A 183,285-nucleotide genomic window follows, 5' to 3' on the forward strand; every position below is an offset into this window, starting at 1 on the left:
TAATATTTATTAAAATAAAACATTTTATCAATTTTTATTCAAAATCAATATATTATATACTGGACTCAAAACAAGAAAAAAAGAGTCCGTCAAGACTCCTTATTTTACGCGGTAAAAAACATCGGGATGTTCGGAAACGCTCTGGGTGATGATGAAACGATCTTGACTGGTATCAGTCGGATCTGTCCCATTGACAGTCTCCCCGGCTGGCAAACTCTTTCCTGCTGGAATGATAAGAAAGGCAGCACCGGTTTGGTTTTTCCAACGAATCCCTGCTCGGTAAATCCCATTTTCATCTGGCCCAGAGTAATCTCCTGTCTCAAGCTTGGCAACATCTGACTCGATACCAGACTCATCGAAAGTATAACTGTTCCCTTTGGCATCCTGCCAAGTACCAATCATGCTGGAAAAATCTCCAGAAGCAATAGCCTTCATATCCAAACTAGAAGTTGGTGCCGTCTCTTTCTCTCCTTTGCTAGCTTCCTTGGCAGACTTTTCAGCTTCAGTTTCCGAATTCTGCTTAGAGCCTGTATCAGAAGTTTCCTGACTATCTGCGTCGCCAGAAAGTTCGCTCGAATTGCTCTCTCTTTCAGACTTTTTAGAAGATGCAGAGCTAGGCGAACTTACTTTAGAATTGTTGGAAGCTGGAGTCATTTGCTCTTTCTTTTGATTACAGGTTACTAGCACGAGTAAGGCTAGTAATCCTCCAATCAAGATGATGATCCATTTTTTCATTTCTCTCTCCTTAAGGTATTTTCTTATTACAATTGTGACATAAAAACAAAAATTTGCAAAGTAAAAACCAGCTTGAAAGCTGGTTCATCTTATTGAATTTGATTCAGCATGTTTTCGATATGCTGGATAGATTTTTCACGGCCTAGCAGGTAAATCGTATCTGGCAGTTCTGGTCCATGCATTTCACCCGAAACGGCAATCCGAATAGGCATGAAGAGGTTTTTACCCTTGATCCCTGTCTCTTTTTGGACAGCCTTGATTTGCGGGAAGATGTTTTCTGTCACAAAATCTGCATCCGACATAGCTTCTAGCTTTTCCTTGAAAGCTGTCAACACAGTCGGTACCGTTTCACCAGCCATGACCTCATGCTCCGCATTTGTCAACTCTGGGAAGTCCGCAAAGAAGAGGTCTGTCAGCGGCACGATTTCATCTACAGACTTCATTTGTGGTTTGTAGAGCTCTACAAGCTTTTCTGCCTTATCTGTCAAACGACCTGCTTCTTCCAAGTACGGCTTAGCCAGAGCGAAGATTGTGTCAAAATCTGCATTCTTGATGTATTCGTTGTTCATCCAGTCCAGCTTCTTCTGGTCAAAAGCAGCTGGGGACTTACTGAGACGTTTTTCATCAAAAAGCTCGATCAATTCTTGACGAGAGAAAATCTCATGCTCGCCGCCAGGATTCCAGCCCAGCAGTGCAATAAAGTTAAAGACGGCTTCTGGCAGGTAGCCCTTCTTGCGATAATCCTCGATAAATTGCAAGGTATTGGTATCGCGCTTGGACAGCTTCTTACCTGTTTCAGAGTTAATAATCAGGGTCATGTGGCCAAATTCTGGAGCTTCCCAGCCTAAAGCTTCATAAACCATGAGCTGTTTAGGTGTGTTAGCAATATGATCGTCTCCACGAATAACGTGTGAAATTTCCATCAAATGGTCATCAATAACCACAGCAAAGTTATAAGTTGGGTAGCCGTCTTTCTTCTGGATAACCCAGTCACCACCGATATTGCCACCTTCAAACTCAATTTCGCCCTTGACCATGTCCGTCCACTTATAGATACCAGCCTCATTGACAACCAGACGAACCGTCGGAATGATCCCCGCTGCTTCGCGCTCAGCAATATAGGCTGCCTTTTCTTCCTCAGACATACCTAGAAACTCATTGATATAACGCGGTGTTTCGCCAGCCGCTTCCTGACGTTCGCGTTCAGCCGCTAATTCTTCCTCAGTTACATAGGACTTGTAAGCCAAGCCCTTGTCCAAGAGTTCATTAACGTATTTTTGGTAAATATCCAAGCGCTCAGACTGACGGTAGTTTTCGTGAGTCTCAGGACTCTCATCCCAGTCAATACCCAGCCAGCGTAAGTTTTCAAGCTGTGAGCGTTCTCCGTCTTCTACATGGCGCTTGCGGTCTGTATCCTCGATACGGATAATGAATGTTCCACCATAGTGACGAGCATAGAGATAGTTAAAGAGCGCAGTCCGCGCATTTCCGATGTGTAAAAGTCCAGTCGGACTTGGTGCATAACGCACTCGAATCGCTTTTGTCAAAGTTCCATTCTCCTATTTGTATTTCGGGGAATCATTCCCACTCCGATTTTCAAACGTAATCATTATATCATACTCTGAGGGCAGAATACGACTTTACAGTCTATTTTTACGACAGGCGCTCTTCCAGCTGGAAGTCGATAGGAAGCCAGGCCAGCACATTCTCCAGCTGCTTTTCCCAGTAATACCACTCATGCTTACCTGGACTGTGGCTGTAAGTAATCTCCAAACCTAAGTCTTGCAGGTTTTTCACTGCCTTCTGATTGGCCTTGTAGAGAAAATCTTCTTCGCCACACCAAGCCCAAAGCTTGGTTATTTTATCAGATTGCTTGGCTATACTCTCCAGCGAATGGGGGCTGCTGGTCCAGTCCTTATAGTCTCCAAAAACTCCTCGCCAATAGGCTGGCGTTGCCATTTCAGCATTATCTGGACGAGCATCAAGAAAACTCAAAGCGCCTGAAAGACTAGCCGCGTATGAAAAGCGGTTAGACTTGAGAGCCAGCTTAAAGGCTCCATATCCGCCCATGGAAAGACCAGCGATAAAATTCTTCTCCCGCTTATCCGACATATTTGGGAAAAAGCGCTTGAGCACCCGAGGCAGCTCCTCAGCGATAGCTTCGTAATAGTTAAAGCCGTACTGAGTATCGGTGTACCAGCCATTGCTGGTATTAGGCATGACAACAATCAAGTTGGTCGAGCGAACCAGACGCTCAATATTTGAGCGCTTGAGCCAGCTATTGTGATTCCCGTTCATACCATGAAGCAGATACAAAACAGGAATGTCCTTATCATCCGGCTTGTCCACACGAGCTGCGTCCGGATAGAGGACATTAACGCCCCATTCCATCTCCAAAGCCTCAGAATAATACTCTATTTTCATCACTGCCATTCGCATTTCTCCTTCTATCTTTCTGACAAGAAAAAGCCGAAGCCCGACTTTTCTTGTATTTGTGTTCAGATTTTTACCGCACTTCCATAACAACTGGCAAAATAGCTGGGCGACGCTTGGTTTGATCAAAGAGATATTTGGCCAGACTGTCACGGACAGCACCCTTCAGCTCACCCCAGTCAAAGCTATCCTGCGCCAGATAGTCTTCCACGGTTTTATTGATAATGTCAGAGCTTTCGCGCAAAATATCTCTGCTCTTCTTAACATAGACAAATCCACGGGTATGTACTTTAGCCTTGGAAATGATTTTCTTTTCCTTACGGTTAACTGTGAGTGCCACGATGAAAATACCATCTTCAGACAAGACCTTGCGGTCGCGGAGGACGATATTACCCACATCGCCAATCGCATTTCCATCAATCATGACATCTCCAGCTGATACTGCACCAGCTGGCACAAAATCACCATGGTCGTATTCCATGATGCTGCCACGCTTAGGAATGAAGATATTTTCCGGCAGCATGCCAACTTCCATGGCAGCCTTGGCATGAGCATCCAATCCGCGGTACTCACCCTGAATCGGGAAGAGGTACTTAGGCTGCAGCAGGTTAATCATGAGCTGCAAATCACGCGCATTTCCATGACCTGAAACCCGCAGGTTTTGGGTAATCAGCTTGACAATGCCACCCGCCTGATAAATCATATTTTCCACGCGAGCCACGACAGCTTCCTTGGCAATTGACGGCGTCGTTACGATGTAAATCAAATCGCCTTCCTTGATTTCCACATAGCGGTGACGGCCAATTGACATCTTACGCAGGCCATTGATAGGCTCACCCATCCGGCCAGTCTCCAAGATGATCAGCTCATGGTCTTCAAACTTAGACATTTCCTTGGGCTTGATCAAAAGGCGTTCGTCCACCAAGGACAGCTTCTTGAGGCGGATAGCCGTACGAACGATGTTTTCAACATCAAAGCCTGTCAAAACCACTCGGCGGCCAGTCTCTGCAGCTGCATCAAAGACCTGCTGGATACGAGATAAGTTGCTGGCAACCGCCGCAACAATCACGCGACCATCCCAGTCAGCAATCGTATCTTCGATTTCCTTGCCGACCTCGCTCTCACTAGCCACCTGAACAGTGCTGTCTGCATTAGCTGAATCACTGAGCAAGGCCAGAACACCCTCGCGGCCAATCTCAGCCAGACGGCCAAAGTCTGTCGCATAGGACGGGCTGGCAGACTGGTCAAACTTGAAATCACCTGTATAAACGATACTGCCTTTTCTGGTCTTGATGACAACTCCCAAACTCTCAGGAATCGAGTGAGTCGTCCGGAAGAAGGAAACCACGGTTTTGCCAAATTCAATCTCAGTATTTTCATCAATCACATGGAAATCATTGAACTTCTTAACCGCATCATTGTTTTTGACAAACAGCTTGGCCAGCTCAATTGTCAACTCTGATCCAAAAACTGGCACCTTAGCATCTGCCAAAAGATTAGGTAGAGCACCAATCGCATCCGCGTGCCCGTGCGTCAGAAAGACACCGGCAATCCGCTTCTTATTTTCAAACAAATAGTCCATGTTGGGAACGACATAATCCACACCCAACTGCTCATTTTCTGGGTACTTCAGCCCAACATCCAATACAAAAATGGAATCATCCACTTCGGCAACGTAGAGATTTTTACCATTTTCACGTACGCCGCCCAAAGCAATCAGTTTAATATTGCTCTTGCTCATTTTTTCTCCTATTCAATTTTCAGAATCTCACTTTTATCAAAGATTCTTTATTTTATTACTAACGGTCCTTGGCTAGCCAAGTCGAATTACAGTCTTGCAAACCAAAGGTTTGCATATCCAACCTATTATAGCATTTTTTCAGCTTTTTTCAAAGTCAAGTGTGTCTTCTTAGCGCCCTTTACCACAAAAAAAAAACGACCTCTAGCTTTACTCGGCTAGAGGTCTGGTTTACTTCGCTGGTATGAGAGCAATCAGTTCATCCAAGGTGTAACTGAATAACAATTTTTTATTTATTGTTTTTATTATTTTTTATAAACTTTTAATTCCTTCAACCGCTAATGATTTTCTTTTTATCTTAGCATTGGAAATCTCTATAACATAATAAAGCACTATTGATTGAATTCTCGAAGTTTGAAAACCATCTAAAAGCTTCTACTTTCTATACTATCGTTACAATCAGGCAAGCTAAGCAGGCCTGTCTGACAATTCAACCAATATGTCAAGTAAAGCAACTACTTATGTATTACAAACAACTATACCAACAAAGTAAACTTTAAAGCGAATGAATTTGGCTTCCTTTCTTTTTATTTCCTTAATTCTATTATAGTACTCTATTTTAATTTTTGCAAGCGTTTACAACCAAGAAATTAAAAAACTTTTTAGCTAAAAAGAAGTCAAGCAAAAAAAGAAAGGAGACCTTAAAATGATCTCCTTTAAACTCTAGATAATTTTTATCAGTGACTATAGCTAACAAAGACTTTTTATAAGGAAAATCGACTATTGGTATTATTTAACGTCTTTATCGTCTTTCTTAACCATATTTTTAACACCTTCGATTGCGCCTTCAACAGCATCTTTGGCATCTTCTGCAACTTCTTTAACTTTAGAAACTACTTTTTCAGCAGCTCCTTCTTTTTCTGTTTTTTTATCACCAGTTAATTTGCCTAGGCCTTCTTTAACAGAACCTTTAGCTTGGTTGAATTTTTCTTCTGTAGACATAATTGATACCTCCGTTATTAGTTTCAATTTTTAAAGCAATGAAAGAATATAAGAATTCCTAATTTTAGTGAGAGAATTAACGAACGCGAGCTTTTTCACTTGATGCAGCGTCTTTAACAGCCTCTACACCATCGCCAACTTTTTCTTGAACAGCTGAGAAACCGCCGCTAATGCCAGATTTTGCTTTTTCGAATTGCTCTGAAGCAAATTCACCTGTTGATTCAGCAACATCTGTCACTCGGTCTTGAAGGCTTACTGAATCCGCTTCGTGTTGTTCTTTCGTTTTAATATCAACAACATTGACATTTACTTCAACAACTTCCAAATCAGTCATCTTAGAAACTTCTTCTGCAACGACTTTCTTGATTTCTTTGTATAAAGCTGGAACATTCTTTTGATATTCTGCAACCACATTCAGGTCAACAGCTACTTGTTCTTTACCAACTTCAACATTGACACCATGAGTGACATTGTCAGAGTTGACCAATTTATCTTTTATGTTAGAGAAGAAGCCACCGTCAACAGCCAGCAAACCTGAAACTTTCTCTAAAGAGAGACCGATAATTTTTTGAATGACCTTATCATCATAAGTCAATTCACCTTTTACTTCGTGAGCTGCTTGAGCAACTTCTTTTTTTGCAACATCTTTAACATCTTTATTTGACATGTTAAACTCCTTTATTCTTATTTAAATATATTTTTGTTTTGAATATAATATCCGATTCCTGCCCCTAGAGTAGCGCAAATCAAGACAAATAGAGTCTTAAAGAAGCCAAAGGATAGGATAAAACATGCTAGAATAATGCCTGCTAATCCAGACAAGATTGGATATTGATATTTTTTAAACCATTCCATTTTTTACTTCCTTACTTTACACGACTAGTAGTTTTTTTAGCCGCTTCTTTTGGCTTGAAGTCTGAGACAGAGATTTTAAGCTTGACATTATGAGTGATTCCGAAGAATTCTGTCAATCCAGACGCAATTTCTTCTTGAATCAACCGACTTCTCTTGATGATGTTTTCCGAAGGAACGATTGCCCCTTTAACAGAAACCATGCATTTGTTTTTACGGCTATTTACTGAAACTGCAGGATCTTTAATTAAACCGTGTTCTGTTAACAGACTACGAACAAACCCTTCAATGGCTGAATTTTTCAGCATCAGTTTCCCATCCGCATCAGCTAGCTGAATTTCCAAACGTCTCTTAGGATAAAAAACTATCACTAACATCAGTAGTAAGATTAAGCTTACTAAAACCATAGTGCCCCAGAAAACATACCTAGAAAGATAGTAGCCCACAAAAGGAATCTGCTTCCAAGTGAATAACTTCCAGCTAAATAATTGGAGCCCCAGACCGCTGACTTTATGAAAGTCTAGCAAAACAGGAATCAAAATTGTCAAGATTAAAATACAGAAAATAAGGGAAAGTATTTTTCTTGATTTTGACATATTGAATCCTCACATCATTAAATTTTAAATTGTATTTTGAAAGTAAAAAGACAATTTATGCCTTTTTACCTACAAAAAATGATACAACAGCTACCACAATAACTGCACCAATGATAGAAGGAAGCAAGGCCATACCAGCCAAACTAGGACCCCAAGTTCCCAAAAGTGACTGACCGACAGCAGAACCAACTAAACCTGCAACAACGTTTGCAATAACACCCATTGAGCCGCCTTTTTTAGTGATTGATCCAGCAATAAGACCAATAACACCTCCAACAATAATAGACCAAAGCATATTGATTCTCCTTTCTAATTTTTTCTAAATCAAAATTGTTTAATAATATTTTTTACTATTATTTTTTGATTAACATAATTATATAATTTTCCAACTTGGAAACATAATAATTCAACTTGGTTTTCTTTCCGTTTATCTGTACTATAGATACGAAAAGATAAGAATTCCTTGTTCTATAGGCTTTTATCAGCATTTTTAGATATATTTTAAAGTTGTTGAACGAGGTTAAATGCATAAAATATGGTATGATTGCCTGATAATAAAAACACTATATAAAGAAAGATAATATTTTAATGCGAGAATTACTGTCTAAAAAGAGCCACAGGCAATTAGAACTACTAGAACTACTATTTAAAAACAAACGCTGGTTTCATATTTCTGAGCTAGCTGAACTATTAAATTGTACAGAACGTTCAGTAAAAGATGATTTATCCCATGTCAAGTCCTCTTTTCCTCAATTGATTTTTCACTCTTCTACTAATGGCATACGTATCATCAATACCGATGATAGTGATATTGAGATGGTGTATCACCATTTTTTTAAGCATTCAACCCATTTTTCAATTTTAGAATTCATCTTCTTTAACGAAGGATATGAAACTGAGAGTCTTTGTAAAGAGTTTTATATAAGCTCTTCCTCACTCTATCGTATAATCAGTCATATTAACAAAATCATAAAAAAACAATATAATTTTAAAATTAGTCTCAATCCTGCTCGGATTACTGGAGATGAGATTGATATCCGTTATTTTTTTGCACAATATTTTTCCGAAAAATATTATTTCCTTGAATGGCCCTTTACAGATTTTTCAGTAGAACCTTTGTGTAAGCTGTTAGCACTGGTCTATAAAGAAACTGCATTTCCTGTCAATTTCTCAACTCAAAGAATGTTAAAATTGCTCCTGGTTACAAATTTATATCGAATAAAGTTTGGTCATTTCTTGGAAGTTGAGAAAGATTCTTTTAACAATCAATTGTTAGAATCTTTTATGCAGGCAGAAGGAATCGAAGACATTGTAGCGAGCTTTGATTCTGAATACCATATCTCTCTGAATAAAGAAGTGATAGGCCAACTATTTGTCTCCTATTTTCAAAAAATGTTTTTCATTGATGAGAATCTATTTATGAGCTGCGCAAAAACAGACAGCTATGTAAAAAATTCGTATCAATTATTAAGTGATTTAATTGATCAGATAGAAAGCAAATATAATCTTAAAATTGACAATAATGACAATCTGATTTGGCATCTGCATAATACAGCACATCTGCATCGTCAGGAACTATCTACAGAGTTTATTCTGTTTGATCAAAAAGGGAATACCATCAAGAACTTTCAAAATATTTTCCCTCAATTTGTTTCAGATATTAAAAAAGGGATTGAACATTACCTAGAGACTTTGAATATCCATAGCACACCAATGAAAGTCAACCACCTATCCTATACTTTTATCACTCACAGCAAACATTTAGTGCTGAATCTTTTACAAAATCAGCCTAAATTAAAAGTTTTAGTCATGAGTAATTTTGATCAGTATCATGCAAAATCAGTAGCAGAGACCCTTTCTTATTATTGCAGCAACAATTTTGAACTTGAGGTTTGGAATAAATTAGAACTATCAATCGATTCTTTAAAAGAATCACCTTACGATATCATCATTTCTAATTTTATTATTCCACCCATTGAGAATAAGAGACTGATCTATTCCAATAATATTAATACGGTCGCACTCATCTCCTTACTTAACGCAATGATGTTTATTCGATTAGATGAGTGATTTAGACTATTTTGATAACAAAAAAACCGCAATCTAGCGGTTTTTATTAATCTACGAGAGCCTTTTGATCATTAATTGTCTAACGTTGTGGGAGCAATACATTATTTAGTACATATTCTTTCTCTTGTTTTTAGCAAGACTATTCAAACAAGCCATAGTAGTCTGCGATGGTCATCTTGGCTTTCTCATCTTTGTTTAAGTCCTGAATAATTTGCCCGTCTTTCATAACGATTAGTCGGTTGCCGTATTTGAGGGCATCCTCCATGTGATGGGTAATCATGAGGGCTGTGAGGCAGTCACGATTAACAAACTCATTGGTCAGCTCCATCAAGGCAACACTGGTCTTAGGATCCAGCGCCGCAGTATGCTCATCCAGAAGCAAAAGCTCTGGGCGCTTGAGCGTTGCCATGAGCAGACTCAAGGCCTGTCTTTGCCCGCCAGAAAGAAATTCAATCGGTGTATCCAGATGTTTGTCCAGACCATTACCGATTTTCTCAATCGTCGCCTGAAACTCTTCCCTGTAGCTGTTGAGTCCACGGGGTACCAAGCCACGCTTTTCGCCTCGGAATTTGGCAATGAGAAGATTTTCCGCCACTGTCATCCGCGGAGCCGTTCCCATCTTAGGATCCTGAAAGACACGGGACAGGTACTTGGCCCGCTTTTCTGGTGAAAAATGAGTGACATTTTCCCCCAAGATATGAATGCTGCCGCTGGTCAGAGGGAGAGTTCCGGCAATGACATTGAACAGGGTTGACTTTCCTGCACCGTTTCCACCTAAAATTGTAATAAAATCATGCTCGTGAATGTCTAAAGAAACATCATTTAGGATGATTTTTTCTTCATCAAAGTCGCTCTTTACAAGCTTGGTTGCATTTCTTAATTCTACAATCGCTGTCATTTGCTTAACTTGGCTCCTTTAAAGAATTTATTTTTCAGGGTTGGAATCATGAGACAGACGGCCAGAATCACCGCGCTGTAAAGACGGAGATAGTTGGTATTGAAGCCGAGAGCAATGACACCCCAGATCAAGAACTGATAGGCAATCGCACCAACTACAATGGTAATCAGCCGCTCTGCCAAGGTCAGACTCCGGAAGAGTACCTCGCCAATGATAAGACTGGCCAGACCAACTACGATTACTCCAATCCCGCGGGAAACATCTGCATAGCCTTCCTGCTGGGCAATCAGCGCCCCAGCCAGAGCAATCAAGCCGTTTGATAGAATCAGTCCCATCAACTCCATACGGCCAGTATTGATTCCAAAACTGCGAGCCATATCCGGATTATCTCCGGTCGCGATATAAGCCTGCCCTAGCTTGGTATCCAAGAAAAAGAGCAGAGCTGCAATCACTAGACTGACAAAAATCAAACCAGTCAAGAGGTCATTGACTTCCCCTGAAAAAGGCAGAATATCCTGAATTTTACTGCTGCCTAAAAGCCCCAGATTGGCACGGCCCATCAGCATCAGCATGATAGAGTGGCAGGAGGTCATGACCAAAATCCCAGAAAGCAAGGTCGGAATTTTCCCCTTGGTATAGAGCAGACCTGTCACTGCACCCGCAGCACAGCCTGCTAAAACGGCCGCTGCTGTTGCCAGAAAAGGATTGACTCCTTTGGTAATCAAGGTAACAGCCACCGCCCCGCCCAAGGGGAAGGAGCCTTCTGTCGTCATATCAGGAAAGCCCAGAATCCGGAAGGTCATAAAAATACCTAGACCTAAAACGGCCCAAACCAATCCCTGAGAAATAATGGAAAGAATCATAACATTGTCCTAACTAATTAAAATCGTTTCTCTATTTTAACATAAAAAAGGAGCCAATTTCAATGCTGATGCGCAGACAAAGAAATTGACTTCCCAACTATTCCTCAACAACTGTCATCCGGCCAGTATCTACATCATAAACCGCACCTGAGATTTTTACATCAGCTGGGATTAGCGGTGACTGCCGCAGCAAGGCCATATCCTCACGCACACTTTCCTCTACATCTGTAAAAGGTAAAAAGTCCTGATCACTGACATCGACTCCTAGTTCTTTATGAAGATAGGCGGTAAAATCCTCATTCTTAAAGGTCTGTGCCCCGCAGTCTGTATGATGCAAAACCACGATTTCCCGCGTTCCTAGCTGCTGCTGAGAGATGACCAGTGAGCGAATCATGTCCTCCGTCACCCGACCGCCGGCATTTCGCAAGATATGGGCATCTCCTAGTGCCAGTCCCAGAGCCTGAGCCACGTGGAGCCTAGAGTCCATGCAGGTCACGATAGCTACCTTGGTCTTGGGATTGATGGGCAGATGTGCTGTCCCATGCAAATCAACATAAGCTTTATTGGCCTTCATAAAGTTTTCAAAATATGACATTCTTTCCCCTTGCTGATACTTTGGTATTCAAATAATTTTATATTATCTTACCATCTTTTCTGCTATTTGTCAGTTCTCGACTTTGTTAAAAAAAATAGGACAGTCAAATCCAGCATCTAGCCTGATCTTCTGTCCTAGTTTTCTTTATTATGAGCTTCTTGGAATAAACTTGCTGAGTGAGCCTGCAAAGGTTTGAAGATTGAGACTTTGCACATAGACTTCACCAGTACCTTGGAAGGTGTTGACCACTCCTTCTCCCGTTCCGATAGACTGCCAGAAGCCATTTTCTAAATGAACATGATAATTCAAAGACTGGCTCCAAGCCACTACATGGGCATTGTCAATTGTTACTTCTTGGTTATGAAGCTCAAGTTTCTTAATAGAACCAAAAGCATTAGCCAAAAGAGTTCCCTGACCTTGGGTCGTCATGACGAAGAAACCGCCTTGCCCGCCAAAGAGGGCTTTCCCAACAGACTGGCGCTCCATGGTATAGTAAGCTGTACCATCAAGAGCTAGAAAGGCACCGTCATTCAGCCGATATTGCTTTTCGCCTAGCTGAAGGGGAATGACTTGACCAGGAGCATCTGGCGCTAAAGCAAGGTAGCCATTATCAGACTGGGCAACAGCCTGAGTAATAAAGGTACTTTCACCAGAAACCATTGACCGACCTACAGCCTTGACAAAACGTCCCAAGCCAGAACCGCTTGCATTTAGCTGAGTATTCAGAGTCACATTCGGCGTGTGGTAGACCATGCTGCCACGCTGGATAAAGACGGTTTCACCTTGATTGAGCGACAACTCAACCAAAGGAAACTGCATATTACTATCCATAGAAAATCGCATAAGAAATACCTCCTTCTTATTATGACTTGATTATAACATTTTCATATATTTTGGACAAAGGAAAACTGAAGCATCAAAAAAGAAGAGACAGCCTGAGTCTCTCCTAGAAATTTTCAAGAATTGTCAATATTCAGGTGTGGGCGAAGAACATTTGCAAAGGTTTCAATATTGAGACTTTGGATGTAAATTTCGCCAGTTCCATAGAAGGTATTAACCACTCCTTCACCAGTTCCCATGGACTGCCAGAAACCATTTTCTAAATGAATATCATATTCCAACTCTCGACTCCATGCTACTACGTGGGCATTGTCAATCGTTATCCTATCATTATGCAGCTCGACCTTTTGAATCGAGCCAAAGGAATTTACCAAGAGTGTCCCCTGACCTTGGGTACTCATCACATAAAAGCCTCCTTGGCCACCAAAGAGAGCTCGACCCACCGACTGCCTCTCCAAAGTATAAGAGGCAGAACCATCCATAGCCAGAAAAGCTCCATCATTAAGGCGGTATTGCTTTTCGCCTAGTTCCAGAGCAACAATCTGACCAGGTACATTAGGCGCTAAGGCTAGACGACCGTTATTTGATTGAGCAGTTGCTTCAGTGATAAACACTCCTTCGCCAGAAGCCATAGAACGGCCCACAGCTTGGATTGCCTTGCCAAAGATTGATTGAGACTCTGCATTCACTTTAGCATTCAAGACAACGTTGGGAGTGTGGTATATCATGCTCCCGGTCTGAATACGAACAGACTCTGATGCATCTAAGGCAATCTCCGCCAAGGGAAATTGAGCATTGTTGGTAATAGAAACATTCATACGATGATCTACCATGGTTGATTATCCTCCTAAAAAATCTGGAAAAACAACTTATAGGAAATTCCAGATAAATCCTATTTTTTCTAGCAATATTATAGCACGCACAACAACTTTTCGCAATACTACTTTAATCAAGAAAATACTTTCTTTAACACTTCCCCAATCGTCGTCACACCAATGACTTGGATATTGTCTGGAACTTTGAGGCCGTTCAGAGCGTTTTTAGGAGCGTAGACTTTGGTGAAACCCAGCTTTGCTGCTTCGTTGATGCGCTGCTCGATGCGGTTGACCCGTCGGATTTCGCCAGTCAGGCCAATTTCACCGATAAAGCACTCTTGAGGATTGGTAGGTAAATCCTTGTAGCTGGAAGCAATGGCTACCGCTACTGCCAAATCAATGGCTGGCTCATCTAGCTTGACGCCGCCAGCAGACTTGAGGTAGGCATCTTGATTTTGCAAGAGGAGTCCCGCCCTCTTTTCCAGAACAGCCATGATGAGGCTGGCTCGGTTAAAGTCCAGTCCAGTCGTGGTTCGTTTGGCATTGCCGAACATGGTCGGTGTCACCAAAGCCTGCACCTCAGCCAAAATCGGCCGCGTTCCTTCCATGGTCACGACAATAGACGAGCCTGTCGCGCCGTCCAGACGCTCTTCCAGAAAGACTTCACTGGGATTGACAACCTCAACTAGCCCGCCAGATTGCATCTCAAAAATACCAATCTCATTGGTCGAGCCAAAGCGGTTCTTGACTGCTCTCAAGATACGGAAAGTATGCTGACGTTCACCCTCAAAATAAAGCACGGTGTCCACCATGTGCTCCAAAGTTCGAGGACCAGCTAAGGTTCCTTCCTTGGTCATGTGACCAACGATAAAGGTCGCAATATTATTGGTCTTGGCCAGCTGCATGAGCTCAGCTGTCACCTCTCGAACTTGAGAAACAGAGCCTTGAACACTGGAAATTTCCGGCGACATCACCGTCTGTATAGAGTCGATAATCAGAAAATCTGGCTTGATTTTCTCAATCTCCGTGCGGATATTTTGCATATTGGTCTCGGCGTAGAGATAAAATTCACTGTCAATATCACCGAGACGCTCCGCCCGCAACTTAATCTGCTCAGCTGATTCCTCCCCACTGACATATAGGACGATGCCCTGGTGGGAAAGCTGGGTGGATACCTGCAGAAGCAGGGTGGATTTCCCGATACCGGGATCCCCGCCAATCAGAACCAGACTACCAGGCACTACGCCACCACCCAGCACACGGTTGAACTCGTCCATTTCCGTCTTGGTCCGATTGACATCAATCGAAGTGACCTCAGCCAGCTTCATGGGCCGGGTCTTTTCGCCTGTCAAGGAAACACGGGCATGCTTGACCTCTGCAGCCTCTACTTCCTCAACGAAAGAAGACCAAGAGCCGCAGTTAGGACAACGGCCTAGATACTTGGGCGAATGATATTCACAATTTTGACAGACAAAGGTCGTTTTTTTCTTAGCGATGGTGATTCTCCTTATTTTCTAATAATCCAAACAAAAGTAGATAAGACCTGACACACCTGCTCTATATTAGTAAAGCCAGCATTTTCTAGCATGTCTGCAACTTCTTGAGGCGAGAGGGAATTCATCAAACCAGCTTGATTCTCATAAGTACGCTGAACTTGTTGCTGATTGGCTCCTAGCTCTGAAGCAAGTGTTTTCCAATAGCCTAGTTGCTGGTTGGAAAAAAAGCTAAGAATCAGAAGGCCACCTTCACCTAAAGAATCATAAATTTTTTGAAGAAAAAAGCTGGGATTCTCAACAAACTGCAACACTAGCAAGCAAGAACAAATCTGATAAGCAGAAGGCAGCACTGCTTCTTCAAATCGACTATTAAGATACTCTGCTTGAGGCAGATGAACCTGTCTTTTAAGCTCTTGCAGCATCGCCTCACTTGGCTCCACAACGGTCACCCCTGCCTTAGGAAATAAGGATGCCAAAGCATTCAACTCATCCGTCTGGCTTGCCAAAGCTAACACTTTATCGACTTTTAAACTGGGTGCTAACCTGAGCAATACTCCTCGGAAAATCACATCTAGCATCACATCATAGCCTGGAATTTTCTGACGAATTTCTGTTGCATAGTCCTTGTTCTTAAATTCTTTCATATTTTCTTTTATCTCTAAATACTTTTGTTAAGATTCTTTTTACAGCGAAAAAATTAAAACTTCAGTTCACATTCAACAAACTGGCAAAAATCAATCTGCTGATCAGCTACAAACTGGCGGATGAGCATGCGATGGACTACAAGAGCTACCGTCTCGTAGTCTCTGTATTTGCTTATGGTGCGCAAAAAGCGGGCTTTCATCTGCTCAGCCGTCTCATACCGGACAGGACTTCCTGCAGGAAGTGAGCCTTTATTTTCAAAAAACAGCTTCCGAGCCTGCTCAAACTTTTCTGTCCCACTTTCATATACCTGCCATTCATGTAGAAAAGGCTCCACAAAAAGCGGTAGTTGGCGGTCTCGAATCAAATAGGAGGCCGTCTCCAAAGCCCGCGTCACAGAAGAGGAGATCAGAATTTCCGCCTGTTCCAGCAAAGGATTATCAGCGGCCTCTGTCGCCATCCGACGACCATCAGCCGACAAGGAAGCCAAATCTAGTCCAAATCCAGTGTAACCAGCTTCTTCCAAAAGTGAATAATCTGGTTCTCCGTGACGGATAAAAATGATTTTCATGCTAATGTCCTGTCGACCCAAATCCGCCGGTCCGCACACCTTCTGCTTCATCTCCATCAGCAATCAGAAATGGTGCAAAGACAGCCTGAACCACACGTTCCCCAACTTCGAGGACGACTTCCTGATCAGTGATGTTTTTCATCTGAGCAAAGATATGGCCTTCGTTTCCAGGATTGCCATAGTAGTCGCCGTCAATGACCCCAACGGAGTTAATCAAGACCAGGCCTTTTTTACGAGGGTTGGACGAGCGGTCGTAGAGATAAAGCACCTCGCCCGGCTGCATATAGGCCTTGACACCAGTCGGAACCAGCTTAATCTCCCCTGGCGCAATGAGGGTACGCTCTGCCACTTTCAAGTCGTAGCCAGCTGCGTGAGCCGTCTCTCTCTTGGGCAGCAAATCTTCATTTGTAAAGCTGGAAACCAGCTCGAATCCGCGAATTTTCATGTATTTCTCTTTTCTATTTTTGCTGTCCCTATTATACTAAATTCGTAAAAAACAAGCAAAAAAACCGCCGATTGGCGATTCTCCCTAGTATAGATTTCTGATGATCTCTCCATTATCCAGATAGGTAAACTGCTCCGTCAAATCTGATGTGAAAACTTGATACATTTCTTTAAAGCTCAAGGCCAGCGAGTGGTGATCAAGATCCTCGCGTTTAATCCAGAACACTTCTCCTTCGTCGGACGAGACCAGCTCTCCTTCAAAACGATTGGTTTTGTAAAGAAAAACGATGTAACGTTCATCCTTTTCGGTATAAAACTGCTTGACACCACACAAGCGAGGCTCATAGATAGTCAAACCCGTTTCTTCCTTGACTTCCCGTATCACTGATTTGACAAAGGATTCACGATTTTCAACATGGCCACCTGGAAAGCAAAGGCCGGTCCAATCATCATTTACTTTATTTTGCACTAAAATGCGGTCTCCATCGTAAACCATACACATATTTGTTAAAATAACTCGCTCCGCTCTTGACATCTCTATTCCTCCATCTACCGACCGATTCGCTCGGCCTACTTGTGACTCATTATAACATAAAAGACATCAAATTGATGAAAATCTAGATTTCTCAGCCTTTCAAGCAAAAAAACCGCCAATTGGGCGGTTCTTATAGGGAGATTATTATGAAAAAGAAAAGTTTTAGGATTTCTAAACAAAGTTAGGAGGTCTTTGTTTATGGTCTTAGTATAGAACACTTATCTTAAATTTTCCTAAAAGTAACTTAAAAAAATAAAATAATTTTTTACAGCTCTTGCAAGAGGTACTGAAATAGCTCCAGATTTCCCTTTTCTTCGTTTATTAAAAACTCCGGATGCCATTGAAGACCTATGATACGATGATTGTCAACCGATTCAATCGCTTCGATGGTATTGTCTCTGGGATCAAAAGCTGTCGCGCGGAAATTAGGCGCCAAGTCTTTGATGCTTTGGCGATGGACCGAATTAATCTGGCTAGCCTGACCAAACAAGCGCTCCACAACGCTATCTTTCTCCGTACGAATGGAGTGCGAAGTACCAAATGGCAAGCCCTGCCAGTGATTTTCGATATGCTGATTAAGAGTACCGCCAAAAGCAACATTTACCAACTGCAGACCGCGGCAAATAGCCATGACAGGCTTGTTTTGGCGCAGGGCTTCTTTCAAGAGTGCCAACTCAAACTCATCGCGGACAATATTGTAGTCATCACTGTCAATGGTCTTCTCTTCCCCATAAAACTGTGGGTGAACATTTTGCCCGCCTGACAAAATAAGCTTGTCAATCGTTTCTACATAATCCTGAACTAAACTTTTATCCCCAACGGGAATCACCATCGGCAGGCCACCAACCATTCGTACGCCGTCCACAAACTTGCGTGAGACAGAGGTGTGAATATTTTTCCCAGCTTCATCGACTGGACAAAGATTGGCTGAAATTCCAACAATAGTTCTGCACATACCGTGATTCCCCCTTATTTTGATATAGTATATCTTACCACTCCTCTGCGAAGCCGTCCAATAGATTTTTTTAAAGCTGGTTATAAAAATTTTTTATCAGAATATGCAACACTATAAATCTCTTTTTTAAAATTTAGAAAAATATTTCAGAATTATCAGAAAATTATTTACTTTTGGCAGAAATTTGTTATAATAAGCAGTGTAAAAACTCATGACTTGGAGGTCCCTATGAGAAAATCAAATATTCTTCTTGCCGCAGGGCTCACTCTGCTCTCTGTCGGCTTACTTACAGCTTGCTCTGGAGGCGGAAGTTCCCAATCCAGCAAAAAAATCTACAGCTATGTCTTTACGTCTGATCCAACGACTTTGGACTACATCCAGTCGGCAAAGGGGTCTACCCACGAGCTGACTACAAATGGTGTAGATGGCTTGCTGGAAAATGATAAATATGGAAACTTAGCTCCGTCTATCGCAGAAGATTGGACAGTCTCTCCAGATGGTCTCGTCTATACCTATAAGCTGCGCAAAGATGCCAAGTGGTATACCGCTGATGGCGAAGAATACGCAGATGTCACGGCTCAGGACTTTGTGGCAGGTATCAAACATGCTGCTGATATCAAATCAGACGCTCTCCCTCTTATCCAAGATTCTATCAAGGGGCTGAGTGAATATGCAGCTGGTACCAACAAGGACTTTTCAGCTGTTGGAGTTAAGGCACTGGACGATCATACGGTCCAATATACACTCAACAAGCCTGAAACCTACTGGAACTCTAAAACAACATCAGGTGTTATGATGCCGGTCAACGAGGCCTTCCTAGAAAAGCAAGGCAAGGAATTCGGTCAGGCAACCAAAGCCGACTCCATTCTGTATAACGGTCCATTTATCATGAAATCCATTACTTCTAAATCCTCTGTCGAATTTGAGAAGAACCCTAACTACTGGGATAAGGACAAGGTCAAGATTGATGGTGTCAAACTGTCTTACTACGATGGTTCTGACCAAGATTCACTAGCGCGGACCTTTGGGGATGGCGGCTACAGTTTGGCAAGACTCTACCCAGCCACTTCCAGTTATTCCTCAATCGCTGAGAAATACAAAGATAATATCTTCATGACAGAAGCAGGAGCGGGGGTCGGTCTAATCAGCTTTAACATTGACCGTCAAAGTTATAACCACACTTCTAAAACCAGCGATGAACAAAAAGAAGCTACCAAAAAAGCTCTGCTAAACAAGGACTTCCGCCAAGCTCTAGCCTTTGCCCTTAACCGCGAAAGCTATTCAGCTCAGGTCAACGGAGAAGATGCAGCCAAGCCAGCTGTCCGTAATCTCTTTGTTCCGCCAACTTTCGTACAAGCCAATGGTAAGGAATTTGGCACTCTGGTCGAAGAATCACTGGCTTCCTATGGTGACGAGTGGAAAGGTATCAAGCTGGATGACGGCCAAGACGGTCTCCACAATGCTGACAAAGCCAAAGCGGAATTTGCCAAAGCCAAGCAGGCTCTTGCAAATGAAGGCGTACAATTCCCAATTCACCTAGATGTTCCTGTCGCTCAGAATTCTACTAACTTCGTCAACCGTATGCAATCTCTGAAACAATCATTAGAAGAGGCGTTAGGAAAGGACAATGTCTCTGTAGACCTACAGATGCTGGCTGAGGACGAAGCACTAAACATCACCTTCAATGCTGAAGCTGCTAGCCAGGAAGACTGGGATATCAACGGTCTCGTTGCCTGGGATCCAGACTACCAAGATCCATCTACTTACCTGGACATTTTAGTGCCAGGTAACAGCACTCAGACCAGAACCTACCTTGGATTTGAAGGCAAAGACAATGCTGCTGCTAAAGCTGTAGGACTAGATGAGTATAGTAAACTGATCGAAGAAGCCGGAAACGAAACACAAGATGTTGACAAGCGTTATGAAAAATATGCTGCAGCTCAAGCATGGCTGACAGATAGTGCCCTCGTTGTGCCAACTATGAGCAGCAGAGGAGCAGCACCGTTCATTTCTCGGATTGTGCCATTTACCAACTCTTATGCTCAGACAGGTACAAAAGATGCCAACTACCATAAATACGTGGAAATCAGTGATGAGATTGTCACGACTAAAGACTATCAGAAGGCCCAAGAAAAGTGGAAAAAAGAAAAAGAGGAATCCAATAAAAAGGCCCAAGAGGATCTGACTAAACATGTGAAATAATCACTACTTTGATGTCAATTAAAAATCCAGTAGGAAAAGAAACCTGCTGGATTTTTTTAATTTTCTATCTGATTCTTCAAAAGCCTAGCTGATTATACAGCTGCAAAACCAACCATCTTACTCAAAGACAAACTGGTTGTGATAAAGTTCTGAGTAGAAGCCACCTAGTTTGAGGAGTTGGTGATGATCGCCCTGTTCAATGACCTCTCCGTCTTTGAGGACGATAATCTGGTCAGCATTGAGGATTGTCTTGAGACGGTGAGCAATGACAAAGCTAGTTCGGCCAGCCACAACGGCTTCCATAGCTTGCTGAATCTTACTCTCCGTCACCGTATCGACATTAGAAGTCGCTTCGTCCAAAATCAAGACTTGCGGATCCGTCAGCAATGTTCTAGCAATGGAAATCAGCTGTTTCTGCCCAGTTGAGAAAATATTCTGATCATCATCTACCAGGGTATCGTATTTGTCTGGCAGACTTTCGATATAGTCATGGATATGAGTCGCACGCGCAGCCGTTTCTACCATCTCCTGACTAGCATCCGGCACACCGAAGCGGATATTGTCCCGAATCGTACCACTAAAGAGCACCGAATCCTGCAAGACAATCCCCACATGGCTCCGTAGGCTATCTAGCTCATAATCTCGAATGTCACGACCGTCAAACTCAATGCTGCCACTATCTACATCATAAAAGCGATTGAGCAGGTTCATAATGGTCGTCTTACCTGATCCAGTAGGGCCGACAACAGCCGTCATCTTGCCCTTAGGAGCTAAAATAGATACGTCTTTGAGAATAGGCTTGCCTTCCACATAAGAGAAGTCCACATGCTTGATCTCCACGGAGTCTGTGAGCTCTGTGAATGCAGGTGCATTCTCTGGCCGGACTTCCTCCGGCGCATCAAACATCTCCTGAATCCGGTCAGCCCCTGTAAAAGCCAACTGCAAACTGCCCCAGCTGGCTGCAATCTGGATGATAGGCTGATAGTACTGCTGGGAAAACTGAGTAAAGGTGGTAATCAGGCCAACTGCAACAGCCGTTTCAACATTAGGGTCGCTCAGTAAGACAGCCGAACCAACAAAAATAACGATGGCTGTATTAATCAAATTCATCCCGTTCATGATTGGGAAGAGAAGGCCTGAAAAGGTTCGGCCTTTAAAAGTTGCTGAACGTACTCGGTCATTCTGCTCAATAAAACCTTTGATGACCTCCTCCTGCATCCCCTGAACGATAACGGTTTTCTGACCGGAAATGGTCTCGTCCATATAAGCATTGAGGCAGCCGACTTCTTTTTGCTGAAGATTGGTGTATTTCCGAGCCAGCCTAACAATGACCACTAGAAGAAGAAAAGCAACCGGCGTGCTAGCTACCGTTATCCAGGCCAATCTAGCATTTTGAACAAACATGATAATCACGAGGCCCAGATAGAGTAAGGCATTGCTCATAACCTGGATCATACTCTCGTTTAGAGCCTGCAGGATATTGTCCAAGTCGCTGGTAAAGCGCGACAGAATGTCTCCATCCTGATGGCGGTCAAAGAAAGCAACTGTCATCTTGGACAGCTTGCCAAACAGGCCCTTGCGCATCTCATTGGTCGAATGGGCAATAACTCGGGTCATCAAAACCATGTAAATCAAGCTGGAAACAGACAGGCAGACAAAGGACACCAATACACTGCCCATGACGCTGCCAAAAGTTGACAGAATCTGATCAGTCTCACCCTTCTCCGCAAAAGCCCGTCCCAGCTCAACCAAATGCTGAACAGCCTGACCGACATAAACCGGAAAAAGGACCTGAAAAACAGTCGCTGTTACCATCATCAAGAGCACAATGACAAAGGATAATTTGTAACGCTTAAAATATTGCCAGAAAAATGCAATCGTCCGCATCTTAGTCCTCCTTTCCTTTCTGAGTTTCGTAGATCTCGCGGTAGACATCGTTAGTGGCGACCAATTCTGCATGCGTCCCTTGGCCAATCAGCCGTCCTTGATCCAAGACCAGAATCTTATCTGCATGAACGACGGAGCTAATCTTTTGAGCGATGATAATTGTCGTCGTTCCCTGCAGCTCTTTGTTCAAGGCTTCTTGAACCAGCTTTTCCGATTTGGCATCCAAGGCTGAGGTCGAATCATCTAAAATCAAAATATTGGGATTGTTGACAACACCTCTGGCAATGGACATCCGCTGCTTCTGACCGCCAGAGAAGTTGCTGCCACGCTCCTCCACTGCACTGTCAAAACTCTCTTCCATACGGCTGATAAATTCACTAGCTTGGGCAATACGAGCCGCCCGCTCCATCTCAGGCAGCGAAGCGTTGAGCTTGCCCTGACGGAGATTGTCCGCAATGGTCCCGCTAAATAGAATCGCCCGCTGGAGCACGATGGAAACATTTTTACGAAGAGTTCCCTGACTAAGCTCTCGCAGATCCCGGCCGCCAATCTTGACAGAACCTTCCTGCGGGTCAAAAAGACGGGGAATCAGCTGGGCTAAGGTAGACTTACCAGCACCTGTCGCACCGACAACGCCAATCATTTGCCCCGGCTCAACCTCAAAGCTGATATCCTTTAGCATTGGCTCGTCATCATTGGGATAGGAAAAAGTCACATGCTCAAAGCTGAGGCTACCTTCTAGTTCTTCATCAGGCGAGTCTGGGAAAGCCATAGCTGGCTCCGTTGCCAATACTTCCTTGATCCGACGGATAGAAATGATCCCCCTCGTCACACCATTTCCCAAGAAGCCAACCATAATGATAGTGAAAATAATCTGGCTCAGATAACCGATAAAAGAAGCGATAGAGCTGACCAGTCCTGGCTCCGCCTGAATCATGCCAGACAGAGTCCAGATAGCCAAGTAAACAGAGCTGTAGCCGACCAACATCATCATCGGCTCAATGATTGAAAATGCATAGCCAATATAGAGATTCTCTGATAAAAGTTCATCAGACACCTGACTGAACTTATGAAACTGGTCTTCCTCCCGAACGAAGGACTTGACCACTCGCACACCACGAAGATTTTCCTTGGCAATGGCATTAATCTTATCCAAAAGAGTTTGGAATTTCTTAAAACGAGGCCCCATCATCCCCATCATGACAGCCGTTAGACCAGCTATGAGCACAATCAGCAAGAAGATAATCCACCAGAGAGAGGGCATGGTCACAATGGCCAAGATAACTGATCCGATAAAAAGAATGGGCAGTCGAAGAAGAATTTGAAAGAGCATCATAGTTACATTTTGAATCTGATTGATGTCATTCGTCATCCGCACGACTAGATTACCAGCGTTGAATTCCTCGATATTGGCATAAGAAAAGGTCTGAATCTTGCGGAAAGTCTCCTCACGGAGATCTGAAGAGACAGCCTGGGCAATGTAAGCCGCCAAGGTCACATTAATTCCTCCTGCCACCAGCCCGACAAAACCGATGCCAATCAGCCAACCGCCCATACTGTAGATGGTCTGGCTATTTTGCTCCTGCAAAGCATCTAATATGTGCTTTAAAAACCAGGGCAGTAAAAGAGAGCTGGCAATCATCAATGAGGTCATCAAAAGCGAACTCAGGGCATACCATTTATACCGTAATAGACTTTTAAAAAACATGCTTCCTCCTACTTTTTTCATATTTGACTTAGTTTCCTTACTATATCACACATAAAAACAATGTCAAGCAAGAAATTTCTTATATTATATGGTAAAATGAGATATAGACTCTAAAACCGATTTAAATTCAGACTCGGAATTTCATCATAAGGAGAAGATATGGATAAACAACGAGTTGCTGTGATTGGTCCTGGTTCTTGGGGAACGGCCTTATCACAAGTGTTAAATGACAACGGACATGAGGTTCGTATTTGGGGAAATATCGCTGAACAAATCAACGAAATCAACGACGAACACACCAATAAACGCTATTTCAAAGATATTGTACTGGACGAAAAGATCAAGGCCTATCATGACCTAGAAGAAGCTTTAAAAGATGCGGATGCTGTGCTTTTTGTCGTTCCTACCAAGGTAACCCGTCTGGTAGCCAAACAAGTAGCTCAAGCTCTGGACCACAAGGTAAAAATCATGCACGCCTCCAAGGGACTAGAGCCCAATACTCACGAACGGATTTCAACTATCCTGGAAGAAGAAATCCCTGCAGAGCTACGCAGCGAGATTGTCGTTGTCTCAGGTCCCAGCCATGCTGAGGAAACCATTGTACGCGATATTACCCTGATCACCGCTGCTTCTAAGGATCTGGAAACAGCTAAGTATGTGCAGGAGCTCTTCAGCAATCACTACTTCCGCCTATACACCAATACCGACGTTATCGGAGTGGAGACTGCAGGCGCTCTGAAAAACATCATCGCAGTCGGAGCCGGTGCTCTCCACGGATTAGGCTATGGTGACAATGCCAAGGCCGCAATTATCACACGCGGTCTAGCAGAAATCACGCGTCTAGGTGTCAAGTTAGGAGCCAATCCTCTGACTTACAGCGGCCTATCTGGTGTCGGTGACCTGATTGTCACAGGGACTTCTGTCCACTCCCGCAACTGGCGGGCCGGCAATGCTCTAGGACGCGGCGAGAAGTTAGCTGATATTGAAGCCAATATGGGCATGGTTATCGAAGGAATTTCCACCACCAAGGCTGCCTATGAACTGGCCCAAGAGCTCGATGTTTATATGCCGATTACACAGGCTATTTATAAGGTTATTTATCAAAACTGGAATATCAAAGAAGCCATTTATGAAATTATGAACAATGAATTCAAGGCTGAGAACGAATGGACTTCGTTCTAATAGAAAGGAAATAATTATGTCAAAAGTTAAGAAAGCCGTCATCCCTGCAGCTGGTCTCGGAACCCGCTTCCTGCCAGCTACTAAAGCACTAGCCAAAGAAATGTTGCCAATCGTTGACAAGCCAACCATCCAGTTTATCGTTGAGGAAGCTCTCAAATCTGGAATTGAAGATATTCTAGTTGTCACAGGTAAATCAAAACGCTCCATCGAAGACCACTTTGACTCAAACTTTGAATTAGAATACAATCTCAAAGAAAAGGGTAAAGACGATTTGCTCAAATTAGTTGATGAAACCACTGGTATCGGTCTGCACTTCATCCGTCAAAGCCATCCGCGCGGACTGGGAGATGCTGTCCTTCAGGCCAAGGCTTTCGTAGGAAACGAGCCTTTCGTTGTCATGCTTGGCGATGACCTTATGGACATCACCAATGATAAGGCTGTGCCGCTGACCAAGCAATTGATTGATGACTACGAGGCTACTCATGCTTCTACCATCGCTGTCATGCAGGTCCCTCATGATGAAGTTTCCTCTTATGGTGTGATTGCCCCTCAAGGTGAAGGTGTCAAAGGTCTCTACAGCGTGGAAACTTTCGTCGAAAAACCAAAACCTGAAGATGCACCGAGTGATTTGGCTATTATCGGCCGCTACCTGCTGACACCAGAAATTTTTGAAATCTTGGAAAAACAAGCGCCAGGTGCTGGAAATGAGATTCAGCTGACCGATGCGATTGATACTCTTAACAAGACGCAGCGCGTGTTCGCTCGCGAATTCAAGGGCGATCGCTATGATGTCGGTGACAAGTTCGGCTTTATGAAGACTTCAATCGACTACGCCCTCAAGCATCCGCAGGTCAAAGACTCCTTGAAGCAGTATATCATTGACTTGGGGCATACATTAGAGAAAAAACAAAGTAAAAAATAATTAATCCAAACAACTAGCCTTAAAAATAAAATTTCAGCTATAAAAAAAGAGGTTTTCAACCTCTTTTTTTATATTTCGCCAGTTATTTATACATACTTGTTAAATCAAGGAATGATGAAAGCCTAGAAAAATCAGAAGGGCAGCCAAGGCTAGATAGCCAAACAAGACTAGCCAGCGCTGAGCAGGTTTAAAAGCATTGCTTGAGCCTTTGATAGGGAGAATGACCGCACAGAGTATGCCACCAATCAAACCTCCCAAATGCCCCGCCAAGCTGATACTAGGCATGAAACTAAAGATGATATTGACCACAATCAAGGTCATATAAGACTGCCCCAGCTGCTGAATGTAGCTGTCACGAACGACATAATGCAGGGTCACGATAGAGGCAAAAAGTCCAAACAAGGCGGTTGAAGCTCCTGCTGATAGAGCATCCGGACTGAAAAAGAAGACAAAGATATTTCCCATTAGGCCAGACATCATATAGAGCAGAAAGAAATTTCGCGAGCCAAAAATGTCTTCTGCCTGCCGTCCAATAAAATAAAGAGTAATAACATTTACCACAAAGTGCTCCAAGCCAATATGCACAAAGATAGCAGAAAAGAGACGCCATATCTGAATAGGATTCATGATAATAGTTGGAGAATACACTGCTCCAAATTCAAAGACCGTTTGTGCTTCAGCATAAGAAAAGCCACGTAAAATAAGCATCCCCACAAAGACAAGCGTTGTCAGAATTAGCAAAATACTGGTCACAGGATATTTTTTATCATAGATGTAGTTCATAAGTCAACACCTCCTTTACTGCTATATCGTGATAATCAGGCTCAAAATCAGATTTTTGAAAACTATAGATGCTGCTGATAGACGCCCCAGCAAAATCAGCTAGATAGCGATCATAGTAGCCACCGCCGTAACCAATCCGAAAGCCTTGAGAATTGAAAACCACACCCGGCACATGAATCAGATCAATCTCCGTCTTCTCCACAGCCTCTTCGCTCATCGGCTCCATAAGGCCAAAAGAGCTCTTTTGCAGGTAACTTTCATCATAATCCACAAATATCATCCGTCCCTGGCCATAGGTTTTGGGCACTAAAACCCGCTTACCATCTAACTGAGCCTGTTTGATAAAGGCTGCAGTAGAGACTTCATGCGGCATTGAAAGATAAGTAGCGATAACCTGAGCTTTTTGATAAGCTGCTGAACTGAGCAAGTGCTGGGTCAGCCAGCTATCTGCCTGCTCTTTTTCTTTTCCTGCAAGTTTCTTCATCTGGTTCAGTACAGTTTGTCTCAGCTCTTTTTTCATGCAGCTCGTCCACCTTTTTCTTATCTTTCGTTGATTTTATAATCTAGGAATTTCCCAATCTTTTCAATAGCAAAGGGCAGTGCTGCCTCATCCGGTGTCATCTTGGGATGATGGAGGGCATAGGGACTATCCACTCCCAGCCAGAACATGACGCCCTTGACCTTGCTGAGCAGATAGCCAAAGTCCTCGCCTGTCATAGCCGGCGCAATATCAATCAGCTCCACTCCTTCTTCCTTCTGGAAAAAGTCCATTAATTCGTCTGCTAGGTCAGGATGATTTTCTACAGGCAGATAACCACCTTGCTTGAGTTCCAAGTCCAATTCCAGACCGAAACTTTGGGCTAGACCCTCTGCTATTTCCCGTAAGCGCTTCTGAGTCAAGAGGTTCATCTCCTGAGTCAGAGTCCGAATGGTGCCATGCAAAAAGGCCGTTTCTGCGATGACATTGTTGGTCGTGCCAGCATGGAGCGAACCAAAGGTCACAACCGCTCCCTCGATAGGATCGACATTGCGGCTGACAATGGTCTGCACCTGGGTGATAAAGTAGCTAGCCGCCACCAAAGCATCATTGGCTTCATGAGGAAAGGCCGCATGGCCCCCCTTCCCCTTAAAGGTCAGCTTGACTTCACAGGTGCCAGCAAAAAGCGTTCCTCTATTAGTGGCAATATCGCCAACTTTGAGATCCGGCCGCACATGGAGGCCGTAAAACTCATCCGGCAGCCAGTCGCCAAAGGCACCATCTTCATACATGAGCATTCCGCCAGCTTCATTTTCCTCAGCAGGCTGAAAGAGAAAAAGCAGATTGTGGGTAGGCTGAGTGCTCACAGCTTGCTCCAGCAGTCCTAGAGCCACCGTCATGTGCATATCGTGTCCGCAGGCATGCATCCGGCCTTCATGAGTGCTGGCAAAGTCCAGGCCTGTATCCTCCACAATCGGAAGACCATCAATATCTGTCCGCCAGCCAATCGTCTTATCTGGTGAACTTCCCTTGATAAAGACCAAAATACCAGTTCGCCAAGTTCGGATTTCCACAAAGTCTAGACCTGCTGTCAGTCCATCAATGACCTGCATCAGGTAGGCATGAGTCTTGTATTCTTCCAGACCGATTTCTGGTATCTGGTGTAAATCACGGCGAATGTTCAGATAATCAAGCATTTTTCTTTCCTTTAAAATCTTGTCAGACCTGTCAAAGTTTTGGGCTAGGCCCAATCAATTCATCTTTATGCCATTTTTAAAGAGTACGCAGGGCGTCTTCCAGAGCTGTCTTCTGCTGGGTCTTCTCGTCAATGGTCTTGATAACTCGTGCCGGAACACCAGCAACCACTACGTTTTCCGGAACATCCTGGGTCACAATCGCACCGGCCGCAACAACGGAACCACTGCCAATTTGTACACCTTCGATTACAACCGCATTGGCACCAATCAGCACATTGTCTCCAACCCGAACTGGCTCAGCACTAGCCGGCTCAATGACTCCCGCCAGAACAGCACCAGCACCGACATGACTGTTTTTTCCGACAATCGCTCGGCCGCCCAGAATAGCGCCCATATCAATCATGGTCCCAGCACCAATCTCCGCACCGATATTGATGACCGCCCCCATCATGATGACAGCATTGTCGCCAATTTCAACTTGGTCTCGAATAATAGCGCCCGGCTCAATGCGGGCATTGATGTCACGCTTATCCAAAAGCGGCACCGCTGAGTTGCGGGCATCCTGCTCTACGACATAAGTCTTATTTTCCTCTAAGTTCGCTAGGAGCGGCTTGATTTCTTCCCAGTCTCCAAAAAGAACATTGCCTAACTTCACAACAGACCAAGGGATTGATCCGTGCAATTCTCCATCAAAGGTTACCTTGACCGGAGTTTTTTTCTTGGCATCAGCGATAAATTTGATAATTTCTTGAGCGTTCATTTTAGTAGCAGACATGATTTTTCCCTCGATTCGTGAATGATTTAGCCTTTTAGTTTGTTTATCTTCGCAATCTCCAACAACTTGAAGAACAATTGAAGTAAACCAAGAAGCTTGATTAGACAATATTATAACACAAAAAAGGGGATTGCAAAACTCCTATAAGACTCTCTACATGAGATACAGATTGTAAAAAGACACGAACTCTCGTCCGTGCCCAACAAAGCAATTCCAAACTTATATACCAACGATATTATTTAATTCTTTCGTTCAAAATGTTCCCACTGTTGGCATCAATGGTCATTTTAATCTTTTGCGTACCATTCAGAGCTTCCAGCTTGTATGACAAGCACTCCTATTCATTTATTCTATTTAGAAAGATTACTCAATAGGTACTGTCCATTTTCCTGACGGATAAAAGTCAAAGTTATCTCCTTATTTGAAGAGGTTTCATAGTTTACAAGCATCTTCGGCTCTGATTCACTATCCCCATAAACTGAGATATGTTGATATTCTGGGTATTCCTTGATTACTTCTTTAAAGGAAGAACCGCCCTCGCCTGTTTCCGCATCACCTGTCTTTAAGCTCTCTGTAATCTGGCTAGATACCTTTTTATTATAGCCATCACTGCCGGGCATAATACTCATACCCTGAAGATGGTAGCTGCCATCCTCGTGTTTCATAAAGGTCAGAGTGGTGTAACTAGAGTCAGGTAACCAAGACAATGAGAGTCCTTCTTCCTGAAACGTCACACTGCTAGCCAAGCCAAAATCTTTGACTACTTGTTCAGGGGTCAATCCTTCATCATCCGCACTAACAATGCTCAGCTTTTCAAGGTCTTTCACTTCCCACTCATACACATCCTCTTTTGACGGAGCCACAAAAGAAGCAACATCGCTTTGATGTCCCTTTCGAGACAGACTTGGCACACTTCCCCCACCCATAAAATCATTTAGGAAATAGCCGCCAAGACCTCCTAGCAATAGTCCCGCTGCCAGACCTATTCCTAAAAATCCTATCAGCTTGCCCGTACTATTTTTCTTTGGCTCTGGACTTGGCTGGCCAGCGAAGTTTGCAGCTTGCTGTGGTCCGGTAAAGTTCTGACCAGCTGGATTAAATCCCTGAGGAATTTCTTTTTGAAAAGCAGGATTTCCCCAATTATCCTGCTGAGGCATCTGCTGCTGAGGGGCGTCGAAAAATGGTTGCTGAACACCAAAATCTTGATTAGGAATCGGCATTTCAGGACCGCCCCCTTCTGTTGGAAGAGGCTGCTCCTCTGTTGAGTTAGCTACAAATTGTCCTGAGTCTGATGACTGGACTTGCTGTGGGTACGGAGCCAATCCTTCTAAAGATTGTTCCTGCGGTTTATTTTGTTCTGACATCGTTTCTCCTTTTATTATTTGAGTTCTATTTTATTTATTGGCAGTAGTGGACAAAAGATAGTTTCCGTCCTCCTGCTGAACGAATAACAACCTATAAGTTCCATCATTAGGAGCGTCATAAGCCACCTCCATAATGGTTTGACTAGTATCCTCACTGAAATCTTCATCTACACGAATAGAGATACTCCTCGGACTGCCATATTCCTTAAAAACTTCCTTATAGGAAATGCCATCCTTACCAGTCTTTGCATCACCTTTTTTCAATTTTTCAAAGTAATCAGCCGCCATCGCTTCGTCCTCAGCATTATGCTTGCTTCCTTCAAAGCGAATATTATAGATATGAAGGCTATTCAGATAGAAACCATCTTTTTTCTTCTCAAAATCCAGAGAAGCAGTTTGATCTGTATAATAAACTGGCCAGTCCTCCTCATCATCAGAATCTTGAAGCGTTCCCCACTCTAAATCAAGGCTGTCACGAGAGATTTCTTCTTTTAAAGCCTTGCCATATTTATCAAGAATATCTTCCACAGAAGTACCATTCGTATCTGTCTGAATAGTATTGAACCGTAACTCTGACAAACTATCAATGTCCCACTTGAACTCAGTAGTATCAGGGTCAATGTACTGATTTGATTGATCTCTCTTTGATTCCCTAGCATCTGCCAAAGGATGAAGTACAGGATATTCTCCTTTGATAACATCCGCTACTCCCATTCCATAACCCCAGATTCCCCCTCCGATTAGTCCAAGACCAAGAGAGAGCAAGGCTCCGCCTATCAGGATTCCTTTCCAAGATTTATTCTTGGTCAAAGGTGGGGTTGGTCCCTGCGGACTTGAAACATGGCCTTGCTGAGATTGAAAATGATGCGGGAATTTCTCTTGCGACTGAGCATTCCTTGAAGGCTCAAAAGAATGCTGTGTTTGCTGTTCTGTCAATCTTCTTTCCTCTTTCTTGTTTATTTCCAATAGTCTTATCAGTTCTCTTTTAATAACGAAATGCTTTGAAAGCAGTCAGTTACAAAAGATAAACTAAATAACTAAAAACTTACATTTCCTCTGACTTTATATATAAGAAATTTCCATCTGGCTGGCCTACAAACAATAGGTATTCATAACCATCTTCTGTTTTATAAGTCACCTCAGCAATCAGACGATTGGAGATAATCTTATTATCTACGTCACGTTCGGTTGTGATGACAATTTCTGACGGAACAGGATGCTTCTTCAGGACCTCTGATAAAGCTGTTCCTCCTTCACCCGTTTCCTTGTCTCCTTCTTTCAAACGTTCAAGGTCTTTGGGAGATAATACGCTCCAATCCGTCGTTTCCTTCCCTTTTCTATATTCTTTAAAAGAATCTCCAACTACCACTTGCTTCAGATAGTAATTCTGGTCAACTTTATCAAATTGAAAAGAAATATTTTGCTCCTTGTCCCTGACAGAAGGGCCCCATCGAAGTAACAGACGATTACGATCATATTCTGCTGAACTAGCCAAGCCATAAGTTTCAACGATTTGATCAGCCGTCAGACCTAATCCTTCATCATTTGTATAGCTCAACCGTCCCAAGTCTTTCAAAGTCCAATTAAACTGAACCGACTGCTCGTCTGTAGTAAAGCTGTCACTCTTGTCTTTGGCTTCTTCCTGAGCCTTACTTAAACGTTTAATCCTTTGAATATCCTTATTTGTCTGCGCCTGCTTGCCGATAAAATAAGCTGAACCGCTGCCAATCAAAAGACCAATTATAATAGCAAAAACTGAAAGTCCTATGACTTTTCCGATATTGCCTTTCTTATCAGGTAATTCTTGCGGCTGAATCTGCTGGAAATTCCCTTGCATTGGCTGGCTAGTTTGATTTTCTTGCCAAGCCCCTTGCACTTGACCTTGTCCATCTTTATCTGACATGGTTTTCTCCTTATCATTTTTGTTGATTTGTCATATTGCGAAAATATTGAAAAACAATGACAAATTTTACAATATTATAACATAAATTATTCTTCCAATCAAAAAACCTCCCCTAAGGGAGGCTGCGTTTCGTATTACAAACGTGCATTCAATTCTTTGCTCAATTCTTCAAACCCCGGTTTACCAAGAAGGGCAAACATATTTCTCTTGTAGGCTTCAACCCCTGGTTGGTCAAAAGGGTTAATTGCATTCAAGTAACCTGAAAGGGCAATGGCCAATTCGAAGAAGTAGATAGTGTAGCCAAGAGTGAAAGCGTCTTGCTCTGGAAGAGTCACGTACATGTTTGGTACGTCACCATCAGTGTGGGCAAGAAGAACACCGTCAGTTGCTTTTTTGTTAACGAAGTCAACATCTTTTCCTTGAAGGTAACCAAGTCCGTCAAGGTCTTCTTCCAAGCTAGGGATAATCACGTTTTTACGTGGTTTATCAACACGGACAACTGTTTCAAACATGATGCGAGTTCCTTCTTGGATAAATTGACCCAATGAGTGCAAGTCAGTTGAGAAGTTTGCTGAAGTTGGGTAGATCCCTTTTTGATCTTTCCCTTCTGATTCACCAGCCAATTGTTTCCACCATTCTGAGAAGTATTGAAGTGATGGCTCGTAGTTTACCAAGATTTCAGTAGCATAGCCTTTGCGGTAAAGGATGTTACGAACGGCTGCGTATTGGTAAGCTTCATTTTCTGAAAGTTTGTCTGAAGTGTAATCTTTACGAGCTGCATTGGCACCTTCCATAAGAGCTTTGATATCTGCTCCTGATGCTGCGATTGGAAGCAATCCAACTGCTGTCAATACTGAGAAGCGTCCACCGATGTCATCTGGAACAACAAATGTTTCCCAACCATTAGCATCTGCTTCAACCTTAACAGCACCTTTTTGGCGGTCAGTTGTAGCGTAGATACGTTTGTTAGCTTCTTCTTGACCGTATTTCTTAACCAAGAGTTCTTTGAAGACGCGGAAAGCAATAGCTGGTTCAGTTGTTGTACCTGATTTAGAAATCACGTTTACTGAGAAGTCTTTGTCTGCAACATACTCTACCAAGTCAGCAAGGTAAGTAGATGAAATTGAGTTTCCAGCGTAAAGGATTTGTGGCGCTTTGCGTTCTTCTTTTGTTTGCAAGTTAGCAAAGTGGTGATTCAAGAAGTCAATGGCTGCTTTGGCACCAAGGTAAGATCCACCGATACCAATCACAACCAAGACATCGCTGTCTGATTTGATTTGCTCAGCAGCTTTCAAAATGCGGTCGAATTCTTCACGGTCATAGTTTTCAGGAAGGTCCAACCATCCCAAAAAGTCGCTTCCAGCACCAGTTCCTTTGCGGATCAATTCATCTGCTGCTGTTACTTGTGATTGCATATACTCCACTTCATGTGGGGCAACAAATTTATCTAAAACTTTTGAATAATCAAATTTAATATGTGACATGATATTCCTCCATTTTTTATTCCACTCTATCATATCGCTTTCATACTTATTTAGCAAGTAATTTATTGTTTTAAAACGCTTCCAATTTAATTTTTTATAAATGAGCTAATCCTAGTAGCCATCTGAAAGCAATCGTTTGCGTAAGTCAACAAATTTTAGGCCTATTGAGAAGAATATTTTCGATTGACAAGAAAACCAATATGCTTCTTAAGATTGAATGTCAGCTGAATTCATTTCAGATCCGTTCGAACTAGATTCACTGCTCCAATATTCATCTGCGCCTTGCAGGCTTGATTCATTCAACATCGGAACCTAGTTCTAGCTTCGCTCAAACTGCGTCAATGTCTCTAAACTCATCTTCCTCCTTCGGAGTTGATTCGTTAAGAGGCATAGAAAAAGAGCACACAGCTTACATCGCTTAGGGCTGCTGGATTCCTCCCCTGACCCGCTTCACGCAAAACTGTTGCTCCATGAATAGTATATCACATTTTTTTACTTTTGGCGACGATTTCTAAAAAAATCTTGCATGATTTGAGCACACTCTTCTTGGAGGACACCTGTCTCCACCTCTACTCGGTGATTCAGGCGCTCATCCGTCAGAATATCATAAAGGCTGCCAGCTGCTCCAAACTTTTGATTTGCTGCTCCGTAAATCACATGGGGTATGCGTGCTAGACCTATCGCTCCGCTACACATGACACATGGCTCAATAGTCACAAAAAGCGTTGTATCCAGCAAGCGCCAGCTATTTTCATGCCGATTCGCCTCTTCGATAGCCATTATTTCCGCATGCATAACAGCCCGTTGCAGCTCCTCACGTGCATTGTGACCGCGGCCGATAATCTTACCTTCTTTAACCAAAACACAGCCGATAGGAATTTCATCATGAGCTAGGGCAATCTCCGCCTCCTTTAAAGCTTCCCGCATAAATGCTTCTTTTTCTTCAATCGTATAATTCATCATTGTCTTTCTAAAACTATAGTCGTCTATCTCATTATACCACAAGCCTGCTGCACTTCTCAGAAAAAATAAAAGCCACCACTGAGGTGACTTTCAGGAGATTATTATGAAAAAGTTTAGGATTTTTAAACAAAGTTAGGAGGTCTTTGTTTATGCTATTAGCATAAAATATATATCTTAAATGAATCTTAAGATGAAATTTTCTTACAAAAAAGCACAAGAAGCAATTTCCTTGTGCTGACTTTTTTATAAATTAGACCAGACGCTTTCCAAGATATTGGTCTGCTCACGACCAGGACCGACTGAGAAGGTAGAAATGCGAACGCCAACCAGCTCACTCACTCGGCGAACATAGTTACGGGCATTTTCTGGCAAGTCTTCCAGACTGCGGACTCCAGTGATGTCCTCTGACCAGCCTGGCAGCTCTTCGTAAATCGGCTTGCAGCGCTTGAGCTGTTCCAGACTAGCTGGGTAGTGGTCGATTCTTTGGCCATCCAAGTCATAAGCTACACAGATTTTCACTGTATCCAGACCACTCAAGACATCGATGGAGTTAAGCGAAAGATTGGTAATCCCTGATACACGGCGGCTATGGCGCATAACAACCGAGTCAAACCAACCTACCCGACGTGGGCGACCAGTGGTAGTGCCATATTCGTGGCCGATATCACGAATGCGGTCACCAACTTCATCAAAAAGCTCTGTTGGGAATGGTCCATCTCCGACCCGACTGGTGTAGGCCTTGCAGACACCAACTACCTTGTCAATTTTGCTCGGACCAACACCGGAACCGATGGTGACTCCCCCTGCAACTGGATTAGAAGAAGTTACAAATGGATAAGTCCCTTGGTCAATATCCAGCATAACCCCTTGAGCCCCTTCAAAGAGCACTCGTTTCCCTTGATCCAGCGCATCGTTGAGGATAACAGAAGTGTCCGTCACATACTGCTTGATTTGCTGACCATATTCATAATATTCTTCAAAAATATCATCAAAGCTGATTGCTGTACTATCGTACAACTTCTCAAAGAGGCGGTTTTTCTCAGCTAGATTCCGCTCCAAGCGCTCTCTGAAAATATCTTTATCCAAAAGGTCAGCAATGCGGATACCGACACGAGCAGCCTTGTCCATATAGGCAGGGCCGATTCCCTTGATTGTCGTCCCGATTTTATTGTCACCTTTTGCTTCTTCCTGCAGACGATCCAACTCGATATGGTAAGGCAGGATGACATGCGCTCGATCAGAGATACGAAGGTTGTCTGTCGTCACACCCTCTTCATGCAGATAGTTCAATTCTTTGACCAGAGATTTAGGATTAACCACCATTCCATTTCCTATAACAGAGATTTTTTCTGGGAAGAAAATCCCTGACGGAATCAGGTGCAGCTTGTACTTCTTGCCATCAATCACGATGGTATGGCCGGCATTGTCACCACCCTGATAGCGGGCAATCACTTCGGCATTGGCTGAAAGGAAGTCTGTAATCTTCCCTTTTCCTTCATCTCCCCACTGGGTTCCTACAACAACTACTGATGTCATAATTCTGTCTGAGCTGAAGCAGCTCTTCCTTTCTTGAAAAGCAGGCAGGAATCTCACCTGCGATTATGTTTTATACCTCATTATATGAAAAATTTAACAATTTTTCAAGGTGGGATCCATTCTTGATTTGCTTTTTCCTTTTTGAAAACGAATTAAATTTTCACAAAATCTGTATTTTCTGAAATTTATTAGTTTATTAAAAATAAAAGTTCGGAATTTTTGTAAAATCGTAGCGAAAATTTGTTTTCTTTTTCTGTTTGTAATAGACTAAAATTACTATCATAGGACGGTGAAATGATGACGATTAATCGATTACTGCAGAAACTAAATACAACAAGCCCTATTCTCCAAGCGACCTTTGGTCTGGAGAGGGAAAATCTGCGGGTGACAGCTGACGGGCACTTAGCTCAAACTGCCCATCCTAGTCAGCTTGGTTCCCGTAATTTCCACCCGACCATCCAAACAGACTTCAGCGAGCAACAACTGGAACTAATTACACCTATCGCTCACTCGACTAAGGAAGCACGTCGCTTACTGGGAGCTATCAGCGATGTAGCTGGTCGCTCGATTGACCAGAATGAACGCCTCTGGCCTCTATCCATGCCACCACAGCTGACGGAAGAAGAGATTGCCATCGCCCATCTGGAAAACGACTATGAACGCCACTACCGAGAGGGCTTAGCGGAAAAATATGGTAAAAAACTACAGGCTATCTCCGGCATCCACTATAATATGGAGCTTGGGAAAGATCTGGTCACTGCTCTCTTTCAAGCCAGCTCCCACCATTCGCTCAAGGACTTTAAAAATGACCTCTATCTCAAGCTGGCTCGAAACTTTCTGCGCTTCCGCTGGATTTTAACCTATCTCTATGGTGCTGCCCCTTTGGCAGAAGCTGGCTTCTACAGGCAGGACATTCCCCAGCCTATCCGCTCTTTTCGCAACAGTGACTATGGCTATGTCAATGACGAAAATATTCAGGTGTCCTACGCTTCTTTGGAGCAATATGTAACTGATATTGAAAACTACGTTCAGTCAGGCGAGCTCAGCGCTGAAAAGGAATTTTACTCAGCCGTTCGCTTCCGTGGACAGAAGCACAATCGTGCCTATCTGGAGCAAGGCATCACTTATCTGGAATTCCGCTGCTTTGACCTCAATCCTTTTGACCATTTAGGCATTAGCCAAGAGACCTTAGATACCGTCCATCTCTTTTTACTGAGCCTGCTCTGGCTAGATGATGTAGAAAATGTTGATGCAGTATTAAAAGCTGCCCACGACTTGAACCAAAAGATTGCTTGTAGCCACCCGCTGACTGCTCTGCCCGATGAAGCAGACAGCTCAGCACTTCTCCAAGCTATGGAAGAGCTCATTCAACATTTTGAACTGCCAACTTACTACCAAACCTTGCTTCAGCAACTTAAAGAAGCACTTCTGAATCCTCAGCTAACCCTATCTGGCCAGCTCCTGCCTCATATCCAGCAAGATTCCTTAATGGCCTTTGGATTAGAAAAAGCAGAGGAGTATCACCGCTATGCTTGGACTGCTCCTTATGCCCTCAAAGGCTACGAGAATATGGAATTATCTACTCAAATGCTACTCTTTGATGCCATACAAAGAGGTCTAAACTTTGAAATTTTAGATGAAAATGACCAATTTCTCAAGCTTTGGCATGGTCACCATGTGGAATATGTCAAGAACGGCAATATGACCTCCAAGGATAACTATGTCATCCCTCTGGCCATGGCCAATAAAACAGTCACCAAAAAGATTTTGGCTGCAGCTGACTTTCCCGTTCCAGCTGGAGCAGAATTTTCTTCTCTTGAAGAGGGACTGGCCTATTACCCTTTGATTAAGGATCATCAAATTGTCGTCAAACCCAAGTCAACCAACTTCGGACTAGGCATCTCCATCTTCCAAGAACCAGCTAGCCTGGAATCTTATCGCAAGGCTTTAGAGATTGCCTTTTCAGAAGACGCTGCTGTCTTAGTCGAAGAATTTATCGCTGGAACGGAGTACCGCTTCTTTGTCTTAGACGGTCAGTGTGAGGCAGTCCTCTTGCGAGTAGCAGCCAATGTCGTAGGAGACGGTCAGCATACCGTGAGAGAATTGGTTGCCATCAAAAATGACAATCCCCTGCGGGGTCGAGATCATCGATCACCACTCGAAATCATTGAACTGGGGGACATTGAACTGCTCATGTTAGACCAGCAAGGTTATGGACCCGACGATATCCTGCCTGCTGGAGTCAAAGTTGACTTGCGGCGCAATTCCAATATTTCTACCGGTGGAGACTCGATTGATGTCACAGACAGCATGCACCCATCTTATAAGGAACTCGCTGCGGACATGGCAAAGGCTATGGGAGCTTGGGCTTGTGGCGTTGACCTGATTATCCCTGACAGCTCTGCTATTTCCACAAAGGAAAATCCCAACTGTACCTGCATCGAGCTAAACTTCAACCCCTCTATGTATATGCACACCTATTGCGCTGAGGGGCCGGGACAAAGCATCACCCCTAAAATACTTGCTAAACTTTTCCCAGAAATGGACTGATAAAAGACGAATCGCAGGGTATTCCTTGCGATTTTTGTTTGATAGCTATGGCAAAACTCTATAACAAGCACAATAGGTATTTGACTTACAAGCTTAAAACAAGCAACTTTCCAACAGTTCTTTATGGCGCAGCTGGGCTAGCCAGTTGTCAGGGATCCCTTCCAAACCATAGATGATACCAGCCAAGCCGCCAGCAACTGCTGCTACTGTATCAGTGTCATCGCCCAAATTAACAGCTTTCAGGACAGTTTCCAGATAAGAAGTGCTAGTCAGCAGACACCACAGCGCTGCTTCCAAGGTATCCACCACATAGCCAGTAGAGCGAATGTCATCTTCGGTCAGCTCTGCTAAAGTTTCCAAACGAGCATAGGTCTTGCTAGTCTCTAAGCCTGATAGTATTTCCGGTAGTTGCTGGCCTTTTGAGAGCCTACGAGCAATATCCACATAAAGCTGGCAGGCCTCTACGGAAGTCGCATGGGCATGTGTAATACTGGAAACAGCCTCAATATCAGACGGACCAACTGCCGTAAAGGCTAGGGGAAGAATCCGCATCAAAGAACCATTTCCATTGGAATATTCATCAGACAGACCGTGTCCTCTTGTCAAAGCTTCGCGAGTCGCATTTCCTACATCGAAGGTCAAACCATCTGGCGTGTAGGCTCCCTCGAAGAGCCAATTTTTAAACCGCTGCTGCATATCGACAGGGTCAATCTTACCTTTTTCCCTAATAGAATCACAGGTCGCCAAAACAAGGCTAGTATCATCTGACCAAGTTCCAGCAGGTTGCTGATGGCTGCCATAGCCCACCATCTCAACCGCTTCAAAACTGCCACGGGTCAAGAATTCACACGGAACTCCTAATGCATCAGCTACCGCCAAACCATAGACTGCCGCTTTCAAAGATTGGTTCATACTAGCCTCCTTTGTTTTATTATACTATTTTTAGTCTTAAAATGCTTCCTAACCCCAAAAAACAAGCGCAGTCGCGCGCTTGTTTTTCTTTTTTGTGTTAAAATAAAAGGTATGGACAAAATTATCAAAACTATCTCAGAAAATGGTTCTTTCCGTGCTTATGTGCTGGATAGCACAGAGACGGTTCGGACCGCTCAAGAAAAACATCAAACTCAAGCAAGTTCTACCGTTGCACTTGGCCGCACACTGATTGCCAGCCAGATTTTGGCTGCAAATGAAAAAGGCCAGACCAAGATTACCGTCAAGATCCTTGGAACTAGCTCACTAGGTGCGATCATCACAGTGGCAGATACCGAGGGTAATGTCAAAGGCTATGTGCAAAATCCCGGAGTAGATATCAAAAAGACAGCTACTGGCGAAGTTATGGTTGGTCCTTTTGTCGGCCAAGGCGAATTCCTCGTTATAACGGACTACGGTACGGGCAATCCTTACAATTCCATGACTCCTCTCATCTCTGGAGAAATCGGCGAAGACCTAGCTTTCTACCTAACCGAAAGCCAGCAAACACCTTCCGCAGTTGGCCTCAATGTCCTCTTGGATGAGAATGATAAAGTCAAGGTTGCTGGCGGTTTCTTGGTACAAGTTCTGCCTGGCGCTAAGGAAACTGAAATTGCCCGCTTTGAGAAGCGGATCCAAGAAATGCCTGCCATCTCAAAACTGCTGGAATCCGATGACCATATCGAAGCTCTACTGGCTGCCATCTATGGTGATGAGCCATACAAACGCCTGTCTGAAGAGGAAATCCGCTTCCAGTGCGACTGCAGCAAAGAGCGCTTCATGAATGCCTTGGCTACCTTGCCAAAGACTGACTTGGAAGAGATGCGTGACCAAGACCAAGGAGCTGAAATCGTCTGCCAATTCTGCCAGACTGCCTATCACTTTGACCAAAATGACCTGGAGGAACTGATTCGTGACAAATCTTAATACCCCTTTTATGATTGGGAAAGTCGAAATTCCCAACCGCACAGTTCTGGCGCCTATGGCCGGCGTAACCAACTCTGCTTTCCGAACCATTGCCAAAGAGCTGGGAGCAGGCCTGGTCGTGATGGAAATGGTCTCTGACAAGGGCATCCAGTATAACAACGAAAAAACCCTCCACATGCTCCACATTGATGAAGGAGAAAATCCCGTTTCTATCCAGCTTTTCGGTAGCGACGAGGACAGTTTAGCCCGCGCAGCAGAATTTATCCAAGAAAACACCAAGACGGATATCGTCGATATCAATATGGGCTGCCCGGTCAATAAAATTGTCAAAAACGAAGCTGGAGCTAAATGGCTCAAGGACCCTGAGAAAATCTATAAAATCATCAACAAGGTCCAGTCCGTTCTGGATATTCCTCTGACAGTCAAGATGCGAACTGGCTGGTCTGACAGCTCACTAGCTGTAGAAAATGCTCTAGCAGCCGAAGCCGCTGGAGTCTCAGCCTTGGCTATGCACGGCCGCACCCGTGAGCAAATGTATACTGGTCATGCTGACCTTGAGACCTTGCACGACGTAGCCCATGCTCTGACCAAGATTCCTTTCATCGCTAACGGTGATATCCGCAGTGTGCATGATGCTAAACAGCGTATCGAGGAAGTCGGTGCCGATGCCGTTATGGTGGGCCGAGCTGCTATGGGAAATCCTTACCTCTTTAACCAAATCAACCACTACTTTGAAACCGGCGAAATCCTTCCAGACCTCAGCTTCGAGGACAAGATGAAAATCGCTCACGATCACCTCTCCCGCTTGGTAAATCTCAAAGGAGAATATGTGGCCATCCGCGAATTCCGGGGCCTAGCTCCGCACTATCTGCGCGGTACTGCCGGAGCAGCCAAGCTCCGCGGTGCTATTTCTCAAGCTGAAAGCCTGGCTGAAATTGAAGAACTCTTACAAATTCAAAAATAAAACCAAAAGGAAGCCAATTGGACTTCCTTTTTTGTTTAGGGTTGGGTCACCACAACGCTTGTTACTAAACCATCTGCTCCTGTTGTAATCTGCAGATTGGCATTGCCTTGGCCGCTTAACTGCGCATTGTATTTGCCATCATCCAGTGTATAAGAGTAGGAAGCAATGGAATAATTATCTGTCTTTCCATCTGCAGACTGGACTGTGAATTGACCATTACCTGATACAGTCACAGTATTTCCATTGGCATCTTTCCAAGTTCCAGCAGCGGCTGAGAAATCCCCATCCACCATAGTCAAGACACCTTTATAGCGAGCATTGCTGGCTGCCTGTTTATTCTGAAGCTGGCGATTGCTTTCGGGCGCTTGGGCTGGTTGAGTTGCTTGACTCTGAATATTTTGTCGACCTGAGGCTTGCTGTGGCTGCGTTTGTTGGGCTTGAGGAGCTTCGACAGTAGACTGTTGCTGACTGGCAGGAGCTTGGGCTTGTTCAGACTGGCTAACTGCTCCTTCTGAAGAAGCGCTATTGCTGGCCTTAGGAGAAGCGCTGGCCTTGCTGGATGACGCAACTTTTGAGCTAGAAGAAGCTTGAACAGTTTTGCTAGAACTGGCACTTGTTGCACTTTCTTCTTTCTTACCACATGCCCCTAAAAGCAAACTAGAAGCCAGAACTGCAGCTGCCATCATTTTTGTATAAGTACGTGTTTTCATCTTTTGTCTCCTTGTAACATTAAGAAATCTTTTTGTAACATTATTGTAACACTGTGATTTTACTATGTCAATCATTTATGCAAAATTCTTAAAAAATTTTTTCCCAAGTAAAGTTCTGTTTCTCAATATGCTTCTTTTGTCATGAGAAACTCGCTCCTACTTATCTATTCGTAATTAAAAACGAAAAAACAGGACAAATTTATCCTGCAAGAGAAATATATGATCAGCTTTCTTTTAATCTGATTTTTCTGCCTTCAACCGATACACTTTTCTCGGCTTCCTCTTTGGCACGCGCTTAACACCAGCCTCCTCTAGGTATTCTCCAAATTTCACTAGAAAATTATTGCTGACAATAGGTCGTCTAGGCGTGATGAGATTGACCAACTCAGTCCCTTCATAGACAGTAAACGGTGATTCCAGCAGATGGAGAAAAGTTGGATTCCAGTCAAGTCGCCCCTGAATCCGCTTGATAGATTCCAGCAGGATTTGGTAGTGGTCAAAGGCAAAGTCCTCTGCTGTCAGGAGCCGCTCACCGTCTCTAAAACTCCTTGTCTTAAAGTCTACATCAAGAAAGGTGACTTCCTTGGCATCATCCCCAGCTTGTGCTTGATCTACTGCTATAGCCGGCAGATAGACCAGATGGGCAATGGTGATGACCCATCCGCGTGGATCACGTCCTGGAGTAGAAACCGTCATCAGCTGCTCCACCTTTTCCAGCGGTATCTCCAGCCCTACCTCTTCCTTGACTTCCCGGATGCAGGCTTGATAGGCATCCTCATGCTTGTCCACAAAACCTCCGACTAAGGCATATTTATTTTGATAAGGGTGGGCCTTGCGCTTGATAACCAAGAGTTTTATCTGCCCTTCCACGAAACAGTAGGCTACCATATCTGCTGTTACGCTAGGTGTCTCATACTTAGGTAAATCCTGTGTCTTGTACCATGCCAAAAAGGCGGACTCATCCGCCATGGTTTCATAGTACTCTTTTTCCGACATTCCCGCTGGGATATCCTGTTTGGTCATGAGTTTCTTCCTTTCCTAAGCTATCTTTTTCTATCAAAAATCTCAGGCCTTGGTCTAAGCTTTCTTCACCGCCTTGGTCCACTGATACCATCCAACGATACTATTGAGGGTATAGACCCAGTACATGGCCTGGATATGAAGGTTGCTACCCCACCATAGATAGATACTGAAGAGATTGGTCGCAATCCAGAAGATCCACTGCTCGCGGTAGAGACCAGTCATAAGAAGCTGACCGATACCATTGGTCGCATCTGTCACACTATCACGGAAAGGCCGGTGACTGTGAATACTTTTATAGGCAAAGCCCATACCAATCCAAATCAAGGCCGTCAAGGCCAAATATTTAAGCCAGCCATGCCAGTCTAACTTCTTAGCTTCAAAATGAGAGGGTTCTTCCTTATCTTGCTCATTGACCCGGTTGGACAGCCAAGTATAAAGGCCAATAGGCTGCATGATAAAGAAGTAGACCGTAGTCAGCACTTCTCCATAAAAGCTAGCCTGAAAGGACAATAGGAGATAAATTGCCGAATTAACCGCTCCAAAGAGGTAATTGCTGGCCCGCCCCTCGGCTACTAGAATAACGCAAACGATGCCTGTCCAAGAAGCAAAGAGTCCCAGCCAGTCATGCTGCTCCTGACCACTGGTGAACTCCAAAATGAAAGGCAGACTAGACAAAGCAATCAAGTAGAGCCATTGAGTCAAGCTACGCCCGCCAAATAAATCCTGCCAGAGCAATTTCGCGATTCCTTTTATCCCCTGCTTTTTAGCTGCTGCACAGACATTGCGGAAATTCCGAGCAAAGGTTTGAAATTTTTGTTTCAGTCCTGCGTAGATAGGTGCAGGAGAGAGTTTTTGATTTTTTTACTACCATTCTATTTTACCACTTTCTTTTTTAATCCGCTTGATAAATCATATCGATCGCTTCTTTGGCCGCCTGATAATTATCCAAATAACTACCAGCTAGATAGACCGTCGGAATATGAGCCAAACACTGCTCTTTCAGCCTTTTTAGATGGCTTGAAAAATCACTGCGGATAGCCTCGTCCGCCATGCTCATATCACGAAAACCATCGTTAACATAGGTGCCGACCGGCTCAGCAAAGAGAATCAAATCCCATTTTTCCTTGGACAAAATACTGGCAAAGAGATTATCAAAAGTATCTGTTTCTTCGTCCTGAACCGGACTTTCTTTCAGATAGTAATCATAGTAAGCCTTGGTTACCAGTGAATTTGTATCAGCCACGACCAGACCACGGTTGGAGCTGCTGTCAATCAAGCGAGAAGTCTGAGCATATTGTCCTAAGAGCAGATAATAGTAGTCTTTAGGGGTCAGCTCATCGTCTCGCACATTATTTTGAATCTGGTATTCTCGAGCATATTCCAGACTAACCGGAGCATCATAAAAGCGAGCCAAATCCTTGGCCAAGGTCGTTTTACCATTGCTGGCGCTACCCATAATCAGCACTTTCTTAGTAAAGTGACGGCGGAAAGGTTGGGCGATATATTTCCAATAACGACTAGGATTTTCCCGAATCATCGTAGCTGAAATCCCAAACTGTCGCTCCTGCAAGGAAGTTTTGAAGTCGCGCTTTTCTAACTCTTCCTGATAGTCAGCCTCACCAACAAAGAAAATCAGTTCCTCTCGTTCTGCATCATAGCTCACCAACTCTAATAGAGCTGACAGCCACTTGTCCCAACCCAGAGGATAGCGTGGAAAAGAAGTTTCATCCAGTTTGTAAACCTGGGTCAATTCATCATCTGCGAAAGTCTCCCGCGTATAGCGGAATCGTTTCTGCAGAGATAGACCCACTTCCTGCCCACGGTCTCCCTCATAACCTGAAACCACCACGCGCACCTTGTCGTAAGAACGCTTAGCCTTCTGAATCAAATCTATATGCCCCTGATGCAAGGGAGCAAATGTTCCAAAGACGATTGCAATTTTTTCTTTCATACGTTTAGCCTTTTTATTATTTTTTATATTTTATTCTTTCTATGATTTTATTATAAACTATATTTTTCTTTTGTCAATAGTTTTTTATAAAATTTTATAAAAATATTTTTCAGACACTTTAAAACTGTATTAAGCGCAAAAAAAGAACCTAATGTCTTAAGCATCAGATTCTTTTTATAAAAGATTTATTGCTGATAGACTTCTTGGTAGAATTCCAGCTTGTCTCCATCCTTGACAGTGATTTGATTGGCTGCCTTAGGAGCCATTTCTCCGTTGACCTTAAACATCCAGTAGAGGCCCTTTGCTTCATCCTGAGCATGGCCGTCAATAGAAGTAATAAAACCATCTTTTTCTTCGACCTTATAGGCCTTCTTCAAAGCATCCATAGCTGTCTTTCCTTCTTCAACAGCCACCGTTTTCTCGCTCTTCTCCTGACCATCTGGTGCAATACTGATGCTGATTTTCAGTTCCTTTTTAACAGAAGAATCAGCGGAGCTAGAGCTCTTGTCAGTATTTGTCTGGCTGCTGCCGCAACCTACAAGGAGAAGGGCAAAAGCAAGTGTGAGCAAACTAAAGATTTTTTTCATTATAGAGCCTCCTTAAAATAGGGTACAAGAGTGGGTAAAAAAACAAAGTCGACAGTCCGTGCGCTATATTGAAGGTCAAAGCATTGATAATCGCATAAGACCACCAGTGATAGTTGTACAGCAAGGCTGTCAGCGTATCAATGGCAATGCCATAGCCAAAGGATAGGAGAGCTGCTACTATTCCCTGTCCCACTAGATTTAACCGAGGATAGAGCAGCCGCCAAAGGCAAAGAATCAGTCCAAAGGACAGCAACTGAAAGAAGACGATTGGACTCATTCCCAAAAGAAAGGCTGATGTAAACATCGTCACAGCCATCACTAGGAGTGAAGTCGGCAAATCCTCAAAAATGACTATCAGGAAAAAGATAGCTGAGATAGGCTGCACATTGGGCAGAAAGGAAAATGCATAGCGAAAGGCCACACATAGAGCCGATAGGATGGCAATTTTAGCCATTTTGCGAGCAGACAAAGGTACCTCCTTTCTAATTGAGTGAATCAAGACAAGTTGGATTAGGTATGCAGCTCAACAGCATCCCAGTCCTGGGCCGTATTCAGCCCCAGCAGCCAGTCAAGACCAGACCGCCTCTCCAGAACAACACTTTCATCAAGGCCTGCCGGTGCTGGCTGGTTATGAATCCGAGCATCCACACAAGCCCAGTGATAACGATAAATCAAATCATCCTCATCCAGTAATTCTTCTAAGCTGCGCGGTTGGCATTTCCCCAGAAATTCCTGAAAGTCAACCGCACTAGCGACTGCGTCAATAGCAATATCACAATCACAAATCTTATCTGGAAACGGTAAAGTATCTACTAGACCCAAGTACCAAATCAAGGACCAATAGGCCTCGTATTTCCAAACCATATTAATAATAGCTGCCGAGTCGGCACGATCTTCCAAGACTGCCCTTTCTTTGGGCGTCAACTCTTCCTGCACCCCGTATTGCTGCAGTTTATCCTGCAGCCAATGGCGGCTCTCCTCATTATAATTATTATTTTCGATATCCAAGGCCGCCTGAATAATCAAGAGGCTGCTAATAGCTCGACGCGCAATTTCTTCTAGCGAGCGCGGCCTTACTTGCTCAGCACTTTCGATGACTGGCAAATGCTCAATGTAAGGAATCCCCTCCTTTTTCAAGCGCTGGATACTAGCCGCCTTGCGCTCTTCTGGTGTTTTCACTCTGGCTTTCTTGCCAGCAAACAAGTCTTTAAAAAGCGACATATCAGCCTCCAATCCTTCAATTCCCAGTTTCATTGAATGATGAAATAACTGTTCGGTATCTATAGGTATGATTGCTATCAAGGTTTAACCACGATCAAACAACTTTCCGTTGAAAGACTGCGATTTCTAGGCCACTTCGAACTTGAGTTGGCCAGCCTTGACCCCGACCTTAAGAGTCTGACCAGCAGTCAAATCTCCTGTCAAGAGGAGCTCAGACAGCTTGTCCTCTACCTGAGTCTGTAGAGTGCGACGCAATGGCCGTGCTCCCATTTCCACATCGTATCCTTCCTGAGCCAGCAGCTTAAGGGCACTAGCCTGAAATTTCAGCTCAATTCCCTTCTCAGCGAGACTTGCAATGAGCGGTTTGACCATAACCTTGACCACTTCCTGCATATCTTCAGCAGATAAGCTGTGGAAGACTACCTTCTCGTCAATACGGTTGATAAACTCTGGTCTATATGCTTTATTGAGTTCTTCCAGCATCCGTTTTTCCATATTGGCATGGTCCAAGCGAATGTCCCGCGCACCAAAGCCCACCGTCTTATCATCCCGCAAACTGGTCGCCCCCAGATTGCTGGTCATGATAATAATCGTGTTGGAGAAGTCCACCTTGCGGCCCTTGCTGTCAGTCAACTGGCCATCATCCAAGACCTGCAGGAGAACATTGAAAATATCTGGGTGCGCCTTTTCCACCTCGTCAAAGAGCAGGACAGAATAAGGTCTGTTGCGCACCTTTTCCGTCAGCTCCCCTCCTTCTTCATAGCCTACATAGCCTGGGGGCGCTCCGTTGAGACGGCTAGCCGCGAATTTCTCCATGTACTCACTCATATCAAAGCGGATGAGAGCAGACTCGTCATCAAAGAGACTTTCGGCCAAGGCCTTGGCTAGCTCTGTCTTCCCGACTCCTGTCGGACCTAGGAACATAAAGGAGCCAATCGGCCGCTTGCTGCTGCGGATACCAGACTGGTTCCGTCGGATAGCTCGGCTGATAGCTGAAATCGCCTCGTCCTGCCCAATCACGCGTTTATGCAGTTCTGTTTCCAAGTTGAGGTATTTCTTTGCATCTGTCTGAGTCAGCTTCTGCACTGGAATACCAGACAAGCCACTCAGAGTAGCCAAGACATCGTCTTCTTCCACTTTTAGTTTATAAAGCTTCGGTTGCTGCTCTTGCTCAAGCAACTTCGACACCTTTTTAAAGTCCGCTGCCATCAAGGCTTGATCCACTGGCGTCAAATCCGACTGCTCGTAATTCTGTGGTCCTCTATTCTGCACTGTTGCACTGGCCTCGTCCAAAAGATCAATGGCAGAGTCCGGCAGATGCTTGCTAGTCAGATAGCGATGGGCATATTTCACCGCCGTCTCAATCGCTTGATCACTAATCTGTACCTTGTGATGGTCCTCATAGCTCTTTCTCAAGCCTTGTAAAATAGCAATGCTGTCAGCCACATTAGGCTCTTCTATGCTGACCTTAGCAAAACGCCGGGAAAGGGCCGCATCTTTTTCAATATGTTTCTGATACTCTTCCTGCGTCGTGGCACCAACAGTTCGCAAGGTTCCACGAGCCAGAGCCGGTTTCAGGATATTGGCTGCATCCAAAGTCGAGTCAATACCGCTGCCAGATCCCATGATAGTATGCAGCTCATCGATGAAGAGAATGACATGACCATCTTCTTCAATGTCATTGATGATGTTGTTCATCCGCTCCTCGAAGTCTCCGCGAAAGCGAGTGCCAGCGACTACATTCATCAAGTCCAGCTCCAAAACCCGCATCTTAGCAAGTTCAGCCGGAACCTGACCAGCCGCTACACGCTGAGCCAGTCCTAAAGCCAGAGCTGTCTTACCAACCCCAGCATCTCCAACCAGCACTGGATTGTTTTTAGTCTTACGACTGAGAATCTGAACTATCCGTGAAATTTCTTGATCGCGGCCAATGACGGGCTCCAATCGGCCATCTCTAGCCAGCTCCGTCAGATCACGGGTGTAGTCTTCCAGACCACCGCTAGTAGAAGCTGGCATACCCATCATATTGGCCATGGTCTGCTTAGCGGCCATTACTCCCTTATTCAGACTGCGAATAGCCTTGATATCTTCCTTGCCCCAGCCAGCTCGCTGCTCCAAGACCTTTCGCAAATCACTGATTTTCGGTCCCTGCTCCTTGTCCTCGTAGCTAAAGCCAGTAAATTCCAGAATACGAGAGGCCAAGGTCCCCCGGTCAAATAACATAGCCAGCAGCACATGTTCAGTACCTACATGCTTAGCCCGAACAGCTTCTGCAATCTGGCCCGCCTCCTCAAACAACTCCTCTAAGCGATAAGAAAAAGGCAGCAGCTCGAAGTGACCGTCTTTCTGATAAGCCTGACCAGTAATCTGAAAAGCTGCTTCTTCAAATCCATCAACTTCCACAGGAAACTCATTGAGGACTGAACCAGCAACGCTGTAGGGATTATTAGCCAGAGCAATCAGCAGATGCCATGATTCCAGATAATCTGTCGTAAAATGGCCGGCCAAGAGCTGGGCTGCTTCCAAGCTTTCTATTAAGGCTTTTGAGTATTTCATTTATGATTCCATTCCTTTTCTGTCTAGTTGTTGTAAAATCTTTTTTAATATCCGGGCACGAATCACCGCAGCCCCATCACCCAAAATCGAGTCCGATGCTGTTGACAAGATTAGATTGCCCTCACGTTCAGTCATAATCTTCTCATCAAAAAGAAGCTGAATAACATCTGTGAAAACCTGCTGGCTGACACGCTCTCCCACACTGTCGTACAGGCCGCAAAGCATCTGATGCCGGTCGGAAAATTCAATCTTTCCAATCCGAATATAGCCGCCGCCACCACGCTTGCTCTCAACGATATAGCCCCGACTTTCCGTAAAACGCGTCTTAATCACATAGTTAATCTGACTGGGAACCACCTGAAAAACATCAGCCAGTTCACTGCGTTTCAGTTCAACCATCCCAGCCTGAGCCAGAATAGACTTGATATATGCTTCAATACTGTCCGATGTGTTTTTTGCACCCATGACTTCCCTTTCCAGTTGAAAATTTCAGAATAGATTTCTTTTTTCCTTGCTTCTCTAACATTGACTATCTTTGACTAATATTATACCGGAAAAGTCTCTATTTTAAAAGAAAAAGGGATGACTGAAAGATCTGACAATTCAAACTAGTGAAAAAGCTTTGTCAGGTTTGTGTAACCGCTTGCTTTTTGCTTTTAAAGCGTTATAATATAGGTGGAAATCCACAAGGAAAAGACAGACAGAAACTCCTGCCTGCCAACTATCATCTAAACAAGGAGGATAATCCAATGAAAATGGATTGGCTCAACTATTCTCGTCATGTACTCAAATGGCTCTTTGCAGCTCTGAGTATTTTCACCATCTTTTCTGCTGACTATGTTGATATTCCTATCGGAGCTCTCATCGCCTGTCTTTATGCTCCCTTGCTCTTCGAACAGGAGCTGGTCAGCAACCGAGTCAAATGGTATAGCTTTCTGATTATGATAGTGGTTACTCTGCCCCTTTTGTTTATTACCAAAGTCTACCAGTTTAGCTTGACTTACCCCCAAACGACAGTTCTTCTCTTCCTCTTGGCAGTATTGATTTTTACCAACGGCTTGATTGCTCATAAGGAAGAAAGAGAAAAAGCAGCTAAGTGATGCTGCTCACCATTCTAAACTTGATGTTTAAAAAACTATAAAAAGGTCTGAGATTTTTTCTCAGACCTTTTTATCATTCTATTTCTAAGCTAAAAACGATTAGTTTTGACCAAGAGCAGCAGCCATTGTTGCAGCTACTTCGTTTTCAAAGTCGTTAGCAGCTTTTTCGATACCTTCACCAACTTCAAAACGAGCGAACTCAACTACTGAAGCATTTACTGATTCAAGGTAAGCTTCAACTGTCTTGCTGTCATCCATGATGTATACTTGTGCAAGAAGTGTGTATGCTTGGTCAACTTTAGTGTTGTCAAGCATGAAGCGGTCCATTTTACCTGGGATGATCTTGTCCCAGATCTTTTCTGGTTTGCCTTCAGCAGCCAACTCAGCTTTGATGTCTTCTTCAGCTTGAGCAACAACTGCATCAGTCAATTGAGCTTTAGAACCGTATTTCAAGTGTGGAAGAGCTGGTTTACCAACCATTGCACGGCTTTCGTTGTCTTGATCGATGACATGGTTCAATTGTGCCAATTCATCTTTAACAAATTGCTCATCCAATTCTTTGTATGAAAGAACAGTTGGTTTCATCGCAGCGATGTGCATAGAGATTTGCTTAGCAAGAGCATCATCTCCACCTTCGATAACTGAGATAACACCGATACGGCCACCGTTGTGTTGGTAAGCACCAAAGTGTTGAGCATCTGTCTTTTCAATCAAAGCAAAGCGACGGAAAGAGATTTTTTCTCCAATAGTTGCAGTTGCAGATACGTATGCAGCTTCAAGAGTTTCACCTGAAGGCATTGTCAAAGCAAGCGCTTCTTCGTTGTTAGCTGGTTTACCTTCAGCGATTACTTTCGCAGTTGCATTTACCAAGTCAACAAATTGAGCGTTTTTCGCAACGAAGTCAGTTTCAGCATTCACTTCAACAACAGCTGCAACATTACCGTTTACGTAAACACCTGTCAGACCTTCAGCGGCAACACGGTCAGCTTTCTTAGCTGCTTTTGCCATACCTTTTTCACGAAGCAATTCAATCGCTTTTTCGATGTCACCATCTGTTTCAACAAGTGCTTTCTTAGCGTCCATGACACCAGCACCAGATTTTTCACGCAATTCTTTGACAAGCTTAGCTGTAATTTCTGCCATTTTTCTTCTCCTATTTTTTAATGTAAATAAAGGAGCTGGGCTGAGCCCTGCCCCTTTAGGTTAGTTTACTGATTATTCGTTTGAACCTTCAACAACTTCAACGATTTCTTCGATAGAATCTGCTTGAGTTTCAGTTTCAGCCAATTCTGCTTCTACTGATTCAACGCTATCTTCACCTTGACGGCCTTCGATAACAGCATCAGCCATTTTCGCAGTGATCAATTTAACCGCACGGATTGCATCGTCGTTCGCTGGGATGATAACATCGATATCATCAGGATCAGTGTTAGTATCAACCATGGCAACCACTGGGATACCTAATTTCTTAGCTTCCTTAACAGCGATTTGCTCTTTATGAGGGTCAACTACGTACATCACATCTGGGATGCGTGGCATATCTTCGATACCGCCCAAGAACTTTTCAAGACGAGCACGTTGTTTGTTGAGAAGAGCGACTTCTTTCTTAGGAAGAACTTCGAAAGTTCCGTCTTCTTCCATGCGTTTGATTTCTTTCAAACGAGCTACACGTTTTTGGATAGTAGACCAGTTTGTAAGAGTTCCACCCAACCAACGGTGGTTGATGAAGTATTGACCTGAACGTTCTGCTTCTTCTTTGACAGCGTCAGCAGCTTGCTTCTTAGTACCAACGAAGAGGATAACTGCATCGTTAGCAGCAGCATCACGCATAAAGTCGTAAGCTTGGTCAGCATACTTTACAGTTTGCTGCAAGTCGATTACGTGGATACCGTTACGCTCAGTGAAGATGTATTTAGCCATCTTAGGGTTCCAGCGACGAGTTTGGTGACCAAAGTGAACACCAGCCTCAAGAAGTTGTTTCATTGAAATTACTGCCATGAGTAAATTCTCCTTTTTGTTTTTTTCCTCTTTTAAATTTCAGCTCGCAGGACCACCCGAGGGCAACAGTCCCACAATTCATCTAAAATGAGTATTTTGCCATTTACACGGCACCCCCTATTATAACAAAAGCGCAGCTCTTTGACAAGGTGTTTGCCAGATTTTCTGCCACTAAGAATGAATTCAACCTCTCAGCTGAACATTTGTTCCTGAAGCGTTCAGAATGGTAGCGTCTAACATTTTCTGATTTGACTTTGAAAGACTCTTGACGAAAGCAAGTATTTACGATAGAATAATAAGAGTTGCGGCGGTATAGCCAAGTGGTAAGGCACGGCTCTGCAAAAGCTTGATCGTCGGTTCAAATCCGTCTACCGCCTTCATAGATATATTTCCAGAAGCCCACCAAGGGGCTTTTTTCATTTGATTTACTATTGTTTCTAGCAAATTTTGCTGATATAATATTATAAAAATATCATTCATCATCAGCGAAAGGAAAAAAGATTGATTATGAAAAAAGTCAGCTTCTATACTCTTAGTCTCCTCTCTTTGCTAGCTCTCTCAGCCTGCATGCCTGCCAAGCAGACGCAGCAAAGAAAAAAGACACCTAGCTCCTTCAAAGCTTCGAAAAGTTCATCCTCTAAGGAAACATCCAGCAAATCATCTAGCAGTAGCTCTAGCACCTATGAAAGTAGTGATGAGGTATTTCAGAAACGTGCTACCTTTGATCCAGATGATGCTTCTGCACTACAATACATACCAGATGCAGCTTCTATTCCTGAATTAGAGAAAATAAGAAATTTTCATATTTCCACTGGCTTTGTCATTCAGGTAAATGGAGAGGATATCAATGGTGACAAACCTAAAACATCTTACGATGAGGTAACAGCGGCTCTAGGCCAACCTACATTCAGCACTGATGAGAATGACCCTGGCAACTCTGTTAACATCTGGCACACAGACAACGGAGACATTATGTGCTACTTTACCAATAATGTCCTGACAAATTTGAGTTTTAGCCTAAAAGACGCTCAACCAGCCAAAAGCAGTTACTCTAGCATCACCACATCCGACACTCCCAAGACAGCTTTCGACAAGCTTGGTCGTCCGGAAATGATTATACGTTCAGAACGCGATACAACCTTTGTCTATAAAAATTCTAATGATGAACAGTTTAGTTTCTCTACCCAGAACAATCAAATCGTTGGGGTAATGTCTACCTATCAAATGAAACAAACCAAAGACATTATTGACTCTGTCATTAAGGATAAGTAATCTTACAATTGGCTCCAAAAACACAAAAATCCAAGACCTTTTCAGTCTTGGATTTTATTTTTGACAAGGATAGCGGCTTCGTCGATTAAAGCTCTGCAATCTGGCTAAGATTAACTTCAGCCACGGTGTCATTGCCAAACATGGAAATAATCATCTTGACCTTGTTATTATCAATTTCCGTAATCTTACCTGTATAGTCAGTAAAGGCACCATCAATGATACGAACGGTATCCCCAACCTTGACATCCAAGTCAAATTCCTGCACTGTTTGACCCATAGAGATGAGAATGTTGCGAATTTCTTCTTCCAAGAGTGGCGTTGGTTTAGAGCGGTTCCCGTGTGAACCGACAAACCCTGTTACATTTGGAGTATTCCGTACGACAAACCAAGCTTCATCTGTCATTACCATTTCTACCAAAACATAACCAGGGAAGCGATTTTCTTCGATTTCCTTGGTCTTGCCATTTTTCTCTACTTGCACGGTCTGAGTAGGGATTTCCACGCGCAAGATATTTTCCAGCATATTATAAGTCTGAGCGCGCTGCAAAAGATTTTCTTTTACCTTGTTTTCATAGCCTGAGTAGGTCTGCAGTACAAACCAACCTTTGTCAAAACTGTCCATGAGTTCATCCTTTCCTAAATAAAAAAGCCTATGGGCTTCTGCTTCTTTCTAGCCCTATTATACCATAATTTCCTCAAATGCAAAGGAATTTATTAACTATTTTCCTGACAAATCAAAGCCTTGCAATTCTGCCCAAAAATTCTTGAGTCAGCGTTGTCTAGTATGAGAAATTTTTATTTCAAACGATGAATTATAGATAGATTTGATTTTTTGAAGCTGACTGAAATTGTCGGCACGTAAATAAGGACATACGTCAAAAGTCCCACCTACTCACAATAGGTGGGACTTTGAATGATATGCCTGTTGTAGACTTTTTTATTTCTACTTAAATCATTAAGAGAAAATATGCAGAATCTGGAAAAGACCGCTTGCCACTACTTTGTCAAAAATATAGATGATTACTACAAAGAATGCAGTGTATTCCATGACAGAAATAAAATCTGTCCATCTCTCTTTTCGGGTAGGCCAAGTTGTATCTTTCAATAATTTAAAAACATCTTTAAAGAATTTCACAACAATCTCCTATCTAGTTTCTTTATGCAGGGTGTATTTACTGCAATGCTTACAAAATTTATTAACTTCTAAACGCGTTGGTTTTGGAGTGCTACTGAGCTTAACCGAGTAGTTCCTAGAACCACAGATTGTACACGCTAGACTCGCTTTTTTTAATGCCATAACGCCTCCATCTTCCTTATTATAGCAGGATTCTATACTTTTGACAAGCCGTTCAGCTCTTTTAAATCCTATTGAAACCAGCTGGTAACAGTATCCCAGAGGTTTTTCGCCTTCTCAGGAATACCAGTGTCATCAATAGCCTTCTTGGCTTCATCCACCAGATTTTGAGCTCGGTCCTGAACATCCTGCAGGAAGTCTTTGTTTTCAGTTGTAGTACCCGTTTCCTCTGTACCATAGGTGTCCACAGGGGCAATACCGTTGGCAGCATAGGCATTCTTCTGCCCTTCAAAGGAAGTTCCTTCTGTATATGGCAGGATGCTATTGGCAACATTTCGGAAAACCGCCGAGGCTTCATTCGCACTGGTTCCAGTCAGATAGTGGGTTTCATCAGTTTTTGGAAAGCCTAGCCACTGGCTGATAACCACATCCGGCGTATAACCAATAACCCATTGGTCACCAGATAGATCTGGGTTAAAGTCCGTTTCAGTCGTACCGGTCTTACCAGCCATAGTATAGCCATACGGAGCCGCATAGATACCTGTACCGTTCGAGAAAGTCCCCAGCATCATGCTGTTCATCTTGTCAGTCGTTGAGCTATTGAGGACTCGGGTAGAGGTTTGGCGATGGGTCTTGACAACCTGACCGCTGGCATTTTCAATTTTTGTAATGAGATGGGCATCATTCATCACGCCGCCGTTGGCAAAGACCGAGTAGGCCTGCGCCATCTGCATTGGATTGGTTGTAACTCCGCTTCCTAGCGCTACTCCCAAGGTCTTATCAACCTTGTCCATATTCAGACCAAACTTTTTTCCGTACTCAAAGGCCTTGTTAATGCCTAACTCGTCTACAGTTGAAACAGCCGGAATGTTCAGAGATTCTGCCAAGGCTTGATACATTGGCACTTTAGGGGAGCTTTGGATATTGCCGTAGTTGTTAATGGTATAGTCGCCAAAGGTGGTTCTGGTATTATCCAGCTCCTTATCTGTCGGCCATCCAGCAGCAACGGCTGGACTGTAAGCAACCAAGGGCTTGATAGTAGAGCCGGGGCTACGAGAGGACTGAGTTGCATAGTTAAAGCTTCTGAAGGAAGAGCCTTCTGCACTATTGACTCGCCCGACTAGTGCTCGCACACCGCCGGTTTTTGGATCCAAGGCAACACTGCCCGACTCAGCCATAGTGCCATCTTCTGCTACAGGAAAGAGAGAGACATTGCTGTAAATAACCTGCATGCTGGCTTGGTAGTTCTGATCCAATTCAGTATAAATGCGATAGCCATTATTAACAATCTCTTCCTCTGTCAAGCCATAGTCATTGACAGCTTCGTTGATGACCGCATCGAAATAGGATGGATAGCGATAGTCTTCTGACTTACCAGCATAAGCATCAACTAGCTGGCCACCGATTCCTACAGCGGCAGCCTGATCGGCCGTCCCCTGATCAATAAAGCCTGCAGCAACCATATTTTGCAACACCGTATCGCGGCGATTGGTCGCATTTTCAATCGAATACAGCGGATTATAAATCTCTGGTCCCTTGAGCATACCAGCCAGAACAGCCGACTGGTCCAAACTAAGCTGACTAGCCGAAACTCCGAAATATTTCTTAGAAGCATCCTCCACACCCCAGACCCCATTTCCAAAATAGGAATTATTGAGGTACATGGTCAGGATTTCCTGCTTGCTGTATTTCTTATTGATTTCCAGAGCCAGGAAAAATTCCTTGGCTTTCCGCTCGATGGTCTGGTCCTGAGACAGATAGGCATTCTTGGCCAACTGCTGGGTAATGGTAGAACCCCCACCAGATCGACCGGCTGTCAAAATAGCCAAGATAAAACGACTGTAGTTAATCCCGCCATTCTCATAGAAAGTCCGGTCCTCTGTCGCGATGACAGCATTCTGCAGGTCTTGGCTAATCTCGGTCAGCTCGACATAAGTCCCTTTCTGACCAGACAGACTTCCTGCTTCATTGCCATCCTTGTCAAAGATGAGCGTGGTAGCTTTAAGGGCATTCTGCAAATCCTTGACATTGGTCGTCTTAGCCACATAAAAGAGATAGCCACCGACCACCAGACCAAAGGTCAAGCCGAGAATCAGGAATATCTTGGTCAAATGAAACCTGCGCCAAAAACGACGGATAGGGTGCTGAGAGAGAGGTTTCTTCTTGGTCTTGCCCGAACGGCTGAGTCCAGACTTATCCTGCTCTTCTGTCAGCTCTACCTCCTCTGCTGCTTCTTTTTGAGGTTTCTGTATGGTAAAATAATCTACTAATTTTTCAAACAAATCTTTTAAATTCTTCATAAACCTTATTTTATCACCTTATTTAGGTGCAGACAAGAAAGTACCCTATTTCCTGTCTGATTTTTAGTTATTTTTAAGAAAAAGAGTATATTAAATAGCCTTTTAAAGCCCTCTGCAGCAAGTCTTATCCGACACTGCCTATTTTCAAAGTTCTGGCTTTCTGCTACAATAAATGTATGAAATTTACACTGACTATCCCAGATGGACTGCCTGCCATGACAGTCAAAGAGCTGCTGGAAGAACAATTTCTCATTCCGCGAAAAATTCGGCACTTTCTGCGGACCAAAAAGCATGTGTCCGTCAACGGCCTAGCTATCAACTGGCAGACTGTAGTCAAACCTGGAGATGACATCTGCCTGATATTTGACGAGGAGGATTATCCTCAAAAGACAATCTTGTTTGGAAATGGCGAACTCGTAGAGGAGCTCTATCAGGACCAACATCTCATCATCGTCAATAAACCTGAGGGTATGAAAACCCATGCTAATGAACCAACAGAGCTAGCCCTGCTTAATCATGTTTCTGCCTATGTCGGCGAGACCTGCTATGTCGTTCACCGGCTGGATAAAGAAACCAGCGGTGCTGTCCTCTTTGCCAAGAATCCCTTTGTCCTGCCCATCCTCAATCGACTGTTGGAAAAGCGAGAAATCAGCCGCGAATATTGGGCTCTGGTCCAAGGCAAGTTCCCAGCTAAAAATCTTATCTATAAAGACAAGATTGGCCGCGACCGCCATGATCGCAGGAAACGGCTGGTTGACCCCCGAAAAGGACTCTATGCAGAGACCCATGTGACTCGTCTCAAGCAGTTTGGACAGTCTGCCTTGGTCAAATGCCAACTCAAGACTGGCCGCACCCATCAGATCCGTGTCCATCTGGCTCACCACGGACACCCTCTGGTCGGCGACCCCCTCTATCATCCGCAGCCTCAGGGACGGCTTATGCTCCATGCCCATCGCCTGACCTTCACCCACCCTTTTACGCTAGAAAAAATCACCGTCGAAGCCCGCTCTGACAGTTTTGAAAAAGTATTGAGTAGTCTGAACCCAAGATAGACCAAGAAAAGCAACAGTATTCTCTGTTGCTTTTAGTTTGGAGTCAAAGCGAGGATAAGCTATGACAGCTTACATCACTGAGCCGGAAGTGCACTGATAAGTCTGGGCCTGATGGTTTTCTGAAAAGCTATGCTCAGCAAATAAGACAGTAAGAAAATGATAAAAAAGCCAAAACTATAAATAGTATTCCGAGGCATTATCGACCTGAAAATGAAGATAATAAAAGGATGGATGATATAAATCATGGTGGCGTACTTTTTGGCAATATTATTCAAAATCGGAATATCAATGTTGGTCCCATTTCTGACCGCGTAGAAGAAAATTGCACTGGAAGACAAAAGGGTACTAGGATAGAGGTCATACTCCGTACCCATGAAACAATACTCAAGCAAAATCAAACCTGCTATTCCCAAGCCAATCGCCCATTTCCTGACAGAAGACAAGTCGTAGGCTAAAATCCGGTCCCGATGCTTGGCAAACTGCATGCCTAGAATGAAAAAGGGAAGACCCATAAACAGGAAGTTACGATAGTAAAATTCGCTGTCTGTATTGAACTCGATACAAAAGGCCAGGACCAACAAGAATAAGGACACACCAAAGCTAGTTAAACGGTGGAAACGCTTATAAAAAACCAGATAAAGCGTATAGATATAGGAGATAGCCAGCAAATACCAAGTCGGTGTAGCAGCTGAGCCAATCAAGTCTCTGGGACTGTTAAAGAGGAAAAAGTCTGCAAAATCAGATAGGTTTATAGTCGCCATCTTTTCTGTTAGTTCTCTGGCCAGCACTAGGTTGACAAAATGCACAATCGTGTAAAATAGGAGACTGGCAGCTGTCAAAAGAAGCATCTGCTTGAGACGATACTTGACCTTATCTCTGGAAATATTAAAGGAAAAATAGCCCGACAGCATCATGAAAAAGGGAACTGCAAAGCGGGCCACAATTTGATAAAAAACGCCAAATTGCCCCGGCAGCAGAAAGTGTAAGGAAACAATACTAAAGCAAGCTAGGGCCTTAAAAGCGTGCAAAGTTGTGTTTTCAGTCTTCATGCAGACATTATAGCATGTTTATTATTACAGCTCATCAAAACCAGATTACACGCCCATTAAAAAACATATCAATTGATGACATTCTTTAAGAAGTTTTGCATCTGTGGGAGAAGACAGCTCTTATATGGAAAAACTCTTCTGCACTATTACAGAAAAGTTTTATTTACCTGACTGATATTCTACATTAGCCTTCATAGCCATTAGGATTTGAGCTTTGCCATCTCCAAGAATCTCGCATCATATCTTGGAGAGTTTTCTCAGCTTTCCAGCCCAAAATGTCATTCGCTTTGCTTGCATCGGCATAGCAAGTCGCCACATCTCCAGGTCGCCTATCCTTGACAGTATAAGGAATTTTGACACCATTGACATTTTCAAAGGCCTTAACCATATCCAGTACACTATAACCAATCCCTGTACCAAGATTGAAGACAGCAACTCCTTTGTTTTCTAAATTATGTTTCAAAGCCAAAACATGACCCTTGGCTAAATCAACTACATGGATATAATCCCGCACTCCTGTACCGTCATGCGTATCATAGTCATTTCCGAAAATGCTAAGCTCTTGTAATTTACCGACCGCAACCTGGGTAATATAAGGCATGAGGTTATGAGGAATTCCATTTGGAGCCTCACCAATCAGACCAGACTCGTGAGCACCAATTGGATTAAAATAACGAAGATTGGTTACAGACCAATCTGAATGTGCAAGAGCAAGATCCGTCAAAATCTGCTCCATCATCAGCTTAGTATGGCCGTAGGGATTGGTCGTTGGAGTAGATAAATCTCCTGTCAAGGATGAACCTTGATTCATTCCATAGACCGTGGCACTGGAGCTAAAGATGATATGTTCTACCTTATGCTCTTTCATAACTTCAAGAAGAGCAATACCAGCACTGACATTATTTTCGTAATATTTAAGTGGTTCCCGCACCGATTCTTCTACTGATTTATAGGCCGCTAAATGAATGACTGCGTCAATGTGATTGTCTTCGAAAATCTGGTTCATCAGATCTTTATCAGAAATCGAACCCTTGTAAAACAGGATGTTCACACCAGTGATAGTTTCTAAGCGCTCTAGCACTTCTGGAGAGCTATTCGAAAAGTTATCCACGATAATGGCTTCATAGCCCGCTGCAACTAGTTCAACTACTGTGTGACTGCCTATATACCCCGCTCCACCTGTTACTAAAATTTTTTTCATAGGACACCTCTTCTTGCTGATCCTCACGTTCTCTTTAATTTTACTATTGCAACTAACAGGTATTTCTCTTCCCAAAGTTGACCACCAAATTCTGCACTTACTTAAAATACCAAAAACTAGCCCAATTTGCTATCCTAGCAGCTCTGCTCTCCTGATGCCTTTTGGAATCTCTTCATGGTAGAATCACTTGCAAAACCATTTATATTCCCAGGCATAAAGAACTGAATTATTTTAGCTAATTTCTAGTTATTCTCAAAAATACCAAAATCCACAATAAGTTACTGGAAAAATTGTCTTTCATTTCCACTATATACAATATATATTTCAGCAAACTGATTGTAGCCAGAGTAACTTTATAAGTAGCTTTGTAGGCTAACGCTACATTACAAACCTAAAAAGCCCGGACAGGGCTTAGCGTTTAGATTGTTAAACTATTTATAATTTCTCGAGCATCAACGAGCCCGCAATTGCTGGAGCAGGTCTTTCAAACTTTGGTATTTGTAAATGCTATAGGTCAGATAGACAAATCCGTAGGCTGCTGCAGCTAGATAAACTGATAAAAACCAATTCGAAGCAATAAATACAAGTGTCATTAGCAACTCAATCCAGATATCTTTGACAACCTCGATCTGCATCCTTTTGGCTAAGATTAGCTCTGCCAATATACTCCTAGTCGCCAGCAATAGCACGATAGACAGCACTGTAGCATTCAGATTGCGCAGAGAAACTGCAAAAATCAAGGTAGTAGCAAAGCTTAAAAGCATGGCAATAACATTTACTTTAAAAATCTGCTTCTCCATTCGCAAGGCTTTTAAGTAGGTATTGATAAGCAGAGCCATCTTGCCCTCGTAGACAGACATAGGAAAGACCAGAGCCATAAATATCAAGGACTCTCTGTAAGCCGGCAGCCAGCTGTCCAAAGCTATTTTCAGGGGATAATACAGCAAAAGCACTCCAAACATAAGAACCATAAGGATATTCCGCAACTGATTGTAAATCTTAGGCAACTTGCTTTCGTCCGTCCGTTTCAAAATCGGAAAGATGACCAAACCGATAGCGTTGATAAAGGTCATCAGCAGATTGGAAATGCTCAAGGTCAAGGATACTTTCCCAAATGTAGCAATGTTCCATACCTTTTGAATCCCCATTCGAACCGTACCGATAATGAGCATACTGGCTACATTTGATAGCATCAGATTGATACCGACAGCAATATTGCGAACTGTTTCCCGTATATCAAGCTTAAACTGATGGAGAGGTCGCAGGGCCATATCTCGGCATAGATACATGGCATAAAAAAGAGAAACAACTCTACCAATCAAATCTGCATAGACCATAATCTTGAAATCTCGAAAACCCACGAAAATAAAGACCAGTAAAAGCAGTAAATAGAGGAGTCGGTCTCCACTGACAACATAGGAACTCTCCTTTAGTCGATTAGTCATCTGCAGAATGTACACAAAGAGAAAGCGCAGATTGGTGACCAACATGGTATAAACCAAAAGTATAAAAACAAACCGACTGCTCTCATCTCTAATAAAGGCAGAAGTCCCTAAGAAAAATAAAATTCCAATTCCTGTCAGATAGATCAAAAGCATGAGAAACTGAGAGAAAAACTTTTCTTTATCCAGATCATCATACTCCAAACCACCGTAGCGCAGGTAGATTCCGTCCACCCAACCCAGATGAACAAAACCGGCATAAGATAAATAAAAAATATAGAGTTGCCAGTAGCCATACTCCTCTACACCCATAATCTTAGGCAAAATCAAGACAACCAGTGAAGAAACTATTACTGTCAGCAAATTAGACAAGACAACATAGGAAAAATTAGCTACTATTTTTTTAAATCCACTAGACAAATTTACCCTCCTATTTCTTCCTATCTGCTGACATGCTCTCAATCAACCGTAAAAACATGGTTTCTAAATCAGTATGAGCATGCCAGCCCAAACTCTCAAGCTTGTCCGTATTGAGACGAATCTTGACTGTCGGATTATAGCCTAGCTTTTCCACATCCTCTGCTAAATCAAAGACTAACTTTGTTTCATTGCTACCGCTTAGTTCAATAACCATTTCCGCCATCTCACGAATGGAAATAGCCGTCTCTTTATTGGCGACATTATATGCTTGACCTGCTTGGCCCTTCAGCAGAATGTAAAATATGGCTTCAATAGCATCTTTGGTATAGCAGTAGTTCCGAACAGTCTCCCCTTTAGTTCGGAGGATAATATCTCTCTTTTCAAGGATAGCACGCGCAAACTGCGCAAAAACTCTGTTGTCCTCATAACTCACACCCGGACCAAAGGTTTGCGATAAACGAGCCATTTTCACTGGCACCTGATATTGATGACAATAGCCTACACACAAGGACTCTGCCATGCGCTTGCTTTCCGAATAACTGCTGCGAACACTGGTTGGATCCAAATAACCGTAATCTTTCTCGCTAATGCTGGAAGCTTCCGGATTTGTCGTTCCATAGACTTCCAGAGAAGAGAGATAGACCATACTGCGAATCTGCTTATTTTTAGCCAGCTCCAGCAGTTTTTTCGTTCCATTTACGGCTAGATCAATTGTCTCCACAGGATGCTCAACGAAAAAAGAGGAGTCCGTCGCACTGGCTCCATGGATAATATAATCCAAATCCTCCTCTATCTGCCAATCTGACAGCAAGTCAGCATACACTAGCTGCAGATTCTCACTATGTAAAAAATCTTGAAATAACTCTTCCGCTTTTTTCTGATTTCGCGCCAAGGCCACTACTCTGATATTGGCATTGTACAAATCATTTAAAGCCATCAAAGCGGAAATGCAGTGTCTCCCTATAAGTCCGGTTGCTCCGGTTACCAAGACTGTAACATTGCTCAGTTCTCTGAGAATAGGACTGACAGCAGCTAGGTCTTCCATATCTTTTTGTAAAATCGTATTATTTCCCATATCAACCAAAAATTTGTGCATTTTCACGCGCTTCATAAATCGCTCTAAAAATATAAAAATCAGATGGAGTCGTAATTTTAATATTTTCGCTACCCCCCATAACCGTATGCAGAGGGAGTCCAAAATAACGAGCCAGTGTCGCAGAATCCGTCATATCAAACTGATTCTCTGCCTGAGCTTTTAAATGCAGGGAGTGAATCTTTGAAAGCGCGAAGGTTTGAGGGGCGACAGCCGTCTGACAAGTGGAACGCTCGATAACCTGATTAATAACATCCGCCTCATCGACCTGAATAACCGTTTCGATAACCGGCTTAACCGTAATAGCTGCCCCATACTTTTTGGCTGCCTCAATATTTTTAGAAATGATTCCCCCGTCAATCAAGGGGCGAACACCATCATGAATCAACACATAGTCGTCATCGTTCTTGTACTTTTCCCGTAAGACAGATAGACCATTAAAAATAGACATTTGTCCAGTCTCTCCACCAGGAACCACTTGACTGACTTTTTTAATATTGAATCGAGCTAATAAATCTCTGCAATAATCCAGCCAGCCGTCTACACAGACAACCACAATGTCCGATACTGCCGGATGGTCTTCAAAGTGCTCAATCGTATGAATAATAATAGGCTTACCGTGCAACTCTAAAAACTGCTTGGGTAAGGTCTTGGTATTCATGCGGCTGCCTGTGCCGCCTGCGAATATCAGAGCTGATGTCGTCATACCGATACTTTCCTTCCTCTCGTTGTAAATCGTACTCTACTCAGTAAATCAGCTGCCATATAAATCACAAAAGCATAGATAATCCGATTAATATGGGTTGTCAGCAATGACAGCAACGTTTCCTGAAAGAATGAAATGACCAAAGGATACGCAAATAAAGCGAAAACAATAACCTTTAGCGGGGTGAAATAGCGTTTTTTGATAGAATAGTAGAAACTTCCGTAAAAGAAGCCATATAAAAGCTGAAAGATAAGGACTGAGAAATAGCCAAAATCCTTGATAAAGTAGTAATAAATTGTGTAAACATTGGTTTTATCGTCGTTAAAATGAACAACAGGCAGGAAAGGTGTCAACTCATGGCTAGACAGACCGAGGGATTTCAATGTTCCATAGATAGCAATAAGAGTATTTTCTCCAAAGACTTGATTATCGCTATAAAGAGTAGGATTTTTCAGATAATAGTCTAAAGCCTGAATGGGAGAACCCATATATTTAACCAAATTATCCAAAATTCCAAACTCAGCCCGACTATCCACTCGATTGAGAACAAAGGTTCCAACCGCCATGAATAAGACAAGGAATACAAATCCAATTATCAGCAAAGAGCGAAAAAGCTTCACACCATACCTGCTGTCTTTCCACGAATAATACTTCGAGAAAAACAACATATACACAATAGCATAGCCTGCAACCAAGCCTAACAACTCCGTACGTCCAGTAGACAAGAGGGAAACACCTAAAGAAATCAGACTAACCAGCAGTAACTTGCCCTTGTAAAAAATGCCATCTTTTCCTGAAAAAAGAGACTCACAGAAAAAGTAGAAGAAAACAATTCCTAAGGAAAAGTTAACTCGCAGCAAATTGAGGCTAAGACGACTAAGAGAGAAATCATAATTTGTAGTCATATGCCGAGCCAATTCAATGGTTTTAAACAATCCTCCAGGTACCTGCTTGCTCTGCGCCGCCAAGTAAAGCAAATCGGAATAAATAAACCTGACCGCATAAGCCAAAAACAAGAGAACTAAAATAATGAAAAAATTACTCACCTTTATTTGACTAGGTTTGGCGTCCAACTTCCTCTCAGCAAACAAATTCGATGACAAGAGGACTCCCATTAAAAAAATAGCATTCCCAACAAAGATAACAGTGACCGTTATCAGAGAAAGTCCCTCTCCCCATTTGGATGAATAAAATGCGGTAAAAATACTTGCTATCATCCATATTGCCAAGTATATAAAAGCCGGGTTAGCATAGTCTCTTCCTACTGTTTTGATTGTCAAAAACAAGAGGAAAAGGCCACCCAAAATTAGTAAAAAAACCATTATCTTCCTTCTATTAATTCAACCCAATTATCTCTCAGTCTGACATGACGTTCTGTCTGTTCTTTTTTTTCAGGCGGTGTCATGTAATCACCATAGCGATTAGTCAGATACTTGTCCGCATCATTAGGTCCATCGAACTCATAGCCTTCAAAGGAATACTTCTTAGCTGGATAGAAACTTTCATAGTCGATAGTCTCTCCCAAATAGCCTTTTACACCATAAGCAATTGTTATTTTTGAAGTCTTCTTATTAGACTGGATGAGTTTTTCCATCAACTTATACATATTAGCCGGCCCCATGATAAAAGAAGGGAATCCTATCAGTCTTCTGATCCAAAGATTTTGTCTGAGTTCTTTGGATTCTTTAGCCATATAGGTCAGATGCGGTGTAAACTTTGTATAGCAACGTGAGCTATTGTGTGACAAATCCAAGGCTCTGAATAGAAGACCCTTGAGCTTGCGAAGCATGTTATTCTCTGGGACAAAGTCAATTGGCAACATATCAAGATAAAGATGTTTCTTTTTACTGAAACCTTCTCCCAAAACATCATAGTAGGTCAGTGACTTGCTCTGCAGCTTTAGAACCTTAAAGACACTGTCTGTCGCATCCGCAGGAGAGATCAGTTCGAAGTCCTCGCTGTCCGCAAAGATTTCCTGCAGACGATTGTAGTCCTCTCGGAACATCACTAAGTCGATATCATCGTCCCAAGGGATATAGCCCCCATGTCGCAAAGAACCAATCAAGGTCCCTGCAACCATGTAGGAATGAATATGATGCCGACGACATTCTGCATCAAATTTTTTATACATTTTTAAATAGGCTTTTTGTAAAACCTTTAATTTATCATCCGTAATTTTCTGATACATGGGGCTGAAGCGTTCTCCCAAAGCCAACTCCCATTCAATCTTACTGGTTCCTCTCATTTTTCTTACCTCCCAAACTTTTTCAATAATCTCCTAGCAACTCCATTCAGTGAGTAGGTGTATACCAAATCACTGATGAAATCTTTTATTGTTCGATACTCCCTTATTTGAAACATCAGGCCCAAAGCCCAAAATGGATTTCTAGACTGTAATAATTTCAGTCTAAGATTAGCCAAGGCCAAAGTTCTAGCAAGCTGGCGATGGTCCGCCTCAGAAATCTGTCGCTCTTCTGCGATTTTTTGCACGGACTCATAGCGACTGATGACCTTCTGTAAATAGTTAATCCTAGATAACCTTGTTTTATTAAAACTGAGCGACGACGCAGACTGGGTTACATTCGCCTGATGAATGCGGTGCTGATCTAGAAGCTGATCTAAGCAAACAACTTTTCCATACAATGGAGCCAGCATACCAAATAAAACATCATGATAGTCAAATCCAGGATAATCCGTATACTGCTGCTGCAAAATATCTGTCAGTACCGACTTTCTAAAAGCTGTCTGATAACCTGACGGCCAATTTTTCAGAAGCCAAGCTAGATTTCTTTCTCGACATTCTCCTGAAACCTTGGGTTCTTTGATGACCTGACCATTTTGATCAATCAAGTAAGACTGGCCATACACCATAGCAGCGTCTGTTTCTAACAGTACTTTCTGCAAGGCAGCTGTTTTATCAGGCAGCCATTTATCATCCTGATCAGCGAAAAAAACAATATCATGCTCAGCCAGACTCGCTAATTTTATAAAAGTTCGATAATGACCCAAATTTTCCTGATTTTCAATCAGCTGCCAATCTGTCAGTTGATGCTTGATGATGTAATCCCTGATTAACACCACTGTCTGATCTGTCGAACAGTCATCACAGATAATGACCTGATCAGGCTTCAGCTTTTGAGTGCGGATAGAGTCTAGTTGCTCCAAAATAAAATCCGCCCCATTATAGGTCGCCATCACGACAGAAATCATTTCTCCCTCCTTCCTAAACTTTTGATCCCATATCCCCCTAACTCCTAGCTTTCTCCCTGTCTAAGCTAGACTGCTCTGTCTGTAAAGTCATTACTTTCTTCTAAGCAGATACTTATAAATGAACGCTTTTATCCAAATAGGTGTTCCCACAAAAGCACGAATCATCAACATATTTTGATAATATTGCCCTCGGTTCAACATACCATGTGACAGCAAAAAAGTATTGACTACTTTCCAGCTGGCAATCTGCTCTGTCTGGCTTCTTCTTGTATGCATGCCGTTTCCGACACGAGCATAAACCAAGACCCGATTAAGATTGGCGAAACGACAGCCCTGAGCAGCCATTCTCGCCCAAAGATAATAGTCTTCTACTAAAGGCAGGGGCTTGTAATTGCCTGCTTTTAAAACAGATGATTTCTTGAAAAATACCGTCATGTGACAGAAAGGATTTCTCCGCTGCAACCTTTTGATAATCTCTTCATGGGAAAGCGGCATTTGTTTCTCTGCCACTATTTGATCTGGTTCCGTGTCAAATTCTATGATATTGCCACCCAGAACATCTAACTGTGGATGCTGCTCAATATAGTCCGCTTGTTGCTGAAAACGGTCCGGTGTCGCAATGTCATCTGTATCCATTCTAGCAATCCAGTCATAAGAGCAAGCCTCAACTCCCCGATGCAAAGCTTCTCCTAATCCGACATTTTTCTTTAAGGGTAGAACTTTCATCTCTGGAAATGTTTCCTTGAAATCTTGAATCGTCTGATAAAGCTCTTCTGTCAGCGGCCCATCCTCTACAAGGACAAGCTCATCTGGCTTGCGGCTCTGCTCTACAAGAACACTATTTAGACTCTTTCTTAAGAAATCTGGATTCTCCTTCTGGTAGACAGACATCAATGCCGAAAACTTCACTAACAATCCCCCCAATCATCCTAAACTAGTTTCCCTTCTCCGTCTTCTCAATAGACCTCCTAAAATCTGCTACCTGATAAGACTGAGAATAGCTAGACATCTCTTTTTCATAAGTTAAATCTGAAAACAGCTTATTCAGAGTCGAAACATAGCGGGACAGTCCTTTTAAAATCCAGTTAAATGCAGGCAGCAAGACTACTCTCTGGCCATGAGTCCTTTTTATTTCTCTGACTAGCTGAGAGGTATTGACATAGTCCTGATTTTGAGGATAGAAGACACCGCTGTCTCGATTCTGAACAATCAGTCTAATAAACTCACAAAGATTGTCAATATAAATCATACTACGTTCATTCTGAACCAAAGGGAAAACCGGTAGTTTCTGAGCCAACTTTGACAGTCGCTTATAGTTTCCTTTAGCTTGATGACCATAAACCATTGGCGGCCGTAAAACTGCCAATTTGAAATCTTCGCTCTCCAATTCCGCCAGAAGTTGCTCAGCAGCTAGTTTGCTTTTGCCATAAAAAGAATCAGGACGCTCTTTTGTATCCTTTGTGATAACCCGATCTCCCAAAACTTCGCCATAGACGCTCATGCTGCTCATAAAGATAAACTGTTTGACGCCTTCGCGTTTAGCCTTTTGAGCCAATTCATACGGTAGCTGAGTATTGACTTGATTATATACAGACTCCATCTCTTTTGATGGATTAGAGATATGGACAATCGCCGCCAAATGCAAAATTACATCAAAAGACGAAAAATCTTTCTCCTTCCAGGTTTCTCCGCGGACATCCAACTCATCAACCTGGACATCCTCCCGTGAAGAAACATACCTCTTAAAGCTCCGGCCGATATAGCTACCCTCTCCCGTAATTAATATTCTTTTCATCAGCCTTTAATCTTTCTTTTCCATATTTCCCGTGCCGCCTTCGACAACACCTTCGCTCTTGGCCACACTCTTAATGGTGCCAAAGAAACAGCGGACATCCAATCCAAAAGATAGATGCTGGACGTAGTAGCCGTCCAATTCAGCTTTCTTGGCAATCGGCAGCTCATCTCGCCCGTGAATCTGAGCCCATCCCGTCAGACCTGGCAAAACATCATTTGCTCCATAGCGGTCTCGCTCTTCAATCAAATCATACTGATTCCAAAGAGCCGGTCTTGGACCTATGATACTCATGTCACCAACAAAAATATTCCAAATCTGAGGCAACTCATCCAGAGATGTCTTCCTAAGAAATTTCCCAACCTTTGTAATCCATTGCTCAGGATTTTCCAGTAAATGAGTTGGGGTATCCTTAGGTGTATCCATTCGCATCGTTCTGAATTTCAGAATATAGAAGTGTTTCTTATGCAGACCGACCCGCTTCTGTTTGAACAAAACTGGTCCTTTTGAATCCAATTTAATAGCGAGTACTAGAAGCAGAAAAAATGGTGATAAGACAAGCATTCCTAAGAATGACAAGACTATATCTAATGTTCGTTTAAAAAATTTATACATGATTATCCTAAAAACTTATTGCTGTGCAAACTTTACCAGGCTATCCTTGAGGTCATTTGCACCAAGAGTCAGAATAGAGTCCACATAGGAATCCACCTCTATCTTAGGCAGCGACTGAACATTCCCTACAAAAATCTTTTCATAGACTTGATCATTGACCTTTTCCTTGGCAGACAAGAGCTCTTCATAAAGCTTTTCGCCCGGTCGAATGCCTGCTTCCTGAATCTGAATCTCCTCTTCAGTATGACCGCTGAGCGTGATCATCTTTTTAGCTAGGTCCAATATTTTCACAGGCTCGCCCATATCCAAGACAAAAACCTCTCCCCCTTGCATCAAGGCTCCAGCCTGAATCACCAAGCGGCTGGCTTCTGGTATGGTCATGAAATAGCGTGTCATTCGAAAGTCCGTCACAGTGATAGGACCTCCCTTGGCAATCTGCTCCTTGAACAAAGGAACAACACTACCTCGGCTGCCCAAAACATTCCCAAAGCGGACAGCTGAGAAAAGAGTCTTTCCTTCTTCATTTAAACTGGTCACAACCATTTCCGCCACACGCTTAGTTGCCCCCATAACATTAGGCGGGTTGACTGCCTTATCTGTAGAAATCATGACAAATTTCGCAACACCAGCTGCCTTTGCTGCTTCTGCTACATTTCGTGTACCATAGATATTATTTTTGACCGCTTCTGTCGGATTGTACTCCATCAAAGGAACATGCTTGTGAGCCGCTGCATGATACACTCGATCAGGACGATAGGTTTCCATAATATGGAAAATCCTCTCTCTATCTTGAATATCTGCAATGATTGGAATCAACTCAATATCATCTTTATAACGGCTTGACAGCTCCTTGTGAATCAAATAAATGGAATTTTCTCCATGACCTAGAAGCAGGAGCCTAGCTGGGCAGAATTGAGCAATCTGACGGCAAAGTTCCGAGCCGATTGACCCACCGGCCCCCGTAACTAGCACTGTCTTGCATTTAATATTGGACTTCAAACTTTGCTGATCCAGCTTAACTTCTTTACGTCCCAACAGATCTGCAATATCAATTTCCTGAAGTTTGCTGACAGATAGTTTCCCCGTAATCACCTGTTCATACTTAGGCATGGCATTGACCTTGACCTCCGTCTGTTGGCAATACTCTACGATTCGTTCGTAATCATCCGGAGCCAACGAAGGAATGGCAATGACAATTTGTTCGACTTCATAATTCCCTACAATTTCAGGTATCTGCTCAGTTGTTCCTACAACTTTTACTCCATGAAGATAGGTATTTTGCTTATTCTTATCGTCATCTACAATCGCGACTATCTTCAAATCTTTTGATTTTTGCTGGGCTGTCTTGATAAAGAGACTAGCACCATCCCCAGAACCAACAACAAGGGTCTTCGTCCCATCTACTTTCTTACCCAGTAAGGCTGAAGGGTGCTGCACGAATTCATGAATCTCCCGCCAAGTCAGCCTTGAAGCAATAACCAACAAAAACGATAGCAGCATAGAAAGGACAATATATCTACTGTTTGTGGATTCGTAAAAGATTTTCTCTACAACGTATACAATCGAGTAAGCTCCCAAAATTGAGCCCCCTACTCGAAACATTGTTTTGTAATCTGTATACCTTGTAATCGTAGAAAAGACATTCGACAGTGTTGCAAATGTCAAATACAGTACAATAATCCCCATTAAAATAGAGATAAAAGATAAATCCGTTATCCCGACATATTTTGCTAAGAAGAATTTTGAAATCCCCTGACTTATACTGAGCAAAATAATATCAACAATAATTAAGATGACTCTTTTTCTCGCTCTTGTCATGTTCCTAATCTCCCAATTATCCTAAAACTCTTTAATCCCTATTATTTCCCATAATTGCCATAGCTGCCGTATCCTCCATAAGTTCCGTAGGCACCATAGCGTTCCAAATCAATGTTATATTTATTGAGGACAACACCTAAAAAAGGAGTTCCCGTTTGTTCCAACTGCTCTTTAGCTTTCATGACTGCTTTTCGTTTGATATGGCCTGCTTGTGTAACCAAGAAGCTGGCATCGCATTTCTGAGCGATGATAGCCGCATCAATGACCAGACCAATCGGTGAAGTATCTACGATGATGTAGTCATAGCGGACACGCAGGTCAGTCAAAAGCGCTTCAAACTGCTTGCTTTGCAAAAGCCCCGTCGGATTAGGTGATACTGGACCAGATAAGATCACATCTAGGTTGTCCAGATCTGTATCGTTGATGACTTCATGCAGGGCAGCCTGTCCTGACAAATAGTCCGTCAGTCCTGATACTTTTCTCTGACTGCTAAACACACCGGACATGACTGAGTTGCGGATATCCGCATCGATCATCAAGGTCTTGTGACCAGCTCTGGCAAAGGCGGCTGCGAGATTCACTGAGGTTGTAGACTTTCCTTCATTTGCCGTCACCGAGCTTATTTCGACCATCTTGATATTGGCGCCGCTCAGCTGTACATTAGTACTTAGAGCATTGTAGTATTCCTCGGTTAATTTGACAAGATTCCTTTTTTTCCTAACTAATTCTAAGGTTGCCATTTTCTCTCCCTTACATTCTGTTCATATCTGGGATAACGCCCAATAGCGTCAAGCCCATAACTTCTTCAATGTCCTCTGGCTTCTTCACCCGATCATCCAGGATTTCGACAGCGATGATAAAGATCGACATCAGGACGCTGCCCCCTAAAAATCCTAAGATAACATTACGCCGAATATTTGGTGAAGAAGGCTCTGCTGGGACTGTTGCTTCTTCCAAAGTTGTCACATCAGAAACTTTTGTCACTTCAATAATTTTCTCAGCAGCGATATTACGGAAGGCATTGGCAATGCGAGCCGCTTCCTCTGGATTGTCATCCTTAACTGTAATCGAAACGATACGAGTATCCGCCGGAACGGAAACGGTGATGTGACGCGTCAGCTCTCTTGGTGACGTTTGCAGTTTCAGCTCACTAATTGCCTGTGATAGAACCGCCTGTGACAGAATGATTTCCTTAAAGTCCTTAACGAGGTATGAACCCGCCTGCAGGTCCTGATTAGTCAAAGCTGCCTGCGTTTCGTTCTGACGGCTAACCACATAGATGCGTGTGGTGCTCTGATACATTTTCTTAGCAATAAAGACGCTGTAGCCAAAAGCCAGCAAAGAAAAGAGCACCGCTCCCAATACGATGGTGAACTTTTTCAGCCATAAGGCTCTCAGCAAGGACAGAATATCGATTTCTACGATTTGCTTTTCTTGTTTTTCCATTTTTCCCCTAAATCAATTCATTTTTCAATAATAATGCTTGGTTGCCGCCAAAGAGGGCTTCTGCCCGGCGGGAACCGTATTTCTTAGCGACGATGTCAAAGGCCTCTTTCATAAAGGGCGGTCTCTGGCTTAGATTGTGCATGTCGCTGGCAACAAAGTGGACCAAGTCCTTCTCCAAAAAGAACTGAGCCCGTTTTTTCATAAATTTATGCGAGTCTCCAAGCAGCTTAGGTTTTAGAACACTGGAGCTGTTAATCTGAGTATAGCAGCCCATATTAATGAGTTCCTGCACCTTCTTTTCATCATTTTCTAGGCAGTGATAGCGCTCAATATGAGCAAGGACCGGTGTTAGACCTAAGCGCAGAATTTGAGCTAAGCCTTTATGGATGTCCTTATAGGGCGTCGCCATGCTAAACTCAATCAGCACATAACGTGTGCCTGCTAGACTGGGGAAAATCCCCTTTTCCAACTTATCCGCCACATCGCTGGTGTAGTAAACCTCTGCCCCATAGAGAACCGTCAAGTCAGGCGCTACAATCTCTGCCAGTTCTTTCACCATTTTAAAGTTAGCGCTTATGGTCTCCTCAGGCGTTTCAAACATGCCCTTTCTGCGATGAGAAGTAGAGATGATGGTCCGAACTCCCTGTCGATAACTTTCTTCCAGCAGTTTTTTGGAATCCTCAAAATTCTTAGGGCCATCGTCCACATCAAAGATAATATGAGAATGGATGTCAATCATGGTGTTTTCCCTTCCATTACCTGCTGAATCGCTGCCTTAGCATTATCAAGGCTTTCTGGCTGGATTTCCATCATGTAGAGATTGGAATCTGGCATAGCGTAGGATGGTAGATCCATACGACCGTTTCCGCTGATGGCTTGTGACTGAACCTGATAGTTTCCACCTGACTCCAGCTGGGTATTGACCAGATTCATAAGAACAGGCAGCTCCATATTGGTCTGGATAGAGTCCTGCAAGCCGGAAATAATCTCGTTGTAGTTCTTCAAAGCACTGGTTGAAGTCAGCTTTTTAATGACTGCTTCGATAACTTTTTCTTGATTTTTTCCGCGGTCATTGTCGCCACCCTGAAGAGAGTAACGCTCGCGAACAAAGCCAAGGGCCTGATCTGAGTTCATATGGACTTTCCCTACTGGGAAATGATGATTGCCGTGTCGGCTGGTAAATTCTTGGTCATTTTCAACATCAATCCCACCCAGCAGGTCTACCAGCTTGAGGAAAGAAGAGAAATTCAGACGAACATAGTAGTCAATGCGAATACCGTAAAGATTTTCCAGCGTGTGGATAGAAGCATCTACCCCGTAAATCCCTGCATGGGTCAGCTTGTCCATCTGCCCAGCTCCTCCATCTGCAATCGCCACATAAGAATCACGAGGAGTTGTCGTCAAGAGGACTTTTTTGGTCTTGCGATTAACCGTCATGATGATATTGACATCTGAGCGTGAGACAGATGAAATCGAGCCATAGGTGTCAATACCGCTGACATAGATATTGAAGACATCTGCATTGGCATCATCCCTGCGCTTGCCTGTCTCTACTTGACGGGTGATTTTATAAGTATAGATTTTCTTTATCTTTGAAGCATAGTCAGCATCATGAGAAGCCAGCATGTCTCCAAACGAGCTATTGAGGGCAATGGCCTCAGTCTCTTGATTGATGAGGGCCTTGTAAGCTGCGATATAAGACGAGCTGTTTTCCACTGTGAGTTCTGTCTTTTTAGTCTTCTTGATGTGATCCAAAAGAGCCGCTACATTGTCCTTGTCTCCATTTTCAGTCGGAGCTGTCAGCTTCTTCAGTTGAGTTACATCTGATTTATCGCTGTCTGTCCGGACATAAACGGCCATTTCAATTTCAGAGTAATTTGAAGTGGAGTTCACACCTCTAGATAAGTCCATCAGCTCCTTGACCCCGTACATAGCTCCTGAGGATACCAGCAAGGTCACAAACAAAAGCACCGTGGTCAGGACTTTGAACTTATTTTTCCATACAAAGAAGGCTGCCAGTAAAATAACAGCCGCCAAAAGAGCAGACAAAATAAGGTTCAGGTGATGAAACGCCAGAACATTATTTTTAAATATAGAAAAAATAAGCAAACCTGAAACCAAGCTTACCAATGTCAGTAAAGCTGCATTAAAGAGCCTCAGCTTCTTCCCCTTTTTAGAAGCAGGCATATTTCTCCTATGTTGATTCATAATTCTCCCTTTTTCTCCCCTGAGATATAAATACATTTTATTATATCATAAATGCATTATGATACACTAAAATATTTAAAAATATTTTAGTTTTTTCCAAAATTTGTTGACAAAAAAGGACAGTCTGTATTAATTTTCGGTAAATTCCTTCTTTCTTCTCTAAAAACCGATATTTTATACTGTTTTTGACAACAGAAAAAAAGAGGCGAAACCTCTTTTATATCAGTATTTTGCTTGGTTTTTAAAGCATCTTATCCCTGTCAACTTGCTCATAGGCTTGGAGGCCATCATTCAGCTTGTCCCAGATGACTACCTGGCCTGACTGAAGGGACTTCTGCACATCAATGATGCGTTGATTAGAAGAGCCGCGAAACTGCAGCATGAGATTCTTCTTGGTAAGGTCAAAACGGCCGTCCACCAGAATATCAATCAGACTCAGCAGCTCCAGCTTATCCTCCGTTTCCAGCATCATCTCCTCCCAGGTGTAGCCCGTCCAGGACCAGATATCCTTGTCCGGCAGCTCTCTCCGAATCCGCTTGACCAAGGGCAGGAGAATGCCTGTATTGAGAAAAGGCTCGCCGCCTAGGAGGGTCAGTCCCTGCACATAAGGTTCCGCCAAGTCTTTCATAATCTGCTCCTCCAACTCTTGGGTATAAGGAATGCCGGCGTTGAAAGACCAGGTTGCTGCATTATAGCAGCCCTCACAGTGAAACATACAGCCACTGACATAGAGGGAGTTGCGGACACCTTCGCCATCTACAAAGTTAAAGGCCTTATAGTCAATGATTCGCCCCTTGCTCAGCTCCTCACTTTTCCATTCTTGAGGTTTGGGATTGTTCATCTTCATCCTCCAAATCAATCCAGTAGCGCTGACTTCTATCGATTGTATTTTCGTAAACACCGCCAGCGGAGAGAATCGTGCGTCGGCTGGCTTCGTTGTCTTCATCGCAGGTAATCAGCACTCGTTCTAGTCCTTGCTTTCGAGCCTCTGCTAGTCCTAGCTCTAGCTGCAACTTAGCCAATCCCTTTCTGCGTTGACTGGGCCGGATAGAATAGCCGATATGCCCACCCTCCACAAATAATTTGTCATTCAAGGACAGGCGCAGGGCTAAAAATCCCAAAGGAAAGCCAGTCTCATCAAAGGACAAAAATTGGATGGCAGGAACCCAACCTGCTGGCAAGTTTTCCACATCTTCCTTCTGTTCTATAATTTTCAACCAATCCTCATAATCCTTTGCTCGCTTCCAAGTGGAGCCCATGCCACCGTGCATATAGGATTTTGCAGCATTGAACTCCGCAATCATCTCTAAAATTGCATCTTTATCTTCCAAAGTTGGTCGTCGTAATTCCATAAACTCTCCTCAATCTATATCAATCCAGTAACGCTCCTTGCCAGCTCGAATATCCTCTAAAACTCCGCCATTAGCCAGAATCACTGCTCGGCTGGCAGCATTGTCACTATCGCAAGTCACTAGGACTCGTTTTATATTTTTACTTTTGGCTACTTGCAAGCCTTGTCGCAACTGCTCTTTGGCCAATCCTTTCCCACGCGCAGAAGGACGGATACTATAGCCGATATGCCCGCCTTCTTGGAGCAAATAGTCATTGAGCCGCAAGCGCAGATTAAGAAAGCCTACAGCCTGACCATCCGCAGCAAAAGAGATTAGTTGGATGTAGGGCACAAACCCTTGCGGCAAGCCTAGACCTGCCTCAGCTAGTTGAATCGTCTCCAGCCAATCCTCGTAGACAAAATCCGCTCCGCCAAAGAAGCCATCCTGTCGGCTACCAGCCGCTTCAAAGTCAGCCAGCATCTCTAAAATCTTTTCCTTGTCTTCTAGTTTCGGTCGTCTAAGCTCCATAGTGCCTCCTGATACGAAGAGAGTGAGACCGCCTTGCGCCCCACTCTGACTTCTATTGTTTCTTGTTCTTTTCTAAAAATTGCTGACGCAGTTTGGCTAATCGTTCTTTTTTGCTGCTGCCGCCCTGCGAATGTTTTTCATGGAAACGCTGCACCTGAGCCTTTCCTTTGTCATCCAATTGATACTTTCCCATCTTAATTTCCTTCGTACTTAATAGTCGAGCCATTCATATGCTTGACCCGAGCTGATATTTCCTTATGTCGGCCATTGACCATTGGACGGGCTTGCGGATTTCCTAGATAACCACAGGTCCGCTTGACCACATCAACCGTCTTGGGATCGCTGTTGCCGCAGTTTGGACAGGTGAAGCCCCGCTCGGTCGGCGTAAAATCTCCCTCAAAGTTACACTTGTAACAACGGTCAATCGGTGTATTTGTACCTAAGTAACCAACTCGGTCATAGGCATAGTCCCAGACAGCTTCCAGTGCCTTGGGATTTTGCTGCAGCACAGGATATTCACAATAGTGGATAAAGCCACCAGAGGCTCCCACTTCAGGATAAATCTTCTCAAAGTCCAGCTTTTCAAAAGGTGTTGGATTCTTGCGCACATCGTAGTGGAAGGAGTTAGTATAGTACTCCTTGTCAGTAATGTCTGGAACGACGCCAAACTTCTCTGTATCCAAACGGCAGAAACGGTCGGTCAGACTTTCAGATGGCGTCGAGTAAACAGAGAAATGATAATCATACTGCTCCGACCACTCTTCCACCCGGCGCTTCATATCTTTGACAATGGCAACTGTAAAGTCCTTGGCTTCTGGATTGGTCTCCCAATTACCGCCGTAAAAGACTGCTGCTACTTCATACAGACCGATATAGCCCAGGGAAACCGTTGCACGACGATGAGTAAAGAGCTGGTCTACCTGATCATACTTGCCCAGACGTTGGCCAAAAGCCCCATACTGATAAAGAATCGGTGCATTGGCTGGACTAGCTTCCTTGGTCCGCTCCACACGGTAGACCAAAGCATCTTCAGCGATATTCATCCGCTCGTTAAAAAGTTCCCAGAATTTATCCAAATCCCCCTCGGACTCAAGCGCAATCCGCGGCAGATTGACAGTAACAACTCCTAGATTCATACGGCCAGAGTTGACTTCCTGACCATTTTCATCCTTCCAACCTTGCAGGAAAGAACGGCAGCCCATCGGTACCTTGAACGATCCGGTCAAGTCAATAATCTTGTCATAGGAAAGCACATCTGGATACATGCGCTTAGTGGCACACTCTAGAGCCAGTTCTTTGATGTCGTAGTTAGGCGTCCCTGGCTCGAGATTGAGCCCACGCTTAAGGGTGAAAATCAGCTTAGGGAAAATTGCTGTGCGGTGCTCGCTTCCCAGTCCCTTGATGCGGATATTGAGAATGGCCTTCTGAATTTCCCGCTCAAAACGATTGGTCCCAAGACCAAAGCCCAGCGAGGTAAAAGGAGTTTGACCGTTAGAGGTAAAGAGAGTATTAATCTCATACTCCAGCGACTGCATGGCATCGTAGATGTCCTTCTTGGTCTTCGCCCAGGCGTACTCTTCCTGCTTATCCGGCAAAACCCATTGCTCCGCATCCTTGAGATGCTTTTGGTAATTAAGCTTAGCATAGGGCGCCAAGACTTCGTCAATTCGGTCCGCTGAGCAACCTCCGTACTGACTAGAAGCTACATTGGCAATGATTTGCGAGATTTGAGCTGTCGCGGTCTGGATAGACTTAGGACTTTCTACTTCTGCATTGCCAATCTTGAAGCCATTTTTCAGCATGCCGTCAAAGTCAATCAGACAGCAGTTCGTCATCGGTGTATAAGGGCTGTAGTCCAAATCATGGTAGTGGATGTCCCCCTTCTGGTGGGCATTGGCCACATGAGGCGGCAGCATCTTAAGGCCGATGGATTTGCCGACAATCCCAGCCGTCAAATCCCGTTGGGTATTGAAAACATCACTGTCCTTATTAGCATTCTCATTGACTACCGTGCGGTCTTTATTGAGGAGCTTGTCGATGGTAAAGTTGATATCAGTCGCTTTTGAGCGCTCAAAATCCCGTTGGGTGCGGTAAGTGATGTAGTTCTCTGCAATGGCATATTCCTTGGCATTCAAAAGCTCATGCTCAACGATGTTCTGAATCTCATAGATTTTGACATACTTAGCGAAGCGACTGCTGATTTCTGCCACAATGCGGTCTGTGATAGCTTCTAGCTTGGCTTCCAGCATTGGATTCAGCGGACCGACTTCCTGAGCTGCCCGCACCATAGCCTTATAAATCTTTGACACATCAAAAGCCACTCTGCGGCCATCCCGCTTCTCCACATAAATCGCTGGAGCAGTTTCAAACTTCTCTTCCCTTAAAATCATCACGAACACTTCCTTTTCTCTGCCCTTAGGACAAATCAAATCTCTTCAGACCAGCCACCTGCCAAGAAATTTCTAGGAAATCTCCGACAGCAGTTCATCCAAAGAACAGTATTTTTTAAATAAGTCGATACAAGTTTCATTATAACACGTTAAAATTAAAAATCAATATGTTGTGGAAAAAAAGTTAATTTTTAACTTTAGACACAACATATTGATTTTTTACTATTTAAGTTGATAAAGCTTGAAATGGTCGAGTTTGAGGTCAGCTTCCTTGTAATTTTGGGAAATTAGCTGCTTCACATCTGATAGCAATTTGACATCATTGTTAACCAAAATATACTTGGGCTGGCTGTTTTCAAGTCCCTTCTGAAGACCCAAACGATTTTCAGCCGTTCCCACATACAAAGTTGGAGACAAGAGAGAGACAGCAGATAGGCGGCTGCTCTTCTGATACAGACTAGCCGAGGTGTCCCAGGCATAGATAGTATCCCCATCCTTGGTCTTTTCCTTAATATACAGAGCCGCCTCACTTCTTTCAGCAGATACACCGCTGGAAAGGATATACTCATTCACCAAAGGATAACCAATCAGATAAAAGATGGCTAAGAGTGGCAGAAAGAACTGGCCTGAGAGATAGGAAGTCCACATCGTAGGACGACGGCGATCTCGACGATGACGCCCTGGTGCCTGCTGCTTGCCTTTATTGAACCACAAAGCAAAAAGAATCATGGCAAAAGGCAGGGCCGGAAGCAGTTGATAACTGCCCTGATCTGGCAGGATAAAAGCCGCAAAGACAGTAATGAATAGCCCTAGCAGACCGATAAAGCGCAAGACGCGCAGGCTGGTTGCTTGCCCCTTTTCCCTTGAAAAGAGATTGGCACCCAAAGCAGAAATAAAACCTAGACCAACCGTCAGCAAGCCATAATAAATCAAATTAGAAAGGCTATGACTGCCAATCAAGCTGATGGAATCCCAAGCATAGGTCACCTGACTGATAGCCTGACCAAAGGTTTGATTGGCAACAGTAAAGTAGCCGATAGGATAAAAAATCACTGAGAAGCCAAAGAGACCAGCTAAAAGCTGATAGACGCCTCGAGCCGCACGCTTGGCTGCGATATTGTAGACCAAAAGTACCAGAGCAGTCAAAGAATAGAAGACTAGGCTGGAAACCGGATCAATCATAAAAGCAAGAGCTCCAAAAGCTCCATAGACAATGAACTTTTCATCCTTGATTGAATCCTGCAAATAGCGCACCAAAAAAGATAGATTCCAAAAAATAAAGGGCAGAACAAAAATACTAGAGTAAAGACCGCCAAATCCAAGGGCAAAGACTAGCAGGTAAAAGAGCAGCAAGAGGCTGCGTGATAGATCCTGTTTAGGCTGCAAGAGCACCAAGGTCTTGTGCAGGAAAAGTCCAGCCAGCCACAGAGCCAGCGTCTGAAAGACCATCCACAAAAGCTGTCCAAAAGCCAGACTGCTGGTCCAAGCCATCAGATAGTAAAGCAGACCACTGGTCCCATATATTTGCGAATAAGGCACCTGCCCCTGAGTCATGGCCCAGCCGGCATAGAGATTCTGACTTTGTAAATTCGTTGCTAGATTGGTCAAAAAAGGATTGACCACACTCAGCAAGCTGATAGCCAAACTACACAAGAGCGTCAAAAAATAGGGCGTCGGCTCTGGCTTAGTAATTTTTTGCTCAGACCTTTCAGCCCTAGTCAGCTGCTCCTCTGAAACCTCTAAAACTTTTTCTTCCGTTGTATCATGCATATAAAATATTCTCCTTGATATCAGTCCCATCTAGTATATCAAATTCCTGTCCTCCTGTCAGCTTTCTCTTGACCCTTCTTCTGAGCATTATAGCTTCTAGCCAGCTCCTCCAGTTCCCGAAAACAGCGATATTCTCTCGTTTCATAGGCAAGTGGCTGACTGGAAATTTTCTCCATTGTCATCTTAAAAAATTCCTTTATTTTTTACATTCGTAAAAACAGAGCAAAAATCCGTCCCAATGTAAAAGAAAAAATGACAAGAACACATCTCCACACGATTCGCAAAAGCACCTGCAAAAAAACTGAGACTTCCGCCTCAGATTTTCTGTATATTGCTGCAGAACTTACCCTCCTCCGGTATTAGAGCATAGGTGCAAAGAGCTGCATGATTTCTTTGATAAAGCGACGATACCAGCTGCTATCAAGATTTTCAGGAAGGATTTCTTCAGAAGCCTCAAAAATGGCTTCAAAATCTTCCTTGATAGCTGGAATACTCTCCGTATGATACATCAGGACAGCATTTTCATAATGGTGCACCAGACTGCGGTAGTCAAAGTTAATCGTCCCTACCACGGCAAATTCATCATCGGCCACCACATTCTTGCTGTGGATAAATCCTGGCGTGTACTCAAAGATCTTAACCCCTGCTTCCATCAGATCCGGGTAGGCTCCACGGGTAACAATCTGAATCAGCTTCTTATCCGGAATGAAAGGAGTCACGATACGGACATCCACTCCCCGCATAGCAGCATTCTTAATATCCTCCGTCAGGTCGTAGTCAATAATCAGATAAGGCGTGGTAATGTAGACATAGTCCGTAGCCTGACTGATGATATTTTGATAGACCGTTTTACCAACCTGACCCTTATAAATGGGCTTAGGCCCGCTGCCATAGGGAATGTAAAGCCCTTTGCCTTCGACAGCTTTATTTTCCAGATGATACTTGTCAAAGTCTGTGATTTCCCCACGGTTGATATACCAGTTCATGAGAAAGAGCCGCGTCAAAGCCTTGACCGCCCGACCTTCCAAGCGCACACCGCCATCTTTCCAGTGTCCAAAACGAACGATATGATTGATGTACTCGTCAGCCAGATTGATACCGCCAGTATAGCCAACCTGGCCGTCAATGACCAAAATCTTGCGGTGGTCACGATTGTTATAGGATACCGTCATTCGCGGAATCACCTTGTTAAACTTATAAGTCTCGATGCCCATCTTGCGCAGCTTACGCGTATAATCGCCCGGCAAAGTAGCCATGCAGCCAATATCATCATAGAGCAGCTTGACTTCAACGCCCTGCGCAGCTTTTTCGACCAAGATTTCCAGAACACTGTCCCACATCAGACCTTCATCGATGATATAAAATTCCAGAAAAATGAATTTCTCAGCAGCCCGCAGATCAGCCAGCATGGACTCAAACATCTCCTCTCCGATAGGAAAATAGCGAGAAGCTGTACCGTCATAGACATCCGCATTATTGTCCATACTCAGCAGTGATTTGATAATACCGTAGGCTGACTTATTTTTCTTTTTCAGCTGGACACGAAGATCGTAGCTGTTGTCCTCACGAAATTTCATAGAGTCCATATTTTCCAGCTGAATCATTTCTTTTTTAGACAGCCGCCGCTCGCCAAACATCAGATAGAGTAGGAAACCAAAGACCGGCACCACGGCAATCAAAAGCCAAGTCACCTTGCTCTCAGGCGGCATATTGCGGTTGACAATCGCTAAAATAGTCCCAATATACAGGAAAACAATCATCGCCACTGACAGCCAGTTGGGTGCAATCTCATTAAAATAGAAGAACGCAACAAAGACAAAGGCTAGCTCCAGCAGCATAATAATGATGCTGAAACCGTATTTTGACATTAATAAGCGGAATTTCCTGAAAGTCATACACTCTCCTATCTCATTGCATATATTCTAGTATAGCAGTAAAGCCGCCTTAAAACAACGTTTATATCAATGCAAATCGTATTTCTAGCTGATGAAAAATCAAGAACAGCATTTGAACACCGATATCCTCAAAATTTCAATACAAGATTACAACTGATAAAAGGAAAAGCCCTATTTAAGACAGGGCTCTTTCATCATTGTTTTGTAAAGACCAGTGTGTCGTCATCATAAGGCTCTTGGGAAAGGTCCTCGATTGTCAGCTGATTGCCCTCAATGCGATAGCGTTTGACGTCATCCCCAATGATCATGGTCTGGTTGGTAGTATCAATCTGAACCTGTTCAATCTCCTGCTCACCATCCGCCTCAACCTTGGTCAGCTGGCCAGTGGTGCCTGAAATCTGCAAGGTCAGCTGATCACCTTCATGACTTGTATGGTAGCTGCCATCCAGCTCGCCATTGGCTGCTTGCTCGGAAGAGGAGGCTGAAGCAGATGAGCTACTATTGGCCGCACTAGACGTGCTAGCTACCGACGAAGACTCTGCTGGCTTGCTGGAAGCGACTGACTGAGACTGAGAGGAAGGTGCCGTCTGGTTCTGATTAGAACCGCAAGCTGCCAAGACCAAAACAGCCGCAGCAGTTAGACCCGAAAAGATTAACTTTTTAGAAATTGCCATAGTATTCTCCTTTTTCTTCTGTCTTTATTGTACCAAAGCGGGACTCTGGCGGTCAATTTATAAACTTGTCAAATAAGCTCTGACTTCCGCAATAAAATAGAGAGAGCCCGTAATGAAAAGCAGCTGATTATCGTTTTGTCTCTCCTGAAAATTCTGAATAAGCTGCCGATAATCCTCTATGTATAAGAAGCCTTCCGCTTCAGCTTGACCAAGGGAATCTCCATCAGAAAAGGAAGTAACCGTCAACTGAACATTTGGCAGAGCCTCTCGCAGATAAGACAGCATAGCGCTATAGTCCTTACGCTTGAGAGCACCGAAAAGAAGCAAGCACTCTTTGTCATTCTGGCTCTGGATAAACTCTACTAACCTCTCCAGCGCAGGCAGATTATGGGCTCCATCTAGATAAATACCTGGACTGGCTTCTTCCAAGCGCCCTGCCCAGCGAGTCTCCTGCAAGGCCGTCCGAATCTTAGCAGAATCTATCTCCCAGCCCTGCTGCTGCATGAAGAGCAGGAAAGCCTGCAGAGCCAGCGCTGCATTTTCCTCCTGATAGCCTCCCTTGAGACCAAGTTCAAGATTGGATAGGGTCCTAGTCGAATTGGAAAAAGTCTGATGTGCCAGAGAAAAATCGCGACCATACTGATAGAGTTCTATTCCCAGCTCCTGAGCTCGCTGTTCACAAAACAATCGTGCCTCCTCTGGCAGCGGCCCGATGACAGCTGGCCGCCCCGGCTTGAAAATCCCTGCCTTTTGCTCCGCAATCGTCGTCAAGTTCCTTCCCAGAGTCTCTTGGTGATCCAATCCAACAGAGCTGATGACCGCAATATCTCCCGTAATGACATTAGTCGTGTCCAAGAGTCCGCCAATCCCTACCTCAATCAAGGCCAGATCTACTTCCTGCTCCTTAAAATAGAGAAAGGCTATCAAGGTCAGAATTTCAAAATAGGACAACTGGTCATGGCTTTTGAGCAGTTCTTGTTCCATCTTTTGCACCTCTTGACCCAGACGGATAAAATCAGCTGGAGCAATCGGTTGACCGTTAATACAAATCCGATCGTGAATACTAATCATATGAGGCGAGGTAAAACTCCCTGTCTTGCGACCATGCCCCGCAAACAGCTGACGCATGAAAGCAATAGCAGAGCCTTTGCCATTTGTACCCGTTACATGAATCGTTGAAAAACTCTGCTCAGGATTTCCCAAAAGAGCTACAGCCCGCTGCATCCGCCCTAGACCCGAACGAAAGTTTAGACCAATTCGGCTGTTCAGCCATTCTTCAATTTCATTCATTTTCTTACCTAAAAAAGAGCAGCGAAGCAGAATTCAAATCTGAATTACAACTCGCTCCTCTTTCTAATCTTTATGATATGAGATGGAAAATAGCCAAGCCTTGGCTACTTCCTTTATCTGTCAAGTTCAGCTAGCATCTCGCCTGCGCTTGTCTTTTTTAGAAACGAGACTAGGCCAGTCTTACTCTTCCATAAAGCTGTTGAAGACTTCTTCAATCATATCCCATTCAGCATCTGAGTCCTCTGGGATTGGCTGCAGGTCGCCTTCTGTGCCGTCTTCATTTTCGGTAAAGGAATAAGCTTGAATCTCTACTTCACCATTCTCATCTTCTTCCGCATTAGCTGGAATCAAAAGAACATAATTCTTGCCAAACTCTTCCTTGCCATCAATGGTCAAAAGAATTTCAAATAAAGTTTCGTTTCCTTGCTCGTCAACCAAGGTGATCAATTCACGCTCTTCATGCTCGTGGTCATGGTTGTGATCATGTGTCATACTAGTGTCTCCTTCATTTCTTTTCTAAAAATTTCGATCCAGATAATTCTGCAAAATCAGCTGCGCCGCCAGCTTATCAATAACTTTCTTACGCTTGCTGCGGCTAATGTCCGCCTGCTCCACCAGCATGCGTTCAGCAGCCACCGTCGTCAAACGCTCATCCTGATAATCAACCGGCAGACCAAACAGCTCAGCAACCCGCTGGCCATAAGCCTGACTGGCCTCCACTCGAGGCCCGCTGGTATTGTTCATGTTCTTAGGCAGGCCAATAACAAACTTATCAACCTTGTACTCTTTCACCAGCTCGCCCAAGCGCTCTAAGCCGAATTCGCCCTTTTCTTCATGAATCGGAATAATCTCCAGTCCTTGAGCCGTAAAACCAAGAGGATCACTAATGGCAACCCCAACCGTTTTCGAGCCCACATCTAATCCCATAATTCTCATTAGAGATCGACGCCTTGTCCTTTCAAATAATAACGAACCAACTCCTCAACAATCTCATCGCGCTCGTATTTGCGGATTTGATTGCGGGCATTGTTATAGCGAGGTACGTACGCAGGATCACCACTGAGTACGTATCCCACGATTTGATTGATTGGATTGTATCCTTTTTCATTGAGCGACTTGTAGACATCGGTCAAAGTCTCGCTAATTTCCTTTTTATTTGAATCATCGAGATTAAAACGTACTGTTTCATCTGTAAATCCCACAATTACACCCTCTTTCTTTAGAATATCCCTATTATAGCATAATTATAGGCTTTTCACAAATTTAATTCACCTGAATTTCCCTAATTTTTCAATAAGCTTTAACTAATATTTATCCAAAGTCTGACTCTGAAATCCAGCAAAAATCCAGCTCTCTTCAGAGAACTGGATGGGAATTTCCTAATTTGAAGCGGGCACTTCCACACCGTCGCTTCCCTTAAACTTGTTGAGCAATTCTTCTGGAGTCAGGGTCTCAATCTGCTCAAACAGCTGCGCGTAGTTTGGAAGCTTTTTGGCTGCTTCGTAGTCTAGATTCTCCGGATCGATAGTCATCTCCAGAGAAATCTCTTCCGCTGTCATATCTGTTTTCAAGTCAAGACCGGTGATATTCACCGCCTCTTTCAGACCTAGTGCCTCCTCGATCAAAGACAGCATTTCCTTCTTCACAGTGGAAACATCCTGCTTTGACAGAGCTTCCTTGATGTTGTCAGGAATAGCCTTGCTGACATTCAGAATAACCTTATCATACTTCTGTCCGCTGTAGCTGACGGTTAAGATCCTGGTTTCTTTCCCATGTTCTAATTGCTTCTCAGTTTTATAGGACTTAGTGACAATATCTCCTTTTCCAGCCCCTCCCTGAGAGGATGAACTGTTATTTGACTGCTGACTGCAAGCTGTTAAGATTGCCAAAGTTGCCAGCAAAAAGACAATTAATTTTCTCATGTCTTATCTCCTTCAATATTGAGCTGATTTTATCATATCATTATAAAAACGGCGCTGTCAAACTGATTGTCACTCTGTCATTAAAATGTAATAAAAAAGAGCAGCTTATTTCTGCTCTTCTGCTCCATTCATCAGGAGATTATTGATATATTCTTCTGGCGTCAGCTTAATCATTTCTTTAAGCTTGAGATTTTGAAAATAAGGCATAGCCGCTGCTTTTTCGATATCCAGACTCTCAAAATCATAGGTGGAAGTCATTTTCAGCTCGTTCTCATTCAAAATTGTCACTGAGCCGCTGAAGCCTTGAAGTCCACGAGCCTGCACATAGTCTGCATCCTGCTCTAGTGACTCATTGAGCGACTTCTGCGCTTCCTCCAGTCCCATCTGCTTGATAGCTTCTTTCATCTCATCATCAGTCGCAGTCAGCCTTTCAATAACCAAGCGTTTAAAATGCTCTCCCTGATAAGTCACTGTCTGGCTCTGCTGGTTTCCTCGTTCATCCTTTGGAAAAACAAGTGTCCGAGTAATCACTTCCTGCTGCTTGGCATTATCAATGATAGGCAGATTATTGCTGATTTCTTTCTTGTCAGCCGCATTCGAATTCGTCTCTGTCTTTTTATGTCCACAGCCTGCTAACAACGCCACACTCAATCCCAGTCCTAATAAAATTTTCTTCATCTTCCATCCTCCTCAGAGATATTGTATCACAGTTCTGCTCCTTGTCAATCCATCCAGTCACCAAAGCCCTCTGTCAACCCGAACAAAAAGAAGAGCCGAGATTCTCTTCCCGACTCTTTCAGTTATATTCAAAGATTAGAGAGCTGCCCGCAGACGAGCTTCTGCATTTTCAACATTGCGAACAGAACGTGGCAGAAAAGCACGGATATCATCTTCTTTGTAACCAACTTGGAGACGTTTATCATCCACTAAAATGGGACTTTTCAAAATACGCGGGGTCTCCATGATGATGTCAAGAACTTCGTTGACACTTAATTCCTCAATGTCAACACCCAAACCTTTAGCATAGCGGTTTTTTGATGAAACAATGCTCGCGATACCATTTTCTGTTTTGGTTAAAATATCCAGAAGTTCCTCTTTGGTGATGCCTTCTTTACCTAAATTTTGTTCTTTATAAGTTAATTGATGAGCGTTTAGCCAGGTTTTTGCTTTTTTACAACTAGTACAACTTGAGACAGTATAGATTGTGATCATGTAAGTACTCCTTTCGCTACACGATACTAATATCGTAGTCTATTATATCACAAAAACCATCGGTCTTGCGACCTATTTTGCAAAATTACTCTTCAATTTCGATGGCATCGTCCAAATCCAAGGTCACTTCTTCCATCGTTTCCACAGGGCTTTCAGCCTTGTTGCCAACCACTTCTGCCAAGTCATAGCCTTCAATCAAACCATAGCGTACACGAACTTGGCGGTCAATTTCATCAAAGACTTCTGGATGATCAGCCAAGTACTTCTTAGCATTTTCAGATCCTTGACCAATCTTTTCATCATTGTAGGAGTACCAAGCACCAGCTTTTTTGATGATATCCAAATCAGTCGCAATCTTAATCAGCTCACCTGTCTTAGAAATACCTTCTCCGTACATGATTTCCACGAAAGCTTCTTTGAATGGCGGAGCTACCTTATTTTTAACGACCTTGATTTTGGTTTCTTTACCAACATTGGTATCTTTCTCATCACCAGTTCCCTTGATTTGAGTATTACCACGGACATCCAGACGAACAGAAGCATAGAACTTCAGTGCACGGCCACCTGGTGTTGTTTCAGGATTACCAAACATAACGCCAACTTTTTCGCGCAGCTGGTTAATGAAAATCGCAATCGTCTTCGTTTTGTTGATAGAAGCAGACAGCTTGCGCATCGCTTGGCTCATCATCCGAGCCTGCAAGCCGACATGGCTGTCACCGATATCGCCATCGATTTCCGCACGCGGTACAAGGGCTGCAACTGAGTCCACAACCACCAAGTCCACCGCACCTGAGTCAATCAGCTTACCGGCAATTTCCAGTCCCTGTTCCCCAGAATCCGGTTGAGACAGCAGCAACTCATCAATATTAACACCTAGAGCAGCCGCGTATGACGGATCCAAAGCATGCTCAGCATCGATAAAGGCTGCGATACCACCTTCTTTTTGCGCTTGAGCAACAGCGTGAAGGGCAACGGTTGTCTTACCAGAAGACTCCGGACCATAGATTTCAATAATCCGTCCCTTAGGGTAACCACCAGCACCAAGGGCAATATCCAAGGCCAAAGAGCCAGAACTCATAACTTGAACCTTTTGCTCTGCCCGCTCGCCAAGACGCATAATGGCTCCCTTACCGAAGTCCTTTTCAATGTTTTTAAGAGCATTATCCAAGGCTTTTTGGCGCTCATCGCCGAATTTCTTTGAGATTTCGTCTAATTTTTTTTGTTTCTTTGCCATTTATTTCTCCTGTTTTTTCTAAAATGTCTTTTGGCCATCTTCGTCATTATACCAAAAATCAGCTATTTAATAAAGTTTTTCGTACTAGGTTGAAGGCGTGCAGAACAGCAATTTTCCGCACATCACGCCGACTGCGTCCAGCAATATTGACCTTAATAATTTCTGTTCCTGAAGCACTTGCTAAGCCGATAAAAACGGTCCCTGCTGGATGGCCTTCCAGTGAATCTGGACCAGCCACACCTGTCAGACTGACAGCTAGGTCACTTTCGGTCAGCTTTCTAGCCTGCTCTGCCATTTTCCCAGCCGTAAAAGCGGAAACGACACCGTGCTTCTCCAGGTCTCCCAACGGAATATCCAGCATCCGGCTCTTTTCCTCCATGCTGTAGGTGACAAAGCCACCTGAAAAAATGGAAGAGGCTCCAGCAAAATCAGCCAAGGTCGCCTGAAAGAGCCCTGCTGTCAGACTCTCCGCCGCCGAAATCGTCTTTCCTTGACTCTTCAGCAAGTCAAAAGCCGCCTGTGCCAAGGAATTGTCATCCCCATAACCATAGAAAATCTCTGACAGTGAATGTCCCTCAAAAGTCTTGTGTGCCAAAATTAACTTTTCCACAGCCTCAAACTTGGTGTCAGCTTCTGCCTGACTCAGAGCCTTGGTGGACAGTCGCAGGGTAACTTCCCCTGTCTTTGCATAAGGAGCAATGGTGGGGTCGTTCTGCTGTTCAATCATTTCTGCCAAAATAGTCACTAGCTGACTCTCGCCGATACCAAAGAAGCGCAGCACCCGTGAATACAATTTCTGACCTGTGGATAAGAGGGGAACCAGCTCGTTATTGACCATGGGCTTGAGCTCACTAGGCGGGCCAGGCAGGACTACATAGGTCACTCCGTCTGCTTCTAACAATCCTCCGACAGCTAAGCCGGTCGCATTTGACAACGGAGTTGAGCCTTCGACCAGCTGGGCCTGACGCTCATTATTGGGCGTTCGAGCATAATCCGGCCGGCTAGCAAAAAAGCGATCCAGCTTTTCCACAGCCTGAGGATCAAAAATGAGCTCGCGCCCTAAGAACTTAGCCAAGGTTTGCTTGGTCAAATCATCCTCTGTTGGGCCCAAGCCTCCTGTCAGGATAATTAGATTACTGCGTCCTTGAGCAATTTCCAAAACAGAGAGGAGACGATTTTCATTGTCCCCTACTGCTGTCTGAAAATAGACATCAATCCCCAGACTCGCCAGTTTTTCAGATAAAAATTGGGCATTGGTATTGACAATCTGACCGGTCAGAATCTCAGTGCCCACAGCAATAATTTCTGCTTTCATAGAACCTCCTACCTTACTATTCGGAATTGGCTTTATTTTATCACAAAAAATCTTAAAAAAGTTGATTTTCATTCCAGGAAATAAAAAGAGCTGTCAAGTTCCTTTACAAACTTGTCAACATGCTGTGGAAAACTTTTAAGAATGACTGGTGTTATGCAGAATAACTAGATTGTTAGGAAAATGCTATTGGCAAATGGTTTGAATCTTTTTATAATGGAGAGATAAATTCCAATAAAAAGAGTTTGGGACAAAAAGATTTCAATTTTTAAAAATCTTAATTATTAAGCCCTTCAAATCTATAATTAAATACGAAAAGCGAACAAAGCAGAATTCTGATTACCAGAAAACTAGTTTTGTTCGCTTTTTATATTTGAGGTTGGACTTTTGTCCCAGGTTCTTTTAAATACAACTAAAACCAGCTAAAAAAACTAATCCAGCCCCTGTAAAAATTACTTTCCCTTTGCAAGAAGGTCTGTAAGTCTACTAATTCTTTTGAAGGGGCAGACAATAGATACTGATTTAAAAAAGGGATTAGACGGACACACTCAATTGAAGCATTCTTACCATTTTCAATCTTATAAACAGTAGATAAGATTAGCTGTGAAAATTTCTCATCCTTTTTAGTCGTATCTAAATGGTATACTTCTTGCAATAGATGTAAAAGCTCTTTTTCTTTAGCTTTTCTCACAGCAGCTATCTCCTTATCTATAAACACGCGGTACCCACGGTCCGTATCTAGCCCAACCATCAAACATAACATTTACCATGTGCTGTAAAGTGGGTATTACTTGAACCATTTTCCACTCACCTGTATAAGGATTATAATAAAAATCATAAGGTTTCGCTGTATATCTATAGTAAAACTGATTGGCCGGGTCAGTATATCGTGGAACCTCTCCTTGTATTTTTACCTCTCCGCTGTTCACTATATCAGCTCTGATACTTGCTACAGGTGCAAATAAAACAAATACCAACAAAACAACGGAATAAAACCATTTTATTCTGCTTTTCCTCATTTTTAGTACCTCACTGACTACTTGTTTTCAAAGGTAATATAATTTAATGTAAAGTCTTATTTAGCCTTTTGGGCTCACCCTCCTCTCTTTCATATTTAGACCTATTCCCAAGGCCACCACCATGGAAATACATTAACAATAATCATTACTAGCAAAATAAATTTGCGCTTTGTTTTTCCCACCTTTGCCCTCCTTTCTATTTCATGATATACTATTTTAAAACATTTTTTCAAAACGTAGCTTTTAGTAACATTTTCAAAGAGGGTTCTTATGCGCTGGGATTATGGAAAAATCTATAAAGAAATTAGAAAATCAAAAGGGCTGACTCAAGAAGAAATTTGTGGGGATTTTTTAGCTCGCTCAACTTTGGCACGAATTGAAAGTGGACAAGTCGTGCCAAAGTTCGATACCATGATTTTTTTACTTCGCCAGATAGATATGACACTAGAAGAATTTAAATACATTTGTGATTATTATCAACCTAGTCAGAGACAGAAAATTTTAAATTCTCTTTATAACCAAGGTGAGACTATTGTAGGGACGAAAGGTTTGTTACAATTAAAGAGAGAATGCGAGGCATATCTATGTAAACATTCCGATATTCCGATTAAACATGCTTTAGATATCATCAATATTACTATTCATCTGAGACAAAATGGAATTTCTGAGACAAAAGAAATTAATGCTACTACCAATAAAATTTGGGCGTATTTAGAAAAACAGGACACTTGGTATGAAAGTGATTTTCGACTTCTTTCTACTATCCTTTATTTCTTCCCTTTAGAAAATATCAAACAATTTACCCAAAAGATTTTAAATAGTATAAAGAAATACCAATCATTTCGCTATGGGAATAATGTACAAATCGGTCTTTTAGTCAACCTTTCTACCATCTATCTTTATAATGGATTAAAGAGAGAATGCGCTGAAATTACTAAGTACATTTACGATTTTTCAAAAAAAGAAAAACGTTATGATTCCCTCGGGCTTTCACAGATTCGACTTGGAATTTGCAAAAATGATAACGAATTAATAAAAAAAGGGATTGCTCTACTACAACTTGCCGATGAAAAAGAGCTAGTAAAATCGCTAAAAGAAGAAATTGAAAAATACCGTTGAGAGTTTTTCTCAAACGGTATTTTTATGTGGATTGAAGTCACAATCATTTTCATGGTCATTGATGAGGCCAGCGGCTTCTAGGAATGAATAGACACAAACAGGACCGACAAATTTGAAGCCTTGCTTTTTCAGCGCCTTGGACATAGTTTCTGACAGCTCTGTCTTGGCTGGCGCTTCCTTGTAGTCCAGAATTTCATTGTCAATCGTTTTGAAATCTACAAAGGACCAGATATAGTCATTAAAAGAGCCAAACTGCTTTTGAACAGCTAAAAAAGCTTGGGCATTAGCCCTAGTCGCATAGATCTTCATCTTATTGCGGATGATATCAGGATTATTTAAAAGAGCATCCAGATCCGCATCCGTCATCTGAGCAATTTTCTGGGCATCATAGAAATGAAAAGCTTCCCGAAAAGCCTGGCGTTTATTCAGAATGGTCTCCCAAGAAAGTCCAGCCTGATAGGTCTCCATGCAGAGCAATTCAAATAATTTATGATCATCATGGAGAGGCTTGCCCCACTCCTCATCATGGTAGGCTACATACAAGGGATTGTTCATTTTTACCCAGCCGCAGCGTTTAGTCATAACTTTCTCCTATTTCACCAACATCTTAAGAGCAGACTTGATATAGTTTTCTGCTGTATCCGTCGTGCCTTCAAAGAATTTCTTGATTTTCTTGAGCTCAGCAGCTTTGTAGCCCAAAGCCAGCATGGCTTCCATGGCTTCTTCCAGCTCCTGATTATCCATAGTCTGGACGGGCGCCTTGCTTTCTGACGGACCATCTGCCGCCACTACCTTGCCTTCCAAGTCCAGCACCATCTGCTGGGCTGTCTTCTTGCCAATCTTAGGAAACTTGGTCAGGTAGGTGATGTTTTTTTGCTCAATGGCTTGCACTAAGCCAGCATTATCATCCGCCGCAATGATAGCCAGAGCAGACACTGGGCCAATACCTGAGACTGAAATCAAGCTGAGAAAGAGTTGCTTCTCCTCCTCAGTCGCAAAGCCGTAAAGGAGCTCCGCGTCTTCTCTCACCACCTGGTGCACATAGACCTTGGCTTCCTGATGAAGATGCCCTGAGTAAGCATAAGGATTGGCCACATGAAGAATATAGCCGATAGAGTTGACTTCCAACACAATGTATTTGGCTGTAATTTTGCTAATAATTCCTTTAAAATATTCGTACATAATCTTCCTTCTTTTTGTATCATTTTGCCTATCTAGTATATCATATTTTCTGTCTGGAAACTGCAAATAGAAGTGCAACCAGCGGTTGACAAAATGTACAGGAAGCTGTATTCTCAAGATAACTAAAAGCTGTTAGGATAGAGTTAGCAAAGAAAAGGAGGCTGCAATCATGAAACTCGCCGATAAATTATTTGAACTAAGAAAAGAAAAAGGCTGGTCACAAGAAAAACTGGCTGAACAGATCAATGTCTCTCGCCAGAGCATTTCCAAGTGGGAGTCTGGTCAAGCACTGCCAGAACTCGAAAAAGTTGTAGAACTGAGCAAGATTTTCCAAGTGACGACGGATTATCTGCTTTTAGAAGAAGGTGACAAGCCGGAAATAAAACCCGTCCTCTCAGAAGACGAAAAAGATCGCTACTATAAGGAAGTGAAATCTTATGGCTTCTGGCAGGTTCTGTATATTTTTATATCTGCCTTGGCTATCTTTCTCTTCTTCGCAGGTTCTAGCTTTCCAGCAAAATTCACTGCTCTGGTCTGGTTGACCTTCTTCCTCTTGATCGCATCAGCAATGGCTATTAACAAGGCGCTAAAAATCAAGAAAAAGTATCTGGACAAGGTTATAGGCCTTGATGATTTTAAGAAAGAAGGTGCTAAAGATGAAACTAAAAACTGACAATCCCATACCAGTCAAAACTCGTCTGAAAGAACTCTTTGGCGACTGGCTCTTTATCTCGGGCTACCTCATTGCTCTTTTTTTACTAGCTATGGGCTTTTATAATCTGGTTCTAAAAGGCATTCCTGTATTCACTGAAGCCCAGAGCCAGCTTCTGGCTTTTTCTACCTCAGTCCTTCCTCTAACTATTATCTTTGCATGGCTAGACTATAGAAAAGGCAGTTTTGGCAAGCGTTGGGCAGGTTTACAGTTGGTTTACAAGCATAGGAGCTTTGCCCACAGCCTTTTGCGCTCTGCTATCAAATTTTTTCCTTGGCAGCTGGGACATATGGGAGCTATCCGTAGTGCTTATCAAGCAGATACCCTGTCAATTTTTCTGTCAACTTCAGCAGGGATTCTCTTCTTAATCTTTCTACTGATGGGACTGCTTCGCAAGGACAAACGTCATCCAGCTGATTTGCTTGCTGAAACGCAAGTTCAGCTCAAACATTAAAAAACAGCTCTAGTTCCATGACTAGGGCTGTTTGATCTTCTATACAGTTTAGTATTTCCCCAATTCCCGCAGGCTAGTATGATTTTCCTGAATGCGGCGGAACATTTTTTCCATATCCGACTTGGTAAAGTTGACTAAGACCGGTCGGCCGTGAGGGCAGTTGTAAGGATTGTCACACTGGGATAACTGAAAGAGCAAGTCACGCGCAGAGTAATCATCCAGACTGTGATTGGCCTTGATGGATCGTTTGCAGCTCATCATAATGGCCAGCTCCGCTCGATATTTCTTGATGGAAACTTCCTTGGTCAGGAGAAGCATATCACACATCTCATAGATGCCGGCCTCAATCTCCTCTTCCTTGAACCAAATCGGATGCTCACGGAGGATAAACTGATTGGCTCCGTACTCTTCTAAAAAGATGCCAGCATCTTCTAACAGCTCCATCCGCTGCTTGATTCGCAGCATATCGTCCGCTGGAAATTCAAAGATATAGGGTACCAAGAGCTGCTGCTGGCTATTATCCACATCTCCAATCTTCTCCCGATAATACTCATACTTGACCCGCTCTTGAGCAGCATGCTGGTCAATAATGTAAAGACCGCCCTTGCCCTGAGCAAAGAGATAGGTGCCATGCATCTGGCCGAAATATTCTAACTCTGGGAAGCTTGACTTCTCTTCCTGTTCCAACTTATCTACAGCCCGCTCCAGACTGGCTTGATCTAGCTCTGGCTGGTCTAGTTGGTCATAGCTGGCCAGCTTTCTCTCTGCAAATTTGACTGAAGTCGGTTGCGACTCTGCTTTTTCATCGGTCGCTTCATGAACAGGCTCCGCTGATTCTTCGAAGGATAACTGCTGCTCTGCCACCTGTGGCTTGAGGAAGAAGTCATTCTGCTCCTTATCGTAGTAGAGGCGATTTTCTTTAAGGGGAAGGCTGGTCTGTTCGGGCTTATTGGCACGCTTAACAGTTGATTTGGCTAGATTTTCCAAAGCATCAGGGATAAGGTCCTGCTCCTTGAGACTAGTCGCAATGGCTTGCGAAATCAAGGCCATGAGTTCCCGCTCTTTAGAAATCCGCACCTCTTGCTTGGTCGGATGGACATTGACATCGGCCAGATAGGGGTCAATCTGAATATTGATGACCGCTAGTGGAAAGCGGCCTACCATCAGCTTGCTGCCGTAGCCGTCCAAAATAGCACGATTGAGCAGGAAATTCTTAATGTAGCGACCGTTGATGAGAATCGTAATATAATTCCGATTCGCACGAGTCAGCTCAGGCAGGCTGACATAGCCGCTCACTTCAAAGTCCAGATCTGAAGCAGAGATTTCCACCATTTTCTTGGCTGTTGCCAGACCATAGATGCCTGCAATAGCCTGACGCAGATTGCCACTGCCGGCAGTCCGTGTCATTTCGCGGCCGTCACTGATAAGGGTGAAAGCCACTTCCGGATGGGCCAGACTAAGCCGATTAATCACATCAACGATATGGGAAAGCTCTGCCTGCTGGCTCTTCATATACTTGAGCCGGGCTGGAGTATTAAAGAAGAGATCTTCTATCTTGATTTTCGTTCCTACCGGACTGCTAGTAGGCTCATGCTCTTCGATCTCGCCACCCTGGGCAACCAGCAGAGTCCCGTGCTGGCCGGCTTCCGTCGCTGTCTCAATGATAAAACGCGAGACAGAAGCAATGGAAGGAATGGCCTCGCCACGAAAACCCAGCGTCCGAATCCGAAAGAGATCCGCCTGCTTCTTGATTTTACTGGTAGCATGACGGCGAAGGGCCAGAGGAACATCTTCGTGGTCTATTCCCTCACCATTATCTGTCACCTGAATGCTCTTGAGTCCGGCGTCCTCGATTTCGATGGTAATCTGGCTTGCACCCGCATCAATTGAATTTTCCACTAGCTCCTTGACTACACTGCTGGGCCGCTCAATAACCTCACCGGCCGCAATCTGATTGGCTAGAATTTCTGGAAGTTCGATAATTTTTGACATCTTTTTCTCCGTATTTGTTCTGCTATCTATTATAACACATTGGGCTCTTTCTATCAGAAGGGAGCCTTTTCTCAACCATTCTGTGCAAAAGACAAACCAGATAGACACAAATAGCTGCCACATAGGCAAAAGGGCTTGTTTTCTCTGCCATGTTGCGGTTTAATAAAGGTGAAAGGAGGAAGTTATGAAAGTTAAGCCAAGAATTGATTCTCAAGTTACCGAAGACTCCGTCAGCATTGAGGCTCGCCTCATGACAGAAAGCATTCAGGAATTGGTCCACTTTGCTCAACATCTAGGCAAAAAAGACAAGATTCATGTCAAGAAAGAGGACGACATCTATCTGTTGGATGCTAAGGAAATCCACCGAATCTATACAGAAAATCGCCAGATTCAGGTTCGAACAGCAAAAGACGGCTATCGAGCTCAACAAGCTCTTTATCAGTTGCTGCAGGTCCTGCCGGAGTATTTCCTGCAGATTTCTCAGTCGGAGATTATCAACAGCCGACAAATCAGCCACCTCAAGCTGACTCCAAATGGTCTGATTCAAATATTTCTGAAAAACGGTGATCAGACTTACTCGTCCCGCCGCTATCTCAAATCCATTAAAGAAAGGTTGCAATTATGAAAACTCGTCTTAAAGAGCTCTTTTTCGGAGGGATTGGAGGGATTTTCATCGGTCTCTTCTTCTCCATGATTGTTTCTTATTTTTACAATCCAGCTTATCTACCGCTTCATCCTCGCTCTCCTATCGGCCACTTCTTTTTGAGCCAGCATGTCCATGTTTCCCTCATCATGCTCTACTGCATGCTTATCTGGTTTATCATGGGAGCTATTTTCAGATGGAGTGGAAGCTTCTTCCAAAGAGACTGGAGCATCCTGCGCTCCATTGTCAGCCACTATGGTGTGATGATTCTGACCTTTGCACTTTTAGCTAATCTAGCTGGATTTTTTCCAAGAGAAAAAATACTCAGCCTGACACTGACTGCCGTCGGGGAATTCACCCTCATCTATCTAATCATTTCAGGTGCCATCTACTACCGCACTTACCGCAACATTCAAAAAATCAATAGCGGTTTGTCTAGAAAATCGTGAGAAATAAAAAGAGCAGACTTGAGGCATTCACAAGTCTGTTCTTTATTTTTACAACTTCTTCTTCAACTCAGCTACCACCGCCATGACTTCCAGGGGAGTCATATTGTAGATGTCCAGGTCTCGGAGTTCAGTCAGGACCGGATTTTCCGGCCCTTCTGCAAAAAGAGACATCTGCTCCGCCACTTGTGACTGTTTTGGGCTGGATTCAGCAGGAAGCTCTGAGTCTAGACCGGTGCCCTGACTCTCCAAATGACTCAAAATGCTATCCGCCCGCTCCAGCAATTTCTTAGGAAGTCCGGCAATCTTCGCCACATGAATTCCGTAGGACTTGTCAGCCGGACCTGGCTCAATCTTATGCAGGAAAGTCACCTGCCCGTCCTTTTCCAAGGTTGCCACATGGACATTTTCCAAATGCTCCAAGCTATCCTCCAAGGCTGTCAGCTCATGATAATGAGTGGCAAAGAGTGTCTTGGCTCCAGTATAGTGATGAATATGCTCGATAATAGCCTGAGCTAGCGCCATCCCATCGTAAGTCGCCGTCCCACGGCCCAGCTCATCAAAGAGAATAAGCGAACGCTCGCTAGCCTGTCGAATGGCCCGATTGGCCTCCATCATCTCCACCATAAAAGTGGACTGGCCGGACACCAAATCATCTGCCGCACCAATACGAGTGAAAATCGCATCGAATAGTGGCAAACTGGCAGACTGAGCGGGCACATAAGATCCCATCTGTGCCATAATGACGATGATAGCCAGCTGGCGCATATAAGTTGATTTCCCGCTCATATTAGGCCCGGTAATCAGCTGGATGTCCGTTTTCTGGTCCAGCAGAATACTATTTGGGATGTAGCTTTGGGCTCCCATGACCTTTTCCACAACAGCATGCCGGCCTTTTTCAATCTGCAGACGGCGCTCTGCAGTAAAGACAGGGCGCACCAAATGCTGCTGCTCCGCTACCGCAGCAAAACTCTGCAGGACATCTACAGCTGCCAGCGTTTGTGCCAAGGCCTGCAAGCGCTGGATGTATTTGCCAGCTTCCTCGCGAATCCGCATGAAAATCTCGTATTCCAAATTAGCAGATTTTTCACGCGCCTCCAACATCTCTCCCTCAATCCGGGCCAGCTCTTCCGTTCCGAAACGCTCCGAATTTTTCAGGGTCGCCTTGCGGAAGAAATGACTAGGCACATGAGTCAGCTGGGAATTGGTCACATGGAAATAGTAACCATCTTTTTTGTTGTAATCAATCTTCAGATTGCTGATGCTGCTGTTAGCACGTTCTTTAACTTCCAGCTCCGCAATCCATCCAGTCCCCTCTCTCAGCACAAGCCTATACTGATCCAAGGTCTCATCAAAACCGGTCCGAATGATATTGCCCTCGGTGATGATATGGGGCGCATCCGGCGAAATAGCTGAGCTAATCAAGCCTGCCAACTCTGGAATAGGATCCAAGCCCTCAATCAAACGAGCTAGATGCGGGCTACCGATTCCTTGCAATATAGCCTTAATCTGAGGCACATTGCCCAATGTTGCTGCCAGCTGCAGCAGATCCTTGGGATTGGTCTTGCCAAAAGACACCCGACTAGCCAGCCGCTCGATATCATAGACTCCCTTGAGGCTCTCCATCAAATCACTCCGCTCAAAGAAATGATCCAGAAAAACCTCGACGACATTCTGCCGCTGGCTAATTCGCGCTTCATCAATCAGCGGTCGCTGGATCCAAGAGCGCAGCATGCGGCCCCCCATGGCCGTCTTAGTCTCGTCCATCAGCCAATAAAGACTGCCGTGCTTCTTGCCTGAACGACCATTTTCTGTCAAATCCAGACTTGCCTTGGTGGCATAGTCCATTTGCAGAAAGTCCTTGATTTCATAATGCTGGGCCTTCTTCAAATGACTGAGCTCCCTCATCTGAGTCCGGTGCACATACTCCAGCAATTTCCCTGCTGCCTGACGTTCCATCGGAGACAGCTCCTCGCCCAGCAGCTGGACATCGTCCAAGGCCGTCTGTACATAGGACAATAAGAGGTTCATCTGCCCAGCCAAGACCTGCTCCTCAGCTTCTGGCAAGGTATAGCCCAGCACCACTTCCCTAGCTTTCAAATTGCGGATTTCCCCGCAGACCAGGCTAAAGTCCTCTAAACTAGTCACCTGAAACTCACCGGTCACCAAGTCCATATAAGCCAGACCATAGAGGCTATCCGAGTAATCCAAAGCCACCAGAAAGTTATTCGCAGAGTCCGGCTTACTGGAGTCCACCACCGTCCCCGGTGTGATAACCTGAACGACCTCCCGCTTGACAACTCCCTTGGCTTCCTTGGGATCTTCCATCTGCTCCGCAATCGCCACCTTATAGCCTGACTCAACCAAAACATCAATATACTGCTGAGCCGAATGATAGGGAACTCCAGCCATGGGAATGGGATTTTCAGCATTTTTATTACGGCTGGTGAGAGAAATCTCTAAAATTTGCGCGGCATTGACCGCATCATCATAAAACAACTCATAGAAATCCCCCATCCGAAAGAGCAAGAAAGCATCTGGATAGTCCTTTTTGATATCCAAATACTGCTGCATGCCTGGCGATAACTTTTCTACTGCCATCTCTATCCTTTCTAAAAACAAACGAGGTCAGGACTTCTGTCTCAAACCTCTCCATTTTTCCTGAAAAAACTGTGATTCTTACATCACTTCCTGTATTTGCTCCTCAATCTCCTGAGCCGCTGCCTGATCCCGGCAAACTACTAAAAGAGTATTAGCACCTGCAACGGTTCCCAGAATACGGCTATCGAACGAGCTATCCACGACATTGGCCAGCACTGTTGCCTCTCCCAGGCCCGTACGAAGAACCAGACTAAACTCTGCCCTGGCCACACTCTCCACATGCTTGGCTAAAAACTCTATAAAATCAATCTCCTCAGTCTCATGCGCCAAAACATAATAAGTCAGCCCCTTCTTCTTAACCTTGGTCAGGCCGATTTCACGGAGGTCACGCGACAGGGTAGTCTGCGTCACATAAATCCCTTGCGCTTCCAGACGATCCTGAATCTCCTTTTGCGTTCCTAGCTTTTCCTCCTTAATCATCGTTTTGACTAACTGATGACGGTCATTCTTTCTCATTTTTACCTCATTATTGAATATTTAGAAGCTGCATTCATGAAGAATACTCCATCCGATGAAAAACTGCTTCTCCATCAATCTAGGCAAAGATTTGCAGGAATACTGAGAATAAACAAAAAACTTTAACGAAGAGTAATAGAGAAGAAAGCAATTAGATAGAAAACTCATCTATAAATACAGGTTCTTATCCCTCTTATTATATCAGAAAAATTCCTATTAGCCCAAAAATTATTCCCAAAAAAATTGAAGATTCCTTGAAAAATGTGATAAAATAATAACAAAAGACACAAAGGAGCAAATATGGATAACAAACAGTTGATTGCCGGCGAATTGGCCAAGGTTATTGACAGCCTTGATCAAGACGCTATTTTAAATTTATTGGAGCAGCCAAAGAGCTCTGAACTTGGCGATATCGCCTTCCCAGCCTTTTCTCTGGCAAAGACTGAGCGCAAAGCTCCTCAAATCATCGCTGCTGATATCGCTGAAAAGATTGACACAGCGCATTTTGACAAAGTCGTTGCGACTGGTCCTTATGTTAACTTTTTCCTCAGCAAGGCTGAAATTTCCGGCCAAGTTATCAAAGAAGTCATCAAAGACGGAGCTGACTACGGCCAGCAAAACGAAGGAAATAATCAGAATATCACCATCGACCTGTCCAGTCCAAACATTGCCAAGCCTTTCTCAGTCGGCCACTTGCGCTCTACTGTTATCGGTGACGCTCTTTCCAACATCTTCCGCAAGATTGGCTACAACACCATCAAAATCAACCACTTGGGAGACTGGGGCAAACAGTTTGGTCTCTTGATGGTAGCTTATAAGAAGTGGGGAAGTCAGGAAGCTGTTGAAGCTAACCCTATTGACGAGCTCCTCAAACTCTACGTGCGTATCAATGCCGAGATTGAAAATGACCCATCTCTGGATGAAGAAGGCCGCCTTTGGTTCAAGAAGCTAGAAGATGGCGACCCAGAAGCAACTGAGCTTTGGCAATGGTTCCGCGACGAAAGTCTGACAGAATTCAACCGTATCTACGAACTCCTAGGTGTCGAGTTTGACAGCCTAAACGGTGAAGCCTTCTACAATGACAAGATGGACGAAGGGATTCAAATCCTTGAAGACAAGGGTCTCCTGCAGGAATCAAAAGGAGCTAGCATTGTAGACTTGGAAGACTTTAACCTTCCGCCTGCTATGATTAAAAAATCAGACGGTGCTACCCTCTACATCACACGTGATATCGCAACAGCCATCTACCGGGCTCGCACTTACAACTTTGTCAAAAATGTCTATGTTGTAGGTCAAGAGCAGGCTAACCACTTCAGACAGCTCAAGGCCGTTCTGAAAAAGATGGGCTTTGACTGGAGCGATGACATGATTCACGTTGACTTCGGACTGGTGACTAAGAACCGTCAAAAATTGTCTACACGTAAAGGAAATATCATCCTCCTCGAACCAACTCTGCTGGAAGCTATCAGCCGAGCAAAAAGTCAGATTGAAGCTAAAAACCCAGAATTGGAAAACAAGGACGCTGTTGCTCGTGCAGTTGGGGTAGGAGCAGTTAAGTTCTACGACCTCAAAACCGACCGCCGCAATGGTTACGACTTTGACCTGGAAGCTATGGTTTCCTTCGAGGGAGAAACAGGTCCTTACATCCAGTATGCTTATGCTCGTATCCAGTCTATCCTGCGCAAGGCTAACTTCCAGCCAGATGCAGAGGCTACGTACAGCCTGAACGATCCAGAAAGCTGGGAAATTATCAAGTTGCTCCAAGACTTCGGCCGTGTTGTCAAGCGTGCTGCTGACAACTATGAGCCATCTCTGATTGCCAAATACGCTATCAGTCTGGCTCAAGCCTTTAACAAATACTATGCGCACACTCGGATTCTGGATGAAAGCCCTGAACGCGACAGCCGTCTGGCTCTCAGCTACTCAACAGCTGTTGTCCTCAAAGAAGCTTTGCGCTTGCTGGGAGTAGAAGCACCAGAAAAGATGTAAGCTTGATTTAGAACATCAAAAAACGAAAACCTCACTGGTTTTCGTTTTTTTCAATGTGATAGAGCTCTTCAATAATCCCCGCAACCTTCTTAATGTCTCCCAACATGCCACGCATTTCAAAATCAGCCAAAACTGGAAAACCGAAGCGCTCTGAATATTGCTTGGCTGTCAGACAGTATTGGTTGTTAAAGTTACGATTGCCACTGCCAATGACACCCAGACACTTGCTGGCATTCTGACCATAGGCGATAAAGTCCCCCACATCGGTTGTCAGAATTTCTACATCGCCATTGTCCACACCATTGCCACCCTCCAGATAAGTCGGCAGAAAAGCGATGAAAGGATTGTCCATTTCAAAAAAGGGCTGTCCTTCCTTTACCATGTCTTTGATATGAATCTTCTCTACTTCTAGGCTTGGATGCTGCTCCAGCAAATAGTCTGTCAGCCGACGGACAAAACTCTCTGTATTGCCGCTCAAGCTGATGTAAACCAAGGAAACCTTTGTCATTTTACTCTCCATTCTAAAAAATAACAGATACTGCTTCTTAAAATTGTAAGCACTTATCTGTTATTTGTCAAATCTTATTCGTTTGCAGCTAGTTCTGCTTTTTCAGCCTCTTTTTGCTGCTGGATTAGCTTAAAGACGACGATGGAAAGATAAATTAAACTGATGATAAAGCCCAGCACTGTTCCTAAAAGAAGACTGTTTGAATGCGTTGCAATGTTCTCAGGGCTTGTAAATACCTTGCCAACAATCCCTTTCGATGAAATATAGACGTAAACTTGAGATAACAAACTGACTAGTATATAAACGATATAGCTAATATTAGCCATCTGCAGATTTTTTCTAACCAAAAAGACGATAGATGCTATTAACAGAGCCGTCATAACGAAAAAAATCATCATATTCATTCCATTACGAAGAAATTCAAAATAAAGTTTATTAAACTGATTTGTCTGATCACTCAACTCTTTTGAGAAACCGATTTGTGTATAATCTACCTCAGAAAACTTTGAGAAAAAACGGCTCCATACTCCCAGTAAAGTTCCGATTGCTGACAAGACCAGCAAAACATAAAGATAAATTGGTTTCTTTTTCATGAACGCCTCCTGTAAAGAAATATTTTCACTTATTATACACCGAAAAGAAAAAGCTGACAAGACCAAGAAGCTTTCACCTTTTCAGAAGCCCACACAATAGCTAAATCCTTATTCATTTCTTCGACTAAAAAATCAAAGCCGAAACACTGCTGTCTCGGCTTTTTTGATTTAAAGAATATTAGCTGTTCAAGTGCCATACTTCTTCTTCGTATTGAGCGATAGTACGGTCAGATGAGAAGAATCCAGCTTTGGCGATATTGACGATGACTTTGTCCATCCATGCATTGCGGTCTTCGTAGTCCGCCAGCATGCGCTCTTTCACTTGGATATAGTCTTCCAGATCCAGCAGGGTCATGAACCAGTCCTTGCTGATCAGTTCATTGTAAAGACGTTCCAAGCGTTCAGCTTTACCAACTGCCAATACTTCATCGCTAACGATAAAGTCAACCAATGGCTTGATAGCTTCACGTGCATAGTACTCACTAGACTTGTAAGCGGATTTTGCGTAGAGGTCAATAACAGTCTCAGAATCTTCACCGAAGATGTAGATGTTGTCTTCGCCGACCAGCTCTGCAATCTCAACGTTCGCTCCGTCCATAGTACCAAGAGTCAAGGCACCGTTAAGCATGAACTTCATGTTACCAGTACCAGATGCTTCCTTAGAAGCCAGGGAAATCTGCTCAGAAATGTCACCAGCTGCAATCAAGAAGCTAGACGCTGTAACGTTGTAGTTTTCTACCATAACTACTTGCAGGTGTGGAGCTACTTGAGGGTCATTAGCAATCACTTCTGACAAGCAAAGGATGAGGTGGATGATGTCCTGTGCAATCGTGTAAGCAGGAGCAGCCTTACCACCGAAGAAGACAGTGATTGGACGAGCAGGGATGTTACCAGCCTTGATGTCCAGATACTTGTGGATAACGTACAGAGCGTTCATTTGTTGGCGCTTGTACTCATGCAGGCGCTTGATTTGGATATCAAAGATAGATTCTGGATTGATTTCCACACCTTGTGCTTCCTTCAAGTGACGAGCCAATTTACGCTTGTTGTGAGCCTTGATGCCTTCCAATTTTTCTTTAACATTTGCAGCGCCAGTGAATTCCAACAAGCCTTCGAGCTTAGTTGCATCATGGTGCCAGTCGCGACCCAGCAACTCATCTAGATAATGAGACAGACGTGGGTTGGCATGCATGAGCCAGCGGCGGAAAGTAATACCGTTGGTCTTGTTATTGAATTTTTCAGGGTAGATATCGTAGAAGGCTTTAAGCTCAGAGTTTTTCAGGATTTCTGTATGCAGAGCAGCAACACCATTGACACTGTATCCGTAGTGGATATCCATGTGCGCCATGTGCACACGATCGTCCTCATCAATGATTTGCACTGCTGGATCTACGTATTTAGCCTTAACGCGCTTGTCAAGCTCTTTGATGATTGGTACCAGATGCGGTACTACTTCTTTCAAGAATTCCAGAGGCCATTTTTCAAGAGCTTCAGCTAGAATCGTGTGGTTCGTATAAGCAGTCATCTTCTGTACGATGGCAATTGCTTCATCCAGATCCAAACCACGCTCAGTCAAGAGACGGATCATTTCTGGGATAACCAGAGATGGGTGGGTATCATTGATTTGGATGACAGCATAGTCTGCCAAGTCGTGCAGGTTGCTGCCTTTTTCAATCGCTTCGTCAATAATCAGCTGAGCACCATTTGAAACCATGAAGTACTGCTGGAAGATACGGAGCAATTCCCCTTGCTTGTCACTATCGTCTGGATAGAGGAAGAGGGTCAAGTTGCGGGCAATATCTGTCTTATCAAAGTCAATACCGTCTGTGATGATATCCGCATCCACTGAGTCCAAATCAAAGAGACGAAGACGGTTCTTAGTTTCTGTCTTGTAACCTGGCACATCAATATCATAAAGAGTAGATGTCAGGGTAAAGTGAGCAAATGGCACTTGGTAGCTGCGGCTAGAGCGAACCAACCAGTTTTGCTCAGTCAGCCAGAAGTTAGGAATAGTTGTCTGTTCGTTGTTTTTCAAAACCTGTTGGAAAAGACCAAAGTGGTAGTTCAGTCCTACACCATCACCATTAAGACCAAGTGTCGCAATAGAGTCCAGGAAGCAGGCAGCCAGACGACCCAAGCCTCCGTTACCCAAAGACGGCTCCAACTCAACTTCTTCTACCTCGATCAAGTCTTTACCAGCATCTGCCAACTCTTGCTTCACATCATCGTAAAGTCCAAGGTTGATCAAGTTGTTAGACAAAAGTTTACCAATCAGGAACTCAGCTGAGATATAGTAGAGTTTTTTCTTACCAGTATTGACTGGCTTTTGAGCGCTGGCTAATTTAGTGTAGTTCAAAAGAGCCAGGTAAAGTTCTTCGTTGCTGCAATCAGCAAGATTTTTTGAATAAGTATTTTTGATATAAGTTTGTAAGTTTGACATGATTAATCCCTTCAAGCCTGATTCGGCTGTTCTTTATTCGTTAATTAAATCGGTATTCATACGACGGTAAGTCTTGGTCAAGCTGTAAAGCTCACCTTCGACGATTGGATTCAGCTCTTCAGCTGTCATCCGCCAAGTCCAGTTGCCACCAATTGTGGATGGATAGTTCATCCGTGCTGCACTATCTAATTCCAGCAGGTCTTGCATGGTTGCAATGGCCATAAAGCTGACTGAAGCAAAGATTGTGCGCAGCATTGCATGAGGTACTGTTTCGTACTCCTTACGGTTGGTGTACTGAGCCATGTACTGGCGAGTAGCGTCGTCAATCTCATCCTTGTACCAGCCCAAAACAGTATTGTTATCATGGGTTCCGGTATACATGACTGAGTTGTTTGGCGCCAGATGCGGGCTATCGATGCTTTCATCATCAGGATTGAAGGCGAATTGCAAGATCTTCATTCCTGGGAAACCAGTGCGCTCGCGCAGCTCGATCACTTCGTCCGTCATAAAGCCTAGGTCTTCTGCGATGATATTCAAATCACCCAAGGCTTCCTTAACCGCTGCAAAGAGCTTGTAGTCAGGACCTTTGACCCACTTACCAGAAGCAGATGTTTCTGAGCCAGCAGGTACTTCCCAGTAAGACTCAAAGCCGCGGAAGTGGTCGATACGGACAATGTCGTAAATCTTGAAGCTTTCACGCAGACGCTCAATCCACCAAGCATAACCATCTTTGTCCATAGCTTCCCAGTCATAGATAGGATTGCCCCAAAGCTGGCCAGTTTCTGAAAATTCATCTGGCGGACAGCCTGCCACACAAGTTGGCTTACCAACAGCATCTGTCTTAAAGAAGTGAGGCTGTGCCCACACATCAGCACTGTCAGCTGCCACATAAATTGGCATATCACCGACAATCTCGATGTGATGTTCATTAGCATAGGCTTTTAATCTTAACCACTGCTTAAAGAAGAGATACTGGGTCACACGATGGTAGGTCAGCTTGTCAGCTAGCTTTTCACGATAAGAAGCGAGGCTAGCAGCCTCACGGCGGCGAATCGCTTCATCTGGCCACTCTGTCCAAGCTAGATTATCAAAATGCTCCTTGATAGCCATGTACTCAGCGAAAACTTCCAACCAAGCTGCATTTTGCTCTACAAAGCTCTCATAGTCAGACAGATCGTCTGCTTTCAAGAAGCGAGCTACTGCTTTTTCCATGATTGGACGGCGAGCATCGAAAATCTTTGCATAATCCACTTTTCTAGGATCATCTCCAAAATCAGCTCCCTTGACATCTGACTCGTTCAGCAGTCCTTCTTCTATCAGAATATCAAAATCGATAAAGTAGGTATTCCCCGCAAAAGCAGAGAAAGACTGATATGGAGAATCACCATAACTGGTCGTTCCCAGTGGCAAAATCTGCCAATAGCGCTGCTTGGTGCGAACCAAGAAGTCTACAAAATCATAAGCACTTTGGCCAAAAGATCCGATACCGTACTTGCCCGGAAGGGATGAAATGTGCATGAGCACGCCGCTTTGACGTTTTTTCATTTTGTCACCTCGTTATTTTTCCTCTACGCCTTTTCATTTTTACTTAATGCAAACGTTTGCGTCGACTTGATTATAACCTATTTTTTTTTTAGTGCAAGGGGTTTTTGAGATTTTTTTCAATTTATTGGTTAATGGATATAATGCTCTTTTAGGACTCTCTTACAGCCCCAATTATTTGCCGTTTTTCTCTTCTTGCAAGCGTTCTCTTTTTGTGTTAAAATGTTCTTACAAACAGAAAACGTTTGCGTTTACTGAGAAACTGCTTTATACTTGTTTTTTCGACCATCATAGTTAGGCAAAATCACTGGTTATAAGAACCATTTTGGGCAGAGGTTTGCATGACTCTTAGAAAGCAAGTGCTTCTACTAGTAGATTTAAAATAGTTGATATTATAGAAAGGATTTCCAGCAAATGCAGGCCTTTAGGAGGTTTTTATGCGAGTTACTATCAAAGAAGTCGCAAAACTAGCAGGCGTGTCGCCCTCTACTGTGACCCGCGTCGTACAAAACAAATCAACCATCAGTGAAGAAACCAAAAAACGGGTCCGTGCTGCTATGAAGGAGCTGGACTATCATCCCAACCTCAATGCCAGAAGTCTGGTCAGCCAGTCCAGCCAAGTCATCGGCTTGGTCCTGCCGGACGACTCAGATGTCTTCTATCAAAACCCTTTTTTCCCAACTGTATTGCGGGGGATTTCTCAGATTGCTTCTGACTATGACTATGCCATCCAGATCAGCACTGGGCAAGATGAAGAGCACCGCTTGGAAAATCTGAAGCAAATGATTTTAGGAAAACGAGTAGATGGACTGATCTTCCTTTATTCTAAGCAGGACGATCCTTTGGTCGACTTTGCAGTCAGGAACAACTTTCCTTTCCTTATCCTAGGGAAAGCTGTCTCACCTTTCATCTCTCTAGTGGACAACGACAATATCAAGGCTGGCTATGACGCAACCAGATATTTCCTTGACAAGGGCTATCAGAAAATTGCCTTTCTGGCTGGGAATAAGGAGCTGGTTGTTTCTCAAGATCGTTACACAGGCTACAAGCAAGCACTGAATGAAGCAGAACGGCCTTTGGATGAACGCATTATCAAATTTGCCTTCGGTTTCCTTCTGGAAGACAACAGTTACAAGATTATGGAGGAGCTGCCGCTAGATGAGATTGAAGCCATCGTGACCTCTGATACCTTGGTAGCAGAAGGAGCTCTGCACTATCTCAAAGATCAGGACTACCATATTCCCATTATCACCTTTGATTCTCTCAAACCACGGATTGATGTGGATGCTTATATCGATATCAATGCCCTTGAGCTTGGGAAAGAATCCTTCCGGACCCTCTTCCAAATCATCAAGGACAATAAAGAAGACAAGCAAATCTGCTATCGCCAGTTGATCCCGCATAGCATCAGCACTCGATAATCCGAGTGCTTTTACTCATTTATCAAAGATTCACATATCGGCCTTGTCCCAACCCAGGGCAGAGCCTGAACTCAAAACAATTACACGAAGAGAAACTGACAAAGAAAGAGGAAAAACATGGCCTTTCGTATTTTTCAAGCCTATTTAGATGACGAAAATATCATCACCATCGAACTGGAAAAGAGCTTTGAAGCCTACTCCATCCACTTTACACTGGAAGACAAGCACAGCTCTAGCCCTTTAACCATCAAAAACATCAACAATCAGGAAGAACGGATTATCTACACCGTATCGGCTAATGAGCCCATTGACCTAACGCAATCCTACAAGGTCTATGACCAAGACCGCAATCATACCGACCTGCAGTACCGCCATATCGTGAAAAAGCCTATTTTCGATGAGATTTTTGACTATGCAGGCGACGATTTGGGAGCTCAGTACAACCCCCAAGCCACCGATTTCAAACTCTGGGCACCGATTTCCGAAAAAGTCCTCCTGCATCTGAAAGACCAGGTTCACCATCTCAAGCGTCTGGATAAGGGAGTCTGGCATACCCGCATTGAGGGAGATTTAGAGGGAGCCTCTTATTCTTATCTCCATAAGATTAATGGCAAGTGGGTGGAAGTCCATGATCCCTACGCCCTATCCTCAGACGTCAATTCGGGCAACAGCTATGTCATCGATCTAGACAAGATTAAAAAGCCAATCAAACGAGCAAAAACACAGTTGGATCCGACAGAAGCTGTCATTTATGAAATGAGCGTCCGCGATTTCTCTATGCAGAAAGAAATTGGCTTCTCCTATCCCGGGAAGTTTGCCTCGCTGAGCGAATCTCCAGTCGTTCACGGCCAGAAGTTCGGTCTGGACTATCTGAAAGAGCTGGGTATCAGCCATGTGCAGCTCATGCCCGTCTATGACTTTGGCAGCGTTGATGAAAAGCATCCAGAGCTCGTCTACAACTGGGGTTATGACCCTGTCCAGTATAATGTCCCAGATGGCAGTTTTGCCAGCAATCCGCGAGACCCTTATGCCCGCATCTTAGAACTACAGGCGGCCATTACTGCCTTCCACAATGCTGATATCAGCGTCATCATGGATGTGGTCTACAATCATGTCTATGATGCCAACAGCTATGCTTTTGAAAAAATCGTGCCCGGCTATTTTTTCCGGCTCAATGACATGGGCTACCGGACCAACGGAACCTTCTGTGGTAATGATGTAGCCAGTGAGAAGGCCATGGTTCGCCGCTATATCAAGCAGTCGGTCAAGCAATGGGTCAGCCTCTATGGCTTTGACGGTTTCCGCTTTGATCTGATGGGGATTTTAGACATTCAAACCATGCAGCAGATAGCTAACGAACTCAAGGCGCTCTATCCTAACATCTATCTCTACGGTGAAGGCTGGCAGATGGATACTGGGCTGGCAAGTGAACGTTTGGCTCATCAGTACAATGCTGCCCAGCTTCCGGATTATGGGTTTTTCAGCGATCATTTCCGTGACAGTCTCAAGCAGACCATCGCCCAAGGTCGGCAAATCGAGAGCAAGACTCCTGCCAGTCAGCTTGAAAATGTCCTGACAGCAAATGTTGGTCTAAAAGGCGAGGCCCACTTCACTGCGCCCCAGCAGGCTATTAATTATGTGGAGTGCCATGACAATGCAACGGTTTTTGATTATTTTGATATCGTCAACCCTGCTATCACCTTGCGGGATCGGCTGGCCAATTCGCGGCTGGCTCTCCATCTCGTCCTGCTGGCTCAAGGTGTTCCCTTTATCCATAGCGGTCAGGAATTTTTCCGGACTAAAAATCTGATTGATAACACCTACAATATGCCTGACGAAATCAATAAACTAGACTGGCTGCGCTCCCTGCATTATACAGAGGACATTGCTTTTGTTAAACAGCTGATTGCTTTTCGCAGGGCACATCCGCTGCTGCATCTAAAGACCAGCGCCGCTATCAAGCAAGCCTGTCAGGTCAACTGGCTGACAGACAGTCTATTGGAGTACAAAATTCAAGACAGCAAAGCGAGCATGACCATCGTCATCAACTTCAGCAGCCAAGAGGCTGTCTACGAAAACAAAAACAAGCAAAAGCTGCACCTTCAATACCCAGCCATTGATGCCCAAAAACCAATCGCACCACTAGCTGACAGTTACAGCCTAGCTGGCAAGCAGTTGATTGTGTTGAAATAGATTATAAAACATCAGCCAATGAATAAGCTGATGTTTTTGTTTTTTTATAATCCCAAATAATCTTCGACTTCTGCCTGCATTTGGTCTGCAGCGACCGTCGTTTTGTGGCGCACTGGGGCTGTTTCTAAGCCATCCACAGCTGGTGGCAAGGCTACGCCAGAAAGTTCGTGCAGTTGATCCAAAGCCTCAAAGTCACTGAGTCCTGTTTGGCCAGTCACAGCCTCAACAGCCACGACTGGGAATTTATAAGGACTAGCGGTAGACGCGATAACAGTCTTGCGCTGATCATCTGTCTCTGCCAGATATTTTTGATAGACAGCAGACGCGACAGCTGTATGAGGGTCTTCGATGTAGTCAGATGCTTGATAGACCCGCTTGATTTCAGCAGCTGTTTCTTGCTCTGTCGCATAATCAGCCGCAAAGAGCTCTAAAATCCCAGCGTCAAAGTCCGTCAGTTCATACTGTCCATGTTCATTCAAAGCCGCCATCAAAGTAGCTGTTTTCTCAGCGCTGTTACCAGACAGGTGGAAAATCAAACGCTCCAAGTTAGAGGAAACCAGAATATCCATGGACGGACTAGACGTCACCTTGAAGCTCCGCTTCTTGTCATAAACCTGAGTCTTGAAGAAATCGGTCAGGACATTGTTTTCATTCGATGCGCAGATTAGCTTGCCAACCGGCAGACCGATTTGCTTGGCATAGTAGGCCGCCAGGATATTACCAAAGTTCCCCGTCGGAACGGTAAAGTTGACCTTGTCTCCTGCTATGATTTCTCCCGCCTTCACCAGCTGAGCATAAGCATAGACATAGTAGACAATCTGCGGCACCAAACGGCCGATATTCATGGAATTAGCAGATGAAAACTGGAGTTTGTGCTCCAAGAGACGAGCTCGTAGGTCTGTGTCGTTAAACATGCGCTTGACATTGGTCTGGGCATCGTCAAAGTTGCCATCAATGGCAACGACATGCGTATTGGCACCTGTCTGGGTCGTCATTTGCAACTCTTGAACCTTGCTGACACCATCTTTCGGATAAAAGACAATGATCTCAGTCCCAGGAACGTCCGCAAAGCCTGCCATAGCCGCCTTGCCTGTGTCGCCAGAAGTCGCCGTCAAAATGACAATTTTGTTTTCCAAACCGTGCTTTTTAGCTGCGGTTGTCATCAGATGAGGCAGGATAGACAAAGCCATATCCTTGAAGGCAATGGTCGCTCCGTGGAAAAGTTCTAGATTGTACTGACCATCCAGCTTGACCAAGGGAGCAATAGCCGCATCATCAAACTTGCTGTCGTAGGCATGGTTGATACAGTAGTCCAGCTCTGCTTCAGAAAAATCATCCAAAAATGCGGACAAAACCAGCTTGGCTACTTCCTGATAAGAAGCATCTTTGAGCTTGGCAAAGTCCAAATCGACCTGCGGATAGGTAATGGGCGTAAAGAGACCGCCGTCTGTCGCCAAGCCTTGCAGAATCGCCTGGCTGGCTGTTACTCTATTCTTTTCGTCGCGTGTTGATTGATAAACTAAGGTCATTCTCTCTCATCCTTTATCTGTAGTTCGCTTTATTATACCAAAATCTATCAGAAAATTCTCGCTTTTTCACAGAGAATATCAGAAAAAGCCCATTTCTGGGCTTGTTTTCATCTTATTCATTCATAGATACGTGAACGTGGTCGTAATGGTTTTCAGTCACGCTACCACGGTCTGGCATTTGGTTCCAAGTATTAGCTGGTCCATAAATGCTTTCAAATGGTGCATAGAACTGTTGCTGCCAGATAACGTAAGAGATTCCTCTTTCAGTCATGTTAGAGGTAACATCGGCTGCAACCTGGTTTCCTAATTCAGTATTCTCACCAACGATAAAGTCAGCCGCCAAACCTTTACCGTGGTCACCACTATCACCTGGGCGGTAGAGACTAAATTCTGTAATGCCATATTTAGCTGCTATCTCTTCTTTCAGAGCAGCAGTCTGTGGCTGAAGACCTTCATTAGCAGGATTGTTAGTTGTCACGCTAGCTGCGTCTGTTACAGCTGGAGCATTGTAAGTTGTTGGCTCAACAGCGGCAGTTGCTTGACTGACTTGGTCTTGGCCTAATTCAGTCGCTTCTGGAGCCGCCTCTGCTGGAGCCGCTGGACTTGCAGCAACTACTGGCTGTGGCGCTGCCTCTACAGGAGCTGCTGCATTTGCTTCCGCAGCTGGGGCTGCTTCACTTGCAACTTCTGCTACTGGGGCAGGAGCTTCTTCAGAAGGCGCTGGTGCTTGGTCTGCTGGAGCTGCAACAGCTTCCTCAACAGCCGGAGCTGGAGTTTCTGCTGTTTGAGCCGGTGCCGCTGGAGCGGCTTGTTCAGTACCAAAAATCTCGCTAGCTGTATAATCTTCCGTTACCAATCCTGCATTATTTCCTGCTTGGTAGCTTTGGATTTCTACAGAGGCAATTTCGTTGTGGCCATTTGTTGTAATGGTCAAAACAGTACCTGGGAAAATCAAGTCAGCATTGGCAATTTGGTTGATTTTAGCCAAGTCAACAAGATCAATGTTCATCGCTTGGGCGATATTTCCCAAAGTGTCTCCATATTGAACAGTGTATGTTTGTTGGTTTTCATTGCTCGTAATATCTGCTTTAATTTGCTCAACTGTTCTGGCAGTCCAGTTTTGTGGCTGCTCCTCAGCTCGCGTTGTTAACAAAGGCAATGCTGACAAAGCAACAGTTGAAGCTAAAAGTAATTTCTTATTCATTTTCATATACAAAATGCACCTTCCTAATCATTCATGATACAAAAACCATCTTACCATAAATCTTCTAAGAAAAAAGCCTTTTTCGACCTATTTAACAGAACTGTCCGTCCCCTGTAATATGGAGATTTGTTTGTAACATATTAAAATTAGCAATAAGCAAAAGAACCTCGTTTAGAGAGGTTCTGTTTTTCTTTTGGGCTTATTTGAATTTTTTCTACTCTGATAAACTAAACCCGACCTAAGCTCTTGGCAAAAAAGAGAAAATCCCTAGAAGCTATCGCTTCTTCGTCTATTTTCCTATTTTTGCTGTGAGCTCTTAACGGTCTTGGTATCTTACTTCACCTTCATCATTCGGACGAGGCTGGCCCGTTCGGCTTCTTCCAGCTTCATCTCGATGTAGTAGATGGTTTCTTTGAGGTCAGGGATGGTAGCATATTCTAGTCCGTTGACCCGACGGCGGGTTTTCTCGATTTCATCCGCCATAAGCTGACAGCTTTTCTCAATTTCAGCCAGTCGCAGCAGGTCAGGAAGCAGATCGCTCATACTTTCAATGGTTTCATCCATCTGGCTGTTAGACGCCACATAGCTATAAACCACGTCTCCCTCGTCATCAGTATGCGGATTGTCAATATGGGCGTACATCTTGGGCACGCGCACACTCATGATATTCTCAGTCTCCACATGCAGATTGACCTCCCGCGTGGGCACAGCAAAAATCTCCTCGACCATGAGATCGCTCTCCAGCGCCTTTGCCATGACAAAGTCCTGCAGGTGGCCAACCAGAGCGGATTCGACCTTTTGGCGAAGCTGATTGTTCTCACGGACAGACTCAATGAAGCGCCGCATCAGCTCATCCCGCTTGTCCTTGAGCAATTTATGTCCACGGACAGCCGTTTTGAGACGGGCTTTTAAGTTATTCAGCTCCATCCGAGTCGGCTTGACATTGAGTCGCGTCATCTTTCTTCCTCCTTGGTTTGCGGCAGGTATTGGTCAATCATATCGTCCTTGATCCGCTTAAGTTCTGTTCTTGGCAAGATGGACAGGAGTTCCCAGCCCAGATCCAAGCTTTCCTCGATGGTTCGGTTGGTCTGGAAACCTTGATTGATGTATTCCTGCTCGAAGCGGTCAGTAAAGCGCACATAGAGCTTGTCCGTTTCGGACAGGGCGGATTCCCCCAGAACGACAGCCAACTCCTTAGCCTGCTTGCCTTGCGCATAGGCGGCAAAAAGCTGGTTCATAGTCGCAGCATGGTCTCCCCTAGTCTTGCCCTCACCTGAACCCTTGTCCTTGAGACGAGACAGAGATGGGAGGACATTGATGGGCGGACGATAACCACTGTTGTAAAGGTCGCGTGAAAGGATAATCTGCCCCTCCGTAATATATCCCGTCAAGTCTGGAATCGGATGGGTAATGTCATCCTCTGGCATGGACAGGATTGGAATCTGCGTCACCGAGCCTTTCTTGCCAACCAGACGTCCAGCCCGCTCATAAAGGGTGGATAGGTTAGTATAGAGGTAACCCGGATACCCACGTCGACCCGGCACTTCACGCCGAGCTGCGGAAACTTCCCGCAGGGCTTCACAATAGTTGGTCATGTCAGTCATGATAACCAGAACGTGCATATCCTTTTCATAAGCCAGGTACTCAGCTGCTGTCAGGGCAATACGCGGCGTCGCAATCCTCTCAATAGCTGGGTCATTAGCCAGATTGATAAAGAGCACCGAGCGGTCAATGGCTCCTGTCTCCCGGAGGTCATTCATGAAGAACTCAGCTTCTTCAAAGGTAATCCCCATGGCCGCAAAGACCACGGCGAAGTTTTCATCAGAGTTGAGCACCGTTGCCTGACGGGCGATTTGAGCGGCTAATTCCTTGTGGGGCAGACCAGAGCCAGAAAATACTGGCAGTTTTTGCCCCCGAACCAAGGTATTGAGGTGGTCGATAGCTGAAATCCCAGTCTGAATAAACTCATCTGGATAATCGCGAGCTACTGGATTGATGGCTTGACCGTCAATATCCAGATATTTTTCTGGCAAAATAGCTGGGCCGCCATCAATTGGCTTGCCCATTCCATTGAAAATCCGGCCCACCATGTCTTCTGACACTGGCAGCTCTAGCGGACGGCCGGTAAAGCGGACCTTGGCTTTTTCCAGATTGATACCGCTAGATCCCTCAAAAAGCTGGACCATAGCCTTGTCTTCCTGAACTTCCAGGACCTGGCCCTGACGCTTGCTGCCGTCATGCAGCTGGATTTCTACCAATTCATTGAAATGCACGCCAGCGACTTGGTCGACAATCATCAGAGGGCCGACAACTTCACTGACGGTGCGGTATTCTTTAATGACGCTCATTGTCTAGTCCTCCTTGGGCAAGAATCTGGTGCAGGGTTTCCTCAATAGTCTGACTGAGAGCCTGAATTTTTTCCAGCTGGTCTTCATGGATAAACTTACTGCGGGCAATTCGGTCACGCAGCTCCACCGTTCCTTCCATGATTTCCCGGAAATAAGCCCCCAGCTCCAAGGCACGATTGGCCTCCGCATCAAAGGTCAAGATATTACTCAATAAAGCTACCTGTTTTTTGAAAGAAGTATAGGTGTCCACATCATCAAAGGCATTCTGCTGCAGGTAGTCCTCGCGAATCATCTTGGCTGCATTCATGGTCAGCCGGTCCTTCTCAGACAAGGAATCCAAGCCAACCAAGCGCACGATTTCCTGCAGTTCGCTTTCCTTTTGCAGGATATTCATGGCCTTGGTGACCTTTTCCGCCCAAGCAATCTTCTCATGCTGGTCGATATAGGCTCCCACTTCGTCTAGATAGAGCGAGTAAGAGCTCAGCCAGTTGATAGCTGGGAAATGCCGGCGTTGAGCCAGCTGGGCATCTAAGCCCCAGAAGACCTTGACAATCCGCAGGGTATTTTGCGTTACCGGCTCAGAAATATCTCCACCCGGAGGTGATACAGCCCCAATAGCAGTAATAGAGCCTTCACGCGCAGTCGAACCGAGTGTTTTGACCCGGCCAGCCCGCTCGTAATACTCAGCAATCCGGCTGCCGAGATAGGCAGGATAGCCTTCGTCACCCGGCATTTCTTCCAGACGGCCAGACATTTCCCGCAGGGCTTCTGCCCAGCGAGAGGTAGAGTCCGCCATGATGGCCACGGAGTAGCCCATGTCACGGAAGTATTCTGCGATCGTAATCCCTGTGTAAATCGATGCTTCCCGAGCCGCCACCGGCATATTGGAAGTGTTGGCAATCAGCACCGTCCGCTGCATGATGGACTGGCCAGTTGCTGGGTCAATTAGTTCTGGAAATTCATTAAGTACGTCGGTCATCTCATTGCCACGCTCACCGCAGCCGACATAGATAACGATGTCAACATTGGCAAACTTGGCCACCTGGTGCTGGACGACAGTCTTACCAGCCCCGAAAGGTCCTGGTACGGCTGCTGCTCCGCCCTTGGTTACTGGGAAGAAGGTATCGATGACCCGCTGACCAGTCACCAAAGGCTCAACTGGAATCAGCTTCTGAGCAAAAGGGCGCCCGCGACGGACTGGCCATTTTTGCATGAGAGTCCCTTTAAAGACAGAACCATCCGCCTGCTCAATCTCGTAAACAGTCTCTTCAACAGTGAAACTGCCAGCTGAGATATTGGTCAAACGTCCACTGACTCCAACTGGCACCATGATGCGGTGCTCCACCAGATTGGTCTCCTGCACCGTTCCCAGAATATCGCCAGCCTCAACCGTATCTCCGACAGACAGACTTGGAACAAAATCCCACTTAGCCTCTCGGTCTAGATTTGGCAGTTGGACACCACGGACGAGGAAGTCGCTCGCCGTGATGGTCTGGAAACGCTCCAAAGGCCGCTGAATCCCGTCAAACATCTGAGAAATCAGACCTGGTCCCAGCTCAACGGACAGAGGACTTCCAGTCGTGACGACTGGCTCCCCCGGACCCAAGCCAGAAGTTTCTTCATAAACCTGAATAGAGGCTTGATCCCGCCGCATTTCAATAATTTCACCAATCAGCCCCAAATCGCCAACCCGGCAGATATCCTGAATATTCGCTTCCTGCATCCCTGATGCCAGCACCAGAGGACCAGAAACTTTGATAATCTTTCCTTGACTCACAATCTTCCTCCATTCTTGGGAGATTTTTGTTACTTTTCAATGAAAATCAAAGCTCAAACTAAGTTAGATACGGACCTAGTTTGAATTTCATTTCCAAAGAGTATTTTTTGATTCTTGCCGCGAGTTTGAAATCTTTCTTAGCTAACTCTAGGGCAAGGATTGTTTCTTTTTATTTTAAAAATCAGATAAAGCTTTTATTTGCCAGCCCTTTTCGTCGAAATTGTCTGGGCTTAGCCATTTTTCTAGACGACTCTTGACGGCCGGCCAATCCGTGTCAATCATAGACAGCCAGTCCGTATCTCGGTTGCGCCCCTTATAGACAATAGCCTGACGAAACCTACCTTCATAAGTGAAACCAAGCCGCTCTGCTGCCCGTCTTGACGGCTGATTGAGGGAGTCGCATTTCCATTCATAGCGACGATACTCCAGGTCTTCAAAGACATAGCGTGCCAGTAAGTACTGGGCTTCTGTAGCCAGTCTGGTGCGCTTCAGCTTGGGTGAATAGGTCACCGCTCCCACTTCGATAACGCGGTTATTTCGGTCAATCCTCATCAAGGCAAAAGTTCCTAGAGCCTTACCGCTCTCCTTATCCACAATAGCATAGTGAAAACGATCCTGTGCTGCCAGCATCTGTTCTAGCTTTTGGGACCATTCTGCCTGATTTTGGGCAGGATTTTGAAAGAGATAGGTCCACATATCCGCAGGAGAATCCGGACCATACACTTCATACAAATCCGTCCCATGCTTATCCTTGGACAAACGCTCGATAATAACATACTGGCCTTCGATTCGCTCCAGATTGGGCAAGTCCCCCGGCTGAAAATCTGGCAGAGCATCCCCAATGGGTTGGCCTAGTTCATTGATTCGCATAAAAACCTCATAATATATCTTGTCCGACAGCTTTTTCAACATTTTCATGAACCCGCGAAAGAGCCAGTCCCGTGCTCCCCTTATGAGTAGGAATGAGCACAAGAGCAGGAATCTCCAGCTGATCATAGTAGGCCAGGGTTTCTGGAATATCCGCAGCCATATCCTCCGTCAGATAGATAATGCCGAAATCTTCACGGGCGAGCCGACGCAGGGTATTGACCGTCTCCTGAGCTTCTTTCACTGGAAAGGTCTGAAAACCAATCAGCTTAAATGGGAGAATGGTGTCGCGATTCCCCACGACAGCAATCTTGTAGCTAGTCTTGTCCATAAATCGGTCGCATCCTTTCTCTGATAAGCTCTACTGGCAACTGATTGTCCATACCGGTCAAAATCAGCCGCAGATTCTTGACTTCCAGCTCCTTGCCTAGCAGATAGCGGGCCAGAGGAAGCGGGCCATCTGTCTCAAACTGACCAGTCGCCAGCAACTTAGCCTGCAAGAGGTCCGCTAGATATTCTAACTCTACTGTCGTCAAAGTCTGGTTCCGCATTTTTTCCTCATAGGAGCGCAGATCCAGATCGTAACCACAGGGATTGACCTGGCTAAACCAAGTCAAGAAATCTCCCTGCTCTGCCATGGCAATCCAGTTGGCGGCAGAAAGGCTTCCTTCATCAGACAGGAGCTGCCTCATAAAGCTGTGCGGTTTCTCCAAGCCAACAGCCCGCTTAACGGTGATGGCATTGTAAAAATCAATAGTCAGATTCACCAGCTGCAGCAGGCTCTCATCTTCCAACTCCTGTGTCAGGCGCTTGAGATGCTGGAAATAAGCCATGTCCATACCAATCTCCAAGACGCGCACATCCTGATAATCCTGGTATTCCTGCCAGGTCGCAAGCACCTCTTCCAGCATGAAATCTGGACAATACTCAGCCGAAAAGGCCATGACTAGGTGCTCCAAAACCTCTAGCGAATAGGTCCCCACCGGCATCAGCAAATGCTCCAGGGACTGACCTGTCGCCCGACCCTTGAGAAAAACTTTGAGATTGTGGTAGGTGTAGCGGAGCGTGAAAATCTCCACCAGCTCCTTACTAGGACTAATCTCAAACGCCCAATTATAAACGGAATACAAATGCTTCATCAGTACTTGCTCAATGGCATTGAGATCCTTGATAGCTTCAGCATCCATAGCATAGACCGTTCCCTGCAGAAGAGCCGAACGGCTGGCAGCATCGTCAGCCTGCAGCAACTGATCATATTGCTGGGGGGTCAAAAAGGAAGCCTCCTGCACGCTAATGGCTGTATTGACTTGAGAGAAGCTTGTTTCACTCATGGTCCGCCTCCTATTCTGCCTGATCTTTGAAAATGTCCTGAGCCAGTCGGTAGCTTTCCTCCTGCCAGACAGAGTCCAGCAAGTCACGATAGAGATAACTATCATCCACTCGTCCCTGGCTCAGCACAAAACCTGCCTGACCGGCTATAGACTGGTCTGAAAAGTGCACTTGCGGAAAGGCTTTTTTCAAGTCTTCTAACTGGTTGGAGCTGAATTTTTCAGCTGACAGAGCACCGAAAGTCAGTGTCAATTCTTCCTCTGGATATTTAGCTAGGGCACTCTTTAGAAAATGCTCTTCTTCAGCTAGTGACCAAGCCACCATCTGAGCATAGGCTTCCTCAAAAAGCTCTCTGAGAACCCGCTGCTTGATGACCAGAGTAGACTGGCGTTTTTGATTTTCCAGCTGCTGAATATCGCGCTGACTGCGCCGGCTGATTTCTTTCAGCTGCTGCTCCCGCTGTCCAAGCTTTTGCCGAACCAGCTGGGCCTCGCGTTCCTTGGCTTCCTGTTCTATTTTCTCAGTAGCCTCGGCCAAAAGCAGACGCCCCTTCTCGTGAGCCTGCTCCAAGACAGAAGCTTTGAGATCTGATATGTCAGACATAAAAGCCTCCTTACTTCACATTCAGAACCATGATGAAGGAAACAACGAAGGCCAAGATAGCGTAGGTTTCAACCATGGCCGCTAGGATAACCCCTTTCATGACCTCTTCTGGACGCTTGGCCAAAATCTGAATACCAGCTGTCGCCACTCGTCCTTGATGCTTGGCTGAAAAGTAACCAACAATGGCAACTGGCAGAGCTGCTAGGAAATAAGCCACGCCTGATTGCAGAGCCAATTCTGGCTTGATATTAAAGAAGACGGTAATCCCGATAACAAAGCCGTAGAGACCTTGGGTACCTGGCAAAAGCTGAAGAATCAGAGCTTGAGCGAATTTTTCCGGCTGCTCTTTCAAGAGGGCTGCTGCTGCCTGACCAGTGCTTCCAACCCCCAGAGCTGAGCCCATTCCGCTGAGAAAGACTGCCAAAGCTACTCCCAGACCTGCAAAAAAGGCGCCACCGTAAGTTCCAAAATATGATGCTAAATGTTCCATGATTTACTCCTATGAAAATGCTGTAATTGTCGTAAAACCAACAGCTAGTTGAATGAATATTGCTTGTTTTGATGTTGTAGAAAGTGTATTTCTAAAGATGAGCTTCTCATCTCTTACCATAGTTCCTAATCTTTATTTCTTGCTTTGCTGAACGTATTTCTCACTAGGCTTGAGCGGAGTGAAAGGCTTGCCGCCACCGTCGTAGAATTTCCCGAAGAATTCCACAAAAATCAAACGCGCTCCGTGTACATAACCGGACAGAAAAGATAGAAACATATTGACCAAATGCAGGGCAATAAAGAGCAGAATGCCAATGCTAAAGCGAGCGACAGGTGGAAAGAGGCTGACAATCAAGTTAAAAGCCGAGCCAATGCTGGCTCCCGAAAGCCCCAAAGCCATCAGCCGCGTAAAGCTGACAAGGTCTCCTACATAGCCGCTGACATTGTAAAGATTAAAGAGACCTGACCCCAATCCTGCCAAGCTTTTAGCACTGACAATGGATACTGCCAGTATGCCCAGAGCATTGATGATGGCCAGCCACTGACCAATCGTTGCAGCAAAGGCCAAGGATGGGAAGAAATTTCCCAGGGCCAAGAGTAGCAGCCCCAGCAAAATCAGCACCCAAGCAAAGCCCGCATTATAAGCTTCTGCATAATCCTTGAGGCGGATATTTTTCAGACCGCTGAGGAAAAGGCCCGCCAGCACTGTAACAAAGCCAAAGACAACAGAAATAACCAGAATCGTCATGGCGTCTGAGCTGGTGCTAATCAGAGCAAAGGGCAGTTCAAATCCAAAGAAAGAGCCATAAACCAGTCCCCAGATGATGACTGCCACACCCAGCAGGCGGAAGAATCGCAGATTCTTAGCCAATCCCGGCTTGACATGCAAGAAGTGCAGCGCCAGGCTGGTGCCCACAAAGAGCAAAAGGCCGTAGCCAATGTCGGCAACCATCATGCCAAAGAATACAAAATAAAATAGAGAAACGACGGGGGTTGGATCCTTATCACCATACTTAGGTAGGGAATACATCTCCGTCACTAGCTCGAAGGGCTCCACCAAGGCATTGTTTTTAAGCTTGGTCGGAACCTTATCTTCCTCGTCCTCTCGGATTTCTCTGGTCTGGATGAGAATGCTCTGGCCAAACTGCTCTGTCAAGCAAGCCTCAAGAGCTTGAACTTGATTACTTTCGATCCAGCCTTCCAAGGCTGCTAGATTTTGCGTGCTGGCTAACTGATTCTTACTTTCTTGACGAGAGGAGAGATTGCAGAGATAGTCCAGCTGAACCTTGAGCTGATCCAACTCGTTCTTAGAAGCTGCCAGACTCTTAGTCATAGCATCTGCCACCGCCTCCTGTTGTCGAATATTGGCCTTGAGCTGGGCTACCCGCTCAACAGGCAGTTCCGCGTGGTCATACTCAAAAGGCTTAAAGCCATACTCTTTCAAGATTTTGCGAACTTCTTCCAGAGAGCCTGTCTTATAAAAGACAAGAACCCCATGCTCCGTATCATCGGTAAAGACTTCCTGAAACTTCAGGTCGGGATGTGATCCCAGAGTCAGGCGCAGAGCATCGTCGTCTGTATTGGGAATCGTCCCAATCAAAGCTCCCAGATGACTGAAAGTCGCAGCTGCTTGCGGTGTTAGCTCCAGTGGCTCCCACTTCTCCAGCGCAGCCACTTCCAAGCGGTCAGCTTCTATCTGACCCTTGGCCTCTTGCAAGACCTTGAGCTGTTTGCTGATTCCTTCTAACAGCGCCACCTCATCTCGGGCCTTCCCTGCCTGCTCTAAAGCAGCAAAGGACAACTCCAAAGGTTCTTCTTTTAAGGCTTCCAGCAGTTTCTTTTTGGACATAAAAGGCTCCAGCTCTGCAATCAGTCTCTCGAGCTTTTCCTGACGACTGAGCAAATCCTGCTGAGATAACTGCTGATCCGGCTGGCCGACTAAAGCCTGCTCAAAGGCTGCCTGCCAGTCCTCTTCCTGCCGCAAGTCATGAATCTGAACCGACTCTAAACCCTGTAGGTAAAAGAGAAGCTGATCCAGCAGTTCCTTGGGCAGAAGCAGAGACAACTGCCGCATTTGACTAATGGCCATAGGCTTCTACCACCTTCTCTACAATGGCTCGCGCCAAGTCTGCTTTTTTGTCTGTCAGCGCAGCCTCAACCTTATCCTCATTCTGCTGAGTTGTCTGCTCCAAGTCTTGCTGCAGGAGCACCAACTTTTGCTGGGAACTCGCTGTTAATTCCTCTGCCAGCTTCTGCGTTTCATCGTCATAAGTCAGACCTAGCTGCCTGAGATCTTCATCTACGCGCTGTCGTAGCTCCTGAGCCTGCGTCCTGTAGCCCATCAAAACTTCTTCTGCAGCAGTTTCAATTTCCTGCATTTTTTCAAGTGTTTCATTGGCCATCTATTCACCCCCTCGTTTTCAAAAACCTTCGAAAACGGATTTTAAAATCTGCATTCCTAACTGACTGTCCAACCATCTGGCAAGTTATCTTCAAGAATACAGCTTCGTACTTGCATAAATTATATCATATTCTTTCTGAAAACATCTTTTTCAAACAGATTTTTTCTCCTGATTCAGAAAATGTTGAACAGCGCCTAATCGTCCGGCTTCATTCCCTAGGGCTGCTGCCACCAACTCTCTAGGCAAAAAGCGCGGATCTACTACTTGCTGCTTCATCAGACTTTCAAGACGTGGCAGAATAAGCTCAGAACGAGCTAATATGCCGCCGCCGACAATCAACACCTCTGGATTTAGAATATAGGATAGCGTTAAGAGACCTTTAGCTAGGCGACCTAAGAAAATATCAAGTGTTTCCTGCGCCAGCTTATCTCCTTGGTCTACTGCCGCAAAAAAACTACGCCCAGTATGGCCTTGTTCACCTGTCTTTTGGCTGTATAATGCTAACAAGGCAGTTGTTGAGGCCTGGGATTGCCAGTCCTGTCCATCTTCCATGGGCAGATAGCCTACCTCACCAGCGGTATAGGTGGATCCATTGACAATTTTTCCATCATAGATAATGCCACCGCCAATGCCTGTACCGACAGTAATCATAACCGCAGAAGCATGACCTTTGGCAGCACCTAGCCAAGCCTCACCCAGAGCAGCACAATTAACATCATTTTCAATCGCAATCGGCAAACCAAATTCTTTTAAAACCCGACTACGGAAATCTGTCCCAATATAACCTGGAATGGTATAGCCTGCGTAACTGATTTTCCCAGCCTGGCTGTCAACTACACCAGCAGATGAAATCGCTACTCCATCTAGCTCAAACTTCTCCTTATAAAATGCTATTAGCTGGCAAACCTGCTCTAAAATCTGATTCGTTTTCTTTTCAAAATCGATCTCAGTAGTAACTTCTCGAAACTCATTTAGACTACGTCCATCAGACCGATAGAGATCTGCTTTAATCGTTGTCCCACCGATATCTATTCCTACAATATTCACGATTCATGCTCCTTCTCTTCTTGATTTTCTTCTAAAGCTGAAAGTGTATTTGTAAAGATTTGGCTGCGATAATCTCGGTCTAAATCTATATAATAGGCATAGAAAATGTCCATCACAACTAAAACCGGAAACTGAGGAGAGATATTATTGCCCTGTGCCAAGTGCTTCTTGACAGCTACTAGGACCAGTTCATCACACTGCTGCCTCAAGTCGTCGCTGTTATTGGAAGTTACCAGCACAGTCTTGGCTCCGACTTTTTTGGCATTCTGAATAGCCTGCGTGATAATTTTAGTCTCGCCAGATATGGAAATGCCAATAACCAGACAGTCCGGATCCAGCATGACTCTATTCACCCGAATCATATGGTCGTCCGTAATGGCCTTACAAACCATTCCCAACCGCATGAAGCGAAACTCCATTTCCCGAGCCACTAAGCCTGAACTCCCCTGCCCGTAGATATAGACTCGACCAGCATTGTTGAGCATATCCCCCACGCGCAGGAACTGTTCTTCGTCAATCAAGGAAAAAGTCTTATTGAGCAATTCGCCATAATCAGACAAGACATTTCTCGTCAAATCCCTACTGACATTTTTACTTTCTGAGCTGGATTCCTGAAATTCAAAGATAAACTGCCGGTAGCCTGAAAAGCCACATTTTTTGGCGAAGCGAGTCAGAGAAGGCACAGAGACATAGAGCTTCTGAGACACCGCCTGAGCCGATAGATCAGCTGTCAGTGCCTCATCAGACAGAAAATAATCTGCAATCTTCTTTTCCAGGTGTGTCAGACTACCATATACAGACTCAATCACTGGCAAAATGTTTTTTTCCAAAGAAACCATCAGACATTTTCCTCCTGCAACTATTTTCTTTATTCTACCACTTTCTCAAAAGTAATTCCAACCCTTCCTTGCTAGAATTCTCCAGCAGAAAATAAAGTTCAAAACTGACTAAAAAAGCTGGGGCAGCATGTTAAGAACAATCCGTCTTTCTCATCCCGCCCGCAGCCTTTTATACAATTTTTACTTTAAAGACAACCTTACGGATGGGGCCGGCTTCTTCAGCTATCAGTCCAGTCTTATGGGCGTCATTAGGATCCAGCAAGAGCAGGCTGCCAGGAGTGAATATCAGGTCAAACAAAGCTTGGCCGGACATCTGCTGCCAGTCTCCTTCCGCATCATAATCCCCTTCTTCCATATTGGACAAAAAGTTATAGTGGATGCGCTCCCTTCCTTCAAAAATCAGATGCACATCGTAAAATTCCCTATGACTTTCCCAGACCCGATCCTCATCGGTCGTGGTCGTCATTTCAATGACATTGTAAAAGAAATCATCAGACACAGGGTGATTGCCCTTTTCATCTTGGCTGACATCATGTGTCCTTAAAAATTCTAAGACTTTTTTTAAGGCAGGTTGCTGAATGTCTCTCTCAACAGCTGCTCCTTTATATTGAACTAGTTCCATTAGTGCCGTACCTCCCAGGATTTATCTGCATGAATACTTGCAATATCGTAAACTGTTGTATTCTCTGGCGCAGCCTTGCCGCCAGTTAAGACGGAAACAACATAGCCTACAATCAAGGAAACAACAATTGAAATCAAGGAATAAGCCCAGATACTAACGGCTTCTGCTGGCAGAGCGTACTTGATGACTAGCAGGACAATACTAGAAGCAATCATAGCTGCATAAGCTCCCTTGAGGTTGGCACGCTTGGTGAAGATTCCCAGAATAAAGATTCCTCCCAAGACACCTAGTACCAAGCCCATAAAGCCATTAAACCAAACATAAGCCGATGTAATACCTGTATGAGCCATCACGATTGAAACTACTGTGGAGAAGACTCCTACACCTAGAGAAACATATTGGGCGATTTTAGTCCGTTTCTTGTCGTCCAGATTGCTAGATACAACATCTTGAATATCCAAAGTCCAAGAAGTCGCTACAGAATTAAGACCTGTAGAAATAGTAGACTGAGCTGCTGCATAAATTGCCGCAATCAGAACACCGGTCACTCCAACTGGAAGACCATAGGCGATAAAGTAAGTGAAGATCTGGTCTTGAGGAATAGAGCTGCCCTCACTGCCTGGATGCTGTACTTGATAATAGACGTATAAACCTGTACCAATCAGATAAAAGACAGAAGCGATAAAGATTGACAAAACTCCATTCGTAAACATCATTTTATTGAGTTTCTTCACATTCTGAGTTGTCGTAAAGCGCTGAACGATATCTTGCGAAGATACATAAGAGGACAGGGTATTGATACCAGATCCCAAGATAATTAGGAAAATAGAATCTTTCAGCAAGTTAGGATTGAAAATAGTTTCTTTCCCTGAGATAAATTTACCACTGGCCAGCTCACTAGCAATATCGCCAAAGCCACCCTTGAGATTAGCAATCAGGAAGAAAAGCCCTACAACTGTACCAATCAAGAGTACTGAACCTTGGATAAAGTCTGTCCACAGAACTGACTTGACTCCACCGGTATAGGAGTAAACAATGGCAATCGCACCCATCGCGATAATCAGGATATTGACATCAATCTTCGTCAAAGTAGCCAGGGCCACTGAAGGTAGATACATAATGATGGACATGCGGCCGATTTGATAGATGATGAAGAAGACAGCTGACAAAGCTCGCAAGGCCTTAGAGCCAAAACGTTTTTGCAGGTAGTCATAGGCTGTATCAATATCTAGACGTGCATAAATCGGCAAGAAGAAACGAATAGCCACTGGAATGGCAAAAATCATACCCAACTGGGCAAACCAGAGAAGCCAAGTCCCTGCATAAGAGTTCCCCGCCAGTGTCATAAAGGAAATCGGACTTAGCAATGTAGCAAAAATGGAAACAGATGTTACATACCAAGGCACCGTTCCATCACCTTTAAAGAACTCTTTACCCTGCATCTCCTTTTTCGAGAACAGCAAACCTGCTACCAGAACAACTAGTAAATACACAATCAGAATAATCATATCGATTGTGGTAAAACCAACATTTCCCATAGAATTTCTCCATTATTATTCATCGTCAAAGCCTAGGACGGGCAGGTTTAGCCTGCCCTAAACTCTGGTGTTACACTCTTTGTATTACAAGAAGTCTTCTCTTACCTGCTTAATCATAGCAGCTGCTTCTTTGGCAATCGCATAGTCTCCCTCAGATAGAGGCTCTAACGGTGCTCGAACAGAGCCAATATCTAAGTCCTCATTGAGACGAAGAATTTCTTTCATAACAGCATAGAGATTTGCGCGACCGCTGACCATCTTGTAAATCACACTATTAATCGCATGCTGCAGTTCTTTAGCACGATCCAGATCTTTGTCAATGATGAGCTGGTTGAGCTTCAGGAAGAGATCTGGCATCACAGCATAGGTTCCGCCAATTCCGGCCTTAGCACCAATAACTCGACCGCTGATAAACTGTTCATCTGGACCATTAAAGACAATATGATCTTCCCCACCTTCTGCGACAAAGATTTGAATATCTTGAGTCGGCATAGAAGAGTTTTTAACCCCAATAACTCGTGGATTTTTACGCATTTCTGCATAGAGTGCTGGTGTCAGAGTCGTTCCAGACAGCTGCGGAATATTGTAGATGACAAAGTCAGTATTCGGAGCCGCTGCACTCATATCGTTCCAGTACTTAGCGATAGAATAGTCCGGCAAACGGAAGTAAATAGGAGGAATAGCAGCGATAGCATCAACACCCAAACTTTCAGCATGCTTAGCCAGTTCCACACTGTCCTTAGTGTTGTTGCAAGCCACATGAGCGATAACTGTCAGTTTGCCCTTAGCCACTTCCATGACATTTTCCAAAATTAATTTCCGGTCTGCTACACTGAGGTAAATACACTCACCAGAAGAACCATTAACATAGACACCCTTAACTCCCTTATCAATAAAGTACTGAGTCAAAGCACGAACACGTTCTGAGCTTACTTCTCCTGCTTCATCATAACAAGCATAAAAAGCCGGAATGACACCTTCATATTTTTCTAATTTTGACATATTCTTCCTCTTTTCTATTCTTTTGTTGCGTCTGCAAACTTCCTTGTAATCAGCTGCGGCCGTGTAATGGCAGATCCTACTACCACACTAAAGGCTCCCAGCTCTAGAACTCTTTTCACCTTTTCAGGACTATCAATATTCCCCTCAGCAATCAGAGGGTGCTGAATCTCAGCTAAAGCTTTTCGGATGATTTCAAAGTCATTGGCTTCAATCTTATCTCCTTCGCTCTGACTAGTATAGCCCACCAAGGTTGTTCCGATAAAATCAAATCCCATTCGATCAGCTTCCAGCATCTCGTCAAGAGTTGAACAATCAGCCATCAAAAGCTGCTGAGGATATTTTTCTTTCACTTTCTGGAAAAATGCTTTTAAACTCTCTCCTTGAGGTCTGCTGGAATTTGTCGCATCTAAAGCGATAATCTCCGGATGGGCTTCCATCAGCTCATCCACTTCCGCTATAGTTGGTGTAATAAAAGCTTGGGCATCTGGATAATCTCTCTTGATAATCCCAATTACTGGCAAATCCACCGCTTCTTTAATAGCCTTGATGTCTATAACCGAGTTAGCCCGAATTCCGCTAGCACCTCCTTCTTTGGCCGCCACTGCCATACGAGCCATGATAAAGTCGCTATGTAATGGTTCGTTTGGTAGAGCCTGACACGACACAATTAACTTATGTCTCAACTCTTCCATTTGATTCCTATCCTCCTTACTCATTTATTGTAAGCCTTTACATTTATTATCTTAACATTTATTGCAATTAGTTTCAATATGGTTTTACTTTTAGAAAGTACTTTCTTTTTAAGTATTACTTTTTATCTCAGTTTGAAACTTATACAGACGAATATAGCTAAAGTATTTATTTTTTTCGTGGCTGTTCCAACATTTTTCTACAACTAAAAAGAACTAGGCAAATGCCTAGTCCCAGGGGGAAGCAGTTTTGTAGACTTCAGTCTTAAAGGAATAAAAGTTAACAAACACTATGCTCAACCAGCTTATTTGAAAGCCCATATTTGAAATTTAAATCAGCAGAGTGCCAATTAGCAAGCCTCCGCCACTTGTTTATTCCAAAAGGTATCAAAATCGTCGGGCATTTCATCTCTTCCGCGATAATGTAAACATTCTTTAAGTAAAGTAGGGTTTTTCATGTCTTATCCTCCCAACGATTCTTGAAACCTCTTTCATCATACCACAGAAATAGAAATTTTTCAATAGGTTAACATATAGATTTTCTGTTTTTTCTGAAATTTAACCGATTCACTGCCTAAGAACCTATATGAAGCAGGAGCAGTAAATAGAACAAACTAAATCCTATATTTAGGCCAGCTCCGTTAAGGTAGGGACGTCCGATTCTCAGCTTTTCTACTAGTAAGATAGTTAACAGACTGAGCGGTAAAGGGGTCAGCAGCCCCAGATAAGCAGGCAATATTGTCTGACCGGCAACTATTAGCAGTGAGTAAATGAGCCAACCTAGACCTGTCAGAGCGATAGCTGTCCGCCAGGTTATATCTAGAAAGAGCACTGCTTCATTGATAAGCTCGCTGTCTTCGTCTGAGCAGACCTGTCCGTTGCTTCGTTTATAAGCCTTTTTGCTGATGATCCCAACGTAGTAAAAAGCCACATGTGCCACTGGCGATAGGGCAAATCCAATTCCTAACAAGGCTATTGACAGGTAGGCCCACAAGCCCTTATTTGTCAAACCAAAGAGAGCATAAAGCGAGACTAACATAAGAGGAATTGAGAAGTTAGCCACCAGAGCACCCAGACGCAGCCGATTGACAGAACCAGACAGCATCAGCATAGCCAGATTCTTATTGCCAATCCGACTCTGCTCCGTAAAGTAGGCATAACTTTCCTTATCTACCTCAAAGCCAACCAGCAGAATATCCCCCAATAACCAGCAAAGACCACTCAACAGCCCAGCCCATAAAGATAAAAAAATCACATTACTCTCCTTTTTTCATTGTCCTCTTATCTTAGCACAAAAGCTCACTTAATCACAAGTAATCAGAAGGTTTACGTCTTTTTACCCCAGCAAGCTCCTTTCGTTAAGAGACCTAGAGCTCACGTCGCTACGCTCCTCAGCATCCATGTCTCTAAGCTTGGCTTCGACCAATGGTCTTGCCTCGCTAAGACACATAGAAAAATCCCCCACCAAAGGGCAGGGGATGACCGACAAACTGTCTTATTTTTAATTGAGGAAGCTGCTCGCTTATTTGCGGCGTCCTGGGCGTTCCTTGTAGCCATAGTATGCGTCTTCGATGATTTCCTGCATGTGGTCAACCATTGGAAGGCGTGGGTTGGCTGGAGAGCATTGATCTTCATAAGCAAGGAAGGCCAATTCGCGTGAATGTTCTTTCCATTCTTTTTCGTCAATACCTTGAGCCTTGAAGTTCATTTCGATACCGACACGTTCTCCCAGTTCATAAACAGCTTTTGCGTAAGATTCCACACCTTCTTCTGGAGTAGAAGCTGGCAAGCCAAGCATGCGAGCAATGTCTTGGTATTTCTCATCCGCACGGTAGTAGTTGTACTTAGGCCATGTCGCTGTCTTAGCTGGACGTGTACCGTTGTAGCGGATTACATATGGCAGCAAGATCGCATTGGTACGACCGTGGATCGTATGGAACTGAGCACCAATCTTATGGGCCATAGAGTGGGAAATTCCCAGGAAGGCATTGGCAAAGGCCATACCAGCGATAGTAGAGGCATTGTGCATCTTTTCGCGAGAGTGGAAGTCAGCATTCTTAACAGAGCTTTCCAGATTTTCAAAGACTAGTTTGATAGCTTGGAGAGCCAAACCATCCGTAAAGTCACTGGCCATCTGAGATACATAAGCTTCTGTTGCGTGCGTCAGCACGTCCATACCAGTGTCTGCTGCGACAAATCCTGGAACAGTCAGTACCAGAGCTGGGTCTACGATAGCCACAGTTGGAGTCAGAGAGTAATCAGCGATTGGGTACTTACGGTTATTAGCCTTGTCAGAGATAACGGCAAATGGTGTCACTTCTGAACCTGTACCAGATGTTGTAGGGATTGCGATAAACTTAGTCTTCTTACCAAGCAATGGGAATTTGAAGGCACGTTTACGGATATCCATGAATTTTTGCACAAGGTCACGGAAGTCCACTTCTGGTTGCTCATAGAAGAGCCACATGACTTTAGCTGCGTCCATTGGTGAACCACCACCAAGTGCGATAATTGTATCAGGTTTGAAGGTACGCATAATCTCTGTACCACGTTCAACTGTTGTGATATCTGGATCTGGCTCTACGTCTGCAAAGATTTGGTAAACAACCTTATTACGACGAAGATCGAGTTGTTCGATGATACGATCTAGGAAACCAAGCTCTACCATAGCATGGTCTGTTACGATCATGACACGTTCCACATCACGACATTTTTGCAAGTATTGGATAGAGTCACGCTCGAAGTAAGTTTTTGAAGGGAGTTTCATCCATTGCATATTATTTCTACGTCTTCCTACTTTTTTGATGTTCAAGAGATTCACAGCACTAACGTTATCACCAACTGAGTTGCGACCATAAGATCCGCAGCCAAGAGTCAGTGATGGCAGGAAGGCATTATAAACATCCCCGATACCGCCGAAAGTAGAAGGTGAGTTGCAAATAACACGGATAGCACGAACAGCCTTACCAAATTCCTTAGTCAATTCTTCGTCCGCTGTATGGATAGCAGCTGAGTGGCCAAGACCATGGAATTCTACCATTTGACGGGCTTTTTCAACACCGTCTTCACGGGATTCAGACTTGAGAACAGCGATGACAGGTGACAGTTTTTCACGTGTCAATGGCTCTTTTTCACCAACTTCTTTACACTCTGCGGCCAAGATATTCGTGTCTTCTGGCACGCTGAAGCCTGCCTGCTCTGCAATCCAAGTAGCTGGCTTACCAACGATATCCGGATTGAGCTTAGCACCAGCACAGTTCTTGCTGTTTGCCTTAGCACCAAAGCAGAATTCTTCCAACAGAGCTTTTTCTTTCTTATTCACAAAGTAAGTATGGTAAGATTTGAACTCTTCTACAAATTCATCATAAACTTCCTTGTCAATGATAACGGCTTGCTCAGAGGCACAGACCATACCATTGTCAAAGGACTTAGACATAACGATATCATGCGCTGCTTGACGGATATTCGCTGATTTTTCCACATAAGCTGGTACGTTTCCGGCACCAACCCCCAGAGCTGGCTTACCACATGAGTAAGCTGCCTTGACCATTGCATTACCACCTGTCGCAAGGATAGTCGCAATCCCTTCGTGGTTCATGAGTGCAGAAGTTGCTTCCATAGATGGCGCTGTAATCCACTGCACACAGTTTTCAGGCGCACCTGCTGCAATCGCAGCATCACGAACGATTTGCGCTGCATGGGCAGATGATTCTTGAGCAGATGGGTGGAAAGCAAAAATAATCGGATTACGTGTTTTTAAGGAAATCAAAGATTTGAAAATCGCTGTTGAAGTCGGGTTGGTTGTTGGAGTAATTCCACAGACAACACCCACTGGCTCCGCAATCAAGGTCAATCCAGTCACATCATCTTCTTCAATAACGCCAACTGTCTTCGTATGGCGCATATTATTTACAACGTGCTCACAGGCGAAGAGGTTTTTCGTTGCCTTATCTTCAAAAACTCCGCGGCCTGTTTCTTCATAAGCGTGCAGAGCCAACTCACCGTGGGCATCCAAAGCTGCTACAGAGGCCTTGGCTACGATATAGTCCACCTGTTCCTGATTCAGCTTTCTCATTTCCTCGAGTGCAACCAGACCTTTTTGCACCAATTCGTCGACATGCTTTTGCGCTGCCAAAGCCTTGTCTTCTTGTTCTACCGTTTTCTTCTTTTCAGCCATTCTATTCCTCCAATGGTTTTGCCTTAGGTTAGATGAAGAACACTAACCTTTGTTAATTATTTCACAATACAATTATAAACCATTTGATGATTTTTGTAAACACTTTCACTTAACATTCACAAACTTTTTTCTATTAATTTGTGAAACATATAACAAATTTGCTGGTTTTACAGTCTATTCTTTTAGTTATTGTGAAAAAATTTTTTATTTTTTAGAGATTTCACATACTTTTACTTTCACATAATATATGAAAGCGCTTTCTTTGTTTAAATATAAAAAGCTCGGACGAACCGAGCTGATCATTTATGGTTTCACATTGCCAGAATTTGCTTCATCTATGGCTTGCTTAATGGTATTGGCATAGAGAGTCCCCCCCTCAATGATGGACTCTGAGTTCGAGCCAAAGTGGACATAGTCTGTCCCTTCCCAAATCTGCGGATTTTCGATAGCAGTTTGATGCCAGTCAGCCACAAAGACATAGTCGTATTTCTTGGCTAATTCTAGCTCATACTCCCACTGCTGGGCCAAGACACCGCCCTCTGAGCGACCGTCATAAGGAGTCACGAGGATCAGTTGATGCCCCTTAGGCAGGCTGGAAACATACTCATCCAAAAGTTCATTTGAATAACCAGACGAATTGGTTCCGAGAGCTAGGACAACCTGCTTCTTCAGCACTCTATTAGCAATATCTGTCTTGTAGACCTCCAAGCCTGTGCTCAGACTGCGGCTAACGACAGTGTCTAGCTCGATTCCTGGCAAGATCTGCTGCAATTGATCGCTTGAGCGGAGAGCAACCGAGTCACCAATCATGGTAATCCCGTCCGCCACATTGTACTCAGTCGCCTTGGACTGATCAACCTGACTGCGAGTTGTCTGCATTTTTGTATCTGCTTGATTCAGAGCATTGACAATCAAACTTTCCTCAAAAGCTCCGACCTTTGGAGCTGTCACCGAGATAAAGAACGTAATCAAAGTCAGCGGAATCATGCTGTAAAAGATTGGTCTGGTAAGAGACGATAGGTCCATCTTGGTTCCCATGATAACTGGCTGACGACCAGCAAGAGTTGGCTCCAAGATATAGAAAGACAAGGCTGCAAAAGTAAGGGACAGCAACGTAGTCAAGAGAACAGCCAAGCCATTACTCATCAGCTGGGTAAAGATTATATAGAATGGCCAGTGGAAGAGATAAACACCATAGCTGGTATCCGCGATAAAGTTGATAAGGCTAGGCTCCTTCACATCAGGGAGCTTGTCATGCAACATCCTAGCAGCCAAAATCATCAGACAAGCCAAGATAGTTGAAATCAAGAATCCTACCAGGTAGGTCCAAAGATTGTCAAACTTGAGTAGGAAGCTGAGCAAAAGCAAAACAGCTGCGCTGCCCCCCATAATTCCTAGCACTTGCTTGAGAGCCAGCTTTTGCTCCAGCATTTTAAAGCGATTGCTAACATGGCCGACACCAGACAAGGTTGCTAGGATACTTCCTGCAAAGAAAGGAAAGACGTGGGTCAAACTTGAAAAATAAATATCAGAATAATTCTTAGTGGTCAAAGCGCCAGCAAACATTGATACAAAGCTGAGCAAAAAGAGACCTGCAGAAACCAGCGCAATCATACCGCGATAGCGGGCCGTTGACTTGGCAACTTTGCCCAAGCCCCAAGCGGCCAATCCCCACAGAACATAATAGTGCACTTCTAAAGCCAGACTCCAAGTATGGATCAGGATGTGCGGCACAAACTGACTCTCATAATTGCCGCCAGATAGCATTTCATAAAAGTTGGTCACAAATCCCAAGGCGGCCGCAATCTGCGTCCCAATCCCAGCCACAAAATCCTTACGGATTAAGAAAGTAAAGGGCATAACGACCAAAATCATAAAGACCAGAGGTGGTACAATCCGATAAAAACGCCGTCTGAAAAAGCCTTGGATATCGATTTCTTTCTTCTTAGCAAACTCGTCAATAAGCAGAGCGGTAATCAAGAAGCCAGAAAAGGTAAAAAAGATATCCACGCCAATAAAACCGCCAGGGAAAACGCCCTGGAAGTAATGATAAAGCAGAACTAGAAGCAGCCCCGTGATTCTGACGAGCGAAAACCATTTAATGCGCATTTTGATAAATTCCTTGTTTAAACGTTCCTTCATAAACGACATTGCCTTCTGTCGTTAGTTTTCCTTGTCCATCGGCCTGACCCTTGCTGAAGTCCCCTTCATATTTCCAGCCAGCCTGTGAGGTAAAGGTCCCTTTGCCGTCAAAGATGCCATTGCGAAATTGACCGGTATAACTGTCCCCATTTTGAAAAGTCATAGTCCCCTGACCGTTCATCTTCCCGCGAACCAAGGTCCCGTCATACTTGATCTTCCCCTGATCCAGCGTTAAAACGCCCTTACCAGGAATCCCCGAGGTAAAAACCAGAATAGCTGACAGTACAATGACCGTTACAGCCAAAAGTTCTAAATTCTGCCGGGTCAGATAGACCTTGTATTTATTGTAAAATTCTTTTACTTTATCCATATTCCTATCCATCCAAACGCTCTAGCCACTTCTTGCAGCCAGCCAAGACCAAATCATAGGTTTGGTCAAAATCTCCTGTGTACCAAGGATCTGGCACACTTTCTTCCTCAAACTGATAAATTTTATGCTGAAAGTCCTCAGGCGCCATCCGCTTCAAATCTCGGACATTGCTTTCATCCATACCGATGATGTAGTCAAAATCCGCAAAATCCGCTGGCGAAATCTGCTGAGAAGTCTTGTCCCTATCATAAGCAATAGCATATTTCTTAAAAATAGCCTGTGTTCCCCGATGAATGGGATTGCCGTGCTCCCAGCTCGAGGTTGCCCGGCTCTCGATTTTCAGTTGGTCTGTTAAACTCTTCATGACAAACTCTGCCATCGGACTGCGGCAGATATTTCCCAAACATACAAATACAATTTTCTTCATAGAATACCTCGCTATCTATTATAACAAAATAATGGCAAAAACTAGCCCTGAATCGTTTACAGTTTCCTGATTCTCGTTGAAAACTGGCAAGCCCTGCCCCTCTCATGTCTGAAAATAGCAAAAAACCACCGTTTGGTGGCTTTTTGTAGGGAGATTATTTTTTAAAAAGAAAAAAGTTTTAGGAGTTAAGTTAATTTCTTAACTTGATTATAGTATAATATCCATTCCTTAAAACTTCCTTAAAATAACTTAAACATTTTACTCTTATCTTGTACTTATTTATCAAGACAATGACATTCCAGCTGTGGCCAGCGTTTCTGCCAATTCTTCTTAGCCAAGCGCTCAGCATAGACACGCTGGCGCTCCTTATTGTCAAGAAAATGAGGAGTCGGTCTAACCTGAAAGTTTAAGATATCCTCCAAACCATAGGGAGCAAAAAGTTCCAGTTTGTCATTTGCCAACAAGCGCAGGCCGATAGCTGTGCAACGCTCAGGATACTTACTCATAGCTTCGCAAGCATTTTTATAAGGTGCTGTTCCAGGACTATGGCGGTGCATATAGGCTTGATTTCTCAGTTCCCATCGATACTGTGGCCAGTCTGCCTTGAGCTTGGCTTCCAGCTCTGTCGTCTCTGCTTCAGCATAACTCGGGTCAAAGAAAATGACATCTACATCCGTCTCTGAATCAAAACCTGGTCGCTCTGACAGCATATTCCAGATAAAATTCCTCACACATCCAGCTGCTAACCAAGAATCCTTGAGCTCCAGACTGCGAATAATTTCCAAAATCGCTCGGATGTCTGGATCTTGACCTAGTCGGTCTAAAATCTCCTTTTCTGTCATCATTCCTTCATATACTCGTATCCTAGATGCTCATAGGCTTTACGGGTAGCCACGCGTCCGGTCCGTGTCCGCATGACAAACCCTTTCTGAATCAGATAAGGCTCATACATGTCCTCCACCGTTTCACGCTCCTCAGCAATATTGACTGAGAGGGTTCCCAGCCCCACCGGACCGCCACCGTAGACCTCAATCATAGTCTTCAAAATCTTCTGGTCCACATAGTCCAGCCCTTCCTGGTCCACATCCAGCATGGAGAGAGCCTGGTCGGTTATCTTATCATCAATCAGGCCATTGCCCATAATCTGCGCATAGTCCCGCACCCGCTTGAGCAAACGGTTAGCAATCCGCGGCGTGCCTCGGCTACGCAAAGCCAGCTCCTTCGCAGCCTCGTGGGTAATAGCCATCTCAAAAATCTCTGCCGTCCGCTCAACGATTTCAGTCAGGTCGCCAGCTTCATAATACTCCATGTGACCAGTAATCCCAAAGCGAGCCCGCAGAGGATTGGACAGCATGCCTGCCCGAGTGGTCGCCCCAATCAAAGTGAAAGGCGGCAAATCCAGATGGACGCTGCGACTGGTCTCACCTGAGCCAATCATAATGTCGATGTAAAAGTCTTCCATAGCGCTGTACAGCACTTCCTCTACCGCCATTGGCAAGCGGTGAATCTCATCTATAAAGAGGACATCACCCGGTTCAAGGTCATTTAAGATCGCAACCAAATCACCAGACTTCTCAATCACCGGACCAGAAGTCTGCTTGAGATTTACGCCTAGTTCATTGGCAATGACAAAGGCCATGGTCGTCTTCCCCAGACCTGGAGGACCAAAAAGCAGGGTGTGGTCCAGCGCCTCATCCCTTAGCTTAGCCGCTTCAATAAAAATCTTCAGCTGATCCTTGACCTTGTCCTGACCGATATACTCCTGTAAATACTGGGGACGCAAGGTGCGCTCCACCAATTCCTCATCACCCATTAATTCATTGTCTAAAATTCTACTCATAGAACTATTATAGCAGAAAATAAAGCAGAGGAAGCAAATCTAATCCACGTCTGAACAAAAAAAGACCACCGGATTGGGTGGCCTTTATGGGAGATTATTATGAAAAAGTTTAGGATTTCTATCAAATAAAGTTAGGAGGTCTTCATTTGATACTCATAGTATACTGGCCTTAACTTAAAGAAATCTTAACTTTGTATAACGTATCCTTTAAAATTTAACATTTGAGTTACAATCCGATAAACTTCCCGTCTTATTCTAAAATTTGAGCAAAAAAAGACCACCAGATTGGGTGGCCTTTATGGGAGATTATTATGAAAAAGTTTAGGATTATCAAACAAAGTTAGGGGGCTTCATTTGATAAAAATAAGTATAGCAGCCTTAGCTTAAGAAAAACTTAAAGTAAAATTCAGTTAGCAAAAAAGATTTTGCTGTTGATTGTGGAGGCTTTTCCCTTGCTCAAGATTAGCTACTGAAAACATAGTCTCTGAAAACTGGACAAAGAAAAACGGCAGAAGGAGGTACTGCCGTTTTTTGTGCTCTTTCGCGATTGTTTCTTTATAAAGTTGCTGGTACATCAGCAAAATACACTGTCCTGCTGGTAAAAATCTGATTGGCCTTGAGAATGACATCTGACTGCTGGCTGCTGTGAATGGCATCCGGCAGGGCCTGGGCTTCCAGAGCTAAGCCATTATGCTGAATCATAGGCTGTCCGTCAAACCGAATAGAATCATCCACGCAATTCGCTGAATAAATCACTAGGCAGGGAGCCTGAGTCTGAATGGTCAGGCGGCGGCCCGATGCTGGATGATAGAGCGTGCCTGCCTGGTTTCGGCTTGGGCTTAGCGCAAAAGGATGATCCAAGCCAGATACCAGCCGAATTTGCTCATCAGTCGCGTCAAAAATTTCTTTAAGGGAAGCGCCCTTGGCCAGCTTCTTGACAAAGTCACGCTCTGCATCAGCCTTTTTTTCAGGAAGGCCGTCAGCTGCGATAGGATAGACACCATCAGTATTGAGCTGCAGGATATGATCATCTATCGGTTGATTGAAACGACCAGACAGGTTGAAATAGCTATGGTTGGTCGGATTGACCAAGGTATCTTGATCTGTCTGAACTTGATAGGAGATTTCCAGCTCGCCCTTCTCTGTCAGGGTATAGGAAACCCAGATTTTCAGATTGCCAGGAAAACCGCCAGTTCCGTCTGTACGCTCTGTATAAAATGTGAGCCCGTCATTGCTGACTTCCTCTACTTCAAAAACGCTACTGTCCCAGCCGCTGGAGCCACTATGGTTGCAGTTTAAGCCATTATTGGCCTCTAGCTGAAAGCTCTGACCATTCAGCTCAAAAGCTGCTCCGGCAATACGTCCGGCCACCGGACCAATACTGGCTCCATGCTTGGGACTGTTCCCAATATAGTCCTCAAACTGATCAAACCCGACAACAATATTGTCAAAGCGATTGTCCTTATCAGGAGTGACATACTGGACAACGGTCGCTCCGTAGTTCATGACTATCAGACGATAACCTTGATCGTTTTCAAAAGTGTAAGCTAGAATCTCCTGACCGCCCAGCTTTCCAAAAATGGATTCTCGGTAAGATTTCATACCAAACCTCTTTTATCTATCTTGTTAAAAATCACGAACTTGCCAAGTCCTGTCTTCAAAAGGCAGGTCAAGCTTGTCCAGCCAAGACACAGCTGTTTGGCGCAAAACTTGATTAAGATCCTCGATATTCTGACGACCCGTCTCGTCCAACCACGCTTGAGCTGCTGCAGCTCCTTCTTGGGCAAAGACCGAGACTGCATCCTTCCAGGTAGCTCGTCCGCACAGAACTCCGTTAAACTGTGAGCCCGCTTCATGGGCTAGTCGCAGCGTTTCTTGGAAAAGCTCGGCACTGACACCAGCGCTGAGGAAGATGAAAGGTAAGTGTGTCGCATCTGACTGTTCTTTAAAGAAATCTCGGGCTTCCGTCACGCTGTAGACTGGCTCAACGCCTTCTTTGGTGAAGCCCTCAACAAAGTTCATATTGACTGGCACTTCAACCTTTAAAACATCTACATGATAGCGGGGATCTGAAAAGAGCTTGACTGCCTCGTTGACCTTATGCGGCTTAAGCTTGGCATAGTTAGCGTCCAAAACACTGTCACTCTTGGCATCATAGGTCAGAATCTCCAGAAAATAAGGAATGTCCTCAGCTAAGCATTCGCTACCCACGCGCTCAACCCAGGCCTGCTTGATGTCGTTAATTTCTGGTTTGTCATCCACATCATAGTAAATCAAGACCTTGACGGCATCTGCGCCCATGTCTCGGATGCGACTAGCTGACCAGTTTGGCAGCAAGTCCGGCAGGCGGCCCTCCGCTGTAGCATCATAGCCAGTCTTCTCGTAGGCCACTATTAGCCCACAGGACTCATCCCGCAGCTCAGCTGCCGGCAGACCGAACTCTGGATCCAGCAGGATAGAGCTGGCATAGGGCGTTAGCTGACTAGAGATTAATTCTTTGAACTGAACCAGAGCTTGGTCACCCGAAGGCGCATCTTCTCCGCTGGCCAGCATTTTCTTGAGCGAACCACGCTGGTCAATGGCCAAAGCCCCGATAATCCCCTGCTCGTCTGATAGTTTTTTCAGATGGCTCACTTTTTTGTGGCTAATTTGTAATTTCTCCATAACTTTTCCTTCTCTTACTCCTCAAAAGGGTGAATGATAACTCCTTGTACTACACGATTGACCGTGCCTGTCGGAGACGGTGTATCTGGACGGTTTTTGACCTTGAGCGAGGACAAGAGAGCAAAGAGCTGAGCGTAAACGATGTAAGGGAAGATGCGATAGCTATCTCCCAGAGGCTCTTGGGTACTTAGCACCACTTGCTCGACTCCTTCCAACTGCTCCTCCCGGTCAGTCAGCAAGACCAGTCTGCGGACAATCCCGTCACCAGCCACTTCCCGCACCAAGTCCAAATCATAAGCTTTGGCATAGCCATCTGTCGAACCAAAGACCAGAACGACTGTGTCTTGGTTAATCAGCGACTTAGGCCCATGCCGGAAACCGACTGGACTTTCGTACATAGTTGCAATTTGGCCGGCTGTCAGCTCTAAAATCTTGAGCTGGGCTTCATGCGCCAGACCAAAGAAAGGTCCTGCCCCCAGATAAATGACCCGACTGAAATCCAAATCAACCAGCTGCTGCACATATGCAACGCGTTCTAAAACATCCTGGCTGAGCTGAATCAGAGCCGCAACCTTGGCTTCCTTCTGGGCTAGTTCAGCCCGGTCAAAGACCAAAAGGGCTGTCAGCATCATAGAGCTGAAACTAGAGGTCATGGCAAAGCCAGCATCATTAGAAGCTTCTGGCTGCAGGAGCAAAAGATTCTTTTCATCACCTTGGGCCTGCTGGGCTAGCTTGCCTTGGGCAGCACAGGTAATGGTAATCTGGTACAAGTCATCTACCAACTGCTTAGCCAAGTCCACAGTCGCTACACTTTCTGGGGAATTACCGCTGCGGGCAAAGGAAACCAGCACTGTCGGTACTTCTCTCTTCAGATGCACCAAGGGATTGGCTACGATATCTGTTGTCGCAATAGCGTTGAAATTCCATTTGCGCTCATCATAAATCTGCCTGAAATAAGGCGTCAAAGTATCTCCGACGTAGGCTGATGAGCCGGCTCCGGCAAAAATGACCTTGATGTAGTCATGTTTGTCCTCGATTTTTTTCAGAAAAGCAGCGATGTCTGCGGCTTGAGCCTTGTAATGTTCAAAGGCTTCCTGCCAGACCTCAGGCTGCTGATAGATTTCTCTCGTTGTGATGTCAGCCCCCAGACGCTGCAATTCTTCCTGTGAATAATCTAACATTCTCTTTCTCATTCCTTTCCATTATTTGAAAAAAGGGGGAGCAAGACAGAATCCAGAAAATCAAAGATTTTCGGCTCGCTGTCCCACCCCCGCGACGATGGCTAGGCTTGAAATATGCTTTTAACAAGCTTTTTCAAACCAGACAGCAACTGCATTTTGCAATGCTGAACCATCCATTTCCCTAGGCCAAGAGGCATCTCCCAAATTCCTCTTAGACCAATATGCTTGAATCATCCACTGTGGCCAATCTTTACCTATCAGCAGTCTCCCATCTGCTGACAGCGCAAGGACTTGACCCAACTAGAAGTGATTGTTCAAGCTTTTATTCATCTTCATCATCCATTAGGCCTGCTAGAACATCATTGACCTTAACAATATTCTCTGCTGCCTTGGATGGATAGCTAACTTCTGCTCCTGTCAAAGAAGAGTTAATAAACTCAATGACCATGGGCAGATTGACCCCCGCATAAAGCTCGATATCCTGTCCTTCCATAATGAAACGGCTGACTACATTACAAGGAGTGCCCCCCAAGAGATCCGCAAAGACCAAGTAATCCTCAAAATCTTTGACCGTCTCTAAGAATTTAGCTACGAAGTCTTCTGGACCTTCCTCCGGAAGCAGGGCTACTGCATGGATATCTTCCTGAGGCCCCATAATCATTTCCGTAGTGGTTTTCAGTTCTTCACAAAAGCGACCATGACTGACTAAAACTAATTTCTTACTCATAAATCACTCCATTATTCTGGCACTTGTCCCAGCAGGAAGTAGCCGATAGCAGAGAAGCTTACTGCCATGATAATGATAATGAAGATAGCCTTGGTAGAGTTCATTCCTTTCTTGCCCAAGAGCCAGAAGATAAAGCCTGTAAAGACTGCTGGAATCAAACGTGGGAAAATCAGATTCATCATGTCTTGGAAATCAATAGCTTTTTCACCGATGTTCCATACCCAGGATACTTCAAAGTTGATCATAGTAGCAATCAAACCACCCACCATAAAGATACCCAATACAGAAGCCGCTTCAACAAGAGCTGTCAAAGTACTTTGCATGTTGGTGATGAGATTGACCCCTTCTTTGTAGGCGAATTCTAACTGTTTCCAACGGAAAATGTCATAAGCAACTGCTACAGCAATCCAAAGGAAAATTCCCCAAGGCTGGCCTGCAATAGCCATGGTAGCAGCGATAGATCCCATGATGGCTGGCACAAGAGAGCCAAAGATGGAGTCTCCAAGAGGAGCAAATGGTCCCATAAGACCTGTCTTGATACCATTGACCGCATCTTTTGATTTAACACCGTCTTTTTCTTCCATAGCTAGGTCAAAACCTGCAATAATGGTGTGGAAGAAAGGTGATGTATTGAAGAATTGCGTATGCAATTTCATCATTTCTTGCAATTCTGGAGTGCCATCTCCGTACATTTTGCGCAGCTGAGGCAAGAGCATGTAGAGATAACCTGACCCTTGCATCCGCTCGTAGTTCCAGCCTAATTGGAAAGTGAACAAGCTGCGTTTATTGATTTGTTTAAAATCTTCTTTTGTTAATTTATAATTAGAGTTCGTCATCTTCAATTTCCTCACTTTCTGATTTTGTGCTAGCAGCTGGCGCAGCAACTACTGTTCTTTGGCTGTATTTGAAATGCTGTACTGCAAGGAAGATACCAAAGATAGCTACACCAATCATAGACAAACCTTTGAAGTTGTTGGCAAATGTGATCGCAGCATCTTTTGGAAGAGTCCCAACAATACTAGATACAGCCCCACCCAAAGTTTGAATGTTTGAGTAAAGCACAGTCAGCATAGCCGTCAAGCCAAAACCAAGAGCTAAGTAGTGAAGATTACGTTTAACTGGAAGGTAACGAAGCAAGATAGCAAATCCAAGTCCTGGTAACATACGACCAGCCAGTGTCAATCCTGCAGCCAGCCATTTCACACCAGCAACACCATCTACTATCGCTTGTACAAATGCTCCACCAAATGCCAGAGCCAGAAAGACTGGGAGGGCACGAGACAGAGCCCAAGGAAGTGCACCTAAGAGATAGTTGCGTTCAATACCTTTATAGTCGAAGCGTTCAACTGCTGCATCCACACGGTGCGCGAAATAAGTCGTTGTCATACGGCCTAAGATATCAAAGTAAGTTAGCAAAGTTGCTACCGGTACTGCGATTGTCGCGATAGCCAACTCTGGCTTAATGCCTTGTGCTACGGAGAAGGCTGTCGCCAAAACGGCACCTGATGTCGCATCAATACGAGAAGCTCCACCAAATGTCCCCACACCAAGAACGAACAATTGCAGGCTACCACCAATAAACAAACCGGTCGTCAAATCGCCCATAATCAAGCCAGTAATGAAACCAGCAAATACAGGAGATCCTGCTGACGAAACGATGGTCAACTCATCACAGATTTGATAAGCTGAGTACAAAGTGAGTAGTAAAATTTGCCACCATTGTATCATAACAATGTCCTCCTAAAATTTTGTCTTATTTTAATAACTTCATGAAGTCCTCAACCGGATCGTTGGGAACCATTTGCGCTGTCAGTTTTACTCCTTTTTCATGAAGCTTGTGAAAGGCTTCAACATCTGCATCTACCACATTGATAGAGCGAGTAATAGAGCGAGTTTCGTCTGACTGAGACATATTGCCGACGTTCAGCGTTTCCAGCGGAACACCAGCTTCGACCAACCGCAGGAAGCGGTCTGGCTTGCGAGCAACAATCAAGAGTCGCTGCGAATCATACTTGCCAGCCAAGATATTTTCTGCTGCCTTAGCAATCGGCAAGACACTGAGTTTCACGCCAGCTGGCGTTGCAAGCTTGAGCCCGCTCTTTTCGATAGCATTTTCAGCTACCTCATCGTCAATCACCATAATGCGTGAAATGTTGAGCTTGGTAGTCCAAAGATTGGCTACCTGTCCATGGATCAAACGTCCATCGATACGTGCACCTACTATTGTCATAGATTTTCCCCCTTTATTGTTTTAAATGTAGGTTGGTTAACTAAGTGAATGGTTTCGCTATAGATCCCTTCTGTCTCAAAGATAATGATGCGATTGTCGCCTTCTCTGAGCAGGCTGTGCGGGATATAAAGCGATAAGGTCGGTCCGACATTCCAGAAGCGGCCAATGCTGACACCGTTGACAAAGACGACGCCCTTGCCAAAGTCGGACAGTTCCAGATAAGTATCTTTAAGCGCTTTCATTTTAAAGTCAAAAGCGTAGAAAGCTGGTTGATTTTCCTGCCACTCTTTTGAAAAGTCGATCTTTTCTGGATGGTCCAGTGGCAGTGGATAATGCTGCCAGTCAAGCAGGAAGTGCAGATCCTTGCAGACACCGGTACGAATGCCCTTCTGCTGGGTATCTGCCAAGAGTTTGTGCCCATAATTGACCCGGCCCATATTTTCCATCAGAATGTCAAGCTGGTGCTCTGCCTTTTTCTGGCCGTCCACCATAATATCCTGACCGATTTCTGTCTGGTACTGGGTTGCAATGTGCTGACCGTCCACATAGAGCTGCATCCGGTCGCGGCCGTCAATGACACGGAGCCTTTCCTGATCAGCATCCCAACTAGCCCAAGTCCGATATAGCAAGTAGCCGACATTTTGCCCCAGCTCCTCCATCTTCATTGGATAGAGACTTTCGATAGGCTCTGCCAAGTCAGGCAGTGTCTCAAAGAGACTGACCTTCTGACTGAGCGGAATATTCCTGAGTTCAAAAGCCTCTTTCACCAGCGGCTCCATCTGCGGATACTCTGGATAATGCTCTTTCAGCATCCTCTGGACTGCATAGTACTTATCCGTCGGATTGCCTCGCTCATCAAGTAGAGCATCATAGTCATAGGAAGTTACCTGTGGCAGGTCAATGACACCTCTGGCCGAACAGCCGTTCATAAAGCCAAAGTTGGTACCGCCATGAAACATATAGAGATTGATTGAGCCCTGCTGGAGCACTTCGTGAACAGCTTGAGCCAGTTCGTCTGGATCTCGCTTGATGACAGGCTCTTTCCAGCGATTGAACCAGCCATCCCAGAACTCCATACACATGAGCGGCCACTTTTTGCCATGCTCGTCAAAGAATTCCTGCAGCTGGGCAAAATTGTAATCTGCCTTGGAGCCGAAATTTCCTGTCACAAAGACATCGTCATCAATCAGCGTACCCGCTCGAAGCGTAGCCCGCCAAGGCCCGTCTGAAGTAAAGAGCGGACAGGTTACACCTCGTTCTTCCATGAGCTGTCTGATTGCTCTCAGGTAGGCCTTGTCTTCCCCATAAGAACCGTACTCATTTTCCACCTGCATCATGAGGATATTTCCCCCATTGTCCAGCAGCCTTGGAGTCAGTCGCGGCAGCAGCTCGTCATAATAGCTGGCTACAGCCTGCAGAAAGGCCTCATTTGATGAGCGGATGCGCATATTTTCATTGAGCAGCCAGGCCGGCAGACCACCGAACTCCCACTCCGCGCAGATAAAAGGCGAAGGGCGGATAATGGCATAAAGTTCCAAATCCTGAGCCGTCTGTAAAAATGCCTCAATATCTAAAATCCCTTGGAAATCAAAGACACCTTTTTGGGGTTCGTGCATATTCCAGGGAAGATAGGTCTCCACTGTATTAAAGCCCAGAGCTTTGAGATTATAAAGGGAATGATACCAATCCTCAGGCTGTACCCGAAAATAGTGAATGGCTCCCGATAAAATCTTAAACTCCCGATCATCCAAACAGAAAGAATGACCAATTTTGAATCTTGCCATCTGATGTTCCCTTCGGTGTAAAACCGCTTTCATCTCTTATTAATATTAATATAATAAATTTTTGCATAAATGTCAACATTTTTTTTAAAAATATGTTAAAATCTTAAGTAAGAAAAGTAAAAAAAGAGAGGTGAACAAAATGGCTATTCCAAAATACCAACAAATCAAAGATGAGCTCAAGCAGCAAATCATTTCTGGCAAATTTGAAAATGGCGATAAGTTTTACACAGAGGCTGAGCTGATTCAGATGTTTAATGTCAGCTCCATTACTGTTGTCCGCGCTTTGAATGAACTGGCCAACGATGGCTACATCATCCGCCAGCAAGGCAAGGGAACCTTCGTTTCACGTGCAAGAAAGCACAAGCTGGTGGAATTTTCTGACGTTGAGACCTTCCCTATCCAAAAAGATAAGGTGACTGTTCTCTCCATCAAGCGTGGGAATGACCTGAAAATCTTGGATAAGCTAGAACTGGCACCAACGCAGTTCTACTATAAGATTGACCGGATCAGACGGACTGGCGATAAAATCTATATCTATCACCAAACCTATATCCCTGAGCAGTACATCAATCCTAACTATCCAGATATGGACTACTACAGCTCTATCTACAACCGCTTCAAAACTGACTACCACATTCACATGAATGATGAGCATTTTGAAGAGACCAATGAAATTGTCTTCCCAACACCAAAAGATGTTGCGAAAGTACTGGAAGTTGACACTAACTTCCCGACTGTTCATCAGGTGAAGATTACCCAGCTGGAAAGCACTGGACAGATCTTAGAGTACAGCGAAACTTACAAACGCGGTGACTTCTTCAAGATCAAGTTCATTTCCTGCAATCGGGACCACTAAGATTGAAAACGATGGCTTCTAATCGGCTGTCGTTTTTTCTTTCATCTTGTGTACTTATATCTATTATAAGTCTATCTATACCAATTTGCAATTCATTCTAAGAACTTTTGTTCATTAAAAAGTGAATTCTGTCAAAAAGTAAACATAGCCTATGTATTTGTCCTATTTTTAATCAATTTAAAGAAGAAAAAATAAAAAACACTGGCTGTTCCCCTGAAAATTGGTACAAGGATAAAGCAAAAAAGCTGGGATTGAATCCCAGCTTTTTGATATAAAATGTTCCTTATTTTGCAAATAAAGTCGTTTATCAAGTCTCCAGAAAACCTGCTATTTTTTTATTTCTAATTCACGGACCTGAAGCAAAACATTAGGCAAATCCGCCCCAGCCTGGAGAAGAGCAGCAGCCGTATAGGCTCCCTCTACCAAGGGAACATTGTTGATGATGATTTCCTTGTCAGAAAAGTCTGCGACCATTTCCAGATTCATCCGAGCTGAGCCCAGATCGAAAAAGGCCAAAATAGTGTCCTTGTCATTGGCATCTAAAGCTGCCTGAATCCCTTCAAAGCTGGTCCCGATGCTGCCGTCGTCCAATCCGCCCACATAGCTGATGGCCACATCTGCCGCCACCTGCGAAATGAGATCAAACAAGCCTTGGGCCAGGTTTTTGGAATGGGACACGATAAGAATGCCAGTATCTGCCATCAGCCTGCCTCCGTTTCTAACAGAGCCTCAAAGAGGAGACCAGATGAAGCCGAACCGGGATCGATATGACCGATAGAACGCTCCCCGACATAGGAAGCCCGCCCCTTGGTCGCCTTCAAATCCTTGGTCGCTTCCACTAGGGAACCAATCATTTCACGCGTCAAGTCTCCGGACTGCAGAGAAATGGGAATCGCCGACCAGACATCCACCATGGTCTTCTCACCTGGCACAGCCTTGCCCCGCTTCTGAATCATGTCCAGCCCAGCTTGGATGACTTCTGACAAGTCTTTACCGTCTTTTTCAGCCTTGGCCATGCCCATGAAGGCCGAGCCATAAAGAGGGCCTGAAGCACCGCCAACCTTGCTAATCAGCTGCATAGAAACAGCCTGAAAAACCTCAGCCGCACTGGCAAAGTCCTTAGCAGCTAGACTCTCCACTGCTGCCGCCATTCCCCTGGCCATATTGGCGCCATGATCACCATCACCGATGGGAGTATCAAGATCAGACAGATAGGCTTTCTGGTCCTGAATCTTCTCGTTGAACAACTGCATCCATTTTTTTGCTCGTGCTGCGTCCATAAGCACCTCCTTACCAAGCGGCTGTCGTGACAGGACTGTTGAGAGCCGTCAACCAGTCTGTCTGATCCAGCTCGATAAAGGTCAGAGAAATCCCCGCCATATCAATGGAGGTCATGTAATTACCCAGCTTTTTATAGACAACTTCGACTCCAGCATCTGCCAGAAGATTTGCTACATCGGCCGCAAAGACATACTGCTCCATGAGCGGTGTTGCACCCATACCATTGATGAGGATACCAATTTTCTTGCCAGATTTGAGCTCAACAGACTGACTTAGTTTTTCGACCAATTCCTTGGCTAAGTCCTTAGACGGCTGCATCTTTTCCTTGCGATAGCCAGGCTCACCATGGATGCCAATGCCGAACTCTATTTCATCATCAGCCAAAACAAAACCAGGCTTGCCAACTTCCGGTACGGTTGCCCCGCTCAGAGCCAAGCCAACCGTGTGAATATGTTTGACCAGCTCATCAGCCAGAGCCTTGATTTCAGTCAGAGATTTGCCTGCACGCGCCGCATCCCCTAGAATCTTATGGACAAGGATGGTACCAGCCACTCCGCGGCGACCTTGCGTATAGAGGCTGTCTTCCACTGCGATATCGTCATCTACGACGACACTAGCCACCTCAATCCCTTCCATCTCAGCCATTTCCTGAGCCATTTCAAAGTTCATAATGTCACCGGAATAATTCTTAATCACCATGAAGACCCCAGCACCCTCATCTGCTTCCTTGATAGCCTGCAAGACCTGGTCAGGTGTTGGCGAAGTAAAGACTGCTCCGCAAATAGCGGCCGAAAGCATGCCCTCCCCAACAAAGCCCGCGTGGGAAGGCTCATGACCACTGCCACCGCCAGAAATCAAGCCAACCTTGCCTGTCTTCTCGCTCTTACGGGCAATGATATCGAAGCCCTCCACCCGATAAACCAAATCGCTGTGAATATAGGCCAAGCCCTCCAGCATCTCGTCCACAACCGCTGTTGGATTATTGATAATTTTCTTCATAGGTGTCCTCCGTTTCTCAGCGTTTCTTTACAACGAGCAATCCACCCTAAAAAGAAAGCGCTATCATTTTAATGTTATTTTAACATTTTATCTTACCGAAAGCAAATTCTGTCACATCCTAGACTAGAGGAAAGCATCAAATTAGTTGACAAGAAAAAGTAGACAGTGTATACTAAAGATAGATAAGTAGACAGTGTATACTTTAGGAGAAAATGAATGAAACGCAATACTGCCCAGCTGAAAGAACAGCTCATTCAAACGGGGATTGAAGAAATCGGAAAACACGGAATTGAACAGCTTTCGCTTAGGACCGTTGCCAAGGCCTGCGGTGTAACTCACGGCACTCCATACCGCCATTTTGAGAGCAAGGAAGTCTACCTCAAGGTGGTTTTGACCCAGCTTTCGCTGTTTCTCAATCAGGAAATCAATGAAAAGATTGATGCGACAGCTTCTGCGCGTGATCAGCTGACCCAGCTTGGTCTTAATTTCATTATTTTTGCCAAGACCTACCCTCATTTTTTCGAAGCTCTCTTTATCAAATTCCCTTTTAAATATATGAAGGTGACGCAGGACACAATTCTCTTGGAGTCGGACTTGCCTGGATTTGATAAATTTAAGGAGCTTGTTTTAAAGCTTCGCAAGGAGGAAAATTTTAGCAATAGCGAAGCAGAAAGTCTTTTTCACTTTTGGAGCTTTATCACAGGCCTAGCCGTTCTAGCCAACAGTCCCATCGGACAAGACCTTGATCCTCAAGCCATCCAAAGCACGATTGAACACATGCTTGACATTTATATCAAAGGAGAACGATCATGAAAACCTTGATTATTTACACCCACCCCAGCCCAACTGGCTTCAATGCTGCTATTCTCAAAGAAGTTCAAAGCAACCTTTCTAAGAAGCATGAGGTGAAAACCTTGGACTTGTATGCTGAAAATTTTGATCCGATCTTGCGCTTTGACCAAGAACATAGACGCCGTGACCTGCACAAAGACCCTGAAATGGCCAAATACCGGGATTTGATTACTTGGGCAGACCATCTGATTTTCATTTTTCCTATCTGGTGGAGCGGTATGCCAGCCATTCTCAAAGGCTTTATCGATCGTGTCTTTGCGGCTGACTTTGCCTATTCTTATAAGAAAGTAGGCATGCAAGGCCACCTGCAAGGCAAGTCCGGATGGATTATCGCCAGCCATAATACACCAGCCTTTGCCCTGCCTTTTGTCCAAGACTACGGCAAGGTACTTAAAAATCAAATCCTGAAACTTTGTGGTATTTCTCCAGTCAAACTGACTGAACTCAACAGTGTAGAACGTAAAACAGACCAACAACGCCAAGAAATGCTCAAGAAAATCGGGCAACTGGCCAGTCAAATTTAAGATAAAGAAAATAGGCGCTTCTTACGAAATGCCTATTTTCTTGTTTAATCCAGCCCCACGCGCTTGAAGATTTCATCCACGCGCTTGGTGTAGTAAACCGGATTGAAGATTTCATCAATTTCTTCTTGAGTCAAGCGAGAAGTGACTTCTGGGTCCGCTTCGAGCAGAGGCTTGAAGTCCACTTGATTGTCCCAAGACTGGGCAGTCTTTGGCTGCACCAAGTCATAAGCCTGCTCCCGAGTCATGCCTTTTTCGATCAAGGTCAACATAGCCCGCTGGCTGAAGATGAGACCAAAGGTCGAGTTCATGTTGCGCTTCATGTTTTCTGGGAAGACAGTCAAGTTCTTGACGATATTACCGAAGCGGTTGAGCATATAGTCGATGAGAATGGTCGTGTCCGGAGCGATAATCCGCTCAGCTGATGAGTGGGAAATGTCACGCTCATGCCAGAGAGAGACATTCTCAAAGGCCGTCACCATGTGACCGCGAATAACACGCGCCAGACCAGTCATATTTTCAGAGCCAATTGGATTGCGTTTGTGAGGCATAGCCGATGAACCCTTTTGCCCCTTAGCAAAGAACTCTTCGACCTCGCGCTGCTCAGACTTTTGCAGACCGCGAATTTCAGTCGCCATGCGCTCGATAGATGTCGCAATCAAGGCTAAGGCAGAGAAGTATTCAGCGTGGAGGTCACGTGGCAATACTTGAGTCGAAATCTCCTGCGGACGGATGCCTAATTTCTCACAGACATAGCTTTCCACAAATGGCGGAATATTGGCAAAGTTTCCAACCGCACCAGAGATTTTCCCAGCTTCCACACCCGCAGCCGCAAGCTCGAAACGCTCGATATTGCGCTTCATTTCGCTGTACCAAGTCGCAAGCTTAAGACCAAAAGTCGTCGGCTCCGCATGCACCCCGTGGGTCCGCCCCATCATGATGGTGAACTTGTGCTCCCGCGCCCGCTCTGCAATGATATCGGTGAAGCGACGCAGATCCTCACGAATGATGTCATTGGCCTGCTTGTAGAGGTAGCCGTAAGCCGTATCCACCACATCGGTCGAGGTCAGGCCATAGTGCACCCACTTGCGCTCTTCGCCCAGTGTCTCAGAAACCGCTCGCGTGAAAGCCACCACATCGTGGCGCGTCTCCTGCTCAATCTCCAAGATGCGGTCGATGTCAAACCCAGCCTTCTCACGAATCAAGGCCACATCTTCCTTGGGAATCTCACCCAACTCAGCCCAGGCCTCATCAGCTAGAATCTCTACCTCCAGCCAAGCCTTGTACTTATTTTCCTCAGTCCAAATGTTCGCCATTTCGGGGCGGCTATATCTTTCAATCATTTTTAGTTTACCTTTCTTTTGTTTAAAGTTTCAGTTAAAGCAAGTCCGAAGCCCGTATTCAGTTGGATAAATACGAGTGCCCTTGTTCCTTTCTATATTTTTAGCTTATTTCGAGCGTTTAAACAACTACTGAAAATTTTAATTTATTTTCTTAAAACCAAGTATCTTTGCTAAAATTGAATCAATCTCCCAAGAGATTTTTAAGTCCAGAATAATTTCATCATCAATGACTTTAGATTTTTGAATAATATCATCATTGAAATCTAACCACAGATTATGATTTGATTTTGTTATATTCGATGCAAAGTCTTTAAAATTTTCAAATTGATGTTCATCTGCAAATATAAATCTAATAGTTTTATCATCAAGATAATCATATGACATAGCCCATTGGTTTATAACCTCTTGACAAATCAATTCAATCTTCTCATATTGAATTCTTTCAAATTCAGTATCTTTTTTAAACAAAGACAACTCTGTCTCATTGTCTGAATATGTCAATGTTCTATCCCAATTTATCACAATATTATCTTCTAATTCACTCTGTTCAATACCCAGTTCTAATAAAAACGTCCTTAACCAAAGTATAGGTGCATTTTCTATGTGATAAAACAGATTTTTATACATCCATTGTTCATCTTCAATTTGTTTTAGAATTTCTTCAGCATGATGATCTAGGCATGCTGAGAAATATTTTTTTATTTGTCCATAAATCTTACCTGAAATCATATATATATTGAGAACTGTCTCTAATCTATCATAAAGACCTTGGTACTCTCTTTCGTCAAGAAACGAAAGAGATGGGCCACTTTCATCTTTAGCTTCACAGAGGAATTTATTACGACAAATATCTAAAATTTTATAACCTGCAGCTAATTTTTTTAAGTAAGACGAAACACTAAATCCAATATTTTTATGATAATTCAACTCATATTGCTTATCAATATTATCATCTAGCTTAAATTTAGTCGCAAAATAAACATCTTTAGTAGCTTGGCTTAAAATATTCTCTAGTTCCTCAGGAGATAAATCTTCTGGAAATCCGTCCTCTAAATCCGAACTAAGGTAATCTAAGTCTTCAGACAGAGTTTCTCTAGCTTCTTTCAATAAACTTAAAGCACAATTAATACTTATTCTTTTGTCAACATCCTGCCTTAACATCTTTTTGACTATATTATCAAGTTCAAATAAAAATGGATACTCATCACTTATTAACCGAGGATTGTCACCGTGAGCGACTCTTTTAGTAAAACACTCATTAATAATTAATCCAAATGAATAAATGTCCACTGCTTGAGTTACATTTTGAGCATTGCCTTTAATATATTGTTCAGGAGCCAGATATACTCTGTTATTTAACAAATCATTTTTCTTAGTTAAACTAGAATCCTTGAAATGTGCAATACCAAAATCCGTTAAAACTAGATGTCCGTCGTCCGCAATCAATACGTTTTCTGGCTTTAAATCCCTGTGTATAATTCCTTTTCTATGAATATACTTTAAAGCTTCTCCAAGTTCAATAATAATATTAAAAATCTGCTCATAATCTAATAATTGGGGAATGATCTTCTTTAAATCATTTTCATAGAATGGCATGATACTGTACTGAACTTCTTCACCATCAATCAATAACTCTCCATAAATAGGTTTTATAATATTGGGATGATTTAATTTTTGAACACTTTCAATTTCCTGTTTATATCTTTGAACTCTATCCGTTCTTAAATCTTTAATAATTTTGATAGCATAAAAATTTTGTTCTTTCTCCGCTTTGTATACAGTACCTTCTCCACCTTCTTTTGGATCTTCACCACTAATAGTATAGCCAAGTTCTAAAAGTTCCTTTTGTAATTTTTTTAATTTTACCATTTTTTCAAACTCTTCTTTCCCAATCCATACAGACGGGTAGTGATCTAGTGTATTCAAATCAGTATCCAATGGCAAATCATAAATTGCTAAATAGTTTTCGGGGTATTGAGCAACTAGCTCTTCATACTTAGCCTTCACTTTTTCGTGATTGTTACTAGCATACAAAACTTCTATAACTGCTCCAGTCTTATCCTTCTCAACAAAAGCATTGACAATGATTTGAATCATAGATTTTTTCCATTAAATTCTAAAAATTTTCTTCTTCCTCAGAATCTTCGTAAACACAAAATTCAATCGAAAGTTTTATGGGGCGACTTGTTAATCCACAACTCTCTATATATTCATAGACCTCATCATCATCGCGCGTATGCTCTATAACTAGCTGATTATTTGTTATCTCTACAATATGAATGCCTTCTGCATCCGGAATTTCTGGAATGACTACATCATCCGCATAAGTAAATGTTAGAGTAGTAATATCATCCTCAAATACATCATCGAATTCTTCCATCATTCTAAAAATCAATCCCTTTCCCTAATTCAACCACGCTATCTGGCGCATCACTACGCAAGGTCACATGACCCACCTTACGATTGCACTTGTCTTCTATGGTCACTTATTTACCGCCCACTCTGCTGCTTTCTCTGCGTGGATTACTGTTGTGTCGTAGAGAGGCAGGTCAGTGTCGGATTGCTTGACGAGGAGACCTATCTCGGTACAACCCAAGATAACAGCTTCTGCGCCTGCTTTTTTCAAATCATCTATAACGGCAAGATAAGTCTGCTTTGAGCTTTCTTTGATATCTCCTAGACAGAGTTCATCATAAATAATTCGATTAACCTCTGTAATGCCAGCTTGATCTGGAATCAGCACTTCTAAACCAGATTCTATTAATTTCTCCTTGTAAAAATCTTGAGTCATGGTGTACTTGGTTCCTAGGAGGCCGACTCTTTGAATCCCGTCAGCCAACAAGGCCTGCGCAGTTGCTTGCGCAATATGCAAGATTGGAATCGCAATCTGCTCTTGTATCTGCGGAGCAACCTTGTGCATGGTGTTGGTGCAAATAACAATGAAATCTGCACCTGCTTGCTCCAAGCGCTTAGCAACATCTGCCAAAAGTTGACCGCTTTTCTCCCAGTCCCCTACTGCTTGATAATGCTCAATCTCTGCAAAATCAACACTGTAAAGCAGAATCTTAGCTGAATGCAAGCCTCCCAGCTCTTTTTTGATGGTTTCGTTAATGATTTGGTAGTAAGATGTGGTGCTTTCCCAACTCATACCACCAATCAGGCCAATAGTTTTCATAGGCTAATCAAACTCCTCCTTGCTTATCGCCACCGACGGATAGTGCGACAAGCTACTCAGATCTGTATCCAATGGCAAATCATAGATAGCTAGATAATTGTTTGGATATTGAATCTTTAATTCCTGATATTTGGCTTTTACTTTTTCATGGTTGGCACTGGCAAAGAGCACTTCTACAACAGCAGTTTCTTTGCCTCCTTCCACAAAAGCATTGACGATGATTTGAATCATAGAAACCTCCTATATCACAATTCAACATCTAACTTTAAAATATCTCCCTTTTCTCCATAATGGAGAAGCCGCAGATATTCTCCCCAAACTCTGGACTTGCCAATGTCTGTATTCATCCAGCTATCCCGACCAATCTCAACATCCTTGTAAAAGGCGTTGAAGGTATATGGGATGTAGCGAAGATGCTTCGGTAAGTGCTGAGCCAAAGTCCGCCATTGCCTACCAGTCGCGTGGCTTTTGCAAATGAACATAACGGTCTCAACAGTGTTAAAATCAAAAATTTCTTTGGCAAACAGTACATTTTCTAAAGTATTGCTAGAGGAGCTTTCAGATTTAATCGCTTCTTCAGGAATGCCCGCAGCCAGCAGATGCTGAATAATAACCTCTGCCTCTGTATGTCCATTCCAATCTGGATGAGGCGTACCTGTCAAACTTCGGCCGCCAGTCACAATGATTCGTCTTACATAGCCTTTTTGATATGCCTCAATAGCTCTTTCCCAGTGGCCTGAGTGAGTCCCGCTGAAAACAAATAAAACATCACACGGCTGAGGTTCGATTATTTCTCCAAAAACACTCTTAGTTAAAAAGGAAATTTCTTTATCAGAGAACTCTTTCGGAACTTCTGGACTTTTTGGGATAATTGGTCTCATCTATAACATTTCCTCCACAGAGTTTTCTTAAAAATCAATCCCTTTCCCTAATTCAACCACACTATCCGGCACATCACTAAACAAAGTCACATGCCCCATCTTGCGGTTGTGCTTCGCTTCTATTTTACCATACAGGTGGAGGTGGGCGCTTGGATTTTCTGTGACATATTTCTCAGCGGCTTCGATATGCTGGCCGAGTACGTTGAGCATAACGGCTGGAGCATGCAGGTGGATAGCTGGCAATGGTGCTCCGAGAACGCCGAGAATATGGGTGTCAAACTGCGAGAAGTCGCAGGCTTCGATAGAGTAGTGGCCAGAGTTGTGTGGACGTGGGGCAATCTCGTTGACAATGATATCATCAGCCGTCGCAAACATTTCCACACAAAGGGTTCCAGACAGCTTGAGCTGTTCTGCGATTCGCACCGCCATTGCTTTGGCCTTGTTAGCCAGACTTTCTGAAATGCGGGCTGGCACGATGGTCTTAGACAGGATATTGTTGCGGTGGATATTTTCCTGAACTGGGAAAACCGTGACGTCCTTGCCATTTCCTGACACGATTACGGAAATTTCAAGGTCAAAATTGACAAACTCTTCTAAGACACAAGCTGATGAGTCAGCTAGCGCATAGGCTTCTGCCAAGTCTGCTTCTGAGCGAATAACCTTTTGCCCATGACCGTCATAGCCGCCTGTCGCAGTCTTGAGGACATAGTTTTTCGACAGGTCCATATCTGCCAAGTCTTGGCTAGAAGTCACGACCTTGTAGGGTGCAACGGTGACTTGGGCCTTGTTTGAGAGAAAATCCTTTTCAAAAATCCGATTTTGAGAAATGCGGAGCAGGTCCGTTCCTTGAGGGAGCTGACCATCCTTGATAACGGCATCCAAACCGTCCGCATCGACATTTTCAAACTCATAGGTCAGGACATCGCAACGATCAGCCAGCTGACGAAGGGCGTCCACATCATTATAAGGCGCCACGATGACCTCTGCCACACGAGAGGCCGGGCAATTCGCCGCTGGATCTAGCGCGATGACCTTGTGCCCCATGTAGATAGCAGAAATGGCCATCATCTGACCCAGCTGACCGCCACCGATGATTCCGATTGTTTTAGATGAGCTCATTCGTAGACTCCTCAGCGATTTTTCCTTGTTCTTCAGCAAAATCTGCTAGCGCGGCTGCTAGGCCTTGATCTTCAATGGCCAAGATCCGAAGGGCAGTCAGGGCAGCGTTTGTCGCTCCCGCTTCCCCAATAGCCATAGTTGCCACAGGTACACCGCCTGGCATCTGCACAATCGAATAAAGCGAGTCCAGACCACTGAGAGCGCGTGATTTGACCGGTACACCGATGACAGGCAGAGTGGTCTTAGCCGCTACCCTTCCTGGCAAATGGGCTGCACCACCAGCACCTGCTATGATGACTTTGATGCCGCGACTGCGGGCTTCTTCTGCATGCTGAAACATGAGGTCAGGCGTGCGGTGGGCAGAGACGACTTTCTTTTCGTAGGCTACACCGAAGCGATCTAGGATTTGGGCAGTTTTTTGCATGGTTGCCCAGTCGGATTTTGAGCCCATGATGATGGAAATAATTGGTTTCATTGTTAATATCCTTTTTCTTTTTGATAATGGTCTTAGGTGGTGGGTCGGAAGCAAACCTTCGGTTTCATTCCTAAAATTTGAGCCTGAAGTCTCAAATTTTCCCTAGACCAGAACATACACTGTTCTGGTCTTTTCACCACAGCGACCATTATCATATTTGGCGACTGCATCGCCTAAGCTAGCGCTAGTATTGCAAATGCTCGAATAAATTCTCAGAATGACCGGGCAAAGCAACAAAGTTCGAACTGAAGTTCTTCAAGGGGCTTTAACACAGTCAATCGTAGATTTTAGAAGATTTTTATTTAACTGCCTTACTCCCGATATCCGTTCGGTAAAAGAGACCTGTTGTGTCTTGTTTTTTTAGTTGGTCGTAGATTTTTTCCTGCGCGGCTGAGACGGTATCTGCTGTGGTAACCAGCATGTACACTCGGCCGCCATTTGACAGCAGTGCTCTGCTATTTTCCGCAAACTTCGCCCCAGCATAGTAGGTGATAATGTCGCCGTCTGTCTTCTCTGGCAGAGGCAGGCCTTTCTCATAGTCCAGCGGGTAGCCCTCTGAGGCGACAACCACTCCAAGTGTCACGCCCTCATCCATCCAAGTGATAGTAGGCTCTTTCTTGTCCAAGATGTCCGTGATATTCTGCGCAAAATCAGACGTCAGACGGGGCAGGATAATCTGAGTCTCTGGATCGCCAAAGCGCGAGTTGAACTCGATAACCTTGGGGCCATCGGCTGTCAGAATCAGCCCAGCATAGAGCACACCAAGATAAGGACGCCCCTCAGCTATCATGCCTTTGAGAACCGGCTTGATAATCGTCTCAACCGACTGAACCACCACACTTTTTGGCAGGTGAGGAACTGGCGCATAGGCTCCCATACCGCCTGTGTTAGGACCCTTGTCCCCATCGTAGGCCCGCTTATGGTCTTGGGCCGTCGGAAGAATGTAAAACTTACCGCCATTGACAAAGGCAAAAAGGGAGAACTCCTCGCCGTCCAGGAACTCTTCGATCACCACACGCGCACCGCTGTCGCCGAACTTATTGTCCAAGAGCATATCGTGAGCTGCTTCGACTGCCTGCTCCACGGTCTCTGCGACGACCACACCCTTGCCCAGAGCTAGTCCGTCCGCCTTGACCACGATAGGCGCTCCCTGCTTTTCGATATAGGCCTTGGCTTCCTCAAAGTCGGAAAATGTGCCATAGGCTGCTGTCGGAACACCGTATTTAACCATGATTTCTTTGGCAAAATCCTTGGACCACTCCAGCTCCGCTGCTAAACGAGATGGACCGAAAGCCTTGAGTCCAGCTTGGTTAAAATCATCTACAATTCCAGCTGCTAAGGCATCATCCGGACCGATAAAAGACCAAGCAATGTCATTCTCCTTGGCAAATTCAATTAGTTTAGAATGTTCGGAAATTCCAATGTTTACTAAATCCAACCCATCCAAGGTCATGCCATCATTTCCAGGAGCGACAAAAACCTGCTCCACATCCTTAGACTCCAACAACTTCTTGGCAATCGCGTGCTCACGACCGCCTGAACCAACGACTAAAAGCTTCATAGCTAAGATACCTCAATATCAAATATCACAGGCGCTTACGCACCAAGCTAACACACCACGTAAAAATTATTGCCATTTTTACGAATTATTTATCTAAATTATATCATAATCGTTCGTTTTATTCCATTCTAATGAGAAAAAGAATATCTCTTCTATAATGATTGCCGTAATTATTGTTTTCTTCAGCCTTCTCCTTTTTGAGTGGATTATGCCTATTTTAGACAGAAAATATTCAGGGCTTTTCAAATTTACTATCATTTTCAAATAAGTTTTCCGAATAATACAGGTGGGCCCATCCAAAACCATTCTTACAAAGGAGTTTTATGAAGAAATATCAAAAACTGTTTTTATTATCCGGAGCTGTCCTAGGTCTCTTTGCGAGCCACTCAACAGTTCATGCGACCGAAACGCCTGAATCTGAAGTCAAAATTCTAGGCCCTACTGATCGTGCCAGCAATGTCGATGTGACTGTGAACGATCGTACAGCCTCTATTAGTTATACCCGTTCCCAAGCTCAAGAACCTCATCGTATTCTCCACGCTGTTTGGTCTGATGAGAACGGACAGGATGATATCAAATGGTATGAAGCACCGTCAACAACAACTACTAACACTGACATTGACCTGAGTAACCATCCAGGTTACGGAACCTTTCATGTTCATACCTATATTGATCTCTATGGAAAATTAATTGGGCTGAATGGAACAACCTTTACTCTCGATAAACCAGCCATTAATGTCACTTCTAATATCCTAGGGAAAACCGCTCAAATTCACTTTAATCGCAACAAAGACCAAATAAATTCTAATATTCTACATGCTGTTTGGTCTGATGAAAATGGACAAGATGATATCAAATGGTACAATGCAGGACAAGATATTACTGAATTTGAACTTTCAAATCACAAAGGCTATGGAACTTATCACATTCATACTTATGAAAATAAAGATGGTAAGATGATTGGCTTAAACGGGACCACTTTCAATTTAGAAAAACCTAATCCTACTGTTGAAACCAGCTTCCCTCAAACTGGTATCATGGAAATTACTGTCAAAAACGTACCTGACACCATGCATCGAATTGTTCTTCCAACTTGGTCTGAGAAAAATGGACAAGATGATTTACAATGGTACGAAGCAAGCAAAAATCCGGATGGTAGCTACAGCGCTCGGGTGGAACTCAGAAAGCATAACTACGACACTGGGGCTTACAATATCCACCTTTACGGCCAAAGCTATGTTCAACCGGAATCAACTGGTATAACAGGAACGACAGTTGAAGTTGATAGTGGAAAATTGCCTTCTGAAGAGGAGCAAAAGCCGCTTTTTACTATAGAAAATATCAACCCCAAACAAGGAACCTATACTGTAAAAATCACTGAAACAGCTTTATCTAAACCCATAAAGTCTGTCCAAGTTCCCATTTGGAGCACTAGCAATCAGAGCAATCTTAAATGGTATAAGGCAATGCCTAACGGAGACGGAACCTTCAGTGCGACCTTTGATATCCGCAATCATCAGGCTTTGTCTGGGACCTATAATAATCATGTCTATATCACTTACAATGATGGTAGCGAACACAACTACGCAGCTGATCTCACACCAATGTCTACCGACCAAATTCAAGCCAAGGTTGCAGTCAAGAAATCCGATGCTAATCGCTACGAGGTGACAGTGACAGACGCCTACGGAGATGGTGATATTATTCTGCCAACTTGGTCAGAAGTCAATGGGCAAGATGATATCAAATGGTATACCGCCAATAAGGTCGGCAATGGAACATACAAGTTTACCGTAGATACTCAGAATCACAAGGGAAGCGGTCTATTTAACACCCATGTCTATCGTAGAAAAGCGGGACAACTGACTGGCCTGACTGGAACTAGCTATCATGTTGAAAAATCAAGCGTTCAATCAGCTAATATTCAGCCTAACTATGCCGCTGCTAATGCGACAACCTATCCTGTCGGTCAATGTACTTGGGGAGCCAAGGCTCTAGCTCCTTGGGCTGGAAATTACTGGGGCAACGGCGGTCAATGGGCAGCTAGTGCCAGAAGAGCTGGATTCCGTACCGGCAGTACGCCTGAGGTTGGCGCCATCGCCTGCTGGGATGACGGCGGCTACGGCCATGTCGGTGTCGTCACGCATGTCGAATCCAATACCCGCATCCAGATCCAAGAGTCTAACTATCTCGGCAAGCAGTACATCAGCAACTTCCGTGGCTGGTTTGACCCAACTGCTTCCTACTGGGGCCGCCTGACCTATATCTATCCTAAATAAGTCGCTTTCGCACTCCTCAAAACCACTTCAAACCAGTGCTTTGAGCAGACTGCTCCTGCTTAATTTGCTCATGATTTTCATTGAGTATAAGTCTACTCAAAAATCCTCGGCTCAACCCGAGGATTTTTTATATTTCTTAATGCCTAAAATGTCTCACACCTGTGAAGACCATAGTCAAGCCGTGCTTGTCAGCCGCGATAATAGATTCCTCATCACGGACGGATCCACCAGGCTGGATGATAGCTTTGATACCAGCCGCCGCGATTTCTTCGATATTGTCTGCAAAGGGGAAGAAGGCGTCAGAAGCCAGAGCAGCACCGTCAAGACGATCTTTGGCTTGCTCAATAGCAATCTTGACAGAAGCCACACGGTTGGTCTGACCGGGACCGACTCCCAGCACCTGACGATCATTGGTAATGATGATGCCGTTAGATTTGACATATTTGACGGACTTCCAAGCAAATTCCAAAGCCACACGCTCCTGCTCGGTTGGCTGGCGCTTGGTCACGACCTGCCAATCAGCTGGATTCTCCTCGATAACATCTTGGTTTTGCACGAGGAGACCACCCAGAACACCGGTCACTTCCTTCTCGGCTCCAGAAGCTGTCTGCGCATCAAAAGCCAACTCCAAAATCCGCAGGTTTTTCTTTTTATTGGTCAAAATAGCTAGCGCTTCTGCCGAGTAGCTCGGTGCGATGATGATTTCTAGGAAAATACCGTGCATCTTCTCAGCTGTCGCAGCATCCACCTGACGGTTGAGGACGACAATCCCACCAAAGATGGACACTGGATCAGACTCATAAGCACAGTCCCAAGCTGTCTTGATATCATCCGCCTGACCAATGCCACAAGGATTCATGTGTTTTAGCGCCACAACAGTTGGGCGCTCTTTGAAATCACGAATGATGCGAATGGCCGCATCGGCATCACGGATGTTATTAAAGGACAACTCTTTCCCATTCAGCTGCTTGGCCGAAGCGATGGAATAGTCCAGTGGTAAGGCCGTCTGATAGAAATCAGCATCCTGCTGGGGATTTTCCCCGTAGCGCATAGGCTGCTTGAGCTCATAGGTCAAGGTCAGCTTTTCAGGCTTGCTTTCGCCCACCTGATCCGTGAAATAGTCCGCAATCAAAGCATCATAAGCTGCTGTATGACGGAAAACCTTAGCTGCTAAGCGCTGCCGCGTTTCATAGGTCGTTTGGCCATTTGCTGCCAACTCTTCCAGAACAAGAGCATAATCAGCCGGATCTACAACAACCGTCACGCTGGCATGATTTTTAGCCGCAGAGCGCAGCATAGAGGGGCCACCGATGTCAATATTTTCCACCGCATCCGCATACTCAACACCCGGCTTGAGAATGGTTTCCTTAAAAGGATAGAGGTTGACCACGACCAGGTCAATGAGCTCAATCTGATTGTCCTTAGCCGCCTCCAAGTGGCTATCTAAATCCCGACGAGCCAAGAGACCTCCGTGAATGTTTGGGTGGAGGGTCTTGACACGGCCATCCATCATCTCTGGAAAACCAGTCACATCATCGATAGCAATGGTGCCCACTCCTTCATTGTCTAGGGCCACCTTGGTACCACCAGTTGAGATGATATCCCAACCCAGAGCTTTCAGCTCTTTCGCAAATTCTACAATGCCTGTCTTGTCTGATACACTGATTAGGGCTTTTTTCGTCATTCTATTCCTCTTTCTTTAGGTCCAAGCGCATAGCGACTTCGTTATTTTCTTCTATAAATCCTGTTTCCTGAAAACCCAGACTAGTCAGCAGGTGCTTCATTTTTTCATTTCCAACCACATAATCTGCGGTAATATGACTGCAAGCTCTATCCATCTGAGCCTTTTTGATCAGAACTTCCAAGGCTTTTCGACCATAGCCTCTTCCTTGGTACTGCTGACCAATCATTATCCTCCAGACAAAGTATTCCGCTTCATCCTTGTCTATTTCCAGCAGGAGAAAGCCAACCACTTGCTTATCCCAATAGATTGCCATCGGAAACACATCTTCATTTTTCCGGTAGAGCCATGCGTCAGCTAAAGAGCGCACATTTGGAGCTACGAAACGTGCTCGTTCATCAGCATCAGATATTTTCAAATCCAGCACTGCCTGAAAACTGCTCTCATCTACTAATTTCAGCTCAATCATTTTTTCTCCTAGCAATATTGTACAATCAAAACTTGATTTACTTCCTACCTTCTCCCCACCCCTAAACTCTCAAGCACATGAGGATAGAGCTGATACTCGGCGGCATGGATGCGTTCTTCAAAACTTTCAATCGTATCATCAGCTAGTCGCGGCACTCGCACTTGCTGGATAATTTTGCCTGTGTCAACGCCCGAGTCCACCCAGTGAACGGTCACACCACTCTCAGAGACGCCAGCCTGCCAAGCATCCTCAATGCCATGAGCTCCTGGAAACTCGGGTAGATAGGCTGGGTGGATATTGATGATACGTCCTTCATAAGCACCAAGCAAGGTCGGCCCGACAATTTTCATATAGCCTGCTAGGCAAACCAAGTCAATCTGCTGCGCTTCTAGTAGGTCTACAATGGCTTGTTCGTAAACCACCTTACTGTCAAACTCTCTAAGCTCAAAGGCATAGCTTTTGACACCTAGCTTATCCGCCCGTTTGAGCACATAGGCATCGCGATGGTCTGAAAAGACAAATTCAACAGGAAACTGCTCAGCAATCACTTGGAAATTTGATCCATTGCCCGAAGCAAAAACGGCAATTTTTTTCATTTGATAAGGACACTTTCACTTTCTTTTTTGACAATCCGGCCAACTTCATAAACAGGCTCGTCAAGAAGTTCTTTGACACGATTCACATTTTCAGGAGCTACAGCCAAAATCATCCCTAGTCCCATATTGAAGATTTCAAACATTTCTTGGTGCTTGATATGACCATATTTTTCTAAGGCCTTAAAAATCGGCAAGACTGGAATCTTGTCTTCTTCAATCTCAGCAGCCAAGTCATCAGCAAACATGCGAGGCACATTTTCGATAAAACCGCCACCAGTAATATGGGCAATCCCATGAACCAGCTTTTCCTTAATCAGCGGTAGCAAAGCCTTGACATAGATACGAGTCGGCTCAAGCAGTACTTCCTTAAGTTTCTTACCTTCCAATTCTGGCAGTTCTTCCTCACCAGTGTAGTCCGCAAAAACACGGCGGACAAGCGAATAACCATTTGAATGGATACCGCTAGAAGCCAGCCCCAGAAGCACATCGCCCTCAACGACTTTAGAGCCGTCAATAATCTCCGACTTCTCAGCAACCCCGACAGCAAAACCAGCTAGGTCATAATCATCTTCACCATACATGCCAGGCATTTCAGCGGTTTCCCCACCAATCAAGGCAGCTCCAGACTGAACGCAGCCTTCAGCCACACCGGCAACAACTTGCTCCAGCTTTGCTGGTTCATTTTTCCCAGTGGCAATATAGTCCAGGAAGTAAAGGGGCTCAGCCCCTGCAGCGACGATGTCATTGACACACATAGCTACACAGTCCTGCCCAATGGTATCGTGCTTGTCATACTGAATGGCCAACATGAGCTTGGTTCCGACCCCATCCGTACCAGAAATCAGCACTGGCTCCTTGACCCCAGTCTGAGACAGGTCGAACATGCCGCCAAAGCCACCCAGCGCCCCCATGACACCAGCCCGCTCTGTACGTGCCACATGCTTTTTGATTCGCTCAACAACTTCATAACCTGCTTCAACATCCACACCGGATTGAGCGTATGCATTTTTATTTGTCATAATTTTCTTCCTTACTCTTATTTTTGAAAAAGATTGCGACAACTACCGCTGACCTTGTTTTAATAAAAACTCGTCTTTTCCTTCAGGCTTTCCAGATAGCGCTCTTCATAGTCATAGAGCGGAGTTGGATACTGACCGTCAAAGTAAGCCACACAAAGTCCGCCATTCGGAGCGTCCGTCTCAATACCGACTGATTCAATGAGACCTTCCAGCGACAGGTAGGTCAGGCTGTCAGCTCCAATAATCTCACAGACCTCATCAACCGTATGATTAGCCGAGATGAGCTCGCGACGATTCTGAATATCAATGCCGTAGAAACATGGATATTTAAGTTCTGGACTGCCGATAGCCACATGGACTTCAGCTGCACCTGCATCTCGTAGGAGCTGGACGATACGTCGGCTGGTCGTTCCCCGCACGATAGAATCATCCACCATGACCACGCGCTTGCCCTTGACAATGCTAGAAACAGCAGATAATTTCATGCGAACTCCTTGCTCTCGCAACTCCTGCGTCGGCTGGATGAAGGTCCGTTGGATGTATTGATTTTTAATGAGGCCCATTTCATTTGGCAGACCAGACTCTTCGGAAAAGCCAGAGGCCGCTGACAAGGAGGAATTCGGTACGCCGACAACGATATCTGCCTCATGTTGGAATTCCTGAGCCAGTCTGCGGCCCATCCGTTTGCGGGCTGCATGGACATTGACCCCATGAATGACGCTGTCCGGCCGAGCGAAATAGACATATTCCATTGAGCAAATAGCCAGCTGGGTATCTGTCGTATAGCTGTCGTAGGTCACGCCTTCATCATCAATAATCACGATTTCCCCTGGCTCAAGATCACGCACCCATTCGGCACCCACCACTTCAAAAGCACAGGTTTCACTGGAAACGACCCAGGCTCCATTTTTCATGCGGCCGATGGACAAAGGACGAAAGCCGTTAGGATCCAGCGCAGCGTAGAGCTTGTCCTCTCTCATGATGAGATAGGCAAAGCCGCCCTGAACTCGTCTCAAGGACTCTTTGAGCTTGTCTAAGAAATTTTCCTGCTCGCTATGGCGAATCAAGTGCATAAGAATTTCCGTATCAGACGAGCTGGCAAAGATGGAACCCTTCTTTTCCAACTCCCGTCTCAGTGAATGGGCATTGGTCAGATTGCCATTATGCGCCAAGCCCATCTGCATATCATAGAAACTGAAGAAGAAAGGCTGGACATTGTTAATAGAGGCCCCACCAGATGTCGCATAGCGGACGTGGCCGATAGCTGCTTCTCCTGTCAGATTATCCAAATCTGCTGGGTTTTTAAAGACCTCTGCAACCAATCCCAAATCGCGGTGGCGTTTGAGCTTTCCGTGGTCGTTTGACAGGATACCAGCTCCTTCCTGACCGCGGTGCTGCAGGCTATGGAGTCCGAAATAGGTGACCTGAGCCGCCTGCGGATGGCCCCAGATTCCAAAAATACCGCACTCTTCATTCAGTGACTTTACTTCGTATGTCATTGTTTTACCTAAATTCTTTTGTCTTGTAAAAGGGAGAAAACCTGGCCTCTCAGGCCAAGCAGACTCCTTTTTTGATTGCTTGCTCTTGCAAGCCAACTTTATTCGTGACTCGCTTGGAAATAACGAACGGCGCTTTCAAACAATTTCTGGTCTTTCTGACCTGGAATATTTTGGAAAAGGCCGTCTTCATAACGTTCTGAGTGGCCCATCTTCCCGATGATTTGGCCGTTCTTACTCATAATTCCTTCGATAGCGTAGAGAGATCCGTTTGGATTATACTTACTGTCCATGCTTGGCTGACCGTCAAAGTCCACGTACTGACTCCAAATCTGACCATTATCGCGCAGCTCAGCAAATTCTTCTGCTGTCACGACAAATTTCCCTTCACCATGAGAAACCGGAATGGCATGGATATCTCCCACTTGCACACCAGCCAGCCAAGGCGAGTTAGTATTTGCAATGCGGGTTTCAACCATCTTAGCCACGTGCTGGTTGGCATCATTGTAAAAGAGAGTAGGACTGCTAGCCCCTGCTTCTTCAAAGTTTCCGTAAGGAAGAAGACCGGATTTTACCAGAGCCTGGAATCCATTACAGATACCGATGATGAGACCGCCGCGAGCGATGAAAGCATCGATGGCTTTCTTGACCTTCTCGTTGAGAAGGATATTGACGATAAACTTAGCGGATCCATCTGGCTCATCTGCAGCAGAGAAACCACCTGCAAAGAAGATGATATTTACCTTGTCAATATTGTCAACCATGCTGTCAACGGACTTGACAATGGCTGCTTCATCCAAAGTAACGAAGGGAACTAGATTGACCTTGGCTCCAGCTGCTTCAAAGGCTTTGGCTGAGTCGTATTCTGAGTTGGTTCCAGGGAAGACTGGAATGTAAACCAGCGGCTCCGCTACTGTCTCTTTGGCTTTGATAACTGTATCAGAGACAAGAGCCGGTACTTCTTCAATAACTGTTTCCTGTTTAAATTCTGTCGGGTAGATAGGCTCTAGTCGGCCTTCAAAGCTTGCCAAAAGCTCTGATCCCTCAAGCTGGACACCATTGACAATCATTGTAAAGTCTGGCTTGGTCTGACCGATCTTCACTGCGCCTGGAATATCCTGCTCCGGACTAGTAAAGACAAATCCGCCCAGCTGCGCCTGCAAAACGGAAGGCAAGGCAGCAACATCCACTTGAGCACCGATACGATTACCAAAGCTCATCAAGGCCAGACTCTCTGCTAGGCCACCGTATTTGACAGCGGCAGCAGCGGTAATCTCATACTTGGCCTGAATATCTGCAAAATTTTCAAAGTTACTCTTGATTAAGTCAAAGTTAATATCCTGGGACAGGACCTGCCCTGGCAGATAGTAGATAGACTCTCCTGCCGCCTTAAACTCTGGAGATAGGATGCGCCCAGCAGTTGAAGTAGTCACGCCAAAAGCTACCAAGGTCGGCGGTACAGTCAATTCTTCAAAAGTTCCGCTCATGGAATCCTTGCCACCGATAGACGGCAAACCTAGCTGAATCTGGGCTTCAATCGAACCAAGCAGAGCAGAGACGGGCTGTCCAAAACGCTCAGCTTGCTTGTCCATCCGCTCAAAGTACTCCTGATAAGAAAAGCGAGCCTTGGACCAGTCCGAACCAGCAGCAACCAAACGAGCTGTCGCTTCAATCACTGCATAAGCTGCTCCATGATAAGGCGACCAAGCTGCCACATAAGGATTGTAGCCCTGCGCCATCACAGATACTGTCTCAGTCTTGCCATGCTCAACTGGCAGTTTCTGCACAGAAGCCTCAGTCGGCGTAATTTGGTAGCACCCGCCAATTGGATGATTAACAGTAGAACGGCCAACAGAGCTATCAAAGATAGTCTGCAGACCCTTTTGACTGGTATGATTGAGGTCGCTGAGCAAGCTCTTGAGGTCCTGCTCCAAAGTCGCTTCAGAAGTCACAGCCTGCCCTGGTAATGCTGCTTGGGCATCCACAACCTTAGCATCCACAACCACGCGCACACCATTAGTGTCCAGAAAACTCCGCTCAATATCAACGATGGTTTCCCCGTTCCAGTGCATAACCAGATTTGGCTTTTCTGTCACTTTAGCCACAACGACTGCCAGCAGATTTTCCTTAGCTGCCGCAGCGATAAATTGTTCCACATCTTCTGGGCGGACCACTACTGCCATCCGCTCCTGTGATTCGGAAATCGCGATTTCTGTTCCATTAAGTCCTTGATATTTGAGCGGCACCTTGTCAAGGTCAATTTCCAGTCCGTCTGCCAATTCACCAATAGCTACGCAGACACCACCAGCTCCAAAGTCGTTGGATTTCTTAATGAGGCGAGTTACATTGCCATCGCGGAAGAGGCGCTGAATCTTGCGCTCCTCAATAGCGTTTCCTTTTTGTACTTCCGCACCAGCCGTCTCTACAGACGCAACTGTCTGTACTTTGGACGAGCCAGTGGCACCGCCGACACCATCACGGCCTGTCTTGCCTCCCAGCAAGATAACCACATCACCTGCTACTGGCTTTTCACGGACGACATTTCCCTTAGGAGCCGCACCGACAACCGCACCCAACTCCATCCGCTTGGCTACAAAGCCAGGATGGAAATACTCACGGACATAGGTCGTTGCCAAGCCAATTTGATTCCCATAGGAAGAATAGCCGTGCGCTGCAGTTTTTGAAATGACCTGCTGAGGGAGCTTGCCAGCCCGCGTTTCAGCAATCGGTTGAGTAATATCGCCCGCACCTGAAATCCGCATAGCCTGATAAACATAAGAGCGGCCAGAAAGCGGATCACGAATGGCTCCGCCGATACAGGTCGCAGCCCCACCAAAGGGCTCAATTTCTGTTGGATGGTTATGGGTTTCATTTTTAAACATCAGCAGCCAAGGCTCCTTGACACCATCCACATCCACTTCAATCTCTACTGAGCAGGCATTGATCTCATCAGACACTTCCATGTCATCCAGACGGCCATTAGCTCGCTCGTAGCGCCCAAAAATAGTCGCCATATCCATGAGAGTCTGCGGTTTGTCCCCACGTCCCAGCTCATCGCGCATAGCCAAGTATTTATCATAAGTGGCCTGCAACTGCTTTTCAAACTTAGAAGCTGAAAAATCAATCTTCTTCAACTCCGTCTCAAAGGTCGTGTGTCGACAGTGGTCAGACCAGTAAGTATCCAGAACCTTGAGCTCGGTCTCCGTCGGGAAACGGCCAATCGACTTGAAATAGTCCTGAATGAAGAGCAAATCTGCCACTTCCATTGCCAGACCATGCTCCTGCTTGTAGGCCTTAAAGTCCACTTCCGTATAGTCCTTAAAGAAGTCTAGAACCGGAATGGTCTTATCTGACTCGGAGAATTGCTCCAGCTGGATTGGTTGCTCAATATCTTTAAAGCGTGAATCAACTGGATTCAGCAAGTATTTCTTGATTGCTTCCAACTCGCTGTCTGAGATGTCTTTATTGACCAAATAAAGCTGAGCGGTTCTCACCAAAACATCTGTCCCAGCGCCGAGCAAAAAGAGGGCCTCCTGAGAGCTGGCTGCCCGCTGGTCAAACTGACCCGGCAGCGCTTCGATGGCAAAAAACGCTGTCTCTGCAAGTGCAGCCTCTACTTCCTCCTCCGTCAGCAATCTATCAGTCACCTGCTCGGAGAAAATATGCTTTTCAGCACGAGCGACCAAGTCTTCTGCCAGATGAAAGACATCATAAACTTGAATCATCCGAAGATCTGACAATGTTTTCAACTGAAGATTGTGCGTCAGCTCTCTCACCAAGCTCTGTGACTTCACACCGAAGTTACTCTTCTTCTCTACAAAAATACGCTTGTCCATGATTTTTCACACCCTGCCCTTACTTAATCGCCTGCAATTTTTCCCAAACAACCTGATAGACATCTGTCAGTTCACCAAGGCCACGCCGGAAAACATCCTTATCCATGTGATGACCTTCCGCATCCCAGAGGCGGCAATTGTCTGGTGAAAATTCATCTGCCAGAATAATCTTGCCATCTTTATCAAAGCCGAACTCTAACTTGAAATCAATCAATTTCAGTCCGATTTGTCGGAACCAGTCTGACAAGAGCTCATTGATCCGACGAGTCTCCTCTTTCAAAAAGGCAATTTCTTCGTCGCTAGCAATCTTCAAGAATTTCACATGTTCGTCATTGATGAAAGGATCGTCCAAATCATCATTTTTGTAGTAAAATTCCACAATCGGAGTTTCAAGCGCGATACCCTCTTCTACTCCAAAACGTTTGGAAAAAGAACCCGCCGTGTAGTTGCGCAGCACCACTTCCAAAGGAATAATCTCTACTTTTTTATTTAGCTGGTCCGTATCCGAAACCTTCTCAATGAAATGCGTCGCCACACCAGCTGCATTGAGTTTCTCAAAAATAAAAGATGAAATCTGGTTGTTGAGCACTCCTTTACCAGCAATCTGCTCCTTCTTGACTCCATTAAAAGCCGTTGCCTGGTCCTTGTAGCGTGCCAGAATGACTTGCTCATCATCTGTAGAGAAAATATCCTTAGCTTTTCCCGAATATAATAACTTATTAGACATTTTAATATTCGCCTTTCGTGGTTTTATACCCTCATTTTATCATCTTTGAATATATTTTACAAGAAATTCCGTATAAACTTTCTGTGTCTAGCTGAAAATAGTTCCCTTTTCAAGATACGAAAAAAGACCGGAAGATACCGATCTTTGATTTTTAATGTTGCTTCTTCAGTTTTTCGTGGATATAAGCCACCACATCGGAAATTGTTTTGAAGTTATCCATATCCTCATCAGGAATCTCAATATCAAAAGCTTCTTCCAGATTGATGATAAATTCCATCAAATCCACAGAGTCCACTCCCAGTTCTTCTTTCAAATTCAACTCTGGAGTGACATGCAGCTTACTGCTGTCATGTTCTTGAATGATTTCGACAATTTTTGCATAAATTTCTTTTTCGCTCACAGTTACTCCTTTGCATCTGAAAATTCAATGACCGATTTACCAACAACATCCGTTTCCAGCATGGTTCGAATCTGACGAATCGTGCTATAAACAGCCTTAGCATCGCTAGAGCCATGCGTTTTGACAACAGGCGCTTTCAAACCGAATAGAACTGCACCGCCTGCACTAGAATAGTCCAGACTGTTCTTGAGCCCTCGCAGGCTGTCCTTGAGCAGCCAAGCTCCCAATTTAGCTTTGAAACCACCGCCTAAAATAGACTTCTTCAGCTGACCCATGATACTGATAGCAGTTCCCTCAATTGATTTCAGAACAGCATTACCAGTAAAGCCATCTGCAACGACAACATCCGCCACATCATCCATCAAATCACGCGCTTCCACATTGCCGATAAAGTTAAGTGTTGAATCCCCCGACAAAAGCTCATAGGCTTCCTTACGCAGAGGATCGCCCTTGCTGCTTTCCGTTCCGTTATTCAAGAGACCCACCCTCGGCTTCTTGATTCCTCGGACATTTTCAGCATAGAAAGAACCCAAAGTCGCATACTGGTGTAAATGATGGGCTGTGTTTTCAGCATTGGCTCCCAGATCCAGCATATCAAATCCCTGACCGCCAACCGTTGGCATAGTAGATAAGAGCCCCGGTCGGTCAATATTCTTGATACGCCCCACGATAAAGAAGCCTGCTGCCAAAAGCGCTCCAGTATTTCCAGCAGACAGCATGGCATCTGCTTCCCCTGCCTTCACAGCCTTGGCTGCCAGCACCATACTAGCCTCTTTCTTCTGACGAATGGCCTTGGTCGGCTCGTCGTCCGAGTCAATCTTTTCCTCCGTGTGGATGATGCGGACCCGCTCACCAGCAGTCAGATAAGGCTTGATTTTCGCTTCATCCCCATAAAGGAGAATTTCAATATCCGAAAACTCCTGTACCGCTTGATTGACTCCTTCGACCAGGGCCTGAGGGGCGTTGTCCCCTCCCATAGCATCAATAGCTATTTTTTTCATTCGATTTATTCCTCGTTCTTATCTTTTAAAATGCTTCCCCAGTCCCCCAGAGAATCTATAAATTTTTTGGATTTGAGATGGATGCCGACATATTCATCATAGAGCAGGTCGATAAAATCCCGCAGCTGCTTTTTAATATCTGGCTTCAAAGAAATGGTCTCTAATTCGCTAAAGCGGACCGCCTGAAATTGGTCCAGCAGAAAAGGAAGATTGGGATTCAGATGGCATCGCCGTTCATCCTGATGGTAATGATCAGGGCAAAGAACTCCGCTATATTTGAAAGAGAAGTCAAAAGGCAGACCCGTCCGATGACAAAAGGCACAATCATGGAAGTTCAGTGAAACTCCAAAACGTGACAAAATCTGAATCTCAAAGATATTGGTCAGCACTTCATAGTCCAGACCATTATTCATCAGCTCCAGGGTTTTCTGCAGAAAAGCAAAGAGCGCCGGATCCGACTGATTGTCCTGAAGACTGGCATCTGCCAAGGCCGCCACATAACTGGCATAGGCCATGATGAATAAGTCCTCATTGATGCGATGATAGGTGACTACATTCTGATAGTCCTCGATATAGCTAAGACCATCATCATTGATTTTCATCAGCAAGTTCGCCGCAGTCAAAGGCTGAATGACGGGTGCTAGCTTGGATTTACTAGCATGCTTGACGAAAAACATACGCTTACCAGCCTGTTCCGTAAAGATCTTTACCAGCTTATCATCCTCGCGGAAATTGCGGTTATAGAGAACCAGACCTTGACTTGTTAGAGATTTAAGCATAGTCCTCCATGTAGTCCTTGAGGCGTTTCAGGGCTTCTCGAATCGTCTCCATACTAGCCGCATAGGACAGACGGATATAGCCTTCCCCGTATTGACCAAAAGCCGCCCCCGGGATAAAGGCCACGGCCTTCTTCTCCGCAAAATCCTGCAGAAAGGCGAACGAATCTTGATTATAACCATCTGGTATCTTAGCAAAAATATAAAAAGCCCCTTCTGGTTTGATAATCTTAAAGCCTAGCTCAGCCATTTTCTCTATGATATAGTCGCGACGCTGGATATACTCAGCCTTCATTGGCTCCGCATCATCTTTCCCAACTATCAGGGCTTCAATGCCTGCAAACTGAGCCATGGTATTGGCTGCTGTTACGAGATACTGATGGCTCTTAATCAGCTGAGCAGTGAAAACTGCTGGAGCAAAGATAAAGCCCAACCGCCAGCCAGTCATGGCATGAGACTTAGACAAGCCGTTGATGACGATAGTTTGGTCTGGCAGATACTCCGCGATGGAGACATGCCCCTGCTCTGTATAGGTCAGCTCAGAATAGACCTCATCGCAGACCACAAAGACTTGGTATTTTCCTAGGACATCCGCCAGAGCTTTTATCTGCTCCCGCGAATAAGTCACGCCGGTCGGATTGGCTGGATAATTAAGAATGACCGCTTTTAGCTGCTCGCCCTGCTCCAAAATAGCTGCTTCCAGCATCTCTGGAGTGAGGACAAAGTTATTGGCCGTTGTATCAATCTCGACAATCTCCGCCCCTACTAGATTGACAATGGGCTCATAGCCTGGATAAGCAGGAGCTGGCAGCAAGACCTTGTCTCCTTCTTCTAAAATAGCTGTCAGCGTAGCTGACAAGGCCTCTGTCGCCCCAATTGTGACCAAAACCTCATCTTCTGGGCGATAGTGCAGATTGTACTTTTCTTTCACAAAGCTGCTAGCCGCCTGACGCAGCTCCAAGAGACCGCTCATACCAGTGTAGTGACTTTGATTAGCATCAATCGCCGCCTTGGCTGCTTCTTTGATATGATCCGGTGTTGTAAAGTCCGGCTCCCCTAAGGTTAGCCGAAGAACTCCCGGAATAGCAGAAATTGATTGGTCAAACTGACGAATCAGCGAAATTTCTATTTTTTCTAAGTTTTTATTAAATTTCTTACTTAAATCCATACATACCTCCAGCCGCTCAATAGAACTATTATACTATAAATGCAGAAGCATAGCAAAAGCTATTACATGATTTCCCATGCAGAAAAAGGACTAAGCTTGCACTCAGTCCCTTTTGGCCTTGCCTTAAAATTCTTCTCTGGCAGATAGTGGATATAGCTGCATCTCACGTGACTGGCCATTCAACGAGTCGGAGTATAGGTCAATTCCTTGCCATGCTCGGCCAGAAAATCTGCCAGTTCTGAATCAGGAATCTGCCGCAAATAAAGGTTAGAACGAATCGTGTCATCTTCCTCACGACAGGTTGAGAGAACCAAATACCGGTCACTCGCCTTAATCTGGATCTTAGGATCCTTAGTACGAGCAGCCTCATAGATATTTCTGAGCTGAGTTGTAAAATCCTCGTCGTCCTTAAACTCCGTCCGATAAAAAGCCGTCTCTTCCGGCACGATGACCAGCCCCATAGCTTGATAATAATACTTACGCTCAGGAGTCTCAATCACGACATATCTATGTTTGTCAAAATAATCCTGACGATCATAGTAGTTGACATCATTAAACATGCGATGGTCTCCTGCCTTGCTGCCCCGAGCATGCCCGAAAAGCCAAGTCAGACGATCACTGAAATCTTTATGATTGTCTTTATCCATAAAGACCGCTCCCATATAAGGCTCTTGCTTTCCTTCAAACGTCTTTAGCAGATAAGTCTCATTATCTTTCGTTTGCACCACTGGCTCATCCAACTGTGTACCAGGAGCATAGACATAGCCTATCGTTTCTGAATTCACAGCCTTCAGTTTAGCAAAACGCTCTGCTAAATATTCCTTTTCTGTCTGACTTGAAGATGCAGATGAGCTTGACGTTTCAATCCTGCTAGGATGCGAAACTCGAAGCTTGCTACCTGATGCTGATGAACGGAAAGCATAAAAAACAGAAAAAATAACCAGAACAATCAGCAGGAGGCAGATGCCAACAACAAGGAGCTGTTTCTTATTCGAAGTTTGACTCCTATCTTTTTCTTGCATAATCTAAAAATCCTTTATTTTTCATTTTTTACAAAAAATATCACCGAACGAAGGCTCAGTGATATTTAGGCATTAGCACAAATTAAAGACAAAATTATTTGACTGCACTTGTCTTAGGAAGTGACTTTTCTTCAGAATTCTCCTCATTTTCCTTATTCTCTTCTTTTGCTTCCAGAGTTTTTTTTGCTTTATTTTCTGATTTTTTAGCCTTCTTTTTACCTGCTGCTGAAGAGGATGCCGCCGAAGATTGAGACGGTGCTGGAAAAGTCGGAACTGATGAAGAGGCTGTGGAGTAAGGTGCTGCCGAATAAGCCGGTGTAGATGGATCTGTAGTAGATGGTGCCACTGAAGGCTGATCAGCATTGGCCGACTCTCCCTCACCAATAACAAGAACTTTGTTACCAGCTTGATCCTCCATCACAGCACTTTTGCCAACCGGAGCTTTCTTAGCTTCAGCAACTTGCTGATCCAGAGCTGATTGTGCATCTCTATAGGCCTGCAACTCATCCATAACTTTATTAGATTCTGAATCCGTACTGCCTTGGGGAACTTCATTATTATCAATGTCATTAACCCAAAGACTGGCTGTACCCTCAGCAAATACTGGTGCAGCAGCCGCGAAAAGTGAAAGGGCCACAGCACTTGAAAGCAAAACCTTTTTCATTATCTCATCTCCTCGTTACTTTTCAAAAATAATTGTAACTCCCCGTTACCTAATATTACCTACTATTAAGTATAGTTCGAACTCTAAAAAAAGTCAAGAATTTTACTACATAAAAATTTCTAAAATCAAAGAATACCAAGGGATGAGACAAATTGTCAATTTACCAACTATTTAAATGGTCATTTATTTATATTTGAAACATCAAGTAATTTGAGTTTTCTTTCAAAGTGAATGTTGGACTTTTTTTTAAAAGATAGTAGGAATAAAATAAGAAGAGGCCAGGAATTAAGCATCCCAGCCATACATCTCAGATTATTTTTTACCTATTTCAAACAAGGGTGACAGCGGCCGTTTTTCATGAATACGGACAATGGCTTCCCCTAAAAGATGAGCAATTGAAATCTGCTCAATCTTATCAATTAAGCGCTCTTGAGGCAGATAAATCGTATCCAGCACAACCAATTTTTTAATCGCTGATTTTTGAATATTATCCATAGCAGGACCAGATAAGACTGGGTGAGTACAGCTGGCATAGACTTCTACAGCTCCCGCCTCAGCGAGAGCGTCAGCTGCATGGCAGATAGTCCCTGCTGTATCAATCATATCATCAATTAGGATACAAGTTTTTCCTTCTACCTTACCAATGATGTTCATAACTTCACTGCTATTCATCTTGTCCACACTGCGACGCTTATCAATAATCGCAATCGGGGTTTTCAGAAACTCTGCTAACTTACGAGCCCGACTCACACCACCATGGTCAGGACTGACTACCACATAGTCTCCTCCTGTCATATTACGGCGCTCAAAGTAATCAGCAATCAAAGGTGCACCCATCAAGTGATCCACTGGAATATCAAAGAAGCCCTGGATTTGCGCTGCGTGCAAGTCAATAGTCAGCATCCGATCCACACCAGCAATTTCCAACATATTAGCAACTAATTTAGATGTAATTGGCTCACGAGCTCTAGCCTTGCGATCCTGCCGAGCATAGCCATAGTAAGGCATGACAACGTTGATGGATTCAGCACTAGCTCGTTTCAAAGCATCTACCATAATCAAGATTTCCATCAAATTATCATTGACTGGCGAACTGGTAGACTGCAAAATAAAGACGTGTTTCCCACGAATAGATTCTTCAATATTCACTTGAATCTCTCCATCAGAGAACTGACGAACAGTTGATTTCCCAAGTGGCAATCCAATCTCTTGAGCAACACGCTGCGCTAATTCTTGATTAGAAGAAAGAGCAAAGAGTTTTAAATCAGAAAAAGACATGATTCCCTCCAGATTCTAAATCGTCTTTCATTGTCCAATTACAACTTTTCCCAACTACCATTGTAACTTTTTTCAGTTGATTTTTCAATTAAAAATAAAAAACGCCAGAGGCGCTTTTTACTGATTAGTTCGGATAGATATATGAAACTGTACCTTGTGCAGTTGTTGGATTAAACCATCCACGGTAGTTACCGATTGATTGTTGTCCAAGGTAGTTTGCTTCTGATACTTGGATGCTTGTAGTAGATTGAACAGCTGTTACTACTGCAACGTGTCCGTATCCACCGTCAGTCCAACATGCAATCGCTCCAACTTCTGGCTGTGAACCAACACGGAAGCCTGCTGCTGCTGCACTTGCAGACCATTGTCCACCATTACCCCAGTAATCGCCAGCCCAAGGAGCTAATGTCTTAGCACCCCAAGTACATTGACCTACTGGATAAGAAGATGCAGATGAGCTATAAACTGGTCTATTCGCACGGGCAACAGATTGAGTTACTGCAGGTGCTGCTGGAGCCGCTGCTTCAGCTGCTGGAGCTGAATTAACAACTGCTTGAACCTGAGCTTGCAGGGTAGTGTTTCCTGAAGCTTCAATTGCTTGGCGTTTTGACTCTTGCTCTGCTTTATAAGCAGCTTCACGAGCCGCTGCTTCAGCTGCTGCTTTTTCAGCTGCTGCTTTTTCTTCAAGAAGAGAATTCTTTTCGTTTTCAGCAGTCGCTTTTTCAGCTGCAAGACTTGTCTGAGCTGCTTTCAGTTCAGCTTGTTTTGTTGCCAAAGTTTGCTCGTCATCAGCTAACTTCTCTTGGTTAGCAATTACAGTATTAATAGCTTCATTATTCGCAACTTGCTTTTCATCAATTGCTTCTTTATCTTTCTTTTGTTGTTCCAGCATTTTGTTATTTGCTGAAACAATTTCGCTCATAGCTGCTACACGAGAGATAGCTTCTGTGATAGAGCTAGAATTTACAACTGTATTGATGTAGCTAGTAGCAGTTCCATTTGTTTGGGTACTGCGTGCTTGATTTGCAAGTGACTCATTACGAGCTACAATATTTTTAGACAGTTCATCAATTTCAGCAGAAAGTTTTGCAGATTCAGCAGACAACTTTTCATTTTCTGCTTTAAGCTCTTCTTGTTGCTTTTGAATGGCAGACACTTGACCTTGAATTTCGTCAACTTGCGTCTGAGCTGATTGTTGTTGCTCTGTCAAGCTATTAATCTTGCTGTCTTGTGCAGCAATCTTTTCATCAGTTGTCTCCGCTTTAACGCTCACAAGTGCAGCTCCTTGTGAAAGGATAACCGTACTCAATAAAATTGATGTGAGTAGTTTTTTCTTCATAAAAATAATACACTCCTTCTTATAACACATTAACTAGTATACCAGAAAATGCTGTATCATATGTTACGCCTTTATTACATTTTTATTTCTTGTTTATCATAAATACATTTTTTCGAAAATAGGCTGAAAAATGAGGAATATCAGGCTATTGAGAAGGATAGTCGGTACCAGACTGCTAAGGACAAAATCCTGTAAATTCAGACTAGAAAGATTCAAAAATACTGCAAAAGCAAAACTAATTAATTCAAATAAAAATACAAGAATCAAAACAGATAAAAAGCGAGTAAATGTATTTAAAAGCATAGTTGAACTAGACTGACAAACCAAGAGACTTAAAAGAGGAAAAAGAATAAGAGCAATACCGATGGTATGAAAATAGTAAACATCATAAATCAACCCCAAACAGCAAAATAAGAGAATATTGTAGTTTCTAGAGAGATTGATGGAAACAAAAAGCATGAAAATAAAGATAAAATGACTGACTAAATGCCATTGTAAAGGCAGAATATTAGCCAGAAAAGTCGAAATTTGTCCGTCTATCAATAAGACAAAAAATAAAATAATAGGAGTCAAAAGATGTTCTTTAATATCTCTCATATCAGTTCCCTACCAACATTACAGCACGGATATCCGACAAATCCGCAGCTGGCTTAACCAGAACAATCTTGTTTAACTGATCCTTAGCCTCAGACACGGAAAGTACCTTACCGACAGGAATATTTTCTGCATTATAAGCACCCAAGCCACTGGTTGCCACCTCATCTCCCTCTTTTATATCTTCAGCACTATTTAACTGACTGATGATATAAGCAGAGTTTTTTGCATCATAACCCGTAATAATCCCATAAACTAGACCAGACTTAGTTTGAATTCTAACAGAAATTTTAGTTGAGTTTTCCTCGTTAGTCAGTAGAGAAACCAAGCTAGACTGACTACTAGTTTCAGAAACACTTCCGACCAGACCACCATTAGCGACTACTAGCATAGCATCTGTCACATTATCAGATGTCCCCTTGTCAATAGTCAGCTCATTTTTCCAGGATGCTGGCGTACGGGCAATCACTTCGCTGGCAATTTGTGTTTGATTTTTATCAGCCTCTTTAAATTCCAGAAGTTTTCGTAACTGCTCATTCTCATCTTCTAAGGAATCTGCCTTCCCAGCCTTTTCCTCAACCTCATAAAGATTTTTCTTGAGCTGCTGATTCTCTCTATAAGTAGACATCAAATCTGACATTTCTTCTTTTTTATCAGCTACAAAAGCAAAAGGAGAGCCGACAAGTCTATCTACCAATGAAATAATATTTGAAGTAGTTGATACAAACCAACTAGAAGAGGTAGATAGGATGAGTATCGTCATTGCAACAACTAATACAAAAAAAGAAATTAGAAACTTAGATTTTTTAAATCGATTCATCAGAAAAACCTCACTAAACAGGACGAGAAAGTATAAGAAAAGGAGATAGCAAACGCTAAACTCCTCATTATACGGAGAATGGGGGATTCGAACCCCCGCGCCGGTAACCCGACCTAACGATTTAGCAAACCGTCCTCTTCAGCCTCTTGAGTAATTCTCCAATATTTAATGGGCACGAGTGGACTCGAACCACCGACCTCACGCTTATCAGGCGTGCGCTCTAACCACCTGAGCTACGCGCCCAAGTTTGAAAACTTGGTATGAACTTTCGTTCAAAGCGGGTGACGAGAATCGAACTCGCGACAACAGCTTGGAAGGCTGTAGTTTTACCACTAAACTACACCCGCATCACCACTATGATAATG

The 183,285-nt window shown here is 44.3% G+C and carries 178 protein-coding genes, 4 tRNA genes, 1 other RNA gene and 4 pseudogenes; 23 read left to right on the forward strand and 164 right to left on the reverse strand.

Annotated elements, in window-relative coordinates; genetic code table 11:
• Window positions 1-99: 99 nt before the first annotated feature.
• From HMPREF9378_RS02750 to HMPREF9378_RS02710, 9 genes are all read right to left on the reverse strand, one after another.
• The gene (locus HMPREF9378_RS02750; RefSeq protein WP_002893920.1) at window positions 100-735 is read right to left on the reverse strand and encodes a DUF6287 domain-containing protein; all 636 of its coding nucleotides are present in this window, start codon (window positions 733-735) and stop codon (window positions 100-102) included.
• 89 nt (window positions 736-824) lie between these two features.
• Window positions 825-2,282 (reverse strand): glutamate--tRNA ligase, encoded by a 1,458-nt coding sequence (gene gltX, locus HMPREF9378_RS02745; protein WP_002893922.1) that lies wholly within the window; start codon window positions 2,280-2,282, stop codon window positions 825-827.
• 106 nt (window positions 2,283-2,388) lie between these two features.
• The gene (locus HMPREF9378_RS02740) at window positions 2,389-3,168 is read right to left on the reverse strand and encodes an alpha/beta hydrolase (RefSeq protein WP_023916935.1); all 780 of its coding nucleotides are present in this window, start codon (window positions 3,166-3,168) and stop codon (window positions 2,389-2,391) included.
• 73 nt (window positions 3,169-3,241) lie between these two features.
• Window positions 3,242-4,909: a ribonuclease J gene (locus tag HMPREF9378_RS02735; protein ID WP_002899143.1), complete on the reverse strand. Its 1,668-nt coding sequence runs from the start codon at window positions 4,907-4,909 to the stop codon at window positions 3,242-3,244.
• Between the two features lie 786 nt (window positions 4,910-5,695).
• The gene (locus tag HMPREF9378_RS02730) at window positions 5,696-5,908 is read right to left on the reverse strand and encodes a CsbD family protein (RefSeq protein WP_002914105.1); all 213 of its coding nucleotides are present in this window, start codon (window positions 5,906-5,908) and stop codon (window positions 5,696-5,698) included.
• A 76-nt stretch (window positions 5,909-5,984) separates the two neighbouring features.
• On the reverse strand, window positions 5,985-6,575 hold the full coding sequence (locus HMPREF9378_RS02725) for an Asp23/Gls24 family envelope stress response protein (RefSeq protein WP_002914106.1): 591 nt from the start codon (window positions 6,573-6,575) through the stop codon (window positions 5,985-5,987).
• A gap of 17 nt (window positions 6,576-6,592) precedes the next feature.
• Window positions 6,593-6,763, reverse strand: coding sequence for a DUF2273 domain-containing protein (locus tag HMPREF9378_RS11335; protein WP_002899156.1), 171 nt, complete (start codon window positions 6,761-6,763; stop codon window positions 6,593-6,595).
• Between the two features lie 11 nt (window positions 6,764-6,774).
• Window positions 6,775-7,356, reverse strand: coding sequence for an alkaline shock response membrane anchor protein AmaP (gene amaP, locus HMPREF9378_RS02715; protein WP_002914108.1), 582 nt, complete (start codon window positions 7,354-7,356; stop codon window positions 6,775-6,777).
• A 55-nt stretch (window positions 7,357-7,411) separates the two neighbouring features.
• The gene (locus tag HMPREF9378_RS02710) at window positions 7,412-7,651 is read right to left on the reverse strand and encodes a GlsB/YeaQ/YmgE family stress response membrane protein (protein ID WP_002899160.1); all 240 of its coding nucleotides are present in this window, start codon (window positions 7,649-7,651) and stop codon (window positions 7,412-7,414) included.
• Between the two features lie 293 nt (window positions 7,652-7,944).
• Here HMPREF9378_RS02710 and HMPREF9378_RS02705 point away from each other — a divergent pair, with 293 nt between their 5' ends.
• Window positions 7,945-9,426 carry a M protein trans-acting positive regulator PRD domain-containing protein gene (locus HMPREF9378_RS02705; RefSeq protein ID WP_002902149.1) on the forward strand — a complete coding sequence of 494 codons (1,482 nt, stop codon included), beginning with the start codon at window positions 7,945-7,947 and terminating at the stop codon, window positions 9,424-9,426.
• Between the two features lie 139 nt (window positions 9,427-9,565).
• Here the strand turns inward: HMPREF9378_RS02705 and HMPREF9378_RS02700 are convergent, their stop codons facing one another.
• The 11 genes from HMPREF9378_RS02700 to HMPREF9378_RS02650 form a co-directional block, all read right to left on the reverse strand.
• Window positions 9,566-10,324 (reverse strand): ABC transporter ATP-binding protein, encoded by a 759-nt coding sequence (locus HMPREF9378_RS02700; protein ID WP_002902147.1) that lies wholly within the window; start codon window positions 10,322-10,324, stop codon window positions 9,566-9,568.
• Window positions 10,321-11,187 carry an ABC transporter permease gene (locus tag HMPREF9378_RS02695; RefSeq protein WP_002902146.1) on the reverse strand — a complete coding sequence of 289 codons (867 nt, stop codon included), beginning with the start codon at window positions 11,185-11,187 and terminating at the stop codon, window positions 10,321-10,323. The genes HMPREF9378_RS02700 and HMPREF9378_RS02695 overlap by 4 nt, the downstream gene beginning before the upstream one ends.
• A gap of 97 nt (window positions 11,188-11,284) precedes the next feature.
• Complete coding sequence (locus HMPREF9378_RS02690) at window positions 11,285-11,782, reverse strand: beta-class carbonic anhydrase (RefSeq protein ID WP_002902145.1); 498 nt, start codon at window positions 11,780-11,782, stop codon at window positions 11,285-11,287.
• A 147-nt stretch (window positions 11,783-11,929) separates the two neighbouring features.
• Window positions 11,930-12,625 (reverse strand): TIGR00266 family protein, encoded by a 696-nt coding sequence (locus tag HMPREF9378_RS02685; protein ID WP_002902143.1) that lies wholly within the window; start codon window positions 12,623-12,625, stop codon window positions 11,930-11,932.
• 113 nt (window positions 12,626-12,738) lie between these two features.
• Window positions 12,739-13,455 carry a TIGR00266 family protein gene (locus HMPREF9378_RS02680; RefSeq protein WP_002902140.1) on the reverse strand — a complete coding sequence of 239 codons (717 nt, stop codon included), beginning with the start codon at window positions 13,453-13,455 and terminating at the stop codon, window positions 12,739-12,741.
• 116 nt (window positions 13,456-13,571) lie between these two features.
• Complete coding sequence (gene radA / locus HMPREF9378_RS02675) at window positions 13,572-14,939, reverse strand: DNA repair protein RadA (protein ID WP_080555468.1); 1,368 nt, start codon at window positions 14,937-14,939, stop codon at window positions 13,572-13,574.
• Between the two features lie 5 nt (window positions 14,940-14,944).
• Window positions 14,945-15,577 carry a methyltransferase domain-containing protein gene (locus HMPREF9378_RS02670; RefSeq protein ID WP_002902135.1) on the reverse strand — a complete coding sequence of 211 codons (633 nt, stop codon included), beginning with the start codon at window positions 15,575-15,577 and terminating at the stop codon, window positions 14,945-14,947.
• A 53-nt stretch (window positions 15,578-15,630) separates the two neighbouring features.
• Window positions 15,631-16,146, reverse strand: coding sequence for a histidine phosphatase family protein (locus tag HMPREF9378_RS02665; RefSeq protein ID WP_002914120.1), 516 nt, complete (start codon window positions 16,144-16,146; stop codon window positions 15,631-15,633).
• A 1-nt stretch (window position 16,147) separates the two neighbouring features.
• Window positions 16,148-16,591 carry a dUTP diphosphatase gene (locus tag HMPREF9378_RS02660; protein WP_002899178.1) on the reverse strand — a complete coding sequence of 148 codons (444 nt, stop codon included), beginning with the start codon at window positions 16,589-16,591 and terminating at the stop codon, window positions 16,148-16,150.
• An 84-nt stretch (window positions 16,592-16,675) separates the two neighbouring features.
• Entirely contained in the window at window positions 16,676-17,125 is a 450-nt protein-coding gene (locus HMPREF9378_RS02655) for an 8-oxo-dGTP diphosphatase (protein ID WP_002914123.1), read from the reverse strand.
• Window positions 17,126-17,390: 265 nt separating this feature from the next.
• The gene (locus tag HMPREF9378_RS02650; RefSeq protein WP_002893948.1) at window positions 17,391-18,080 is read right to left on the reverse strand and encodes a gamma-glutamyl-gamma-aminobutyrate hydrolase family protein; all 690 of its coding nucleotides are present in this window, start codon (window positions 18,078-18,080) and stop codon (window positions 17,391-17,393) included.
• 228 nt (window positions 18,081-18,308) lie between these two features.
• Between HMPREF9378_RS02650 and HMPREF9378_RS02645 the strand changes: the two genes are divergently transcribed.
• Window positions 18,309-20,282, forward strand: coding sequence for a peptide ABC transporter substrate-binding protein (locus HMPREF9378_RS02645; protein WP_002914124.1), 1,974 nt, complete (start codon window positions 18,309-18,311; stop codon window positions 20,280-20,282).
• Window positions 20,283-20,399: 117 nt separating this feature from the next.
• On the opposite strand, the gene HMPREF9378_RS11895 is transcribed toward HMPREF9378_RS02645, so the two are convergent.
• From HMPREF9378_RS11895 to HMPREF9378_RS02635, 4 genes and pseudogenes are all read right to left on the reverse strand, one after another.
• Window positions 20,400-21,188: an ABC transporter ATP-binding protein gene (locus tag HMPREF9378_RS11895; protein WP_373276230.1), complete on the reverse strand. Its 789-nt coding sequence runs from the start codon at window positions 21,186-21,188 to the stop codon at window positions 20,400-20,402.
• Between the two features lie 135 nt (window positions 21,189-21,323).
• A pseudogene (locus HMPREF9378_RS11900) lies at window positions 21,324-22,055 on the reverse strand (ABC transporter permease); the annotation flags it as partial.
• Window positions 22,031-22,169, reverse strand: a pseudogene (locus HMPREF9378_RS11905) (ABC transporter ATP-binding protein); the annotation flags it as partial. The pseudogenes HMPREF9378_RS11900 and HMPREF9378_RS11905, both read right to left, overlap by 25 nt.
• Before the next feature lies 1 nt (window position 22,170).
• On the reverse strand, window positions 22,171-23,877 hold the full coding sequence (locus HMPREF9378_RS02635; RefSeq protein ID WP_032910568.1) for an ABC transporter ATP-binding protein: 1,707 nt from the start codon (window positions 23,875-23,877) through the stop codon (window positions 22,171-22,173).
• Window positions 23,878-24,036: 159 nt separating this feature from the next.
• Between HMPREF9378_RS02635 and HMPREF9378_RS02630 the strand changes: the two genes are divergently transcribed.
• Together HMPREF9378_RS02630 and galU are read left to right on the forward strand one after the other, a co-directional pair.
• Window positions 24,037-25,059, forward strand: a complete 1,023-nt coding sequence (locus HMPREF9378_RS02630; protein ID WP_002902119.1) for an NAD(P)H-dependent glycerol-3-phosphate dehydrogenase — start codon at window positions 24,037-24,039, stop codon at window positions 25,057-25,059.
• Between the two features lie 16 nt (window positions 25,060-25,075).
• A complete protein-coding gene (gene galU / locus HMPREF9378_RS02625; protein ID WP_002893959.1) occupies window positions 25,076-25,981 on the forward strand; it encodes a UTP--glucose-1-phosphate uridylyltransferase GalU in 906 nt (301 codons plus the stop codon).
• A gap of 99 nt (window positions 25,982-26,080) precedes the next feature.
• On the opposite strand, the gene HMPREF9378_RS02620 is transcribed toward galU, so the two are convergent.
• From HMPREF9378_RS02620 to HMPREF9378_RS02575, 11 genes are all read right to left on the reverse strand, one after another.
• Window positions 26,081-26,764: a rhomboid family intramembrane serine protease gene (locus HMPREF9378_RS02620; RefSeq protein WP_002902117.1), complete on the reverse strand. Its 684-nt coding sequence runs from the start codon at window positions 26,762-26,764 to the stop codon at window positions 26,081-26,083.
• Complete coding sequence (locus tag HMPREF9378_RS02615) at window positions 26,748-27,284, reverse strand: 5-formyltetrahydrofolate cyclo-ligase (RefSeq protein ID WP_002914127.1); 537 nt, start codon at window positions 27,282-27,284, stop codon at window positions 26,748-26,750. The genes HMPREF9378_RS02620 and HMPREF9378_RS02615 overlap by 17 nt, the downstream gene beginning before the upstream one ends.
• Window positions 27,285-27,304: 20 nt before the next feature.
• The gene (locus HMPREF9378_RS02610) at window positions 27,305-28,438 is read right to left on the reverse strand and encodes an N-acetyldiaminopimelate deacetylase (RefSeq protein WP_032910570.1); all 1,134 of its coding nucleotides are present in this window, start codon (window positions 28,436-28,438) and stop codon (window positions 27,305-27,307) included.
• 76 nt (window positions 28,439-28,514) lie between these two features.
• Window positions 28,515-29,213 carry a 2,3,4,5-tetrahydropyridine-2,6-dicarboxylate N-acetyltransferase gene (dapD, locus tag HMPREF9378_RS02605; RefSeq protein ID WP_002905478.1) on the reverse strand — a complete coding sequence of 233 codons (699 nt, stop codon included), beginning with the start codon at window positions 29,211-29,213 and terminating at the stop codon, window positions 28,515-28,517.
• Window positions 29,214-29,563: 350 nt separating this feature from the next.
• Window positions 29,564-30,577, reverse strand: coding sequence for a hypothetical protein (locus HMPREF9378_RS02600; RefSeq protein WP_002914131.1), 1,014 nt, complete (start codon window positions 30,575-30,577; stop codon window positions 29,564-29,566).
• Window positions 30,578-30,607: 30 nt separating this feature from the next.
• The gene (locus HMPREF9378_RS02595) at window positions 30,608-31,543 is read right to left on the reverse strand and encodes a hypothetical protein (RefSeq protein ID WP_002914132.1); all 936 of its coding nucleotides are present in this window, start codon (window positions 31,541-31,543) and stop codon (window positions 30,608-30,610) included.
• Between the two features lie 79 nt (window positions 31,544-31,622).
• Complete coding sequence (locus HMPREF9378_RS02590; protein ID WP_002914133.1) at window positions 31,623-32,480, reverse strand: hypothetical protein; 858 nt, start codon at window positions 32,478-32,480, stop codon at window positions 31,623-31,625.
• Between the two features lie 134 nt (window positions 32,481-32,614).
• Window positions 32,615-33,964 carry a glucose-6-phosphate isomerase gene (locus tag HMPREF9378_RS02585; protein ID WP_032911308.1) on the reverse strand — a complete coding sequence of 450 codons (1,350 nt, stop codon included), beginning with the start codon at window positions 33,962-33,964 and terminating at the stop codon, window positions 32,615-32,617.
• A gap of 382 nt (window positions 33,965-34,346) precedes the next feature.
• Window positions 34,347-34,444: signal recognition particle sRNA small type (ffs, locus tag HMPREF9378_RS11345), an RNA gene on the reverse strand.
• Window positions 34,445-34,456: 12 nt separating this feature from the next.
• A complete protein-coding gene (tadA, locus tag HMPREF9378_RS02580; RefSeq protein ID WP_002914134.1) occupies window positions 34,457-34,927 on the reverse strand; it encodes a tRNA adenosine(34) deaminase TadA in 471 nt (156 codons plus the stop codon).
• A 243-nt stretch (window positions 34,928-35,170) separates the two neighbouring features.
• On the reverse strand, window positions 35,171-36,463 hold the full coding sequence (locus HMPREF9378_RS02575) for an adenylosuccinate synthase (protein ID WP_002899212.1): 1,293 nt from the start codon (window positions 36,461-36,463) through the stop codon (window positions 35,171-35,173).
• Window positions 36,464-36,760: 297 nt separating this feature from the next.
• Between HMPREF9378_RS02575 and gshAB the strand changes: the two genes are divergently transcribed.
• Entirely contained in the window at window positions 36,761-39,013 is a 2,253-nt protein-coding gene (gshAB, locus tag HMPREF9378_RS02570) for a bifunctional glutamate--cysteine ligase GshA/glutathione synthetase GshB (RefSeq protein ID WP_032911323.1), read from the forward strand.
• A 93-nt stretch (window positions 39,014-39,106) separates the two neighbouring features.
• Here the strand turns inward: gshAB and HMPREF9378_RS02565 are convergent, their stop codons facing one another.
• Window positions 39,107-39,925, reverse strand: coding sequence for an ADP-ribosylglycohydrolase family protein (locus tag HMPREF9378_RS02565; RefSeq protein WP_002914136.1), 819 nt, complete (start codon window positions 39,923-39,925; stop codon window positions 39,107-39,109).
• Window positions 39,926-40,036: 111 nt separating this feature from the next.
• Between HMPREF9378_RS02565 and hslO the strand changes: the two genes are divergently transcribed.
• Complete coding sequence (gene hslO / locus HMPREF9378_RS02560) at window positions 40,037-40,909, forward strand: Hsp33 family molecular chaperone HslO (protein ID WP_002902091.1); 873 nt, start codon at window positions 40,037-40,039, stop codon at window positions 40,907-40,909.
• On the forward strand, window positions 40,896-41,873 hold the full coding sequence (gene dusB / locus HMPREF9378_RS02555) for a tRNA dihydrouridine synthase DusB (protein ID WP_002914137.1): 978 nt from the start codon (window positions 40,896-40,898) through the stop codon (window positions 41,871-41,873). Before hslO ends, dusB begins: the two co-directional genes overlap by 14 nt.
• A 35-nt stretch (window positions 41,874-41,908) precedes the next feature.
• Here the strand turns inward: dusB and HMPREF9378_RS02550 are convergent, their stop codons facing one another.
• From HMPREF9378_RS02550 to HMPREF9378_RS02510, 9 genes are all read right to left on the reverse strand, one after another.
• Window positions 41,909-42,658: a DUF6287 domain-containing protein gene (locus HMPREF9378_RS02550; RefSeq protein WP_002902089.1), complete on the reverse strand. Its 750-nt coding sequence runs from the start codon at window positions 42,656-42,658 to the stop codon at window positions 41,909-41,911.
• A 159-nt stretch (window positions 42,659-42,817) separates the two neighbouring features.
• Window positions 42,818-43,606 carry an NUDIX domain-containing protein gene (locus HMPREF9378_RS02545; RefSeq protein ID WP_002902088.1) on the reverse strand — a complete coding sequence of 263 codons (789 nt, stop codon included), beginning with the start codon at window positions 43,604-43,606 and terminating at the stop codon, window positions 42,818-42,820.
• 54 nt (window positions 43,607-43,660) lie between these two features.
• Window positions 43,661-44,428, reverse strand: a complete 768-nt coding sequence (gene pnuC, locus HMPREF9378_RS02540) for a nicotinamide riboside transporter PnuC (protein WP_032911312.1) — start codon at window positions 44,426-44,428, stop codon at window positions 43,661-43,663.
• Between the two features lie 70 nt (window positions 44,429-44,498).
• A complete protein-coding gene (locus HMPREF9378_RS02535; protein ID WP_002902086.1) occupies window positions 44,499-45,557 on the reverse strand; it encodes an AAA family ATPase in 1,059 nt (352 codons plus the stop codon).
• A 185-nt stretch (window positions 45,558-45,742) separates the two neighbouring features.
• Complete coding sequence (locus HMPREF9378_RS02530; RefSeq protein WP_002902085.1) at window positions 45,743-46,144, reverse strand: DUF4430 domain-containing protein; 402 nt, start codon at window positions 46,142-46,144, stop codon at window positions 45,743-45,745.
• On the reverse strand, window positions 46,128-46,613 hold the full coding sequence (locus tag HMPREF9378_RS02525; protein ID WP_002902084.1) for a hypothetical protein: 486 nt from the start codon (window positions 46,611-46,613) through the stop codon (window positions 46,128-46,130). Before HMPREF9378_RS02525 ends, HMPREF9378_RS02530 begins: the two co-directional genes overlap by 17 nt.
• 41 nt (window positions 46,614-46,654) lie before the next feature.
• Window positions 46,655-47,398: a DUF4272 domain-containing protein gene (locus HMPREF9378_RS02520; protein ID WP_002902083.1), complete on the reverse strand. Its 744-nt coding sequence runs from the start codon at window positions 47,396-47,398 to the stop codon at window positions 46,655-46,657.
• 93 nt (window positions 47,399-47,491) lie between these two features.
• Window positions 47,492-49,921 carry an ATP-dependent Clp protease ATP-binding subunit gene (locus HMPREF9378_RS02515; RefSeq protein ID WP_002902081.1) on the reverse strand — a complete coding sequence of 810 codons (2,430 nt, stop codon included), beginning with the start codon at window positions 49,919-49,921 and terminating at the stop codon, window positions 47,492-47,494.
• Complete coding sequence (locus tag HMPREF9378_RS02510) at window positions 49,922-50,386, reverse strand: CtsR family transcriptional regulator (protein ID WP_002899234.1); 465 nt, start codon at window positions 50,384-50,386, stop codon at window positions 49,922-49,924.
• A 146-nt stretch (window positions 50,387-50,532) separates the two neighbouring features.
• Between HMPREF9378_RS02510 and HMPREF9378_RS0110970 the strand changes: the two genes are divergently transcribed.
• Window positions 50,533-51,021 (forward strand): hypothetical protein, encoded by a 489-nt coding sequence (locus HMPREF9378_RS0110970; RefSeq protein WP_002902079.1) that lies wholly within the window; start codon window positions 50,533-50,535, stop codon window positions 51,019-51,021.
• 99 nt (window positions 51,022-51,120) lie between these two features.
• Here HMPREF9378_RS0110970 and tsf read toward each other — a convergent pair whose 3' ends face one another.
• Window positions 51,121-52,164: a translation elongation factor Ts gene (gene tsf, locus HMPREF9378_RS02505; protein WP_002894014.1), complete on the reverse strand. Its 1,044-nt coding sequence runs from the start codon at window positions 52,162-52,164 to the stop codon at window positions 51,121-51,123.
• 72 nt (window positions 52,165-52,236) lie between these two features.
• A complete protein-coding gene (gene rpsB / locus HMPREF9378_RS02500; protein WP_002902077.1) occupies window positions 52,237-53,019 on the reverse strand; it encodes a 30S ribosomal protein S2 in 783 nt (260 codons plus the stop codon).
• A gap of 306 nt (window positions 53,020-53,325) precedes the next feature.
• Here rpsB and HMPREF9378_RS02495 point away from each other — a divergent pair.
• Window positions 53,326-53,396 (forward strand) — tRNA-Cys (locus HMPREF9378_RS02495).
• A 130-nt stretch (window positions 53,397-53,526) separates the two neighbouring features.
• Window positions 53,527-54,291 (forward strand): hypothetical protein, encoded by a 765-nt coding sequence (locus tag HMPREF9378_RS02490; RefSeq protein WP_002902076.1) that lies wholly within the window; start codon window positions 53,527-53,529, stop codon window positions 54,289-54,291.
• Window positions 54,292-54,376: 85 nt separating this feature from the next.
• Here the strand turns inward: HMPREF9378_RS02490 and nusG are convergent, their stop codons facing one another.
• From nusG to pbp2a, 4 genes are all read right to left on the reverse strand, one after another.
• Window positions 54,377-54,913, reverse strand: a complete 537-nt coding sequence (gene nusG / locus HMPREF9378_RS02485) for a transcription termination/antitermination protein NusG (RefSeq protein WP_002894018.1) — start codon at window positions 54,911-54,913, stop codon at window positions 54,377-54,379.
• A 333-nt stretch (window positions 54,914-55,246) separates the two neighbouring features.
• Window positions 55,247-55,426, reverse strand: a complete 180-nt coding sequence (secE, locus tag HMPREF9378_RS02480; protein ID WP_002907831.1) for a preprotein translocase subunit SecE — start codon at window positions 55,424-55,426, stop codon at window positions 55,247-55,249.
• 9 nt (window positions 55,427-55,435) lie between these two features.
• Window positions 55,436-55,588 (reverse strand): 50S ribosomal protein L33, encoded by a 153-nt coding sequence (gene rpmG / locus HMPREF9378_RS11350; RefSeq protein ID WP_002914139.1) that lies wholly within the window; start codon window positions 55,586-55,588, stop codon window positions 55,436-55,438.
• A gap of 68 nt (window positions 55,589-55,656) precedes the next feature.
• The gene (gene pbp2a / locus HMPREF9378_RS02475; protein ID WP_002914140.1) at window positions 55,657-57,885 is read right to left on the reverse strand and encodes a penicillin-binding protein PBP2A; all 2,229 of its coding nucleotides are present in this window, start codon (window positions 57,883-57,885) and stop codon (window positions 55,657-55,659) included.
• Window positions 57,886-58,061: 176 nt separating this feature from the next.
• Here pbp2a and HMPREF9378_RS02470 point away from each other — a divergent pair, with 176 nt between their 5' ends.
• Entirely contained in the window at window positions 58,062-58,937 is an 876-nt protein-coding gene (locus tag HMPREF9378_RS02470; RefSeq protein ID WP_002914141.1) for an RluA family pseudouridine synthase, read from the forward strand.
• A gap of 74 nt (window positions 58,938-59,011) precedes the next feature.
• Here the strand turns inward: HMPREF9378_RS02470 and HMPREF9378_RS02465 are convergent, their stop codons facing one another.
• The 35 genes from HMPREF9378_RS02465 to HMPREF9378_RS02305 all read right to left on the reverse strand — a co-directional run bounded on the left by HMPREF9378_RS02465 (window position 59,012) and on the right by HMPREF9378_RS02305 (window position 92,186).
• On the reverse strand, window positions 59,012-59,986 hold the full coding sequence (locus tag HMPREF9378_RS02465; RefSeq protein ID WP_002914142.1) for an acyltransferase family protein: 975 nt from the start codon (window positions 59,984-59,986) through the stop codon (window positions 59,012-59,014).
• Between the two features lie 184 nt (window positions 59,987-60,170).
• A complete protein-coding gene (gene galE / locus HMPREF9378_RS02460) occupies window positions 60,171-61,187 on the reverse strand; it encodes a UDP-glucose 4-epimerase GalE (RefSeq protein ID WP_002914143.1) in 1,017 nt (338 codons plus the stop codon).
• A gap of 452 nt (window positions 61,188-61,639) precedes the next feature.
• On the reverse strand, window positions 61,640-63,049 hold the full coding sequence (locus HMPREF9378_RS02455; protein ID WP_002914144.1) for a lipopolysaccharide biosynthesis protein: 1,410 nt from the start codon (window positions 63,047-63,049) through the stop codon (window positions 61,640-61,642).
• A gap of 10 nt (window positions 63,050-63,059) precedes the next feature.
• Entirely contained in the window at window positions 63,060-64,145 is a 1,086-nt protein-coding gene (locus HMPREF9378_RS02450; RefSeq protein ID WP_002914146.1) for an NAD-dependent epimerase/dehydratase family protein, read from the reverse strand.
• A complete protein-coding gene (ispD, locus tag HMPREF9378_RS02445) occupies window positions 64,126-64,848 on the reverse strand; it encodes a 2-C-methyl-D-erythritol 4-phosphate cytidylyltransferase (protein ID WP_002894037.1) in 723 nt (240 codons plus the stop codon). Before ispD ends, HMPREF9378_RS02450 begins: the two co-directional genes overlap by 20 nt.
• Complete coding sequence (locus HMPREF9378_RS02440) at window positions 64,845-66,170, reverse strand: O-antigen polymerase (RefSeq protein WP_002914157.1); 1,326 nt, start codon at window positions 66,168-66,170, stop codon at window positions 64,845-64,847. The genes ispD and HMPREF9378_RS02440 overlap by 4 nt, the downstream gene beginning before the upstream one ends.
• Window positions 66,170-67,093 (reverse strand): LicD family protein, encoded by a 924-nt coding sequence (locus tag HMPREF9378_RS02435; protein ID WP_002914162.1) that lies wholly within the window; start codon window positions 67,091-67,093, stop codon window positions 66,170-66,172. The genes HMPREF9378_RS02440 and HMPREF9378_RS02435 overlap by 1 nt, the downstream gene beginning before the upstream one ends.
• A 5-nt stretch (window positions 67,094-67,098) precedes the next feature.
• Window positions 67,099-68,058, reverse strand: a complete 960-nt coding sequence (locus HMPREF9378_RS02430; protein ID WP_002914165.1) for a glycosyltransferase family 2 protein — start codon at window positions 68,056-68,058, stop codon at window positions 67,099-67,101.
• A 90-nt stretch (window positions 68,059-68,148) separates the two neighbouring features.
• Window positions 68,149-68,982, reverse strand: coding sequence for a glycosyltransferase (locus tag HMPREF9378_RS02425; RefSeq protein WP_167395902.1), 834 nt, complete (start codon window positions 68,980-68,982; stop codon window positions 68,149-68,151).
• A gap of 10 nt (window positions 68,983-68,992) precedes the next feature.
• Window positions 68,993-69,853 (reverse strand): NAD-dependent epimerase/dehydratase family protein, encoded by an 861-nt coding sequence (locus HMPREF9378_RS02420; RefSeq protein ID WP_002914168.1) that lies wholly within the window; start codon window positions 69,851-69,853, stop codon window positions 68,993-68,995.
• Window positions 69,854-69,859: 6 nt separating this feature from the next.
• Window positions 69,860-70,465, reverse strand: coding sequence for a sugar transferase (locus tag HMPREF9378_RS02415; RefSeq protein ID WP_002914171.1), 606 nt, complete (start codon window positions 70,463-70,465; stop codon window positions 69,860-69,862).
• A 15-nt stretch (window positions 70,466-70,480) separates the two neighbouring features.
• A complete protein-coding gene (locus HMPREF9378_RS02410) occupies window positions 70,481-72,283 on the reverse strand; it encodes a polysaccharide biosynthesis protein (RefSeq protein WP_002914172.1) in 1,803 nt (600 codons plus the stop codon).
• Between the two features lie 41 nt (window positions 72,284-72,324).
• Window positions 72,325-73,023 (reverse strand): polysaccharide biosynthesis tyrosine autokinase, encoded by a 699-nt coding sequence (locus HMPREF9378_RS02405; protein WP_002905547.1) that lies wholly within the window; start codon window positions 73,021-73,023, stop codon window positions 72,325-72,327.
• A gap of 10 nt (window positions 73,024-73,033) precedes the next feature.
• Entirely contained in the window at window positions 73,034-73,729 is a 696-nt protein-coding gene (locus HMPREF9378_RS02400; protein ID WP_002894051.1) for a Wzz/FepE/Etk N-terminal domain-containing protein, read from the reverse strand.
• 7 nt (window positions 73,730-73,736) lie between these two features.
• A complete protein-coding gene (cps4B, locus tag HMPREF9378_RS02395) occupies window positions 73,737-74,468 on the reverse strand; it encodes a capsular polysaccharide biosynthesis protein Cps4B (RefSeq protein WP_002914174.1) in 732 nt (243 codons plus the stop codon).
• A complete protein-coding gene (gene cpsA / locus HMPREF9378_RS02390; RefSeq protein WP_435876574.1) occupies window positions 74,465-75,937 on the reverse strand; it encodes an LCP family glycopolymer transferase CpsA in 1,473 nt (490 codons plus the stop codon). Before cpsA ends, cps4B begins: the two co-directional genes overlap by 4 nt.
• Before the next feature lie 241 nt (window positions 75,938-76,178).
• Window positions 76,179-76,778: an anaerobic ribonucleoside-triphosphate reductase activating protein gene (nrdG, locus tag HMPREF9378_RS02385; protein ID WP_002899261.1), complete on the reverse strand. Its 600-nt coding sequence runs from the start codon at window positions 76,776-76,778 to the stop codon at window positions 76,179-76,181.
• On the reverse strand, window positions 76,744-77,289 hold the full coding sequence (locus HMPREF9378_RS02380; protein ID WP_002902054.1) for a GNAT family N-acetyltransferase: 546 nt from the start codon (window positions 77,287-77,289) through the stop codon (window positions 76,744-76,746). Before HMPREF9378_RS02380 ends, nrdG begins: the two co-directional genes overlap by 35 nt.
• A 9-nt stretch (window positions 77,290-77,298) precedes the next feature.
• The gene (locus HMPREF9378_RS02375) at window positions 77,299-77,796 is read right to left on the reverse strand and encodes a GNAT family N-acetyltransferase (RefSeq protein ID WP_002902052.1); all 498 of its coding nucleotides are present in this window, start codon (window positions 77,794-77,796) and stop codon (window positions 77,299-77,301) included.
• Window positions 77,797-77,848: 52 nt separating this feature from the next.
• The gene (locus HMPREF9378_RS11685; protein ID WP_002902050.1) at window positions 77,849-77,989 is read right to left on the reverse strand and encodes a hypothetical protein; all 141 of its coding nucleotides are present in this window, start codon (window positions 77,987-77,989) and stop codon (window positions 77,849-77,851) included.
• A 1-nt stretch (window position 77,990) separates the two neighbouring features.
• Window positions 77,991-80,186, reverse strand: a complete 2,196-nt coding sequence (gene nrdD / locus HMPREF9378_RS02370; RefSeq protein ID WP_002902048.1) for an anaerobic ribonucleoside-triphosphate reductase — start codon at window positions 80,184-80,186, stop codon at window positions 77,991-77,993.
• A gap of 222 nt (window positions 80,187-80,408) precedes the next feature.
• Window positions 80,409-81,956 carry a hypothetical protein gene (locus HMPREF9378_RS02365; protein WP_002914177.1) on the reverse strand — a complete coding sequence of 516 codons (1,548 nt, stop codon included), beginning with the start codon at window positions 81,954-81,956 and terminating at the stop codon, window positions 80,409-80,411.
• 38 nt (window positions 81,957-81,994) lie between these two features.
• Window positions 81,995-82,138 (reverse strand): hypothetical protein, encoded by a 144-nt coding sequence (locus HMPREF9378_RS11690; RefSeq protein ID WP_002899268.1) that lies wholly within the window; start codon window positions 82,136-82,138, stop codon window positions 81,995-81,997.
• Window positions 82,139-82,315: 177 nt separating this feature from the next.
• On the reverse strand, window positions 82,316-83,851 hold the full coding sequence (cls, locus tag HMPREF9378_RS02360; RefSeq protein ID WP_032911315.1) for a cardiolipin synthase: 1,536 nt from the start codon (window positions 83,849-83,851) through the stop codon (window positions 82,316-82,318).
• A gap of 194 nt (window positions 83,852-84,045) precedes the next feature.
• Window positions 84,046-84,525, reverse strand: a complete 480-nt coding sequence (locus HMPREF9378_RS02355; RefSeq protein WP_002914183.1) for an SP_0198 family lipoprotein — start codon at window positions 84,523-84,525, stop codon at window positions 84,046-84,048.
• Window positions 84,526-84,582: 57 nt separating this feature from the next.
• Complete coding sequence (locus HMPREF9378_RS02350; RefSeq protein WP_002914185.1) at window positions 84,583-85,815, reverse strand: bifunctional folylpolyglutamate synthase/dihydrofolate synthase; 1,233 nt, start codon at window positions 85,813-85,815, stop codon at window positions 84,583-84,585.
• 180 nt (window positions 85,816-85,995) lie between these two features.
• Complete coding sequence (locus HMPREF9378_RS02345) at window positions 85,996-86,307, reverse strand: DUF1292 domain-containing protein (protein ID WP_002894073.1); 312 nt, start codon at window positions 86,305-86,307, stop codon at window positions 85,996-85,998.
• A gap of 24 nt (window positions 86,308-86,331) precedes the next feature.
• Entirely contained in the window at window positions 86,332-86,751 is a 420-nt protein-coding gene (gene ruvX, locus HMPREF9378_RS02340; RefSeq protein ID WP_002902035.1) for a Holliday junction resolvase RuvX, read from the reverse strand.
• The gene (locus HMPREF9378_RS02335; RefSeq protein ID WP_002894075.1) at window positions 86,751-87,017 is read right to left on the reverse strand and encodes an IreB family regulatory phosphoprotein; all 267 of its coding nucleotides are present in this window, start codon (window positions 87,015-87,017) and stop codon (window positions 86,751-86,753) included. The genes ruvX and HMPREF9378_RS02335 overlap by 1 nt, the downstream gene beginning before the upstream one ends.
• Window positions 87,018-87,194: 177 nt before the next feature.
• Entirely contained in the window at window positions 87,195-87,737 is a 543-nt protein-coding gene (locus HMPREF9378_RS02330; RefSeq protein ID WP_002914190.1) for a hypothetical protein, read from the reverse strand.
• Between the two features lie 105 nt (window positions 87,738-87,842).
• Window positions 87,843-88,415 (reverse strand): SP0191 family lipoprotein, encoded by a 573-nt coding sequence (locus HMPREF9378_RS02325; RefSeq protein ID WP_002894077.1) that lies wholly within the window; start codon window positions 88,413-88,415, stop codon window positions 87,843-87,845.
• Between the two features lie 135 nt (window positions 88,416-88,550).
• Window positions 88,551-88,949 carry a transcriptional regulator Spx gene (spx, locus tag HMPREF9378_RS02320; protein ID WP_002894078.1) on the reverse strand — a complete coding sequence of 133 codons (399 nt, stop codon included), beginning with the start codon at window positions 88,947-88,949 and terminating at the stop codon, window positions 88,551-88,553.
• A gap of 85 nt (window positions 88,950-89,034) precedes the next feature.
• The gene (gene recA, locus HMPREF9378_RS02315) at window positions 89,035-90,183 is read right to left on the reverse strand and encodes a recombinase RecA (protein WP_002914192.1); all 1,149 of its coding nucleotides are present in this window, start codon (window positions 90,181-90,183) and stop codon (window positions 89,035-89,037) included.
• 58 nt (window positions 90,184-90,241) lie between these two features.
• Window positions 90,242-91,498, reverse strand: a complete 1,257-nt coding sequence (locus HMPREF9378_RS02310) for a competence/damage-inducible protein A (RefSeq protein WP_032910581.1) — start codon at window positions 91,496-91,498, stop codon at window positions 90,242-90,244.
• Window positions 91,499-91,907: 409 nt separating this feature from the next.
• Complete coding sequence (locus HMPREF9378_RS02305) at window positions 91,908-92,186, reverse strand: bacteriocin immunity protein (RefSeq protein WP_223310420.1); 279 nt, start codon at window positions 92,184-92,186, stop codon at window positions 91,908-91,910.
• A gap of 598 nt (window positions 92,187-92,784) precedes the next feature.
• On the opposite strand from HMPREF9378_RS02305, the gene HMPREF9378_RS02295 reads away from it, so the two are divergent.
• On the forward strand, window positions 92,785-93,633 hold the full coding sequence (locus tag HMPREF9378_RS02295; protein ID WP_002902030.1) for a helix-turn-helix domain-containing protein: 849 nt from the start codon (window positions 92,785-92,787) through the stop codon (window positions 93,631-93,633).
• 9 nt (window positions 93,634-93,642) lie between these two features.
• On the opposite strand, the gene HMPREF9378_RS02290 is transcribed toward HMPREF9378_RS02295, so the two are convergent.
• Window positions 93,643-94,215, reverse strand: a complete 573-nt coding sequence (locus tag HMPREF9378_RS02290; RefSeq protein WP_002914194.1) for a DNA-3-methyladenine glycosylase I — start codon at window positions 94,213-94,215, stop codon at window positions 93,643-93,645.
• Window positions 94,216-94,224: 9 nt separating this feature from the next.
• Entirely contained in the window at window positions 94,225-94,815 is a 591-nt protein-coding gene (gene ruvA, locus HMPREF9378_RS02285; RefSeq protein ID WP_032909470.1) for a Holliday junction branch migration protein RuvA, read from the reverse strand.
• Between the two features lie 169 nt (window positions 94,816-94,984).
• Between ruvA and HMPREF9378_RS02280 the strand changes: the two genes are divergently transcribed.
• Window positions 94,985-95,488, forward strand: a complete 504-nt coding sequence (locus HMPREF9378_RS02280; RefSeq protein WP_002902025.1) for a helix-turn-helix domain-containing protein — start codon at window positions 94,985-94,987, stop codon at window positions 95,486-95,488.
• Complete coding sequence (locus HMPREF9378_RS02275) at window positions 95,472-95,981, forward strand: RDD family protein (RefSeq protein ID WP_002902024.1); 510 nt, start codon at window positions 95,472-95,474, stop codon at window positions 95,979-95,981. Before HMPREF9378_RS02280 ends, HMPREF9378_RS02275 begins: the two co-directional genes overlap by 17 nt.
• A gap of 48 nt (window positions 95,982-96,029) precedes the next feature.
• Here the strand turns inward: HMPREF9378_RS02275 and mutL are convergent, their stop codons facing one another.
• Window positions 96,030-97,973 carry a DNA mismatch repair endonuclease MutL gene (mutL, locus tag HMPREF9378_RS02270; RefSeq protein WP_032909469.1) on the reverse strand — a complete coding sequence of 648 codons (1,944 nt, stop codon included), beginning with the start codon at window positions 97,971-97,973 and terminating at the stop codon, window positions 96,030-96,032.
• Window positions 97,974-98,157: 184 nt separating this feature from the next.
• Here mutL and HMPREF9378_RS02265 point away from each other — a divergent pair, with 184 nt between their 5' ends.
• On the forward strand, window positions 98,158-98,598 hold the full coding sequence (locus tag HMPREF9378_RS02265) for a LytTR family DNA-binding domain-containing protein (protein WP_002914196.1): 441 nt from the start codon (window positions 98,158-98,160) through the stop codon (window positions 98,596-98,598).
• Window positions 98,595-99,065, forward strand: coding sequence for a DUF3021 family protein (locus HMPREF9378_RS02260; protein ID WP_002914197.1), 471 nt, complete (start codon window positions 98,595-98,597; stop codon window positions 99,063-99,065). The genes HMPREF9378_RS02265 and HMPREF9378_RS02260 overlap by 4 nt, the downstream gene beginning before the upstream one ends.
• A 48-nt stretch (window positions 99,066-99,113) precedes the next feature.
• On the opposite strand, the gene mutS is transcribed toward HMPREF9378_RS02260, so the two are convergent.
• Together mutS and argR are read right to left on the reverse strand one after the other, a co-directional pair.
• A complete protein-coding gene (gene mutS / locus HMPREF9378_RS02255) occupies window positions 99,114-101,663 on the reverse strand; it encodes a DNA mismatch repair protein MutS (protein ID WP_002914198.1) in 2,550 nt (849 codons plus the stop codon).
• 78 nt (window positions 101,664-101,741) lie between these two features.
• On the reverse strand, window positions 101,742-102,179 hold the full coding sequence (argR, locus tag HMPREF9378_RS02250) for an arginine repressor (RefSeq protein ID WP_002902018.1): 438 nt from the start codon (window positions 102,177-102,179) through the stop codon (window positions 101,742-101,744).
• A 300-nt stretch (window positions 102,180-102,479) separates the two neighbouring features.
• Here argR and argS point away from each other — a divergent pair, with 300 nt between their 5' ends.
• On the forward strand, window positions 102,480-104,168 hold the full coding sequence (gene argS, locus HMPREF9378_RS02245; RefSeq protein ID WP_002902017.1) for an arginine--tRNA ligase: 1,689 nt from the start codon (window positions 102,480-102,482) through the stop codon (window positions 104,166-104,168).
• A gap of 31 nt (window positions 104,169-104,199) precedes the next feature.
• On the opposite strand, the gene nrdI is transcribed toward argS, so the two are convergent.
• The 5 genes from nrdI to malQ form a co-directional block, all read right to left on the reverse strand.
• Window positions 104,200-104,688: a class Ib ribonucleoside-diphosphate reductase assembly flavoprotein NrdI gene (gene nrdI, locus HMPREF9378_RS02240; protein WP_002894111.1), complete on the reverse strand. Its 489-nt coding sequence runs from the start codon at window positions 104,686-104,688 to the stop codon at window positions 104,200-104,202.
• A gap of 62 nt (window positions 104,689-104,750) precedes the next feature.
• Complete coding sequence (locus tag HMPREF9378_RS02235; RefSeq protein ID WP_002902015.1) at window positions 104,751-105,269, reverse strand: ABC transporter permease; 519 nt, start codon at window positions 105,267-105,269, stop codon at window positions 104,751-104,753.
• A gap of 32 nt (window positions 105,270-105,301) precedes the next feature.
• Complete coding sequence (locus HMPREF9378_RS11695) at window positions 105,302-105,466, reverse strand: hypothetical protein (RefSeq protein WP_002902014.1); 165 nt, start codon at window positions 105,464-105,466, stop codon at window positions 105,302-105,304.
• The gene (gene glgP / locus HMPREF9378_RS02230) at window positions 105,448-107,709 is read right to left on the reverse strand and encodes a glycogen/starch/alpha-glucan family phosphorylase (RefSeq protein ID WP_002902013.1); all 2,262 of its coding nucleotides are present in this window, start codon (window positions 107,707-107,709) and stop codon (window positions 105,448-105,450) included. Before glgP ends, HMPREF9378_RS11695 begins: the two co-directional genes overlap by 19 nt.
• A 33-nt stretch (window positions 107,710-107,742) precedes the next feature.
• Window positions 107,743-109,254 (reverse strand): 4-alpha-glucanotransferase, encoded by a 1,512-nt coding sequence (gene malQ / locus HMPREF9378_RS02225; protein WP_002902012.1) that lies wholly within the window; start codon window positions 109,252-109,254, stop codon window positions 107,743-107,745.
• Window positions 109,255-109,688: 434 nt separating this feature from the next.
• Between malQ and HMPREF9378_RS02220 the strand changes: the two genes are divergently transcribed.
• Window positions 109,689-110,672, forward strand: coding sequence for a LacI family DNA-binding transcriptional regulator (locus HMPREF9378_RS02220; protein ID WP_002894119.1), 984 nt, complete (start codon window positions 109,689-109,691; stop codon window positions 110,670-110,672).
• A 117-nt stretch (window positions 110,673-110,789) separates the two neighbouring features.
• Window positions 110,790-112,865 (forward strand): type I pullulanase, encoded by a 2,076-nt coding sequence (gene pulA / locus HMPREF9378_RS02215; RefSeq protein ID WP_002902011.1) that lies wholly within the window; start codon window positions 110,790-110,792, stop codon window positions 112,863-112,865.
• A gap of 44 nt (window positions 112,866-112,909) precedes the next feature.
• Here the strand turns inward: pulA and thrC are convergent, their stop codons facing one another.
• The 34 genes from thrC to HMPREF9378_RS02050 all read right to left on the reverse strand — a co-directional run bounded on the left by thrC (window position 112,910) and on the right by HMPREF9378_RS02050 (window position 148,725).
• Entirely contained in the window at window positions 112,910-114,394 is a 1,485-nt protein-coding gene (gene thrC / locus HMPREF9378_RS02210) for a threonine synthase (protein WP_002902010.1), read from the reverse strand.
• Window positions 114,395-114,506: 112 nt separating this feature from the next.
• Window positions 114,507-115,604 (reverse strand): LysM peptidoglycan-binding domain-containing protein, encoded by a 1,098-nt coding sequence (locus tag HMPREF9378_RS02205; protein ID WP_002902009.1) that lies wholly within the window; start codon window positions 115,602-115,604, stop codon window positions 114,507-114,509.
• A 327-nt stretch (window positions 115,605-115,931) separates the two neighbouring features.
• Window positions 115,932-116,555 carry a V-type ATP synthase subunit D gene (locus HMPREF9378_RS02200; RefSeq protein WP_002902008.1) on the reverse strand — a complete coding sequence of 208 codons (624 nt, stop codon included), beginning with the start codon at window positions 116,553-116,555 and terminating at the stop codon, window positions 115,932-115,934.
• Entirely contained in the window at window positions 116,552-117,946 is a 1,395-nt protein-coding gene (locus HMPREF9378_RS02195; protein ID WP_002902006.1) for a V-type ATP synthase subunit B, read from the reverse strand. Before HMPREF9378_RS02195 ends, HMPREF9378_RS02200 begins: the two co-directional genes overlap by 4 nt.
• On the reverse strand, window positions 117,933-119,723 hold the full coding sequence (locus HMPREF9378_RS02190) for a V-type ATP synthase subunit A (protein ID WP_002914203.1): 1,791 nt from the start codon (window positions 119,721-119,723) through the stop codon (window positions 117,933-117,935). The genes HMPREF9378_RS02195 and HMPREF9378_RS02190 overlap by 14 nt, the downstream gene beginning before the upstream one ends.
• A gap of 174 nt (window positions 119,724-119,897) precedes the next feature.
• Window positions 119,898-120,593: a GNAT family N-acetyltransferase gene (locus HMPREF9378_RS02185; protein ID WP_032911326.1), complete on the reverse strand. Its 696-nt coding sequence runs from the start codon at window positions 120,591-120,593 to the stop codon at window positions 119,898-119,900.
• Between the two features lie 7 nt (window positions 120,594-120,600).
• Window positions 120,601-120,921, reverse strand: coding sequence for a V-type ATP synthase subunit F (locus tag HMPREF9378_RS02180; RefSeq protein WP_002914205.1), 321 nt, complete (start codon window positions 120,919-120,921; stop codon window positions 120,601-120,603).
• Window positions 120,908-121,921 carry a V-type ATPase subunit gene (locus HMPREF9378_RS02175; RefSeq protein ID WP_002914206.1) on the reverse strand — a complete coding sequence of 338 codons (1,014 nt, stop codon included), beginning with the start codon at window positions 121,919-121,921 and terminating at the stop codon, window positions 120,908-120,910. Before HMPREF9378_RS02175 ends, HMPREF9378_RS02180 begins: the two co-directional genes overlap by 14 nt.
• 10 nt (window positions 121,922-121,931) lie before the next feature.
• Window positions 121,932-122,522 carry a hypothetical protein gene (locus tag HMPREF9378_RS02170; RefSeq protein ID WP_002914207.1) on the reverse strand — a complete coding sequence of 197 codons (591 nt, stop codon included), beginning with the start codon at window positions 122,520-122,522 and terminating at the stop codon, window positions 121,932-121,934.
• Window positions 122,523-122,532: 10 nt separating this feature from the next.
• The gene (locus HMPREF9378_RS02165; RefSeq protein WP_002898768.1) at window positions 122,533-123,012 is read right to left on the reverse strand and encodes a V-type ATP synthase subunit K; all 480 of its coding nucleotides are present in this window, start codon (window positions 123,010-123,012) and stop codon (window positions 122,533-122,535) included.
• A 132-nt stretch (window positions 123,013-123,144) separates the two neighbouring features.
• Entirely contained in the window at window positions 123,145-125,100 is a 1,956-nt protein-coding gene (locus HMPREF9378_RS02160) for a V-type ATP synthase subunit I (protein WP_002914212.1), read from the reverse strand.
• Window positions 125,090-125,413, reverse strand: coding sequence for a hypothetical protein (locus tag HMPREF9378_RS02155; protein WP_002898771.1), 324 nt, complete (start codon window positions 125,411-125,413; stop codon window positions 125,090-125,092). Before HMPREF9378_RS02155 ends, HMPREF9378_RS02160 begins: the two co-directional genes overlap by 11 nt.
• 150 nt (window positions 125,414-125,563) lie before the next feature.
• Window positions 125,564-126,460, reverse strand: a complete 897-nt coding sequence (locus HMPREF9378_RS02150; RefSeq protein WP_002901996.1) for an ROK family protein — start codon at window positions 126,458-126,460, stop codon at window positions 125,564-125,566.
• Complete coding sequence (locus HMPREF9378_RS02145; RefSeq protein ID WP_002901994.1) at window positions 126,457-127,299, reverse strand: MurR/RpiR family transcriptional regulator; 843 nt, start codon at window positions 127,297-127,299, stop codon at window positions 126,457-126,459. Before HMPREF9378_RS02145 ends, HMPREF9378_RS02150 begins: the two co-directional genes overlap by 4 nt.
• A 169-nt stretch (window positions 127,300-127,468) precedes the next feature.
• Complete coding sequence (locus HMPREF9378_RS02140; protein ID WP_002901992.1) at window positions 127,469-127,921, reverse strand: NanQ anomerase/TabA/YiaL family protein; 453 nt, start codon at window positions 127,919-127,921, stop codon at window positions 127,469-127,471.
• Window positions 127,921-129,459: a sodium:solute symporter family protein gene (locus HMPREF9378_RS02135; protein ID WP_002901990.1), complete on the reverse strand. Its 1,539-nt coding sequence runs from the start codon at window positions 129,457-129,459 to the stop codon at window positions 127,921-127,923. Before HMPREF9378_RS02135 ends, HMPREF9378_RS02140 begins: the two co-directional genes overlap by 1 nt.
• 84 nt (window positions 129,460-129,543) lie before the next feature.
• A complete protein-coding gene (locus HMPREF9378_RS02130; protein WP_002901989.1) occupies window positions 129,544-130,461 on the reverse strand; it encodes a dihydrodipicolinate synthase family protein in 918 nt (305 codons plus the stop codon).
• A gap of 14 nt (window positions 130,462-130,475) precedes the next feature.
• On the reverse strand, window positions 130,476-131,177 hold the full coding sequence (locus HMPREF9378_RS02125; protein WP_002901987.1) for an N-acetylmannosamine-6-phosphate 2-epimerase: 702 nt from the start codon (window positions 131,175-131,177) through the stop codon (window positions 130,476-130,478).
• A gap of 323 nt (window positions 131,178-131,500) precedes the next feature.
• Window positions 131,501-131,608, reverse strand: coding sequence for an acetylxylan esterase (locus tag HMPREF9378_RS11580; RefSeq protein ID WP_023916874.1), 108 nt, complete (start codon window positions 131,606-131,608; stop codon window positions 131,501-131,503).
• Between the two features lie 116 nt (window positions 131,609-131,724).
• On the reverse strand, window positions 131,725-132,405 hold the full coding sequence (locus HMPREF9378_RS02120; RefSeq protein ID WP_002901985.1) for a DUF6796 family protein: 681 nt from the start codon (window positions 132,403-132,405) through the stop codon (window positions 131,725-131,727).
• A 267-nt stretch (window positions 132,406-132,672) separates the two neighbouring features.
• On the reverse strand, window positions 132,673-135,327 hold the full coding sequence (adhE, locus tag HMPREF9378_RS02115; protein ID WP_002901984.1) for a bifunctional acetaldehyde-CoA/alcohol dehydrogenase: 2,655 nt from the start codon (window positions 135,325-135,327) through the stop codon (window positions 132,673-132,675).
• A gap of 303 nt (window positions 135,328-135,630) precedes the next feature.
• Window positions 135,631-137,436: an acyltransferase family protein gene (locus HMPREF9378_RS02110; RefSeq protein ID WP_032911317.1), complete on the reverse strand. Its 1,806-nt coding sequence runs from the start codon at window positions 137,434-137,436 to the stop codon at window positions 135,631-135,633.
• A complete protein-coding gene (locus HMPREF9378_RS02105; RefSeq protein WP_002914216.1) occupies window positions 137,426-137,851 on the reverse strand; it encodes an MORN repeat-containing protein in 426 nt (141 codons plus the stop codon). The genes HMPREF9378_RS02110 and HMPREF9378_RS02105 overlap by 11 nt, the downstream gene beginning before the upstream one ends.
• A complete protein-coding gene (locus HMPREF9378_RS02100; RefSeq protein ID WP_002914217.1) occupies window positions 137,844-138,266 on the reverse strand; it encodes a low molecular weight protein-tyrosine-phosphatase in 423 nt (140 codons plus the stop codon). The genes HMPREF9378_RS02105 and HMPREF9378_RS02100 overlap by 8 nt, the downstream gene beginning before the upstream one ends.
• 275 nt (window positions 138,267-138,541) lie before the next feature.
• On the reverse strand, window positions 138,542-139,111 hold the full coding sequence (locus HMPREF9378_RS02095; protein ID WP_002914218.1) for a nucleotidyltransferase family protein: 570 nt from the start codon (window positions 139,109-139,111) through the stop codon (window positions 138,542-138,544).
• Complete coding sequence (gene ruvB, locus HMPREF9378_RS02090) at window positions 139,108-140,106, reverse strand: Holliday junction branch migration DNA helicase RuvB (protein WP_002908428.1); 999 nt, start codon at window positions 140,104-140,106, stop codon at window positions 139,108-139,110. The genes HMPREF9378_RS02095 and ruvB overlap by 4 nt, the downstream gene beginning before the upstream one ends.
• A gap of 555 nt (window positions 140,107-140,661) precedes the next feature.
• The gene (locus tag HMPREF9378_RS02085; RefSeq protein ID WP_002914220.1) at window positions 140,662-141,708 is read right to left on the reverse strand and encodes an aldose epimerase family protein; all 1,047 of its coding nucleotides are present in this window, start codon (window positions 141,706-141,708) and stop codon (window positions 140,662-140,664) included.
• 24 nt (window positions 141,709-141,732) lie between these two features.
• Entirely contained in the window at window positions 141,733-142,770 is a 1,038-nt protein-coding gene (gene lacD, locus HMPREF9378_RS02080) for a tagatose-bisphosphate aldolase (RefSeq protein WP_002901976.1), read from the reverse strand.
• Between the two features lie 14 nt (window positions 142,771-142,784).
• Entirely contained in the window at window positions 142,785-143,963 is a 1,179-nt protein-coding gene (locus tag HMPREF9378_RS02075; protein ID WP_002901975.1) for an SIS domain-containing protein, read from the reverse strand.
• A 310-nt stretch (window positions 143,964-144,273) separates the two neighbouring features.
• Window positions 144,274-144,678 carry a PTS sugar transporter subunit IIA gene (locus HMPREF9378_RS02070; RefSeq protein ID WP_002914221.1) on the reverse strand — a complete coding sequence of 135 codons (405 nt, stop codon included), beginning with the start codon at window positions 144,676-144,678 and terminating at the stop codon, window positions 144,274-144,276.
• An 11-nt stretch (window positions 144,679-144,689) separates the two neighbouring features.
• Window positions 144,690-145,514, reverse strand: a complete 825-nt coding sequence (locus HMPREF9378_RS02065; protein WP_002914222.1) for a PTS system mannose/fructose/sorbose family transporter subunit IID — start codon at window positions 145,512-145,514, stop codon at window positions 144,690-144,692.
• Window positions 145,501-146,406, reverse strand: coding sequence for a PTS mannose/fructose/sorbose/N-acetylgalactosamine transporter subunit IIC (locus HMPREF9378_RS02060; protein WP_002901969.1), 906 nt, complete (start codon window positions 146,404-146,406; stop codon window positions 145,501-145,503). Before HMPREF9378_RS02060 ends, HMPREF9378_RS02065 begins: the two co-directional genes overlap by 14 nt.
• 25 nt (window positions 146,407-146,431) lie before the next feature.
• Entirely contained in the window at window positions 146,432-146,908 is a 477-nt protein-coding gene (locus HMPREF9378_RS02055; protein WP_002898809.1) for a PTS system mannose/fructose/N-acetylgalactosamine-transporter subunit IIB, read from the reverse strand.
• Complete coding sequence (locus HMPREF9378_RS02050; protein WP_002914223.1) at window positions 146,905-148,725, reverse strand: glycoside hydrolase family 35 protein; 1,821 nt, start codon at window positions 148,723-148,725, stop codon at window positions 146,905-146,907. Before HMPREF9378_RS02050 ends, HMPREF9378_RS02055 begins: the two co-directional genes overlap by 4 nt.
• Before the next feature lie 106 nt (window positions 148,726-148,831).
• Between HMPREF9378_RS02050 and HMPREF9378_RS02045 the strand changes: the two genes are divergently transcribed.
• Complete coding sequence (locus HMPREF9378_RS02045) at window positions 148,832-149,548, forward strand: GntR family transcriptional regulator (RefSeq protein WP_002914224.1); 717 nt, start codon at window positions 148,832-148,834, stop codon at window positions 149,546-149,548.
• Window positions 149,549-149,875: 327 nt separating this feature from the next.
• Here the strand turns inward: HMPREF9378_RS02045 and dhaM are convergent, their stop codons facing one another.
• From dhaM to dhaK, 3 genes are read right to left on the reverse strand one after another with little or no spacing between them, the layout of a single operon-like run.
• On the reverse strand, window positions 149,876-150,250 hold the full coding sequence (gene dhaM / locus HMPREF9378_RS02040; RefSeq protein WP_002898815.1) for a dihydroxyacetone kinase phosphoryl donor subunit DhaM: 375 nt from the start codon (window positions 150,248-150,250) through the stop codon (window positions 149,876-149,878).
• Window positions 150,250-150,828: a dihydroxyacetone kinase subunit DhaL gene (gene dhaL, locus HMPREF9378_RS02035; protein ID WP_002914225.1), complete on the reverse strand. Its 579-nt coding sequence runs from the start codon at window positions 150,826-150,828 to the stop codon at window positions 150,250-150,252. The genes dhaM and dhaL overlap by 1 nt, the downstream gene beginning before the upstream one ends.
• Before the next feature lie 10 nt (window positions 150,829-150,838).
• Window positions 150,839-151,828, reverse strand: coding sequence for a dihydroxyacetone kinase subunit DhaK (gene dhaK, locus HMPREF9378_RS02030; RefSeq protein ID WP_002914226.1), 990 nt, complete (start codon window positions 151,826-151,828; stop codon window positions 150,839-150,841).
• 216 nt (window positions 151,829-152,044) lie between these two features.
• Between dhaK and HMPREF9378_RS02025 the strand changes: the two genes are divergently transcribed.
• Complete coding sequence (locus HMPREF9378_RS02025) at window positions 152,045-152,641, forward strand: TetR/AcrR family transcriptional regulator (RefSeq protein ID WP_002914227.1); 597 nt, start codon at window positions 152,045-152,047, stop codon at window positions 152,639-152,641.
• Window positions 152,638-153,204 carry an NAD(P)H-dependent oxidoreductase gene (locus tag HMPREF9378_RS02020; protein ID WP_002914228.1) on the forward strand — a complete coding sequence of 189 codons (567 nt, stop codon included), beginning with the start codon at window positions 152,638-152,640 and terminating at the stop codon, window positions 153,202-153,204. The genes HMPREF9378_RS02025 and HMPREF9378_RS02020 overlap by 4 nt, the downstream gene beginning before the upstream one ends.
• A 44-nt stretch (window positions 153,205-153,248) precedes the next feature.
• Here HMPREF9378_RS02020 and purB read toward each other — a convergent pair whose 3' ends face one another.
• From purB to purD, 11 genes and pseudogenes are all read right to left on the reverse strand, one after another.
• Entirely contained in the window at window positions 153,249-154,544 is a 1,296-nt protein-coding gene (gene purB / locus HMPREF9378_RS02015; RefSeq protein WP_002898823.1) for an adenylosuccinate lyase, read from the reverse strand.
• Between the two features lie 138 nt (window positions 154,545-154,682).
• Window positions 154,683-156,413 carry a serine/threonine-protein kinase gene (locus tag HMPREF9378_RS11375; RefSeq protein WP_223330906.1) on the reverse strand — a complete coding sequence of 577 codons (1,731 nt, stop codon included), beginning with the start codon at window positions 156,411-156,413 and terminating at the stop codon, window positions 154,683-154,685.
• 3 nt (window positions 156,414-156,416) lie between these two features.
• Window positions 156,417-156,641 (reverse strand): annotated as a pseudogene (locus HMPREF9378_RS11795) (hypothetical protein); the annotation flags it as partial.
• 19 nt (window positions 156,642-156,660) lie between these two features.
• Window positions 156,661-156,927, reverse strand: coding sequence for a hypothetical protein (locus tag HMPREF9378_RS02010; protein ID WP_002914230.1), 267 nt, complete (start codon window positions 156,925-156,927; stop codon window positions 156,661-156,663).
• Window position 156,928: 1 nt separating this feature from the next.
• A pseudogene (locus tag HMPREF9378_RS11380) lies at window positions 156,929-157,024 on the reverse strand (phosphoribosylaminoimidazole carboxylase); the annotation flags it as partial.
• A gap of 2 nt (window positions 157,025-157,026) precedes the next feature.
• Window positions 157,027-157,719 carry an aspartate/glutamate racemase family protein gene (locus tag HMPREF9378_RS02005; RefSeq protein ID WP_002914231.1) on the reverse strand — a complete coding sequence of 231 codons (693 nt, stop codon included), beginning with the start codon at window positions 157,717-157,719 and terminating at the stop codon, window positions 157,027-157,029.
• A gap of 3 nt (window positions 157,720-157,722) precedes the next feature.
• A complete protein-coding gene (locus HMPREF9378_RS02000) occupies window positions 157,723-157,950 on the reverse strand; it encodes a hypothetical protein (protein ID WP_002914232.1) in 228 nt (75 codons plus the stop codon).
• A 14-nt stretch (window positions 157,951-157,964) separates the two neighbouring features.
• On the reverse strand, window positions 157,965-158,600 hold the full coding sequence (locus tag HMPREF9378_RS01995; protein ID WP_002914234.1) for a YdcF family protein: 636 nt from the start codon (window positions 158,598-158,600) through the stop codon (window positions 157,965-157,967).
• Window positions 158,601-158,627: 27 nt separating this feature from the next.
• Window positions 158,628-159,719, reverse strand: a complete 1,092-nt coding sequence (gene purK / locus HMPREF9378_RS01990) for a 5-(carboxyamino)imidazole ribonucleotide synthase (RefSeq protein ID WP_002914235.1) — start codon at window positions 159,717-159,719, stop codon at window positions 158,628-158,630.
• Window positions 159,706-160,194, reverse strand: a complete 489-nt coding sequence (gene purE / locus HMPREF9378_RS01985; RefSeq protein ID WP_002914238.1) for a 5-(carboxyamino)imidazole ribonucleotide mutase — start codon at window positions 160,192-160,194, stop codon at window positions 159,706-159,708. Before purE ends, purK begins: the two co-directional genes overlap by 14 nt.
• A gap of 298 nt (window positions 160,195-160,492) precedes the next feature.
• On the reverse strand, window positions 160,493-161,755 hold the full coding sequence (purD, locus tag HMPREF9378_RS01980; protein ID WP_002914242.1) for a phosphoribosylamine--glycine ligase: 1,263 nt from the start codon (window positions 161,753-161,755) through the stop codon (window positions 160,493-160,495).
• 323 nt (window positions 161,756-162,078) lie between these two features.
• Between purD and HMPREF9378_RS01975 the strand changes: the two genes are divergently transcribed.
• Window positions 162,079-164,034 carry a GBS Bsp-like repeat-containing protein gene (locus HMPREF9378_RS01975; protein WP_002901951.1) on the forward strand — a complete coding sequence of 652 codons (1,956 nt, stop codon included), beginning with the start codon at window positions 162,079-162,081 and terminating at the stop codon, window positions 164,032-164,034.
• A 136-nt stretch (window positions 164,035-164,170) separates the two neighbouring features.
• Here HMPREF9378_RS01975 and purH read toward each other — a convergent pair whose 3' ends face one another.
• From purH to HMPREF9378_RS01875, 20 genes are all read right to left on the reverse strand, one after another.
• Window positions 164,171-165,718, reverse strand: a complete 1,548-nt coding sequence (gene purH, locus HMPREF9378_RS01970) for a bifunctional phosphoribosylaminoimidazolecarboxamide formyltransferase/IMP cyclohydrolase (RefSeq protein WP_002901950.1) — start codon at window positions 165,716-165,718, stop codon at window positions 164,171-164,173.
• 1 nt (window position 165,719) lies between these two features.
• The gene (locus HMPREF9378_RS01965; RefSeq protein WP_002901949.1) at window positions 165,720-166,184 is read right to left on the reverse strand and encodes a GNAT family N-acetyltransferase; all 465 of its coding nucleotides are present in this window, start codon (window positions 166,182-166,184) and stop codon (window positions 165,720-165,722) included.
• A gap of 44 nt (window positions 166,185-166,228) precedes the next feature.
• Window positions 166,229-166,780: a phosphoribosylglycinamide formyltransferase gene (gene purN / locus HMPREF9378_RS01960; protein ID WP_002914244.1), complete on the reverse strand. Its 552-nt coding sequence runs from the start codon at window positions 166,778-166,780 to the stop codon at window positions 166,229-166,231.
• The gene (gene purM, locus HMPREF9378_RS01955; protein WP_002914246.1) at window positions 166,777-167,799 is read right to left on the reverse strand and encodes a phosphoribosylformylglycinamidine cyclo-ligase; all 1,023 of its coding nucleotides are present in this window, start codon (window positions 167,797-167,799) and stop codon (window positions 166,777-166,779) included. The genes purN and purM overlap by 4 nt, the downstream gene beginning before the upstream one ends.
• Before the next feature lie 59 nt (window positions 167,800-167,858).
• The gene (gene purF, locus HMPREF9378_RS01950) at window positions 167,859-169,298 is read right to left on the reverse strand and encodes an amidophosphoribosyltransferase (RefSeq protein ID WP_002907653.1); all 1,440 of its coding nucleotides are present in this window, start codon (window positions 169,296-169,298) and stop codon (window positions 167,859-167,861) included.
• A gap of 98 nt (window positions 169,299-169,396) precedes the next feature.
• Complete coding sequence (locus HMPREF9378_RS01945; protein WP_002914258.1) at window positions 169,397-173,131, reverse strand: phosphoribosylformylglycinamidine synthase; 3,735 nt, start codon at window positions 173,129-173,131, stop codon at window positions 169,397-169,399.
• 19 nt (window positions 173,132-173,150) lie between these two features.
• A complete protein-coding gene (gene purC, locus HMPREF9378_RS01940) occupies window positions 173,151-173,858 on the reverse strand; it encodes a phosphoribosylaminoimidazolesuccinocarboxamide synthase (RefSeq protein WP_002901941.1) in 708 nt (235 codons plus the stop codon).
• Between the two features lie 151 nt (window positions 173,859-174,009).
• Window positions 174,010-174,258, reverse strand: coding sequence for an acyl carrier protein (locus HMPREF9378_RS01935; RefSeq protein ID WP_002898839.1), 249 nt, complete (start codon window positions 174,256-174,258; stop codon window positions 174,010-174,012).
• Window positions 174,259-174,260: 2 nt separating this feature from the next.
• A complete protein-coding gene (plsX, locus tag HMPREF9378_RS01930) occupies window positions 174,261-175,259 on the reverse strand; it encodes a phosphate acyltransferase PlsX (RefSeq protein WP_002901940.1) in 999 nt (332 codons plus the stop codon).
• A gap of 5 nt (window positions 175,260-175,264) precedes the next feature.
• Entirely contained in the window at window positions 175,265-176,038 is a 774-nt protein-coding gene (recO, locus tag HMPREF9378_RS01925) for a DNA repair protein RecO (RefSeq protein WP_002901939.1), read from the reverse strand.
• Window positions 176,031-177,203, reverse strand: coding sequence for a pyridoxal phosphate-dependent aminotransferase (locus tag HMPREF9378_RS01920; RefSeq protein ID WP_002901938.1), 1,173 nt, complete (start codon window positions 177,201-177,203; stop codon window positions 176,031-176,033). The genes recO and HMPREF9378_RS01920 overlap by 8 nt, the downstream gene beginning before the upstream one ends.
• Window positions 177,204-177,382: 179 nt before the next feature.
• Window positions 177,383-178,225, reverse strand: coding sequence for a class B sortase, LPKTxAVK-specific (gene srtB, locus HMPREF9378_RS01915; protein ID WP_002901937.1), 843 nt, complete (start codon window positions 178,223-178,225; stop codon window positions 177,383-177,385).
• A 94-nt stretch (window positions 178,226-178,319) separates the two neighbouring features.
• Window positions 178,320-178,889 carry an LPKTxAVK-anchored surface protein gene (locus HMPREF9378_RS01910; RefSeq protein WP_002901936.1) on the reverse strand — a complete coding sequence of 190 codons (570 nt, stop codon included), beginning with the start codon at window positions 178,887-178,889 and terminating at the stop codon, window positions 178,320-178,322.
• Window positions 178,890-179,201: 312 nt separating this feature from the next.
• Complete coding sequence (locus tag HMPREF9378_RS01905; RefSeq protein WP_002894321.1) at window positions 179,202-180,167, reverse strand: ribose-phosphate diphosphokinase; 966 nt, start codon at window positions 180,165-180,167, stop codon at window positions 179,202-179,204.
• Window positions 180,168-180,291: 124 nt separating this feature from the next.
• A complete protein-coding gene (gene pcsB, locus HMPREF9378_RS01900; RefSeq protein WP_023916858.1) occupies window positions 180,292-181,506 on the reverse strand; it encodes a peptidoglycan hydrolase PcsB in 1,215 nt (404 codons plus the stop codon).
• Between the two features lie 96 nt (window positions 181,507-181,602).
• A complete protein-coding gene (mreD, locus tag HMPREF9378_RS01895) occupies window positions 181,603-182,103 on the reverse strand; it encodes a rod shape-determining protein MreD (protein ID WP_002901932.1) in 501 nt (166 codons plus the stop codon).
• 1 nt (window position 182,104) lies between these two features.
• Window positions 182,105-182,920: a rod shape-determining protein MreC gene (gene mreC / locus HMPREF9378_RS01890; protein WP_002901931.1), complete on the reverse strand. Its 816-nt coding sequence runs from the start codon at window positions 182,918-182,920 to the stop codon at window positions 182,105-182,107.
• A 72-nt stretch (window positions 182,921-182,992) separates the two neighbouring features.
• Window positions 182,993-183,080 (reverse strand) — tRNA-Ser (locus HMPREF9378_RS01885).
• A gap of 9 nt (window positions 183,081-183,089) precedes the next feature.
• Window positions 183,090-183,163 (reverse strand) — tRNA-Ile (locus HMPREF9378_RS01880).
• Between the two features lie 33 nt (window positions 183,164-183,196).
• Window positions 183,197-183,267 (reverse strand) — tRNA-Gly (locus tag HMPREF9378_RS01875).
• Window positions 183,268-183,285: the final 18 nt, after the last annotated feature.

Origin of the sequence: Streptococcus sanguinis SK1 = NCTC 7863 (assembly GCF_000194945.1) — a bacterium.
In the GTDB taxonomy this organism is placed as follows: Bacteria; Bacillota; Bacilli; order Lactobacillales; family Streptococcaceae; genus Streptococcus; species Streptococcus sanguinis.

Excerpts from the sequence above, each read along its gene's own strand:
- HMPREF9378_RS02750 (WP_002893920.1), bottom strand. The coding sequence starts at position 735 with ATGAAAAAATGGATCATCATCTTGATTGGAGGATTACTAGCCTTACTC.
- HMPREF9378_RS02740 (WP_023916935.1), bottom strand. The coding sequence starts at position 3,168 with ATGGCAGTGATGAAAATAGAGTATTATTCTGAGGCTTTGGAGATGGAA.
- HMPREF9378_RS02735 (WP_002899143.1), bottom strand. The coding sequence starts at position 4,909 with ATGAGCAAGAGCAATATTAAACTGATTGCTTTGGGCGGCGTACGTGAA.
- HMPREF9378_RS02730 (WP_002914105.1), bottom strand. The coding sequence starts at position 5,908 with ATGTCTACAGAAGAAAAATTCAACCAAGCTAAAGGTTCTGTTAAAGAA.
- HMPREF9378_RS02725 (WP_002914106.1), bottom strand. The coding sequence starts at position 6,575 with ATGTCAAATAAAGATGTTAAAGATGTTGCAAAAAAAGAAGTTGCTCAA.
- HMPREF9378_RS11335 (WP_002899156.1), bottom strand. The coding sequence starts at position 6,763 with ATGGAATGGTTTAAAAAATATCAATATCCAATCTTGTCTGGATTAGCA.
- amaP (WP_002914108.1), bottom strand. The coding sequence starts at position 7,356 with ATGTCAAAATCAAGAAAAATACTTTCCCTTATTTTCTGTATTTTAATC.
- HMPREF9378_RS02710 (WP_002899160.1), bottom strand. The coding sequence starts at position 7,651 with ATGCTTTGGTCTATTATTGTTGGAGGTGTTATTGGTCTTATTGCTGGA.
- HMPREF9378_RS02705 (WP_002902149.1), top strand. The coding sequence starts at position 7,945 with ATGCGAGAATTACTGTCTAAAAAGAGCCACAGGCAATTAGAACTACTA.
- HMPREF9378_RS02700 (WP_002902147.1), bottom strand. The coding sequence starts at position 10,324 with ATGACAGCGATTGTAGAATTAAGAAATGCAACCAAGCTTGTAAAGAGC.
- HMPREF9378_RS02695 (WP_002902146.1), bottom strand. The coding sequence starts at position 11,187 with ATGATTCTTTCCATTATTTCTCAGGGATTGGTTTGGGCCGTTTTAGGT.
- HMPREF9378_RS02690 (WP_002902145.1), bottom strand. The coding sequence starts at position 11,782 with ATGTCATATTTTGAAAACTTTATGAAGGCCAATAAAGCTTATGTTGAT.
- HMPREF9378_RS02685 (WP_002902143.1), bottom strand. The coding sequence starts at position 12,625 with ATGCGATTTTCTATGGATAGTAATATGCAGTTTCCTTTGGTTGAGTTG.
- HMPREF9378_RS02680 (WP_002902140.1), bottom strand. The coding sequence starts at position 13,455 with ATGGTAGATCATCGTATGAATGTTTCTATTACCAACAATGCTCAATTT.
- HMPREF9378_RS02670 (WP_002902135.1), bottom strand. The coding sequence starts at position 15,577 with ATGAAAGAATTTAAGAACAAGGACTATGCAACAGAAATTCGTCAGAAA.
- HMPREF9378_RS02665 (WP_002914120.1), bottom strand. The coding sequence starts at position 16,146 with ATGAAAATCATTTTTATCCGTCACGGAGAACCAGATTATTCACTTTTG.
- HMPREF9378_RS02660 (WP_002899178.1), bottom strand. The coding sequence starts at position 16,591 with ATGAAAATTCGCGGATTCGAGCTGGTTTCCAGCTTTACAAATGAAGAT.
- HMPREF9378_RS02655 (WP_002914123.1), bottom strand. The coding sequence starts at position 17,125 with ATGTCAAGAGCGGAGCGAGTTATTTTAACAAATATGTGTATGGTTTAC.
- HMPREF9378_RS02650 (WP_002893948.1), bottom strand. The coding sequence starts at position 18,080 with ATGTGCAGAACTATTGTTGGAATTTCAGCCAATCTTTGTCCAGTCGAT.
- HMPREF9378_RS02645 (WP_002914124.1), top strand. The coding sequence starts at position 18,309 with ATGAGAAAATCAAATATTCTTCTTGCCGCAGGGCTCACTCTGCTCTCT.
- HMPREF9378_RS11895 (WP_373276230.1), bottom strand. The coding sequence starts at position 21,188 with ATGTTTGATGCGCCGGAGGAAGTCCGGCCAGAGAATGCACCTGCATTC.
- HMPREF9378_RS02635 (WP_032910568.1), bottom strand. The coding sequence starts at position 23,877 with ATGTTTTTTAAAAGTCTATTACGGTATAAATGGTATGCCCTGAGTTCG.
- HMPREF9378_RS02630 (WP_002902119.1), top strand. The coding sequence starts at position 24,037 with ATGGATAAACAACGAGTTGCTGTGATTGGTCCTGGTTCTTGGGGAACG.
- galU (WP_002893959.1), top strand. The coding sequence starts at position 25,076 with ATGTCAAAAGTTAAGAAAGCCGTCATCCCTGCAGCTGGTCTCGGAACC.
- HMPREF9378_RS02620 (WP_002902117.1), bottom strand. The coding sequence starts at position 26,764 with ATGAACTACATCTATGATAAAAAATATCCTGTGACCAGTATTTTGCTA.
- HMPREF9378_RS02615 (WP_002914127.1), bottom strand. The coding sequence starts at position 27,284 with ATGAAAAAAGAGCTGAGACAAACTGTACTGAACCAGATGAAGAAACTT.
- HMPREF9378_RS02610 (WP_032910570.1), bottom strand. The coding sequence starts at position 28,438 with ATGCTTGATTATCTGAACATTCGCCGTGATTTACACCAGATACCAGAA.
- dapD (WP_002905478.1), bottom strand. The coding sequence starts at position 29,213 with ATGTCTGCTACTAAAATGAACGCTCAAGAAATTATCAAATTTATCGCT.
- HMPREF9378_RS02600 (WP_002914131.1), bottom strand. The coding sequence starts at position 30,577 with ATGTCAGAACAAAATAAACCGCAGGAACAATCTTTAGAAGGATTGGCT.
- HMPREF9378_RS02590 (WP_002914133.1), bottom strand. The coding sequence starts at position 32,480 with ATGTCAGATAAAGATGGACAAGGTCAAGTGCAAGGGGCTTGGCAAGAA.
- HMPREF9378_RS02585 (WP_032911308.1), bottom strand. The coding sequence starts at position 33,964 with ATGTCACATATTAAATTTGATTATTCAAAAGTTTTAGATAAATTTGTT.
- tadA (WP_002914134.1), bottom strand. The coding sequence starts at position 34,927 with ATGATGAATTATACGATTGAAGAAAAAGAAGCATTTATGCGGGAAGCT.
- HMPREF9378_RS02575 (WP_002899212.1), bottom strand. The coding sequence starts at position 36,463 with ATGACATCAGTAGTTGTTGTAGGAACCCAGTGGGGAGATGAAGGAAAA.
- gshAB (WP_032911323.1), top strand. The coding sequence starts at position 36,761 with ATGACGATTAATCGATTACTGCAGAAACTAAATACAACAAGCCCTATT.
- HMPREF9378_RS02565 (WP_002914136.1), bottom strand. The coding sequence starts at position 39,925 with ATGAACCAATCTTTGAAAGCGGCAGTCTATGGTTTGGCGGTAGCTGAT.
- hslO (WP_002902091.1), top strand. The coding sequence starts at position 40,037 with ATGGACAAAATTATCAAAACTATCTCAGAAAATGGTTCTTTCCGTGCT.
- HMPREF9378_RS02550 (WP_002902089.1), bottom strand. The coding sequence starts at position 42,658 with ATGATTGACATAGTAAAATCACAGTGTTACAATAATGTTACAAAAAGA.
- HMPREF9378_RS02545 (WP_002902088.1), bottom strand. The coding sequence starts at position 43,606 with ATGACCAAACAGGATATCCCAGCGGGAATGTCGGAAAAAGAGTACTAT.
- HMPREF9378_RS02535 (WP_002902086.1), bottom strand. The coding sequence starts at position 45,557 with ATGAAAGAAAAAATTGCAATCGTCTTTGGAACATTTGCTCCCTTGCAT.
- HMPREF9378_RS02530 (WP_002902085.1), bottom strand. The coding sequence starts at position 46,144 with ATGAAAAAAATCTTTAGTTTGCTCACACTTGCTTTTGCCCTTCTCCTT.
- HMPREF9378_RS02520 (WP_002902083.1), bottom strand. The coding sequence starts at position 47,398 with ATGAAACTGGGAATTGAAGGATTGGAGGCTGATATGTCGCTTTTTAAA.
- HMPREF9378_RS02515 (WP_002902081.1), bottom strand. The coding sequence starts at position 49,921 with ATGAAATACTCAAAAGCCTTAATAGAAAGCTTGGAAGCAGCCCAGCTC.
- HMPREF9378_RS02510 (WP_002899234.1), bottom strand. The coding sequence starts at position 50,386 with ATGGGTGCAAAAAACACATCGGACAGTATTGAAGCATATATCAAGTCT.
- tsf (WP_002894014.1), bottom strand. The coding sequence starts at position 52,164 with ATGGCAGAAATTACAGCTAAGCTTGTCAAAGAATTGCGTGAAAAATCT.
- rpsB (WP_002902077.1), bottom strand. The coding sequence starts at position 53,019 with ATGGCAGTAATTTCAATGAAACAACTTCTTGAGGCTGGTGTTCACTTT.
- HMPREF9378_RS02490 (WP_002902076.1), top strand. The coding sequence starts at position 53,527 with ATGAAAAAAGTCAGCTTCTATACTCTTAGTCTCCTCTCTTTGCTAGCT.
- nusG (WP_002894018.1), bottom strand. The coding sequence starts at position 54,913 with ATGGACAGTTTTGACAAAGGTTGGTTTGTACTGCAGACCTACTCAGGC.
- rpmG (WP_002914139.1), bottom strand. The coding sequence starts at position 55,588 with ATGGCATTAAAAAAAGCGAGTCTAGCGTGTACAATCTGTGGTTCTAGG.
- pbp2a (WP_002914140.1), bottom strand. The coding sequence starts at position 57,885 with ATGAAGAATTTAAAAGATTTGTTTGAAAAATTAGTAGATTATTTTACC.
- HMPREF9378_RS02470 (WP_002914141.1), top strand. The coding sequence starts at position 58,062 with ATGAAATTTACACTGACTATCCCAGATGGACTGCCTGCCATGACAGTC.
- HMPREF9378_RS02465 (WP_002914142.1), bottom strand. The coding sequence starts at position 59,986 with ATGAAGACTGAAAACACAACTTTGCACGCTTTTAAGGCCCTAGCTTGC.
- galE (WP_002914143.1), bottom strand. The coding sequence starts at position 61,187 with ATGAAAAAAATTTTAGTAACAGGTGGAGCGGGGTATATAGGCAGTCAC.
- HMPREF9378_RS02450 (WP_002914146.1), bottom strand. The coding sequence starts at position 64,145 with ATGCACAAATTTTTGGTTGATATGGGAAATAATACGATTTTACAAAAA.
- ispD (WP_002894037.1), bottom strand. The coding sequence starts at position 64,848 with ATGACGACATCAGCTCTGATATTCGCAGGCGGCACAGGCAGCCGCATG.
- HMPREF9378_RS02440 (WP_002914157.1), bottom strand. The coding sequence starts at position 66,170 with ATGGTTTTTTTACTAATTTTGGGTGGCCTTTTCCTCTTGTTTTTGACA.
- HMPREF9378_RS02435 (WP_002914162.1), bottom strand. The coding sequence starts at position 67,093 with ATGAGAGGAACCAGTAAGATTGAATGGGAGTTGGCTTTGGGAGAACGC.
- HMPREF9378_RS02430 (WP_002914165.1), bottom strand. The coding sequence starts at position 68,058 with ATGATTTCTGTCGTGATGGCGACCTATAATGGGGCGGATTTTATTTTG.
- HMPREF9378_RS02420 (WP_002914168.1), bottom strand. The coding sequence starts at position 69,853 with ATGAAAAGAATATTAATTACGGGAGAGGGTAGCTATATCGGCCGGAGC.
- HMPREF9378_RS02415 (WP_002914171.1), bottom strand. The coding sequence starts at position 70,465 with ATGTATAAATTTTTTAAACGAACATTAGATATAGTCTTGTCATTCTTA.
- HMPREF9378_RS02410 (WP_002914172.1), bottom strand. The coding sequence starts at position 72,283 with ATGACAAGAGCGAGAAAAAGAGTCATCTTAATTATTGTTGATATTATT.
- HMPREF9378_RS02405 (WP_002905547.1), bottom strand. The coding sequence starts at position 73,023 with ATGGCAACCTTAGAATTAGTTAGGAAAAAAAGGAATCTTGTCAAATTA.
- HMPREF9378_RS02400 (WP_002894051.1), bottom strand. The coding sequence starts at position 73,729 with ATGGAAAAACAAGAAAAGCAAATCGTAGAAATCGATATTCTGTCCTTG.
- cps4B (WP_002914174.1), bottom strand. The coding sequence starts at position 74,468 with ATGATTGACATCCATTCTCATATTATCTTTGATGTGGACGATGGCCCT.
- cpsA (WP_435876574.1), bottom strand. The coding sequence starts at position 75,937 with ATGAATCAACATAGGAGAAATATGCCTGCTTCTAAAAAGGGGAAGAAG.
- nrdG (WP_002899261.1), bottom strand. The coding sequence starts at position 76,778 with ATGAACAATCCCAAACCTCAAGAATGGAAAAGTGAGGAGCTGAGCAAG.
- HMPREF9378_RS02380 (WP_002902054.1), bottom strand. The coding sequence starts at position 77,289 with ATGGAATTACGACGACCAACTTTGGAAGATAAAGATGCAATTTTAGAG.
- HMPREF9378_RS02375 (WP_002902052.1), bottom strand. The coding sequence starts at position 77,796 with ATGGAGCTTAGACGACCGAAACTAGAAGACAAGGAAAAGATTTTAGAG.
- HMPREF9378_RS11685 (WP_002902050.1), bottom strand. The coding sequence starts at position 77,989 with ATGGGAAAGTATCAATTGGATGACAAAGGAAAGGCTCAGGTGCAGCGT.
- nrdD (WP_002902048.1), bottom strand. The coding sequence starts at position 80,186 with ATGATTTTAAGGGAAGAGAAGTTTGAAACTGCTCCAGCGATTTATGTG.
- HMPREF9378_RS02365 (WP_002914177.1), bottom strand. The coding sequence starts at position 81,956 with ATGCATGATACAACGGAAGAAAAAGTTTTAGAGGTTTCAGAGGAGCAG.
- HMPREF9378_RS11690 (WP_002899268.1), bottom strand. The coding sequence starts at position 82,138 with ATGACAATGGAGAAAATTTCCAGTCAGCCACTTGCCTATGAAACGAGA.
- cls (WP_032911315.1), bottom strand. The coding sequence starts at position 83,851 with ATGACTTTCAGGAAATTCCGCTTATTAATGTCAAAATACGGTTTCAGC.
- HMPREF9378_RS02355 (WP_002914183.1), bottom strand. The coding sequence starts at position 84,525 with ATGGCAATTTCTAAAAAGTTAATCTTTTCGGGTCTAACTGCTGCGGCT.
- HMPREF9378_RS02350 (WP_002914185.1), bottom strand. The coding sequence starts at position 85,815 with ATGAATGAAATTGAAGAATGGCTGAACAGCCGAATTGGTCTAAACTTT.
- HMPREF9378_RS02345 (WP_002894073.1), bottom strand. The coding sequence starts at position 86,307 with ATGACACATGATCACAACCATGACCACGAGCATGAAGAGCGTGAATTG.
- ruvX (WP_002902035.1), bottom strand. The coding sequence starts at position 86,751 with ATGAGAATTATGGGATTAGATGTGGGCTCGAAAACGGTTGGGGTTGCC.
- HMPREF9378_RS02330 (WP_002914190.1), bottom strand. The coding sequence starts at position 87,737 with ATGAGAAAATTAATTGTCTTTTTGCTGGCAACTTTGGCAATCTTAACA.
- HMPREF9378_RS02325 (WP_002894077.1), bottom strand. The coding sequence starts at position 88,415 with ATGAAGAAAATTTTATTAGGACTGGGATTGAGTGTGGCGTTGTTAGCA.
- spx (WP_002894078.1), bottom strand. The coding sequence starts at position 88,949 with ATGATCACAATCTATACTGTCTCAAGTTGTACTAGTTGTAAAAAAGCA.
- recA (WP_002914192.1), bottom strand. The coding sequence starts at position 90,183 with ATGGCAAAGAAACAAAAAAAATTAGACGAAATCTCAAAGAAATTCGGC.
- HMPREF9378_RS02310 (WP_032910581.1), bottom strand. The coding sequence starts at position 91,498 with ATGAAAGCAGAAATTATTGCTGTGGGCACTGAGATTCTGACCGGTCAG.
- HMPREF9378_RS02295 (WP_002902030.1), top strand. The coding sequence starts at position 92,785 with ATGCGCTGGGATTATGGAAAAATCTATAAAGAAATTAGAAAATCAAAA.
- HMPREF9378_RS02290 (WP_002914194.1), bottom strand. The coding sequence starts at position 94,215 with ATGACTAAACGCTGCGGCTGGGTAAAAATGAACAATCCCTTGTATGTA.
- ruvA (WP_032909470.1), bottom strand. The coding sequence starts at position 94,815 with ATGTACGAATATTTTAAAGGAATTATTAGCAAAATTACAGCCAAATAC.
- HMPREF9378_RS02280 (WP_002902025.1), top strand. The coding sequence starts at position 94,985 with ATGAAACTCGCCGATAAATTATTTGAACTAAGAAAAGAAAAAGGCTGG.
- HMPREF9378_RS02275 (WP_002902024.1), top strand. The coding sequence starts at position 95,472 with ATGAAACTAAAAACTGACAATCCCATACCAGTCAAAACTCGTCTGAAA.
- mutL (WP_032909469.1), bottom strand. The coding sequence starts at position 97,973 with ATGTCAAAAATTATCGAACTTCCAGAAATTCTAGCCAATCAGATTGCG.
- HMPREF9378_RS02265 (WP_002914196.1), top strand. The coding sequence starts at position 98,158 with ATGAAAGTTAAGCCAAGAATTGATTCTCAAGTTACCGAAGACTCCGTC.
- HMPREF9378_RS02260 (WP_002914197.1), top strand. The coding sequence starts at position 98,595 with ATGAAAACTCGTCTTAAAGAGCTCTTTTTCGGAGGGATTGGAGGGATT.
- mutS (WP_002914198.1), bottom strand. The coding sequence starts at position 101,663 with ATGGCAGTAGAAAAGTTATCGCCAGGCATGCAGCAGTATTTGGATATC.
- argR (WP_002902018.1), bottom strand. The coding sequence starts at position 102,179 with ATGAGAAAGAATGACCGTCATCAGTTAGTCAAAACGATGATTAAGGAG.
- argS (WP_002902017.1), top strand. The coding sequence starts at position 102,480 with ATGGATAACAAACAGTTGATTGCCGGCGAATTGGCCAAGGTTATTGAC.
- nrdI (WP_002894111.1), bottom strand. The coding sequence starts at position 104,688 with ATGGAGAGTAAAATGACAAAGGTTTCCTTGGTTTACATCAGCTTGAGC.
- HMPREF9378_RS02235 (WP_002902015.1), bottom strand. The coding sequence starts at position 105,269 with ATGAAAAAGAAACCAATTTATCTTTATGTTTTGCTGGTCTTGTCAGCA.
- HMPREF9378_RS11695 (WP_002902014.1), bottom strand. The coding sequence starts at position 105,466 with ATGGCACTTGAACAGCTAATATTCTTTAAATCAAAAAAGCCGAGACAG.
- glgP (WP_002902013.1), bottom strand. The coding sequence starts at position 107,709 with ATGTCAAACTTACAAACTTATATCAAAAATACTTATTCAAAAAATCTT.
- malQ (WP_002902012.1), bottom strand. The coding sequence starts at position 109,254 with ATGAAAAAACGTCAAAGCGGCGTGCTCATGCACATTTCATCCCTTCCG.
- HMPREF9378_RS02220 (WP_002894119.1), top strand. The coding sequence starts at position 109,689 with ATGCGAGTTACTATCAAAGAAGTCGCAAAACTAGCAGGCGTGTCGCCC.
- pulA (WP_002902011.1), top strand. The coding sequence starts at position 110,790 with ATGGCCTTTCGTATTTTTCAAGCCTATTTAGATGACGAAAATATCATC.
- thrC (WP_002902010.1), bottom strand. The coding sequence starts at position 114,394 with ATGACCTTAGTTTATCAATCAACACGCGACGAAAAGAATAGAGTAACA.
- HMPREF9378_RS02205 (WP_002902009.1), bottom strand. The coding sequence starts at position 115,604 with ATGAAAATGAATAAGAAATTACTTTTAGCTTCAACTGTTGCTTTGTCA.
- HMPREF9378_RS02200 (WP_002902008.1), bottom strand. The coding sequence starts at position 116,555 with ATGACGCGACTCAATGTCAAGCCGACTCGGATGGAGCTGAATAACTTA.
- HMPREF9378_RS02195 (WP_002902006.1), bottom strand. The coding sequence starts at position 117,946 with ATGAGCGTCATTAAAGAATACCGCACCGTCAGTGAAGTTGTCGGCCCT.
- HMPREF9378_RS02185 (WP_032911326.1), bottom strand. The coding sequence starts at position 120,593 with ATGCGAATCAATGAACTAGGCCAACCCATTGGGGATGCTCTGCCAGAT.
- HMPREF9378_RS02180 (WP_002914205.1), bottom strand. The coding sequence starts at position 120,921 with ATGGACAAGACTAGCTACAAGATTGCTGTCGTGGGGAATCGCGACACC.
- HMPREF9378_RS02175 (WP_002914206.1), bottom strand. The coding sequence starts at position 121,921 with ATGAGTGAAACAAGCTTCTCTCAAGTCAATACAGCCATTAGCGTGCAG.
- HMPREF9378_RS02170 (WP_002914207.1), bottom strand. The coding sequence starts at position 122,522 with ATGTCTGACATATCAGATCTCAAAGCTTCTGTCTTGGAGCAGGCTCAC.
- HMPREF9378_RS02165 (WP_002898768.1), bottom strand. The coding sequence starts at position 123,012 with ATGGAACATTTAGCATCATATTTTGGAACTTACGGTGGCGCCTTTTTT.
- HMPREF9378_RS02160 (WP_002914212.1), bottom strand. The coding sequence starts at position 125,100 with ATGGCCATTAGTCAAATGCGGCAGTTGTCTCTGCTTCTGCCCAAGGAA.
- HMPREF9378_RS02155 (WP_002898771.1), bottom strand. The coding sequence starts at position 125,413 with ATGGCCAATGAAACACTTGAAAAAATGCAGGAAATTGAAACTGCTGCA.
- HMPREF9378_RS02145 (WP_002901994.1), bottom strand. The coding sequence starts at position 127,299 with ATGGTTTCTTTGGAAAAAAACATTTTGCCAGTGATTGAGTCTGTATAT.
- HMPREF9378_RS02140 (WP_002901992.1), bottom strand. The coding sequence starts at position 127,921 with ATGGAACTAGTTCAATATAAAGGAGCAGCTGTTGAGAGAGACATTCAG.
- HMPREF9378_RS02135 (WP_002901990.1), bottom strand. The coding sequence starts at position 129,459 with ATGGGAAATGTTGGTTTTACCACAATCGATATGATTATTCTGATTGTG.
- HMPREF9378_RS02130 (WP_002901989.1), bottom strand. The coding sequence starts at position 130,461 with ATGTCAAAATTAGAAAAATATGAAGGTGTCATTCCGGCTTTTTATGCT.
- HMPREF9378_RS02125 (WP_002901987.1), bottom strand. The coding sequence starts at position 131,177 with ATGAGTAAGGAGGATAGGAATCAAATGGAAGAGTTGAGACATAAGTTA.
- HMPREF9378_RS11580 (WP_023916874.1), bottom strand. The coding sequence starts at position 131,608 with ATGAAAAACCCTACTTTACTTAAAGAATGTTTACATTATCGCGGAAGA.
- adhE (WP_002901984.1), bottom strand. The coding sequence starts at position 135,327 with ATGGCTGAAAAGAAGAAAACGGTAGAACAAGAAGACAAGGCTTTGGCA.
- HMPREF9378_RS02110 (WP_032911317.1), bottom strand. The coding sequence starts at position 137,436 with ATGCGCATTAAATGGTTTTCGCTCGTCAGAATCACGGGGCTGCTTCTA.
- HMPREF9378_RS02105 (WP_002914216.1), bottom strand. The coding sequence starts at position 137,851 with ATGGATAGGAATATGGATAAAGTAAAAGAATTTTACAATAAATACAAG.
- HMPREF9378_RS02100 (WP_002914217.1), bottom strand. The coding sequence starts at position 138,266 with ATGAAGAAAATTGTATTTGTATGTTTGGGAAATATCTGCCGCAGTCCG.
- HMPREF9378_RS02095 (WP_002914218.1), bottom strand. The coding sequence starts at position 139,111 with ATGATGACAGAAAAGGAGATTTTAGACCGACTAGGTCAAGATCCAGAC.
- ruvB (WP_002908428.1), bottom strand. The coding sequence starts at position 140,106 with ATGAGTAGAATTTTAGACAATGAATTAATGGGTGATGAGGAATTGGTG.
- HMPREF9378_RS02085 (WP_002914220.1), bottom strand. The coding sequence starts at position 141,708 with ATGAAATCTTACCGAGAATCCATTTTTGGAAAGCTGGGCGGTCAGGAG.
- lacD (WP_002901976.1), bottom strand. The coding sequence starts at position 142,770 with ATGGAGAAATTACAAATTAGCCACAAAAAAGTGAGCCATCTGAAAAAA.
- HMPREF9378_RS02075 (WP_002901975.1), bottom strand. The coding sequence starts at position 143,963 with ATGAGAAAGAGAATGTTAGATTATTCACAGGAAGAATTGCAGCGTCTG.
- HMPREF9378_RS02070 (WP_002914221.1), bottom strand. The coding sequence starts at position 144,678 with ATGAGTAAGAAATTAGTTTTAGTCAGTCATGGTCGCTTTTGTGAAGAA.
- HMPREF9378_RS02065 (WP_002914222.1), bottom strand. The coding sequence starts at position 145,514 with ATGACGAACTCTAATTATAAATTAACAAAAGAAGATTTTAAACAAATC.
- HMPREF9378_RS02060 (WP_002901969.1), bottom strand. The coding sequence starts at position 146,406 with ATGATACAATGGTGGCAAATTTTACTACTCACTTTGTACTCAGCTTAT.
- HMPREF9378_RS02055 (WP_002898809.1), bottom strand. The coding sequence starts at position 146,908 with ATGACAATAGTAGGTGCACGTATCGATGGACGTTTGATCCATGGACAG.
- HMPREF9378_RS02050 (WP_002914223.1), bottom strand. The coding sequence starts at position 148,725 with ATGAAAGCGGTTTTACACCGAAGGGAACATCAGATGGCAAGATTCAAA.
- HMPREF9378_RS02045 (WP_002914224.1), top strand. The coding sequence starts at position 148,832 with ATGGCTATTCCAAAATACCAACAAATCAAAGATGAGCTCAAGCAGCAA.
- dhaM (WP_002898815.1), bottom strand. The coding sequence starts at position 150,250 with ATGGCAGATACTGGCATTCTTATCGTGTCCCATTCCAAAAACCTGGCC.
- dhaL (WP_002914225.1), bottom strand. The coding sequence starts at position 150,828 with ATGGACGCAGCACGAGCAAAAAAATGGATGCAGTTGTTCAACGAGAAG.
- dhaK (WP_002914226.1), bottom strand. The coding sequence starts at position 151,828 with ATGAAGAAAATTATCAATAATCCAACAGCGGTTGTGGACGAGATGCTG.
- HMPREF9378_RS02025 (WP_002914227.1), top strand. The coding sequence starts at position 152,045 with ATGAAACGCAATACTGCCCAGCTGAAAGAACAGCTCATTCAAACGGGG.
- HMPREF9378_RS02020 (WP_002914228.1), top strand. The coding sequence starts at position 152,638 with ATGAAAACCTTGATTATTTACACCCACCCCAGCCCAACTGGCTTCAAT.
- purB (WP_002898823.1), bottom strand. The coding sequence starts at position 154,544 with ATGATTGAAAGATATAGCCGCCCCGAAATGGCGAACATTTGGACTGAG.
- HMPREF9378_RS11375 (WP_223330906.1), bottom strand. The coding sequence starts at position 156,413 with ATGGTAAAATTAAAAAAATTACAAAAGGAACTTTTAGAACTTGGCTAT.
- HMPREF9378_RS02010 (WP_002914230.1), bottom strand. The coding sequence starts at position 156,927 with ATGATGGAAGAATTCGATGATGTATTTGAGGATGATATTACTACTCTA.
- HMPREF9378_RS02005 (WP_002914231.1), bottom strand. The coding sequence starts at position 157,719 with ATGAAAACTATTGGCCTGATTGGTGGTATGAGTTGGGAAAGCACCACA.
- HMPREF9378_RS02000 (WP_002914232.1), bottom strand. The coding sequence starts at position 157,950 with ATGATTCAAATCATCGTCAATGCTTTTGTGGAAGGAGGCAAAGAAACT.
- HMPREF9378_RS01995 (WP_002914234.1), bottom strand. The coding sequence starts at position 158,600 with ATGAGACCAATTATCCCAAAAAGTCCAGAAGTTCCGAAAGAGTTCTCT.
- purK (WP_002914235.1), bottom strand. The coding sequence starts at position 159,719 with ATGAGCTCATCTAAAACAATCGGAATCATCGGTGGCGGTCAGCTGGGT.
- purE (WP_002914238.1), bottom strand. The coding sequence starts at position 160,194 with ATGAAACCAATTATTTCCATCATCATGGGCTCAAAATCCGACTGGGCA.
- purD (WP_002914242.1), bottom strand. The coding sequence starts at position 161,755 with ATGAAGCTTTTAGTCGTTGGTTCAGGCGGTCGTGAGCACGCGATTGCC.
- HMPREF9378_RS01975 (WP_002901951.1), top strand. The coding sequence starts at position 162,079 with ATGAAGAAATATCAAAAACTGTTTTTATTATCCGGAGCTGTCCTAGGT.
- purH (WP_002901950.1), bottom strand. The coding sequence starts at position 165,718 with ATGACGAAAAAAGCCCTAATCAGTGTATCAGACAAGACAGGCATTGTA.
- HMPREF9378_RS01965 (WP_002901949.1), bottom strand. The coding sequence starts at position 166,184 with ATGATTGAGCTGAAATTAGTAGATGAGAGCAGTTTTCAGGCAGTGCTG.
- purN (WP_002914244.1), bottom strand. The coding sequence starts at position 166,780 with ATGAAAAAAATTGCCGTTTTTGCTTCGGGCAATGGATCAAATTTCCAA.
- purM (WP_002914246.1), bottom strand. The coding sequence starts at position 167,799 with ATGACAAATAAAAATGCATACGCTCAATCCGGTGTGGATGTTGAAGCA.
- purF (WP_002907653.1), bottom strand. The coding sequence starts at position 169,298 with ATGACATACGAAGTAAAGTCACTGAATGAAGAGTGCGGTATTTTTGGA.
- HMPREF9378_RS01945 (WP_002914258.1), bottom strand. The coding sequence starts at position 173,131 with ATGGACAAGCGTATTTTTGTAGAGAAGAAGAGTAACTTCGGTGTGAAG.
- purC (WP_002901941.1), bottom strand. The coding sequence starts at position 173,858 with ATGTCTAATAAGTTATTATATTCGGGAAAAGCTAAGGATATTTTCTCT.
- plsX (WP_002901940.1), bottom strand. The coding sequence starts at position 175,259 with ATGAAAAAAATAGCTATTGATGCTATGGGAGGGGACAACGCCCCTCAG.
- recO (WP_002901939.1), bottom strand. The coding sequence starts at position 176,038 with ATGCTTAAATCTCTAACAAGTCAAGGTCTGGTTCTCTATAACCGCAAT.
- HMPREF9378_RS01920 (WP_002901938.1), bottom strand. The coding sequence starts at position 177,203 with ATGGATTTAAGTAAGAAATTTAATAAAAACTTAGAAAAAATAGAAATT.
- srtB (WP_002901937.1), bottom strand. The coding sequence starts at position 178,225 with ATGCAAGAAAAAGATAGGAGTCAAACTTCGAATAAGAAACAGCTCCTT.
- HMPREF9378_RS01910 (WP_002901936.1), bottom strand. The coding sequence starts at position 178,889 with ATGAAAAAGGTTTTGCTTTCAAGTGCTGTGGCCCTTTCACTTTTCGCG.
- HMPREF9378_RS01905 (WP_002894321.1), bottom strand. The coding sequence starts at position 180,167 with ATGTCTTTTTCTGATTTAAAACTCTTTGCTCTTTCTTCTAATCAAGAA.
- pcsB (WP_023916858.1), bottom strand. The coding sequence starts at position 181,506 with ATGAAGAAAAAACTACTCACATCAATTTTATTGAGTACGGTTATCCTT.
- mreD (WP_002901932.1), bottom strand. The coding sequence starts at position 182,103 with ATGAGAGATATTAAAGAACATCTTTTGACTCCTATTATTTTATTTTTT.
- mreC (WP_002901931.1), bottom strand. The coding sequence starts at position 182,920 with ATGAATCGATTTAAAAAATCTAAGTTTCTAATTTCTTTTTTTGTATTA.